Source organism: Streptomyces sp. CA189, from assembly GCF_056428985.1.
Genome location: NZ_JBWJVM010000001.1, coordinates 114,569 through 340,643 on the forward strand (window position 1 = coordinate 114,569; position 226,075 = coordinate 340,643).

General features: G+C 70.5%; 216 protein-coding genes, 2 tRNA genes, 4 pseudogenes and 1 riboswitch. Of the genes and pseudogenes, 134 read left to right on the forward strand and 88 right to left on the reverse strand.

Features of this window, described 5'->3' with window-relative positions:
* Positions 1–167 precede the first annotated feature (167 nt).
* From AC061S_RS00505 to AC061S_RS00515, 3 genes are read right to left on the reverse strand one after another with little or no spacing between them, the layout of a single operon-like run.
* On the reverse strand, positions 168–1,841 hold the full coding sequence (locus AC061S_RS00505; RefSeq protein ID WP_478683770.1) for a recombinase family protein: 1,674 nt from the start codon (positions 1,839–1,841) through the stop codon (positions 168–170).
* Complete coding sequence (locus AC061S_RS00510) at positions 1,838–2,203, reverse strand: hypothetical protein (protein ID WP_478683771.1); 366 nt, start codon at positions 2,201–2,203, stop codon at positions 1,838–1,840. The genes AC061S_RS00505 and AC061S_RS00510 overlap by 4 nt, the downstream gene beginning before the upstream one ends.
* A 22-nt stretch (positions 2,204–2,225) precedes the next feature.
* Positions 2,226–2,657, reverse strand: coding sequence for a helix-turn-helix domain-containing protein (locus AC061S_RS00515; RefSeq protein WP_478683772.1), 432 nt, complete (start codon positions 2,655–2,657; stop codon positions 2,226–2,228).
* A 459-nt stretch (positions 2,658–3,116) separates the two neighbouring features.
* Between AC061S_RS00515 and AC061S_RS00520 the strand changes: the two genes are divergently transcribed.
* The 19 genes from AC061S_RS00520 (at position 3,117) to AC061S_RS00610 (ending at position 17,056) form a co-directional block, all read left to right on the forward strand.
* Entirely contained in the window at positions 3,117–3,323 is a 207-nt protein-coding gene (locus AC061S_RS00520; protein WP_478683773.1) for a hypothetical protein, read from the forward strand.
* 77 nt (positions 3,324–3,400) lie between these two features.
* Positions 3,401–3,802: a hypothetical protein gene (locus AC061S_RS00525; protein ID WP_478683774.1), complete on the forward strand. Its 402-nt coding sequence runs from the start codon at positions 3,401–3,403 to the stop codon at positions 3,800–3,802.
* On the forward strand, positions 3,799–4,836 hold the full coding sequence (locus tag AC061S_RS00530) for an ERF family protein (RefSeq protein WP_478683775.1): 1,038 nt from the start codon (positions 3,799–3,801) through the stop codon (positions 4,834–4,836). Before AC061S_RS00525 ends, AC061S_RS00530 begins: the two co-directional genes overlap by 4 nt.
* Positions 4,836–5,417 carry a hypothetical protein gene (locus AC061S_RS00535; RefSeq protein WP_478683776.1) on the forward strand — a complete coding sequence of 194 codons (582 nt, stop codon included), beginning with the start codon at positions 4,836–4,838 and terminating at the stop codon, positions 5,415–5,417. Before AC061S_RS00530 ends, AC061S_RS00535 begins: the two co-directional genes overlap by 1 nt.
* 88 nt (positions 5,418–5,505) lie before the next feature.
* Positions 5,506–6,123, forward strand: coding sequence for a hypothetical protein (locus AC061S_RS00540; protein WP_478683777.1), 618 nt, complete (start codon positions 5,506–5,508; stop codon positions 6,121–6,123).
* A 74-nt stretch (positions 6,124–6,197) separates the two neighbouring features.
* Complete coding sequence (locus AC061S_RS00545; protein ID WP_478683778.1) at positions 6,198–7,148, forward strand: mucin-2; 951 nt, start codon at positions 6,198–6,200, stop codon at positions 7,146–7,148.
* Complete coding sequence (locus tag AC061S_RS00550; protein ID WP_478683779.1) at positions 7,145–7,843, forward strand: zinc finger domain-containing protein; 699 nt, start codon at positions 7,145–7,147, stop codon at positions 7,841–7,843. The genes AC061S_RS00545 and AC061S_RS00550 overlap by 4 nt, the downstream gene beginning before the upstream one ends.
* Before the next feature lie 128 nt (positions 7,844–7,971).
* Positions 7,972–8,484 (forward strand): HNH endonuclease signature motif containing protein, encoded by a 513-nt coding sequence (locus AC061S_RS00555; protein WP_478683780.1) that lies wholly within the window; start codon positions 7,972–7,974, stop codon positions 8,482–8,484.
* Between the two features lie 2 nt (positions 8,485–8,486).
* Positions 8,487–8,960, forward strand: coding sequence for a single-stranded DNA-binding protein (locus AC061S_RS00560; protein WP_478683781.1), 474 nt, complete (start codon positions 8,487–8,489; stop codon positions 8,958–8,960).
* 88 nt (positions 8,961–9,048) lie between these two features.
* Positions 9,049–9,384 carry a hypothetical protein gene (locus AC061S_RS00565; protein ID WP_478683782.1) on the forward strand — a complete coding sequence of 112 codons (336 nt, stop codon included), beginning with the start codon at positions 9,049–9,051 and terminating at the stop codon, positions 9,382–9,384.
* Entirely contained in the window at positions 9,381–9,581 is a 201-nt protein-coding gene (locus tag AC061S_RS00570; RefSeq protein WP_478683783.1) for a hypothetical protein, read from the forward strand. The genes AC061S_RS00565 and AC061S_RS00570 overlap by 4 nt, the downstream gene beginning before the upstream one ends.
* The gene (locus tag AC061S_RS00575) at positions 9,578–9,889 is read left to right on the forward strand and encodes a hypothetical protein (protein ID WP_478683784.1); all 312 of its coding nucleotides are present in this window, start codon (positions 9,578–9,580) and stop codon (positions 9,887–9,889) included. Before AC061S_RS00570 ends, AC061S_RS00575 begins: the two co-directional genes overlap by 4 nt.
* 16 nt (positions 9,890–9,905) lie before the next feature.
* Positions 9,906–10,724, forward strand: a complete 819-nt coding sequence (locus AC061S_RS00580) for a hypothetical protein (protein WP_478683785.1) — start codon at positions 9,906–9,908, stop codon at positions 10,722–10,724.
* A 543-nt stretch (positions 10,725–11,267) separates the two neighbouring features.
* Positions 11,268–12,542: a hypothetical protein gene (locus AC061S_RS00585; protein WP_478683786.1), complete on the forward strand. Its 1,275-nt coding sequence runs from the start codon at positions 11,268–11,270 to the stop codon at positions 12,540–12,542.
* A 62-nt stretch (positions 12,543–12,604) separates the two neighbouring features.
* A complete protein-coding gene (locus AC061S_RS00590) occupies positions 12,605–13,237 on the forward strand; it encodes a hypothetical protein (protein WP_478683787.1) in 633 nt (210 codons plus the stop codon).
* A gap of 85 nt (positions 13,238–13,322) precedes the next feature.
* Positions 13,323–13,667, forward strand: coding sequence for a hypothetical protein (locus AC061S_RS00595; protein WP_478683788.1), 345 nt, complete (start codon positions 13,323–13,325; stop codon positions 13,665–13,667).
* 143 nt (positions 13,668–13,810) lie between these two features.
* Positions 13,811–14,335 (forward strand): helix-turn-helix domain-containing protein, encoded by a 525-nt coding sequence (locus tag AC061S_RS00600; protein ID WP_478683789.1) that lies wholly within the window; start codon positions 13,811–13,813, stop codon positions 14,333–14,335.
* Positions 14,325–15,557, forward strand: a complete 1,233-nt coding sequence (locus AC061S_RS00605) for a PBSX family phage terminase large subunit (RefSeq protein ID WP_478684078.1) — start codon at positions 14,325–14,327, stop codon at positions 15,555–15,557. Before AC061S_RS00600 ends, AC061S_RS00605 begins: the two co-directional genes overlap by 11 nt.
* Before the next feature lie 11 nt (positions 15,558–15,568).
* A complete protein-coding gene (locus AC061S_RS00610) occupies positions 15,569–17,056 on the forward strand; it encodes a phage portal protein (protein ID WP_478683790.1) in 1,488 nt (495 codons plus the stop codon).
* A gap of 3 nt (positions 17,057–17,059) precedes the next feature.
* Here the strand turns inward: AC061S_RS00610 and AC061S_RS00615 are convergent, their stop codons facing one another.
* Entirely contained in the window at positions 17,060–17,299 is a 240-nt protein-coding gene (locus tag AC061S_RS00615; protein WP_478683791.1) for a hypothetical protein, read from the reverse strand.
* A gap of 230 nt (positions 17,300–17,529) precedes the next feature.
* Here AC061S_RS00615 and AC061S_RS00620 point away from each other — a divergent pair, with 230 nt between their 5' ends.
* The 20 genes from AC061S_RS00620 (at position 17,530) to AC061S_RS00715 (ending at position 34,987) form a co-directional block, all read left to right on the forward strand.
* On the forward strand, positions 17,530–19,755 hold the full coding sequence (locus AC061S_RS00620) for a phage minor capsid protein (protein ID WP_478683792.1): 2,226 nt from the start codon (positions 17,530–17,532) through the stop codon (positions 19,753–19,755).
* A 9-nt stretch (positions 19,756–19,764) separates the two neighbouring features.
* Positions 19,765–19,935, forward strand: coding sequence for an Rmf/CrpP fold protein (locus AC061S_RS00625; RefSeq protein ID WP_478683793.1), 171 nt, complete (start codon positions 19,765–19,767; stop codon positions 19,933–19,935).
* A gap of 114 nt (positions 19,936–20,049) precedes the next feature.
* Positions 20,050–20,355, forward strand: coding sequence for a ribosome hibernation-promoting factor, HPF/YfiA family (hpf, locus tag AC061S_RS00630; RefSeq protein ID WP_478683794.1), 306 nt, complete (start codon positions 20,050–20,052; stop codon positions 20,353–20,355).
* Positions 20,356–20,465: 110 nt separating this feature from the next.
* On the forward strand, positions 20,466–21,140 hold the full coding sequence (locus AC061S_RS00635) for a hypothetical protein (protein ID WP_478683795.1): 675 nt from the start codon (positions 20,466–20,468) through the stop codon (positions 21,138–21,140).
* A gap of 12 nt (positions 21,141–21,152) precedes the next feature.
* Positions 21,153–22,007 carry a phage major capsid protein gene (locus AC061S_RS00640; RefSeq protein ID WP_478683796.1) on the forward strand — a complete coding sequence of 285 codons (855 nt, stop codon included), beginning with the start codon at positions 21,153–21,155 and terminating at the stop codon, positions 22,005–22,007.
* 174 nt (positions 22,008–22,181) lie between these two features.
* Positions 22,182–22,571, forward strand: coding sequence for a hypothetical protein (locus tag AC061S_RS00645; protein ID WP_478683797.1), 390 nt, complete (start codon positions 22,182–22,184; stop codon positions 22,569–22,571).
* On the forward strand, positions 22,568–22,885 hold the full coding sequence (locus AC061S_RS00650; RefSeq protein ID WP_478683798.1) for a hypothetical protein: 318 nt from the start codon (positions 22,568–22,570) through the stop codon (positions 22,883–22,885). The genes AC061S_RS00645 and AC061S_RS00650 overlap by 4 nt, the downstream gene beginning before the upstream one ends.
* Positions 22,882–23,235: a hypothetical protein gene (locus AC061S_RS00655; protein WP_478683799.1), complete on the forward strand. Its 354-nt coding sequence runs from the start codon at positions 22,882–22,884 to the stop codon at positions 23,233–23,235. The genes AC061S_RS00650 and AC061S_RS00655 overlap by 4 nt, the downstream gene beginning before the upstream one ends.
* Positions 23,228–23,650, forward strand: coding sequence for a minor capsid protein (locus AC061S_RS00660; RefSeq protein ID WP_478683800.1), 423 nt, complete (start codon positions 23,228–23,230; stop codon positions 23,648–23,650). Before AC061S_RS00655 ends, AC061S_RS00660 begins: the two co-directional genes overlap by 8 nt.
* A gap of 11 nt (positions 23,651–23,661) precedes the next feature.
* Positions 23,662–24,111 (forward strand): phage tail tube protein, encoded by a 450-nt coding sequence (locus tag AC061S_RS00665; RefSeq protein WP_478683801.1) that lies wholly within the window; start codon positions 23,662–23,664, stop codon positions 24,109–24,111.
* Positions 24,108–24,590, forward strand: a complete 483-nt coding sequence (locus tag AC061S_RS00670) for a hypothetical protein (protein WP_478683802.1) — start codon at positions 24,108–24,110, stop codon at positions 24,588–24,590. Before AC061S_RS00665 ends, AC061S_RS00670 begins: the two co-directional genes overlap by 4 nt.
* 941 nt (positions 24,591–25,531) lie before the next feature.
* The gene (locus tag AC061S_RS00675; RefSeq protein ID WP_478683803.1) at positions 25,532–27,766 is read left to right on the forward strand and encodes a phage tail protein; all 2,235 of its coding nucleotides are present in this window, start codon (positions 25,532–25,534) and stop codon (positions 27,764–27,766) included.
* A gap of 2 nt (positions 27,767–27,768) precedes the next feature.
* A complete protein-coding gene (locus AC061S_RS00680) occupies positions 27,769–28,647 on the forward strand; it encodes a phage distal tail protein (RefSeq protein WP_478683804.1) in 879 nt (292 codons plus the stop codon).
* A 14-nt stretch (positions 28,648–28,661) separates the two neighbouring features.
* A complete protein-coding gene (locus tag AC061S_RS00685) occupies positions 28,662–29,654 on the forward strand; it encodes a hypothetical protein (protein ID WP_478683805.1) in 993 nt (330 codons plus the stop codon).
* On the forward strand, positions 29,651–30,742 hold the full coding sequence (locus AC061S_RS00690) for a hypothetical protein (RefSeq protein WP_478683806.1): 1,092 nt from the start codon (positions 29,651–29,653) through the stop codon (positions 30,740–30,742). The genes AC061S_RS00685 and AC061S_RS00690 overlap by 4 nt, the downstream gene beginning before the upstream one ends.
* Positions 30,742–31,440 carry a hypothetical protein gene (locus AC061S_RS00695; protein ID WP_478683807.1) on the forward strand — a complete coding sequence of 233 codons (699 nt, stop codon included), beginning with the start codon at positions 30,742–30,744 and terminating at the stop codon, positions 31,438–31,440. Before AC061S_RS00690 ends, AC061S_RS00695 begins: the two co-directional genes overlap by 1 nt.
* 25 nt (positions 31,441–31,465) lie before the next feature.
* Positions 31,466–33,430, forward strand: a complete 1,965-nt coding sequence (locus tag AC061S_RS00700; protein WP_478683808.1) for a hypothetical protein — start codon at positions 31,466–31,468, stop codon at positions 33,428–33,430.
* A gap of 76 nt (positions 33,431–33,506) precedes the next feature.
* Positions 33,507–34,460, forward strand: coding sequence for an N-acetylmuramoyl-L-alanine amidase (locus AC061S_RS00705; protein WP_478683809.1), 954 nt, complete (start codon positions 33,507–33,509; stop codon positions 34,458–34,460).
* 24 nt (positions 34,461–34,484) lie between these two features.
* Complete coding sequence (locus AC061S_RS00710; protein WP_478683810.1) at positions 34,485–34,718, forward strand: hypothetical protein; 234 nt, start codon at positions 34,485–34,487, stop codon at positions 34,716–34,718.
* Complete coding sequence (locus AC061S_RS00715) at positions 34,715–34,987, forward strand: hypothetical protein (RefSeq protein ID WP_478683811.1); 273 nt, start codon at positions 34,715–34,717, stop codon at positions 34,985–34,987. Before AC061S_RS00710 ends, AC061S_RS00715 begins: the two co-directional genes overlap by 4 nt.
* A 63-nt stretch (positions 34,988–35,050) precedes the next feature.
* Here AC061S_RS00715 and AC061S_RS00720 read toward each other — a convergent pair whose 3' ends face one another.
* Both AC061S_RS00720 and AC061S_RS00725 read right to left on the reverse strand, forming a co-directional pair.
* Positions 35,051–35,266: a DUF397 domain-containing protein gene (locus tag AC061S_RS00720; protein WP_478683812.1), complete on the reverse strand. Its 216-nt coding sequence runs from the start codon at positions 35,264–35,266 to the stop codon at positions 35,051–35,053.
* Positions 35,263–36,126, reverse strand: coding sequence for a helix-turn-helix domain-containing protein (locus AC061S_RS00725; protein ID WP_478683813.1), 864 nt, complete (start codon positions 36,124–36,126; stop codon positions 35,263–35,265). Before AC061S_RS00725 ends, AC061S_RS00720 begins: the two co-directional genes overlap by 4 nt.
* Positions 36,127–36,438: 312 nt before the next feature.
* Here AC061S_RS00725 and AC061S_RS00730 point away from each other — a divergent pair, with 312 nt between their 5' ends.
* The 8 genes from AC061S_RS00730 (at position 36,439) to AC061S_RS00765 (ending at position 44,794) form a co-directional block, all read left to right on the forward strand.
* Complete coding sequence (locus tag AC061S_RS00730; protein WP_478683814.1) at positions 36,439–36,819, forward strand: ATP-binding protein; 381 nt, start codon at positions 36,439–36,441, stop codon at positions 36,817–36,819.
* The gene (locus AC061S_RS00735; RefSeq protein ID WP_478683815.1) at positions 36,816–37,277 is read left to right on the forward strand and encodes a hypothetical protein; all 462 of its coding nucleotides are present in this window, start codon (positions 36,816–36,818) and stop codon (positions 37,275–37,277) included. Before AC061S_RS00730 ends, AC061S_RS00735 begins: the two co-directional genes overlap by 4 nt.
* A 108-nt stretch (positions 37,278–37,385) precedes the next feature.
* A complete protein-coding gene (locus AC061S_RS00740; protein WP_478683816.1) occupies positions 37,386–38,282 on the forward strand; it encodes a radical SAM/SPASM domain-containing protein in 897 nt (298 codons plus the stop codon).
* Positions 38,279–39,415 (forward strand): methyltransferase domain-containing protein, encoded by a 1,137-nt coding sequence (locus tag AC061S_RS00745; RefSeq protein ID WP_478683817.1) that lies wholly within the window; start codon positions 38,279–38,281, stop codon positions 39,413–39,415. The genes AC061S_RS00740 and AC061S_RS00745 overlap by 4 nt, the downstream gene beginning before the upstream one ends.
* A gap of 269 nt (positions 39,416–39,684) precedes the next feature.
* A complete protein-coding gene (acs, locus tag AC061S_RS00750) occupies positions 39,685–41,643 on the forward strand; it encodes an acetate--CoA ligase (protein ID WP_478683818.1) in 1,959 nt (652 codons plus the stop codon).
* A 229-nt stretch (positions 41,644–41,872) separates the two neighbouring features.
* The gene (nhaA, locus tag AC061S_RS00755) at positions 41,873–43,318 is read left to right on the forward strand and encodes a Na+/H+ antiporter NhaA (RefSeq protein WP_478683819.1); all 1,446 of its coding nucleotides are present in this window, start codon (positions 41,873–41,875) and stop codon (positions 43,316–43,318) included.
* Positions 43,319–43,370: 52 nt separating this feature from the next.
* Complete coding sequence (locus AC061S_RS00760; protein ID WP_478683820.1) at positions 43,371–43,829, forward strand: phage holin family protein; 459 nt, start codon at positions 43,371–43,373, stop codon at positions 43,827–43,829.
* Entirely contained in the window at positions 43,826–44,794 is a 969-nt protein-coding gene (locus tag AC061S_RS00765) for an alpha/beta fold hydrolase (RefSeq protein WP_478683821.1), read from the forward strand. The genes AC061S_RS00760 and AC061S_RS00765 overlap by 4 nt, the downstream gene beginning before the upstream one ends.
* A 362-nt stretch (positions 44,795–45,156) precedes the next feature.
* On the opposite strand, the gene AC061S_RS00770 is transcribed toward AC061S_RS00765, so the two are convergent.
* The 3 genes from AC061S_RS00770 to nth all read right to left on the reverse strand — a co-directional run bounded on the left by AC061S_RS00770 (position 45,157) and on the right by nth (position 48,064).
* Entirely contained in the window at positions 45,157–46,359 is a 1,203-nt protein-coding gene (locus AC061S_RS00770) for a MarP family serine protease (protein ID WP_478683822.1), read from the reverse strand.
* A 13-nt stretch (positions 46,360–46,372) separates the two neighbouring features.
* Positions 46,373–47,137 (reverse strand): NUDIX hydrolase, encoded by a 765-nt coding sequence (locus AC061S_RS00775; RefSeq protein WP_478683823.1) that lies wholly within the window; start codon positions 47,135–47,137, stop codon positions 46,373–46,375.
* 117 nt (positions 47,138–47,254) lie between these two features.
* Entirely contained in the window at positions 47,255–48,064 is an 810-nt protein-coding gene (gene nth / locus AC061S_RS00780) for an endonuclease III (protein WP_478683824.1), read from the reverse strand.
* A 397-nt stretch (positions 48,065–48,461) separates the two neighbouring features.
* Between nth and AC061S_RS00785 the strand changes: the two genes are divergently transcribed.
* Both AC061S_RS00785 and AC061S_RS00790 read left to right on the forward strand, forming a co-directional pair.
* A complete protein-coding gene (locus tag AC061S_RS00785) occupies positions 48,462–49,136 on the forward strand; it encodes a Crp/Fnr family transcriptional regulator (protein WP_003981529.1) in 675 nt (224 codons plus the stop codon).
* A 159-nt stretch (positions 49,137–49,295) separates the two neighbouring features.
* On the forward strand, positions 49,296–50,102 hold the full coding sequence (locus tag AC061S_RS00790) for a nucleotidyltransferase domain-containing protein (RefSeq protein WP_478683825.1): 807 nt from the start codon (positions 49,296–49,298) through the stop codon (positions 50,100–50,102).
* 16 nt (positions 50,103–50,118) lie between these two features.
* Here AC061S_RS00790 and AC061S_RS00795 read toward each other — a convergent pair whose 3' ends face one another.
* The 4 genes from AC061S_RS00795 to AC061S_RS00810 all read right to left on the reverse strand — a co-directional run bounded on the left by AC061S_RS00795 (position 50,119) and on the right by AC061S_RS00810 (position 52,921).
* Positions 50,119–50,964: an MBL fold metallo-hydrolase gene (locus AC061S_RS00795; protein ID WP_478683826.1), complete on the reverse strand. Its 846-nt coding sequence runs from the start codon at positions 50,962–50,964 to the stop codon at positions 50,119–50,121.
* The gene (locus AC061S_RS00800) at positions 50,961–51,917 is read right to left on the reverse strand and encodes an NUDIX hydrolase (protein WP_478683827.1); all 957 of its coding nucleotides are present in this window, start codon (positions 51,915–51,917) and stop codon (positions 50,961–50,963) included. Before AC061S_RS00800 ends, AC061S_RS00795 begins: the two co-directional genes overlap by 4 nt.
* Positions 51,918–52,286: 369 nt before the next feature.
* Complete coding sequence (locus AC061S_RS00805) at positions 52,287–52,760, reverse strand: RidA family protein (protein ID WP_243330527.1); 474 nt, start codon at positions 52,758–52,760, stop codon at positions 52,287–52,289.
* Positions 52,757–52,921, reverse strand: a complete 165-nt coding sequence (locus tag AC061S_RS00810) for a Sp36 family protein (protein ID WP_112447450.1) — start codon at positions 52,919–52,921, stop codon at positions 52,757–52,759. Before AC061S_RS00810 ends, AC061S_RS00805 begins: the two co-directional genes overlap by 4 nt.
* A 76-nt stretch (positions 52,922–52,997) precedes the next feature.
* Between AC061S_RS00810 and bagA the strand changes: the two genes are divergently transcribed.
* Both bagA and bagB read left to right on the forward strand, forming a co-directional pair.
* The gene (bagA, locus tag AC061S_RS00815; protein ID WP_478683828.1) at positions 52,998–53,978 is read left to right on the forward strand and encodes an ATPase BagA; all 981 of its coding nucleotides are present in this window, start codon (positions 52,998–53,000) and stop codon (positions 53,976–53,978) included.
* Positions 53,975–55,288 (forward strand): ATPase BagB, encoded by a 1,314-nt coding sequence (gene bagB, locus AC061S_RS00820; RefSeq protein WP_478683829.1) that lies wholly within the window; start codon positions 53,975–53,977, stop codon positions 55,286–55,288. Before bagA ends, bagB begins: the two co-directional genes overlap by 4 nt.
* Positions 55,289–55,317: 29 nt before the next feature.
* Here the strand turns inward: bagB and AC061S_RS00825 are convergent, their stop codons facing one another.
* On the reverse strand, positions 55,318–55,668 hold the full coding sequence (locus AC061S_RS00825) for a WhiB family transcriptional regulator (RefSeq protein ID WP_478683830.1): 351 nt from the start codon (positions 55,666–55,668) through the stop codon (positions 55,318–55,320).
* 386 nt (positions 55,669–56,054) lie between these two features.
* On the opposite strand from AC061S_RS00825, the gene AC061S_RS00830 reads away from it, so the two are divergent.
* On the forward strand, positions 56,055–58,334 hold the full coding sequence (locus tag AC061S_RS00830; RefSeq protein ID WP_478683831.1) for a transglycosylase domain-containing protein: 2,280 nt from the start codon (positions 56,055–56,057) through the stop codon (positions 58,332–58,334).
* A gap of 106 nt (positions 58,335–58,440) precedes the next feature.
* Here AC061S_RS00830 and AC061S_RS00835 read toward each other — a convergent pair whose 3' ends face one another.
* Positions 58,441–58,902, reverse strand: a complete 462-nt coding sequence (locus AC061S_RS00835) for a GatB/YqeY domain-containing protein (protein ID WP_478683832.1) — start codon at positions 58,900–58,902, stop codon at positions 58,441–58,443.
* 79 nt (positions 58,903–58,981) lie between these two features.
* Between AC061S_RS00835 and AC061S_RS00840 the strand changes: the two genes are divergently transcribed.
* From AC061S_RS00840 to AC061S_RS00850, 3 genes are all read left to right on the forward strand, one after another.
* Positions 58,982–59,920, forward strand: a complete 939-nt coding sequence (locus AC061S_RS00840) for a metallophosphoesterase (protein WP_478683833.1) — start codon at positions 58,982–58,984, stop codon at positions 59,918–59,920.
* A gap of 31 nt (positions 59,921–59,951) precedes the next feature.
* Positions 59,952–60,641: a Pr6Pr family membrane protein gene (locus AC061S_RS00845; RefSeq protein ID WP_478683834.1), complete on the forward strand. Its 690-nt coding sequence runs from the start codon at positions 59,952–59,954 to the stop codon at positions 60,639–60,641.
* Between the two features lie 40 nt (positions 60,642–60,681).
* Positions 60,682–60,755, forward strand: a tRNA-Pro gene (locus tag AC061S_RS00850).
* Positions 60,756–60,896: 141 nt separating this feature from the next.
* Here AC061S_RS00850 and AC061S_RS00855 read toward each other — a convergent pair.
* Positions 60,897–61,127, reverse strand: coding sequence for a hypothetical protein (locus AC061S_RS00855; RefSeq protein WP_243330538.1), 231 nt, complete (start codon positions 61,125–61,127; stop codon positions 60,897–60,899).
* Positions 61,128–61,134: 7 nt separating this feature from the next.
* A complete protein-coding gene (locus tag AC061S_RS00860; protein WP_243330539.1) occupies positions 61,135–61,455 on the reverse strand; it encodes a hypothetical protein in 321 nt (106 codons plus the stop codon).
* 358 nt (positions 61,456–61,813) lie between these two features.
* Here AC061S_RS00860 and AC061S_RS00865 point away from each other — a divergent pair, with 358 nt between their 5' ends.
* The gene (locus AC061S_RS00865) at positions 61,814–63,448 is read left to right on the forward strand and encodes a PE-PGRS family protein (RefSeq protein ID WP_478683835.1); all 1,635 of its coding nucleotides are present in this window, start codon (positions 61,814–61,816) and stop codon (positions 63,446–63,448) included.
* On the opposite strand, the gene AC061S_RS00870 is transcribed toward AC061S_RS00865, so the two are convergent.
* A complete protein-coding gene (locus AC061S_RS00870) occupies positions 63,378–64,217 on the reverse strand; it encodes a PE-PGRS family protein (RefSeq protein ID WP_478683836.1) in 840 nt (279 codons plus the stop codon). The two genes, AC061S_RS00865 and AC061S_RS00870, sit on opposite strands and share 71 nt — an antisense overlap.
* A 154-nt stretch (positions 64,218–64,371) precedes the next feature.
* Here AC061S_RS00870 and AC061S_RS00875 point away from each other — a divergent pair, with 154 nt between their 5' ends.
* Complete coding sequence (locus AC061S_RS00875) at positions 64,372–65,952, forward strand: restriction endonuclease (protein ID WP_478683837.1); 1,581 nt, start codon at positions 64,372–64,374, stop codon at positions 65,950–65,952.
* Between the two features lie 43 nt (positions 65,953–65,995).
* Here the strand turns inward: AC061S_RS00875 and AC061S_RS00880 are convergent, their stop codons facing one another.
* The 3 genes from AC061S_RS00880 to AC061S_RS00890 form a co-directional block, all read right to left on the reverse strand.
* Positions 65,996–67,510: a LacI family DNA-binding transcriptional regulator gene (locus tag AC061S_RS00880; RefSeq protein ID WP_478683838.1), complete on the reverse strand. Its 1,515-nt coding sequence runs from the start codon at positions 67,508–67,510 to the stop codon at positions 65,996–65,998.
* A 29-nt stretch (positions 67,511–67,539) separates the two neighbouring features.
* On the reverse strand, positions 67,540–67,869 hold the full coding sequence (locus AC061S_RS00885; RefSeq protein WP_478684079.1) for a helix-turn-helix domain-containing protein: 330 nt from the start codon (positions 67,867–67,869) through the stop codon (positions 67,540–67,542).
* A gap of 138 nt (positions 67,870–68,007) precedes the next feature.
* Positions 68,008–68,259, reverse strand: a complete 252-nt coding sequence (locus tag AC061S_RS00890) for a helix-turn-helix domain-containing protein (RefSeq protein ID WP_202200479.1) — start codon at positions 68,257–68,259, stop codon at positions 68,008–68,010.
* Between the two features lie 572 nt (positions 68,260–68,831).
* On the opposite strand from AC061S_RS00890, the gene AC061S_RS00895 reads away from it, so the two are divergent.
* From AC061S_RS00895 to AC061S_RS00915, 5 genes are all read left to right on the forward strand, one after another.
* Positions 68,832–69,671 (forward strand): winged helix-turn-helix domain-containing protein, encoded by an 840-nt coding sequence (locus AC061S_RS00895; RefSeq protein WP_478683839.1) that lies wholly within the window; start codon positions 68,832–68,834, stop codon positions 69,669–69,671.
* Between the two features lie 5 nt (positions 69,672–69,676).
* The gene (locus AC061S_RS00900) at positions 69,677–70,429 is read left to right on the forward strand and encodes a zinc finger domain-containing protein (RefSeq protein ID WP_478684080.1); all 753 of its coding nucleotides are present in this window, start codon (positions 69,677–69,679) and stop codon (positions 70,427–70,429) included.
* Between the two features lie 169 nt (positions 70,430–70,598).
* Entirely contained in the window at positions 70,599–71,891 is a 1,293-nt protein-coding gene (locus AC061S_RS00905) for a hypothetical protein (protein ID WP_478683840.1), read from the forward strand.
* A gap of 201 nt (positions 71,892–72,092) precedes the next feature.
* Complete coding sequence (locus AC061S_RS00910; protein ID WP_478683841.1) at positions 72,093–72,749, forward strand: plasmid mobilization relaxosome protein MobC; 657 nt, start codon at positions 72,093–72,095, stop codon at positions 72,747–72,749.
* Positions 72,750–74,444: a relaxase/mobilization nuclease domain-containing protein gene (locus AC061S_RS00915; RefSeq protein ID WP_478683842.1), complete on the forward strand. Its 1,695-nt coding sequence runs from the start codon at positions 72,750–72,752 to the stop codon at positions 74,442–74,444.
* Positions 74,445–75,076: 632 nt separating this feature from the next.
* Here AC061S_RS00915 and AC061S_RS00920 read toward each other — a convergent pair.
* Together AC061S_RS00920 and AC061S_RS00925 are read right to left on the reverse strand one after the other, a co-directional pair.
* A complete protein-coding gene (locus AC061S_RS00920; protein WP_478683843.1) occupies positions 75,077–75,403 on the reverse strand; it encodes a hypothetical protein in 327 nt (108 codons plus the stop codon).
* 129 nt (positions 75,404–75,532) lie between these two features.
* The gene (locus tag AC061S_RS00925; protein ID WP_478683844.1) at positions 75,533–76,039 is read right to left on the reverse strand and encodes a hypothetical protein; all 507 of its coding nucleotides are present in this window, start codon (positions 76,037–76,039) and stop codon (positions 75,533–75,535) included.
* Between the two features lie 300 nt (positions 76,040–76,339).
* On the opposite strand from AC061S_RS00925, the gene AC061S_RS00930 reads away from it, so the two are divergent.
* Together AC061S_RS00930 and AC061S_RS00935 are read left to right on the forward strand one after the other, a co-directional pair.
* The gene (locus tag AC061S_RS00930; protein WP_478683845.1) at positions 76,340–77,317 is read left to right on the forward strand and encodes a hypothetical protein; all 978 of its coding nucleotides are present in this window, start codon (positions 76,340–76,342) and stop codon (positions 77,315–77,317) included.
* A gap of 97 nt (positions 77,318–77,414) precedes the next feature.
* Complete coding sequence (locus tag AC061S_RS00935; RefSeq protein ID WP_478683846.1) at positions 77,415–77,600, forward strand: hypothetical protein; 186 nt, start codon at positions 77,415–77,417, stop codon at positions 77,598–77,600.
* Positions 77,601–77,703: 103 nt separating this feature from the next.
* On the opposite strand, the gene AC061S_RS00940 is transcribed toward AC061S_RS00935, so the two are convergent.
* Positions 77,704–78,177, reverse strand: coding sequence for a hypothetical protein (locus tag AC061S_RS00940; RefSeq protein WP_478683847.1), 474 nt, complete (start codon positions 78,175–78,177; stop codon positions 77,704–77,706).
* 275 nt (positions 78,178–78,452) lie between these two features.
* On the reverse strand, positions 78,453–79,367 hold the full coding sequence (locus AC061S_RS00945) for a phosphotransferase (RefSeq protein WP_478683848.1): 915 nt from the start codon (positions 79,365–79,367) through the stop codon (positions 78,453–78,455).
* 441 nt (positions 79,368–79,808) lie between these two features.
* On the opposite strand from AC061S_RS00945, the gene AC061S_RS00950 reads away from it, so the two are divergent.
* Both AC061S_RS00950 and AC061S_RS00955 read left to right on the forward strand, forming a co-directional pair.
* Complete coding sequence (locus tag AC061S_RS00950) at positions 79,809–80,243, forward strand: NUDIX hydrolase (RefSeq protein ID WP_478683849.1); 435 nt, start codon at positions 79,809–79,811, stop codon at positions 80,241–80,243.
* A 99-nt stretch (positions 80,244–80,342) separates the two neighbouring features.
* On the forward strand, positions 80,343–81,353 hold the full coding sequence (locus AC061S_RS00955) for an NAD-dependent epimerase/dehydratase family protein (protein ID WP_478684081.1): 1,011 nt from the start codon (positions 80,343–80,345) through the stop codon (positions 81,351–81,353).
* A 15-nt stretch (positions 81,354–81,368) separates the two neighbouring features.
* On the opposite strand, the gene AC061S_RS00960 is transcribed toward AC061S_RS00955, so the two are convergent.
* Entirely contained in the window at positions 81,369–82,691 is a 1,323-nt protein-coding gene (locus tag AC061S_RS00960) for a DNA-binding protein (RefSeq protein ID WP_478683850.1), read from the reverse strand.
* Between the two features lie 236 nt (positions 82,692–82,927).
* Here AC061S_RS00960 and AC061S_RS00965 point away from each other — a divergent pair, with 236 nt between their 5' ends.
* The 6 genes from AC061S_RS00965 (at position 82,928) to AC061S_RS00990 (ending at position 86,920) form a co-directional block, all read left to right on the forward strand.
* A complete protein-coding gene (locus AC061S_RS00965; protein ID WP_478683851.1) occupies positions 82,928–83,143 on the forward strand; it encodes a hypothetical protein in 216 nt (71 codons plus the stop codon).
* Entirely contained in the window at positions 83,140–83,412 is a 273-nt protein-coding gene (locus AC061S_RS00970) for a hypothetical protein (protein ID WP_478683852.1), read from the forward strand. The genes AC061S_RS00965 and AC061S_RS00970 overlap by 4 nt, the downstream gene beginning before the upstream one ends.
* 170 nt (positions 83,413–83,582) lie before the next feature.
* Positions 83,583–83,942, forward strand: a complete 360-nt coding sequence (locus AC061S_RS00975) for a hypothetical protein (RefSeq protein ID WP_266907177.1) — start codon at positions 83,583–83,585, stop codon at positions 83,940–83,942.
* 4 nt (positions 83,943–83,946) lie between these two features.
* A complete protein-coding gene (locus AC061S_RS00980; protein ID WP_478683853.1) occupies positions 83,947–85,248 on the forward strand; it encodes a radical SAM protein in 1,302 nt (433 codons plus the stop codon).
* Complete coding sequence (locus AC061S_RS00985; protein WP_478683854.1) at positions 85,245–86,123, forward strand: radical SAM protein; 879 nt, start codon at positions 85,245–85,247, stop codon at positions 86,121–86,123. The genes AC061S_RS00980 and AC061S_RS00985 overlap by 4 nt, the downstream gene beginning before the upstream one ends.
* 14 nt (positions 86,124–86,137) lie before the next feature.
* Positions 86,138–86,920: a hypothetical protein gene (locus tag AC061S_RS00990; RefSeq protein ID WP_478683855.1), complete on the forward strand. Its 783-nt coding sequence runs from the start codon at positions 86,138–86,140 to the stop codon at positions 86,918–86,920.
* Between the two features lie 61 nt (positions 86,921–86,981).
* On the opposite strand, the gene aspS is transcribed toward AC061S_RS00990, so the two are convergent.
* Positions 86,982–88,298, reverse strand: coding sequence for an aspartate--tRNA(Asn) ligase (gene aspS, locus AC061S_RS00995; protein WP_478683856.1), 1,317 nt, complete (start codon positions 88,296–88,298; stop codon positions 86,982–86,984).
* Between the two features lie 484 nt (positions 88,299–88,782).
* Here aspS and AC061S_RS01000 point away from each other — a divergent pair, with 484 nt between their 5' ends.
* From AC061S_RS01000 to AC061S_RS01010, 3 genes are all read left to right on the forward strand, one after another.
* Positions 88,783–89,250: an NUDIX hydrolase gene (locus tag AC061S_RS01000; RefSeq protein ID WP_478683857.1), complete on the forward strand. Its 468-nt coding sequence runs from the start codon at positions 88,783–88,785 to the stop codon at positions 89,248–89,250.
* A gap of 163 nt (positions 89,251–89,413) precedes the next feature.
* Positions 89,414–90,127: a creatininase family protein gene (locus AC061S_RS01005; protein ID WP_478683858.1), complete on the forward strand. Its 714-nt coding sequence runs from the start codon at positions 89,414–89,416 to the stop codon at positions 90,125–90,127.
* A gap of 457 nt (positions 90,128–90,584) precedes the next feature.
* Entirely contained in the window at positions 90,585–90,830 is a 246-nt protein-coding gene (locus AC061S_RS01010) for a hypothetical protein (RefSeq protein ID WP_478683859.1), read from the forward strand.
* Positions 90,831–90,944: 114 nt separating this feature from the next.
* Here AC061S_RS01010 and AC061S_RS01015 read toward each other — a convergent pair whose 3' ends face one another.
* Genes AC061S_RS01015 through AC061S_RS01025 form a run of 3 tightly spaced genes read right to left on the reverse strand, consistent with a single transcriptional unit; the run spans position 90,945 to position 92,967 of the window.
* Positions 90,945–92,324, reverse strand: a complete 1,380-nt coding sequence (locus AC061S_RS01015) for a ThiF family adenylyltransferase (RefSeq protein WP_478683860.1) — start codon at positions 92,322–92,324, stop codon at positions 90,945–90,947.
* Positions 92,306–92,692, reverse strand: a complete 387-nt coding sequence (locus tag AC061S_RS01020) for a hypothetical protein (RefSeq protein ID WP_478683861.1) — start codon at positions 92,690–92,692, stop codon at positions 92,306–92,308. Before AC061S_RS01020 ends, AC061S_RS01015 begins: the two co-directional genes overlap by 19 nt.
* Positions 92,689–92,967, reverse strand: a complete 279-nt coding sequence (locus AC061S_RS01025; RefSeq protein WP_478683862.1) for a multiubiquitin domain-containing protein — start codon at positions 92,965–92,967, stop codon at positions 92,689–92,691. Before AC061S_RS01025 ends, AC061S_RS01020 begins: the two co-directional genes overlap by 4 nt.
* A gap of 179 nt (positions 92,968–93,146) precedes the next feature.
* Here AC061S_RS01025 and AC061S_RS01030 point away from each other — a divergent pair, with 179 nt between their 5' ends.
* From AC061S_RS01030 to brxL, 12 genes and pseudogenes are all read left to right on the forward strand, one after another.
* Complete coding sequence (locus AC061S_RS01030) at positions 93,147–93,533, forward strand: helix-turn-helix domain-containing protein (RefSeq protein ID WP_478683863.1); 387 nt, start codon at positions 93,147–93,149, stop codon at positions 93,531–93,533.
* 125 nt (positions 93,534–93,658) lie between these two features.
* Complete coding sequence (locus AC061S_RS01035; RefSeq protein ID WP_478683864.1) at positions 93,659–94,117, forward strand: ImmA/IrrE family metallo-endopeptidase; 459 nt, start codon at positions 93,659–93,661, stop codon at positions 94,115–94,117.
* A gap of 278 nt (positions 94,118–94,395) precedes the next feature.
* A complete protein-coding gene (locus AC061S_RS01040; protein WP_478683865.1) occupies positions 94,396–94,878 on the forward strand; it encodes an NUDIX domain-containing protein in 483 nt (160 codons plus the stop codon).
* Positions 94,879–94,884: 6 nt separating this feature from the next.
* Positions 94,885–95,244 (forward strand): annotated as a pseudogene (locus AC061S_RS01045) (XRE family transcriptional regulator); the annotation flags it as partial.
* A 28-nt stretch (positions 95,245–95,272) separates the two neighbouring features.
* Complete coding sequence (locus tag AC061S_RS01050; RefSeq protein ID WP_478684082.1) at positions 95,273–95,476, forward strand: creatininase family protein; 204 nt, start codon at positions 95,273–95,275, stop codon at positions 95,474–95,476.
* A 568-nt stretch (positions 95,477–96,044) separates the two neighbouring features.
* Complete coding sequence (locus AC061S_RS01055) at positions 96,045–96,245, forward strand: helix-turn-helix domain-containing protein (protein ID WP_478683866.1); 201 nt, start codon at positions 96,045–96,047, stop codon at positions 96,243–96,245.
* Positions 96,246–96,332: 87 nt separating this feature from the next.
* Complete coding sequence (locus AC061S_RS01060; RefSeq protein ID WP_478683867.1) at positions 96,333–96,962, forward strand: DUF1819 family protein; 630 nt, start codon at positions 96,333–96,335, stop codon at positions 96,960–96,962.
* Complete coding sequence (locus AC061S_RS01065) at positions 96,959–97,558, forward strand: DUF1788 domain-containing protein (RefSeq protein WP_478683868.1); 600 nt, start codon at positions 96,959–96,961, stop codon at positions 97,556–97,558. The genes AC061S_RS01060 and AC061S_RS01065 overlap by 4 nt, the downstream gene beginning before the upstream one ends.
* 4 nt (positions 97,559–97,562) lie before the next feature.
* A complete protein-coding gene (gene brxC / locus AC061S_RS01070; protein ID WP_478683869.1) occupies positions 97,563–101,054 on the forward strand; it encodes a BREX system P-loop protein BrxC in 3,492 nt (1,163 codons plus the stop codon).
* Positions 101,054–104,581 (forward strand): BREX-1 system adenine-specific DNA-methyltransferase PglX, encoded by a 3,528-nt coding sequence (pglX, locus tag AC061S_RS01075; protein ID WP_478683870.1) that lies wholly within the window; start codon positions 101,054–101,056, stop codon positions 104,579–104,581. The genes brxC and pglX overlap by 1 nt, the downstream gene beginning before the upstream one ends.
* Positions 104,574–107,069 (forward strand): BREX-1 system phosphatase PglZ type A, encoded by a 2,496-nt coding sequence (gene pglZ / locus AC061S_RS01080; RefSeq protein ID WP_478683871.1) that lies wholly within the window; start codon positions 104,574–104,576, stop codon positions 107,067–107,069. Before pglX ends, pglZ begins: the two co-directional genes overlap by 8 nt.
* Before the next feature lie 13 nt (positions 107,070–107,082).
* Complete coding sequence (gene brxL, locus AC061S_RS01085; RefSeq protein ID WP_478683872.1) at positions 107,083–109,209, forward strand: BREX system Lon protease-like protein BrxL; 2,127 nt, start codon at positions 107,083–107,085, stop codon at positions 109,207–109,209.
* 1,038 nt (positions 109,210–110,247) lie between these two features.
* Here brxL and AC061S_RS01090 read toward each other — a convergent pair.
* A complete protein-coding gene (locus tag AC061S_RS01090; protein ID WP_478683873.1) occupies positions 110,248–110,679 on the reverse strand; it encodes a hypothetical protein in 432 nt (143 codons plus the stop codon).
* Between the two features lie 478 nt (positions 110,680–111,157).
* Here AC061S_RS01090 and AC061S_RS01095 point away from each other — a divergent pair, with 478 nt between their 5' ends.
* From AC061S_RS01095 to AC061S_RS01105, 3 genes are all read left to right on the forward strand, one after another.
* Entirely contained in the window at positions 111,158–112,672 is a 1,515-nt protein-coding gene (locus AC061S_RS01095) for a SulP family inorganic anion transporter (RefSeq protein WP_478683874.1), read from the forward strand.
* A 135-nt stretch (positions 112,673–112,807) separates the two neighbouring features.
* Positions 112,808–114,040 (forward strand): NAD(P)/FAD-dependent oxidoreductase, encoded by a 1,233-nt coding sequence (locus tag AC061S_RS01100; RefSeq protein WP_478683875.1) that lies wholly within the window; start codon positions 112,808–112,810, stop codon positions 114,038–114,040.
* An 18-nt stretch (positions 114,041–114,058) separates the two neighbouring features.
* A complete protein-coding gene (locus tag AC061S_RS01105; protein ID WP_478683876.1) occupies positions 114,059–115,015 on the forward strand; it encodes a sigma-70 family RNA polymerase sigma factor in 957 nt (318 codons plus the stop codon).
* A gap of 124 nt (positions 115,016–115,139) precedes the next feature.
* Here the strand turns inward: AC061S_RS01105 and AC061S_RS01110 are convergent, their stop codons facing one another.
* The 5 genes from AC061S_RS01110 to AC061S_RS01130 all read right to left on the reverse strand — a co-directional run bounded on the left by AC061S_RS01110 (position 115,140) and on the right by AC061S_RS01130 (position 120,828).
* Complete coding sequence (locus tag AC061S_RS01110; protein WP_478683877.1) at positions 115,140–116,663, reverse strand: flotillin family protein; 1,524 nt, start codon at positions 116,661–116,663, stop codon at positions 115,140–115,142.
* Positions 116,664–116,730: 67 nt separating this feature from the next.
* Positions 116,731–117,240, reverse strand: coding sequence for a hypothetical protein (locus AC061S_RS01115; protein ID WP_478683878.1), 510 nt, complete (start codon positions 117,238–117,240; stop codon positions 116,731–116,733).
* Positions 117,241–117,365: 125 nt separating this feature from the next.
* Positions 117,366–118,418, reverse strand: coding sequence for a PucR family transcriptional regulator (locus AC061S_RS01120; protein WP_478683879.1), 1,053 nt, complete (start codon positions 118,416–118,418; stop codon positions 117,366–117,368).
* Between the two features lie 93 nt (positions 118,419–118,511).
* Entirely contained in the window at positions 118,512–119,087 is a 576-nt protein-coding gene (locus AC061S_RS01125; protein ID WP_478684083.1) for a DM13 domain-containing protein, read from the reverse strand.
* Between the two features lie 247 nt (positions 119,088–119,334).
* The gene (locus tag AC061S_RS01130; RefSeq protein ID WP_478683880.1) at positions 119,335–120,828 is read right to left on the reverse strand and encodes a vanadium-dependent haloperoxidase; all 1,494 of its coding nucleotides are present in this window, start codon (positions 120,826–120,828) and stop codon (positions 119,335–119,337) included.
* Between the two features lie 267 nt (positions 120,829–121,095).
* Here AC061S_RS01130 and AC061S_RS01135 point away from each other — a divergent pair, with 267 nt between their 5' ends.
* From AC061S_RS01135 to AC061S_RS01145, 3 genes are read left to right on the forward strand one after another with little or no spacing between them, the layout of a single operon-like run.
* Complete coding sequence (locus AC061S_RS01135; protein WP_478683881.1) at positions 121,096–121,719, forward strand: metal ABC transporter ATP-binding protein; 624 nt, start codon at positions 121,096–121,098, stop codon at positions 121,717–121,719.
* Positions 121,716–122,606 carry a metal ABC transporter permease gene (locus tag AC061S_RS01140; protein ID WP_478683882.1) on the forward strand — a complete coding sequence of 297 codons (891 nt, stop codon included), beginning with the start codon at positions 121,716–121,718 and terminating at the stop codon, positions 122,604–122,606. The genes AC061S_RS01135 and AC061S_RS01140 overlap by 4 nt, the downstream gene beginning before the upstream one ends.
* Complete coding sequence (locus AC061S_RS01145) at positions 122,561–123,400, forward strand: substrate-binding domain-containing protein (RefSeq protein ID WP_478683883.1); 840 nt, start codon at positions 122,561–122,563, stop codon at positions 123,398–123,400. The genes AC061S_RS01140 and AC061S_RS01145 overlap by 46 nt, the downstream gene beginning before the upstream one ends.
* A 64-nt stretch (positions 123,401–123,464) precedes the next feature.
* Here AC061S_RS01145 and AC061S_RS01150 read toward each other — a convergent pair whose 3' ends face one another.
* Both AC061S_RS01150 and AC061S_RS01155 read right to left on the reverse strand, forming a co-directional pair.
* Positions 123,465–125,201 (reverse strand): class I adenylate-forming enzyme family protein, encoded by a 1,737-nt coding sequence (locus AC061S_RS01150; RefSeq protein ID WP_478683884.1) that lies wholly within the window; start codon positions 125,199–125,201, stop codon positions 123,465–123,467.
* On the reverse strand, positions 125,198–127,282 hold the full coding sequence (locus tag AC061S_RS01155) for a CoA transferase (protein ID WP_478683885.1): 2,085 nt from the start codon (positions 127,280–127,282) through the stop codon (positions 125,198–125,200). The genes AC061S_RS01150 and AC061S_RS01155 overlap by 4 nt, the downstream gene beginning before the upstream one ends.
* A gap of 160 nt (positions 127,283–127,442) precedes the next feature.
* Here AC061S_RS01155 and AC061S_RS01160 point away from each other — a divergent pair, with 160 nt between their 5' ends.
* The 3 genes from AC061S_RS01160 (at position 127,443) to AC061S_RS01170 (ending at position 130,005) form a co-directional block, all read left to right on the forward strand.
* Complete coding sequence (locus AC061S_RS01160) at positions 127,443–128,627, forward strand: acyl-CoA dehydrogenase family protein (protein WP_478683886.1); 1,185 nt, start codon at positions 127,443–127,445, stop codon at positions 128,625–128,627.
* A gap of 110 nt (positions 128,628–128,737) precedes the next feature.
* Positions 128,738–129,418 carry a helix-turn-helix transcriptional regulator gene (locus AC061S_RS01165; RefSeq protein WP_478683887.1) on the forward strand — a complete coding sequence of 227 codons (681 nt, stop codon included), beginning with the start codon at positions 128,738–128,740 and terminating at the stop codon, positions 129,416–129,418.
* A gap of 32 nt (positions 129,419–129,450) precedes the next feature.
* A complete protein-coding gene (locus tag AC061S_RS01170) occupies positions 129,451–130,005 on the forward strand; it encodes a DUF3291 domain-containing protein (protein WP_478683888.1) in 555 nt (184 codons plus the stop codon).
* A gap of 84 nt (positions 130,006–130,089) precedes the next feature.
* Here AC061S_RS01170 and AC061S_RS01175 read toward each other — a convergent pair whose 3' ends face one another.
* Positions 130,090–131,178 carry a sugar ABC transporter permease gene (locus tag AC061S_RS01175; RefSeq protein WP_478683889.1) on the reverse strand — a complete coding sequence of 363 codons (1,089 nt, stop codon included), beginning with the start codon at positions 131,176–131,178 and terminating at the stop codon, positions 130,090–130,092.
* A 66-nt stretch (positions 131,179–131,244) separates the two neighbouring features.
* Positions 131,245–132,366 (reverse strand): MFS transporter, encoded by a 1,122-nt coding sequence (locus AC061S_RS01180; RefSeq protein ID WP_478684084.1) that lies wholly within the window; start codon positions 132,364–132,366, stop codon positions 131,245–131,247.
* A 349-nt stretch (positions 132,367–132,715) separates the two neighbouring features.
* On the opposite strand from AC061S_RS01180, the gene AC061S_RS01185 reads away from it, so the two are divergent.
* Together AC061S_RS01185 and AC061S_RS01190 are read left to right on the forward strand one after the other, a co-directional pair.
* Entirely contained in the window at positions 132,716–133,456 is a 741-nt protein-coding gene (locus AC061S_RS01185; RefSeq protein WP_478683890.1) for a hypothetical protein, read from the forward strand.
* A 306-nt stretch (positions 133,457–133,762) separates the two neighbouring features.
* Positions 133,763–134,485: a sigma-70 family RNA polymerase sigma factor gene (locus tag AC061S_RS01190; protein WP_478684085.1), complete on the forward strand. Its 723-nt coding sequence runs from the start codon at positions 133,763–133,765 to the stop codon at positions 134,483–134,485.
* 88 nt (positions 134,486–134,573) lie between these two features.
* On the opposite strand, the gene AC061S_RS01195 is transcribed toward AC061S_RS01190, so the two are convergent.
* Positions 134,574–134,963, reverse strand: coding sequence for an SHOCT domain-containing protein (locus AC061S_RS01195; RefSeq protein ID WP_478683891.1), 390 nt, complete (start codon positions 134,961–134,963; stop codon positions 134,574–134,576).
* Positions 134,964–135,065: 102 nt separating this feature from the next.
* Here AC061S_RS01195 and AC061S_RS01200 point away from each other — a divergent pair, with 102 nt between their 5' ends.
* Positions 135,066–136,244 carry a molybdopterin-dependent oxidoreductase gene (locus AC061S_RS01200; protein ID WP_478683892.1) on the forward strand — a complete coding sequence of 393 codons (1,179 nt, stop codon included), beginning with the start codon at positions 135,066–135,068 and terminating at the stop codon, positions 136,242–136,244.
* Positions 136,245–136,355: 111 nt separating this feature from the next.
* Positions 136,356–136,802 carry a DoxX family membrane protein gene (locus tag AC061S_RS01205; RefSeq protein ID WP_254385509.1) on the forward strand — a complete coding sequence of 149 codons (447 nt, stop codon included), beginning with the start codon at positions 136,356–136,358 and terminating at the stop codon, positions 136,800–136,802.
* Positions 136,803–136,878: 76 nt separating this feature from the next.
* Here the strand turns inward: AC061S_RS01205 and AC061S_RS01210 are convergent, their stop codons facing one another.
* Genes AC061S_RS01210 through AC061S_RS01220 form a run of 3 tightly spaced genes read right to left on the reverse strand, consistent with a single transcriptional unit; the run spans position 136,879 to position 138,978 of the window.
* A complete protein-coding gene (locus AC061S_RS01210) occupies positions 136,879–137,478 on the reverse strand; it encodes an HD domain-containing protein (RefSeq protein WP_478683893.1) in 600 nt (199 codons plus the stop codon).
* Between the two features lie 6 nt (positions 137,479–137,484).
* Positions 137,485–138,792: a cytosine deaminase gene (gene codA, locus AC061S_RS01215; RefSeq protein WP_478683894.1), complete on the reverse strand. Its 1,308-nt coding sequence runs from the start codon at positions 138,790–138,792 to the stop codon at positions 137,485–137,487.
* 18 nt (positions 138,793–138,810) lie between these two features.
* Positions 138,811–138,978, reverse strand: a complete 168-nt coding sequence (locus tag AC061S_RS01220) for a hypothetical protein (protein WP_478683895.1) — start codon at positions 138,976–138,978, stop codon at positions 138,811–138,813.
* A gap of 120 nt (positions 138,979–139,098) precedes the next feature.
* On the opposite strand from AC061S_RS01220, the gene AC061S_RS01225 reads away from it, so the two are divergent.
* Entirely contained in the window at positions 139,099–140,934 is a 1,836-nt protein-coding gene (locus AC061S_RS01225; protein ID WP_478683896.1) for a S9 family peptidase, read from the forward strand.
* Positions 140,935–140,988: 54 nt separating this feature from the next.
* Complete coding sequence (locus AC061S_RS01230; RefSeq protein WP_478683897.1) at positions 140,989–141,810, forward strand: SURF1 family protein; 822 nt, start codon at positions 140,989–140,991, stop codon at positions 141,808–141,810.
* Positions 141,811–141,835: 25 nt separating this feature from the next.
* Here AC061S_RS01230 and AC061S_RS01235 read toward each other — a convergent pair whose 3' ends face one another.
* From AC061S_RS01235 to AC061S_RS01265, 7 genes are all read right to left on the reverse strand, one after another.
* The gene (locus AC061S_RS01235) at positions 141,836–143,116 is read right to left on the reverse strand and encodes a hypothetical protein (RefSeq protein WP_478683898.1); all 1,281 of its coding nucleotides are present in this window, start codon (positions 143,114–143,116) and stop codon (positions 141,836–141,838) included.
* Positions 143,113–143,838 carry a SigE family RNA polymerase sigma factor gene (locus tag AC061S_RS01240; protein ID WP_478684086.1) on the reverse strand — a complete coding sequence of 242 codons (726 nt, stop codon included), beginning with the start codon at positions 143,836–143,838 and terminating at the stop codon, positions 143,113–143,115. The genes AC061S_RS01235 and AC061S_RS01240 overlap by 4 nt, the downstream gene beginning before the upstream one ends.
* Positions 143,839–144,053: 215 nt before the next feature.
* Entirely contained in the window at positions 144,054–145,148 is a 1,095-nt protein-coding gene (locus AC061S_RS01245; RefSeq protein ID WP_478683899.1) for an aspartate-semialdehyde dehydrogenase, read from the reverse strand.
* Positions 145,145–146,422 carry an aspartate kinase gene (locus AC061S_RS01250; RefSeq protein ID WP_478683900.1) on the reverse strand — a complete coding sequence of 426 codons (1,278 nt, stop codon included), beginning with the start codon at positions 146,420–146,422 and terminating at the stop codon, positions 145,145–145,147. Before AC061S_RS01250 ends, AC061S_RS01245 begins: the two co-directional genes overlap by 4 nt.
* Positions 146,423–146,569: 147 nt before the next feature.
* On the reverse strand, positions 146,570–147,217 hold the full coding sequence (locus AC061S_RS01255) for a DUF5063 domain-containing protein (RefSeq protein ID WP_478683901.1): 648 nt from the start codon (positions 147,215–147,217) through the stop codon (positions 146,570–146,572).
* Complete coding sequence (gene recR / locus AC061S_RS01260) at positions 147,210–147,809, reverse strand: recombination mediator RecR (protein ID WP_243330636.1); 600 nt, start codon at positions 147,807–147,809, stop codon at positions 147,210–147,212. Before recR ends, AC061S_RS01255 begins: the two co-directional genes overlap by 8 nt.
* 81 nt (positions 147,810–147,890) lie before the next feature.
* A complete protein-coding gene (locus AC061S_RS01265; protein ID WP_478683902.1) occupies positions 147,891–148,235 on the reverse strand; it encodes a YbaB/EbfC family nucleoid-associated protein in 345 nt (114 codons plus the stop codon).
* A gap of 268 nt (positions 148,236–148,503) precedes the next feature.
* On the opposite strand from AC061S_RS01265, the gene AC061S_RS01270 reads away from it, so the two are divergent.
* Entirely contained in the window at positions 148,504–149,226 is a 723-nt protein-coding gene (locus AC061S_RS01270; RefSeq protein ID WP_478683903.1) for an SLATT domain-containing protein, read from the forward strand.
* 107 nt (positions 149,227–149,333) lie between these two features.
* Here the strand turns inward: AC061S_RS01270 and AC061S_RS01275 are convergent, their stop codons facing one another.
* From AC061S_RS01275 to AC061S_RS01290, 4 genes are all read right to left on the reverse strand, one after another.
* Positions 149,334–149,984: a hypothetical protein gene (locus AC061S_RS01275; protein WP_478683904.1), complete on the reverse strand. Its 651-nt coding sequence runs from the start codon at positions 149,982–149,984 to the stop codon at positions 149,334–149,336.
* A gap of 117 nt (positions 149,985–150,101) precedes the next feature.
* Complete coding sequence (locus AC061S_RS01280) at positions 150,102–152,588, reverse strand: glycosyltransferase family protein (protein ID WP_478683905.1); 2,487 nt, start codon at positions 152,586–152,588, stop codon at positions 150,102–150,104.
* Entirely contained in the window at positions 152,585–153,265 is a 681-nt protein-coding gene (locus AC061S_RS01285; RefSeq protein WP_478683906.1) for a GntR family transcriptional regulator, read from the reverse strand. Before AC061S_RS01285 ends, AC061S_RS01280 begins: the two co-directional genes overlap by 4 nt.
* A 296-nt stretch (positions 153,266–153,561) precedes the next feature.
* Positions 153,562–154,914 (reverse strand): aminotransferase class III-fold pyridoxal phosphate-dependent enzyme, encoded by a 1,353-nt coding sequence (locus AC061S_RS01290; protein WP_478683907.1) that lies wholly within the window; start codon positions 154,912–154,914, stop codon positions 153,562–153,564.
* Between the two features lie 295 nt (positions 154,915–155,209).
* Between AC061S_RS01290 and AC061S_RS01295 the strand changes: the two genes are divergently transcribed.
* The 10 genes from AC061S_RS01295 to AC061S_RS01340 all read left to right on the forward strand — a co-directional run bounded on the left by AC061S_RS01295 (position 155,210) and on the right by AC061S_RS01340 (position 166,419).
* Positions 155,210–155,944, forward strand: coding sequence for a type 1 glutamine amidotransferase family protein (locus AC061S_RS01295; RefSeq protein WP_478683908.1), 735 nt, complete (start codon positions 155,210–155,212; stop codon positions 155,942–155,944).
* A 472-nt stretch (positions 155,945–156,416) separates the two neighbouring features.
* The gene (locus AC061S_RS01300; RefSeq protein WP_478684087.1) at positions 156,417–156,914 is read left to right on the forward strand and encodes a MarR family winged helix-turn-helix transcriptional regulator; all 498 of its coding nucleotides are present in this window, start codon (positions 156,417–156,419) and stop codon (positions 156,912–156,914) included.
* A gap of 630 nt (positions 156,915–157,544) precedes the next feature.
* On the forward strand, positions 157,545–159,290 hold the full coding sequence (locus AC061S_RS01305; protein WP_478683909.1) for a serine/threonine-protein kinase: 1,746 nt from the start codon (positions 157,545–157,547) through the stop codon (positions 159,288–159,290).
* Between the two features lie 70 nt (positions 159,291–159,360).
* Positions 159,361–159,774: a nuclear transport factor 2 family protein gene (locus tag AC061S_RS01310; RefSeq protein WP_478683910.1), complete on the forward strand. Its 414-nt coding sequence runs from the start codon at positions 159,361–159,363 to the stop codon at positions 159,772–159,774.
* A 208-nt stretch (positions 159,775–159,982) separates the two neighbouring features.
* Positions 159,983–160,975, forward strand: a complete 993-nt coding sequence (locus AC061S_RS01315; RefSeq protein ID WP_478683911.1) for an alpha/beta hydrolase — start codon at positions 159,983–159,985, stop codon at positions 160,973–160,975.
* A complete protein-coding gene (locus tag AC061S_RS01320; RefSeq protein WP_478683912.1) occupies positions 160,962–162,269 on the forward strand; it encodes an acyltransferase family protein in 1,308 nt (435 codons plus the stop codon). Before AC061S_RS01315 ends, AC061S_RS01320 begins: the two co-directional genes overlap by 14 nt.
* Positions 162,262–163,671 (forward strand): sensor histidine kinase, encoded by a 1,410-nt coding sequence (locus AC061S_RS01325; protein WP_478683913.1) that lies wholly within the window; start codon positions 162,262–162,264, stop codon positions 163,669–163,671. The genes AC061S_RS01320 and AC061S_RS01325 overlap by 8 nt, the downstream gene beginning before the upstream one ends.
* Positions 163,668–164,342, forward strand: a complete 675-nt coding sequence (locus AC061S_RS01330) for a response regulator (protein WP_478683914.1) — start codon at positions 163,668–163,670, stop codon at positions 164,340–164,342. Before AC061S_RS01325 ends, AC061S_RS01330 begins: the two co-directional genes overlap by 4 nt.
* A gap of 89 nt (positions 164,343–164,431) precedes the next feature.
* Positions 164,432–165,763, forward strand: a complete 1,332-nt coding sequence (locus AC061S_RS01335) for a sensor histidine kinase (protein WP_478683915.1) — start codon at positions 164,432–164,434, stop codon at positions 165,761–165,763.
* On the forward strand, positions 165,760–166,419 hold the full coding sequence (locus AC061S_RS01340; protein WP_478683916.1) for a response regulator: 660 nt from the start codon (positions 165,760–165,762) through the stop codon (positions 166,417–166,419). Before AC061S_RS01335 ends, AC061S_RS01340 begins: the two co-directional genes overlap by 4 nt.
* Positions 166,420–166,771: 352 nt before the next feature.
* On the opposite strand, the pseudogene AC061S_RS01345 reads toward AC061S_RS01340, so the two are convergent.
* A pseudogene (locus AC061S_RS01345) lies at positions 166,772–166,924 on the reverse strand (ABC transporter); the annotation flags it as partial.
* A gap of 109 nt (positions 166,925–167,033) precedes the next feature.
* Here AC061S_RS01345 and AC061S_RS01350 point away from each other — a divergent pair.
* Positions 167,034–167,732 (forward strand): alpha/beta hydrolase, encoded by a 699-nt coding sequence (locus AC061S_RS01350; protein WP_478683917.1) that lies wholly within the window; start codon positions 167,034–167,036, stop codon positions 167,730–167,732.
* Here the strand turns inward: AC061S_RS01350 and AC061S_RS01355 are convergent.
* Together AC061S_RS01355 and AC061S_RS01360 are read right to left on the reverse strand one after the other, a co-directional pair.
* Positions 167,707–168,345: a hypothetical protein gene (locus AC061S_RS01355; protein ID WP_478683918.1), complete on the reverse strand. Its 639-nt coding sequence runs from the start codon at positions 168,343–168,345 to the stop codon at positions 167,707–167,709. The genes AC061S_RS01350 and AC061S_RS01355 overlap by 26 nt on opposite strands.
* 87 nt (positions 168,346–168,432) lie before the next feature.
* On the reverse strand, positions 168,433–169,371 hold the full coding sequence (locus tag AC061S_RS01360) for a diacylglycerol kinase (protein WP_478683919.1): 939 nt from the start codon (positions 169,369–169,371) through the stop codon (positions 168,433–168,435).
* Between the two features lie 184 nt (positions 169,372–169,555).
* Between AC061S_RS01360 and AC061S_RS01365 the strand changes: the two genes are divergently transcribed.
* Positions 169,556–170,839 carry an adenylosuccinate synthase gene (locus AC061S_RS01365; RefSeq protein ID WP_327305424.1) on the forward strand — a complete coding sequence of 428 codons (1,284 nt, stop codon included), beginning with the start codon at positions 169,556–169,558 and terminating at the stop codon, positions 170,837–170,839.
* Between the two features lie 85 nt (positions 170,840–170,924).
* Here the strand turns inward: AC061S_RS01365 and AC061S_RS01370 are convergent, their stop codons facing one another.
* Positions 170,925–172,640, reverse strand: a complete 1,716-nt coding sequence (locus AC061S_RS01370) for a PKD domain-containing protein (protein ID WP_478683920.1) — start codon at positions 172,638–172,640, stop codon at positions 170,925–170,927.
* A gap of 207 nt (positions 172,641–172,847) precedes the next feature.
* Here AC061S_RS01370 and AC061S_RS01375 point away from each other — a divergent pair, with 207 nt between their 5' ends.
* The 3 genes from AC061S_RS01375 (at position 172,848) to AC061S_RS01385 (ending at position 178,228) form a co-directional block, all read left to right on the forward strand.
* On the forward strand, positions 172,848–176,786 hold the full coding sequence (locus tag AC061S_RS01375; RefSeq protein WP_478683921.1) for a hypothetical protein: 3,939 nt from the start codon (positions 172,848–172,850) through the stop codon (positions 176,784–176,786).
* Positions 176,787–176,928: 142 nt separating this feature from the next.
* Positions 176,929–177,609: a DNA alkylation repair protein gene (locus tag AC061S_RS01380; protein ID WP_478683922.1), complete on the forward strand. Its 681-nt coding sequence runs from the start codon at positions 176,929–176,931 to the stop codon at positions 177,607–177,609.
* Between the two features lie 55 nt (positions 177,610–177,664).
* Complete coding sequence (locus AC061S_RS01385; RefSeq protein WP_478683923.1) at positions 177,665–178,228, forward strand: GNAT family N-acetyltransferase; 564 nt, start codon at positions 177,665–177,667, stop codon at positions 178,226–178,228.
* A gap of 81 nt (positions 178,229–178,309) precedes the next feature.
* Here the strand turns inward: AC061S_RS01385 and AC061S_RS01390 are convergent, their stop codons facing one another.
* From AC061S_RS01390 to AC061S_RS01440, 11 genes are all read right to left on the reverse strand, one after another.
* On the reverse strand, positions 178,310–179,221 hold the full coding sequence (locus AC061S_RS01390) for an alpha/beta hydrolase family protein (protein WP_478683924.1): 912 nt from the start codon (positions 179,219–179,221) through the stop codon (positions 178,310–178,312).
* Positions 179,222–179,391: 170 nt separating this feature from the next.
* Positions 179,392–180,609 carry a kynureninase gene (kynU, locus tag AC061S_RS01395; RefSeq protein ID WP_478683925.1) on the reverse strand — a complete coding sequence of 406 codons (1,218 nt, stop codon included), beginning with the start codon at positions 180,607–180,609 and terminating at the stop codon, positions 179,392–179,394.
* Positions 180,602–181,450: a tryptophan 2,3-dioxygenase family protein gene (locus tag AC061S_RS01400; RefSeq protein WP_478683926.1), complete on the reverse strand. Its 849-nt coding sequence runs from the start codon at positions 181,448–181,450 to the stop codon at positions 180,602–180,604. Before AC061S_RS01400 ends, kynU begins: the two co-directional genes overlap by 8 nt.
* A gap of 293 nt (positions 181,451–181,743) precedes the next feature.
* Positions 181,744–182,157, reverse strand: a complete 414-nt coding sequence (locus tag AC061S_RS01405) for a DUF3151 domain-containing protein (RefSeq protein ID WP_478683927.1) — start codon at positions 182,155–182,157, stop codon at positions 181,744–181,746.
* Positions 182,158–182,268: 111 nt separating this feature from the next.
* Positions 182,269–183,291, reverse strand: coding sequence for a class II fructose-bisphosphate aldolase (fbaA, locus tag AC061S_RS01410; protein WP_215031220.1), 1,023 nt, complete (start codon positions 183,289–183,291; stop codon positions 182,269–182,271).
* A gap of 264 nt (positions 183,292–183,555) precedes the next feature.
* Positions 183,556–184,095 (reverse strand): orotate phosphoribosyltransferase, encoded by a 540-nt coding sequence (gene pyrE, locus AC061S_RS01415; RefSeq protein WP_478683928.1) that lies wholly within the window; start codon positions 184,093–184,095, stop codon positions 183,556–183,558.
* Between the two features lie 21 nt (positions 184,096–184,116).
* Entirely contained in the window at positions 184,117–184,905 is a 789-nt protein-coding gene (locus AC061S_RS01420; RefSeq protein ID WP_478683929.1) for an aldose epimerase family protein, read from the reverse strand.
* A gap of 65 nt (positions 184,906–184,970) precedes the next feature.
* Positions 184,971–185,822: a CoxG family protein gene (locus AC061S_RS01425; protein WP_478683930.1), complete on the reverse strand. Its 852-nt coding sequence runs from the start codon at positions 185,820–185,822 to the stop codon at positions 184,971–184,973.
* A gap of 60 nt (positions 185,823–185,882) precedes the next feature.
* Positions 185,883–187,535, reverse strand: a complete 1,653-nt coding sequence (locus tag AC061S_RS01430; RefSeq protein WP_478683931.1) for a polyamine aminopropyltransferase — start codon at positions 187,533–187,535, stop codon at positions 185,883–185,885.
* Positions 187,536–187,688: 153 nt separating this feature from the next.
* Entirely contained in the window at positions 187,689–188,264 is a 576-nt protein-coding gene (locus AC061S_RS01435; protein ID WP_478683932.1) for a DUF2617 family protein, read from the reverse strand.
* A gap of 369 nt (positions 188,265–188,633) precedes the next feature.
* Positions 188,634–188,873, reverse strand: a complete 240-nt coding sequence (locus tag AC061S_RS01440) for a hypothetical protein (RefSeq protein WP_478683933.1) — start codon at positions 188,871–188,873, stop codon at positions 188,634–188,636.
* Positions 188,874–189,001: 128 nt separating this feature from the next.
* Here AC061S_RS01440 and AC061S_RS01445 point away from each other — a divergent pair, with 128 nt between their 5' ends.
* Entirely contained in the window at positions 189,002–190,195 is a 1,194-nt protein-coding gene (locus tag AC061S_RS01445) for a pyridoxal phosphate-dependent aminotransferase (RefSeq protein ID WP_478683934.1), read from the forward strand.
* Positions 190,196–190,252: 57 nt separating this feature from the next.
* Here the strand turns inward: AC061S_RS01445 and AC061S_RS01450 are convergent, their stop codons facing one another.
* Positions 190,253–190,666 carry a DUF3224 domain-containing protein gene (locus AC061S_RS01450; RefSeq protein WP_478684088.1) on the reverse strand — a complete coding sequence of 138 codons (414 nt, stop codon included), beginning with the start codon at positions 190,664–190,666 and terminating at the stop codon, positions 190,253–190,255.
* A gap of 44 nt (positions 190,667–190,710) precedes the next feature.
* On the opposite strand from AC061S_RS01450, the gene AC061S_RS01455 reads away from it, so the two are divergent.
* Positions 190,711–191,895 carry a mannosyltransferase family protein gene (locus AC061S_RS01455; RefSeq protein ID WP_478683935.1) on the forward strand — a complete coding sequence of 395 codons (1,185 nt, stop codon included), beginning with the start codon at positions 190,711–190,713 and terminating at the stop codon, positions 191,893–191,895.
* Positions 191,896–191,925: 30 nt separating this feature from the next.
* On the opposite strand, the gene AC061S_RS01460 is transcribed toward AC061S_RS01455, so the two are convergent.
* Complete coding sequence (locus AC061S_RS01460) at positions 191,926–192,492, reverse strand: type III secretion system chaperone family protein (protein ID WP_478683936.1); 567 nt, start codon at positions 192,490–192,492, stop codon at positions 191,926–191,928.
* Positions 192,493–192,612: 120 nt separating this feature from the next.
* Here AC061S_RS01460 and AC061S_RS01465 point away from each other — a divergent pair, with 120 nt between their 5' ends.
* Positions 192,613–193,113, forward strand: a complete 501-nt coding sequence (locus AC061S_RS01465; RefSeq protein ID WP_478683937.1) for a hypothetical protein — start codon at positions 192,613–192,615, stop codon at positions 193,111–193,113.
* A gap of 47 nt (positions 193,114–193,160) precedes the next feature.
* Here the strand turns inward: AC061S_RS01465 and clpB are convergent, their stop codons facing one another.
* A complete protein-coding gene (clpB, locus tag AC061S_RS01470) occupies positions 193,161–195,746 on the reverse strand; it encodes an ATP-dependent chaperone ClpB (RefSeq protein ID WP_478683938.1) in 2,586 nt (861 codons plus the stop codon).
* A 98-nt stretch (positions 195,747–195,844) separates the two neighbouring features.
* Here clpB and AC061S_RS01475 point away from each other — a divergent pair, with 98 nt between their 5' ends.
* Positions 195,845–196,291, forward strand: a complete 447-nt coding sequence (locus tag AC061S_RS01475) for a pyridoxamine 5'-phosphate oxidase family protein (RefSeq protein WP_478683939.1) — start codon at positions 195,845–195,847, stop codon at positions 196,289–196,291.
* Positions 196,292–196,472: 181 nt separating this feature from the next.
* On the opposite strand, the gene AC061S_RS01480 is transcribed toward AC061S_RS01475, so the two are convergent.
* Positions 196,473–196,784, reverse strand: a complete 312-nt coding sequence (locus AC061S_RS01480; protein WP_266906367.1) for a Rieske (2Fe-2S) protein — start codon at positions 196,782–196,784, stop codon at positions 196,473–196,475.
* A complete protein-coding gene (locus AC061S_RS01485; protein WP_478683940.1) occupies positions 196,784–196,909 on the reverse strand; it encodes a hypothetical protein in 126 nt (41 codons plus the stop codon). The genes AC061S_RS01480 and AC061S_RS01485 overlap by 1 nt, the downstream gene beginning before the upstream one ends.
* Before the next feature lie 190 nt (positions 196,910–197,099).
* On the opposite strand from AC061S_RS01485, the gene AC061S_RS01490 reads away from it, so the two are divergent.
* Positions 197,100–198,119: a helix-turn-helix transcriptional regulator gene (locus AC061S_RS01490; RefSeq protein WP_478683941.1), complete on the forward strand. Its 1,020-nt coding sequence runs from the start codon at positions 197,100–197,102 to the stop codon at positions 198,117–198,119.
* Positions 198,120–198,217: 98 nt separating this feature from the next.
* On the opposite strand, the gene AC061S_RS01495 is transcribed toward AC061S_RS01490, so the two are convergent.
* The 4 genes from AC061S_RS01495 to dnaK all read right to left on the reverse strand — a co-directional run bounded on the left by AC061S_RS01495 (position 198,218) and on the right by dnaK (position 202,468).
* Entirely contained in the window at positions 198,218–198,670 is a 453-nt protein-coding gene (locus AC061S_RS01495; protein ID WP_478683942.1) for a heat shock protein transcriptional repressor HspR, read from the reverse strand.
* Position 198,671: 1 nt separating this feature from the next.
* Positions 198,672–199,859: a molecular chaperone DnaJ gene (gene dnaJ / locus AC061S_RS01500; protein ID WP_478683943.1), complete on the reverse strand. Its 1,188-nt coding sequence runs from the start codon at positions 199,857–199,859 to the stop codon at positions 198,672–198,674.
* 69 nt (positions 199,860–199,928) lie between these two features.
* Positions 199,929–200,621: a nucleotide exchange factor GrpE gene (grpE, locus tag AC061S_RS01505; RefSeq protein ID WP_478683944.1), complete on the reverse strand. Its 693-nt coding sequence runs from the start codon at positions 200,619–200,621 to the stop codon at positions 199,929–199,931.
* Positions 200,621–202,468 (reverse strand): molecular chaperone DnaK, encoded by a 1,848-nt coding sequence (gene dnaK, locus AC061S_RS01510; protein WP_478683945.1) that lies wholly within the window; start codon positions 202,466–202,468, stop codon positions 200,621–200,623. Before dnaK ends, grpE begins: the two co-directional genes overlap by 1 nt.
* A 329-nt stretch (positions 202,469–202,797) precedes the next feature.
* On the opposite strand from dnaK, the gene AC061S_RS01515 reads away from it, so the two are divergent.
* Together AC061S_RS01515 and AC061S_RS01520 are read left to right on the forward strand one after the other, a co-directional pair.
* Entirely contained in the window at positions 202,798–203,334 is a 537-nt protein-coding gene (locus AC061S_RS01515) for a sugar transferase (RefSeq protein ID WP_478683946.1), read from the forward strand.
* A 123-nt stretch (positions 203,335–203,457) separates the two neighbouring features.
* Positions 203,458–205,842 (forward strand): (Fe-S)-binding protein, encoded by a 2,385-nt coding sequence (locus AC061S_RS01520; protein ID WP_478683947.1) that lies wholly within the window; start codon positions 203,458–203,460, stop codon positions 205,840–205,842.
* An 85-nt stretch (positions 205,843–205,927) separates the two neighbouring features.
* On the opposite strand, the gene AC061S_RS01525 is transcribed toward AC061S_RS01520, so the two are convergent.
* Complete coding sequence (locus tag AC061S_RS01525) at positions 205,928–206,749, reverse strand: hypothetical protein (RefSeq protein ID WP_478683948.1); 822 nt, start codon at positions 206,747–206,749, stop codon at positions 205,928–205,930.
* Between the two features lie 309 nt (positions 206,750–207,058).
* On the opposite strand from AC061S_RS01525, the gene AC061S_RS01530 reads away from it, so the two are divergent.
* Entirely contained in the window at positions 207,059–207,991 is a 933-nt protein-coding gene (locus AC061S_RS01530) for a Yip1 family protein (RefSeq protein WP_478683949.1), read from the forward strand.
* Positions 207,992–208,083: 92 nt separating this feature from the next.
* Here AC061S_RS01530 and AC061S_RS01535 read toward each other — a convergent pair whose 3' ends face one another.
* A complete protein-coding gene (locus AC061S_RS01535) occupies positions 208,084–208,608 on the reverse strand; it encodes a phosphoribosyltransferase (RefSeq protein ID WP_478683950.1) in 525 nt (174 codons plus the stop codon).
* Entirely contained in the window at positions 208,605–209,192 is a 588-nt protein-coding gene (dcd, locus tag AC061S_RS01540; RefSeq protein WP_053675430.1) for a dCTP deaminase, read from the reverse strand. Before dcd ends, AC061S_RS01535 begins: the two co-directional genes overlap by 4 nt.
* Before the next feature lie 454 nt (positions 209,193–209,646).
* Here dcd and AC061S_RS01545 point away from each other — a divergent pair.
* From AC061S_RS01545 to AC061S_RS01555, 3 genes and pseudogenes are all read left to right on the forward strand, one after another.
* Positions 209,647–209,717, forward strand: a tRNA-Gly gene (locus AC061S_RS01545).
* A gap of 624 nt (positions 209,718–210,341) precedes the next feature.
* Positions 210,342–210,446, forward strand: a pseudogene (locus AC061S_RS01550) (HalD/BesD family halogenase); the annotation flags it as partial.
* 215 nt (positions 210,447–210,661) lie between these two features.
* Positions 210,662–210,733, forward strand: a pseudogene (locus AC061S_RS01555) (dihydrofolate reductase family protein); the annotation flags it as partial.
* 57 nt (positions 210,734–210,790) lie between these two features.
* Here AC061S_RS01555 and AC061S_RS01560 read toward each other — a convergent pair.
* From AC061S_RS01560 to AC061S_RS01580, 5 genes are all read right to left on the reverse strand, one after another.
* Positions 210,791–211,792, reverse strand: a complete 1,002-nt coding sequence (locus AC061S_RS01560; RefSeq protein ID WP_478683951.1) for a hypothetical protein — start codon at positions 211,790–211,792, stop codon at positions 210,791–210,793.
* A gap of 996 nt (positions 211,793–212,788) precedes the next feature.
* Positions 212,789–213,238 (reverse strand): hypothetical protein, encoded by a 450-nt coding sequence (locus AC061S_RS01565; RefSeq protein WP_478683952.1) that lies wholly within the window; start codon positions 213,236–213,238, stop codon positions 212,789–212,791.
* Entirely contained in the window at positions 213,235–217,764 is a 4,530-nt protein-coding gene (locus tag AC061S_RS01570; RefSeq protein WP_478683953.1) for a putative T7SS-secreted protein, read from the reverse strand. The genes AC061S_RS01565 and AC061S_RS01570 overlap by 4 nt, the downstream gene beginning before the upstream one ends.
* A complete protein-coding gene (locus AC061S_RS01575) occupies positions 217,761–218,306 on the reverse strand; it encodes a hypothetical protein (protein ID WP_478683954.1) in 546 nt (181 codons plus the stop codon). The genes AC061S_RS01570 and AC061S_RS01575 overlap by 4 nt, the downstream gene beginning before the upstream one ends.
* A gap of 10 nt (positions 218,307–218,316) precedes the next feature.
* Positions 218,317–218,643, reverse strand: a complete 327-nt coding sequence (locus AC061S_RS01580; protein ID WP_478683955.1) for an SseB family protein — start codon at positions 218,641–218,643, stop codon at positions 218,317–218,319.
* 694 nt (positions 218,644–219,337) lie between these two features.
* Positions 219,338–219,527, forward strand: a riboswitch (cobalamin riboswitch).
* 227 nt (positions 219,528–219,754) lie between these two features.
* Here AC061S_RS01580 and AC061S_RS01585 point away from each other — a divergent pair.
* The 5 genes from AC061S_RS01585 to AC061S_RS01605 are packed head-to-tail and all read left to right on the forward strand — an operon-like array spanning position 219,755 to position 224,454.
* On the forward strand, positions 219,755–220,990 hold the full coding sequence (locus AC061S_RS01585) for an ABC transporter substrate-binding protein (RefSeq protein WP_478683956.1): 1,236 nt from the start codon (positions 219,755–219,757) through the stop codon (positions 220,988–220,990).
* Positions 220,991–220,998: 8 nt separating this feature from the next.
* Positions 220,999–222,099 (forward strand): FecCD family ABC transporter permease, encoded by a 1,101-nt coding sequence (locus AC061S_RS01590; protein ID WP_478683957.1) that lies wholly within the window; start codon positions 220,999–221,001, stop codon positions 222,097–222,099.
* The gene (locus AC061S_RS01595; protein WP_478683958.1) at positions 222,096–223,166 is read left to right on the forward strand and encodes an ABC transporter ATP-binding protein; all 1,071 of its coding nucleotides are present in this window, start codon (positions 222,096–222,098) and stop codon (positions 223,164–223,166) included. The genes AC061S_RS01590 and AC061S_RS01595 overlap by 4 nt, the downstream gene beginning before the upstream one ends.
* Entirely contained in the window at positions 223,160–223,882 is a 723-nt protein-coding gene (locus AC061S_RS01600; RefSeq protein ID WP_478683959.1) for a (2Fe-2S)-binding protein, read from the forward strand. Before AC061S_RS01595 ends, AC061S_RS01600 begins: the two co-directional genes overlap by 7 nt.
* Positions 223,879–224,454 carry a DUF7676 family protein gene (locus AC061S_RS01605; RefSeq protein ID WP_478683960.1) on the forward strand — a complete coding sequence of 192 codons (576 nt, stop codon included), beginning with the start codon at positions 223,879–223,881 and terminating at the stop codon, positions 224,452–224,454. Before AC061S_RS01600 ends, AC061S_RS01605 begins: the two co-directional genes overlap by 4 nt.
* A gap of 594 nt (positions 224,455–225,048) precedes the next feature.
* Here the strand turns inward: AC061S_RS01605 and AC061S_RS01610 are convergent.
* Complete coding sequence (locus AC061S_RS01610) at positions 225,049–225,516, reverse strand: hypothetical protein (RefSeq protein ID WP_478683961.1); 468 nt, start codon at positions 225,514–225,516, stop codon at positions 225,049–225,051.
* Positions 225,517–226,075 lie beyond the last annotated feature (559 nt).

The following is a 226,075-nucleotide window of genomic DNA, read 5'->3' on the forward strand; positions in this document are numbered from 1 at the left end:
TACCGGCAACCTCTTGTCACCCGGGCCATTGACTGATGAGCTATGCCCGGGGACACAACCGGGGACACAACGGACACCCTGGGAAAGGGAGATGCGTCGTGAGCAATGAAAGCCTGGCCAATCTGCTCAGCTAGGCGATGAAAGGACGCTCGTCCGTTGGCCTGCGGTTATACCGCAGTGTGCCGCCCGATCAGGGCCGGCGGCTCTTCCCACAGTGCCACGACAACGGCGTACGGCGCGGTGTCCTCGCCGTTCTCGTCGACACCCTTCGGGTAGGCCCACACGCCGCGTAGCAACGTGCGCAGCAGGGCACGGCGCGTGTCTACCGGGGTCATGGTCCATCGGTCGACAAGGCCGCGAATAACCGGCAGGTAGTCGGCGCGGTTGGGCTCCGGGTTCTCCGCCAACTTGTCGAGCTCGGCGAGCTCGGCGGTGATCCCGGTCTGTTCGGTCGTGAGGCGGTCACGCTCACGGACATAGCTGTCCTCGGGGATGATGCCCCGCGAGACGAGACTCGTTTGTGTGTCGAGTTCAGTCTGAATCTGCTTGAGTCGGTCCCTGTGCCGCTTCCGTGCCGCTTCGGTGCGTGTGGCCGGCGTGGCTGGCTCCTCCTTCTTCTCCTTGGGGCCCTTGGCGGCCTCGGCGGCGAGCTTGGCAGCCTCGGCCTCGATCTCGGCCGCGTACTCCCCCAGCCTCTTAAGAACCTCCGATTCCACCACCGTGCGGAGGATGTAGACCCCGTCACAACTGGCGTTGTCCTTGCGGGCGGAGCACCGGAACACGTAGCCGTTCTTCCGGATGAGTACCTTCCCCGCGCCGTACGTGGCACCCCCGCCGGCGGTAGTGGCGCCGCCGCATCGGCCGCACACGACGAGACCTGACGTCGGGTACGCGGGTTTCCGGTTGTTTCTTGGCTGACTGCTCGCCAGCTTCCGCCGTCGCTGGTACTCCTCCCATACGTCTTCCTTGACGATCAGCTGTTGCGCGCCCGGCATGAACACCTTCTTCTTGCACAGGGCCGAGCGGTGCGCGCTGCCGTCGGGGTCTGCCGGCGGACAATCGCAGTCGTCGGGGTGGTAGCGAATCCACCCCGCAGGAAAGCCGCCATCCATGTACTTGGTGAGCCCGGTCTGATTCCAGGGCTTCCCGCGGGTGCCCACGTAGCCGTTGCGGCCGAGCCACATGGTGAGCGAGTTCATGGGCTGGCCGTCCGCGGCCCGCTCGTACATGTCGAGTGCGGTGAGGCCGAGTTCTTCGGCCGGTTCGTAGGTCTCGGGGTGGATGACTCCCTTCTCGTCGAGGCGGCGCCGGTGCCAGACGTAGCCCCACCGCTGGCCGCCGGTGGACGGTAGGCCGATGGCGCGTCGATGCTCGCGGGTCTCCGCCCATTGCTCACCGATGCGGTCTGATTCGAACTCGGCGAACTTGAACGCCATGCCCATTTGCAGGCGCCCGAACGCCGTGGTGGTGTCGGCCGCCTCCGTTGCGGACTCCAGTCGGCCGCCTACCTGTTCGAGCCGTGCGAGGTTGACGGCGTTGCCGTGGCGCGACCGGCCGAATCGGGAGTACCGCCAGACGGCAATGCCCCTGGCGCGCTGCTCCTCGACGATCTTGATTCCGGCCATGATCTTGCGCTTGAACGTGCGACCGGAGACGTCGAGGTCCTCGATCCATTCGGTGATCACGCGGTTGCTGCGGTCGGCCCACGCCTTGATTGCGGCACGCTGGATGTCGGGGCTGATCTTGTCTTCGTAGTAGGTGCTGACCCTGATGTAACCGACCCAGGGCTCGCGAATGCCTCGCGAGCCCTGGAAGGTTGCTGGGGTCTGCGTGCTGGTCACAATGCCTTCCGTTCCTCTCCTTCGGGGAGCGGGCGAATGCGGATCACGTTGCCCGCGGCCGGCTCGACACCCTCGCGGGCCCCGGGGCTGGGGCACGGCGCGGTGTTCTGGTCGAGCAGGCCGCGAGCGACGTGATCGAGGGCTCGCCGGTAGCCGGTGTTCTCGGCCTCGGCGAGCTGTGCGGCACTGACCTCGTGTGCCTGGCGGATTGTTCGGATGACGATCAGCGGGATAGCGAGCACGGCGAGGAAGATTCCGGCGCGCATCATGTCGTCGTGGTCGCGGAGCATGCCGAGGGTGCCCGCGGCGATTCCTGCGCTGGTGAGCGCAAGGGACGTGGCGGGCAGGTACCGGCTGAACACTGTGCCTCCGTGCAGGTTGGTTCTATGCGAGGTTCCCCTCGCTGTTCTTTCGGGGTGTCTCCCGCTGCAATGTCTCGGTCATGGACAGAAAGACCCTTCGGGCCTGCTCGTCCTTGATGCCTAGCTCGTTCGCGGCCTGCTCGGGCGTGATGCGGCGCTCGGTAGCGGACGGGTTTTGTACGGCGTTCAGCTCAGCCGGGTCGAGGATGCCGGCCTGCACGAGTACGTCGCTAAGCGGCGTGTGCAGCGCGTCGGCAAGGCGGGCGAGAACACGCGTGTCCGTGGCTCCTTGGCCGCCAAGGATGCGGCTGACGGTGGCGGCGCCGATGCCTGAGTCGTCGGCGAACTTGGTTTGCCCGCCGCCACGGGGTCGGAGGTCGTAGCCGCGCGTGACCAGCTGTTCGCGTAGCCAAGCGGCGAACTGCGCAGGCGTAGCCCTATTGCTTCGTTCCATGGATGGAACATACCGCGCGTGGACGGTACCTGATACACGAACGCCGGAAACCGCGCACACTCCGCCTGAAACATCCGAATCGCCCCCCCTGGGCTCGAACAGATGACCGATTGTCGCCGGGCATATGCCAGCTGTCAACGCGGATTGTTCAAGTTCGAACGTTCCAAAAGGCCATCGCTGACGTCTGATCATCATGTTAACGTTCCACTCGTGGACGGAAGTTATCCAACCACGGAAGGACGATGACGCTGTGTATGACCGATCTGTTTTCGTCGCCGCGGCCCGTACCGCGGGTGACCACACCCCGTCAGACATCGCGAGGCGTATGAAGGTTGCACGAACTACCGCATGGCGTCTGTGGAACGGACACAACGCCCCCTCTGCCGCACTGGCCGCCGTCGTTGAGTACCACTACGGCGTGTCGGCCCGGCAGCTGGTCACGCGCACTGCGGTAGCCGCATGACCACATCGAGCCTCACCCGCCGTCAGGCCGTACGAGCCGCGGCCCACGCCTGGCGGACCGGATGTGACGCCATGGACCGGATGAGCGTCGAGGCCGCTGCCCGTGCGTGCCACGTCGCCGGCGGGCCCTCACTGGCCGAGCTCGTCACGGCAATACAGGCCGACCGCGCCGCCCGCTCCATGCCGGTAAAGCGCGCCGCCTGAAAACGAGTGTGGGGCGCCCGGATTGCGCCCGGACGGCCCCACGACCGATAGCCCGCTCATGAAGCAAAGGACCAGCCGTGCACCCCGACCGTACCGCCGCACACCGGGCCATCCGCCCCCAGCTCACAGCGGACGGCCTCGCCGTCCGACTCCCGATCGCTCACCGCGCCGACCCCCTGCTCGACAAGCTCGCCCTCGCCTACGACGAAACACCCAAGGTCGTCCGCCTGCTCCTCGCCGAACACGCGAGGAACGTGCGCGCCCTCGACCACGCCGTGACCGCCGAGGGCATGCCCGAGTACGAGCGCGCCATGAGGGCCGCCGCCGCGGACGGCACCCGCGAGGCCCTGCTCGACGAGATGCCGAGCGCTGACGAGCTCGACGACACCCTCGACGCCGTGGCCGCGATCCGCCTCGCGGACGACCTCACCGCTTGTGCCGCCCGCCTCGCCCTCGCCTCGACCGGAGCCCGCCCGTGACCGTCACCACGCTCGCCACCCCGCTCACGACCGGGCCGGCCCCCGCGACCGACGTCGCGTACGTGCCGGCGCCCGCCGGGGCCCCCGCGGACGCGCCGCGCGTGTTCGCCGTGATCCAGGCCGTCATGCGCGACACCGTGCCCGTCGGCAAGGATCAGGAGAACACCCAGCAGCGGTACAAGTTTCGTGGCATCGACGATGTCATGAGCGCCATGGCGGGCCCCATGCGCACGCATGGCCTGATCATCTTGCCGTCGCTCGACGAGCACCGGCAGGAACGCCGTGGCGAGAAGATGACGCACACCGTGATCAAGATGCGTTACCGGATCTACGGACCGGCCGGCGACGCTCTGATCGCCACGATTCCGGGCGAGGCATCTGACTTCGCGGACAAGGCCACCAACAAGGCCATGTCGGCCGCGCTCAAGTACCTCTTGTTTCAGGTGTTCATGATCCCCGTGGACGGACGGAGCATCGAGGACGGCGACCGCCACCACCCCGAACCGCCGGCCGAGCACCGCACCGAGCGGGCCGAGCAGCAGCGCCGCCGCGAGCAGCGCCCGCAGCAGCGGGGGCAGCGCCAGGGCGGACAGCAGCCGCGCCGCAGTGACCGCGCCGAGCCCGGACCGTGGGAGCAGGCGCCCACGCAGCAGGCCGGGCCGAAGCGGGACTACCTTGCCGAGGCGCAGCAGGCCGCCACCTCCCAGCAGTTCGCCGCCGTGCGGGCCGCCGCGGTATCCGCGGGGGCACCGGCCGTCTACCTTGCTCGCCTTGACGCCGTCGACGCGCAGAAACGATCCGCCGCCCGCACCGGGCAGCAGACCCCTACGCCCCCGGCCAAGGCCGAGCAGGACCCCGAGCAGGCCACCGCCCTCGGCGAGATGTTCGACGCGGCCAAGACCGCGGGACTGATCGACCGAGCCGAGGCTGAGCAGACGTTCGCCAACAAGTTCGGCATCCTGCCGGCCGCGGGCACCGTCGAGCAGCTGCGCGAACTGCGCGACGACCTGCTCGACGCGGCTGGGGTGGCGTGATGACCGCCGAGCCGGAGGTCGAGCAGCCCGTCGAATCCCTGCTCGACCTCGCCCGCGAGGCCGCCGTATTGAAGCTGCTCGGCGAGCGTGTGGCCGCCGCACAGAAGAGCGTCAAGACCCGTACGCAACTGGCGTTGGACGTCGCGGCCCGCCGTGACGGGGTCGAGCGGATCGCGGCGACCCTCCCGACCGGCGAGACCGTCGCAACGATCTCCCTTCGTAGGGGAGAGACCGGGCCGGTTGTCGTCGACGAGGACCTGTTCGCCCGTTGGGTGCGCCAGACGTTTCCCGACGAGCAGTGGACGACGACCGAAGTGGTTCGCCGCGTGAAGCCATGGAAGGCCGCCGAGTTCCTGGCCGAGATGGACGCGGTCGGCGCCGCACAGGTCGCCGACCGTGCGACGGGGGAAGTGCACGCGGTGCCGGGCATCGTCGTGAAGCCGACCCGGGCCCGGACGCACGCCCTCACGTGGCGCAAGGGCGGGAAGGCGGCGACCGCGTCGGCATGGCGCACGGGACAGCTCGCCGGGCAGCTCGCCGCCCTCACCGCCGGCGCCGACGTCGACGAGGACGCTGCGTGATCCTCACCGCCGCGCCCTACACCCGCCGCCCGTAGCCGTGCCGCCGGCCCTCGCCGCCGAGGGCCGGCCCCAGAACGGAGATACCCCGTTGACTCTGGCACCTGCCGCCGCGCTCGACCGCGCCGCCCGCCTGCTCGACACCCCACCGACCCCGCCCGTACCCGGACAGCTTGCCGTCGAGGTCACCCTCGCCGCGCCGGCCGCCACGGGGAGCCTCGCCAAGGCGTTCGCCGCCCGCACCCGCCCCGTCGAGGGCGGACACCGGATGTGGACCGCCGGGGTCAACTCGCATGGTGTTGGCCGCTTTCAGCACGCCGGTACCCCGTACACCGCTCGACAGGCCGCATTCATACTCCGCACCGGCCGTCAGCCGATCGGGCAGGTACGCCCGTCCTGCGACGTCGCGCAGTGCGTCGAGCCCGACCACGTCGACGACCGCCCGACCCGCCAGCGAGACCGCGCCGCCCTCGCCGCCGTTGTCGGCATCGCGCATCGCCCCGCGGCCTGCGACCACGACCAGGTGGAGTACGGCCGGCACCGTGCCGACGGCCGCCGGTACTGCAACGCGTGCAACACCCCCACCGGAGCGGAGTGCGAGCACGGCAACACGCGTTGCGGAGCCCCCGCCCGCCCGTACCCGTGTGGCCCGCGGTGCGAGGAGCACCAGCCCAGCAGAACCCGCCCGTTCTACTCGCCCGCCCCGTGACCGGCTCCGGGGCGAGGTCGAGCCACCGCGCCCCTCGCCCCGGACGCCCCACCCCGTAAGGAGCAGAGCCCCCCGTGCCCTGGTTCAAAATCGACGACACCGCGCACGCGCACCCCAAGATGCTGCGAGCCGGAAACGCCGCCATCGGCCTATGGATGCGCGCCGGCGCCTACGCGGCCCAGCACCTCACCGAAGGCACCGTTCCGGGCGTTGTCGCCCAGCTGTACGGCACCGCACCGCAGGCCCGGAAGCTGATCGGTGCCGGTCTGTGGCACGAGCACGGCCACAGCTGCACCCGTTGCCCGCAGCCGCCTACGGGCGACTACGTGATGCACGACTACCTCACGTACAACCCCTCGCGCGCCAAGGTCGAGGATGACCGCGCCCAGGCCGCGGACCGCCAAAAGCGGGCCCGAGACAAGGCCGCCGAGCAGCGGAACCAGGAGCGTAATCCGCTCGATTCGGCGAGGAATCGGTCGCGAATTGACGACGATCCGGCGCGTGAAAATCTCGAATCGTCTGCGAATCAGATCGAGTTTCCGGACGACATTGCAGGTCAGCCCCATGCGTCACAGCGTGACGGCCTCGATGCGTCACGGTCCCCCCGTCCCGACCCGTCCCGTCCCCCTGTACCTCCTACGGAGGTACAGCTAGCTAGCTACGACTCGACCCCCGCCGTACCCCGCAACCTCGTTCCGCTCCGCGACGAGCTCACCGCCGCCGGCATCGTCGTCGAGTGGTCCCTCGAAACGGCCGAGTGGTTCCGACTTGAGGCGATCGTCGCCCGGACCGCCGTCCCCGCGCTGGTCGACCACGCCCGCGAACAATGGCGCCGCGCCCGTTCCCGCCCGCGCTCCGTCCGGTACTTCCTGCCCGGCTGGACCGCGCTTCCGCCCGTCGCGACCGGCGCCCCGACCTCGCCCGGAGCCGACGTGATTGCCCTCGACGCCGCCCGCCCCGGCCGCGTGGCCCGGGCCGCCGACATGTTCGCCGCGGCCCTCACCCCGAAGGAGTCCGCCCAGTGAAGCTCGAAGAAGTCGCCGCCCTGCTCGCCTACGCCGTCAAGCTCGACCCCCGCCTCGCCCCCGAGACCCAGGCCGACGCCGACGAACGCCTCGACCAGTGGTTCGACCTGCTCGCCGACGTCCCCCCGACCGCCCCGCACCCCGACGGCCGCAACTGGCACGCTGGGCACGTGGTGCACCACCACATCGCGACCAGCCCCTACCGAATCCAGCCGAGCGACGTGTCGCGCCCCTGGCACACGTTCAAGGCCGACGTGTTGGGCCGGCACACGGACCCCGTGCCGTCCGTCGACCCGGACGACCACGCCGCCTACCGCGCCGCCCTTGCCGACACCCGCCACGCCATCGCCACCGGGCAGGCCGCACCCGCTGTTTTCCGCGAACTGGTCGGAGGCAGCACCCGCGACGAGCGCAACGAGTTCGCCGCGGCCCGCCTCGCCGCCCTCGGCGACTACATGCCGCGCACCGTCGCCGCGGCCCTCACCGACTACCGGCCGCGCCGAGCTGACCGCGAACGCCGTGCCGCTGAGGGACTGCCCGACCCGCTCGACGTTGCGTGCCCGTACGAGACGTGTCGGGCCCGTGCCGGCACGCCGTGCCGACAGGGCGGGCGCAAGCGCGTCGAGCGTGCAACGGCTCATCCCACGCGCCTCGACGCCGCGGTCGCGTACCAGTACGCGCAGTCGGCCGCGTAGCGAGCAGGGGGCGGAAACGCAAAGGCCAGCGCCGCCCCCCGTCCGCTATCTTCCATCCATGGATGGACATAGTTCATCCATGGAACGACATTCGGTTCGACCTACATCCCGCAGGAGGTACCTCCCCGATGGACAGGAAGACGCCCGCCCAGCGATTCGCCGTCAAGGTGAACACCGCCGGCCCCCTGCCGCTCATCCGCGGAGTCCTCGGCCCCTGCCACCTGTGGGACGGAAGCGCCAACGAAGCCGGATACGGGACCTTTTGGGCCGCCGGCCGCACCGTCAAGGCGCATCGGTTCGCATACGAGCAGGCCCTCGGTCCCATACCGGCCGGCCTCGAACTTGACCACCTGTGCCGCCGCCGTGAGTGCGTCCGCGTCACCCACCTCGACGCCGTGACCCACCGCGTGAACATCCTCCGCAGCTCGAACCACGTCGCCCGGCGGGCCGCCGTCACGCACTGCCCCGCAGGCCACCCGTACGACGACGCCAACACCTACCGGGCGCCGAACAACACGCGGAAGTGCCGCGCCTGCAAGGCCGCCCACTCCCGTGCCGACCGCGCCGCCAAGCGCGCCGCGCAGCTTGCCCCCATCGCTCGAATCCGCCCCACCCTCCCCACCCTCGAAAGGGCTGCATAGCCATGTCTGGCGAGACCACCATCACCGTCATCGGGAACGTCGTTGCCGACCCCGAGCTCAGGTTCACCCCGGCCGGCGCCGCCGTCGCCAACTTCCGCATCGCAAGCACCCCGCGGAAGTTCGACAAGCAGGCGAACCAGTGGACCGACGGCGAGCCCCTGTTCCTGTCCGTCGCCGTTTGGCGCCAGCAGGCCGAACACGTAGCCGAGTCCATCGCCCGCGGCACGCGCGTGATCGTCGTTGGCACGCTCACCCAGCGCCAGTACGAGGCCGCCGACGGCACGAAGCGCAGCAGCTACGAAATCCAGGCCGAGGAGGTCGCCCCCTCGCTCCTGCGCGCGACCGTCACGGTCACCAAGGCCGGCGCCGCCCAGAACACCCAGCAGTCGGCCCAGAGCAGCGCATACGGCTACGGCCAGACCCAGGCCGACCAGTGGACCCAGCCCAACGGATTCAACGGCGAGCCCCCGTTCTAACCCCCTGCCGCGACCGGGCCGCGCGTCCGGTCGCGGCCCCCGCCGCGCGCGCGAGCACCCCCTCGACACTGCCCAGGAGGCACACCCCATGACCAGCACCCTCACCGCCGTCGAACCGGCCGTCGCCGACGCGCGCGCCTCGCTCACCTTCCACGCGAGCGCCCCCTCGCCCGCCCTTGTCGCCGTACGCGACCACCTGCTCGACGAGCGCCCCCTCACCCCCGAGGCAGCCCTCGCCGTCGCCTACACCCTGCTCGCCGCCCACACCCGCGAGCTCGCCGCCGCCGCCCGCCGGCACACCGACGAGCACCGCCTCGCCGCACCCACCGGCCGCAGCGTCCGGGCACTGCGCACCGGCATGGAGCTCATCCGCCGCCAACTCGACCAGCAGGCCGACCACCTCGACGAGCAGGCACCGCAGTGAGCGCCGCCCTTACCGCCGCCGCCCTGATCGCCGCCGCAGCAGTACCCCTTGCCGTCCTCGCATGCACCCACGGGCCGGAACCCCTCACCGGCCGCCGTGCCCGCGCCGACCGCGCCCTGTTGCACCTCGCCCGCACCGGATGCGACCGCGCCACCTGCTCGGCACACACCGACCACACCCGGGAGATCACCCCATGACCCGTAGCCGCGCCCGCCAGGAGCGCGACCAGCTGCGCACCGCGCGCCGCGCATCCATCCGCATCCTGCTCGCCCGCGCCGAACACGGCCGCCTGTCCGCCCCCGAGGCAACCCAGCTGCGCCAACACGTCGAGGCCGAGCTCGCCCTCGCCGACCAGACCCGCGCCAGCGCCGGCGGACAACAGGGAGCCCTACAGCGGGTACAGGCGCAGCTCGACGCCGCACACGAGGCCATCGTCGAGGCCGAGCAGCGCGCCGAGGCCGCCGAGGCCTGCCTCGACCAGCACCGCACCCCGTCCCACCACTGAGCGCCAGGAGCAGCACGTGACCACCACCCTCGACCCCGCCGTCGCGCAGACCGGCCACCGCGCCGCGGCCGACCTCGCCGCCGTGCGCGAGCAGTGGGGTGACCTGCTCGCCGCCATCAGCCGGCCGCCGGCCGCCGAGTGGCCGCCCCGCGACTCCCGCGCCTACGTCGACGGACACCTCGCCAACGAGGAACAGCTCGACGAGCCGACCATCGGCCGCGTGCCGCTGACGCTGCGCGAGCACCCCGCCCCCGTCAACCTCACCGCCCTCGACGCCGCGCTCGACGTCGAGCGTGACCTGTTCGACCTCGCCGACCAGCTCGCCGCCTACGCACAGCGGCCCGTACGTACCGGCCGCGACGCACACGGCCGCTTCGTACGCGACGAGGACGACGCCGCCGACCCCGCACGCTGGCACTGCCCCAGCCACCGCGACGCCGGCCCCGCAGACTCCCGCGCCCACGGCAGCCGTACATACGGGCTTCACTGGGCAGCGCTCTGGATTGCCGGCCGCCTACTCGGCGAGGACACCGACGGCGACCTGTTCACCCCCGTGCCCGCGCGCGTGCTCGACCAGGCCGCCGCCGTCGCCCGCCACGCCAGGCAGACCGTCGAGCGCGCCCTCGGTCGCGACGGACGCACCATCGTCCTCGCCGAGCCCTGCCCGTCATGCGCCGGCGAGCTCACCGCCCAAACACAGGCCGGCGGCGAACCCTCCGTGACCTGCTCGACCGTCGGTACGTGCCTGGCCCCGGCGCCACTCGACCGGGACAGGCGTGTGTGGCGGGGCGCCGACTTGGTAGCGCTGTGGGAAGCACTTGAAGCGAAACGGTGAGGGAAGGCGGAGCGGGCACACTCAACGCAATGGGCGTCCCACGTGGCTAGCGCGGTTCGCCCGGGTTACGAGTCAGAACAGAGACTCCCGACACCATTCGATGAGTATTTGGATCAGGGCCCTAATCGCCAAACTGCGGCCAAACCGGAGAATTTTCCGGCTTGCAGGTCTCTGACCCGGTTCGTCACCTGATTGCGTTGGTTCCATTGCACACCACCCAAGACCGAGCCAACAAACCGGACTTGGACCGCGGCAGCCCACGACAAGGGGCGTTGCCTCCTTTGGTCGCCCAAAGAAGAGGTGATAGCCCAATCATCCTCCAATGCCCGGAATTGCACCACTTCGAACAAGTGCGGTGCCGCCATGCAGCGCCTCGCAGCAACCCCTGCCTACCCGCAGGCAGCCGCACGCCCACAAGCCTGTGAAGTCACTTCGCAGCTCTTGCGAAGTGACTTCACTCACGCTATGTTCAGTCTCGTCGGGCTTCCACCCTGGCACCCCCGGGCTTCCACCCCGGAACATCCACCCAAGGGAGCAACCCCCATGGACACCTACGCGCACGGCTACGGAACCACCGGCCACTACGCCAAGCCCGGTACCCACACGAGCTACTGCGGGCGCGAACTCCAGCACGACCCGAACACCCCGATCGCGCAGCGCGTTTGCAAGGCCTGCACCAAAGCCGAGCAGGCCGACCGCGTCGCCGCCGAGCAGGTCGCCGCCGACCGCGCCGTCGAGGGCCCGAGCCTTGCCGAGCGCGCCCACGTCACGTACGCCACCGTTGGGACCGGTCGCCGCATCCACTTCTCACCGCGGAACGACGACACCCTTTGCGGCCGAGAGGTCACCGAGTACGTCACCGGTTCCGACCTGCTCGCCCTACTCAACAAGGGCCGCGAGCTGTGCACCCCGTGCATCAAGGCCGCCGAGCACCGCGCCTACGCCCTGTCGCTCGCCGCCGCCTCGCCCCTTGCCGCCGCCGCGGTCGAGCTCGCCGAGATCGTCGAGGCCACCCTCGCCGAGCGAGAGCAGGCCGAGGCCTTCGGCGCCAGCGCCCGCGCCGCCGATGCCGTCGAGTACGCCGAGGAGGCCGGCGCCAAGGTCGACACCGTCGAGGAAGCCGAGGCCCTGTACGCCGCCGCACTGGTCACCGAGGCCGAGGCCGACGCGGGCACGTGGCGGGGCGAATGGATCGGCGAGCAGCCCGCCACCCTCGCCCTGTTCGACGTCGAGAAGCCGGCCGAACAGGGCGCCCTGTTCTCCAGCACCGCCCCCGTCGAGGAGGTGACCGGCCCGGTCCGCGCCCGCGTACGGTTCGAGCCCACCGCCCTCGCCCGCCACGTCGCCAAGGCCGCCGCCGACCGTGTCGTCTACCGCGCCGAGATGGACGCCCGCAAGGCCGCCGAGCGCGCCCGCTACGGGACTCCCGAGCAGGCCGTCGCCCGCCGTGTCATCGAGGGCGTCATCGTCGAGCACGCCGGCACAGCCGAGGGCAGCGCCCCCCGCGACACCACCCACCCGAACGTGATTGCCGCCCGCGAGGCCCTGTCCGGCCTCGCCGTTGCCCGCATGACCGACCACCACGACGTAACCGACCCGACCGAGGAGGAGTACACCGTGCGCGGCTACCTGATCGACCCCCGCGAGGGCCGACGCGTCGCCGTCTACTGGCTTGAGGAAGGGAAGGTCATCCGCCGCGACACCCCGTGGCACGGGCCCGCGCTGGACTGCCTCGCCGACCGGTTGGGCCGTCGCGGTTGGAAGGTCGAGAAGATGCTCAAGTCGTCCCAGTGCGTGTTCGCCCACCGGCCCGAGTAGAACCCCGTTGCCCGCCCCGCGCGTGCGGGGCGGGCCCCGATCACCATCAGGAGCAGCACACCATGAGCGACGAATCCCGGGCCGACATCCTGCGCGACAAGATGCTCGCCGTCATCGCCGAGTACAACGAGGCCGCCAGGCGGGACCGCGTTCTCACACGGGAAGCCGCCTACGGCCTCGCCAAGTTCGCCGAGATGTACGCAAAGGCACAGTCCTACGAGGAGCGTGACCGCCTCGCCGAACAGTTCGGCAGTTCGCTTAGCTTGGCCGACGCCGGCCTTGTCCGCCGCGTTACCAAGGCCGCGGAACGAGCGTTGCCGACCGTGATCGTTGACGCCCACGTGGATGGGATGTCCGCCCCGCAGATCGCCCGTGAACTCGCATGCAGCAGCCGGCATGCCTATCAGGTGATCCGGGACTACCCGTGGAAAGCCCGATGGACCTTGTACCGCGCCATGTGGCTTCCCCGGATGGACTACGAGTGGGTAGAGGTCGATTCCGACACTGTCGACACGACCGAGACCGCCGCCGACCTTGCTGTGCAGGTTCTTGACGAGCACCTCGACAACACCCTCGCTCGCCGCGGCGCGCGCGTGTGCGTGTGGCGCACCGGCGACGAGTACGACATCTACGAGGCCCGAGGCAAGGCAACCCACCAGCCCCACGAGGGCGAGTTCCCGCCCATCGACGACTAATCCGCCCTGCACATAGATGCGGGCCCGGGGGAGCTTCCACCTTCCCGACGGGCCCGACTAACCACGAACGGGAGCAACCCCCGCCATGGCCACCATCAAGCCTACCGAGCCCCGACCGCGGACCCTGTCCGTACGCCGCGATCAGGCCCTCGACGACGCCCTCGCGACCCTCACCCTCACCGGCATGAACGCGTCGGATGCGGTGCGCCTCGCCGTCACATTCCTCGCCCATGGGTACCGCGACCTGTGGGACAAAGGCGTATTGCCCGAGGGCGTTGCCCCACGGGTGATTGGGATGCGCACACCGCTGTCCGACGTCCCCGAGGCCGTGACCAGTGCGTATGACGGCAACACGATGCCGCCGGCCGCGCCGTGCGACCGGTCGCAGCGGGCGCCGCGCGAGCGTCCCACAATGCCGCTTGCGTCGTGACCTTTTCGTGACCTAGAGTTCGAGGCGACCCCGGCATGCCCGGAAACTGTCACTCCACATCAGCGCCCCGCCATCCCCCCGGCGGGGCGCTTTTGCGTGCCCACCCTCGCCGGCGGGCCCGCTGCTGTGCAGGAGGTGAGCCCATGGCCCGCCCCATCACCGACAAGGACCGCGCCGCGGTCCGTCGGCTGCACTCCGAGGGCAAGGCCCGCAACGAGATCGCCCGCACCATCAACCGTTCCCCCTCCACCGTTTCCAAGATCGCCGCGAACCTCGACCCCCCGCTCACGTTCGACCGCGCCGTCGAGGTCGCCGTCGCCACCCAGGTACGCCGCGCCGACCTCGCCGCACGCCGCGCTGACCTCGCGATCAGGTTGCACGACATTGCCGAGCGCGAGCTCGCCCGAATGGCCGAGCGCCACCTGTATTTCGAGTGGGGCGGGAAGGACCACACCTACGCCGAAAAGTGGCAGGCGGAGCCGACCCCCGCGGACCGCCGCACGATGATGGCGACCGCCGGCGCCGCCCTCGACCGGTCGCTCAAGCTCGCACCGCCGCGCGACGAGGCCGGCGAACAGTCCCGTTCGGTCATCGGCCGACTCATGGACGGACTCGCCCGGAACTACGCCGAGCGCCATGCCAGCGAGGCCGACGCCGATGCCGAGTGACCTCGCCCTGTCCACGAAGCAGATCGACAGCATCGTCGAGGCCGACGCGTTCCTGAACATGTGGGAAGGCTCCGTCCGGAGCGGCAAGACGATCGCCAGCCTGCTCCGTTGGCTGGCGTACGTCGCCGATCCGCCCACGGGCGGGGAACTGGTCATGGTCGGGCGCACCCGCGACAGCCTCGCCCGCAACGTGTTCGGGCCGCTCATGAACCCCGACGTGTTCGGCGAGGTCGCGCAGGATGTTCGCTATACCAGCGGCGCCCCCACCGCGACCGTCATGGGCCGCACCGTGCACGCTCTCGGCGCCAACGACGCCCAGGCCGAGCCGAAGGTCAGGGGACTCACGTGCGCCGGCGCGTACGTGGACGAGGCCACCACCCTTCCCAAGAGCTTCTTTGATCAGCTCACCGCCCGATGCTCCGTCCCCGGATCGAAGATTTTCGGGACGACCAACCCCGACAACCCCGCGCACTGGCTACGCCGCGACTACCTGCTCAGGCCCCGCGAGGCCCGACTCAGGGCGTGGCATTTCCAGCTGGACGACAACCCCGGACTCGACGACGAGTACAAGGCCCGGATCAAGGCCACGCACACCGGCCTGTTCTACAAACGGAACGTGCTGGGCCTTTGGGTACAGGCCGAGGGAGCCGTTTACGACAGCTGGGACGAAGACGAGCACGTCGTCGACGAGCTACCCGAGATGCGCCGGCATTGGGTCGGCCTCGACTACGGCACCGTAAACGCGACGTCGGCGATCCTGCTCGGCGAGGGCGTCGACGGCCGCCTGTACGCATGCGCGGAGTGGCGCCACGACTCCCGCACCGCACGCAGGCAGATGACCGACGCCCAATACTCAGCCGCCCTGCGCAAGTGGATCAGCGACCTCGCCGTCGCGCCCGAGTGGACGTTCATCGACCCGAGCGCGGCCAGCTTCATCACGCAGCTGTGGGCCGACTCCTACGAGGGTGTAGCCCGCGCCTCGAACGAAGTGGTGGACGGAATCCGCAGCGTCTCGAACCTGCTCGGCGCCGGCCTGCTCCGCATACACCGCTCCTGCGAGGGACTGCTCGACGAGCTACCGGGCTACGTGTGGGACGAGGCCGCAGCCGACCGCGGCGAAGACAAGCCCGTCAAGAAGAACGATCACAGCTGCGACGCCTTGCGCTACGTCATCCACTCGACCGCCCACGAGTGGCGGCACCTGCTCACCCTCACCGCGTAAGGAGGCTTCCCGTGGCACTGCCTGAAAACGGCGCCGCATGGCCGCCCCCGGCATGGGCCGCGCACTACGCCTCAATGCGCCTCGACGATGCGTGGTACACCGGCGACCGGTCGCGTCTCGCCCGGATCTACAGCCACCACCCGCAGCCCGAGGAGCGCCGCCGGTTGTGGGGGCGACGGTCCGCCGAGCACCGCGCCGGCCGCCGCGACCACCGGCTACACGTCCCCCTGCCGGGCGACATTGCCGCGACCAGCGCCGACCTGTTGTTCGCCGACATGCCGTCGATCACCGTCGAGGACACAGCGACGCAAGGCCGACTTGAGCAGCTGCTCGACGAGGGCCGCGCGCAAAGCACGCTGCTCGGCGCCGCCGAGCAGGCCGCCGCCCTGTCCGGGGTGTTCCTGCGAGTGACGTGGGATCGCGACATTGTCGACCGGCCGATCCTGTCCGTGATGCAGCCCGACGCCGCACTCCCCGAGTTCCGGTTCGGCTTGCTGCGCGCCGTTAACTTCTGGCGAGAGCTCGACGGTTCGAACGAGTCGACCGTGTGGCGGCACATCGAGCGTCACGAGACCGGTCGCATCATCCACGCGCTCTACCAGGGGACCGGCGACACCATCGGCCGCGCCGTCCCTCTTACCGAGCACCCCGACACCGCCGACCTTGCCGACTCCCTCGACGCCGACGGCGACGGGCAGACGATCAGCACGGGCATACGCGAACTCACCGCCGCCTACATCCCGAACATGCTTCCCAACCGGCTGCACCGCTCCTCGCCGATCGGGCGCAGCGACTATGCCGCCCCGATCCACGACATGTTCGACAACCTCGACATGGTGTGGACATCGTGGATGCGCGACATCCGCCTCGCCCGCGGCCGGCTGATCGTCCCGGACGGGTACCTACGCAACGAGGGTCCCGGGGCCGGCGCATCGTTCGACGAGGACCGCGAAATTTGGCACTCCTTGAAGATGCCGCCGAACGAGGGTGCAGCGATCACGCTCGCCCAGTTCGACATCCGCGTCGAGGAGCATGCCCGATCGGCCGAGGCGATCACCCGACAGGCCGCGCAGGCCGCCGGCTACTCGCCCGCATCGTTCGGCCTCGACGGCGACGGGCAGCCCGTCACCGCGACCGAGGTCGACAGCCGTATTCAGCGGAGCATGGTCACCCGGAAGAAGAAGGCCGGCTACTGGCGGCACGGCATCGCGGACATGATGCACGTCATGTTGCAGCTCGACGCCATCCTGTTCGGTCAGCGCATCACACCGAGCAGGCCCCGTGTGGAGTTCACCGACGGCGTCGCCGAATCAGAGCAGGCAACCGCGACCACGCTCGACCTGCTCGCCCGCGCCGGAGCAGTCAGCACCGGCACCAAGGTCAAGATCCTGCACCCGGATTGGGACGACACCCAGGTCGAGGCCGAGTGTCTGGCGATCCTCGCCGAGACCGGCGCCGCCGTACCCGATCCCGTCGGAAGCTTTCCGCTTGCGGGATAGGCGTCAGACAGTGGTGAACGTGGGTGGTCCAGCGCTACCGCCCCCGCCCGGTCGCCCACATTGCAGGTAGGCGATTGCGACGTCGCGGACGAGCGCAGCCACGCTGACGATCACGACACCAGCGACCTGTACGGGTTCAGTTACCCCGCCCATTGCGATTGCCGTTCCCGCGCCAAGCGCCGTCACCGTGCCCAGGGATACACCGGCGCGCCGGATCTTGAACGTCATGAATTCGGAGGCCATTTGATCACTCTCTGTACGTCGGGTTAACGCTCAACAGCATGCGTCCACCCCAGCCCCGGCAAGGGGGGCATTCACTCCATGGGCTGGCATATTCCATTCAGGTCTTCTGCGGCCGGGGAGTGGCGGTGTACCGTACCGGCCGCCCGCAAGGGCGCAGCCCAATATGGGTGAGTTAATTTCCATTCCGCTTGACAGCACTGCCCGCCATCAGATGAAAAGGCGGGTGGATTGTGGCGATTCATCCCGGCATGGTCGAAGACCTCGCCGCCGGCACCCGCGACCTGTACGAGCAGGCCGAGCAGCGCCTCTTGCAGATCATCGCCCGCCAGCTCGCCGCCGACCTCGACGCCCCCGGTTGGGCCGAACGCAAGCTCGCCGCCATTCAGGCCATGCGCCGCGCCTCACAGGCAGTCGTCGACGAGTTGGGCCAGGCCGTCACCCTTGAAGTGTTCGACGTGGTCGCCGAGTCCTACAACACCGGACACCGCGCCGCCGTCGCCGAGTTGGGCGCCCTGTCCGACGGGGCGCGCCGTCTGGCCGACGACGTGATCCCCAACGCGCAGGCCGTCGACCGCCTCGCACAGGAAACCGTCGACGTCGTTACCTCGACGCACCGCTCGATTCTCCGGGCCGTTGTCGACCGGTTCCGGGCGATCGTCGCCGAGGTCACCGCCACGCCCCTACTCGGCACCGGCACCCGACGTCAGGCCACCCAAGACGCGATGCGCCGCTTTGCCGACGAGGGCATTCGCACGTTCACCGACAAGGCCGGCCGCCGCTGGCAGCTCACCAGCTATGCGGAAATGGCCGTCCGGACATCCGTTGGACGGGCCGCGACCGAAGCCCACATGCGGACCCTGTCCGAGGCCGGTATCGAGCTGGTCATCGTCAGCGACGCCCCGCGCGAGTGCCCACTCTGCCGGCGATGGGAGGGCCGCATTTTGGCCCTCACCGGGCCAACCGGCGAGCGCACCGTCGAGGTCGAGCACGCCTTTGACGACGACCGCATGATCCCCGTCAAGGTCGCCGGCACCCTCGACGAGGCCCGCCTCGCCGGATTCCAACACCCCAACTGCCGCCACAGCGTGAGCGCATTCACCCCGGGCCTCACGCGCACCGAGCAGGCCGTCGCCGATCCGGACGGGTACCGCGCCGGACAGCGACAGCGCGAGATTGAGCGGAACATCCGCAAGCACCGCCGCCGCGAGGCCGCCGCCGTCACCCCCGAGGCGAAGAAGGCCGCCGGCGCCAAGGTGCGCCAGTGGCAAGGCGCCATGCGCGACCACCTCGCCGCGCACCCCGACCTCAGACGCCTACGCCACCGCGAGCAGCCGGGAGCGTCCAACCTGCCCACCCCGCAGCCCGCGCCCGCAGGCGAGTTCGTCGAGGCTGCCCGCATCCGATCCGGTGACGAACAGACCCCGCGCGCGATGAGCGACCAGCAGCTCGCCGCCGCAATGCGCTCCGGAGCCCTCGACGAGCGCGACCGCGCCCGTATCGAGACCGAGGCCGATCGCCGCGACCTCGACGACCTGCTCGCCCGGATACGCCCCGGCGGACAGCTCGCCGATGACCTGCTCGCGTTCAGCGACGACGAGCTCGCCCGCGCCTTCCCCCACCTCGACGACAGCGACGCACTGCGCGTCATGTCGGAGACGGACCGGCGCGACCTCGCCACCCGGCTACCGGGGGTGCGGGCCGAACTGGTCGGCCTGTCCGACCATGACCTCGCCGCCCGCGCCCGCGGCGCCGACGAGGACACGCTCGCGATGCTGGCCGCCGAGGCCGCACGCCGCGACCTGCTCGCCCGCCTGTTCCCTGGCGGCAACCTGCTCGGCGACCTCGCCGACGTATCCGACGATGAGCTCGCATGGTGCATGCAGTACGCCGGCACCGACGAGCTCGCCCGGATCGCCGCGGAGATGGACCGCCGCGACGCCGTCGACCTGCCCGAGCCGGCCGCCACCGGCAACGCCGTCGACGACCTGCTCGCCGACCGCAACGCCCTCGCGACCGCACTCGCCCCGGCCCCCGATCCGGACGGATGGGGCCAGTACGCCGACGACCTCGCCACCGCCGTAGCGGCCGGCGACGACCAGGCCGAGGACACTGCGCCGACGGACGAGGAGGAACACGACGAGGGCCCGCGGATCACCCGACGCGAGGCCCGCGAGCTCTACGACGAATACGTCTACCGGCAGTGGCTACAGGCCGAAGAGGACTGCCGCGGCTACCTGCTCAGCAAGCGCCACGAAACCCAGGGCATTAGCCCCGAATCCCTGTTCCGCGGGCCCGCGCGCATCGCCTACGCGCGAGCGTCCGACGAGCTCAAGGAGTGGTGGGCGAAACACGGCCGCCTGACACAGGCCGAGTTCATCGAGCAGGCCACCGGCCAACGCCAGCGTTGGGCCGAGGGCGCCCGCCACAATGAATCCGAGCAGCAGCACAAGCGGTAAGGGGGCGACATGGGCACACGCGAGGACATCGTTCGGGCAGTCACCGAAGGCGCCGAGGCCGGCCGGACCGGCCAGGCCCCAACCGTCTGCCCGTACCCGCGCACGTCCACGCTCCGAACCGCATGGATCAAGGGCTACGCCACCGCCCGCCGTGAGGCCCCGCAGTCTGCCGCCGAGTAGCTGTCCGCGAGTGCCCTCATGCACTCGAATGAGCCAACTCGGTGTCCCTTCGCATTACCTTGCTGCCTCATCCCTAGGCTGACCAGCATCTAACGAGTAGCCAGGGAGACGACCATGCAGGTGAACGTGCAAGGACGGGGCGTCGAGGTGACCGAACCTCTACGCGAATATGTCCTGAGCAAGCTGGGGCGATTCGAAGCGAAATATGGCCATTTCACCACGGTTGAGGTGACTTTGGATAACACGGAAACGCAGAAAAGGGCGCAAGCGTTGGTCAAGCTCCCTGATGGCGAAATCTTCGCCACGGGTGTGGGCCAGGACATTTACTGGGCAGTCGACGTGCTCGCCGACGACCTCGGCCGCAAGCTTGCGAAGTACAAGGCGAGGCAGCAAGCCGCGCCAACGGAACCTGCCAGTTAGCCACCGCTCAGATCACGTTCAGCCCTCGGGGGCCCGCCAGGTGCGGGCCCCCTTTCGCATGCCCGCACGCCCGCCAGGAGCGGGCCCACCAGCCCCAGGAGGGCGACCCCATGAGCACCCCCACCCCCGGCAATCCGACCGGCCAGCAGGGCGATCCGAGCGCCGTTCCCGGGCAGGACCCGAACACCGCGCCGCCGACCTCGCCGGCGGACCCGCCGGCCCCGGCCGGTGAGGACAGCGCCGCCACGATCGCCCGGCTCGAATCCGACCTCGCCGCCGCGCGGGCCGAGGCCGGCAAGGGACGGGTGACCGCCAAGCAGCAGGCCGCCGACAACGCGCGCGCCGAGCTCACCGCGCAGCTCCTCGGAATCCTCGACCCCAGCAAGGCCGGACAGCAGGCCACCCCGGAGGAGCTCACCCAGCAGCTCACCACCGCGCAGGCGCAGGCCCGACAGACCGCCGTCGAACTCGCCGTATACCGCACCGCGCGCGAGGCCGGCGGCGACCCCGACGCCCTGCTCGACTCCCGCCAGTTCGCCGCTTCCCTCGCCGGCCTCGACCCGAGCGACACCGCCGCCGTGCGGGCCGCGGTCGAGGCCGCCGTCGCCGCGAACACCAAGCTCGCCGCCCAGCCGCCGGCCGGGCCGACGCGCGGGGGCGCCGAGTTCACGCACCAGCCGCAGGGCGTCACCCCCGCAGCGTTCGCGGCCATGAGCTACGGCCAGCGCGTCGAGCTGCACCAGAGCGACCCCGACACCTACCGGCGACTCGCCGGCACCACGTAAAGGAGGGCCCACGTGCCCGCAACCACCGCAGCAAATCTGATCGTCCCGGAAGTCTGGGCCGACCTCGCACAGGCCCAGTTCACCGGAGCCGTGCGCGTCCTGAACTCTGGCGCCGTCCTCACCGACGACACCCTCGCCGGGCAGCCGGGCGACACCGTGTCGTTCCCGAAGTGGGACACCCTCACCGACCTCGACGACCTCACCGAGGGCGTCGCCATGGGCACGACCGTGATGGGGCAGCGCGCCAGCAAGGCCACCATCAAGGAGGCTGGCAAGGCCGTCGAGATCACCGACAAGGCCCTACTCACCGGCCTTGGGGACCCGCGCGACGAGGCACAGCGCCAGTTCGGCATTCTCGCCGCCCGCAAGGTCGACGCCGCCCTGATCGCCCAGGCGCAGGCCGACGAGACCGCGCAGGGTGGCGGCACCCCGTACAGCTTCACCACCGCCGCCGGTAAGACCAAGTTCACGTGGGCCGACGCGATCGTTCCCGCCCTCGCCAAGTTCGGCGACGAGTGGGAGCCGAGCGAGTTCGCCGGCCTTTTCCTGAACTCTGCGCAGCACGTCGAGGCATCCCTCGACCCGCAGTTCATCGACGCGTCGAAGCTGGGCACCGAGACCATCGTTCGCACGGGCATGGTGGGCGCCATCGCCGGCCTGCCGATCTTCATCACGAACCGGATCGCCGCCGGCAAGTTCCTGATCATCAAGCGGAACGCCCTGGGCGCGCTCTACAAGCGACGCCCCATCGTCGAGACCGACCGGGACATTCTCAAGCGGACCAACGTCATCACCACGAACGTCCACTACGCCACGAAGCGCCTCGACGACAAGGGCGTGTGCGTCGGCACCCTCGCCGCCACCTGATCCGGGAGAAACCTGCCGATGCTGCTACGCCGCTACCACGAGGCCGAGGAAGCCGACCCCGAGTCGGACACCGCGCCGCCCCCGCCCGACCCCGAGCCAGACACCCCGCCAGACGCCCCGCAGGCCAAGCCCGCGGGGCGTTCGTCGTCTAAGGCCAAGGACGGGGGGTGACCCGTGGGCCGTGTCTACGCCACCCCCGAGCAGCTGACCGCGTGGACCGGCCAGCCGGCCCCGGCCGGCGCCGACCGCCTGCTCGCCCGCGCGAGCGAGGACGTCGACGACGCCCTACTCACCGCCGTCTACAACACCGATGCGGCCGACATGCCCACCGACCCGAACATCGTGGCCGCCCTCGCCGACGCCGTATGCGCGCAGGTCGAGTACCAGCAGGCGACCGGAGACGACGGCACCGGCGCCGCCGCGAAATGGGACAGCGTCTCACTCGGCCCCGTGTCCCTGTCCGGCCGCAAGGACGGACCGCACGTCGCCGGCGACGTCGACCTCGCCCCCCGCGCCACCCGCGCCCTCACGCGCGCCGGACTCCTGCCGGGGGTGATCGGGTGAACGCCCCCCGCTGGCTCATGCCGCACCGGATCACGGTCGAGCCCTACCGCGGCGAGACCGCGTACGGACCCTCGTACGGACCGCCGATTACCGACGTGCCCGCACTGGTCGCCGAGGTCATCCGGACCGTCCGCGACCGCGAGGGACGCGAGGTCACCAGCACCGCTCAGATCTACGGCGAACCCGACCTCGACTGTCCGGCCGAGTCCCGCATCACCCTCCCCGACGGCCGTACCACCCGGGCCCTCGCCGTTGCCCGCCACACCGCGCCGGGCCTACCCGTACCGCAGTCCACGGAGGTGAGTGCCGAATGACCCAGCGCACCCGCCTGAACTGGAATGGGGCCGCCGCCATGCGCGGCACCCGGGCCGGCGCCATCCGCGGCCTACGCCTCGCCGCCGAGCACGTCCTCGCCGAGTCCCGCAAGCGCGTCCCAATCGAAGAGGCCACCCTCGAACGCTCCGGTACCGCCACCGTCGACGAGTCGTCCCTCACGGCCGCCATCGCCTACGACACCCCGTACGCGATCAGGCAACACGAGGAGCTCAACTACCGGCACGACGCGGGCCGCACCGCGAAGTACCTCGAACGCCCCCTCACCGAGGAGGCCGACACGGTCGCCGCGATCATCGCCGCCCAGCTGCGCAGGTCACTGCGTGGCTGATCCCCTCGACGGGATCGCACGCCTGCTCACCGCCACCGGACACGCCACCTACGACCCGGCCGGCACGGCCGGCGACCTGTTCATCGAGAACATGCCGCCCACCCCCGACGCCGCGGTCGCTCTGTGGCTGTACGACGGCGAGGCGCCTGATACCCGTAACGCCTACGACCGCCCCCGCCTGCAAGTCCGCGTACGTGGCGGGCCGGACCCGCGCGTCTCGCGCGCCCGCGCCTGGGCCATCTACAGCGAGCTTCACGGCCTCGCCGGCACCGAGCTCGCCGACGGCACGTGGCTCATCCTCTCGGCCGCCCGCGGCACCCCCGCGCCCATGGGCCCCGACGCAACCGGCCGACACGAGCACGTCGTCAACTTCGACCTCGACGTGTCGGCCCCCACCACCCACCGCACCGAATAGGAGGCCCCCACATGGGTCGACCCATCGACGCGCGAGGCTGGGAGTTCGAGGTCGAGGGCGCCACGCCCAACACCTTCATCCGCCTCGCCAACTTGCAGTCCTGGAGCGAGAATCCGGGCGAGAACGAAGAGACCGCGGACACCACGGATTTCGACTCTGACGGCTATTACGAGCAGGACATCATGCAGCGCGGGTCAACGATCGAGGTCAGCGGCCAGTACGCCGCGACCGCCGGCACCCGCGACCCCGGACAGGACTACATCGACAAGACGTGGACCTACCAGTTCGGCGAGGACTCCCGCGGCCGGATGCGATACCGGCACGTGTCCCAGCCACAGTGGACCGTATGGGAGTGCACCGTCACGCCCGGCGAGCGTGGCGGCGAGACCAACGCCAAGACCTCATGGTCTGCGACGTTCACGCGGTGCGGCGCCCCGACCACGTTGGCGGTGACGCCGTGACCGAACCCCTTCACGACGAAGCGCCCGAGGTCGAGGTCGAGGTCGCCGACTTTGACGCGTTCTTCGCCGAGCAGGCCGAGCCCGCCAAGCAGGGCGTACCGCTGCGCCTGTACGGGCGCACCTACGTCCTCCCGTCGAGCCTGCCCACCCTGTTCACGCTCCAGCTACAGCGCGTGCAGCACTCGGCCCGGCCCGATGACATCCGGCGCCTGCTCGGCAGCCTGTTTGGCCCGAATGCGGTCGACCACTGGACCGAATCCGGCATGGACGACCGCCGACTCGGCATCGTCCTCCTGTGGGCAACCGCCCAGACCGCCGAGGCCGGCACCGTGTCCATGGAGCGCGCCGCCGAGCTCTACGACGAGCGCGAGGCCACGAAGGCCACCGCGGGAAAAGCGGCACCGCGGCCGGCCCAGGCCCGACCCAAGGGGAAGGGCAAAGGCAAGGGGAAGCCGCGGAGTTCTGGCAGGCGGTACTGACACACTGGGGCGCCGTCGAGGCAGACCTCGCCCGCGAATACGGCATCAAACCCGAAGAGTTGGCGCGCATGTCCACGCGCCGGTTCCTCGTGCTCCTCGCAGGCTTCCCGTCAGAATCCCGCTTCGCAGCTGCATGGCGGAACACGCCTCGCATGGTGACCGACCCGGACGAGATCGCTGCGCTCACCTTTGTTACAGCAGAGAGAGTGATCGGTCACGACATGGAGAGCGACGAGCCCCCCGTATGAGGGACAGTCTCCCCATTTCCGCAGGCCAGGAGAACAATCACAGAACGTGATTTGACCGGAACACAAGCGCGGCCAGTCCCCTCGCTGTAAGCTTTTGCTGCTTTCACATGGTGGGCACTTCCCGCTGTGGACGACTGAACCCCCGGGGCCAACCGGGGGCCAGTCATGCAGCAGTGGGTAAGGCTGGGTGGGTCTGGCCGAATTGGTGTAGGTCAGACCCGCTTAGCGAGTCATCCCTCGGCCGAACCACCAGTCGTGGCCCGCTCGCGCTAGGCCACAATCCTCTCCACCAGGGCCGCAAGCGCTATCAGCACGCCGAACAGCCTGACGCCGATACTCAAGGGCACCCAACGGGACCCCGGGTCTCGACGCTGTCGACGCTTACGCCTGCGCTTCCCCATACCGAACCTCCCAACTCAAGAACTCCCATTACTGGGAGGTCACGACCATGCGGTCGAGACGTTCATGGGTGGTTGCGAGGTCCAGCCCGATAAGAGTATCCGCACGCCTGCTCCAACCCCCGTGAGATCAGCAAAAGTTCATGCCGTTAGGGGAAAGAAACCCGACCTCTGGACGCATGACCGGGTGTTTCCGCATGTAGCATCCCGCGCCCGCCCGAGGCAGAGCAGCGGGTCCAAGTCCTGACAACTTCATAGCGAGCCGCCCTACACGGGGCCAAGGGGGTGTTTTCCCTTGGCACTTACCATCGGCGAGCTCACGGGCTTCATCGACCTCGACGACTCCGGCGCCCAGGCCGGAATCGACCGGTCCCAGGCCGCGCTCGAACGGTTCCAGCGGGACACCGACGGCCGGCTACGCGACATGCGCGGCCGGTTCATCGCCGCTGGTGCGGAGATGGGCGGCGCCCTCGGCGAGGGCATCGGGGGAGGAGCGGAGGAAGCGGGCCGCGGACTGTCCGGTATCGGCCCGCTGCTCGGCGCCGCCGCGACGAGTACGAAGCTGCTCGCCGGTTCCGCCCTGGTTGCGGCCGGCGGCATCGCCGCGGTCCCCCTGGCGATCATCGGCCTGGGCGCGAAGGTTCTCGCCGAGAACGAACAGGTCAAGTCGGCTTTCACGGACATGGCCGAGTCGGCCAAAGCCACCGTCCAGAAAGCCGCTCAGCCCCTGGTCAAGCCGTTCGTAGCGGCGGCCGGACAGATCGAGGGCACGGTCAAGGCGATCGGGCCGCGGCTTGGCGAGCTCTTCGCCGGCGTCGCGCCCATGGTGCAGCCCCTCGTGGGCGGCATCGGGTCGCTCGTACAGAACCTGCTGCCCGGCCTGGTCAACGTCGTTCAGGCCGCACAGCCTGTCGTCGAGGCCCTGTCCGGTGGCTTCGGCCTGCTCGGCGACGGCCTGAGCGGCTTGTTCGACGGCCTGAGCACGGGCGCCGCCGGCGCTGCCGAGGGACTGACCGGCCTTTTCGAAGGCCTGTCCGTCATCCTGCCCGCATTGGGTGGGTTCATCGGCACCCTCGCGGCGGCCGGCGGGCCGGTGCTGTCCGCCCTTATGGGGGCGCTCGCGCCGCTCATTCAGACCCTGCTCGACAGCCTCGCCCCCGCGCTGGCCTCCCTGGGCCCGCCGCTCGCGCGGCTCATGACCGCCCTCGGCGACGGCCTCGCGCCGATCGTCGACGCGCTCGGCCCTGTCCTCGCCGCCGCCGCGGACGCGTTCGGGGTCCTGATTGACGCCGTCGCGCCGATCCTGCCGGTCATCGGCAAGCTCGTCGCGTCGGTTCTGCCCGCCGTCACGCCGCTGCTCAAGGCGGTCGGCGACGTCCTCGTTCAGCTGGGGCCGACCGTCGGCATCCTGGTTGAGGCCCTTGCGGGCGCGCTGGCGCCGATCCTCGCCCAGCTGCCGGGCCTGATCACCCCGTTCGCCGCGGTCATCGGGGAACTCGCAGAAACGATTCTGCCGATCCTCGCGGATCTGATCCTTGCGCTTGCCCCGTCGCTCGCGACGGTTGGCGCAGCGTTCGGCAAGATCCTCGTTGCCCTCGCGCCGCTCCTGCCGGCGATCGGGCAACTGCTGATCGGTGCCATCACGGCCCTGATGCCGTTGATCACGCCCTTGATTGAGCTGGTCGGCAAGCTCGCCGCGATGTTCGCGAACGGCCTCGCCGCCGTGATCGAGCAGGTGGTCATTCCGATCATCGGCGCCATCGTCGCCCTGCTTCAAGGGGACTTCGGAAAGGCATGGGAGCTCGCCAAGGGCGCCGTACAGGCGGCCGGCGAGCTGATCGAAAAGATCACGACCAAAATCGCCGAATGGGTGGGCGCCGGCATCTCCGCGGCCATCGAGTGGATCACGAGCCTGCCCGGCCGTGCCGCCGACGCCCTCGCCCCGTTCGCGGGACGCATGCGCGAGCGCGCGGTCGAGGCCCTGCGGAACTTCCGCGACGGCATCGTGAGCAAGGCCGGCGAGGCGGTCGAGTGGATGCGCGGCCTGCCGGGCCGGATCGCCGACGCTATCGGCGACCTCGGCGGCCTGCTGGTCGACAAGGGCCGCGACGTCGTGCGCGGCCTGTGGACCGGCATTCAGGGCATGGGCTCCTGGCTCAAGTCCACGTTGACCAGCTGGGCCAAGAACCTGATCCCGGGGCCCATCGCAAGAGCGTTGGGCATCGCCTCGCCCTCAAAGGTCATGGCCCGCGACGTCGGCCGGTGGATTCCCGCCGGTCTGGTCAAGGGCATCGAGGGCGGGGCCGGCGCGGTCGATCGCACCATGCGCAACCTCGTCACCCCGCCCGACGTGCCTGCCTTCTCCGCAGCCTTCGGGGGCGCGGACGGCGGCGCGTTCGGCAACCCCTTTGCCTCCGGTGGCGGGGCCGGCGGGCCCATGGTGCACGTCGAGCACTGGCATGCAGCCGAGAACGGCACCCCCGACGACAACGCCCGCGCGCTCGCGTGGGCCGCAAAGGCGCGGGGGTAATCGTGGCTCCCGGCGATCGGATCACCCGCCCCGGGCAGGTGCAGTACGGCGATCTCCTGCTCGGCTCCGGCACCCCCTACCGGTGGCGCTCCATCTCGGGATGGGAGGAGCTTCCCGCCCTCGACTCCGGGTCGGTGGCGCGCAGCGATGCGCACGGCGCGTACCCCGGGCTGCTCCTGGCGCAGTCCCGGACGATCGGCCTCGACGGTTTGATCGTCCGGGCCCCCCGGGACCGGATCGGCGCGGTGGTTGGGGCCCTGAACGCGGGCACCGTCCCGCGGGTGGATGAGCTCCCCCTCGTGGCGTGGCTCGACGACCGTGGGCCGCTGCTCGTCTACGCCCGCGCGGTGCGGCGCAGCGTTCCGGCCGGCCCCGGCTATCGGCTGGGGACGATCGTCGGCGGCGCGGTCGAATGGACTGCGTCGGACCCCCGCCGATACGGGGTCGTCGAGCAGGTCGTCGCGGCGACTCTCCCGACGTCCGAACCGGGTCTTTCGTGGCCGCTCGGGTGGCCGCTCAACTTCGGCACTCCGGGGAGTTCCGGCGCGCTGGTCGCGGTGAACGCGGGCGACGCGGAGTCGCATCCCGTTGTCGAGTTCCGCGGCCCAGTTACGACCCCGGCCCTGACCAACATCAGCACCGGCGACGCACTGGAGTACGACATTCCGCTTGCTGTGGGTGACGTCCTCACCGTGGACACCCGCGCCGGAACCGTCCTGCTCAACGGGGCTGCCTCGCGGCTCTACACCGCGACCAAGCGCAGCGTGCCCGAGCAGACGTTCGCCCTCGCCCCCGGCGTCACGAACCTCGTCTTCCGCGCGGGCCCCGAAAGCGAACCCACCGCCACCGCAACCGTGCGCTACCGCCCGGCCTACTGGTAAGGAGAGCCCCACCCATGAGCGTGCGTTCCGCATGGCTGCTGCCCACCGGGCAGACGCGGGAAGACACCCGCCTCACCCCCACCTCGCCCCTGATCCACGAGGCCGAAATGCGGGCCCGCGACGGCGTCCTCGCCGGAGGCAACCCGTTCGGCGCCACCGGGGCCGGCGCCATGTCCGTACAGATCGGCCCCGGCCGCGCCTTCGTTCAAGGGACCGACGCGCAGGGGGCATATCCCGTCGCCAACGATGCCCCCGTGACCCTTACGGTCGCCGACGGGGCAGCCCAGTTCGCCCGGATCGACTCCGTAGTCATCCGCGTCTCCGACACCCTGTTCGACAGCGGCCCCAACGCGGCCCGCATCGAGATCGTCCAGGGCGCCGCGACCGCCAGTCCGACCCCGCCGACCCTCCCGGCCGCCGCCTTGCGGCTGTGGGACGTCACGGTCCCCGCGGGCACCAGTGCGGGCGCGGGCGGAATTGGGTGGGGCGCAGCGCTCGGCGACCGCCGCCGCTACACCGCGGCGGCCGGCGGAATCCTTCCCCGCGGCTCCGGCCTGAGCTTCTCCGGCTCGTACGAGGGTCAGTACCGCGACAACGGCACCGCGCTGGAGCGCTGGAGCACCACGGCCGGCGCATGGCAGACCTACCGGCCCCCGGTTGAGTCGCCCACGGTGACCACTGCCGGGGCCGTCGCGGCGACCGGCCACTCGCTCACCAGCTTTCACGCCCGCCGCATAGGGGGCGTGCAGTCGTTCACCGTGGTCGTTCAGCGGACCGGTTCGACGATCACCTCGCCTGCGGGCGGAAACATCACCGATCTCCCGCTCGTGACCCTGCCCATCGGGTGGCGGCCCGCCTACGACATGGAACTCATGGCGTCGGATGGTTTCGCCGACGGCGCCGCCTACCTGAACACCTCCGGCCTGATCACCCTTCGCACCTGGTCGGCCGCCGGCACCATCCAGGCCGGCCGCGACATTCGGGTATCCGGCTGCTTCGTGCTGTGACCCCGTACCGACTTCTCTTCTGTGACCTGCGCTCCGACGAGCTGATCGACGTCCTGCCCGTGCACGGCGTCAGCCTCGACGACTACATCGGCAAGACCGGCCGTCTCACCGGCACTGTCCCAATCCCGAACACCGAGCTCGCCGGACGCGCGCGCCGGGCGATCCTCCCCGGCCGAACCGCCGTTTGGGTCGAGCGCGGACGCGACATCTGGTGGGGCGGCATCGTCTGGACCCTGTCCCTCGCCAGCGACGCCCGCGGATTCCTGGGCGCGCAGATCCAGGCCGGCGGGTGGGAGTCCTACCTATACCGGCGCCTGATCTACGACACGCAAATCGCCGACGACGTCGACCAGTTCGACATCGTCAGGCAGCTGGTCGACTACGCGGCCGACATGCCGGGCGGCGACATCGGCCTCACCTACGACACGACCCTGTCCGAGGTCATCCGGGACCGCACGTATCTGCGCTACGACCTGCCCAGCATCGGCGAGCTGATCGACGATCTCGCCGCCATCGACAAGGGCTTCGAGTGGCGCATCGCGTCCTACCGCGACACCGACGGCCGCCGCATCAAGCGCATGCAGTTCGGCTCTCCGATCATCCGCACCGGCTCGGCCGACATGGTGCTCGACCACCCCGGCCCGGTCCTCTCCTACACCTGGCCCACCGACGCCACCCGCAAGGCCAACGCATGGCAGTCCCGGGGCGCCAGCATCAACCGCAACCAGGCCGCCGAGTCGTTCCCCCTCACCTCCCCCCTGTTGATCTCCACGGCCGACCTCGACGCGGGGTGGCCCCGCCTCGACGGCTACAGCGACTACTCGACCGTCTCGCGTCAGGCCACCCTCGACGCACACGCCCAGGCCGACCACCGCGCCGCCCTGGCCCCCGTCACGATCCCGGAAATCACGGTCCTGCTCGGCGGTGACATCACGCCCGCCCTGATCGGCGCGACCGTCCGCGTCCGCATCCGCGACCTGTGGCACCCCACCCCCCTTGACGCCCGGTACCGCGTGGTCGGCATGTCCATCAACCCGCCCGAGCGCGGTCGGCCCGAGACCGCGCGGCTCTACTTGGAGGTTCCGTAATGCCGCACATCCCGCAGGACGTACTCGACCGCATCGCCTCGCTTGAACGGCAGGTGAAGCAGCTCGCCGGCCGGGCCCAAATCCGGCCCGCGCTCAATCAGGTTCTGTCCGGCGACGTAGTGATCGGCGAGGGCGGACAGCTCCTCGTACGCGCCGAGGGAGGAGTCGAGCACTTCAAGGTCGGCGACATCCCCGCCTACTACGACGACGCCACCGAGTTCGGGACGATCATCCGCCGGCGCGACGATTCCATCGCCATCAGCATTTGGAACGGCCAGGACGCGACCAACCCGCAGGTACTGCGAATCCATGACGCCAAGGGCAACATCCTTCTCGTTGAGGACATCGAGAACGGCGGACTTCACCGCCCCCACCTCGCACAGCCCTGGCACGACGCCCAGGCCGGCCGCTGGCCCAAGACCGAATCGACCTCGTGGGAGACGCTGCAAGAGGCGTTCATCGAGACCGAGCACGCCAAGGTGCGGATCTACGCGCATAAGGCAACCGTCGGCGCCGGCGGCGAACTGCGCCTGCTCATCAACGACGTCGCGGTCGCTACCGGCGACGGAATCGACGGCACGTACCTAGTCCCGAACTTCCTTCACGGCGAGCTGATCACCATCCAGCTACAGGCCCGCCGTACAGGCGCGGCCACGGGCGTATGGGCCACCTTCGCGCGCCTGCACAGCGTCGGCTAACCCATCCGGAAGGAGGGCGCCGCCCATGGCACTGCCCGACACGATCCCCACCGTCACCGTTTCCGGCCGGTACCTCTTCCCCGACGGCACGCCCCTCGCCGGACAGCTCATATGGCGTGCCCCCGCGATGCTCACGTTTGCCGCCGCTGACGTGATCTTGGGTGGCCCGATTACCGCGCCGCTCGACGCGACCGGCCGATTTGAAGTCGTCCTACCGGCCACCGACGCCCCCGGCATGAACCCCGCCGGCTGGTCATACACCGTTGCCGAGCAGCTGACAGGCGTACCGGTAAACCGGTCGTACAACGTCCTGTTGCCCAAGGCGAACCCCACCGTCGACATCGCCGACGTGGCGCCCGCGGACCCGACACAGCCGAACTACATCCCCGTACCCGGCCCGGAGGGCCCGACCGGACCGGCCGGAAGCCGCGTCCACACCGGCGCCACCGCGCCGGCCGCCGCCCTCGGCACCGACGGCGACCACTACATCAGGTACGAGACCAGCACCGTCCTCGGCGTGTCCTCGACGACCATCACCACGTGGACGAAGGCCGCCGGCGCATGGGCGCAGCAGTCCCCCGACGTCCGGGGCGCAGCCTGGTACGTCAACACGGCGAGCACCCCCTCGGCCGGCACCAAGCCGGGCGACATGCTGCTCAGGACTGACACCGGCGACCTGTGGCAGCGAGGCGCCAGCGGTTGGGGAACGTCGGTAGGCAACATTCGAGGCCCGCAGGGCATCCAGGGAACCCAGGGAACACAAGGCCCGAAGGGGGACCCCGGCAGCGTCGACACCGTCAACGGCAAAGCAGGGCCGGTCGTCACCCTGTCCGCGGCCGATGTGGCCGCCATCGCCACGACCGGGATCACGGCCGCCGTCGCCGCCACGCTGCGCGGCAACGGCACCAATCACCCACTGACCATCTACGGTGACGGCGTCGCCGACACCCGCCTCGCAGTCCTTAAGAGCGGGTCCATCTACAGCAACGCCACGGCGAACACGCTCTACTCGGTTGGCGTAGGGGACACCGGCACTGACTTCGCCGGCGGTACGTACATCCTCGCCATCAAGAACGGCACGCCGCCCACCAGCAACCCGGCAAACGGCATCGTCGCCTACGCCGACGGCGGCGTACTCAAAGTGCGCCAGACCGACGGCACGATCATCACCGTGGGCGCCGGCGGCGCGGGCGCCGTCGCATCCGTCAACGGCAAGACCGGAGTCGTCGCGCTCACGGCTACGGACGTGGGCGCCCTCGACCAGGCCGCCGCCGACGCCCGGTACCCCCTCACGACCGCCGTCACCCTGCTCGCCGGCACCCAAACGATCACCGGGACCAAAACGTTCAGCGCCGTTCCGTCGAGCAGCGCGGCGCCAACGACCGCCAACCACCTCGCGAGGAAGTCCTACGTAGATTCGTTGGCGTACGCGGGTAGCTGGGGCCCAGCCGACCACGGCCTCGCCGCATGGGCATTCGACCCCGCCCTCGCCCAATCGACCGCGCTCTACCCCGGCAGCGGCCCCATCCGGATCACGGCCGTGATGCTGCGCGTACCGACGACGATCACCCGGATCGTTTGGGTCGCGACCGGCTACGCGGGTGGCCTGACAACCGGTTCGTGGGCAGCCCTGTACGACAGCGCGGGCACCCGTGTCGCGGCCACCGGCGACATGTCCACGGCCAGTTACGAGCCGGCCGAGGTCCACACCGCGGGCGGTGCGACGATCAGCTCACCCCTCACCGCCCCGTACGCCGCACCGGTCGGCCTGTATTACATCGCCTTCCGCTGCCAGTACAACACCGGCACGGGCGACGGGCCCTTGCTGCTCGCCGCTGAATCCGGCGCCGGCGCCCCGCCAAATACCTTCGGATACACACCCGTTCGCCGCTTCGGGGTCTACACCGCCGGCGCCGCGAGCGCCCCCGCAACGATCACCGTCGCGAGCATGGAAAACGGCGCCAACCGCTTTTGGGCCGGCATCCAGTAGTCGCGCCCCGACCCTCTCACCCCGTACGCCCCGCGCACCGCGCCGGGCGTTTTTTCATGTCTGGAGACAACCCCTTATGGCTTCCCCCCTGTCCGCTTCCACCTTCCGTGGCGCCATCGCCGGCGAGGGCGTAAACGTCGTCGAGGTCGGTTCCTGGCGCACCCACAACCGCAACCACAAGGGCAAGTTCGGCCCGCTGCACGGGGTGATGATCCACCACACCGTCAGCGAGGGAACCGCCCACTCCGTCGAGCTCTGCCGCACCGGCTACAGCGAGCTTCCCGGCCCGCTCTGTCACGGAGTGATCGACAAGGCCGGCACCGTCCACCTCATCGGCTACGGGCGCACCAACCACGCAGGCAGCGGCGACGGCGACGTACTCGACGCCGTGATCGCCGAGCGGTCGCCCCTGCCCGTCGACGACGCGGCGAACGTCGACGGCAACCGGCACTTCTACGGTTTCGAGTGCATCAACCTCGGCAACAACCGCGACCCGTGGCCCGAGCAGCAGGTCGAGGCCATCGCCCGGACCGCGGCCGGGATCTGCCGCGCCCACGGATGGGGCGCCGAGTCGGTGATCGGACACTCCGAGTGGCAGCCCGGCAAGGTCGACCCCCGCGGCCCGATCGGCCACGAGGGCGGGCCCGCGCTCACCATGGACAAGATCCGCGCCCGCGTCGACCAGCTGCTCGGTGGCGACCAGCCGGCCCCGAGCAAGCCCACCCCAAACCCGACGCCCGCGCGCAAGGTCGTATCGCTGGCCAAGCTGATCACCGCGGCCCGCCAGGACCCGCCCAAGAGCGGCACCCCGGTCAGCTACCCGGGCACCCGGATCGTCGAGGACGCCCTCGTATCCGAGGGACTGCTCGCCCAGCAGTACGCCGACGGGCATTACGGCTCGACCACCGTCACCGCCTACAGCCGGTGGCAGCGCCGTTGCGGATTCTCCGGCGCCGCCGCGGACGGCATCCCGGGCCTGTCCTCGCTCGACACCCTCGCCCGCCGCCACGGCTTCAACGTTGCCGCGTAGCCCCTCTCACCGAAGGAACCCACCATGACCCCCGCCAACAAGCGCGCCATCCGCACGGCCCTACAGACCGCCGTCGCGTTCGCGCTCGCCCTGCCCGCCATCGTCTCCGCGGCCGGCATCCCCAACGCCCTGCCGTACGTCGCGGGCGCCCTCGCCGTCGCCGGTGGCCTCGCCCGCGTCATGGCCCTGCCGAGCGTCGAGGCCCTGCTCGACCGCGCCGGCCTCGGCCTGCGAGATGACCCCGGGGCCGCCGAGTGACCACACCCGCACCGGGCGACACCCCCGACCTCGCCGTCGCCCTCGAACTCGAACGCCTACGGGCAGTCGTCGAGGTCGGCATGACCCGCATCGACGGTTCCCTCGCCCTGCTCGTACAGCGCAGCGACCAGACCGACAAGCAGGTCGCCGACCACGAGAGCAGGCTCGACGCCCTCGAACGCAACCGGTGGCCCCTGCACCAGATCGCCGCCGCCGTGGCCGCCGTCGGCCTACTCCTCGCCCTCTGGCAGGCAGGCACCGCCCGCTGAACAACAACGCCCCCTGCTCGGCCACAAGGCCGAACAGGGGGCGCTTTTGCCGTTCCCGGCGAGCTACAGCGCGTCGGTCTTGATGCCGTCAACCAAGGCGCCGAAAGCGGCGTACGAGAGCAGCAGCGCGGGCCCGGTCGGTTCCTTGCTGTCCCGCACCGCGAGAACCTTCTCGCCGGCGTCAACGACACCGCATTCGACGCACTGCGCGCCGGTGTCGGACCGCGACGACTTCCACCAGGTCACGGCCAGGGTGGAGGCGTCGTCAATGTGCGTCATAGCTGGTTCCTTATCTCTTTGATCAGTTCCGCCGACTTCTCGACGGATTCCGCAGCGGCCCTGAGCCTCACCGCGGCCTCTCGGTACGTGGCAACCTGCTCCGGCTCCTCGACGTAGAGCGCGGCCGTCAGGTTCTCAGTGTGGATGACGTCAAGGTCCGGATGTCCGAAGCCGATGAGACCGAAACTGCCGAGCTGTCCCACATGCGGAGCGGCATCGGAGCGGAGAACCTGGATGTCCACGTTCGGCCGGTTCCCCAACGTCAGCAGGCGCCCAAGCTGGTCACTCATGACCTCCGCATCCATGGTGCGCGTTCGCAATGCGCCCTCGGCGACGATGGCCCACAGCTTCATGGGATTCGTATCTCGGGTGAGTACGGCCTGCCGTGCGAGACGGACCTCGACCAGCGCATCAACCCTGGCCTCGACATGCTCGTTCATCGCGGTGGCCCGAATGATTTCGCGCGCGTAGCCCGGTGTGTGAACCAGCCCAGGAATCGCCCCAAGCTGCCAGGTGAACACTTCTCTCGCGTCATCTTCGAGACTGATCAAGTCCGCGTGGACGGGGGTCAGTACGCCCTTGTAGCTGTGCCACCAGCCGCGTTGCGCACCCTCTTTGACCAGAGTTCGCATAGCTGCGCGCAGTTCTTCGGAAACATCCCTACCGAGCTCGACGTAGATGTCGAGCAGATCATCGACGTCCTCAGCCTTCGCGGCGCTCTTGGCGTTTTCCAGTCGGGACAGCTTGGAGGTGACGAACCGGCCGCGGCTACGTTCCGCAACTTCTTCGAGGGTGAGTTCAGCGCGAAGCGCCCGCAGCTTGGTACCGAGTCGTCGACGGCGAACGGTGGGCGCGCTCATGTGTCCCCTCCCTACAGGCGTATGCGCTCGACAGTCTGCCGTGCCGGTTGATCCATGTCACCCGTTGATCTACCACAGCCGCACGAGCATGCACGGGCATATGCAAATTTCTACGAGAGTGTGACTTCCCTTGCACTACGAGGAGTTGGAGGAGCAAGGTAGTCGTAACGGAACTCGAAGTGCCCATGCTGGCGTTACGAAACTCTGCGCTGGTCAGCACGTGTGCCCGGAAGGATTCGCATGGTGACCATGCTCCCAAGTCGCTTAGTTGTGGGGACTTGCACGCCTCCCCCCGGTCCACCACCTCAGCTGATGCTCACCAAGGACCCCGAGTCGGTTCACGCGGCGCGCAAATACGCACGTGAGTTCATCAGCTACCACGTTCCGGTCATCCCGACTGAACCGATGGACGATGCCGTACTACTCGTCTCGGAACTGGTCACGAACGCGGCGCGGTACGGCACCGAACCAGGCGACTTCCTACGCGTCGTCCTCGACGCCGACCCCGGTTCTATCCGTATCGAGGTCCACGACCCGTCGCGTCGCCGGCCGCACTTCCGGCCCGAGAGCGACGAACGCGGTCGCGGTCGCGGACTCTTCATCGTCGATGCGCTCGCCTCTACCTGGGGCGTTGACGAGCGCCCCATGGGCAAGATCGTGTGGGCCGAACTGCGCTGGGGGGCACCCTCGTGACGGCTCTCCTTGCGCAGCTACTGCCCGGCCCCCGCTTCGTCGACGAGATGGTCGTCGCCTCGTGGATCGACCTTGAGAACTTCCGTCGGCCGATGCCTTTCGCGCTCCTTGGGCACCCCGAGGCCCGGCCCACCGAGAGCCCCGTCGGCATCGAGTCGGCCGTGACCCACATCGCGAAGGGTCTCGGCCTCGCCCGCGGCTCCCTGCGGGTGCCGGCAAGGCGAGCACTCACCAACCGGCGCCCCGGATGGGCCCTCGACTACCAGCACCCCGCGTGCGACCTCCTCTTGCCGGACCCCGGCCCCGAGTGGGGCGTCACCGTCCGGGCGACAGGCGGATGCATCGCGGTCGTCACCCTCAACCCCCTGTTGCCGGGGTCCTCCGCAGTGACGCACTACCGACAGGTATTCGAGTCGCGCCGTTACTACGCCGGCTACTGCGCCCTCGCGAACCCGTAGCCACCAACCGCAGATCCCACCCCGCCCGAGTGTCCCCATGACCTTGGGCGGGGTGCCGCTCCACGCCCCCGGCCACCGCGCCGCCCCGTCCTGACCACAGGAGGCACCGTGAGCACCATCGCCATAGAGCACGCTATCGAGTCCGTCGAGTGCGAGCTGACCGACAAATGCAACCTCACCTGTAGCCACTGCTGCACCAACAGCAGCCCCCAGGCGCCGGCGCCCACCATGACCCCCGAGGACTGGCACAAGGTCGTCGACGACGTCGCCGGCCTCGGCATCCCCGTCATCCAGTTCATTGGCGGCGAGGCGACCCTCGACCGGCACCTCCCCGACTACATCGGTCACGCCCTCGAACGGAACCTGCGGGTCGAGGTCTTTTCAAACTTGAAGATCGTTCAGCCGCGCATGTGGCGTGCATTCCAGCGGCCGAACGTGCAGCTCGCCGTCAGCTACTACAGCGACCAGGCCGCCCAACACGACGCCATCACCAACGGCCCCGGCTCCCACAAGCTCACCCGCGCCAACATCGTCAAGGCACTCAGCCTCGGAATCCCCATGCGGGCAGCCATCGTCAGCGTGAATGACGGGCAGCGCCTCAAAGAGGCCGCCGACGACCTGCGCTCGCTCGGAATCACCCGCATCCGCATCGACCGGACCCGCAAGGTCGGCCGCGCAGCCGACGAAACCCTCGACACCCCCGACGTCTCCGAGCTGTGCGGCAACTGCTTCCGCTCCCGCATCTCCGTCTCGCCCGACGGCAACGTCAACGGCTGCATCCTGTCCCCATGGCTGATCGCCGGCAACGTCCGCGAGCAGGGCCTCGCCAACGTCCTCCGCAGCCCCCGCGTGGCCGAACTCGCCGACATGATCCCCATGCCGACCCGCGGGCAGGCGTGCCCGCCCGACGATTCGGGAGACTGCTCACCCGCCAACACGACCGCGTGCGACCCTGCGTATGACTTCGCCCCTTACACCGAGACCCCCCTCGGAGCGCGCGCGTGACCTGGGAACGACACGCAATCGACCTGGCCGCCAGAATCACGACCCCCCACTCGCCGTGGCGGCCCGCCGTTGCCCGCACCGCGCGGCACCTGTTCGTGCCCCGATGGTGGGACCGCCGAGGGCGGGAACAGTTCGCCCTGCGGGCCCCGGCCGACAACGACGAGTGGTTCGCAGACGCCTACCGCGACACCTCGCTCCTAACCAAGGTGGGCACGCTTCACGCCGACCACGCCAGCGCCAGCGACGAACCTACGGGCCGGCCCACGTCCTCGGCGACCCTGCCGAGCCTGCTCCTCAAGCTCTACGGTCTGGCCGACATCGGCGAGGGTGACGTCGTCGCGGACATCGGCACGGGCAGCGCGTACGGCGCGGCCCTGCTCTGTCGGCGCCTGTCCGACGAGCAGGTACTGAGCGTGGACGTCGACCCCTACCTCGTCGATGTGGGGCGTGAACGCCTCGCGGACGTTGGTCTGCACCCCAGGGTCGAGGCAGTCGACGCGACCGGCCCCCTGCCGTGCGCCCCGGACAGCATCGACTGCATCGTCGCTTCCGTAGCCGTCCGCACCATCCCGGAAAGCTGGCTGTCCGCGCTGCGAGTGGGAGGCCGGCTGGTCACGACGATCGCCGGCACTTCCTTGCTGATCGTGGCCACGAAGAACGCGGACGGCGGCGCCAGCGGCGCAGTGTCCTGGGACCGGGCGGGATTCATGGTCGCTCGCCACGGCGAGGACTACCCACCACAAGCCCCGAAGGAGATGATCCGGGGCTTCATCCAGGAGGGCGCCGCCAAGGCCGTCTACCCCCTGCCTGTCGTCGATGTCGCGTCCGCATGGGACCTGCAATCCATGCTCGACGTGTCCCTACCGGGCATCGAACACGGCTACTGGGAAAACGACGGAATGCGTCACGCCGTCATGACCCACGCAGACGGTTCATGGGCCCGCGCAGTCGCCGCCGGCACCCACCCGGCAACCGTCCACCAGGGCGGCCCCCGTCGGCTCTGGGACGCCCTCGAAGACGTCCGCGGCTACTGGCTCGCACACGGCGAGTTGCCCGTTCGGGGCGCCCGCGTGATCGTCAAGCCCGACGGCCGAACGATCCTCGCCCGCGGAGAGTGGAGCGCAAAGCTCTAAGCACCAGCACCGTCGCGGCCCCGGTATCCACACCTGTGGAAGCCGGGGCCGCGGCCCGTTCTGGTGAACGTTCCCGCCCGTCCCACCGTGCAACAGAGCGGACCCGATCGCGACACGCGCCGTCTCGGCCGGGAGTGGCCTGTAATCAGGCCGTCGCAGATGTCAGGATCGGGGAGGGGTTGACCAACTCACATGCGCGCAGAAGAATTCCACGCAGCTACGTGATTGGTCTACACCACAGCGGTGTCGCATGTTGGGAGCCCCACAAAATGAACGAGCGTCCTTCCATCTCCAACATGCTCAAGGAGGAGCGGCGGTTCGCACCGCCCGCCGATCTGGCCGCCGCCGCCAATGTGACTCAGGCTGCGTACGCACAGGCCGACGCGGACCGGCTGGGCTTCTGGGCCGAGCAGGCGCGGCGGCTGAGCTGGGACACCGAGCCCACCGAGACGCTCGACTGGAGCAACCCGCCCTTCGCGAAGTGGTTCGCGGACGGCAAGCTGAACGTCGCGTACAACTGCGTGGACCGCCACGTCGAGGCCGGCAACGGCGACCGCGTGGCCATCCACTTCGAGGGCGAGCCCGGCGACAGCCGCTCGATCACCTACGCCGAGCTCAAGGACGAGGTCTCCAAGGCCGCGAACGCCCTGACCGAGCTGGGCGTACAGGCCGGCGACCGGGTCGCCGTCTACCTGCCGATGATCCCCGAGGCGGTCGTCGCGATGCTCGCGTGCGCCCGCGTCGGCGCCGCGCACTCCGTGGTCTTCGGCGGCTTCTCCGCCGACGCCGTCGCCTCCCGCATCCAGGACGCCGACGCGAAGCTGGTCATCACCTCCGACGGCGGCTACCGCCGCGGCAAGCCCTCCGCCCTGAAGCCCGCCATCGACGAGGCCGTCGCCAAGTGCCCGCAGGTCGAGCACGTCCTCGTCGTGCGCCGCACCGGCCAGGACACCGCCTTCACCGAGGGCCGCGACGTCTGGTGGCACGAGATCGTCGAGCGGCAGAGCGCCGAGCACGCGCCGCAGGCCTTCGACGCCGAGCACCCGCTCTTCATCCTCTACACCTCGGGGACCACGGGTAAGCCCAAGGGCATCCTGCACACCTCCGGCGGCTACCTCACGCAGGCCTCGTACACCCACCACGCGGTGTTCGACCTGAAGCCGGAGAGCGACGTCTACTGGTGCACCGCCGACATCGGCTGGGTGACCGGGCACTCCTACATCGTCTACGGGCCGCTCGCCAACGGCGCCACCCAGGTGATGTACGAGGGCACCCCGGACACCCCACACCAGGGCCGGTTCTGGGAGGTCGTGCAGAAGTACGGCGTCACCATCCTCTACACCGCGCCCACGGCGATCCGTACGTTCATGAAGTGGGGCGACGACATCCCCGCGAAGTTCGACCTGTCGAGCCTGCGCGTCCTGGGCTCGGTCGGCGAGCCGATCAACCCCGAGGCCTGGATCTGGTACCGCAAGCACATCGGCGGCGACCGCTGCCCGATCGTGGACACCTGGTGGCAGACCGAGACCGGCGCGATGATGATCTCCCCGCTGCCCGGCGTCACCGAGACCAAGCCCGGTTCGGCGCAGCGCGCGCTGCCCGGAATCGCCGCCACCGTCGTGGACGACGAGGCGAACGAGGTCCCGAACGGCGGGGGCGGCTACCTGGTCCTCACCGAGCCGTGGCCCTCGATGCTGCGCACCATCTGGGGCGACGACCAGAGGTACATCGACACGTACTGGTCGCGCTTCGAGGGCAAGTACTTCGCGGGCGACGGCGCCAAGAAGGACGAGGACGGCGACATCTGGCTGCTCGGCCGGGTGGACGACGTCATGCTGGTCTCCGGCCACAACATCTCGACCACCGAGGTGGAGTCGGCGCTCGTCTCGCACCCCTCGGTCGCCGAGGCGGCGGTCGTCGGCGCGAACGACGAGACCACCGGCCAGGCCATCGTGGCCTTCGTCATCCTGCGCGGCAGCGCCTCCGAGACGGACACGCTGGTCGGCGAGCTGCGCAACCACGTGGGTGCCACCCTCGGCCCGATCGCCAAGCCGAAGCGGATCCTGCCGGTGCAGGAGCTGCCGAAGACCCGCTCGGGCAAGATCATGCGCCGCCTGCTGCGCGACGTGGCCGAGAACCGCGCGGTCGGTGACGTCACCACGCTCGCGGACTCCTCGGTCATGGACCTGATCCAGAGCAAGCTGCCGGCGTCCGGCAGCGAGGACTGAGGTACCTCCCGGGGCCACCCGGCAGGACCCGTACGACACGACGAAAGGGGCATCCGGCGCGCCGCGCCGGATGCCCCTTTCGCACATAAAGTGACGATCACCGGATACGCCCACGCGTACACCCTGTAAAGTATTAGATGGTTAAAGAACTACTCCACAGGGTGCGCCGGGAAGTCTGGTCGGCAACGTGCTTCGCCATGCCGTCCAACCCACCCCGGAGGTGCCCCCCGTGGCCGCGCCCAGCCCCACCGACAACCAGAGCCGCAAGCTCCTCGGCCGCCTCTCGCTGCCGGAGCGCCGCTTCGTGGCCGACGCCCTGCGCGCCGAGACGGTCGGCGGCATCCTCCTCCTCGTGGCCGCGATCTCCGCCCTCATCTGGGCGAACGTGCCCGCCATCGCGGCGAGCTACGACAGCGTCCGCTCCTTCCACATCGGGCCCGCCTCCCTCGGGCTGGACCTTTCGCTCCAGCACTGGGCGGCCGACGGCCTGCTCGCCATCTTCTTCTTCGTCGCCGGCATCGAGCTCAAGCGCGAGCTCGTCGCGGGCGACCTGCGCGACGCCAAGGCGGCCGCGCTCCCGGTCATCGCCGCGATCTGCGGCATGGCCGTGCCCGCGCTGGTCTACGTACTGACCAACGTGCTCGGCAACGGCTCGATGGACGGCTGGGCGGTCCCAACCGCCACCGACATCGCCTTCGCCCTCGCCGTCCTCGCCGTCATCGGCACCTCGCTGCCGTCCGCACTGCGCGCGTTCCTGCTGACCCTGGCCGTCGTCGACGACCTGTTCGCCATCATGATCATCGCGGTGTTCTTCACCAGCGAGATCAACTTCCTGGCGCTCGGCGGGGCGGTCGCGGGCCTGGTCCTCTTCTGGTTCCTGCTCCGGGTGAACGTGCGCGGCTGGTACGTCTACGTCCCGCTCGCCCTGGCCGTCTGGGGCCTGATGTACAACAGCGGCGTCCACGCCACCATCGCCGGTGTCGCCATGGGCCTGATGCTGCGCTGCCACCGCAAGGAGGGCGAGCACCACTCCCCCGGCGAGCACATCGAGCACCTGGTCCGGCCCGTCTCGGCCGGTCTGGCCGTCCCGCTCTTCGCCCTGTTCTCGGCCGGCGTCTCCCTCTCCGACGAGTCCATCGGCCAGGTCTTCACCCGGCCGGAGCCCCTCGGCGTGGTGCTCGGCCTCGTCGTCGGCAAGACGCTCGGCATCTTCGGCGGCACCTGGCTGGCCGCCCGCTTCACCAAGGCGGAGCTCAACGACGACCTCGCCTGGCCGGACGTCTTCGCCGTCGCCTCGCTCGCCGGCATCGGCTTCACCGTCTCGCTCCTGATCGGCGAGCTCGCCTTCACCGACGACCCCGTCCTCACGGACGAGATCAAGGCCGCCGTCCTGATCGGGTCGCTCATCGCCGCGGTCGTCGCGTGCGTCCTGCTGAAGATGCGCAACCGGAAGTACAAGGCGCTCATCGAGGACGAGGAGCGCGACGACGACCTCGACGGCATCCCCGACATCTACGAGCAGGACAAGCCGGACTACCACCTGCGGATGGCGAAGATCTACGAGGCCAAGGCCGCGGAGCACCTGCGCAAGGCCGAGGAGGCCACCGCCTTGGCGCAGGACGCCGCAGCCGAAGCGCCGGGCGGCGCCAGCGTCGACGACGGCCGTCCGGCATGATCTGACTGACGACAGGACAGCCGTCGCAGTCGGACGACAAAGGGAGAGAGCGATGAGCGCAGTGGACCAAGGGGCCCCAGGAGCCGAGCGCACACTTGGCCAGCTGGTCGCCTCGGCCACCGCCGAGATGTCCGCCCTGGTGCACGACGAGATCGCCCTCGCCAAGGTGGAGATCAAGCAGGACGTCAAGCGCGCGGGCATCGGCAGCGGCGCGGCCATCGTCGCGGGCGTGCTCCTCCTCTTCTCGCTGCCGGTGCTGAGCTTCGCGGCGGCGTACGGGATCCACAACCTGGGGCTCGGGCTGGCCTGGTCCTTCCTGATCGTCGGTGTGGCGTTCTGGCTGCTCGCGGGCGTGATCGGGTTGGTCGCCATGGCGAAGTTCAAGAAGATCAAGCCGCCGGTGAAGACCATCGCCTCGGTCAAGGAGACGGCGGCCCTCGTCGGCACCGTCAAGCCCCACGCCCGGTCGGTCAGTGACAATGCCGTGGGTGTGGCACGCTCGTCCTCATGACAGCCCCCTCGTCCGATTCCGGCACCTCCGGTACGCCCCCCACCGCCGCCACGGCGGTCCGGATCGGCATCCCCGGCGGGCGGGAAGTGACACACCGGGACGTCGCGGCCAATGGGGCGCGGTTCCACGTCGCCGAGCTGGGTGACGGACCGCTGGTGCTGCTCCTGCACGGGTTCCCGCAGTTCTGGTGGACGTGGCGGCACCAGATGACCGCCCTCGCCGACGCGGGCTACCGGGCGGTCGCGATGGACCTGCGCGGGGTGGGCGGCAGCGACCGCACCCCGCGCGGCTACGACCCGGCCAACCTGGCGCTCGACATCACCGGGGTCGTACGGTCCCTCGGCGAGCCCGACGCCGCCCTGGTCGGGCACGACCTGGGCGGCTACCTCGCCTGGACGGCGGCGGTGATGCGGCCGAAGCTGGTGCGCCGGCTGGTCGTGTCCTCGATGCCGCACCCGCGCCGCTGGCGCTCCGCGATGCTGTCCGACTTCGGGCAGACCCGAGCCAGTTCGCACATCTGGGGCTTCCAGCGGCCGTTCGTGCCGGAGCGTCAGCTCGTCGCCGACGACGGGGCGCTCGTCGGAGAGCTGATCCGGGACTGGTCGGGCCCGCGGCTCCCCGAGGAGGACGACGTCGCGGTGTACCAGCGCGCGATGTGCATCCCCTCCACGGCGCACTGCTCGGTCGAGCCGTACCGCTGGATGATGCGGTCCATGGCCCGGCCCGACGGCTTGCAGTTCAACCGGCGCATGAAGCGGCCGGTGCGGGTGCCGACGCTGCACCTGCACGGCTCGCTCGACCCGGTGATGCGGACGCGGAGTGCCGCGGGGTCCGGTCAGTACGTCGAAGCCCCGTACCGCTGGCGGCTCTTCGACGGTCTCGGGCACTTCCCGCACGAGGAGGACCCGGCGGCGTTCTCGGCCGAGCTGGTCAACTGGCTGAAGGATCCCGAGCCGGACCGCTGAGCCCGATCGGGTCGCTTATATGACAAGCATTCAATTGCCTGGCGCATAGGCCAATTGGCCGCCCTCAACGCGATTACCGACCTTGGGCCCCGGGCACAGCTCGGAGTATGGGCTGGACGCACGACTACGGTGACACCGCACACGAACGCCGCTCGACGGTCACGCCGGGCACGCACAGGGGGCAGGGCCGCGAAGGCCACGACGACCCCCGACTCGGAATTCCGCGCATCCTGCGCCGGCGGGCCCGCTGGGTCTCCGCCCGGCTCAGGCACCAGCGTACGTAGGCACACGGGCCCTGGAGGGGCTCCGGGGGCTCCGGGGCCCCGCAGGGATGCGGGAGCCCCTCACGGCTCCCGTACGGCTCAGAGGGCGCAGCCCTGGCTGTCGACCCGGCGGTTCGCCGTCTCCCCGATCCGGATGTCCTCGCGGATCTCGTCCGTGGTCAGGGCGTAACCGGTGTGGGGGTCGTCGAGGGACTTCGCGAAGACGACCCCGTACACCTTGCCGTCGGGCGTCAGCAGCGGGCCGCCGGAGTTGCCCTGGCGGACCGTCGCGTACAGGGAGTAGACGTCCCGTCGCACGGTTCCCCGGTGGTAGATGTCCGGGCCGCTGGCGTTGATCCGGCCGCGGACGCGCGCCGAGCGGACGTCGTACGCGCCGTTCTCCGGGAAGCCCGCGACGATGGCGTCGCTGCCGCTCGCCGCGCCCTTGTCGGTGAACTCCAGCGCCGGCGCCTTCAGCTTGGGCACGTCCAGGACGGCGATGTCGCGCTCCCAGTCGTAGAGCACGACCTTGCCGTCGTAGAGCTTGCCCTCGCCGCCGACCTGCACCGTCGGTTCGCCGACCCCGCCGACGACGTGCGCGTTGGTCATCACCTTGCCCGGCGCGAAAACGAAGCCGGTGCCCTCCAGCACCTTGCTGCAGGCGGGCGCCGTGCCGACGACCTTCACGATCGACTGCTTGGCGTGCTCGGCCACGGGGCTGCTCGCGAGCAGCGGGTCCGGCGGCTTGACCTCGGTGATCGGCTCGTTGGAGAACGGGCTGAAGACCTGGGGGAAGCCGTTGCGCGCCAGGGTGGAGCTGAAGTCCGAGAACCAGGTGTTCGCCTGCGCGGGAAGGACCCGCGAGACGCCGAAGAGCACCTTGGAGTTGCGGACTTCCTTGCCCAGCGTGGGAATCGACGTGCCGGCGACCAAGGAACCGATCAGCCACGCCACCAGCAGCATCGCGACCACGTTCACCAGGGCGCCGCCCGTCGCGTCCAGCGCGCGGGCCGGGGACCATGTGATGTGGCGCCGGAGCTTGTTGCCCAGGTGGGTGGTCAGGGCCTGGCCGATCGAGGCACAGACGATGATCACGACCACGGCGATGATGACGACCGTGGTGGACACCTGGGTGCCGTTGTCGGTGACCCGGTCCCAGATCAGGGGCAGCAGGGACACGGCGACGAGACCACCGCCGAGGAAGCCGATCACCGACAGGATGCCGACGACGAACCCCTGGCGGTAGCCGACGATCGCGAACCACACGGCGGCGAGCAGCAACAGGATGTCCAGCACGTTCACAGGGGCCACCGTCTCATGCGCGCCAGTCGAGCGGGACTTCCCGGGACCGGTCCCAGGGGCGCTCCCAGCCGGCGAAGTGCAGGATCCTGTCGATCACCCCGGCGGTGAAACCCCAGACCAGAGCCGATTCCACAGTGAAGGCCGGGCCCTGGAAGCCGCCGGGGTGAACGACGGTGACCCTGTGTGCGGGGTCCGTGAGATCGGCCACGGGCACCGTGAAGACGCGGGCGGTCTCGGCCGGGTCGACCACGCCGACCGGGCTGGGGGCGCGCCACCAGCCGAGCACCGGGGTCACGACGAACTCGCTGACCGGGATGTAGAGCGGGGGCAGCACCCCGAAGAGCTGGACCCCGGCCGGGTCCAGACCGGTCTCCTCCTCCGCCTCGCGCAGGGCCGCGCGCAGCGGGCCGGTGGTGCGCGGGTCGCCGTCCTCGGGGTCGAGGGCGCCGCCGGGGAAGGAGGGCTGGCCGGGGTGCGAGCGCAGGGTGCCGGCGCGCTCCATCAGCAGCAGCTCGGGGCCGCGGGGGCCCTCCCCGAAGAGGATGAGCACGGCCGACTGGCGGCCGCGGCCGTCCTCCGGCGGCAGGAACCGGCTGAGCTGGGTGGGGCGGACCGTCCGGGCCGCCTCGACGACGGGGTCCAGCCAGTCGGGCAGTCCACGGGTGCGCAGGTCGATGCTTCCGCGCGGGCCGCGCCTTGTGCCGTACGGGGCCCCCTGCGCGGTGGCTGCGCCGGGCCCGGCGGTGCCCGCCTGGCGGTTCTGCGTGGCCTCTGTCATAGGCACCCCTGTCCGTGCTTCTGCGGTTCCCCACGTTCCGCCAAACGCGGTGCGGGTAGCGATTCGTTCCTTGCGGGTGCGGCTCCGCTGCCGGGGCTCCGCCCCGGACCCCGCGCCTCAAACGCCGGCGGGGCTGGATTTGGCCGGCGCCGGGAGCCCCGGGTAGTCCGGGGGCGGGCTCAGGCGCTGGCCGGGCTGGCCGCCCTTCTCGTACTTCAGGAGCTTCGCCGCCTTCTCCGGGTCGGTCTCGCCCTCCCCGTAGGCCGGGCAGAGCGGTGCGATCGGGCAGGCCCCGCAGGCGGGCTTGCGGGAATGGCAGATCCGGCGGCCGTGGAAGACGACGCGGTGCGAGAGCATCGTCCACTCGCTCTTCGGGAAGATCGCGCAGATCTCCGCCTCGACCTTCTCGGGGTCCTCCTGCTCGGTCCACTTCCAGCGCCGCACCAGCCGCCCGAAGTGGGTGTCGACCGTGATCCCGGGGACGCCGAAGGCGTTGCCTAGGACCACGTTCGCCGTCTTGCGGCCCACCCCGGGGAGCGTCACCAGGTCCTCGATCCGGCCCGGCACCTCACCGCCGAAGTTGTCGCGCAGGGCCTGCGAGAGGCCCAGGAGGGACTTGGCCTTCGCCCGGAAGAACCCGGTCGGCCGGATGATCTCCTCCAGCGCCTCCGGATCGGCTCCGGCCATGTCCTCGGGGGTCGGGTACGCGGCGAAGAGGGCCGGGGTCGTCTGGTTCACGCGCAGGTCGGTGGTCTGCGCGGACAGGACGGTGGCGACCAGCAGCTCGAAGGAGTTGCGGAAGTCGAGCTCCGGGTGCGCGTACGGGTAGACCTCCGCCAGCTCGCGGTTGATCCTGCGCGCCCGCCGCACCATCGCCAGATGACTCTCCGGCTTCGCCCCGGCCTTCTTGACCTTGCTCTCTGCCATCCCCGAAGGCTACGCCGGACAGCCCTCCGCCCGTGGGCGGACGTGCTCCTCCGCCCGGCAGGGGTTTCTTGGCCGAAGCTTTGCCCTGAAGTGGGGGTCACTGCTCCGGGAGGGCTCCCACCGGGCCGTGTTCGCCCACGGCTGAATCCATCGTGGCCGTCACTCCCCGGACCCCTTGGCCTGTGCTCTCACCGGCCTGTTGGACACCCCGCAGGTCCGGGACACGGCGGCGACGACCGCCCCGGACCTCAGGTAACACCACCCCGATCGGCCTCTCGCCGCACAGCACACCCGTACGTCCGGCATCCTTGTGATGAACGTGATTGATCGCACTGTTTGAGCCGTCCGGCAAAATGGGGGAGCGATCCCCCGGCTGGTCGACATAGGAGAGAGACTCGTGGACGACGTACTGCGGCGTGCCCCGCTCTTCGCGGCGCTCGATGACGAGCAGGCCGCGGAGCTCCGCGCCTCCATGGGCGAGGTGACCCTCGCACGTGGTGACGCCCTGTTCCACGAGGGCGACCCCGGTGACCGGCTCTACGTCGTCACCGAGGGCAAGGTGAAGCTCCACCGCACCTCCCCCGACGGCCGCGAGAACATGCTGGCCGTCCTCGGCCCCGGAGAGCTGATCGGCGAGCTGTCGCTGTTCGACCCGGGCCCGCGCACCGCCACCGCCACCGCGCTGACCGAGGTCAAGCTGCTGGGTCTGGGTCACGGAGACCTCCAGCCCTGGCTGAACGCCCGGCCCGAGGTGGCGACCGCGCTGCTGCGCGCCGTCGCTCGGCGCCTGCGCAAGACCAACGACCAGATGTCCGACCTGGTCTTCTCCGACGTTCCGGGCCGCGTGGCCCGTGCGCTCCTCGACCTGTCGCGCCGATTCGGCGTGCAGTCGGAGGAGGGCATCCACGTCGTGCACGACCTCACGCAGGAGGAGCTGGCCCAGCTCGTCGGCGCGTCGCGCGAGACCGTGAACAAGGCCCTGGCCGACTTCGCGGGGCGCGGATGGCTCCGTCTGGAGGCTCGCGCCGTGATCCTGCTGGACGTGGAGCGGCTCGCGAAGCGGTCCCGCTGACGCTGGTCTTAGCCGTTGAGGGGTCCTGCCCGGGTGGGCGGGGCCCCTTTTCGCGTCCCTGCGGCGCCGTTCCGGGGGCTCCGCCCCCGCGCCCCCGCGCCCCCGCGCCTCAACGGCCGGCGGGGCTGATTTTGGCGGCGCAGGAGGCACAGTGGACCCATGGAGCACAGAGGCCTCGACGCGTACGGGTACTTCGAGCGCGAAGGCTCGCTCGGGCAGGTGCAGGCCGACTTCCGGCCGCTCGTCGCCGCCGTGCGGGAGCGGATCGGGGAGGCGTACGGGCGACGGCTGCACAGCGCCTACCTGTACGGATCCGTGCCGCGCGGGACGGCCCGGCCCGGGCGGTCCGACCTCGACCTGCTGATCGCCCTGCACCGCGCGCCCCGCGACGAGGACCGCGACACCACCGAGGCACTGGCGCGCGGCATCGACGAGGAGTTCGCGGAGATCGACGGCGTCGGGATCCTGCTGTACGGCAAGGACCGGCTGCTGAGCGAGCAGGAACGTTACGACCTGGGCTGGTTCCTCGCCTGCCTGTGCACCCCGCTGCTCGGCGCGGACCTGGCCGAGCACCTGCCCCGCTACCGTCCGGACGGCCTGCTCGCCCGCGAGACCAACGGCGACCTGGCCGAGCTGCTGCCCAAGGTGCGCGAACGGATCCGGACGGCGGCCGCGCCGGAGGAGTACCGCAGGCTGTGCCGGGGCGTCTCGCGGCACCTCGTACGGACCGGGTTCACCCTCGTCATGCCGCGGTGGGGCGGCTGGACCAGCGACCTCACCGAGGCGGCGGAGGTGTTCGGCCAGTACTACCCCGGGCGCGCCGACCAGATGCGCGCCGCGGCCGCCGCCGCCCTGGACCCGGTCGCGGACCCGGCCGTGCTGCGCGCCTACGTCGAGGACCTCGGGCCGTGGCTCGCGGACGAGTACACGGCCCGGCACGGGACGAAGAAACCCCGTCCGGCCTAGCGCGCCCGCGGCCCGCTCACTCCGGGTTTCCGGGGATCAGCCCGTGCTCCGTCAGGTACTCCAGCTGCGCGCGTACGGACCATTCCGCGGCCGGCCACAGCGACCGGTCCACGTCCGCGTAGACGTGGGCGACGACCGCCTCGGGGGTGGTCAGGCCGTTCTCGACGGCCGTCTCGATCTGCGCGAGGCGGTGGGCCCGGTGGGCGAGGTAGAACTCCACCGCGCCCTGCGCGTCGTCCAGGACCGGCCCGTGGCCCGGGAGCACCGTGTGGACCCCGTCGTCGACCGTCAGCGAGCGCAGCCGGCGCAGGGAGTCCAGGTAGTCGCCGAGCCGCCCGTCGGGGTGCGCGACGACGGTGGTGCCGCGCCCCAGGACCGTGTCGCCGGTCAGGACCGCGCGGTCGGCCGGCAGGTGGAAGCAGAGCGAGTCCGCGGTGTGGCCGGGTGTCGGGACCACCCGCAGTTCCAGGCCGCCCGTGCGGATGACGTCCCCGGCGGCCAGGCCCTCGTCGCCCAGGCGCAGGGCCGGGTCCAGGGCGCGGACCTTCGTCCGGGTCAGCTCGGCGAAGCGGGCCGCGCCCTCCGCGTGGTCGGGGTGCCCGTGGGTGAGGAGGGTGAGCCCGACCCGCTTGCCCGCCTCCTCGGCGGCGGCGATGACCGCGCGCAGGTGTACGTCGTCCAGCGGGCCGGGGTCGATCACCACGGCCAGGTCGGAGCCGGGCTCGGAGACGAGCCAGGTGTTGGTGCCGTCGAGGGTCATCGGGGAGGCGTTCGGAGCCAGGACGTTCACCGCGCGGGCGGTGGCGGGTCCGGAGGCGACCACTCCGCGGGGCTGGCCGGGCAGGGCGGCGGCATCGGTCATGCGGGGGCTCCTCCGGGGCGCTCGGGGCCGGGGCTCGCGGGGCCGGGGCTCGCGGGGCCCCGGTCCGCGAGGCGGACGCGCTTGGTGAACTCGTCGTGGCCCGGCCAGCTGAGCACGAGCTCCCCGTCCGTCAGGGTGGCCTGGGCGAGGACCGGGGTCAGGTCCTGGGCGCCGGCCGCGGCGAGGGCCTCGGCGGGGCTCCCGTACGGCTCCAGGGAGCGCAGGGTGGTGATGGTGGGCGGCATCATCAGCAGCTCGCCCTTGTCGTAGCCGGCGGCGGCGTCGGCGGGGCGGATCCAGACCGTGCGGTCGGCCTCGGTGGAGGCGTTGCGGGTGCGCTGCCCTTCGGGGAGGGCCGCGACGAAGAACCAGGTGTCGTACCGGCGCGGCTCGAACTCCGGGGTGATCCAGCGGGCCCACGCGCCGAGCAGGTCGGAGCGCAGCACCAGGCCCCGGCGGTCCAGGAACTCGGCGAAGGACAGCTCACGGGCGACCAGGGCCGCGCGGGCGGCTTCCCACTCCTCGCCGGTGGTGTCCCCGACGACGGTGTCCGCGGACTCGCCCGCGAGCAGCACCCCGGCCTCCTCGAAGGTCTCGCGGACGGCTCCGCAGACGATCGCCTGGGCGGTGGCGGGGTCGGTGCCCATCCGCTCGGCCCACTCGGCACGGCTCGGGCCGGCCCAGCCGATGAGGTGGTCCTCGTCGCGGGGGTCCACGCCGCCGCCGGGGTACGCGTACGCGCCTCCGGCGAAGGCCATCTCGGCCCGGCGGCGCAGCATGTGCACGGCGGGGCCGTCGGGGGTGTCGCGCAGCAGCATCACGGTGGCCGCTCGCCTCGGTTCCACCGGGGTGAGGGCGCCGTCCGCGAGCGCGCGGATCCGGTCGGGCCACTCCGGCGGGTACCACTGACCTCCGGCGGAGGTCTCTTGCTGACCGTACTGACCATTCGGCATGGCGGGATGCTACGGGCATCCGGGCCGATGTTCGAGGGGTGCCCTCGCAGACCCCGCTGCGCGGGGCGCTGCCCGGCTGCGGATGTGCCTCTGCGCGGGCCGGAGTCCCCGCTGCGACCCCCACCGCTGCGCGGGCCGGAGTCGACCCTCGCCGCTGCGCGGGGCGAAGTCCCCTACCCGCCCTTCGCCCGTTCCCCGGGCTGCGCCCGGACCCCCTGGGGCTCCGCCCCAGACCCCGGTCCTCAAACGCCGGACGGCTGAAAAGACGCTGGACGGCTGGAAAGACGCCGGAGGGGCTGAAGCTGCCCGTAGGACAGCTTCAGCCCCTCCGGGCAGACGTTTCAGCCCCGCCGGGGGCGGACGCCGGGGTCAGGCTCCCGGGACCAGCTCGACCTGGATCTCGATCTCGACCGGTGCGTCCAGCGGGAGGACCGCCACGCCGACCGCGCTGCGGGCGTGGACGCCCTTGTCGCCGAGGACCGCGCCCAGCAGCTCGCTCGCGCCGTTCAACACGCCCGGCTGGGCCGTGAAGTCGGGGGCGGAGGCGATGAAGCCCACCACCTTCACGACGCGCGCGATCTTGTCGAGGTCGCCGACGACGGACTTCACCGCGGCCAGCGCGTTCAGCGCGCAGGTCGCGGCCAGTTCCTTGGCCTGCTCCGCCGAGACCTCGGCGCCCACCTTGCCGGTGACCGGCAGGTTGCCCTTGACCATCGGGAGCTGGCCCGCGGTGTACACGTAGGCACCCGACCGGACGGCCGGCTGGTACGTGGCCAGCGGCGGGACGACCTCGGGGAGGGTCAGGCCGAGTTCGGCCAGCTTCGCCTCGACGACTCCGCTCATGCCGCCTTCTCCCGCTTCAGGTAGGCCACGAGCTGCTCGGGGTTGTTCGGGCCGGGAACGACCTGGACGAGCTCCCAGCCGTCCTCGCCCCAGGTGTCCAGGATCTGCTTGGTGGCGTGGACCAGCAGCGGGACGGTCGCGTATTCGAACTTCTTGGTCATGGGAGCGAGCGTAGTGCCTGCCGTGCGGGGCCCCGCCACCACCGCCGCCGCCCGGGAGGAATTAGGCTCGGGCCCTGTGAGCAGGCTCCAGGTGGTCAGCGGCAAGGGCGGCACCGGCAAGACCACGGTCGCCGCGGCACTCGCGCTCGCCCTCGCACGCGAGGGCAGGCGGACTCTTCTGGTGGAGGTCGAGGGCAGGCAGGGCCTCGCCCAGGTCTTCGGGGCGGAGGCGCTCCCCTACGAGGACCGGAAGATCGCCGTCGCCTCGGGCGGCGGTGAGGTCTACGCGCTCGCCATCGACGCGGAGCGGGCGCTCCTCGACTACCTCCAGATGTTCTACAAGCTCGGCTCGGCCGGACGCGCCCTCAAGAAGCTCGGCGCCATCGACTTCGCGACGACCATCGCGCCGGGGCTGCGGGACGTGCTCCTGACGGGCAAGGCGTGCGAGGCGGTGCGGCGCAAGGACAAGGCCGGCCGGTTCGTCTACGACCACGTGGTCATGGACGCTCCGCCGACCGGGCGGATCACCCGCTTCCTGAACGTCAACGACGAGGTGGCGGGTCTGGCCCGGTTCGGGCCGATCCACAACCAGGCACAGGCCGTCATGAAGGTGCTCAAGTCCCCCGAGACGGCCGTGCACCTGGTCACCCTGCTGGAGGAGATGCCCGTGCAGGAGACCGCCGACGGGATCGCCGAACTCCGGCAGGCGGGCCTGCCGGTGGGGCGGGTCATCGTCAACATGGTCCGGCCCCACCACCTCGACGAGGACGCCCTGCTCTCCGCCGCCGGCGAGCGGCGCTCCGACGTCTCCAGGGCGCTGTCCCGGGCCGGCCTCGGCAGCGCCCGGCGCGGCGGACCGGCCGAACGGCTGGTGGACCCGCTGCTCGCGCAGGCCTCGGAGCACGCGAGCCGGGTGGAGCTGGAGCGCGCCCAGCGCACCGTACTGGCGGGCCTGCGCGTACCGACGTACGAACTCCCCATGCTCGGCGCGGGGATGGACCTGGCCGGGCTCTACGGGCTCGCCGCGGAGCTGCGGAAGCAGGTGGGCGAGGAATGAGCGAGGCCGGGACGATGGAGGCGACGATGGACGCTCCCCCGCGGCTGGACGTCGACCGGCTGCTGGACGATCCGCAGACCCGGATCATCGTGTGCTGCGGGGCGGGCGGGGTCGGCAAGACCACGACCGCCGCGGCGCTCGGGGTACGGGCGGCGGAGCGCGGGCGCAAGGTGGTCGTCCTGACCATCGACCCGGCGCGCAGGCTGGCCCAGTCGATGGGGATCGACTCGCTCGACAACACCCCGCGCCGGGTCTCCGGGGTGTCCGAGAACGGGAACGGCGGCGAACTGCACGCCATGATGCTCGACATGAAGCGGACCTTCGACGAGATCGTCGAGGGCCACTCCGACCCCGAGCGGGCGCAGGCCATCCTCGCCAACCCCTTCTACCAGTCCCTGTCGGCCGGCTTCGCGGGCACGCAGGAGTACATGGCGATGGAGAAGCTGGGGCAGCTCCGGGCCCGGGACGACTGGGACCTGATCGTGGTGGACACCCCGCCGAGCCGCTCCGCGCTGGACTTCCTGGACGCGCCGGGGCGCCTGGGGTCCTTCCTGGACGGGAAGTTCATCAGGGTGCTGATGGCTCCGGCGAAGGTGGGCGGCCGGGCGGGGATGAAGTTCCTCAATGTCGGCATGTCGATGATGACGGGCACGCTGAGCAAGCTGATGGGTGCCTCGCTGCTGAAGGACGTACAGACCTTCGTGGCCGCCATGGACACGATGTTCGGCGGATTCCGCACCCGCGCGGACGCGACCTTCCAGCTCCTCCAGGCTCCCGGCACGGCGTTCCTCGTGGTCTCCGCGCCCGAACCGGACGCGCTGCGCGAGGCCGCGTACTTCGTGGAGCGGCTGGCCGCGGAGCGGATGCCGCTGGCCGGGCTCGTACTGAACCGGGTGCACGGCAGCGGCGCCGAACAGCTGTCGGCGGAGCGGGCGTTGGCCGCCGCGGAGAATCTTGAAGAAGGCGGCATTGTGGATCAGGAGTCCGGGAAAGCTGGACTTCGTGACTCCACGGACACCGGCTCCGACTCCGACACGGACCCCACCTTCGACCCCGACTCCGACACCCGCACCGAGCGAGAGACCGGCGCCGACGCCGACGTGGACGTGATCACGGCAGGACTGCTCCACCTGCACGCGGAGCGCATGCAGGTCATCGCGCGCGAACAGCGCACGCGTGACCGCTTCACCTCGCTGCACCCCGAGGTGGCGGTGGCCGAAGTGGCCGCCCTGCCCGGCGACGTACACGACCTCGCCGGGCTGCGGGCCATCGGAGAGCGACTCGCGGCCGGGGTTCCGGCCGGAGCGTAGGCGTTCCTACGACGTGGTGCCCAGGTGGTCTACCCGGCTGCCGCGTACGTCTCGTACGGAACGTCGATCTCCCCATCGGCATCCATGGTGAGGATGCCCGTACTGCGCTCGTACTCCGTGCGGGCGGTTTCGAGCAGTCGCCGCCACGAGGTGACGGTGGGACGCCGGCGCAACAGCGCACGTCGTTCCCGCTCGGTCATTCCGCCCCACACTCCGAACTCGACACGATTGTCGAGCGCGTCGGCCAGGCACTCGGTCCGCACCGGACATCCGGTGCACACCGCCTTGGCCCTGTTCTGTGCCGCTCCTTGAACGAACAGTTCATCCGGATCGGTAGTGCGGCAGGCTGCCTGCGCACTCCAGTCGGTAACCCAGCCCATCCCGGCGCCGTCCTCTCCCGAATCGAGGCTCCCCCACGGCGGTAGCGGCATATTCACCGCTACCAGTTGAGGACGTTACGGAAGGTGGGCACAGTGCAACACCCCCGACGGGCCCAATCTTGAATGGTCCGAACGGACTATGGGTAAGCGGCAGATCACCCGACGGAGTGATCCTGCGACATGCCCGGCCATTCCGGCGATTTGGGCGAAATCGACGGGGCATGCTGATCACAGGAGGCGAGATTCGGACATGCGTCCACCCCATTCGGGAAGGGTGAAAAACAAGCCGAGGGGTTGATGTCCCACCGCACTGCTGTGACAGTTGAGGACAGCTTAGGCCAAGGCATTCGCGCGTGTCCGGCGAATGAGAACGTAGGCTGCCCTCTATGGGAAAGAAGCGCTCGGGCGGCGGGCTCACGGGGCCACAGCAGGCCGCCAAGTTCCTCGGTGTGTCCGTTCTCTCCGGGGTTGTACTCGCCGGCATCGCGATCCCGGGCGCAGGCGCCCTGGGGCTCGCGGCCAAGGGCACGGTCGAGGGGTTCGATGAGATCCCGGCCAATCTCAAGACACCGCCGCTGAGCCAGCGCACCACGATTCTGGACTCGGAGGGTGGCCTGATCGCCACGGTCTATTCGCGTGACCGGCAGGTGGTCCCGATCACGGCCATCTCCCCGTACATGCAGAAGGCCATCGTCGCGATCGAGGACTCCCGTTTCTACGAGCACGGCGCGATCGACCTCAAGGGCATCCTGCGTGCGGTCAACCGCAATGCCCAGGAGGGCGGCGCGGCGCAGGGCGCGTCGACGCTGACGCAGCAGTACGTGAAGAACGTCTTCGTCGAGGAAGCCGGCGACGACGAGACGAAGGTGCGCGAGGCCCAGGAGAAGAGCCTCGGGCGCAAGATCCGCGAGCTGAAGTACTCGATCCAGGTCGAGGAGGAGCTCGGGAAGCAGAAGATCCTCGAGAACTACCTCAACATCACGTACTTCGGGCAGCAGGCGTACGGAATCGAATCCGCCGCCCACCGCTACTTCAGCAAGCCCGCCAAGGACCTGACCCTGGAAGAGTCGGCGCTGCTGGCGGGCGTGGTCCAGTCGCCGAGCCGTTACGACCCGCTGAACGACTCGCAGGAGGCGATGAAGCGCCGCAACATCGTCCTCCAGCGCATGGCGGACGTGAAGGACATCTCCCAGGCCGAGGCGGACGCCGCGAAGGCGAAGCCGGTCACGCTGAAGGTGACCAAGCCGAAGAACGGCTGCATCACCGCCGTCAAGGGCGCGGGCTTCTTCTGCGACTTCGTGCGCAACACCTTCCTCGACGACACCGCCTTCGGAAAGACCCGCGAGGAGCGGGCGAAGGTCTGGAACCAGGGCGGCCTGACGGTCCGTACGACCCTGGACCCGCAGTCGCAGGACTCCGTCAACGAGTCCATCAAGGACCACGTGGACCAGGACGACAAGGTCGCGACGGCCGTCACCCTCGTCCAGCCCGGCACCGGGCGGGTCCTCGCCATGGGGCAGTCCAAGCCGTACGGCTTCGGCAAGGACGAGACCCAGATCAACTTCTCGGTGGACAAGAGGATGGGCGGCTCGAACTTCGGCTTCCCGACCGGCTCCACCTTCAAGGCGTTCGTCGCGGCGGCGGCCATCGAGGGCGGACTGCCGCCGACGAAGATGTACCAGTCCCCGTACGACATGGACTACCCGAGCCCGGTGCGGACCTGCGGCGACAAGCCCTGGGTCAACACCGGCAACCCGCCCGCGCGGGTGGAGAACGAGACCGAGTCCGAGGTCGGCCCGTACGGGATGAAGGAGGCGATGGCCAAGTCGGTCAACACCTACTTCGTGGAGATGATCTCCGAGATCGGCATGTGCCCCGTCACCGAGATGACCACCAAGCTCGGTGTGATCCCGGCCAACGGCGCCAAGCTCCCCGAGGTCCCGGCCATCGCGCTGGGCAGTGAGGGCATGTCCCCGCTGACCATGGCCAACGCCTACGCCACGTTCGCCAACCGCGGCGTGTACTGCACCCCGGTCACCATCGAGTCGATCACCGACGCGCACGGCAAGGCGCTGACCGTCCCGAAGACCAAGTGCGGACGCGCGATGACGGAGACGACCGCCGACACGATCAACACGCTCCTGCTCGGCGTGGTCGACTCCGGTACGGGCCAGCGGTCGGGTCTGACGGACCGGCAGAGCGCGGGCAAGACGGGTACCACCGACAGCCGTTACAACGCCTGGTTCGTCGGCTACACGCCGAACATGTCCGGCGCGACCTGGGTCGGCTCCGGCGGCGCCAAGCAGGTGTCCATGGAGAACATCACCATCGGCGGCCAGTACTACGACAAGGTCTTCGGTGGCGGCCTGCCCGGCCCGATCTGGAAGCAGGCGGTCTCCGGCGCGCTCTCCGGCCGCGAGGCCCCGGGCTTCACCACGGTGAACATCCCCGACACTCCGAGCCCGGCCCCCGGCGGCAAGCCCACTACCGGCAAGCCCACCAAGCCCGGCAAGCCGGGCCGCGACGGCAAGCCCGGTGACGGGCGGCCCGGCACCGCCGCCGGAGCCACCGGCGGAACCACCGGCGGGACCGACGGCGGCACGGGCGGCACCGACCCGCTCGGCGGAATCACGTTCCCGCCGGGCATCATCGGCGGCCGCGACTAGGACCCGCAGGGAAGAACGAAGGAGGGCCCCCACCAGATCCGCATCCGGATCGGTGGGGGCCCTCCCTGTTTCCCCGACGGGGGAACGCGTACTGGGCCAGGTGGTACTAGGCCAGGTGCTTCTTGACGGCGGCGGCGACGCGGCCGCCCTCCGCCAGACCCGCGACCTTCGGGTTCACGATCTTCATCACGGCGCCCATGGCCCGCGGCCCCTCGGCGCCCGCCGCCTTGGCCTCCTCGACGGCCTGCGCCACGATCGCGTCGAGCTCGGCCTCGCCGAGCTGCTTGGGCAGGTAGGTGTCGAGGAACTCGCCCTCGGCGGTCTCCCGCGCGGCCTGCTCGGGACGGCCACCCTGCGCGAAGGCGTCCGCGGCCTCGCGGCGCTTCTTCGCCTCCTTCGCGATCACCTTGAGGACTTCCTCGTCGGAGAGCACCCGGGCTTCCTTGCCCGCGACTTCCTGGTTGGTGATGGCGGAGAGGGTCAGGCGCAGCGTGGACGAGGCGAGCTCGTTGCGCGCGCGGATGGCGGTGGTGAGGTCTTCCTGGAGCTTGGCCTTGAGCGTGGTCATGCCCCGAGTCTGCCAGGTACGGGGGCTCCGGCGCCCGCCGGTTTCCCGGCGGGCTTGCCGGGTCTGCGAACATGAGGGCATGCGTGCGCGTTACGGAGTACCCCTGAAGGTCACCGCCGGTATCGCCGCGGCGGGGGCCGCCGGTCTGGCCTATGCCGCCGGTTTCGAAGCGCGGTCCTTCCGCCTGCGCCGGGTCACGGTCCCCGTGCTCCCGCAGGGGATGCGCCCGTTGCGCGTCCTGCAGGTCTCGGACATCCACATGGTCAACGGGCAGCGCAAGAAGCGCGCCTGGCTCCAGTCGCTCGCCGGACTGCGCCCCGACTTCGTGGTGAACACGGGCGACAACCTCTCCGACACGGAGGGCGTGCCGGAGGTGCTCGACGCGCTCGGCCCGCTGATGGAGTTCCCCGGCGTGTACGTCTTCGGGTCGAACGACTACTACGGCCCCCGGATGCGCAATCCCGGGCGCTACCTGATCGAGAAGACCCAGGGCCGGCACGGGCTGAACGGCAACGCACCGGTCGTCGGGGCCGTCCACAACCCGTGGGAGGGATTGCGGGACGCCTTCGACGCGGCCGGCTGGCAGAACCTCACCAACACCCGGGCCCGGCTCAAGCTCGACGGGCTGGAGCTGGCCTTCACCGGCCTGGACGACCCGCACATCAAGCGCGACCGGTACGCGAAGGTCGCGGGCGGGCCGGAGGCGGACGCGGACTTCTCGATGGCGGTCGTCCACGCCCCGTACCTGCGCGTCCTCGAAGCCTTCACCGCCGACCGGTACCCGCTGATCCTGGCCGGCCACACGCACGGCGGGCAGCTGTGCATCCCCTTCTACGGGGCGCTCGTCACCAACTGCGACCTGGACGCGAAGCGGGTGAAGGGCCTCTCGACGCACGAGGCGGAGGGGCAGCGCGCGTACCTCCACGTCTCGGCGGGCTGCGGGACCAACCGCTTCACCCCGGTGCGCTTCGCGTGCCCGCCCGAGGCGACACTGCTGACACTGACCCCGAAGGGCTAACGCGGGCGGGCGGGCCGGGTACGTTGACAGGATGATCACACCCGCCGCCCGCCTGCTCACGACCGTCGCCTTCCGCGCGCTGATCTCGGCCGCGGCCGTCACCGGCCTGGTCATCGAGTGCGTGTACGGCAGCGTGCCCGTCGTCCTGAGCTTCTTCACGATCTGGACGAACATCCTGGTCGCGGTCTTCTTCGGACTCTCCGCCTTCCGCGTCTACCGGCGCGAGCCGGACGTGTCCCCCTTCCTGCGGGGCGGCGTCCTCCTCTTCATCCTGACCACCGGGCTGGTCTTCCACCTGGTCCTGGCCAACCCGTCGAGCCCCTTCAACGTGCTCGAGGACCTGGACAAGCTGTCCGGCGCGAAGTCCGTCTCCAACCAGCTCCTCCACACGGTCACCCCCGTCGGCGCCGTCCTGGACTTCCTCTTCCTGACCGCCCCCCGCACCCTGCGCCCGCGCTACGCCGCGCAGTGGCTGGCGTACCCCCTGCTCTACGTGGTCTTCGCACTGATCCGCGGCGCCCTCCTCTCCCCCGACGTCCCGACGCGGTACACGTACCCCTTCATCGACGCCGCCCAGTACGGCTACGCCCGGGTCGCGCTGAACGCGGTGGTCCTGGGCATCGCCTTCTACGCCCTCGGCCTCGCCCTGGTCGCGGCGGACCGCTACCGCCCGCCGCGCGAAAACCGGATTTCGTCTCCGGCCGAGGGTCCGCTAAAGTAATCGATGTCGCCAGGGCAGCAAGCGCTGCAAGGGTGGACATCGGGGTGTAGCGCAGCTTGGCAGCGCGCTTCGTTCGGGACGAAGAGGTCGTGGGTTCAAATCCCGCCACCCCGACTTCGTAAGACCAGGTCAAGGGCTTGATCCGCATCGCGGGTCAGGCCCTTGAGTGGTTTACGGGCCTGTCTTGGGAGCCATCGGGGAGCCGATCTCGGAATCCGGCTCCCGCGAGGACCGTCAGGCAGCGACCGTGAGTCGCTACGCGGAGGGCGGCCGGCTCTTTGCCATCCAAGCTCGGCACGACCACCGGGCGAGTGCGCCGACGGCCAGGGATACGAGAATCGCGCCCCAGTCGATGACATGGGGGAGCCCGGGGAAGAACGCGAAGAAGCCGAGGGCCGCGACGGTTCCGACGAGGAAGGCGACGCCGCCGGCTCGGCGGCGCTTGGCTTCCCAGGCGGGGGCTTCGGTGGGGGGCTGAGGCGTCACGTGCGGCTCACTTCGTGATGTGGTGGCACTGGCTGACCCGGCGGACACCATTGACGTGGATGTGCGCGCACGCCCGGCCGTAACGGGGCAGGGTCTGGGGCGCGTTGTCCCGCATGGGATGGATCTCGCACTCGGTGTGGGTCTTACCGCGCGAGGTCTTGTACGTCTTGTTCTCGGTGTCGGCGTACGTGAAGTCGATGCGCCAGTTACAGAAGCCCGCATTGAGGGCGCCGACGAATCCGCAGTCGACCCCGGCATTCTGGTAGGTGATCTTCTTGCCTTCGCCACGGATGATGTGGGTGAACATGCAGCCCGTGGGAACGCTCATGGTGACACCCCCGACCTGATAGTCGAAGGAGGCCACAGGGGTGGACCCGATGGCACCCGCGTGTGCCTGGGCCGGTGGTAAGAGCGCGAGCGTGACTGCTGCGGCGACGGCTGTCGTGACGCGGAGTGCGAGGTGGCCGGCCATATCCGGTGCCTTCCTACGGAGTGTCCTTGTTACGTACGGAACTCCTCCCGGGGAGTCATGGGCTCGCCGGTACACCGATATCCACTACTAAGAGTGATCAACGAGTTCGATGGGCTGACTACGCCGTTCGGGACATCAGGACGACCGAGAACCAGATCCACAAAGCCCACCGCAGAGCTTGTGCCCACGGGAGCGGCGACGGTACGACGATCACATGCACCGTTGGTCAGCCCTCAACGATCGCCAGCTCGCCCTCCTGACCCGGATCAGCAAGGGCGCCGAACCTGTCACGTCGGACACCCCCGAAATCGCCCTCACCGCCCGAGCCCTGAAGGAGCGGGGGCACATCGCCATGCCCAAGGAGGGCGGGAGGTGGCGGGCAGAGATCACGGAGGTCGGGCGCTTCTACCTCCAGCACGGCCATCACCCCGACCGGCCTGAGCCGGCACCACGGAAGACCCGCCCGGTGACGACGCCCGGACCCAAGAAGGCTGAGTCCGACCGCGTCGAGGAGAAGTCCGCTGTGGAGCAGAAGCTCCCGGTACAGCGCGCCGCCAGAGCACCACGGCCCTCTCCGGCCGATATCGGACGGGCTCTGATCACCGAGGTGCAGCAGGCCGGCCGCTTCCTCCGAGTCCCCAACCCGGACGAGGCCGCGCGGGCCCGCTACCGAAGGGCATTCGACGCGGCTCGCCAGTGTGCGCCGGCCGGGTACCACCTGAAGTACAGCGGTCGGACCAAGGGGGACTTCTTCCTGGGGCTGCTCCGGGTGACCGGCGAGGACGACACGGAATGGAACCGGATCCGCCTGGCGCGCAGTCGTGTGATCACCGACGTGGACGATGTCCTCGCCGCCGTGACCGCGGATCACAGCGCCTTCGAGGTCTCCGACGGAGTCATGCCCCGCGTGCTGTCCCTGCTCCGCCTCATCTCCGAGCAGGCCCTCCCCCTCCACGGGGAGATCGTCGTGTCCAAGAAGCGCAGGCAGCCGCGGCCACTGCTCACGATCCATGGCCGTACGTACGAGATCACCTTCAAGGAACGGCAGAAGCAGGTCCGGTACGTGCCCAAGCCGGCGGGCCGCCGCACGTACGACTGGCAGCGGGTCGTCCCGGCGCAGCGGTTCGAGCCGTCCGGGGAACTGGAGATGGTCCTCGCCCAGCAACAGGGCTACCAGTACGGCTGGAAGAAGGAGTGGGCCGACACCGAGAAGAAGCCGCTTGAGAACCAGATCGGTTCGGTACTCCGGGCGCTCAGGACCCGGGCCGATGAGCAGGAACGGGCCCGGCTGGAGCGGGAGGCCGAACAGCGGCGGCAGCAGGACGAGCGGGAACGGCAGGCAGCCGAGAACCGCCGACTGGAGGCCGAGCGGCGGGAGCACGCCCAGCGGGAGTGGGAGGCCGCGGTCGGCGTGGCTTCGATCAAGGCGGTGGACGCGGCTCGGGCCGAGCATTTCGGCACGGCGCTGGAACAATGGCGAGCCGCAGGAGAGATCCGGACCTTCTGCAACGCGCTGGACGAGGCCGGCGCCCAGACGCAGGACCCCTTCGAGGCCGAGCGGCTCCGGGAATGGTCAGTGTGGGGCAGGACGGAGGCCGACCGCTTGGACCCCACCCTGAACGGGAAGGGTCTCGGTGTCCGCAACTTCCACGCCGAGCCGACGGGGGACGAGTTGCGGCCGTTCCTCGACGGCTGGCACCCACACCGCCCGGAGAAGGTGAAGCCACCGGTGGAGCCCACACCGCCCAAGCCGGAGCCCGAACGGTGGCGTGACGGCTTCAGCGACGTACGTCGGGACCAAGGCTGGAGATATGGACCCCAAGGCCGCGCTCAATGGTGGAGGCGATGACGCCGTGCCCACGATCCCGGAGCGCCTTCACGGCCTGCTCGACCAGTTCGCCGAGACGCAGCACCTCGGCGCGTAGCGCCACGAGCTCGTCGTAGCGCTCGGCCTTCTCCTCCCCGCACCACTCCCGGACCGTACGCAGGGCGGCCGCCTCCGCGTCCAGCTTGCGGTCGTCCCGGCGGTGGTACGAGTGCCAGGAGGGCCGGGCGCGCTCTTCGTCCACGGCCTGCTGACGGCGGTCCACCTCCGGCAGGATCTCCTCGGCCAACCGCTGGGCCACCTGCCGCGCGATGCGCTCGGCGACCGGCCAGCCGACCAGGCAGAAGCCGTTGCGGTCCTCGTGGACCATGGCGTCGCCCCGCAGATCGGCCGACTCCATGCCAACCAGCGGCGCCGTCTCGTCGATGGGGCCGAGCTCCAGCACGCCCGCGTCGGCCACCGCCTTACGCAGCCGCAGCCGCCCCTTGGGACGGACGAAGCCCAGGATCATCCGCGCCGCCTCGAACTCGGCGCTGCCCCGTACCTCCCTCGACGCCTCAGCCAAGCCGAGCTCTGCCGTGTCATCCGCGCGGAAGGCGTCGACGTCAGCCCAGAGCGCGAGCAGACAGCCTGCGCTGACCCACTCCTGCAGTCCGACCTCATCGCCGTCCAGGAACCGCACGTGGATGCCTGACCTACCGGAGGCGCCCACCCGGACGATCTCCACCTGGCGCAGGGCGCCGCCTAGTTCCTTCGGCTTGGCCCGATAGGCCCAGCACTCCCCGATCTCCATGCAGTCATTGAGCCAGGTCGCTCAAGGACACCGCCGGTCTTCCGAGGAACTACCGCCGTTCTGGCGATCTATGGGTGATCGATACGGCAGATTAGGTGCGGTATACGGTGGGGAATTTCAAGCAGATACATACGCACTGACCTGGGGGGTAGCGGTGGCCAGCCGCACTGGAGCACATGGGAACGACCCATACGCCCGAGAGCTCGCACGCCAAGCCAAAGAGCATGAGCGGGCCCGGAAGGCCGCCGAGCTGGAGGCCAAGCGGAAGGCCCGCGAGGAGAAGCTCGCGTACGAGGCGGCCCGCGCTCAGGAAGCCGTCGACCGGACCAGTGTGGCCGAGCACGACGCCGAGCAGTTGGCGACGTTGCTGCGTGCGGCGGTCCTGGACGGTCGACCGCTGACCTTCGACGCACTCACTCAGGAATTCGTCCCATCCGCCTTCGCCCCCACCGGACGCACCAAACCCACACGCGAGCCTCGGTGGTCGGACTTCGAACCGGAGGCGCCGCGAGGCCTGCTGGGCGCCCTCGGGTTCGGACGTCGAGCGTATGACGCCGGCATGGAAGAGGCACGTAAGCGGTTCGACCAAGCGCTGCAGGATCACGCCCGCGAGGAACAGAAACGCATGGCGAAGCTTGAAAAAGCTCGCGTTCGGCACGACCAGCAGAACCGGGAGGAAGCCGCCCGGATCGATGGGTGGAACGCAGCCATCGAGGAACGCCACAACGCCTACTGTGACAGGGAGGTCGAAGCCGTCGAGTGGTTCATCGATCAGGTACTCGCAGCCTCGTCGTACCCTCATGGCTTTCCCAAGGCGCACCAGGTCTCGTATCAGGCAGACACCGGTGACCTCCTCGTTCAGGTCGACCTGCCCTTGGAGGACGTGGTCCCGGCTGCCCGGGCGTACCGGTATGTGAAGACACGGGATGAGCTCACACCTGTTCCGCGCCCCGAGAAGGACCGCAAGGAACTGTACGCCTCCGTCCTCGCGCAGACCGCCCTGCGCACCGTGCACGAACTGTTCACCGCCGATACCGAGGGCGTGATCCGCTCCATCGCCCTGAACGGGCACGTGGCGACCATCGATCGTGCCACGGGCCGGGAGGTGCATCCGTGTCTGATCACCCTCCAGACGGACCGCGAGGAGTTCGGCAAGCTCGTCCTGACCCAGGTGGATCCCCGGGCTTGCCTGAAGCGGCTCCGCTCACTGATCTCGCCCAATCCCTATGAGCTGGAGCCGGTCCGTCCCCTGGTCACCTTCGACCTGAGCAAGTTCCGACTCATGGACAGCCTGGACGTAGTTGCGGGGCTGGACAGCCGACCCGTGTTGATGGACCTCACGCCCACAGAGTTCGAGCATCTCGTTCGACAGTTGTTCGAGGCGATCGGTCTGGAGAGCGTGAACACCCAGCCTTCGAAGGACGAGGGCGTGGACGCGATCGCCATGAACACCGATCCCGTCATGAGGGGGTTGTGCATCATCCAGGCCAAGCGCACCAAGAACGTCGTTCCGTTCGAGACGGTGTCCGCTCTCGCGGGAGTGGTCGAGCACAAGCGGGCGGCCAAAGGCATCTTGGTGACCACGTCCTGGTTCGGCCAGGCCAGCGAGGCATTCGCCAACGACCACGGACGACTGGAACTCCTCGACGGCGCCAACCTGGTGCACCTGTTCAAGGAACACCTGGGACTCGACGTCATTCCCGGGCCCGTCCCGCCCAAGAATCGGCCTCGCTAGGCACCGCGCCCACCAGGCAGGGCGCCGGACCTCCTCCGGCCAGCTACCCGACAGCCTTACGCACCCGCAGAAGTGCATCGAGTATGCGTACGGGGGACCCGGGGGCCATCCCTCGGCGGGCGTCCAGGGCTGTCTCCCACTGCTCGGTGACGCCGAGCATGAGGCGCTTGCGCATGCCCGCTGTCACGTGGGCGTAGCGGGCGGAGACCGAGCCGTCGATGTGACCCATGCGCTCGTCCATGAGGACCTTCTCCGTGCCGAGGTCCTCCATGAGCGTGCGGTGGGAATGGCGCAGGCCGTGCGGCGTGAGGCCCCTGGCGATGGCCGTCCAGCAGGCATCGGCGCGACCCTGGGCGTTGCGGCCCCGGACCGGTATGCCCGGGAACGGGTCACCAAGGAGCGGAACGGGACGGGGCTCCTGCGGCGCCTTCTTCGGGTACCAGCCCGTCGTCGCCGGGTGGAAGAGCCAGGTGGCAAAGCCGTTCCGGCGCCAGTGGGCGGCGTGTTCCGAGGGTGCGCCGCCTCGTACGAAGCCCAGCTCGGTGATGGCGAGTTCGACGCGAGTACGGGTGTCCTCGCGCACGCGGTCGGGGTGGTTCAGGACGTTGGACACTGTGCCCGTGGAGACGCCGGCCCGCCGGGCTACATCGACCAGCTTCGCGCCCTGGTGGCCTCCGGTGCGAGCGGTGCCCTGGCCTTGGAAGACGTACGTCCTGCCATGGCACGGGCACGGCTTGGGCTTGGTACGCGCGACGTGGTCGGCCACGAGGGCCGAGAGCCAGTCGGGGGCGTCGATGGTGCGGTAGCTGTCGTCCTTGGGCGGGCAGCGGACCATCACCCCCGAGTCGAGCTCGTACAGCTGCCACTCCACACGCACCGAGCCCCGGCGGGCGAACTCGGTCTCCAGACCGACGATTTCGCCCCAGCGCATGCCGGTGTACGCCTTGAGGATCACCGCGACGAACTCGTCGTCCCGGCCGGACAGCAGGGCAGCGCGCTCGGCGATCAGGAGGGCGCCGAGCGCGTCCGTGACGACCTTCTCCGGACCGCGGTCGGCGGAGCGGCCGGCCCGCTTGCCCCTCCCTCGGCGCTTGGCGGCAGGGTTCGCATCGATGAGTCCCTCGTCCACGGCGTCGGCGAGGATGAGGTGGAGCGTGGCCCGCCAGGTCTTGACACTGGAGGCGGCGTAGGAGGCGCGTTCCTTCTTCTCCCACAGTGCGACGTCGGCGCGGAGGATGCCGGCGAGGGCCTTGTCCTCGAAGTCGGGGAGCAGGTGCTCCTCGATGTGGCGGCGGTAGTTCTGCATGGTGGACGCGGCCAGGTCCTGGGCCTCGTACCAGCGGCTCGCGTACTCGCCGAACGTCTCCTGGCCCAGTGACGGGTCACGTACGTCGCCGCGCCGGAAGCCGATCTCCGCCTCGTCGGCGGCCCGCTTGGCCTCTCGCTTGGTGGCGAACTTGATGGTCGCTCCGGTCGAGTCGACGACCGTGTTGTGTTTCCCCGGCGCCGTCTTGTAGCGACCGCGCCAGTAGTTGCTGCGCTTCTCCGCGAAGCCCACTGCTTCCTCCCCTCTTGGTTGCTCGTCAGCTACGCGGTGGTGTCGAAGTCGTCCTGGCGTGTGCGGCGGGGCCGACGGGCGCGGAGGCGGGCGGATGGGGTTGCCGCGCGCGACGGCACCGTACGGACGGAGGGCGCGACTGGTTCGGGTGCGATCGTCGGCCGTACTTCGTGCAGGCGGATGATCTCCGCGAGGTGTTCAGCGGTAAAGCGGTACGAACGTCCGACCCGGGTGAACGGGATGCGTCCCCGGCTGGCCCGGTCCTTGACCCACCAGGCGGAACAGCCGAGGGCATCGGCTATCTCCTCGGGGCGGAACAGTCGGGGCAGGGTGGAGGAGTCGGAGCAGGCTGCGGCCATGGGCGATTGACGCAAGAAGGATCCTCATCAGGTACGGCGGAGCAGGTCGAGGGTTCGGCCGCGGTTCTGGAGTGGGCAGATGGCCTGCGCGGAGTGGCCGGCGGCGACACTGGCACGCCGCAGGCCGGGCTCGTGCGGCTACGCGGCGGGCTGGAGCAGCACGAGCGGGGAGACGCCGAGGGCGGCGGCGATCGCGACGAGGTCGTCGACGTCGCAGCGGCGGCGTCGGCGCTCGATGCGGGAAATCGTCGTGACGGTCATGGGGTGGCCCAGCGCGGTGGCACGGGCTGCCAGCTGGCGCTGGGCGACACCGCGGGCGGTGCGGGCTCGCTCGATGGCACGGGCGACTCGATTCCCGGCCGGACCGATTTCCAGAGGTGTTGGGGGCATGCATATTTTGTAACTTGGGATCCCCGGTTTGGGTAACCGGGGATCTGCTGCTACATTCCGCCGCTTTGTTGTCAGGTTCCCTACCCTGCCGCCGGAAAATTGCGAAACATAGCAGCGGATCCCCGGTTGACCAAATAATGACCCGTCAGGTCCGTCGACTGGAGGACCGCCCGCAGTCTGCACGCTTCCGACCTGCATAGATGGAGCACCTGGAGATAACGGCGGGGGTGCGCGGAGACATGGCCGAAGCGTCGCGACTTACCCTATTCGTCCCGCCAATTTCCCGAGCTATTTGGTCAACCGGGGATTCGGGTCTACCGTTTTTACACACCCACAGGGACATGTTCGCCGTGAGCTGTTTGCTTTCTCGGTGGAATGCTGGACTTGCGCGAACCAATGTGGCTGTCTTGTCCATGCACCCCGAACGCTGATCCCGGGGGACACAGCAAGCCCCGGCACTCCAAGGCCGGGCAGCGAAGCTGCCAGCACCGCACGCCCGCACACCGCACCCTCCCCTCCCCCACCCGAAGCGGGCTACCCCCTGCCCGCCCTCACCAAGGAGCCGCCACCCGATGAGTCACGACGCCCGCGCATGGGTGTGGGACCACAGCCGCAGCAAGGGCACCGCCCGCCTGATCCTCGTGCTGATCGCCGACCGATGCGTCGATGGCCGCTGCATCGCGTACGCCTCGGTCTCCGCCCTCATGAAGCGGGCCAACTCGTCCCGCAGCGCCGTGCGGGACGCCCTCGACAAGCTGATCGCCAGCGGCGAGTTGGTGTGGATCGAGGATCGCAAGGGCCCTCGCGGCGAGAGGTACTACCACCTCCCCGATACGGCCCGGTTCCTCGCCGAGCAGGTCACAGCGAGGGACCGGGATCCGGCCCCCACCGGGCCGGAATCCGGCCCGTCGAAGCCACTTGAAGGGGGGCCTGAAACCGGCCCTGGGGACCGGAATCCAACCCCTGGGGGGACCGGATTCCAACCCGGCAGGGGACCGGAATCCGACCCCCAGAACAGTAGAGAACCAAAGATGAACGGTAGTAAGAGCAGCAGCTCTCCGCTCATCCCCGCCGCCCAGTGGCACATCGACGACGCCACCCAGACATGGCTGCGGCAACAGGGCCACCTCGACCGGCTCGGCGAGCACGCCTTGCGAGCGGCTGACGAGAAGTGGCGCAACTACCGGGCGGTCTGGGGACCGCGCACCGCCGCCGCCTGGTCCGCCGACTGGCGCGAGTGGATCACCCGCGAACACACTCCCGCTCCTGGCCGCCCGCACCTGCGCTCCCTGCCAGGCGGCGCCTCCTCCGGTCCTGCGACCGGAAGGACCCGCGCCGAACAGCACACCACCGCCCTGCTCGACGCCCTCACCGAACTCGAAGCCCACGACACCCCTACCGGAACGGAATAACTACCCTGGACCTCCGAGAGATCGCCATCCTGCTCGCCTACGTCGGACACCTCGACACGCGCACCGCCCACACGGACAGCGGCACTGCCCGTGACCAGATCGCCCAGTGGCACGAGATCTTGGCCGAGGTGCCCTTCACCGCCGAAGGCTGGGACGTCCGCGAAGCGATATGGGCACACACCCGCACCTCCGGATTTCGGATCCTGCCGGTGGATGTCGCCCGCCGGTGGGACGCCTACCGCCGCGACCGCCTGGAGCGGCACACTGATCCCCTCCCAGTCGCCGACCCGGACAACCTGCCCGAGTGGCTGTCCGAACTGCGCGGCAACCGGCGCGCCGTAGCGGTCGGCGCGGCCGCGCCGTCCACCCTCCACGAGCTCACCGCCGGCCCGCACCCCGACGTCGAGGCCCGCCTGCGCTCCGTCGGATCCGTCATCCCTCCAGCGGCACGTGCCCAGCTCGCGCCCTACCGGCCCACTCGCGCCGGCCGGGAAGCCGACACCGCCGCGGGACTGCCCGACGCTCTCAGCGTCCCGTGCCCGTGGTGCCACGCCCACACAGGCACCCCCTGCCGCATGCGGCGCACCGGCCCCGACGGCGCCGCGCGGGGAAACACCCCACGCGCCGTACCCCACCCGGGCCGCTTCGATCTCGCCGCCGCACCCCCCGCCCGGCAGGCGGCTGCACCGCGCCCTGCCCCCGTGGCGAGCACCATCGGCACCCCCCATACGGGCCCCGCTCGCTCCGCCAGGCGCTGAGCCACCTGCCCACACGCGGTTCCCGCTCCGGTTCGTCCGCGCTACCGCGTCCCCCCTGGCCTCGTAGCCCCGGCCGCTCCGCCGCCGGCGCCGCCCTCCCACCTCATCGCCCTCACCACACCGCCCGCCCGCGCCCGCATGGCGCGGGCGGGTCTCCGGAGACCCCTGCATGACACCACTCGCCCTGCCCGCACTAGGGCACTGGAACGCCACGTCCCTCGCGGGCATCGCCCTCGCACTGGCCTGCTCCGCGCTGCTGATCAGGCGACTTACAAAGCGAGGCACGCACCGAAACGGCGGCAGCCGCAAGACCCGATCCCCCGCCGTCACCATCGCCGCGCTGGCCGCGGTCGGCTGCACCGCCTACAGCGCCGACACCAGCTGGCGGTTCGCCGCCAACTACCTGGACATGAGCGGCACGGCCGAACGCGCCGCCATGTTCGCCGCCGCGGAGTTCGCCCTGTTCGCCACGGCGCTGCTGGCACGGCAGAACCTCCACGGCCCCAAGCAGGCCCCCGGCTTGCCGGGAACCCTGACCTGGGTGATCACTACCGTGCAGGTGATCCCCGCGTACGCCGAGTCCGGCCTGGTCGGCGGCACCGTGCGAGCCTTCGTAGGCCCGGTCCTGGCCGCACTGCTCTGGCACCAGGCCATGGGCATCGAGCTACGTCTCCGCAAGCCGGAAGCCGCCTCCCGCAGCATCCTCGCCCAAGCCGGCCGCGAGATACGCGAACGCCTGCTCTCCCGCCTGGGCATCGCCGAACGCGACCGCGACGCCGCGCAGATCACCCGCGACCGCGCCACCCGAAAGGCCGTCGCCCTGGCCGCACGCCTCGCCGAGCGCACCCCGAAGCAGCGCGGCAGGTGGCGAGGCCGGCGCATCGCACGACGGTTGTCACGGGCCGTCGCCCAAGCCTCGGTGGGCATCGACGACCGTCAGCGCCTCGACCTACTTCAGCAGCTCGCCGCCCGCCGCCACGCAATAGCGCTGGCGACCATCGAGCTGCCTTCGCCCTGGGCCGACCCCAACCCCGCCCGGAACACCGCACCCCCCGTCGAGCCGAGGCGCCCACCCAGCCGATCGGACGCCGGCAACAGCACGGAAGAGGAGGAAGCCAGGGAACACCCCGATCACGACGCTCATCCCGAGGACCCGCCGCCCACATCCGTGCAGCCCCACCGGCCACTGCACGAAACGAGCCCTGCACCCGACGGCACGGAGCCGGCCGCTGAGGAAGGCGGCCTGATAGCGCAGCGCTACGGTCGCCCTCCGGGCGCCGAAATGAACGAACTGCTCGTCATCGGACGCCAGGCCATAGCAGTGCACGGAAAGCCCACCCGCGCTGTCTTGCGGAACGCCGTGCGCGACGCCGGGCTCACCATCGCCGAGGACCGGCTGACCGAGCTCAGGGCGCTCCTGCTCACAGAACAGGACAGCGGTACCGGCGCCTCCACCGATTGACCGGATCTCCGGTCAGCCACGGAGCGCCGGAACAGGGACCTACGGACCAGCGCCTCCAGCTGGTCCGTAGGGGCCCTACCACTCGCTCGGCCTCACCAGCAGCCCACCCCGTGCGCCTCCTCTCGAACCGTGGTGAGGCGAGCCTGCCGCCGACCCCTGCCCACCTCGCCCAATCCCACTCCCCAGCAAGGAGCTTCTTCCGTGCACGATCAGCCAGCTCTCACCACCTCCCGCAACCAGCAGCAAGCGACCCCCACACCAGCCACCGACCGGGCAGCAAGGTATGGCGTTGGACCGTCCAAGGGCCGGTCCAACGCAGCCTCCGCCCCGGGGGTGGCGGAGGAGGAGCTCCGGCGCGAGGGCGCACCGGAGCAGGGAGGGACCGGCGTGCCCGTCTGCATGCCCGCCCTCGTACGTGCCGCTGACGAAGCCGCGCTCTACCGTGTCGCCCGTCGCCGTACCCGTGAAGAAGTCCAGCGTCAGCAACGCGTCGATGTCCGTTACAGCGTCGACGAAAAGGCCGCGATTCTCGCCGAGGCCCGTCGCCTGAACCTGGCCGGCGCTCATCTCGTCGGTGCAATCGTGATGGCCTACCTCGACGGCGACTTCGAGGTCCCCGGCCAGCGCACTTCCTTCGACGACCTGATCGACGAGCTCGCCGCCCTACGCGCGGAGATCGCCCCGATCGGCAAGAACGTCAACCAGATCGCCTTCAAACTGAACTCCGGCGGCCATCCCCACCTTGTGGACAGTGCCGTCCTGGCCCAGGCCGAACGTCTCCTCGCCCTGGCCCGTACGGCAGCCGAGGCGATCGACCTCGCCGCGTACCGGACGGCCGTGGCGAAGCAGGCGGCCTGATTGATCGCGAAGATCGGCAAGGCCGGCACCAAGACCCGAGGCGTCCTGGACTACCTCTACGGACCCGGCCGCGCCAACGAGCACACCGACCCCCACCTCGTGGCCTCCTGGGACGGCTTCGCCCCCGACCCCGGCCGCGACCCGAACGCCACACTCGCCCAGCTGACCAGCGCCCTCGACCTCCGCGTCAAGCAAGCCGGCGACAAGGCCCCGAAGGACCACGTGTGGCACTGCTCGATCCGGGCCGCCCCCGAAGACCCGCTCCTGACCGACGACCAGTGGGCCACCATCGCCCGCCGCGTCCTGAACGCCACCGGAATCGCCCCCGCTGGCGACCTGGATTCCTGCCGATGGATCGCCGTCCGCCACGCGGACGACCACATCCATATCGTCGCCACCAAAGTCCGGGGCGACCTCCGCCCACCCCGCAACTGGAACGACTACCTACACGCCGACAACGAACTCGCCGCCATCGAGAAGGAATACGGCCTGCGCCAAGTCCTGCGCGGCGACCGCAGCGCCGCACAACGCCCCACTCGCGCGGAGCAGGAGAAGGCCCGCCGTGCAGGATCCGCCGCAACCCCGCGCGAGCGCCTGCGCACCACTGTCCGTACCGCGGTGGCCGCGGCCACGTCCCCGGAGGAGTTCTTCACGATCCTTGCCAGCACGGGGGTCCTGGTGGACATCCAGCGCTTCCCTTCCGGCGACCTCCGCGGATACAGGATCGCCCTCGACGGCGACACCAACAAGGACGGCGAACCCGTCTGGTTCTCGGGCTCCACCCTCGCCCCGGACCTGTCCTACCCCAAGATCGCCGAACGCCTCACCACCACCACTGCGGGCCCCAAGCCGGCGGGCCAGCAGCCGACCGTCCAGCCCGCGGCCTGGAAGCGGGCCACAGAGGCCGTCGACCAGATCCCCGATGTCCTCGACCAAGGTGACGATGCGACCGGGCAGGCCCACATCGCGGTCCTCGCCGAAACCCTCGACGTCCTCCCTCTGGCCGCACCCGCCCACCTGCAGGCCCAGCTCCTCAAGGCTGCGGCTGCCTTCGAGCGGGCCAGCCGCTCCCACATCCGGGCCCACCACGAGCAGGCCCACGCCACACGGCGCGCGATCAAGACGATCGTCCGCGAGCCCTCACCCAAGGACGGGGCAGCACTGGCGATGCTCCTGGACGCCGTGCTCCTCGCGGTCATCGCCGCCCGGCACTGGCACCGCACCCGCCACCACGACCAGCAGGCCGAAGCCGCCCTCCAAGCAGCCGAGCACCTACGTGCCGTCTATCAGGCGGCGGCAGCGCAGCCGACCGCGGTGATCCGCCAACGCGGTCTGCGCCTGACCGTCTCCCAACGGCAGCATCAGGCCACCGCCCTGCGCCAAGCGCTGCCCGAGCTCGCCGAACAGATCCTCGCCGAACCCGGCTGGCCCGCACTGGCCGCGACCCTCGCCGACACCCAGGCCGCCGGCCATGACCCAGCCGCCCTGCTCGCCGAAGCCACCCGGCGCCGGGAACTGGACAGCGCCACCTCCATCAGCGACGTACTCGTCTGGCGCCTGCGCCGCCTCGCCCACCTGCCCGCCGACCCGGAAAGCCCCCGCACCACACCCGCCCGAGGCAAGCGCGACATCCCGTCCTCGGCGCCCGCGAAACCCGCGAACACGGCAGCGAACGACGCCACCCGTCGGCGCTGACCACAGAAAGCGCGGCGAAAGGTAGCCGACGATCCCACGGTCAGCCAAACCGGGGAACCTCCAGAGCATTGATGCCAGGGCCCCACGCCCAACCCCACCCACCCAGGCCTCACGGCGTACGGGCCGGGGCGGGGGCGACAGCAGCCGTGGCCGCGTCTCGTCCGGTGCGGAGCGTGCCCCGGGTGAGGTTCGGTCTGTGGGGGTGCCGTGCAGTTCGACTTTGGGCAGCGACCGAGGCGACTGGGAATGCGAGGTTCCGGGCAGGTCGAAAGGCCCCGCCCCGGCCATGGTTCGCCGGACGCTTCGCCACAGGAGGCGTGCAGCGCTGGAGAGTGGTGCCGGGCCGGGCCACATCGCGGCAGTAGCCCGCCCCCATCAGCTGCGGCCGGAGGGCGCGATCGCCTCACGCAGGGACGGATTGACGGCGGGGGCACGGTCGCAGCCCGCTCCGCGGCGGTACGGACGTGCGGTCCGGGCCACCCGCCGCCCCTCCTCGCCGCTGGCCGCCTTTGCCCGGCTCGGCCGGTCCGCAGACGGCGGCGGCGCCGGCCACGCATGCTCACCGGGGGATTCCGGTCCGGACGTCCGCTCTGCGGACCGAATCCCTGCCCCGCTGGGGTGAACGGCGGCTGCTAGGCGTTGACCGGTGCCTGCGAGGGGATCTCCGGCCCCGCCTCCAGGCCCGGAGGAGGCACATGCTTGCCACCCCGGGCCCGACGGCCGCGCGGTCGGAGCGTGGGATCGGCGGCGCCCAGCGCGGCGAGTTCAACGGCGGACCAGCTAGCTGCCTCGGCGGCCACGTAGGCCTTGCCGTACGGTGACTCGGTCGCGGCCAGGTCCTGCTGAAGCTGGAGCCGTTCGGCCAGGATCGCGGCGAGCGGCTCCGTGGCCGCCTTCTTCGCTGCGAGCTGAACTGCCTGGATCTCTTCGGCCTTCTTGAGGATCTCGTCTGCCTTCATGCCCGGCATGATGCCCGCCGCCGACTGCGCACGTGCTGGACGTCGGGCCCGCGGGCCGCACACGACGGCGGGCCGGGGCGTCATGGGTGCGCGGCGGGCGCCAAGGCGGCCCGCCGCGCAAGCCGTGCCCTATAAGGCGGGCATCATGAAGCGGTCGGCGTCTTCGGGTACGTCCGCGAAGAGCCGCTGCTGCTCGAAGTAGGCCTCGTTCTCCGCTTCGAGCCAGGCCTCCCGCTCGGCGGGGTCGGTGTTCATGGCCGTCTCGTGGTCGATCATGGCCATCTGCTCGCCGTGAAAGATGTGCACGGCGAAGTCGAAGCCGCCGATGCCGCAGTACACCTCGCCGGGCGGAACGTCCCCGAGCTGGTCGATGGCCTCGTGCCCGGCAGGGCGCGCGCACCGGTAGAGGGGCACCTCGGAGTCGAAGATGGTGTAGCCGCCATGCTGCTTGTTGCAGACCCGCACGAGCTCCGTGCTCGGCTTCTCGGAAGGGCCGGCCGCGACCTTTATGCTGAGAGCCCCGGACCAGCTGCGGACATCGTCCAGCACGGAGGGGAGCCGGCGCGTACGGCCTTCGGCACGGCGCTGCGCCCTGGCGAGCTGCTTTTGCTTGGCGTTTCCGGACTTGGGTGGCACGTTCGCCTCCTCGGCTGCCCACGGCCATTGACGTCGTGCGCGAAGCGCAGCACGTACTTACGGGGGCGTGGGACCTGAGGACCTTGTCCGGCGACGGATGCCTCCGTGGGCGAGAGGCAAGCCGGAAACGGCTTTCACGACATGCCGTTGAGTCAAACCGTAGCGCACCCGCGACGCGAAGGAAGCGATCTCCGGGCCGGCGGGGCCCTGGCCCCTGAACCGCGGCTACCCGGTAGGGCTGCGTGTCCGAGGGCTGAAAAGGTGGTGAGCGGGGACGGCCTGGGTGACATGCTCGTTTGTGTGAGCGAAGAGAAGTCGAAGGCCCCTGAGTCGGGCTCCATCACTGATCACCCCGGTTGGTTCGGGGCGGGCTACGGCGGCGGAATCATGGCGATCCACGCGGATTGGCCTGCCTACCCCTGCGCGCCGGGTGGCGGACACGGCCTGTTCGACCTTGCCCAGTTCCCGAAGGGCACACGGTTTGAGCCCATCAGCGATATCGACAGGTGTGTTCTCTTTAGCGCCTACGACTACGACCCGAAGAAGCCCGGGCGGCCGAGGGACCCGTGGTCGAAGGACGCCCTCCAGATCGCGATTTGGCACGAGGACCTCATCGCCCTTTCCAAGCAGGGGCTCATCGAGGGCGTCACGCCGATCAGCGAGCGCGAATGGGCGCTCCGCCAGCGTGTCGAGGCCGGCTGGCGCTGGGGCCAGAAGCCGCTCCTCCGGGAGGAGGACGGAACGGTCCGGGAGTTCGACTGGCCGAGCCTGCCTGAGCTTCCCGACGAGGAAGACTTCTGGGGCGACATCGACCCGTACGACTACCCAGCCTTCGAGCATCGGGGAGTTGACAGCCCGATGACCGTCACGGCCGCCGGCTGGGACACGGTCACGGAGCAGCTGGCGGCTTCCTTCGAGATGCCCGCCGCGCTCCCCGCGGTCCGCACGAACCTGGACAACGGCCACTACGACACGGCCCTGCGAGAGGTGGGCGTCGCGGTCGAGGAGGCTCTTCGGGTGATCGTCGGCAACGACGACGGATACGGGCAGAGGCTCGTCGGCGAGTTCATCGAACACCTTGGTGACGAGCTGTTCGCCTACAACACGGTCTTGAAGATCTACCGGCTCCGACTGCGGACCTACTTCAAGTTCACCCGCAACCTCTACGCTCACCGGCAGGTCCCCCTTGAGCTTGCGCAGGCTCTTGCTCAGGCCGCGCATGCCGTTGAGCTGCTTGACAACATCAAGAGCACCGTCTCCGATCAGCCCGAGGGGTAGTCCCCGTCCTTCACGCCCGCGTCGCCCCGCGGTAGTCGCGGGAGGGCATGGCGGTGTCCAACGGGGTGAGTTCGATGGTGCGGCCGGGGCGGGGTGCGTGGAGGACTTGGCCGTCGCCAGCGCCGGCGGTCACCGCAGTCACAGCGACATCACCCTAGTCTGGGCCGACGGCGGCTACACCGGCTCCCTCGTCGACTGGTGCCGGGACAAACTCGCCCTGACCTTGGAGATCGTCAAGCGCACCGACGACATGACAGGGTTCGTGGTGCTCCCCAGACGCTGAGTGGCAGAGCGCACGTTCGCATGGCTGATGAACTCCCGCCGCCTGGCCCGGGACTACGAAACCCTGACCGCCACCAGCGAGGCGGTGATCCGGTGGTCGATGATCACGCGGATGGGCCGGCGTCTGGCACGGCCACGGGCCGCCGGCCGGCACTGAACATCCCCGATGCCTCCAGGAGGAGCCACCCGCGTTCCGCCAGGCGCCTGGCCTTCGAACGCACCCCTTCGACCTTCCCCGGCGTCGTCCCAAGGCCCAACTCCGCCGCGATCTCCCTGGCCATCACCGGCCCCTTGCCCACGGACCGCCGCGCCTCCAGCACGCCCAGAATCCGCTGGTAGTCGGGCGCGAGCACGGTCAACGGCAGCCCATCCCGCCAGGGCGGCACCACCGATCCCGGCACCGGCGAGGGCACCGTTTCCTGCTTCGTCTCGGTCACGGCAGTCTCCTCGGCGGCGGACAAGGCCAGGGCCTCGAGCAGTTCCTCCCGCGCGATCACCCGCCGGTCCAGCTCGATCTCCGCGGCCTCCAACACCTCAGCCAACCGCGCGGCTTCCTCCCGCAGGCCCTCCACCCGCACCGGGCAGCCGCCTCCCGCTCCTCCAGCATTCCCAGCACCGACGCCATCGCGCACCCCTCGGTCATGAAGCGGATACAAGACGCCGCATCCCTCCCTCACCTCGAGCGAAACGTGCCTGACCAGCAGAAATCAAGAGATCACGTTCGGTTGAGATACGGCTTCTAATGCTCCTCGAGGGCCAACACAGTTCAGCGTTGGCCCCCGAGGGGTTTAACCAGGCTCGCCGATCGCAGAACCGCCTGTGGCCGGGTTGGACGTCGGCGACGGCACCCCCGCTACGGCACTGCAGTCCACCGCCAAGGCCGCTGTCCTTTGCCCCCCATGAGGCATTCGATTCGGTACTGGGTCTCGTGGCGGGCATGGGGGTGGTCGGGGTGCTCGGTCGTGATCCGGGCGGCGTAAGCCGTCATCCGGAGTTCCCTGATGTCCCGGAGGACCTCGTACCCGTCCCAGCTGGTGACGTCCGCGCCGTAGACGGTGCAGAAGTCCTCGTAGTCGTGCCGGGTGATGCTGCTGGTGGACGTGAGTTTCACAGCGGTGCACGTCAGGTCCCACTCCCGCGGGCCGACGGTGAAGCTGTCGAGGTCGAGGAGATAGGCCGTGCCGTCGTCAGCGGAGGCGACATTGCCGACCCAGGCGTCCCCGTGCAGGACGCACCGCGACAGACCAGGGGTCTCCACGAGCCGGAGCCATGCCTCTTCGAGACTGTCCGTGTAGCGGTACAGCCATTCCAGGTCGGTCTCCTTGATGGCCTTCGCCTGGTCGAGCCTGGTGCGGATCTTCCGGAACGGCTCCAGCGGTTCAAGGTCGAAGTCGGGCTCCGGAAGCGCGTGGAGGGCCTTCAAGAGGTGCGCGACCTCGTTGACGTTCCCGTCGCGGTGCGGCGGAAGTTCCTCCCAGATGGTCACCGCTCGGCCGTCGATGGTGATGGGCTGGGCGATGCCGGGGGCCGGCCGTACGGCGGGGACGCCGTTGTCGGCAAGCCAGTTGGCGACGGCGATCTCACGTGAGGCCGCGGGCGTGCCCCCGGGGCGGGAAATCCGGGCTACCACCTTCCCGGGGAGCCTCCATATCGCGTTCTCCGCGATCCGGATCGGCTCGGCGCCCCTGGTATCCAGCCCGAGGGTCCGGCAGGCGTCGATGAGGACGCGGCGGGAGACGGTAACGCTGTCGGTGGGGGCGAGGGTCACGTCTTGATCGTCTCCTTGATGCGGTCGCGCAGCTTGGCCGCCTCGGGCGTCGTTCGGTGCACGGCGGTCGTCTTGCCTTGAAGCTGCGACTTAGCGAGCAGGTTGTTCCCGCAAATGAGACAGGCCCGAAGGGCCGGTTGGGGTACGTAACGACGAGGCGGTGGATGTCAGCTTCCAGCTGCTCCAGCGCGTGCGGTCCCACATTGCGGCTCTCTGCCCTGGCCGCGAACTGCGCCGACTCGTTCGCCGGCTCGCCAGCGCACGCGCGGAGGCGGGCCAGCTCATCGACTGAATAGCGCTGATTAGACAGCAAGTTGGGGGCCTAGACTCGTGAGTTTCCCCAGGGCACCCACCGATCGCGGTCGATCCGAGACAAGCACTCCCCGGTCCTCTACCGGGCCGGGCCCCGGATCAGCTCCTGTACCAAGTAGAGGTTTCGCTATGCCCGAGAAGGTCACGAAGGAAAAGGTCCTCGTCTACGTCGTGCGCGACGGGCACCTGTTGGTGTTCCGCCACACCGACTACTCCTACGAGGAGGTCGGCATCCAGGTGCCCGCGGGCAGCATCCGCACTGGTGAGACCCCGGAGGCCGCCGCGCTGCGCGAGGTCCGCGAGGAGACCGGCCTGTCGGACTTCAAGATCGTCCGCAAGCTCGGTGAGACCGAGTACGACATCAGCCCGTACCGGTTCGAGATCCAGCGCCGGCACGTCTTCCACCTGGAGCTCACCGAGCCGACCCCGGAGCGGTGGATGAGCCAGGAGAACCACGACGGCGAGCAGGAGCCGACTCACTTCGAGTGCTTCTGGATCCCGTTGGAGGCCGCGCACATTCTCCAGTCCGGCCAGGGCGCCCTGCTGGGGCGCCTGTCCGACTAGCCAGTCATCCGGCCACAATCCGGGAAGGGCCGCCCTGAGAGCCGGGATGGTGCCCGTACGGTGCTTCGTGGCAGGGTCGACCCCATGCGGATTCTCGTGATGGGTGGCACCTGGTTCCTTGGTCGCGCGATCGTTGACGACGCACTTCGGCGCGGATGGGACGTAACGACGTTCAACCGGGGCCGGTCCGGTGCGGTCGAGGGCGCCGGTACGGTCCGGGGTGACCGGACGAGTCCCGACGACCTGAAGCGGCTCGCCTCACACGGACCGTGGGATGCCGTGATCGACACGTCCAGCAGCGAGTTCCCACCCCGTGATGTGCTCCTCGCCGCCGACATTCTGCGCCCGGCCGCCGCCCGGTGGGTGCACGTATCCACGGTGTCCGTCTATCAGGGCTGGCCTCACGACCCGCTCACCGAGGACTCCTCGCTGTTGGAGTGCCCGCCAGACGCCGATGAGTCGTTCGGGTACACCGGCACCGATGGCAGCCCGACGAAGTACGGGTTCCAGAAGGCAGGCGGGGAGGCTGCGGTGCGCGCCGCCTTCGGGGACGACGTCGTGTTCCTGCGGCCTGGAGTGATCTTGGGGCCTGGCGAGTACGTCGGCCGCCTCCCATGGTGGCTCACCCGTGCCCAGCGCGGCGGCCCGATCGTTGCCCCCGCCCCGGCCGCCCGAATGATCCAGCCCGTGGACGTACGAGACGTCGCCGCCTTCGCCGTCGATCAGGCCGCCGGCCCCGATGGCCCCGGCCAGGCGTTCAACATCGCCCACCCCGAAGGCATCAGCTGGGCCGACTTCATCGCTGAGTGCCTGGCCGTCACCGGTAGCACCGGAAGCCCGGCGTGGGCCGATGCGGCGGCCCTCACCACTCACGGCGTCAAGCAGTGGACAGAGCTCCCGCTGTGGCGCACCCACTCCGGGGTGTGGTCCGTTGACGCCTCCCGTGCCGTGGCGTGCGGGCTCCGTTGCCGTCCGCTCGCCGACACCATTGCCGACACCTGGGCGTGGATGCGGGCAGACGGTCGACCGGTCGAACATCCGAGGTGGGCCGAGCACGGTGTGGACCCTGCCAAGGAGGCCCTGATCCTCGCCGCCCTCTGCCACCCGTAGGAACAGGGGGCAGGGTCAGGGCTCGATGGCGAGGAGCCCGCTCCCCGTACCCAGCTGCCTCGGTGCCGAGAGACGCCCGAATTCCTCGATCTGTTCGCCGAGCGTGACAGCCACCGGTGTCTCCCTGAACGCGGGGGCTGTCAGAGCCCGTCGCAAACCGCCGGTGCGCTCCAGCAGCCCCGCCACACGCTGTTCCGCCGGAATCGCCCACACCGTCTCCAACGTCGCAGCCGCCGCGTCCAGGTCGCCCCGGAGCAGCTGCGCCGCCGCGAGGTCGGCTGCGGCCTTGCCCCGTACTGGTACCGACTGCCGGGCCGGCGGCCGGGACGCGACCAGCTCCAGCGCCCGTCGCGCCGTTACCTCCGCCCCCGCTCCGTCGCCGACGAGCAGGGCGGTGGTGCCGTTGGACATCAGCAGCCGCTCCTCGTGGAAGGCAAACTCACCGCCGACGTCATCGTGCAGGGCGTCCCGCTCGCCGCTGTCCTGCCGCGTGGACGCGACGAGCGCGCGGGTGGCCCGTTCACGGTCTCCGAGGTGCCCGTGGGCGCGGGCCTCGATGGACAACAGCCGCCGCCTGGCCGTATCGCCCAAACCGGCGTAGGCCAGTGCGGTCCGCGCGTGCCGTACGGCTTCGGAAGGACGGCCCGTGAAATACGCGCAGATTGCCAAGGATCCAGTGGCATAGGCCCGTAGAGGATCGAACCGCGCCATCTCCCCGTACAGGGCCGCCGACCGGGCAAGGCGTGCCGAGTCGTCCAGGGCGCCGAGGTCGAACGCGGCGGTCGACAGCAATGCGCACGCCTGGCCCGCCACGATCAGCAGGTCCTGTTGCTGTACGGGCACCTTGGTGAGTCCACGTTGGTGCTCCGCCTCCGAGCGCAGGACCTTCGCCCGCCGGAACACGTCGAAGGCGCTCACCACCCCGTACGAGCGGGCGAGGGACAGTGCGTCGTCACGGAGCTGGTCGATGGTCGTGTCGGATACGGACTGCGCTGCGGCAGCCCCCGCCTCATCGGCGGCGTCACGTGCGGTCATCGCGATTTCACTTTCGAGGTCGTACGCAGTGGAAGTCACCGATGTCGAGTTCGACATCGCGGGCGGTGATCCGAACAGTGCCGCGGCCTCCACGTCGAAGAGCCGCTCCAGTACCCGACACGTGTCCGGCCCAGGCATGGTCTTGATCCGGCCCGAGGTCCACCGCCGGAACTGTGCCTCGGACACCGACAGGCCCTGCACGCCGGCCTGTGAGGCCGCGCGCTCGAACGCCGTGACGAAGTCCCTGTAACGCCAATGCCGCTGCTGGACTAAGACGCGCAGCAGCGTCGCCGGATCGTCCATCGGTCGCTCCCTCAAGGTCAGGAGACGGGCCACGTCGCGCCCCGCTCCACTTCGTGCCTATCTGTCAACGCCCCTGCTGCGCAATGAAATCCGAGCAGATGACATCGCGGAGCTACCTCCATGACACCTCGGTCACCCGGGCGAGCACCAGATGACACCCACCGCGTCGTGGCCGTGACACCCGTACCAGGGGGACTCTTACGTCACTTCGACGACCCCGGCGAAAGGGAGTGGACGTGAGCAGCCCCCGGCTTCCCCGACGAACCCCTGGCGCGACCAGCACGCACTACGAGGCCGTCGTGGCCCCGTACGTGGAGACGGACGCCGGCACCCCGTCGGAGCGTCGCGGCCTGCCCCGGGCCGCCGAGGCGTTCCGTAGCCGGAACGGTGACCCCTCCACGTGGAGCTCCGCCCAGTTCGACGCCCTCCTCGGCCTCGGGGGTGCCCAATGAGTCCGACCAGGGAGGCGAACGTCTGGGTCACGGAGGACACCGGGCACCGGCTCCTCGGCCAGGACGTCGCACACCCCGCCAGCGGACGTCGCGGAACCGTCGGCGCAGTCCTGATCTACGCATCGAAACTCACCGGCAGGCCGGTCAGGAAGGTGGCGCACATGCGCCCGCTGGACCATTCGGGTCGGGAACGGACCGCCGATCCGGACACCCTCCAGCCCCTCCAGCCGATCGCCCACTCGGCACAGACCAGCCGCACGAAGGGCTGAACAGGCTTCCCGCCCGGCGCTGACCGAGCGCTCGGCACCGGGCAGGGGACGGCGCCCCCGGGCGCTATGCACGAAACCGGCGAGGCGCCATACGGCACCAGACCGGCGGCACCAGAGCGGATCCAAGCTGCCCGTCCCGGGCAGTCACCCTTCCACCAAGGAGATCAGCTATGCCGAAGCCCAGGAAAGAGAAGCAGAACCACCTCATCTACGCGGACGTCGTGGACTCCAAGTCCAAGGCGGGCGTGTGGATGGGTGAGCGTGCTTCCTTCCGCGACAAGCAGGGCCGCATCCTGGAGGCCTTGAAGGACCGCACCGACTGGGTCAGCCTGGAGGGCGCGGTCATGGTCATCAGCACCGAGCCGGCCGGTCTCACGGTCATCGCGCCGAACCCGACGCTCCCCGGTGTGATCGTCCTCTCCGACGGCGGTTCCCCCGCGGCCTCCGCCCGGCTCCAGGCCGACGCCGAGGACAAGGTCCGCGCCGTCATGGCCGAGCTGGGTATCGCCGAAGAGGAAACGGCGGCCTGACCCAGTGGCCACTCCCCAGCTGCTGTGGGGGAAATACTTCCAGTACGACCGGGACGGGGAGGCTGTCCTCCTCGACCCGGTCACGCTGGAGAGTGTGCTTCTCGACTCCGGCGAGGTCTCTGACCTCGCCGGGGTCCCCCCGACCGCGACACACTTAGCCCTCGCCGGGCTCGGCTTCACCCAGGACGGCCCCCCGGCCGACCGCCGTGAAGCACTCCACCACCGCCTCCACACCCTGGGCATCGACCCGACACCGCGCCGGATCAGCGGCCTGCGGGTGGTGCTCACCGACCGCTGCAACATGGCCTGCACGTACTGCTTCGTCGACACCAACAGCGGCAAGCCGGACATGACGGAGCAGGAGCTCGCCGCCGGCCTTGAGTTCCTGTTCGAGCAGAACGCCGGGCAGGAGGAGGTCTCGATCCAGTGGTTCGGCGGCGAGCCGACCATCCGCTTCGACCTCATGCAGTACGGCGACGAACTCGCCGACACCCTCGCCGCCCGCTATGGCGTCGAGCGGGTCCGGCGCACGGTCGTCACCAACGGCGCCCGCCTGACGGACGAGGCCCTCGACCACTTCGTACAGCGTGAGTACGGGGTGGGCATCTCCATCGACGGCCCTCCGGGAATCAACTCGGCGAACCGGCTGCTCCTCGGCGGGCAGCCCGCGGACGACCGAATCCGCCGCAACGTCCGGCGCCTGGTCGAGGCGAAGGGCCTGCACGTCGGCTGCAACCTCACCCCGACGGCGTCGAACATCGGGCGCCTCGCCGAGAGCGTGCAGTGGATCATCGACGACCTCGGCCTCAAGTTCATCTACGTCAACACGCCCATCCCCACCGGGGGCGAGTGGCGGGTGAACGGCGCGGACCTGGCCCGGGAGCTCTACGAGGCCCGCCTGACCGCGCTAGGGAAGGGCGGGATGCTCTTCTCCGTCCTGGACCGGGCCTTCCAGGCCCTCGACACCCGCCGGCCGATGCTGTTCGACCATATGCAGGGCGACCGCAGCCTCAACGCCGCCCTGCTGCCCGGCAACCGGGTCAGCGTGTGCGACATCAACTTCACCGAGCCCGAGTTCCTCCACACACTCGATGAGCTGCGGTCGGACCCCAGCCGCCTTACAAGGGCGACGAAGAAGGTCGCGCCGATCCCCGCGTGCGGCGACTGTCCGGCGTTGGCCATCTGCGGCGGCCCGTCGCGCAACGAGCAGGCGCTCATCGGTGGCAGCACCCCCGACCCGCAGATGTGCGCCTTCTACACCAGCACCGTGGCCATCGCGGTCTGGGACAACACGGGGGTGCAATGAGTACCCCCGTTCGTACGGCGCTGGTCTCGACGGCCGGCCACTGCGAGGTCGCGTGCAGCTTCTGCTTCCGGGCCGACCGAGCTCGCGGCTTCCTCACCACCGCGACGTACACGCGTGCCCTGTCGCGGCTGAAGGAGGCCGGGGTGGAGGGCGTGTGCCTGACCGGTGGTGAGCCGACCCACCACCCGGACCTCCGGCAGCTCGTGCGCTTGGCCCTCCAGTTCGGCATGACGGTGTCCATGGTGACCTCGGCCCGCTCGGAGGCTGAGGTCACCGCCCTCGTGGAGGTCGGCCACCTTCTGACCAACGTGACCGTCTCCGCAGACTCGCAGGGCGCGATGACACTCGGCCGCACCACACGGACGGCGGCCTCGGCTGTCGCGACGCTGGACGCCGTCGACACCCCCTCGAAGGTCCTTCACCTCACCTACTGGGACGTGGACGACGAGGAAGCCGCCCAGCTCGCCGACCTCGTAGCGGGAACGGGGATCGACGTTCAGCTCAGCCCCGTCCTCCTCTCCGAAAACGCTCTGCGCCGGGACAGCCGATCACTCCAGGACTCCTTGATGCAGAGGGCCCGAGACACGGCGGCACTCGACCAGTACTTCCGCCTGTCCAACGGATACCGCTCCTACCTCGACGACCTGCGGCAGCTACAGCTGTCCAAGGAGGAGAGCCACCCCTGTCGGTCGGCCACCCTCTACATGTCGGCCGACGGCGAGGTGCGGCACTGCCCCTACGGAGCATCCGAGGTCAGTGTCCACGCCCCACGTACCGAGATACGAGCCTTCCTCGACGCCCCGGCCACGGACCGCGTCGGACCCGACTGCGCCGCCATCTGCCGCCCCGCGTCCCGCGACTGCGCGGCAGCCTGACCTTGGGGGTCCACGTGCAACCGTCGGTCTCCGTCACCGATCCCAACGACTTCAACAGCCACTGGAGGCAGCCGCCGAACTTCCGTATGCAGGTCCCGTTCGACTACCTGTTCCTGCCGGCGATCGACATCCTCGACCACGTCCGCCGGGACGAGGAGGTGCGGTTCACGGTCCTCGGCGAGGATGACTGGAAGGTGCGCATGGACCGCACCGCAGCGTTCCGGACGGCCCCGGTCGAGGAGATCGCCACGTGGCCGTTCCGCCTGGTGCACTTCAACCTCGCCCGGTTCTACGGCGAGATCCTGACCGGCTTCCAGGACGAGGTCATGGTGCCTTGGCGCACCCATCTGTCGTCCCAGGGATTCACGTGGCAGCGGTGCGCACCGATCCTGTTCCTGTCCACCGCAGGGGCGGCCTCGACCTACCACAACGACAACTCGCACGGTCTGGTGTGGCAGGTCCAAGGGGTCAAGACCTTCCACAGCTACCACAACCCCGACAAGCACCTGTCCCCCGAAGCTGCGGTCCTCGGTGAGACCACCGCCGAAGATCCCCCACCGCACGACGAGGCGCAGCGGCAGTCGGTGACGATGCAGCCAGGCGACCAGCTGTGGAGCCACGCCCTGACCCCGCACTGGGTCACCACCGAATCGCCGCTCGCGCTCAGCGTCACGCTCTCCCACGGCGGCCTCTCCCGCCGCGGCCGGTACGCCAACCGCGAGCTGGCCCTGCGCGACCACTGGGACAAGAACCCTGCCGAGGCATGGACCCTCGACCTCGGCCACACCCGGTACTGAGCGAGTACCCGCTGCCCCACCGCCAGCCGGCGGTGGGGCAGCGGTGCGCCATACCTCTGGCTCAGGGGGTGAGTCGGTTCGGTCCCCGGAACAGGAACGCGGCCTCGCGGATCGTGTCCAGGCCGAGCATGACCATCAGGATCCGGCCCAGGCCGGCGCCGAGGCCGCCGTGGGGCGGGCACCCGAACCGGAAGATGTTCATGTAGTCCTGCATCGGCTCGGTGTCCATGCTCTTCTCCTCCGCCTGCTTGAGCAGCACGTCGGAGCGATGCTCACGCTGGGCCCCGGTGGTGATCTCCAGGCCCTTCCAGAGCAGGTCGAAGCTGAGCGTCAGGTCCGGCCGGTCCGCCGGACGCATGTGGTAGAAGGGCCGGATGCTGGCCGGGTAGTGCGTGATGAACACGAACTCGTGGCCCGTGAGCTCCTTCATGTGCGCGGCGATGGTTCGCTCACCCTCCGGGTCCAGGTCCTCCTTGACGCCTTCGGGGTCCCAGCCGCCGGCCCGCAGGATCTCCTGCGCCTCGGCCATCGTGATCCTGGGGAACGGAGCCTCCGGCACCACGACCTCGATCCCGAAGACCTCCCGGATCGCCTCACCGTGAACCTCTTTGACCTTCGCGATGGCGTGAGCGAGCATCCGCTCCTCGAACGCCATCACGTCCTCGACGTCGTCGATCCACGACAACTCGACGTCCACGCCAGTGAACTCGGTCGCGTGCCGGGAGGTGTACGACGGCTCGGCCCGGAAGACGGGGCCGATCTCGAAGACCCGGTCGATGCCGGCGGCCACGGCCATCTGCTTGTAGAACTGCGGCGACTGCGCGAGGTAGGCCGACCGGTCGAAGTACCCGAGCTTGAACACCTCCGCCCCGGACTCCGAGGCGGTGCCCATCAGCTTCGGCGTGTGCATCTCCGTGCAGCCGTTCTGCATGGCGTACTCGCGCAGCCCCTGCTCCAGGGTCGTCTGCGCGGCGAACACCATCTGCGCGGTGGCCCGCTTGCGTACGTCGAGGAATCGCCAGTCGAGCCGGTGCTCGGGGCCGGTGTGCTCGTCGATCGGCAGCGGCGTCTCCGCCCGGTTCAGCACCTCGATCGTCTCGGGGACGATCTCCAGGCCACCCAGGTTGACCTGGGCCGCCTCTACGACGCGGCCGGTGATCCGGACGGCGGACTCAGGGGTAAGCGATTCGATGACTGCTTCGAGCGGGCCGCCGTCGCGCTTGTGGGTCACCTGGGCCATGCCGGAGTGGTCCCGCAGGATGACGAACTGCATCTTGCGCTGCAGCCGGAGTGCGTTCACCCAGCCGGAGACGGTGACGGTCTGGTCGAGGTGTGCGCGTAGGTCAGAAGCCAGTACGCGGCTAGTCGTGTGGATCATCGCAGCCCTCCAGGGGCGTCGTCATGATCCCTTGGAAGCGTGGGCGAGAAGGGTACTCGCGGTGCCACCACGCCTTTGCCACCGCCAGACAGCGGCGGCCTCATTCAGCCCGATGACGGGGGCAAACCGGCGGGGCATTGGGCCCGGGGGCCTTTCCTCCCCGCGCTCGGGAGGGTCTTCACTACGGGTGCAAGTCCGCCTTCACAGCTGCCGGCGGCTCTCTCTGCTCGCGTGATCCGTGGCTACTCGTCTCCGTCGACGCGTTGGTCACGAGGATAGGGATGCCGCAAGCCCCTCGCAACGGATTCACGGCGGTGGCGCGCCAAGTGGCCGGATGGTGCCCCTGCCGAGGCCAGATAGGACGCCCCAACGCCCACCGCTGCCGTGCAAGGGCGCCACGAGTGCGCAGCAACTACGATCGGGCCGCGAAGCCGTCCGGGCTGCTCGCGGCCCTGGACTCCCGACCAGGAGGGGACCGCCGCACATGGGTAGGACTGAGTACTACAACGACCCCACCGCGCCGAAGGCCAACACCCTCATCCCTGCCAGCAACCTGCTCGTCATCGACGACAACGGCGCCATCCTGCTCCAGCGTCGCCGCGACACCGGCCAGTGGGCGCTGCCTGGCGGCGCCCAGGACATCGGCGAGACCGCCGCCGAGTGCGCGGTCCGCGAATGCCTGGAGGAAACCGGCATCGTCGCCGAGATCACCGGCCTCCTCGGCGTCTACACCAACCCCCACCACATCGTGGCGTACACCGACGGTGAGATCCGCCAGCAGTACGAGAACACCTACATCGGCCGCCCCGTCGGCGGCGAGCCCACGATCAACGACGAGGCCGACGGCGTCCGCTTCATCCAGCCCGCCGAGCTCGACCAGTACGACATCCACCCAAGCATGCGCCAGCAGATCGGCGACTACCTCGCCGGCACGTACCCCTACCTCGGCTGAGCCACCAGCTGTTCAGTGGTGGCCTGTTTGCCGTCGAGGCGATCCACGGCCTGCTCTATTCCCGGCAGGGGGCCAGGACCAGTCCAGTGCTGGGATTTCGGCACGACTACACCCGTCCAGCCCTGACGATGAGGGCTGAGCGATAGCCAACCGAGGGAGTGCCGTGAACCTGCTGCCGACCGCCACGAGTACCGACGTCCAGGAACGGAGACCTCGCGTCGCGGTACTACCCATCGGCTCCTTCGAGCAGCACGGCAGTTATCTCCCGCTGATCACCGATACGGTCATCGCCTGCATCATCGGCCAGGAGATAGCCAGCGCATACCCCATTCACCTGCTGCCGCCCATCACCATGTCGTGCAGCCACGAACATGCCGCCTTCCCGGGCACCGTCAGTATCAGCGCGAAGACCCTCTACGCCGTGATCGACGATATCCGCGCGTCCCTCGCCCGCTCCGGCATCCACAAGCTGGTGATCGTCAACGGCCACGGCGGAAACTACGTCCTGTCCAACATCGTCCAGGAAGCCAACATCGACGGGCCCGCCGCCTCCCTGTTCCCTCTCGGAGCCGACTGGGACCGAGCCCGCGACCACGCCGATCTCGTCTCCGACCGCCACGCCGACATGCACGCTGGCGAGATCGAGACGTCCATCTTTCTTCACGCGGCGCCCGAGCTGGTATGCGACGGATTCGCCGATGCCGACCATGACGGCGGCAGCCGTCCCTTCCTGCTGGTCCAGGGCATGAGTGCGTACACCGAAACCGGTGTCATCGGCTTCCCATCCCACGCGACCGCGGCCAAGGGCAAGGCCGTACTGGCAAGCCTGGCCGACAGCTTCGCGGGTCACTTGGAGATCCTCGGCCGCGACGACTGAAGCCAGCCAACACCTGTAATCGAAGGGTTCCGCTATGACTCCTGCGCCACAAAGCTTCCCAGTCGGCTCTATCGTCCTGTACCTGGGGAACCGCGCCAATGTCACTGGTCACGCGGCCGACGGCAGCGTCGAGATACGAGTTCTCAGCACGGGAAGCGAGCTATCCGTCCCTCCGGACAGACTGACCTCCCTGACTCCACCTGCTGCTGCGGGGCCACCACTCTCCCGGGCCGCGGCCGGCCTGTTTGCCGGTGCCGGACTCATAGCCGTCATCGCCTTGGCATTCATTCTTGACTCCGGTGGCAACGACCCGGACGAGCCCGCTTCGGCGACTCCGCACGTGTCGGCGGTACCTTCAGCACCGAGCAGCCCCTCGGCCGTCTCACCAACGACTGCGGCGACGCCGCAGGCCGATGACACGCCCACCCCACGCGTGGCCCCCAGCTACGGTGCCGGAGTGCCCCCTTGGGTGAAGCGCGTCCAGGACGTGAAGGCGGCCTACGTCCTGCCCGGCAATCCTGATGAAGACGACCCAGCCGACCGCAGGGACTCAGTTGTGATCGAGTACACCAGTGGCGACGCCGGTCAGCGCTGCACCGCGATGCGGGCATTGGCCGGGACCGAGCACGGTGTCATCGCTTACACCCCGACCGGGATGGCGGTGGACTCGAACGACTGCCTCAGCGTGGACCTCAGTCCCTGATCGGCCGCGGTTCCCTGGTCTCAGTTCTGGTCCCATTCACGTCCGTCCGGGCACGTCCGTGTGAGGTCGCACCGAACGCTGCGCCGCAGTTCAGGACAGGTGCGACACATTTTGTTAGAGGGTGGCCGTCTGCACGACGCTCCCGCTGTCACCACGGCCGAGGCGGCCAGCCGGAGTACACCACCGACAGTTCGCGTCCTGGCGGGGGTCTTGCAGGTCGCGCTGGCGAGTACGGGGGCGATGAATGACGGCGGCGTGATCGTGGTCGTCATCATGCAGGCCGGTGGCGGCCAGGACGAAGTGGTTGAGTGCCTCGGCAGCTGCGAGGGTGTTGAGTGTGATGACGCTGGGGGCTGGGACACCGGGGACGTAGCGGGCGGCGTCCCGTTCGGCTTTGGGGTGCATGTCGATCGCGAGCTGAGTGGAGTCGATGAGCCGGTTGCACCACAGGCAACCGTCGCCGGGGAGCATGATCCGGGTGGCGGTGTGGATCTGGCCGACGCAGCCAGCGGAATCGACGGGGATCTTGACGCCTACTTGGACGCCTGGGATGAGGAACTGCTGAACGGCGGCGTTGACCCAGTGGCGGGCGGATGCACTGTCGGCGGCGAGGAAGATCCAGTCGCAGAGCGCCAGCTCCTTGAGGGCCTCGGGGTGCTCCACGCGTGTGGCCTTGAGGATCAGACGAATGCGGGGATTGGCGCGCTGCGCGTTCCGGGCCGCGAGGTCGGTCTTGAGCCGGCCAATGTCCTCCTTTCCGGCAGCTACGAGGCGAGGCAGGTTGGTGGCCTCGATGGTGTCGTCGTCGACGAGGACGAGCGTGCCGACACCCAGGCGGGCAAGTTCTTCGACGAGGATGCTGCCGACACCGCCCAGGCCGACTACCGCAACTCGGAGCCGGTTCAGCGTCTCCTGCCCGACGTCGCCCAGGAGCCGGGCCTGCCGATCGTGGTCCGGCCCGGCGGGTGTGGCAGTGGCCGGACGGGGGCGAAGGCGCAGCAGATTGCCTCCCGGGATCACGGTCTCGGTCAAGGGTGTGCGGCTGCCGTCGGCAAGCCAGAGGTCCCCCGCAGCGGCGTGTGGGGTAAAGACGAGCCCGCCGACTGTCTGTCCGGTGATCTGCCGCAGGGCCGGATACCCACGCTCATGGCTCGCGGTGTCAACGGAGGAGAAGCGAACCCGATCCAGCCCCCCATGGGCATGGACCGCAAGGTAGGCCGCAGATTCGTCACGGGCACGGACTGCCGCATCCCGGACAAACGATGGGGCGAGAGCGCGATGGCCGTACTCGCCAGGGATGTAGTCGGTGTCATTGGTGGCCGTAATCAGGTCGTAGGCCAGCAGCCGCGGGCCTCGCGCCCCTTCGGCATGGCCAGCCAGCAGCACGGCCCCGCCGCCGGAGGGGAACAGATGCGCCGACAGTTCCGTCCAGAGGCGGTGGGGGACGGTCAGGCTCCATCCCCCGGCGGGCGGGTTCACTGGTCGGCGAGCCACCGGCGGATCCTTTCGGCCTTGAGTGCCGCGCTGTCGACGATCGCGTCTCGACGGTTGGAACGGCGGGAGATCTGCAGTGCGGGCTGGCCGCGCCAACCCGTCGACTGGACTGCCGGTCCATGGGACTGCCCGTCGGTACGCGAAAGCGGCCCAACGTAGTGGGGGTAGACGTCGGCGTCCGGGTAGGCGGCGCTGATCTGGAACCCGAGCCAGGTGACAGCCGGAGCGTAGGAGGGACCGACCGACACGTCCTCGACGGTGACGAACACACCGCCAGTGCCGTCCGGAACCACCTCGACCGGGTGACCGGTGAACTGGGCCCGGACGGCGTCGACGGCTTCGGTGATTGCCGAAGCGAGGGTGTTCACGAGTTGTCGTCCGGGGGCACGGCCAGGAACTCCTGGTTCGGGTGGACCCGGATCCGCTCGCCGTCGTCGATGACCTCGTAGCGCCCGTTCCCCCGCTTGACCGACAGCTGGAAGCCGATGTCGATCGGTAGGCCCTGGGCGATCGCTGCCTGCTTGATCTCCAGGCCAGTGAGCTCACGGCCGGGCAGGATCACGGGCTGATTGTTCACGGTGACCGTGACCTTGACGGGGCGGCGCTCGTCCTGGCCTGCCGTCGGCTCGATGTCGGTGTCCATCGCGTTCCTCGTTTCTGGTGTTTCGGTGCCGCCTAGTCAGAGGCGGGCACGCCTGCGTTTCGAGAATCTCGCATCGTTTGAGATGTCGAACACTCGTGATCACGCTAGCACGGGGGTGTTTGAGATGTCGAACACTGATAGAAAGGAGGCAACACCCCCAGACCAAGAGGAGGAGGGCGATGGCCAGGAACCGCGTGAACGTGGCCGCTCTGTACGCGGCCCTCGATGCCGCGCGGACCACGAGAGGACTCTCGTGGCGACAGTTGGCAGGAGAGGTGGGCGTCAGCCCTTCGACCATGACCCGGCTAGCCAATGGCCACCGACCGGACGTGGACGCCTTCGCCGCCCTCGTGCAGTGGCTCTGCCTGCCGGCCGAGAACTTCATGATCGACCCGAGTGCCGACACCGAGGGCAAGCCCACCGCCGAGCCGGAGCTGCTGGTGCAACTCGCCCCGCTCCTGCGCGCCCGCAGCGACCTGGGGGAAGAAGACGTGCGGTACCTGGAAGAGGTGATCGGAGCCGCAATGCGTCGGTTCGCCTCCGACCGCGACTCCCCTGTGGGGTGAGCATGGGATCTCGGTGGACCAAGAAGGCCCTCCAAGAACTGGCGCTCGATGAGCGTCGACGGATCGGAGTCGACCTCCACGACCCTCTAGACCTCACGCGCCTGACCGAGGAGTGGGGTGTCCGCGTGTACGGCCTGAGCGACCTCGCCGCTCACGGTTGCTCACCGGCGGCGCTGGAGTACTTCAGCTCCGCCGGCGCAGGAAAGTGGTCCGCTGCCCTTGTCCCGGCAGGGACAGGCTGCTTCATCCTCGTGAACTCCTCCCATACACCGCAGCGGCTCCGATCGAACATCGCGCACGAGATGGGACACCTCCTTCTTGAGCACGAGTTCAGTGGCGTTCTCGTCAGCGATGGCGGGTGCCGAAGCCTGGACCCGGCGATGAAGGTGAAGGAGCAGGAAGCACACGACTTCTCCGCGGAGCTCCTGATCCCCAAGTCCGCCGCGATCAAGGCCGCGTTCGACAACCTTGCCGATGCCGAAGTCGCTCAGCGCTTCGATGTCAGTATCGAGTTCGCGCGAATGCGCATGAACGCCTCAGGCGCCAGGACGATCGCGGCACGGTCCAGAGCCAAACGCCGGTAGGTGACCTTGCTCTGCAGTGCGAACGGGCCGCCTCAGTCTCAGTTCTGGTCTCATTCGCGTCCGTCCGGCCCCGTCCGGACGGGGCCGCCCCGAACGCTCCGCCGCAGGTCAGGACGCCTACGGCCCCCTCCGTACCCCCGTACGAACATTTGGAAAGTGTGTTGTGGGCAACCCCTCACGAGTTCGTATGGATACGCGGTACCAGGGGCGGCCATCCCACCCCGTGGCCGACCTGGCCCGCAGGCTCCGCATCGTGGCAAGCGGCTAGGGTCCAGTCCGTGAGCGAGAACGAGCATGAAGCGAAGATGGCCAACCCTCGCATGGCGGCCGGCGCTCTCTTCTTCGACGAAGGTGATCGAGTCCTCCTCGTCGAGCCGTCGTACAAGGACTATCGAGACATTCCCGGTGGATACGTCGAACAGGGCGAGTCGCCCCGACAGGCCTGTGTTCGCGAAGTCCAGGAGGAACTGGGCATCAAGCCCCACATCGGCCGCCTCCTCGTCGTCGACTGGGCGCCGAACCCGGGAGAGGGAGACAAGGTCCTCTACCTCTTCAACGGTGGCCGCCTCGACGCAGACCACCGCCAACAGATCGCACTGCAAGCGGACGAGCTCCGTGGCTATGACTTCCACCTCGCCGAACAGGTGCCACAGCTCACCATCCCTCGCCTCGCGCGCCGAATCGCCGCTGGCATCCAGGCCCGAACGAACGGCCTGACTGCCTACCTGGAACACGGGCAGTCGCCGGAAACAGAGACCTAACCACATCTGTGCTTCGGCGACCCCGTCGGCCAAGCATTTGCCATTCGGGGCCAGGAGGAAGGTCTTGACGACACCCTCGCCGCCAAGATCCGCGCCTCCCTCACCTACTACCGGCCCTTGCTGCCCGACGCCGGCTGTGGGGTGCGGCTGCACGACACCACGCTCTACACATCCTTGTTCCGCTATGACGACAACCTGCTGGTCAACCCACGTGTGTGGGGCCAGTCAGCCAGCGCAACCCCCCTGCTCCACCTCAAGAGGGCCGCCGACACAAGGGGGTTCGACAACCGCGCTCAAAGCCTCGAAGCCGTCTGGGCCGCCGCGCGGCCCTGGCATCCCGAACAGGAGGGGACCGCCGTACACGGGTACGCCTACCCGGGACCTGCTCCCGCCGATCACGATGTCGTGCAGCCACGAGCAGGCCGCGTTCCCCGGCACGATCAGCATCAGCGCGAAGACCCTGTGCGCGGTGGTCGACGACATCCGCGCTCCTCTTGCGCGCTCCGGCGTCACGAAACTGGTGATCACCAACGGCCGCGGCGGCAACTACATCCCGTTCAAACGTCGACGGCCCTACTGTCTCCGTCTTCCCACTTAGCGCCGACTGAGACCGAACTCGTGAGCACGCCAGCCTGGTCTCCGATCGCCATGCCGACATGCACGGCGGAGAGATCGAGACATCCGTCCTGCTCCACTCCGCCCCGGAGCTTGTTTGAGACCGCTTCGCCGCCGCAGAGCACGACAGCGGACCCCACTCCTTTCCTCCTGGTTCAGTGGGATGGGCGCGTACACGGAGTCCGGGGTGATCGACTACCCCTCGTATGCCACGGCAGAGAAGGGCAAGGCCGTCCTCGATCGTCTGGCAAGCAGCTTCGCGGCGCATCTCAGCGTCCTTGGCGGGGGCCGCTTGAGGCCACACGTCTCATCTCTGTGGCATCTCGGAGACCGGTGTCGGGAAGGGGCAGTCCGTCGGTCTCGGCCCAAACGGGAGTAAAGCTTCTATACCCTGCCTTGCCCGACACTGGACCAGGAGAGGTGCCAAGCAGTCTGGCGTGGTCCGGCTACACCCTGCTACACCCGACTAAATCGGGTATGGGCTGGTGCAGGCACCGGTAGGGTATGTGTGCCCGATGTGCTCACGCTGGCTGCCGACTGGAGGTTCCACAGTGGCTGAACCGTGGCTGTCCGCCGACGACATCGCCGCTCACCTAGGCATCACGAAGGACACTGTGTATGGGTGGATCGCCGAGAAGGGCATGCCGGCCCACAAGCTCGGCCGTCTCTGGAAGTTCCAGACCAGTGAGATCGATGAGTGGGTGCGCAGCGGCGGTGCCGCCGCATCGAGCGACCACACAGGACCGGGCTGACCTGACGGTTCGCCCACGGACACGAGGGTGCTGTCGGTGGGGCGTCGTATCCTGATCGACTTGCCTGATTCCCGAAAGGAGGTGCCCGTGGCGGAAGAGACCGCTCCTGCGTCGCGCTATGCGCTCTCGTTCACCAGCGGCGCCCTCCTCATGCGCGAAGCCGTCATCACCGCGCCGCTGTACCTGCGCGAGCACGACTGGTCGAAGGTGCGCGAGGTGATCGAGCAGGACAACCTGTTGCAAGCACGCACGGTCGCGTCTGCGCGACGCCTCGCCCGCGAAGCCACCCAGCGGGTCGCCGTGCTCACCGACGGCGAGATCGAGCTGCTCGTCGACGCGACGGCAACCGAGCGCGGACACCTGCTGTGGGCGGCTGCCTGCCGTCGCTATGACCTGATCGGTGACTTCGCCGAGGAGGTGGTGCGCGAGCGGTTCCTCCTGCTGACGTCGACGCTCACGTACGAGGACTTCGACAGCTTCGTTCGTGGCAAGGCTCTCTGGCATACCGAGCTGACTGAAGTCAAGGACTCGACGCTGCGCAAGCTGCGCTCGAACGTGTTCCGCATGCTCAAGGAGGCCGGCCTGCTCTCCGACGGCGGACACCTGGTCCAAACCGTGCTGTCGCAGCGGGTCGCCACTGCCTTGTACGCGCGAACCCCGAGCGAACTGCGGTTTTTCCCCACCAGCGATCGCGATACAGGGAGGGTGGAACGGTGACGCCGACCGGGCTGTCCCAGCAGGAAGAGCATCTGGTGCAGGTGCTCAGCGGCAAGCGGTTCCTCGAGATGGAGGGCCTGAGCAACGAGGTGCCGTTCTTCATCTACCCCTACGACCCCGAGGACGCCCTCTTGGTCGCGGGGGTCAAGAAGCGCGTCAAGAACCGACTGGCCCACAAGGGGATCGTGATTCGCGAGATCAATCTCTACGACCTGTCGGTGGAGATGCTCAAAGCGCGCGGAGTCTGGGACCGCCTGCTCGCCATCGAGCCCGAGCAGGAGAAGGACGACTTCCGCGAGCTGCTTCAGGGGATGCTCGACCCGCAGCTCCACATCGCGCCTGCGGTCCGCGCCAAGCTCGCCGAGGGCGACTTCGACATCTTCTTCCTCACCGGCATCGGTGAAGTCTTCCCGTACATCCGCTCGCACAACGTGCTCAACAACTTGCAAAGCGTCGTGGCGGGCAAGCCGATGCTCATGTTCTTCCCCGGCCGCTACGAGCAGTCCGACACGTTGGGGTCCTCGCTCGTGCTGTTCGGGCGACTCAAAGACGACCAGTACTACCGAGCCAAGAACATTTTGGAACAGGGGGCTTGACTCGATGCAGTTGAACGGGATCTTCGCCAAGGACGTCCAGCGTCCGATCGAGGGCGTCATCAAGGCCGACGACACCGCGCACCTGGGTACCGAGGTGGACGAGTACGTCGTGACCAACGAGGCCGCCAAGGGCCTCGAACTCTTGCTCGAGGCGTACACGAACTACACCAATGCGAACGGCGTATGGATCTCGGGCTTCTTCGGCTCCGGTAAGTCCCACTTGCTCAAGATGCTCGCCCACCTGCTCGGCGACGTAGACGGGCAGGAGTTCCCGCGCGAGCGTCTCTCGGAGAGCTTCCGGTCAAAGGCACAGGACGCGTTCCTCCCTGCCTTGCTGACCAAGGCCGACCGCATCACCGCCAAGAGCCTGCTGTTCAACATCGATCAGAAGGCCACGCTCATCACGAAGGACCAGGCCGACGCGCTGTTGAAGGTGTTCGTCAAGGTTTTCGATGAAAGCCGCGGCTACTACGGCAACCAGGGGCACGTGGCTCGATTCGAGCGGGACCTGGACAACCGCGGCCAGTACGGGGCGTTCAAGGCTGCGTACGCACGGATCGCGGGACGCGACTGGATGCATGGCCGCGAGGAGGGCGTGCTCGAAGAGGTCAATGTGGCCAAGGCGTACGCCGAAGTCAGCGGCCCGGCCGAGGGGACGCCGACCAACATCCTGACGAAGTACCGCAACGAGTACTCGGTGTCGATCGAGGACTTCGCCAAAGAGGTCAAGGCATGGCTCGACAAGCAGGACGAAGGCTTCCGGCTGAACTTCTTCGTGGACGAGGCCGGCCAGTTCATCGGGTCGAACACGCACCTGATGCTGAACCTCCAGACGATCGCCGAGTCTCTGAACACCAAGTGCCAGGGGCGCGCGTGGGTGTTCGTCACCTCTCAGGAGGACATGGACAAGGTCGTCGGCGACCGCACCAAGCAGCAGGGCAATGACTTCTCCAAGATTCAGGCGCGGTTCAGGACTCGGCTGAAACTCACCAGTGCCGACGTCGAGGAGGTCATCCGCAAGCGTCTTCTGGAGAAGAACGAGGCGGGCGAGTCCGCCCTGGCGAAGATCTATGCCGAGCAGCACGCGAATTTCAAGACGCTGTTCGACTTCGTTGACGGTGCGAAGACCTACCGCAACTACACTGACGAGGCGCATTTTTCCGGCACGTACCCGTTCGTCAGCTACCAGTTCCCGCTGTTCCAGGCGGCGATAGAGGGCATCTCGGACCACAACGTGTTCGAGGGCCGCAACAGCTCGGTCGGTGAGCGCTCCATGCTCGGCGTCGTGCAGCAGGTCGTCAAGGACGTCGGCGATGTCGAGGTCGGCAGACTCGCGACGTTCGACCACATGTTCGCGGGCATCCGCGCCTCGCTGAAATCCGCAGCGCAGCGCTCGATCGACGTCGCCGAGCGCAACCTCGACAACGAGCTTGCCGTGCGCCTGCTCAAGGCGCTGTTCCTGGTCAAGTACGTCGAGGGCTTCCACGCGACCCCGCGCAACCTGACCGTGCTGGTCTACGACCGGTTCGGGCTTGACCTGCCCGCGTTGTCCAAGCAGGTACAGGAGGCCTTGACTCTGCTGGAGACGCAGACGTACGTGCAGCGCAACGGCAACGTCTACGAGTACCTGACCAACGAAGAACAGGTCATCGAGGAAGAGATCAAGAACGTCGATATCGACCCCTCCGAGGTCAGCGGTCGCCTGTCCAAGATCCTCTCGGGTGATGTCATCCGTACCGGCAAGCTGAGGTACGCCAAGAACGGCCAGGACTTCGCGTTCGGCTACAAACTCGACGACCAGGTGCACGGGCAGCAGCGCGAGCTGACGGTGCACTTCATCACCCCCGAGTACCCGTTCAGCCCCGAAGAGACCCGGATGCACAGCGCCGGCAAAGACGAGCTGCGCGTCATCCTGGAACCCGACGAGCGCGCCCTGTCCGACCTGCGGCTGCTCATCAAGACCGAGAAGTACACCAAGCGCAAGCAGACGACCTCGCTCACGGCGATCGAGGAGCAGATCCTGCGCTCCAAGGCGGCGCAGAACGTCGAGCGCGAGAAGGAACTCGTCGTGCGCATCCGGCGGGCAGTCGGCAAGGCAGAACTCGTGATCAACGCCGCCGACGTGACCTCCGCATCGCAGGACGCCGTTACCCGTGTGACCGACGGGTTCCAAGACCTCGTCAGCCGGACCTACACCCAGCTCAGCCAGCTCGGCGGGGCGACCTACAGCGAGCAGCAGGTCGCCGCGTTCGCCAACCCCGACCCGTCGGCCATGTTCGATGATCAGTCGCTGTCAACGCTCGCCGCCCCGGGCGACGAGGTGTTGTCGTTCGTCATGCAACGCGACCGGCTCGGCGAGCAGGCGACCGTCAAGACGATCGTGGGTGCGTTCCAAGCAAAGCCCTACGGTTGGGACCTCGCCTCGATCGAGGTCGTCATCGCGTGGCTCGTCGGCACCTCGAAGCTCACGCTCATCGTCGATGGCAACGCCCTGAAGCGCACCGAGGTCGCGGTGGTGCTGCGCAACACGCAGAAGCACTCGCACGCGGTGGTGGCTCTCCAGAAGGTCTTCGACGAGCGCAAGGTCGCGACGCTCCGCAAGTTCTGCATCGACTTCTTCGACGAGGCGACCGCGCCGAAGGACGCGATGGAGCTGGCCCGGCACGGCAGCGACAAGCTCCGCGGCAAGCTCGACGAGCTGAAGGCGCGAGTGAACGGGTCGAAGTACCCGTTCGTGGAGCAGTTGGCCGCCCCGATCGCCCTGCTCGAAACGGTCGTCGGCAAGCCCGACGAGTGGTATCTGACCGAGTTCGGCCTGGGCGACGAGCTGCTCGAGGCCAAGGACTCCGTGATCGACCAGATCCAGTCGTTCCTCAACGGAGGCCAGCGCGCCATCTACGACGCGGCCGTCACCCTGCTCACGGCGAGCACGAACAACCTCGGCTACCTGCCCGCCGGCAGCGACGCCGAGGTGAAGCGGCTCCTCGAAGACCCTGACGCGTTCCGGGGCAACCGCATGATCCAGCTCAGGCAAGCCGCAGAGGCGCTCGGCAAGCAGGTCGACGAAGCGCTCGCGACCAACCGTGCCACGGTGATCGAGGCCATTGAGGGACGCAGGACCGAGGTGCTCGGCAGCACCTACTACGAGAACGCCACCGAGGACGCACAGCAGAGGGTCGTTCGCACGATCGACCAGATCATCGACCGGGTCAGCACCGAAAGGCAGATCGCGCTCATCCGCGAGCAGGGGAACAGCTTCGGAGAGAAGACCTACCCTGCGCTGCTCGATCAGCTCGTCTCTTCCGCCCGCCGCCCCACTGACGCCACCGACGATCTCGCGCCCGCGCCGGTCAAGCAGACCGTCTCGGTCAAGACCATCACGGTGCCGGGCGCTCACGGCGTGCTGGAGACCACCGAGGACGTCGACCGGTACCTCGAAGCGCTCCGTAGTGCCCTGCTGTCCACGCTCAACGACGGAAAGCGAATCGCACTCTGATGGAAACCGCTCCGCTCAAGTCCTTCGCAGCCTGGGCGCGCACCGCACTCATCCGTGAGGTGGCGGCTCGGATCGCGGTCGTGCTCGCCCCCGCATCGCCCGAGCGTGTCGAACAGCGCAGCGCCGTCGCGGCACTGGAGAAGGCCGTCAGTGCGACTGGCGGCGGTGACACGGGCCGCGCTGCCATAGCGGACAAGGTTGCCTACACCTGGTTCAACCGCATCATCGCGCTGCGGTTCATGGACGCCAACGGCTACACCGGCATCGGCGTCGTCTCATCCGAACGAGGCCGCGCGGGAGGCCAGCCGGAGATCCTCGCCGAAGCCAAGCGCGGGAACATCGACAGCACGGTCGTCACCAACAAGCGCACCGTCGAGACCGTGACGACCTTGCTCAACGGCATGCGCCGCAGCGACGACCCGCAGGGCGAGGCGTACTCGCTGCTGCTTGCGGAGTACTGCCGTCACTGGAACCGCTCCATGCCGTTCATGTTCGAGCGCGAGGGCGACTACACCGAGCTGCTCATCCCCGCGAACCTGCTCGCAGACGACTCCGTGCTGGCCCGCGTTGTCACCGTGCTCACCGAGGACGTCTGCCAAGACGTCGAGGTCATCGGCTGGCTGTACCAGTTCTACATCTCCGAGCGTAAGGACGAGGTCTTCGCCGGGTTCAAGAAGAACAAGAAGGCCGGCGCTGCCGAGATCCCCGCCGCCACCCAGCTCTTCACCCCGCACTGGATCGTCCGCTACCTCGTCGAGAACTCCCTCGGACGCCTCTGGCTGCTCAACCGGCCCACCTCGCGGCTCGCCGATCAGATGGGCTACTACATCGCCCCGGTCGACGAGGAAACCGACTACCGCCAGGTCTCCAGCCCCGAAGAGCTGAAGATCATCGACCCCGCCTGCGGCTCCGGCCACATGCTCACCTACGCGTTCGACCTGCTCTATGCCATATATGAGGAAGAGGGCTACGCGCCGTCCGACATCCCCGGGCTGATCCTCGCCAACAATCTCTACGGCACCGAGATCGACCCTCGCGCGGGAGCTTTGGCCGCGTTCGCCCTCACGATGAAGGCGCGCGCCTACAAGCGCACCTTCTTCAACAAACAGGTCGAGCCGAACATCTGTGTGCTCGAACCGATCTCGTTCACCCCGGACGAGCTGAGGGACACCTGTGTCACCCGCGGCGGAGACCGTGCGGCTGAGGAGGTGTTCTGGAACCAGTTCCGGCACGCTGACACCGTCGGATCGCTCATCCGCCCGCGCGAGGAACTGATCGAGCCGCTCAGGGAACACCTCGACGCGCAGGGGGCGGACGGCGGCGACATCTTCGGCGATGAGCTTCGGGAGCGCGCGCGCAAGGTCATTCGGCAGGCGGAGTACCTCTCCCCCCACTACCACGTCGTCGTCGCGAACCCGCCGTACATGGGTGCCGGGAACATGGATTCCCGCCTGAGCGAGTTCGTCAAGGCCGAGTTCCCCCGCTCGAAGTCCGACCTCTTCGCGGCTTTCATCGAGCGCAACCTTGCCTTGTCCGTCTCGAGCGGACGAGTGGCAATGATCACGATGCAGTCGTGGATGTTCCTGTCGTCGTTCGCGAAGCTCAGGAAGCAGATGGCCAACGGCCACCAGATTTCCTCGATGGCCCATCTGGGGACCAACGCGTTCGACAGCATCGGCGGGGAGGTCGTGTCCACCACGGCGTTCGTCATCACGGTCGACTCGCAGCGCGATCCCTTCCACGGGACTTACGTCCGGCTTGTCAAGGGTACGAAGGAATCCGAGAAGGAGAGCGAACTACGTCGGGTCGCGGCGGGGGAGGATCGGGGCATCCTGTACCGAGTCAGGAACTCGGACCTTGCCGCGTTGCCCGGCGCGGTGATCGCGTACTGGATGAGTCCTGTCCTGCTCCACGCGATGACCGGCAACGCACTGCTAGGCAGTGTCTCGGAGCCGCGCTGCGGCATGAACACCGGAGAGAACGCGCGCTTTGTCCGGAACTGGTGGGAGGTCGACTCCGGACGCAGTTTCCTCGACGCGCCGAGCACCGAAGTCGCTCATGGCTCCGGGAGGAAGTGGTTCCCGTACAACAAGGGAGGTTCGTACCGAAAGTGGTACGGGAACCAGCAGTCGGTCGTCGCCTTCGATTCCCACAGCTACGACATCTTGAGCAGGCAGGGGAATCACCTCCCGTCCCGGCAGTTCTACTTCCATCCGTCGGTGTCGTGGTCGAAGATCGCCGGCTCGTCGCCGTCGTTCCGGCACTTCCCCGAAGGATTCGTGTTCGACGGCGCCGGAATGTCCCTTTTTGCGGATTCGGAGCGGCAGCGGAGGCTCTTCCTGGGGTTCTTGAACTCCAGGGTTTCCCAGGCCGCCCTTGAGGCCATTGCACCGACCCTCAACTTCCAATCCGGCGATATCGCACGGCTTCCGCTTCCGCAGGAAGTCGATCAACCGGACGTCGACAGTGTTGTCTCCGGACTCGTTGAGGCTTCGCGTTGGGACTGGGACGCGCAGGAGATTTCCTGGAACTATCGCGTGAATCCCTTGGTGGCCGGGTCGGACCATGGGGAATCCGCGTTGGCGTCGGTGTTCGCACGCCACAGGGCGGTCGAGCTGGAGCTGGTCGATGCGCAGCGGGCGCTCGAAGAGCGCAACAACGAAACCTTCATTCGCGCGTTCGGGCTGGAAGGCGAACTCGATCCCCGGGTCGAGGAGAGCGAGGTGACGCTTCGGGTCAATCCGCTGTTCAGGTACGGGCCGGGCCGTTCGAACTACGAAGAGCTTCGCGTCCTGGATGCGGTCGTCGATCTCCTGTCGTATGCGGTCGGTTGCGTCTTCGGGCGCTACAGCATCGACGAGCCGGGGCTCATCCTCGCGAATCACGGCGACACGCTCGAGGACTACCTGGCGAAGGTGCCGAACCCGTCGTTCCTTCCCAGCAAGGACAACGTGATCCCGATCGTCGACGGCGATTGGTTCGAGGACGACATCGTCGCGAGGGTCCGCCAGTTCCTTCGGGCGGCGTTCGGCGAGCAGCACTTCGAGGAGAACCTGCGCTTCGTCACCGAGTCGCTCGGCGTCAAGGACTTGCGCGACTACTTCGTAAAGTCGTTCTACAAAGACCACGTTCAGCGGTACAAGAAGCGTCCGGTCTACTGGTTGTTCTCCAGTCCCAAGGGATCGTTCAACGCCCTGATCTACATGCACCGTTACTCGCCGTCCACGGCCTCGACCGTGCTGAACGAATACCTTCGCGAGTTCAAGGCGAAGCTGGAGGCCAGCCGCCAGCACCACGAGCGCCTCGCCGTAGGGATGGGCACGCCCCGGGAGAAGGCTGCCGCGCAGAAGGAGGTCGACCGCCTGCGCAAAGCATCGCTCGAACTTGACGAGTACGAGCACGACGTGCTGTACCCGCTGGCGACCCAGCAGGTGCAGATCGACCTCGATGACGGGGTGAAGACCAACTACCCGAAGTTCGGTGCCGCCTTGAAGAAGATCCCCGGACTTGAGGCAAGCGATGACTGAGACATCTGCCGTCCGCTCCCACTTGGAGCGTCGCTTCGAGACGCACCGGGTGGTGTTCTGGCACGACCCCGAGGGCGCGTACGCCGCTGACCTCGACTCAGTCGACTTGGACGGCGTCGAGATCGTGCGTGTCGCCAACGACGAGTACGCGGTCAAGAGCAGACTGCTGCACCTGGAGCCCGAGGCGAAGTTCCTCGTCTACCGCTCGGGCGCCGTGCCGGCGGGAATCGGCAACTGGCTGCTCGACCTGGAGCTGGCTTACGGGGTGTTCACCGCGGACCGCACCTCGCTGGTGCAGCAGGACCTGGGGCTCACTTCCGACGGCATTGGTGAGATCGTGCAGTCGCACGAGACCTTCTTCCAGGCGCCCCAGCGAGTGCAGAGCCTCAAGGCGCTGCTCAACGACGACGATGACATCCGGTTGCTGCAAGCCAAGATGTCGGTGGTACTGCTCGGCCAGCGAGAGCACAGCCTGCTGGAAATCACCCGCACCTTGCTCATCGAGAAGGCCAGCGGTACCAACGCGAAATACGGCGCGCTCGTCGAGTACGGCCTCGACCAGTTCTACTGGCAGGGAGTGGGGTCGATCTACGGGTACACGTCGCCGAGCCCGAGCCTCGACGACTTCGTGCTGTGGGTGTTCCGGATGGCCCTCGAGGGGTTCACGTCGGAACGACCCGGAGGGCTGCGGAACATCCAGATCGACTTCGCCAGTTTGCGCAATGACCGGCGGAGCGAAAAGGCGATGGCCACGCTTGCGAAGCAGGCAGCCGTAGACCTGGACTACTCGAGCACCATCCAGGACGCGAGCTTCGGAGACCTGCTGGGCAACGATCTGTTCGAGGAGGTCGACCAGAAGATCATCAGTGATCTCGCGCGCGCCGTAGCCGACCGCTCAGTCACGGCCCGCGAAGTCACTGAAGTCGTTCGCGGGCGCCAGAGCAGCTTTTGGATCGACAGGTATCACAGGCTGTACGCCGCGATCGGTAGCGCTTCTGACCTGCTGACCGCACTCAGCGGGCTCAGCCTGTCGATGCAGTCGTTCGATGAGGGCTTGGAGCGGTACCGGCGCGACTGGTTCCGTATCGACCAGTTCTACCGGCAGTTCACCTATGCGGCCCGCACCGCCGAGCACGCCGGCCCGCTGGAAGGGCTGCGGGCGCAGGTCGAGTCGTTCTACGCGAACAAGTTCCTGTACACCCTCGGCGCGGCGTGGCAGCAGCATGTCGATGGCGTCGACCGGTGGCATTCCGCCGTGCTCCGGCCGCAGACCTCGTTCTTCGCCGACCACGTCAGGCCCATCACGCGGGACGGCCGACGCAAGGCCGTCGTCATCATTTCTGACGCCCTGCGCTACGAGGTCGCCGACGAGCTGGGTTCGCGTATCCGGCAGGAGGACCGTTTCGACGCGACCCTTGATGCCGTTCTGGGTGTGTTGCCGAGCTACACCCAGCTCGGGATGGCCGCGCTCTTGCCGCACACCACGATCGGACATTCCGGCAAGGGCGATCTCGTCGATGTGGATGGCCAGCCGTCGGCAGGGACTGGCAACCGCAGCAAGATCCTCGCCAGCGTGCAGGGCACGGCGATCCCCGCTGAAGACCTGCTCGGCATGACCCGCGCTGAGATTCGCGAGCTCTACCGGCAGCACCAGGTGCTGTACGTCTACCACAACCGCATCGACGCGACCGGTGACAAGCAGGGCACCGAGCGGCAGGTCTTCGAGGCCGCAGAGAAGACGCTGGAGGAGCTTGTCGAGCTAGTCAAGCGCCTCGCAAGTGCCGACGCGACCAACATCCTCGTGACCGCCGATCACGGTTTCCTCTTCCAGGACTCCGCACTCGACGCCGCCGGCTACCTGTCGGTCGCCCCGCAGGGCGATGACATCGCCGTGCAGGCGCGCCGGTACGTGATGGGCACAGGGCTGAAAGCCGACCCGGCGTTCAAGACGTTCACCTCTGCGCAGCTCGGGCTCGACAGCACCTACGAAGTGCAGGTGCCGAAGTCGATCCACAGGCTGCGGCTCAAGGGCTCGGGCGCGAGGTTCGTCCACGGCGGCGCGACCCTCCAGGAGATCGTCGTACCCGTACTGACGATCAACAGGAAGCGCAGGAGCGACACCCGCTTGGTCAACGTGGAGATCTTGCCCGAGTCGGACAAGATCACGACCGGCCAGTTGGTGGTTAAGCTCTTCCAGACTGAGCCGGTGAGCGAGAAGGTCCAGCCGCGTACGGTGCGGGCGGGCCTCTACGTCGGCGAGGCCCTCATCTCGAACCAGGCATCGCTGGTGTTCGACCACGAGTCGACCGACAAGCGGGACCGCTACCAGAGTGCGGGCATGCTGCTCAGCCGGGACGCGAACGACTACAACAACCGGTCGGTCGAATTCCGCCTGGAGGAACTGATCCCCAACACCAATCAGTGGCGCGTCTACGCGAAGGCGATGTACACGCTGAAGCGCTCATTCGCCTCGGACTTCGACTTCTAAGGAGGGTGCAGCCGTGAGTGAGGTCAGCCAGGGGGCATCTGCCGGCCCGGACGCGCCAGTCGATGCCGCGCCGACGCAGAGCGAGCTGGACCGCAAGATCAACCGGTACTTCCCGGGAGCGGTCGTGCGCAAGGACTTGGTGAAGGCCGTCAAAGGCAACGCCATCGTGCCCTCCTACGTGCTGGAATACCTGCTTGGGCAGTACGCGGCATCCGATGACGAGGCCACCATCCAGGCGGGCATCGACACGGTGCGCAAGATCCTGGCTGACCACTACGTGCACCGGAACCAGTCCGAGCTGGTGAAGTCCACGATCCGCGAGCGCGGTCGGCACCGCGTCATCGACAAGGTCACGGCCACGCTCAACGAGAAGGACGACGTCTACCAGGCGGAGTTCGCCAACCTCGGCATCAAGGGCGTGCTCGTCGAGCCCGCCACGATCAAAACGCACCCGAAGCTCCTCGTCGGCGGAGTCTGGTGCATCTGCGACATCGAGTACTTCCACGCTGACGACCCGCGGGTCGTGCCGTGGATGCTCGGGTCGATCAAGCCCATCCAGCTGTCGAACTTCGACATCGAGGGCTACCTGGCGGCTCGGCGGGAGTTCACCACCGACGAATGGATCGACCTGCTCGTGCAGTCGGTCGGGTTCAATCCCGAGATGTTCGGGAGGAGGGCCAAGCTCATCCAGCTCGTACGGCTCATCCCGTTCGTGGAGCGCAACTACAACCTCATCGAGCTCGGCCCCAAGGGCACGGGAAAGTCGCACATCTTCTCGGAGTTCTCGCCCCACGGCATGCTCATCTCCGGTGGCGAGGTCACCGTGCCGAAGCTGTTCGTGAACAACGCCAACGGGCGCATCGGCCTGGTCGGCTACTGGGATGTGGTCGCGTTCGATGAGTTCGCCGGCAAGAAGAAGCGTACCGACAGAGCGCTTGTCGACATCATGAAGAACTACATGGCGAACAAGTCGTTCTCGCGGGGAGTGGAAACGCTCGGTGCCGAGGCGTCGATGGTGTTCGTCGGCAACACCTCCCACACCGTGCCGTACATGCTCAAGCACTCAGACCTGTTCGACGAGCTACCCGAGAGCTACCACGACTCCGCCTACCTCGACCGACTTCACCACTGCATTCCGGGGTGGGAGGTCGACACCATCCGCGGGGAGATGTTCTCGGAAGGCTACGGGTTCGTCGTCGACTACATCGCCGAAGTGCTCAAGTCGATGCGTTCCCAGGACTACTCGGACCGCTACCAGAAGCACTTCTCGCTCTCGTCGGACATCTCGACGCGTGACCGCGACGGTATCCACAAGACGTTCTCCGGGCTGATGAAGATCCTCTACCCGCACGGGGAGGCGGCGCCCGAGGAGATCGAGGAGATCCTTCGGTTCGCGATCGAGGGGCGCAAGCGCGTCAAGGACCAGATCCTGCGGATCGACACGACGATGGCCGACGTCAAGTTCGGGTACCGGGACAAGAGCGGGTCCTGGCACCCGGTCTCGACCCTGGAGGAGGACGAATACCCGGCGTACTACCACCGTGAGCGCCGAGGAGGTTTCGAGCCTGCTCACAGGGCGGTCGGACCGGCGGCGGGCGCCGGCCGCGATGGGGCGCCGGATGAGCCCGCGCAGGTCAGGGTGGCTCCGCTGTTCGAGGGGCACCGTGAGTTCCAGGAGAACCAGCGCGGCGTCTCGTTCGGCACACTGCTTGCGCCGTACCTGCGCGGAGCCGGGCAGATCACGATCATCGACCCCTACATCCGCCAGTTCCACCAGGCCCGCAACCTCATGGAACTCATCGAGGAGATCGCCGCGGCCAAGGACGCCGCCGACGAGGTCAACGTCAAGCTCATCACCTCGGAGAACACCGGGGACGAGGACAAGGTGCGCAAGCAGCTCGAGTTCCTGCTCAAGGTCAAGCAGGGCGCGGCAGCCGGCGGCATCAACCTGGACGTCTCGTTCGGCAACACGATCCACGACCGCTCGATCGTCACCGACACCGGCTGGAAGATCCTGCTCGGCCGCGGCCTCGACATCTTCCAGTACGTCACCGGTGACGCGTTCGACCTCGCTACCAGGCTCCAGGAGTACCGCCAGGTCAAGGCGTTCGGCGTGACCTACATCCGCGAGGGCAAGTGATTGAGGTGTAGCTGCTTGGCCAGGGCTGTACCTCTGCGAGCCCAGCCTGCGAGCGGGTCGCACACCGCACCGTGGAGGTAGGGAGAGGGGCCCAGCCTCAAGCGGTTCGGCGCCCCTCGGGTCAAGGCATGGCGGGCGCCCTGGCCGCCGTGCACACCGTGTCCTGCACTGTTACCAATAAGGGTCGCTCGGCTGATGTGCTGATTGGACGAAGCCGCAGTCGACGCCGGCGTTCTGGTGGTGACCATGCAGCCCATGGGGACCCTCATGGTGACGCCTCCGGCTTGATAGTCGAAGGTGGCCACGGGCGTTGAGCCGATGGAGCTCCCAGTGGGTGAGCGGTGCGTGAGCGGACGGGGCGGCACAGGGGGGATTGGGTGGCATGCGGGGGCCGGGCCGTACCTTTCTGACCTGGGGAAACAGGATTTGGTGGCACGGCGGCAGTAAGCGGGATGATCTTGTGGGGCCTCGTGATGCGTAGGTCTCGGATTCGAACTACGAAGTCGGTTCGAACTACGAAGTCGGATCGAACCGGGGCCGCTACAGCGCAGGGCAAGGCTCGGGCCCCTTGGCGTCAGGCGTCCTCTCGTTCATCATGCTGAGCCAGCTGGACTCGTAGCTGCTAGGCCTCGGCCTCGGCTCTGCGGAGCTGGCGCTCCAAGGCAACACAGGATGGCTGCGCCTGACATTCCGGCTGCGGTTGCGAGTCGCCCGGAACGAGCCAGCCAACACCCTGGTATCCAACGATCCTTCGCGCGTGTGGGCAGGTGTGGCACAGCTGCTCGGGGCGCGGCCTCGGCCAGCCGGCTGCCAGTATGCGGCGCGTGTGCTCGCATTGGCGTTCTGGTGGTTGAAGCGCAGGGTCTGACGCCCACAGCCGCTCGTGTTCTTCGGTCATCTCCCTCACCCTGGTGGTGTCACCCAGGCGAGGCCCGTCATCGGGCTTCCAGTCGAGGGCTGGTGCTACGACCTCTTCGACGTGTCCGCAGTCCAGCGTGACCCTCCAGAACGCCGACGTGTGCGAATCGTCATGGCGGATCACGGCCCAACTTCGACTTCGGCCCACTCGGGGGCCTCCACAGGGTCCGCAGGGAAGGCGATCTCTCGACGGTCTCGCCATCCGACGATTGTGCGATAGGGAGCGTGACCAAAGCCGTCGTGCCAGCAATACAGCTGTCCCGTCGGCAAGACTTCGCCGTCGCCCAGTCCACGCCATTGCCTCTCGCTCGGCGGGGTCTGGTCGCCCGCCGCCAAGAGCTCGGTGATGCATGCGCAATCGAGCTGAACGCGCCATCGGTAGTACCGGTCCGGGTCCGGTGCAAAGAAGGGCCAGAGCACTGGATGGATCCGCCTACGCCGCTCAGCGTTGAGCTTCTCGTACTCGCGCAGGACATCCGTGCGTCGCCTCGCCCGGCCCGGAAGTCGGCGCGGCACAGCGGGTGGGCGCGCGGCCTCGGCGAGGTCGGTCATGCTCAGATCCTCTCGCCCAGCAACGCGATGCGGCTGACGCTAAGGGCTCTGAGATCGGACTGCACAGGAAACGTCGAGACCCCTCGCCCGAACGGAGGAGGGGCTGTCGCCAACCGCTGTGTTCGGGCCCCTGCCGGTTAAGGGCGGACAGCGTGTGATCGCGAGCCAGTGGACGTCGGTTGCTGGGAGCCAGCTGGGAGCCGGTCTGCTCCCCGAGGCCCCTTGAGACTGCCCCAGACCATCCAAGGGCAAGGCGCTGACCAGGGGAAACGTCGTTCATGCTGGTGGGGATCTTGGGTGGACCTCATTCGGGACGAAGAGGTCGTGGGTTCAAATCCCGCCACCCCGACTTCGTAAGACCAGGTCAAGGGCCTGATCCGCATCGCGGGTCAGGCCCTTCCTGCGTCTCTGGAGACCGTTCTCCGCGCACCCGCCCCGTCGGTTTCGGGTGTGCTCGCCGAACCCGAGGTCCGTACCCGTGTCTTCCCCTCCTGCCCCCATATCCGCGCGGCTGACCGGTCTTCGCCGGCCCGGGCGGCCGCCGTGGCTGTCGCCGAAGGTGCTGCGGACCGAGGTGCTCGGCGGCCTGGTGGTCGCGCTGGCGCTGGTTCCCGAGGCGATCTCCTTCTCGGTCATCGCCGGGGTGGATCCGGCGATCGGGCTGTTCTCCTCGTTCACCATGGCCGCGGTGATCTCGGTCGTCGGCGGGCGGCCCGCGATGATCTCCGCCGCGACGGGGGCCGTGGCGCTCGTGATCGCGCCGCTCAATCGTGAGCACGGACTGGGTTATCTGATCGCCGCGGTGATCCTCGCCGGGGTCTTCCAGATCGTGCTCGGGGCGCTCGGGGTGGCGAAGCTGATCCGGTTCGTACCGCGGTCGGTGATGGTCGGCTTCGTCAACTCCCTCGCCATCCTCGTCTTCATGGCCCAGGTCCCCGAGATGCGGAACGTGCCGTGGGCCGTCTACCCGCTGCTCGCCGGCGGGCTCGGGCTGATGGTGTTCTTCCCGAAGGTCACCAGGGCGGTCCCGGCTCCGCTGGTGTCCATCGTCATCCTCACCGCCATCACGGTCGCCGCGGGGATCGCGGTGCCGACCGTCGGGGACAAGGGGGCGCTGCCGTCCTCGCTGCCGGTTCCCGGCCTGCCGGACGTGCCGTTCACCCTGGACACGCTGACGCTCATCGCCCCGTACGCGCTGGCCATGGCGGTGGTCGGGCTGATGGAGTCGCTGATGACGGCGAAGCTGGTCGACGAGATCACCGACACGCGGTCGAGCAAGACGCGGGAGTCCGTGGGCCAGGGCGTCGCCAACATCGTCACCGGGTTCTTCGGCGGCATGGGCGGCTGCGCCATGATCGGCCAGACGATGATCAACGTGAAGGTCTCGGGCGCCCGGACCCGGCTGTCGACCTTCCTCGCGGGCGCCTTCCTGATGGTGCTGTGCATCGCCTTCGGGCCGGTGGTCTCCCGGATTCCGATGGCGGCGCTCGTCGCCGTCATGGTGATGGTCTGCTTCGCGACCTTCGACTGGCACTCCGTCGCCCCGAAGACGCTGAGGCGGATGCCGGCCGGTGAGATCACCGTCATGGTGATCACCGTCGTGTGCGTGGTCGCCACCCACAACCTCGCCGTCGGCGTCGTCGCCGGGTCGGTCACCGCGATGGTCGTCTTCGCCAAGCGGGTGGCGCACCTGGCGGACGTCACGTCCGTCCTCGATCCGGACGGCGGGCAGGTCGTCTACTGCGTGACCGGCGAGCTGTTCTTCGCCTCCTCCAACGACCTGGTCGACCGGTTCGACTACGCCGGCGACCCCGGCAAGGTGGTCATCGACCTCTCCGCCGCCCACATCTGGGACGCCTCCTCCGTGGCCGCCCTCGACGCGATCGAGCACCGGTACGCCCAGCGCGGCAAGACCGTGGAGATCACCGGACTGAACCGGCCCAGCGCCCACCTGCACGGAAAGCTCAGCGGAGAACTCACCGGCGGGAGCTGATCCGGGCCCCGGGGCGACCACAGGCCACAGGCCACAGGCCACTGTGTGACCCACGTCACATTCTGTTCCTGTCAGGAATCGGGCCGCTGTCCCGCTCAAGTCACCGAGAGCCCAGCGAACCGACAGGAGCATCACATGAAGCACCGCATCGTCGTCCTCGGCGCCGGATACGCCGGGACCTACGTGGCCGGCAACCTGGCCCGCCGGCTGTCCCCGGCCGACACCGAGATCACCGTCGTCAACGCCGTGCCGGACTTCGTCGAGCGGCTGCGGCTGCACCAGGTCGCCGCCGGCCAGGAGATCGAAACCCAGAAGCTCGCCGACATCTTCGCGGGCACGGCGATACGGCTGCGCGTGGCCCGGGTCACCGGCGTCGACCCCGAGCGCCAGGTCGTCGCCGTGGCCGACGCCGACGGCGGCGCCGACGAGCTCGGCTACGACACTCTGCTCTACGCCCTCGGCAGCCACGGTGACGACCGCGGTGTCCCCGGAGTGGCCGAGCACGCCTTCGACGTCGCCACCCGGCCCTCGGCGCTGCGCCTGCGCGAGCGGCTGGACAGCCTGCGGGAAGGGGGGAACGTGGTGGTCGTCGGAGACGGGCTGACCGGGATCGAGGCCGCCACCGAGATCGCCGAATCCCGGCCCGGCCTGTCGGTGGCACTGGTCGCCCGCGGCGAGCTCGGCGCCCCGCTCTCCGCCGGAGCCCGCGGCCACCTGCGCCGGGCCTGCGACCGGCTGGGCATCACCGTCCTGGAGCACACGAGCGTCGAAGCCGTCGAGGCGGCGCGGGTGCGGTGCGCCGACGGCACCGTCCTGGCGTCCGACGCGACCGCGTGGACGGCCGGGTTCGCGGTCAACCCCATCGCGGCGGCCGCCGGGCTGGACGTCACCGAGAACGGCCGGATCCTCGTCGACCGCACCATGCGCTCGCTCTCGCACCCGAACGTCTACGCCGCCGGCGACAGCGTCTTCACGATCGGCGAGAACGGCCTCCCGCTGCCGATGTCCTGCGCCTCGGCCGGCTTCACCGGCATGCAGGCCATGAAGGCCATCGTGGGAGCCCTGACCGGCAGCAAGATCGGACACGTCAAGCTGGACTACCCGGGCAACCACATCAGCCTCGGGCGGCAGGACGGGATCCTGCAACTGGTCGACGGCCAAGCGCAGGCGAAGCCGAAGTACATGGGCGGCCGCAAGGCCGCGCGGATCAAGTCGGGGATCCTCAGGATGTCGCTGTGGACCAACTCCCACCCGACCTTCGGACTGCCCACGCGCAAGCGCCACTTGGCCGCCGCCGCGTCCGGTGCGGCCACCGAGAACGCGGTCCCGGACGCGCCGGCCGCCCCCGCCGAGAAGGCGGTCGCGTAGCCGCCTAGGGTGGCCCGCATGGACAGCATCGGCGTTAACCGCTTCGACACCAGCCGGTTCGAGGCCAGCCGGAACCGGCTGGCCTCGCTGGCGTACCGCCTGCTGGGTTCCGCCGCCGACGCCCAAGACGCCGTACAGGACGCGTTCTTGCACTGGCAGGCCGCCGACCGGCAGCAGATCGAGGTGCCGGAGGCCTGGCTGACCAAGGTCGTCACCAACCTGTGCCTCGACCGGCTCCGCTCGGCACAGGCCCGCCGCGAACGCACCGCCGGTGCCTGGTTCCCCGAACTGCTCCTCGACGGCGACCCGATGCTCGGCCCGGCCGACACCTTCGAGCAGCGCGAGTCGGTCTCCCTGGCCATGCTGACCGTCATGGAGCGCCTGTCACCCGTCGAGCGGGCCGTCTACATCCTGCGCGAGGCGTTCTCCTACGGCCACGCCGAGATCGCCGAGATCCTCGACGTCACCGAGTCCGCGAGCCAGCAGCACCTCCACCGGGCCCGGACCCGCATCACCACCGCGCGCCGCCGCGGCGGCGGCGAAGTCGACCCGGCGGCCGCCCGCAGGATCATCGAGGAGTTCCTGACCGCCGCCACCTCGGGCCGCACCGAACGGCTGGTGGCGCTGCTCACCGACGACGTGATCGCGCTCTCCGACGGTGCCGGCCTGGCGGAGAAGCTGCTGCGGTACGACACTCCGCAGCGCGTCGCCGCCGTCATGCGGGGCGGCTTCAAGGCCACGCCCGCGAAGCGGCGCCTCGCCGGCGGCGCGCCCGCCATCCACTACGCGGTCGTCAACGGCGCCCCCGCCGTCCTCTTCGTCCTCGGCGACCAGGTCTTGGGCGCCGTGACGTTCGACGTCACCGAAGACAAGATCTCAGCCCTGCGCGGCATCGCCGCGCCCGCCCGCCTCGTCCGCCTCACCGAAGCCTGGCGGCAGCACGAACCGGACACGGCGCTCATCAGCGAGTGGTGACCGACGCCCCGGTCACACCACGCCCCGGTCGCGTGACACCGGTCGCGCGACGGCGCCGACGGCGCCCGGCGCGAGCAGAGCCGGGTGCCGTCGGCGGCGTGGTGCGCGAGGGGCGTGCGCGAGGTCAGCCCTGGATCTCGATCTTCCCGTTGGACGCGGCCTTCTCGGGAGCGGACGGGGACGTCGGGGTGGTGAGCCCCTTGAGGAGCTGGGCCAGGTCGACTCCGGTGGTGGAGCTGAGCAGTTCCATGCCCTGGGCGACGTTGTCGGTGACGGTGCGGGAGAGCTTGCTCGCGCCGTCGGTGGAGATGACGGTCAGCTTGTCGATGGCGGCGAGGGGTTCGGCGGCCTTGGCCACGACCTGCGGAAGCGCCTCGACCATCATCTGGATCACGGCCGCGTCACCGTACCTCTCGAAGGCCTCCGCCTTCTTCTGCATGGCCTCCGCCTCGGCCGAACCCCTGGCCAGGATGGCCGCGGCCTCCGCGTCGCCTTCCAGGCGTACGGCTTCCGCGATCGCGGCACGGCGGGCGCGCTCGGCCTCACCGCGCTTGGCGCCCTCGATGGCCTCGGCCTCGGCCAGTGCGGAGCGGCGCTGCTTCTCGCCCTCACCCGTGAGGCGGGCCCGCTCGGCCTCGCCCTGGGCGGCGGCGATCGCCGCGAGGCGCTCGGCTTCGGCCTGCTTGACGCGGGCCACCCGCTTGGCTTCCGCCTCCTGCTCGGCCTCGTAGCGGCGGGCGTCGGCGGGCTTGCGGACCTGGGTGTCGAGCTGGCGGTCGGTCAGGGCGGCCTGGCGCTCGGCGACCTTCTCCTGCTCGGCGAGGATCTGCTGCTGGCGGTCGGCCTCGGCGAGCGGGCCGGCGGCGTTGGCCTGGGCCGCGGCCGCGTCGGTCTCGGCCTTGATCTCCGCCTGGCGCAGGTACAGGGTGCGCTCGGCGACCGCGATCTCCTCCTCCGCCTTCAGGCGGGCCTGCTCGGCGGCCCGGCGGGAGTTTGCCTCGGCGATGTCGGCTTCCTGCTTGGCGCGGGCGGCCTCGGGACGGCCGAGGTCTTCGAGGTAGGAGCCCTCGGTGGTGATGTCCTGGATCTGGAAGGCGTCCAGGACCAGGCCCTGCCCGGACAGGCTGGCCTCCGCCTCCTCGGCGACCTGCCCCGCGAAGGCGGCACGGTCGCGGATGATGTCCTCCACCGACATCCGCCCGACGATGGCGCGCAGGGCGCCGGACAGGACTTCCTGCGTGAAGCCGACGATGCCGTCCTGCTGCTGGAGGAAGCGCTGGGCCGCGGCGCGGATGGCGTCCTCGTTGCCGCCGACCTTGACGATCGCGACACCTTCGAGGTTCGCCTTGATGCCGCGCAGGGTGACCGCGCCGCGGACGGCGACCGGGATGTGACGGCTCGACAGGTCGAGGGTGTAGCGCTGCTGCACGAACGGGACGACGAAGACTCCGCCGCCGACCACGACCTTCTGGCCGCTGTTGTCGGTCGATATCCGTCCCGTCTCCGGGTCGGTGGACCTCTTGCCGCGCCGGCCGGTGATGATGAACGCCTGGCTGGGCCCCGCCACCTTGTAGCGCGTGACGACGACCAGGGCGAGCAGGACGAGGAGTACGACGACTCCGACGACCGCGGTGACGACTGAACTCATGGCGGATCCCCCCTGCCTCCCCCGTGGGGGCAGATCGATGATGGACTGACTGGACGGGCCGGGTACTTCAGTGCTCGACGGGGCGGACGCTGACGGAAGTGGGCGACGGAGTCGCGGTCACCCACACCTCCGCGCCACGGGCCAGCGGGACCTCGGCGGTCGCCGCGTACTTCACCGGCTGCCCGGCCAGGCGCAGGAGGACCTCGCCGTAGCCGGACTCCGGGATCGCGGTGACCACGGTCCCGGTGGAGCCGAGGAGGTCGTCGTGGCGCGGGGCGGCCCCGCTGCGGTCTCCCGCCAGGGTGCTGCTCAGGCGGTACGTGGCCCAGCCCGCGCAGGCCCCCGCGAGGGCGCCCGCGGCGGTGGCCGGGCCCGGCCCGAACCCCGTGGTCCCGAGCACGATCGCCCCGGTGAACCCGAGCATCGAAACGAAGCCCGCGAGCACCGGAAGGGACAGCCAGCCGTCGAACAGTCCGTCGAGCGCACCGTCGAAGACGCCTTCCAGCACGCCGTCGAGGACCAGGGCGAGGGCCAGCAGCACGATCCCCGCGATGCCGAGACCAAGAAACAAGCTCATGAGCACACCCCCCGCCCGCGTGGCGTTTTCCGCCGGACACCGGCATCGTGCCACCGGGGGCGCGCTCCGCGCATTGCCTGCCGTCGGCAATCTTTACGCCTCTTTAACGCACGGGCGCGCACAGGTCATGCGTCGCCGTCCGGCCAGCCCAGCAGGCGGGCGCCGATCACCGCGGTCTGGAGCGTGTAGCGGTTCAGCGGGTCGGCCGGGTCGGCCCGGGTGAGGGTGTGGATGCGGTCCAGCCGGTACGTCAGCGCGCGCACGCTGAGCGAGAGGCGCCGGGCCGCCTCGGTGGAGACGCAGCCGCTGTCGAAGTACGCGGTGAGCGTGTCCAGGAGCGGCCGGGCGCCGCCGCGGGAGGTGCGGAGGGGGCCGAGCATGATCTCGACCAGATCGGCCATGGCCTGCCGGTCCCGGGTCAGCACCGGGAAGACGAGCAGGTCGGCGGCGTGCAGCACCGGGCCGTCCAGGTCCATCCGCCGGGCGAGGTCGAGTGCGTTGAGGGCCTCCTCGTAGGAGTGGGCGACCCCGCCCGCGCCCGGGTGCGAGCGGCCGATCCCGACCCGGCCGCCGTCGGTGGCCGCGTGCGCGCGCTTCGCGAAGTACTCCAGGACCTCGGGCTGGTCCCCGGGGGCCACGCAGATCAGCCGGCCGTCCTTCGTGGTCAGCAGGATCTGCCGGCCCGGGAACCGGGCGAGGACCGCCGACTCGATCCCGCGCGCCATGGGGTAGCCGTCCCCGTACGGCTCGGGGCCGGTGGCCACGGCGACCCCGTGCGACTGCGAGAGGCGCAGCCCGAAGCGCCCGGCGCGCTCCGCCAGCCGGCCCAGGTCGCTGCCCCCGTAGAGCAGGTCGTCGATGAACTCCCGGCGGGCCGCCTCCTCCTGGCGGACGGCCTGGTGCTGGGCGCGCTCGTAGCCCTCGACGAAGGCGTCCACCGCCTGCTCCACGGCCGACAGGAGCGGGCCGGATGCAGGGAGGGGCCGTACGAGCTGCGCCGCGGCCAGGTGATCACGTATCAGGGCGCGGAGCGGCAGCCCGGCCTCCGCCGCCCGTTCCCCTTGCGCGCGACGCGACTCCAGCTCCGCGCGGGTCAGCCGGCGGCCCGTGACGCAGGCGTCCACGAGCACGTCGGCGTACCCGGACAGATGGTTCTCCGGCGCTCGCGGTCCCCCCACGGTGTTCCCCCCGATCCCGACGCGCCCGGGGCGCGTCCTTGGTACGGGGACCAGGGTGTCACGGCGGGAGGCGGCATCGGGGCCGCCGCGGGGTCAGACGGGCGTGGTCAGGGCCGCCGCGCCGAAGGAGACGTCGAAGCGGTCGCACCAGATGGTGATGCTGGTGTAGTCGGACGGGTTCACGTCGGCCGGGATCGCGTAGTTCTGGTCGCCCTTGTTGCCCTTGAGCTTGCCCAGGCTGACGTACCTGCCGTCGTCGAACACCCGCCAGCCGGCCGTGCCCTCCTTCACCGGGGCGTCCGTCAGCCAGACCCGCAGGTCCGGGCCGTTGCTGGTGTCGAGGTTCTCCAGGCGCAGGGTGTGGGAGCCGTCCGGGAGCCGGATGAGCTTCGCGGTGCCCGTGGTGGTGTGCTCGTGGCTGATCAGCGCGCCCTGGGCGAGGGTCCGCGGGGCGGCCGCGGTGTCCGGCGCCGCCGGGGCCGGGGCCCCGGGGGCCGGGGCCGCGGGGGCCGGGGCCGCGGGGGCCGGGGCCGCGAGCGAGCGGGCGGCGGAGGGGGCCGCCGCCGGGAGGGACTCGTTGACCGTCGCGTCCTGCCAGAGCTTCCACGGCTGGAACCAGTACAGGCCCAGGCCCAGCAGAAGGGCCGCCGGGAGGGCGAGGAAGGGCAGGAGCCGGCGTACTCCTCGGCGCCTGGCCGGGTGCTGCGCCGGGTTCTGCGCCGGGTTCTGCGGCTGGTCCGGTGTCGGGTTCTGCGTCACTCGTCTTGCCCTTCCTCGCGTCCGGCCGTCCGGCCGTCATGGGCATTCAACGCGCGGGCGCCGGCCGGGACCAGCCCCGGCCGGATGACGAAAGGCTTACGTCATCCGGCCGGGGCGGCCGTACCGGTCAGGTCGGGTCGGGTCGGGTCGGGTCGGGTCAGAGGGTGCGGAGCTTGGTGCTGAAGACCTGGTTCGCGATCTTCTCGCCCAGGACGAGGCCGTCCGTGGCGTCCCACGGGTAGTGGACGCCGAGCCAGATGCGGCTGTCGGCGTCCTCCTTTCCGGCCGCGCTGAAGCTGGTGAAGTGGCGGGTCTTGACCGGGGCCTGCGGTTCGTCGGTGGTGAGGTCGAACGAGATGTCGTCGCTGCCGAAGTAGCGCTTCATGACCCCGGCCCAGGCGCCGCCGAAGGAGGCGTGGCCGGAGACGTACGCGGGGAAGCAGGGGCTGACGTTGACGCCCGTCGGGCTCTTCAGCAGCGGCTTCCACTGGGGGTCGAGGCCGCCCTCGCGGACCCCCGAGACGGGCCGCCACAGGTCGATGGGCGTGGCGAACTTGGCGTCGCGGACGGCGATTCCGGTGTCGGCCATGGCGAGGGAGACGAGGGCGAAGAGTCGGGCGTTCGCGTAGACTCCGAGGCCGCGGGCCCTGGCGACCTCGCGGGTGGCCTGGAGCATGTGACCCGGCGGCTTGTAGGTGCCGTTGTTGTCGTTGGCCCAGAACCAGGCCGCGGCGAGCTGGTCCGGGGTCCGGTTGATCACCGGGGTGGCCGCCGTCGGCTTGTCGGCGCCCGCCGTCCGGACCGCCTCGACCTGCCGCTTGTACTCGTCGCTCGCCACCAGGGCCTCGTACGAGCCGTACTGGGCCAGGGTGGTGGGGCGGAACTGGGAGCCGGAGGTCAGCGAGAACGGCTTGACCTGGCCGTAGAACGGGCTGATCGCGTCGCTGTCCTCGTCGCAGGAGGCGTCGGGCATGTCCGGGTAGCTCGTCGGCCGCCAGGCGCCCGGCTTGTTGTCCCCCACGTAGACCTGGGGGTTGTCGGAGCCGTCGCCGGTGCGGGCGTCCGTCATCTGCTTGACCATGGTGCCGACCACGGAGAGGTCGAGGAAGTCTCCGGCGGTGGGCTCGGTGCCGAATCGCTCGCGGAAGCGCGAGTCGAGGTACTGCGTCTGGTCCGCGTAGCGGCTCTGCTTGTTGCCGTAGAGGCCGAGGAGGATGTTGTAGGCGGTACGGCCGATGACGCGCTCCTCCTCGTCCGGGCCCTCCGCCCAGCCCAGGTAGCTCACCGCCTGGATGTACGGCTCCGAAGTGATCTTGCCCTTCCACTTCAGCTGGTACGAGGACTCCGCGTCGTAGATCGCGGCGTTCATCATCGCGGCGGCGCGGGCCATCGGGACGGGCCCGCCGCCGACCCGGCGGAAGACGTTCTGCAGCACGTCGTTCCAGTAGTGCACGGGGTCCGCTATCGACTGCGCCGGCAGCGCGGCCTGGGCGGGCTGCGGGGCGGCGGCCAGGACGGTTCCGGTCGCGGCCAGGACGACGGCGGTCGCCAGGGCGCGGCGCCAGAGCGCGGTCCGGCGCGTGGCGCGGCGCAGGGTGGGGCGCAGGGTACGGCGCAGGGTACGGCGAGGGGTGCGGACGTTCGCGGGCATGGCTCGACTCCCTTTGATCACAGGCCTGTTGATCACCACGGGAGGTGGCGGCGCGATCATGGCCCGTGGTGGGCCGGGACGCTTGTAGAAAAGGGAACGCCCGCGCGGAATGGCCGGTCCCGCCCGGCTGGACGGCGCGAACCCGCCCGTGCGCCAACCCCCGTGCCCGCCCTGAGCCGACAGATCGCGGATCGCTGGAACCGCGGGCCCCTTTCGGCCGACCAACTCCACACAGAGACGGGGCCGGTGACAGCGGAAGGGCGTGGAATGGGCGGGCTGGACGTGCGCATGGAGGGGGTGGGCTGCCGGCACGGGCGGGTCGAGGCCGTGGCCGGCGTCGACCTGGAGATCGCCGCCGGCGAGCGCGTCGCGCTGACCGGCACCAACGGATCGGGCAAGACCACCCTGCTGCGCGCCGTGCTCGGACTGCACCCGCAGGTCAGCGGGAAGATCCTGGTCGGCGGGCGCGATGGAGACCCGGCCTGGCGACGGCGGGCGTGCGCGTGGATCCCGCAGAAGCTCGCTGCCGGACGCTTCCCGCTGCTCGGCGGCGAACTCCTCGCCAGCGGCGGGGACCCCCGCGCGGCCGCCGAGGCCGCCGACCGGCTGGGGGTGGGGCCGCTCGTCGGGCGGCCACTGCACACCCTGTCCGGCGGGCAGTTGCAGCGGATGTACCTGGCCCGGGCGATCGGCTGCGTGGCCGCGGGGGCCGGCGTACTGCTCGCCGACGAGCCGACCGCCGCACTGGACTTCGCCGGGCAGGACGAGGCCGCCGACGTCCTGGCCGCGCTGCCCGTGACGCTCGTCGTCGTCACGCACGACCGGGCGCTCGCGGAACGCTGCGACCGGGTCCTGGAGATGGCCGCCGGCCGGCTGCGGGAGGTCCGGTGAGCGCCACCCTCGCGGCCGCCTCCCTCGCGAGCGCCGACCTCGGCACCCTGCTGCAACTGGCCCCCGTACAGAGGGCGGGCTTCGCCCTGCTGCTCGCCGCCGTCGGGCTGCCCGTGATCGGGGTGGTCATCGTCGGGCTGGACATCATGCCGGTGCGCTTCGCGATGATGCACGTCGCACTGCTGGGCATCGCCGTCGGGCTGCTCACCGGGCTGGACCCCATGCTGTGCGCGCTGGTGGCCTGCGCGCTGGCCGGAGCCGGGGTCGCACCGCTGGCCCGGACCCCGGACGGGCTGTCCGGGGCGATGGGGCTGCTGATGAGCCTGGCGATCGCCGCCGCGCTGCTGCTCCTCGCGGTCTCGGGGGTGAACGCCTCGGGCGCGTTCGCGCTGCTGTGGGGCTCGATCCTGTCCGTCGGCGGCGCCGATCTCGTGGTGCTCGGGGTGCTGGCCGTCCTCGTGCCCGGCCTGTTCTGGTGGCGGCGGCGCGAGGTGGCGCTGCTGCTGTACGACCGCGAGCTCGCGCAGTGTTCGGGCGTGCCGGTACGGGCGCTGACCACCGTGCTGCTCGTGCTCGTCGCGGTCGCGGTCGCCGGGGCCATCAAGCTCACCGGCGCCCTGCTCGTCGACGCCCTGACCCTGCTGCCCGCCCTGGCCGCGCGCCGGCTGGGCACCTCGCTGAAATCGATCACCGGGTGGGCGGTGGCCATCGGCGTCTTCGTGAACCTGACCGGCTTCCTCATCGCCCTCCGGCTGGACTGGCCCCCCGGGCCCGTACTCGTCCTGACCGCGGGGGCGCTCGTCCTCGCGGTGCACCTCGTACCCGAACGGAGAATCAGCTCATGGCGTCGCGAACCCGCGTCCGCAGCACTTCCCTCCTCGCACTGAGCACGGCGCTGGGCCTGGCACTGGCCCTGGTGACCGGCTGCGGCGACAGCGACGGCGACACCGGCGACAGCGGTCGTGGTGGTGACTCCGCCAAGGGCGGCAAGCCTGTCGTCGTCGTGACCACCACCTGGGAGGGCGCCTTCGCCAAGGCCGCCGGCGCGCAGGACGTCAAGGTGATCGTGCCACAGTCCGTGCACCACGCGCCGGACTACGACCCCAAGCCCTCCGACCTCGCCGCCGTCGCCGGGGCCGACTTCGTGCTGTACGCGCCGTTCGAGCCGTACGCCGCGAAGATCAAGGAGGCCGCCGGTTCGAAGGCGGAGTTGGTGGAGGTGAACCTCGACAACGACGCCGACAAGGTCAAGGCCGAAGTCGCCCGGCTGGGCGTGCTGTTCGGCACGCAGGCCGCCGCCGCGAAGTGGACGGCCGACTTCGACGCCGAGTACGGGCGGGTCGCGAAGGACGTCCAGGCCGCCTGGCCCGGCGGGAAGAGCCCGTCGGTCGTGAGCCAGGTGTTCACCGCCTGGTCCGCGAAGCTGGCGGGCGCCACCACGGTGGGCACCTACGGCCCCGAGGCGGTGACCCCGGCGCAGCTGGCCGAGCTGTCGGCGAAGAAGCCGGCGCTGGTACTGGACAACGCCCACATGTCGACCGGGACCGTCCTGCCCGACTCCGGCGCGCTGCAAGTGGCGATCGTCAACTACCCGGGCAACGATCTGGATTTGCTGCCGGTCTACCGCAACGCGGGGGCCGAGCTGAAGAAGGCCATGGGCAAGGCGCCGGCCGCACGGTAGGGCGGAGCAGCGGCACACCGCGGTACGGGCGGGGCGGTCCCTCTGGGGGCCGCCCCGCCTTCGTCTACGCGGCCACCGCGGCGGGCTCGTTGACGGTCGGGGCGGCGGTTTCCGGGCCGGAGGCCCCGTTCGCCAGCCGGGCCCGCAGCGCCGCACGGTCGGGTTTGCCGGCCGGGGTGAGCGGGAGCTCCGCCATCAGCAGCAGGCGCTCGGGGTGCTTGCGGAGGTCGAGGCCCCGGAGCGTGAGGTGTCCGGACAGGGAGTCGAGCGTGGGGGGCTGCGCGCCCCGGGGCACGACGCAGGCGGCGAGGCGCTCGCCCATGACCTCGTCCGGGACTCCGACGCAGACGACGTCGCGGAGGAGGGGGTGGGAGGAGAGCTCCCGTTCCACCTCGGCGGGGCTGATGTTGGAGCCGCCGCGGATGACGATGTCCTTGAGGCGGCCGACGACGTGGAGGACCCCGTCCGCGTCGATGAAGCCGAGGTCGCCGGTACGGACCCAGCCCTCGGGCGTGCGGTACCGGGCGTCCAGGTCCGGGGAGGCGACGTAGCACATGGGGGTCATGGGGCCGCACGCGATGATCTCCCCGATCGCCCCGTCGGGGAGCCGCTCGTGCGTCTCGGTGTCGGTGATGCGGATGTCGGCGACCCGGGGGTCGGGGCGGCCGGCGGCGATCCCCGTGCCCTCGGACTCCGGGACCGCCGCGCCCAGTCCGGTGTGGCAGTTGACCCCGTCGGCCGAGCCGTAGAGGTTGACCACCGGGCAGCCGAAGGCGCGGCTCGCGCTCTCGGCCGTGGTCTCGTCGAGGGGGGCGCCGCCGAGGATCAGGGCGACGGGGGCGGGGAGGGGCTGGGTCTCGCCGGCCCCGGACGCCTCCGCCTCCGCCTCCAGGCGGTCGAGCATCATGCGGATCATCGTGGGCACCCCGAGGACGTGGGTGGGCCGGTGCTCGCGCACCGCCGCGAGGGCCGCCTCCGGCGTGAAGTGGTCGAGGACGATCAGGGTTCCGCCGTGCCGGGCGAGGGTGACCGCGGTGCCGCTGGAGCCGAAGGCGGACGCGAGCGGTACGAGGAACAGGCAGCGCGGCGGCGTCCCGTCGGGCATCAGCGACGCGAGGAAGTTGCCGCGGCCGCCGGCGAGGGCGTTGTGGGAGTACGCGATCATCTTCGGCTCCGCCTCCGAGCCCGAGGACACCAGGATGCGGGCGGCGCTGTCGGGGTGGGGCCGGGCGGGTACGAAGGCGGCCGGGTCGGAGCGCAGCAGATCCGCGAGCCGAATCGTTCCTTCAGGTTGTGATCGGCTGGAGCCTGTTCCCGCCGGTCCTCCGACCGCGATGACATGGCGCAGCGCGGGCAGTTCGGGGACCAGGTCCCGCAGTTCGGCGGCGTGCCGCTGGCCCCGGTGCTCCACGGCGGCGATCACCGCCACGGCCTCGGCGCGGCGCAGCAGACAGCGGGCCTCCTGGCCGCCCCGGCCCACGGGGAAGGGCAGGGCCACCGCTCCGAGGGCGGCCAGGGCCAGGTCCGCGATGACCGCGTTGCGGCCGTTGGGGAGTTGGACGCCGACCACGTCGCCGGGCCGTACGCCGAGCTCCGCGAGGCCGGTGGCCAGACATCGCACCTTGCGGTCGAGCGCGGTGTAGCAGAGCTTGCCCTTGGCGTCGATGACCGCGGTGTGGTGCAGATCGGCGATCTGGCGGGCCCGGAAGAGGCTGTAGAGGTCGAGGTCGGGGCAGGTTCCGTCGACCGCCCACGAGCGGCGCAGGCCCACGGGCAGCAGATCGTGCAGTGCGACGGTCATACGAAGCTCCAGGGGTCGGGAACGGCGGGGGCACCGTGCGCGTCGCGGCTGATCGAGCCGGCGAAGCGCGGGTCGTGGTGCAGATCGGCGAGGTCGGTGGTGACGGCGGTGGCGGCGAGGCCGCGCGTGCGCAGGGCTCGTAGGGCGTCGTCGGTGGACAGCTCCGCGAAGCCGTGGGCGCGGGCTTCCGCGGCGCAGGCGCCGGCGTCCGCGTCGGCCGGGGCGATCCAGCCGTCGGCGGTGCGCAGGGGCGTACGGAAGCCCGCCGGCCGGCGGCCGGGCTCCCCGCGCCGGGCGCGGAGCAGGGCCGGGGCGGTGAGCAGGTCGGCGGCGCCGAGCAGCGAGGAGTCGACGCGGACCCCCCGCCCGGTGCGCTCGCGCAGCAGCAGCCCCGCGAGGACGGCCTCGGCGCCGAGCAGCCCGCCCAGCACGTCGAGCAGGGTCATCAGGGAGGGCGCGGGCGCCTCGCCCTCGGGACGGGCGGCTTCGCCGACGCCGGTGCGGGCCTGGACCATGAAGTCCGTGCCCATCGGCGGGTCGGCGATCCGGCCCGTGCCCCAGCCGCCGGTGTACGCGTACACGAGCGCGGGGTTCGCCCGTGCGAGGTCGGCGGAGTCCAGGCCCAGCTCGGCCGCCTTCCCCGGAGCCCAGTTGTGCAGGAACACGTCGGCTCCGGCCGCCAGCTCGGCCAGCCGCAGCCGGTCACCGGGCGACTTGATGTCGATCTCCACGGCACGCTTGCCCCGGTTCAGGGCCAGCCAGCGGGCGGAGACTCCCGAGCAGGCGGGCGGCATACCGCGCAGCGGGTCGCCGCCCGGCGGCTCGATCCGGATCACCTCGGCGCCGAGCAGTCCGAGCAGATGGGCGGCGAGGGGGGCCTGGACGCGGCGGCCGGCCTCCAGGACGGTCAGGCCGGCCAGGGGGGCGGGGGGTGCCGGGGGTGCCGCTTTCGGGCGGGCACGGTCGTAGCGGGCACGGTCGTAGCGGGCACGGTCGTAGGGGGCACGGCTGCCCGGGCCGTACGGGGCGAGGCCGCCCGGGCCGTACGGGGCCAGGGTCCAGGGGGCGGCTCCGTCGTGTTCGGCGGCCCGCTCGGCCAGGGTCCGCAGCCGGCAGACCTCGGCCCCCGAGGCCGCCGCCGCGTCGCGGATCCGCTGCCAGCCGTGGGCCCGGGTGGTGGCGTGCAGCGCCTCGGGGAAGGGGGCGCACGCGGTGGCGTACCGGAACTGGAAGGGCCGCCACCCGGCCCGTACCGCGTCGGAGGGGGCCTCCAGAGCCCGCCAGAACCCGGCCCAGGCACCCGGATCCAGGGTCTCCAGCTCGAAGAGCGTGCCGTCGGCCGCGGTGAAGGGCGGCCCGCCCGGCGCCAGTTCGGCGGCTTCGCCCTCATCGGCGCCGCTCGCGGCGAGGTACTGGGACACGGCCAGCAGCCCGGCCCGGTCCACGTAGGTGTGCGGCTGCGCGGCGGCGCCCTCGCACCCCCTGGCCCGGGCCAGCAGGGCGGCGAGCAGCCCCTGCGTGGTGAGGACGGCCGTCGCGGCGGTGGCGTAGTCGACGGCGAGCCCCCGCGGCAGGCCGTGGCGGCGGCCGTGCACGGCCATGATGCCGGTCGCGGCTTGGGCGGTGGCCTCGTCGGTGATGGCGGGGGCTGCCGACCAGGCGATGGTGGCGGTCGCCCGGGCGGGCAGGCCGGTCCGGGACGCGTGGCCGGGGCCGGGGCCGGGGTCGCGCCCGGGGCCGGGGCCGGGGTCGCGCCCGGTGCCGTGGCCGGGGTCGCGCCCGGGGCCGGGGCCGGGGTCGCGCCCGGTGCCGTGGCCGGGGTCGCGCCCGGTGCCGTGGCCGGGGTCGCGCCCGAAGGCGGCGTCCGCCAAGGTGACGCGGGCCGCGCCGGTGTCGCCCCCCGCGGCCGGCCCCGGGCCTGAGGCCTGCCCGGTATCCGCGGCCTGCCCGGTATCCGCGGCGACGGCTCCCAGCAGCCTCAGGTGCTCGGCCACCGGGCCGGTGAGCGCGGTCGGTCCCGAGGTGGTGAAACGCAGCCCGTCGAGCGGCCGAGCGGTCTGGGTGACGGCGGGTGACGCCATGCCTCTCCTCTTCTCCCGGCCCGGCGGTCGGCCGGTGCCGCAGGTGATCCCGTACGTGGGGAACCAAGGGGCGGGCCCGCCCGACCAGTTCCACGGGGAGGCAGTCGGACTGCCGTTCCCACGGGTTCCCGGCGGGCTGGAGGAAAGTGTGGAGAAGCGAGTGACGGAGAGCGGAGGGCGCACGGCGGACGAACCTGCGGGTCCGGACGCGGAGTTGAGGGACCGGGTGGCGGATTTCGTACGAGACCGGGTGATGCCCCGCGAGCCCGTACTGGACGCAGGCGGCCCCGCCGCCGCCGCGGCCCTGCGGGAGCTCCAGACCGGCGCGAAGGAGGCGGGCCTGTGGGCGCTGCCGCTCCCCGAAGAACTCGGCGGCCAGGGACTGGATCTGGCGCGCTACGCACGGCTCGCCGAGGCCGAGGGGGCGAGCGACCACGGACCGGCCGCGCTGGGATCCGCGCCGCTGCTGGACGCGACGATGCTGTGGCGGCACGGCGGCGACCGGGTGCGCGCGCTGTACCCGCGCCGGCTGACGTCCGGCGAGCTGCGGGCCTGCTACGCCATGACCGACCCGGAGACCCCGGGCACCGACCCGTACGTCACCTCCACGCACGCGGTGGAGGAGGCGGACGGGAGCTGGACCGTGAGCGGCCGCAAGTGGTTCACCTCGCACGCCGCCGGGGCCGATCTGGTCACCGTCCTGGCCCGCACCGACGGACGGCCCGGGGACCGTACGGGGCTGTCGCTGCTGGTCGTCCCCACCTCGGCTCCGGGCTTCCGGGTGGTACGGGAGCTGCCGGTGCTGGGCGCGTCCGGGCAGTGGGAGATCGAGTTCGACCGGGTGCGCGTGGACGCCGACCACCTCCTCGGCGACCGCGGCCGGGCCCTCGCCATCGCCGGGGAACGGCTCCAGCTGGGCCGCACCCTGCGCTGTCTGCGCTGGCTCGGCCAGGCGCAGCGCGCGTTCGACCTCATGTGCGCGCGCGTGAACTCCCGTACCGGATCACGCGGTCCGCTCGGCGGCCACCAGCTCGTGCAGAGCCACGTCTTCGAGTCGCTCCTGGCACTGCGCACCACCCGGCCGCTCGTCCACGAGGCCGTGGCCGCCCTCAGCGCCGGGCGGGACGCACACGTGGAGGTGGGCCTGGCCAAGGTGGCCGCCGCCCGCATGCTCCAGCAGGTGACCGACGCGGCCATCCAGATCCACGGCGCAACCGGCCTCGGCCCCGACACCCCCCTACCCGCCCTCTACCGCACCGCCCGCACGGCCCGAATCCTCGACGGGCCGGACGAACTGCACATCACGGGGGTGGCCCGGAGGGTGTTGGGGGGGTACGGGAGGTAGGGGTGGGGGGCTGGTGCGTTGGCGGGGCCCGCGTCCACGCCAGGGCAGGGCAGGGCAGGGCGGATTTCCGCCTTTCTATCTCCAACCTGCGTTGTTCCTAGAATGGTCACGTGGAGGACATCGATGTGATCGCGGTGCTGCAGGATCCGGTGCGGCGCCGCCTGTACGAGTACGTGGTGGCGCAGGGCCGTGAGGTCGGGCGCAACGAGGCAGCCGAGGCGGCCGGGGTGGCGCGCACGCTTGCCGCGCACCATCTGGACCGGCTGGCCGAGGCCGGGCTGCTGGAGAGCGGCAGCCGGCGCCTGACAGGCCGTTCGGGGCCGGGGGCGGGCCGTCCCGCCAAGGTGTACACGCGGGCCCGGGTCGAGCTGTCGGTGTCGCTGCCCGCCCGCGACTACCGCACGGCCGCCGAGCTGCTCGCCGAGGCCGCCGAGCAAGCGGGGCTGGACGCCGGGCTCTGCGCGGCCGCGCGCCGCCGGGGCGAGGCCCTGCGCGGCTCGGCGGCGCCCTGCGGAGGCCTCGAAGAGGCGATGGAGACGCTGGCCGGCCGCGGCTACGAACCGCACCTGGAAGACAACGAGGACGCGACCGGGGAAGCCGCACGCGTCGTCCGCATGCGCAACTGCCCCTTCCATGCAGTCGCCGAACGCTTCCCGCCGCTCGTCTGCGGCATGAACCTCGCGCTACTGGAGGGGCTGCTCGGTTTGGACGGCCCCGTTCGCGCCCGCATGGACGCCCGGCCGGGCGAGTGCTGTGTGGTGGTCGAGACTTCTAAAAACAATGATCATTGACATAGAAACGGCGGTCGTGCTGGGATGAGGCCATGACCGCATCCCCGCATGCCGCCCACCTCGCCCAGCTCAACGTCTCCACGCTCCGCCACCCGTTCGACGACCCGCGCATGGCGCCCTTCATCGAGATGCTCGACCCGGTCAACTCCGCCGCCGACGGCGCGCCCGGCTTCGTGTGGCGGCTCGTGGAGGAGGGAGCGGCCGACGCCACCAGCCTGCGCCCGGCCGGCGAGAACGTCATCGTCAACCTGTCGGTGTGGGAGACCCAGGAGGCTCTGTGGGACTTCGCCTACCGCAGCGGGCACCTGGAGGTGATGCGGCGGCGCCGCGAATGGTTCCAGCGGCACGTCGAGGCGCACATGGCGCTCTGGTGGGTCCCCGCCGGACACCTCCCGACCGTCGGCGAGGCCCTGGAGCGGCTGGCGGACCTACGGGCGCACGGGCCGTCCCCGCGCGCGTTCACCTTCGCCTCCTCCTACACCGCCGCCGAGGCCGCCGAGCACCTTCGGGCCGCGGAGCCGGCGCGGCCCGAGCAGGCCGCCCGGAGCGCGCGGCCGACGCCCGCCGGGGACTCGGCGGCGGTCTGAAGCGGGGACGCCCTGCCCGCCGGGGCGACGGCGCTGGACTCCGTGCTGTCCGACCCCGACTGCCGTCGTGGTCGACGCGGGCCGTCAGACGGTGCGGACGTCTGCCAGGCCGGTGAGTTCGGCCAGGCCCAGGGCCAGGAAGAAGTCGCCCCAGACCAGTTCGTGGCGGACGGCGATTCCCTTGTCCGCGTCGTAGCAGCCGTTCAGCAGCCGCCCCTGGGAAAGGTGGTCGTCGACCAGGTGTTCCAGGATCTCCGCCGCGCGGTGCGCGTACCGGGCGGCCCGGGGGCCGGGAAGCAGGGAGAGCTTCAGCAGCGCGACGGCTGTGACGGCTGCGGCGGAGGTGTCCGGAGGGCCGTCGGGGCGTGACGCGTTCGCCGGCGGTACGAGGGGCGTGCCCGGCCCGGTCCACGCGGCGGCCAGGTGCTCCGCCAGTGCCCGCGGGTGCCCCGGCAGGCACGCGGCGACCGCCGGACGGTGCAGTACGTCGGCCAGCGCGAGCAGCAGCCAAGCCGGTCCCCGGCTCCAGCCCGGCGCCGGCTCCGCGCACGCCAGCCAGCCCGTCTCCGCCTCATGGGACCAGGCCGGTACGAGGTCGCGGGCGCGGCAGACCTCCGCCCCGGAGCCGGGGAGCGCCCCGGACGGGGCTGCGGGGAGGCAGAGGGCCAGGTGGCGGTGGAGGTGCGAGGCCGCGGCCGCCGGGTCGACCATGGCGAGCAGCGGGATCGTGCCCGGCAGGCCGTCCACCCGGGCCAGCAGGCGGGGACCGCCGAAGGCCGATCCCCAGGGCAGCACCCCGAGTTCCCCGTCCATCGCCGCCGAGCAGGCTGCGGCCGCCCGCGTGCGCAGCTCCCGCGCCCCGGTGTCCTCGGCGGCCAGGGCGGTCCCGTACCAGAGGATCAGTCCGCGCGTGGAGGTGTCGGCGTCCACCCAGCCGGCCAGCCGCCCGGTGCAGGCGGAGGCGGCGGCCCTGTCCCCTTCGGCGCCCGTGTGCCGGGCCCGCAGCCACAGCAGCCCGGCCCAGAAGCCACCGGCCCAGGAACCCCGGCCGGTTGTCGTCCAACGCCCCGTGTCCGGGTCCGCGTACAACGGGAACCGGTCCTTGGTCTCGGCCTCCGTGACGGCCACCTGGTCGAGCGCCTCCGCCAGGGCCCGCTCCGCCCACCCAGCCACCCGCACACCCCCGACTCGCCCACCGGTCACCGGCACACCGCCAACTCGACCTTCTTCAACCGTCTTTCACCCCGGCACGCCCCTCCGCCGCACCCGCACCGCCCACGTCGTCCCCACCGCACAAGCCGCGCCGAACTCGGCCGCCACCAGCAGCCAGCCCGTCCCGTAACGGCCGGCGTTCGCGAGGGGGCCGAAGAGGAGGGGGCCGACGGCGAAGCCGGTGAAGAAGCCGGCGGCCACCAGGGCGGAGTCCTGACCGGCCCGGCCGGGTGCGGAGCGCTGCATCACCAGGACCATCGAGACGGCGTTGGCCGATACCGCGAACACCCCGACGGCCACTGCGGCCACCCAGACCAGCGGACGTGCGGTCGACGCCGCGACCAGCAGGACGGCCGCCCCCACCGCGCCTGCCGCGAGGCCTCCCGGCAGCCACTCGGCGCGCCCCGGACGGGCCGCCCTCGACCAGCCGACCCGCCCTGCGATGCCCGCGACGCCGAGCACCGCGACCAGCGCGCCGGCCGCGGTGGGGCCCATGCCGAGCCGCTGTGCGCCGAAGAGGGCCACGTACGTGTTGACCGAGGCGATCCCGCAGCCCAGGAACAGGGAGAACACCGCCAGCCAGGCGATGGCACCACGCGGGACGAGGGAGGCGCGGGGTCCGGCCGGAGGAGCCTGCGGATCGGCGGGCAGGGCGCGCAGCGCCCACAGCGCCGCCAGTGCGGCGGTGGCGGCGGCCGTCCACACCGCCCCGCGCCAGCCGACCCCGCCGGCCAGCGCCGTGAGGGGCAGTCCGGCGGCGAAGGCGCCCAGCTGGACGCCCGACTGCTTCATGCCGGTCACCGGCCCGCGACGGCCGGGGGGCACGGCGGCGAGGATCGCCTTGTTGGTCGCCGGATTGGCCAGGGCCTGGGGCAGTCCGCCCAGCGCGACGGCGGCGAGCAGGAACCCGGGGCCGGGCGCGGCGCCGATCAGCGCGAGCGCCGCAGCGGACACCGACAGCAGGAGTACGAGGGAACGACGCGGCCCGATCCGGTCCACCAGCCTGCCGCCGAGCGGCGACAGCACGGCCGCCGTACCGAAGCCGACCGTCGTGGTCCAGCCGAGCACGGCGGGCGAGACCCCCAACTCCCCCACCAGGCGGGGGCCGAGGGCGCCGAGAAGGAAGAGCTGGAGCATCGAGAAGGCCATGGCTCCGGTGAGGAGGGCCGTCAGACCACCCGTCAGACGACCACCGCCCGCCAAGCCCTCGGCCGCCCTCGGAGCTTCCGGCGCTTCAGGCCCTCCCAGCCCTCCCGGCGGCTTCGCCGACATGCTCCGGTCCACCACCGCTCGCCCACCCCGTTCCCGTCGTCGGCCGCCGGGCCTACGGCCCCTTGCCCCTCGGCCTTCAGTCCGTGACAGGAGTCGGGCCCATGAACACCCGGGTTCCCGCGGCCTGTTGTGGCGTACGCCACACACGCAACGTCGATTTTCGGACGACCGGAAAACCTGATGCCATCTGTCGCCCCCGCCGGGCCGGTGCAACGATGGCCACGCCATGACGCCGGGTCGATGTTGCCGAGCCGTACGGGCCGCGATGTTCGCGGCCACCTGCGTGCTGCTCTCGGCCCTCGGGCACATCCTCATGTCGGGAACCTCCGTCCCCTGGTGGGGGATGGCCGCGGCGTTCGCCGCGACCTCGGCGACCGGCTGGTTCCTCGCCGGGCGGGAGCGCGGTCTCGCAGCGGTCGTCTCCGCGACCGTCGGCGTCCAAGCCGCCCTGCACGGCGGGTTCTCGCTCGCCCAGGCCGCGGCAGCGCGGCCGCAGGAATCGGACAGCTCCTTGGCCTCCCTGGGCCTCCGCTGGGCGCAGTACCTGCTCTGCGCCCCGTCCGCGCTCCGCCCGCAGGCGGCTCCGCACGGGTCGGCCGGGGCGCACGGAACGCACGGCACGCACGGGATGGCCGACGGTTCCGCGTCGATGGCGGCGGCCGTGCCGATGCCGGCCGAGCACGCCATGGCTTCCATGTCACCGGCAGGCATGCTCGCGGGGCACCTGCTGGCCGCGCTCGTCTGCGGCCTCTGGCTCGCGTACGGAGAACGCGGCGCCTTCCGCGTCCTGCGCGCCGTCGCCGCCCGCTTCCTCGTACCGCTGCGGCTGCTCTTCCGGCTCCCCGCGCCCGCGCACCGGCCCCGCGTCCGCCGTGCCCGGAACCACCGGGTCCGGACGCCCCGCAGGCTGCTGCTCGCCGACGCCCTCACCTCACGGGGTCCGCCTCACGGGATCGCTGTCATCTGACAGCCGGCTCCCCGACGCGCCACGGACCCAGCACCCGTCCGTACCGCGCCTCGGGCATCGGTCATGCCGTCCGGCAGGCCGTACCACCCGTTCCCCGGCCCCTCTCGATGCCCGCGATCGCCGCAGGCAGCGCGGGCTCTCCGAGCTCTCCGGGCGCGCCAGGCAGTGCGGTATCGCGGTCACTTCGGCGTCACGGTGGTCACTTCGGTCACCCCCGTTACCCCACGCACCTCGCACCGCGCTGTCGGCACACCCCGCGACCCACGCGACCCCCGCGACGCTCGACGCGGCATCGAATCCGGCCGGATTCCCAGAAGGACACCAGTCGATGACCACTGCCCGACTCACCCTCGTGACCACCCCCCCCCCCACCCCCCCCCCCCCCCCCCCCCCCCCCCCCCCCCCCCCCCCCCCCCCCCCCCCCCCCCCGCTCCCACCACCCCCGCCACGCCCACCCGCCGCGCCGCCGGCCCCGACGAGGCCGTCACCCTCCTCGCACTGGCCGCCCGCGACGGCGACCCCGCAGCCGTGGACCAGTTCGTACGCGCCCTGCACCGCGACGTGCGCCGCTACGTCGCCTACCTCAGCGGCGACCCGCAGTCCGCCGAGGACCTGACCCAGGAGACCTTCCTGCGCGCCCTCGGCAGCCTCCACCGCTTCGAGGGCCGCTCCTCCGCCCGCACCTGGCTGCTCTCCATCGCGCGGCGCACCGTGGTGGACAGCCTGCGCCACAAGGCGGCCCGCCCCAAGATCGCCGACAGAGACGACTGGCAGACCGCGGCCGAGCAGAGCCAGCCGCGCGGCGTACCCGGCTTCGAGGACGGCGTCGCGCTCGCGGAGCTCCTGGCGGCGATCCCCGCCGAACGCCGCGAGGTCTTCGTCCTCACCCAGCTCAGGGGCCTCCCGTACGCGGAGGCGGCCCTCATGCTCGGCTGCCCGATCGGCACCGTCCGGTCCCGCGTGGCACGCGCCCGCTCGTCCCTGATCGACCTGCTGAAGGACGCCGACCCGGTAGCGGCCGCGGCCTGACCGGAACGCCGAGCGGGGGCCGGAACGCCGAGCGGGAGCCAGAGCGCACTCGCGCGGTCCGGCCCCCGCTCGGGAGCGAGCAGAGCCCTCAGGTCAGGAGCTTGTCCTTCGCCTTGTTGAACTCCTCCTGCGTCAGGTCGCCCTTCTCCTTGAGGGAGGACAGCTTCGCGAGCTCCTCCGCCGGGCTGTGGCGGGGGCCCGCCGCCTTCTGGACGTAGTCCTGGAAGGCCTGTTCCTGCTCCTTCGCCTGCTTCACGTCCCGCTGGCCCATGCTCCGGCCGCGGACGATGAGGTAGACGAAGACGCCGATGTAGGGCAGCAGAAGCACCAGGATGAGCCAGCCGGCCTTGCCCCAGCCGTGCAGCTCGTGGTCCCTGAAGATGTCAGTGATCACCTTGAACAGCAGGAAGAACCACATGACCCACAGGAAGAGCCAGAGCATGGTCCAGAACAGGTTGAGCAGTGGATAGTCGTCCACGCGTCACTCCGATCACATAAGGGACAGATCAATTCATACCGTCTGATTGAGTGATCCGCACGCGGAGTAGCCGGTCCGCCCTCACCGCGGGACCATGAGGCCATGCGGGACCACGCGCCCATGGAGGAGCGCCCCCTCGGCGGGATCAGCCCCCCGGGCCGGATCGCCGGCCCCGAGGAGGGCATCGGCCAGGACGAGCTCGCGCTCGCCGCGCGCAACCACGGCCTCCCGCTGGAGGCCATGCGGTACGAGGTCACCCCGGCCGGGCTGCACTACGTACTCGTGCACTACGACATCCCCGACACGGGCGCGGGCACAGGCGCGGGCACAGACGCCGACGCCGACGCCCCCGCCTGGCGCCTCAGCGTGCGCGGGCGCCTGCGGACCCCCCTGGAGCTGGGCCTGCGCGACCTCCGGTCCCTGCCCTCCGTGACCCGCCGGGTCACCATGGAGTGCGCCGGGAACGGGCGGGCCCGGCTGTCCCCGCGGCCGGTCAGCCAGCCCTGGCTGGTGGAGGCGGTGGGGACGGCCGACTGGACGGGAGTGCCGCTGCGCGCGGTGCTCGCGGAGGCCGGGGTGGCTCCGGACGCCGTGGAGGCGGTGTTCACGGGCGCCGACCACGGGGTGGAGCGGGGCGTCGAGCAGGACTACCGGCGCAGCCTGCCGCTCCCCGTCGACGAGGACGTGCTGCTGGCCCACACGATGAACGGCGGGCCCCTGCCGCCGCAGCACGGGCATCCGCTGCGCCTGATCGTCCCGGGCTGGTACGGGATGGCACACGTGAAATGGCTGCGCGACATCGAGCTCGTCGACACGGCGTTCGGCGGTTACCAGCAGGCCACGGCCTACCGGTACAAGCAGAGTGCCGAGGAGGCCGGCGATCCCGTCAGCCGGATCGCCCCGCGCGCCCTGCTGATCCCGCCCGGATTCCCCGACTTCATGTCCCGCACCCGGGTGGTCCGCCCCGGCCCCCTGCGGCTCGCCGGGCGCGCCTGGTCGGGCTACGGGCCGGTCGTGCGCGTGGAGTTGAACACCGACGGGGGCACCGACGGGGGCGCCGGCGGGGGCGGCACCTGGGCCGACGCCGAGGTGCTGCCGCGGGGCGGGCACCCGTACGCCTGGCAGGGCTGGCACGCCGACTGGATGGCGGTCCCGGGCCGCCACACCCTCCTGGTCCGCGCCACCGACGCCTCGGGGCGCACGCAGCCGCTCGAACAGCCGTGGAACCGCGGGGGCTTCGGCAACAACACGGTGCAGTCGGTCTCCGTCGTATGCCGTTGAGCCCCAACCTCCTTGCCGCACCACCGGCCAACCCCTTGCCACACGCCTCCCCTTCCCTCGAAACTGACACATCGTCAGATCATTGCGAGGGAACGAGGGAAGGAACCGAGGATGCAGACCATCTGGCTCGGCGGGCCCGAATGGGTCGCCGTTCTGCGGATCGGGCTCGGGCTGTGGTGGCTGGAGAGCTGGCGGCACAAGGACAAGAAGGACTGGTTCGGCGGAGGCGGCATCCGCTGGGCGGCCGGCGTGGCCGAGAAGCACCGCTGGGGGTTCGTCACGCGCGGCTTCGACATCGTCGTGAAGCCCTATCCGCGTTTCATGGCCTACCTCGTCGCCTACGCCGAACTGGCCCTGGGACTGGGCCTCATCGTCGGATTCCTGACCCCGATAGCCCTGCTCGCCGGGCTGCTGCTCAACCTGGTCTACCTGATCCTGATGATCCACGACTGGGGCGAGCAGGGGCAGAACCTGATGATGGCCCTGATCTCCGGAGTCGCCTTCTTCGCGATGGGCTGGCAGGTCTGGTCCCTGGACAACATGCTGGGGCTCTTCTGACCCGGCGGCCGGTCACCACACCCCCGCCCCGCCGGGCCCGCCGGCCCCGTCAGACCTATCGGCCCCGTCGGCCCCGTCAGCCCCGCCGGTCCAGCGGGTTCGCCGCGATGCGCTCCTTCGCGCCGCTCGCCACATAGGCCGCCGCCGCACACTGCGGCTTGCGCGCGGCCTGGTCGGCGACCAGCGCGAAGAAAGCGTCGCCGAAGCCGAGACGCGGATACTCGGCGAGCAGCGCGGCCGTGAAGACGGGGTCGGCGTCGCCGACGCCGACCCCGGAGACGTCCGCGGTCGTACCGATCTGGAGGAGGTGGCTCTCCACGTCCTCGGCGGCCGTGACGTCCTCGCGCATGTGCCGCACGATGATCTCCTCGGCCCGCGCCCGCCGCCCCGCCGGCCAGCCCAGCCCCGCCGTCAGCACGCGCGCGACGTGGCCGCCCGCCTCCTCGAAGGGCAGGGTGTGGCTGTCGAAGGGCGCGGTCAGCCCGAGATCGTGCACCAGCGCGCTGACGTAGAAGAGTTCGCGGTCGTACGAGAGCCCGTGCCGGTCCGCGTACTCGGCCCCGAAGGCGTACGACCGGACGGAGTGGTGCAACAGCGCCGCGTCCGTGTACTCGGAGGCGACCTCCAGCGCGGCGCGGGCCGACGGAGTGTCAAGAGTCCATGTCACAAGGGTCATGGACGGTCAGCGTAGGCGGGGGACGAAGTCCACCTCCGAGGGCCCCTCCTCCCCCGGCCAGGCCAGCAGGCGGGCCGGAGCCGCCGGGGTCTCGGCGAGGACGGTGCCGCGCGAGACGACGTAGCGGGGGCGGACCTGGCGGCGGACGGCCTCGGTGGGCGATTCGGCCGGCAGCAGCACGAAGGAGGCCGGGGCGCCCTGGCGGACCCCGTACTCCGAGGGCGACAGGCCCAGGACGCGCGCCGCGCGCTCCGTCACCATCTCGAAGGCCACCGGGATCTCGTCCGCTCCCGTGAGCTGGGCGGCGTAGATCCCCACGAGGGCGGTCTGCAGCGGGTTTCCGGTGCCGAGCGCGTTCCAGGGGTCCATCACGTCGTCGTGGCCGAAGGCCACGTTCACCCCCGCCGCCAGCATCTCCTTGACCTGGGTGAGGCCGCGCCGCTTGGGGTAGGCGTCGAAGCGGCCCTGGAGGTTGAGGTTGGCGAAGGGGTTCGAGACGAGGTTGATCCCGGAACGCGACAGCAGGCGCTGGAGTTTGAAGCTGTACGCACCGTTGTAGGAGCCCATCGCCGTCGTGTGCGAGGCCGTCACGTGCCCGCGCAGCCCCGAGCGCAGGGCGTGCGCGGCCAGCACCTCCACGAAACGCGACTGTTCGTCGTCGATCTCGTCGCAGTGCGCGTCCACCCGCAGTCCCTGCTCCTCGGCGAGCCGGAAGGCGACGGCCAGCGAGGCCACCCCGTCCTCCCGGGTGTCCTCGAAGTGCGGGATCGCGCCGACGACGTCGGCCCCGCGCCGGACCGCCTCGCGCAGCAGCGCCTCGCCGCCGGGGAAGGAGACGATGCCCTCCTGCGGGAAGGCGACGATCTGCAGGGTCATCACGTCCCGGACCCGGTCGCGCACCTCCAGCAGCGCGTCGAGCGCGGTCAGCGCCGGGTCGGTGACATCGCAGTGCGTGCGCACGTGCAGGACGCCCTGCGCCGCCTGCCAGCGCAGCACCTCGGTGGCCCGCGCGATCACGTCCTCGCGGGTCAGGGTCTTCTTGCGCTCGCTCCAGCAGGCGATGCCCTCCCAGAGGGTCCCCGAGACGTTGGGGCGCGGGTCTCCGGCCGTCAGGGCCGTGTCCAGGTGGATGTGCGGCTCGACGAAGGGCGCGCTGAGCAGGCCGCCGTGCGCCTCGATCAGCACCCCCGTCGCCGGCGGCTCCTTCTGGTCGTCGTACGGGAGCACGCGCGCGATCCGCCCGTCCTCCGCGACCTCGACGTCGTGCAGGCCTTCGCCGTGCAGCAGCCGGGCACCCCGGACGATCATCCGCATCGCGTCAGCCTACGGGGCTCAACCTCGCTTGGCCTGGGACTTCTGCTGCATGCCGCGGGTCTTCGCGGCGACCGACTGCACATCGCGGACGGCGGCCTTGGCGCGCGCCTCGGCCGCCGTGTTCTTCGCCATCGCACGCTCTGAATCCTGGTGGGCCGGCTTGCCGGTACGTGCCTTCTTCGCCATGACCGCCACTCCTCTACACGGGCTCGTACGCGGGACCGCGTACGCACACCACCCTGCGCCCGTTCGGCCCCGTCGGCATCTCGGGGGCCGGGCCGCGGCCGATCCGGTTACATGGGGTGCATGACTGACGCCACCGCCGACACCTCCGACGCCAACGACACAGCCACGAACGCCGCCGCCATGCCCGACTGGGAGAAGCGCTTCCGGGCCCCGCGCGTGGGACTGCCGGAATGGGCCGAGGACGCGCCCCACCGCTCGCTCTTCGTCTCCAACGCCACCGGGACCTACGAGCTCTACGCCTGGGACCGCGCCACCGGCGCCCAGCGGCAGGCCACCGACCGGCCCAACGGAACCACCGACGGCACCCTCTCCCCCGACGGCGAGTGGGTCTGGTGGTTCTCCGACACCGACGGCGACGAGTTCGGCACCTGGGTCCGCCAGCCCTTCGCGGGCGGCCCCGACGAGCCGGCCGCTCCCGGGCTGGAGGCCTCGTACCCCGCCGGGCTGGCCATCGGGCGGGACGGGACGGCCGTCGTGGGGCGCTCCACCGACGAGGACGGGACCACGATCCACGTGGTCCGGCCCGACGGGACGGAGCCGGCCGTCGTCTACCGGCACCGCGAGTCGGCCGGGGTCGGCGACCTGTCCCGGGACGGGACCCTGCTCGCCGTCGAGCACACCGAGCACGGCGACGCGATGCACTCGGCCCTGCGCGTGATCACCCTGACCGGCGAGACCGTCGCCGAGCTGGACGACTCCAAGGGCGGCACCGAGGAGCTGGGCCTCATGGTGCTCGGTTTCGCGCCCGTCGCGGGAGACACCCGGCTGCTCGTCGGCCACCAGCGGCGCGGCCGGTGGGAGCCGATGGTGTGGGACGTGGCCGCGGGCACCGAGGAGGAGCTGGCCGTCGACCTGCCCGGCGACGTCGGCGCCGAGTGGTACCCCGACGGGTCCGGGCTGCTGATCGAGCACGGCTTCGAGGCGCGCAGCGAGCTGTTCCGCTACGACCTGGCCGCGCGGGAGCTCGTACGGCTGGACACGCCGCCGGGGACGGTGTCGGGCGCGACGGCGCGGCCCGACGGGTCGGTGGAGTACCAGTGGTCCTCCGCGGCCGAGCCCTCCGTCATCCGGTCGACCGCGGGCGGGGTCGTGCTCGACCCGCCCGGTTTCCGGCCGCCGGGCTCCGTACCGGTCGAGGACGTGTGGGTGGAAGGGCCGGGCGGGCGGATCCATGCCCTCGCCCAGCGGCCCGTCGGGCACGGCGACGGCCCCTTCCCGACCGTCTTCGAGATCCACGGCGGGCCCACCTGGCACGACAGCGACGCCTTCGCCGCGACCCCGGCTGCCTGGCTCGACCACGGTTTCGCGGTCGTGCGGGTCAACTACCGCGGCTCGACCGGCTACGGACGCGAGTGGACCGACGCCCTCAAGCACCGGGTCGGCCTGATCGAGCTGGAGGACGTCGACGCCGTACGGGAATGGGCGGTGGCCTCCGGCCTCGCGGATCCGGCGCGCCTGGTGCTGTCCGGCGGCTCCTGGGGCGGCTACCTGACGCTGCTCGGGCTCGGCACCACGCCGGAGGCCTGGGCGGTGGGGCTGGCGGCCGTACCGGTCGCCGACTACGTGACGGCGTACCACGACGAGATGGAGGCGCTGAAGTCCCTGGACCGCACCCTCTTCGGCGGCACCCCGGAGGAGGTCCCGGAGCGTTTCGCGGCCTCCTCGCCGCTGACGTACGTGGACGCGGTGAAGGCGCCCGTGCACATCGCGGCGGGCCTCAACGACCCGCGCTGCCCCATCAAGCAGATCGAGAACTACGTGGACCGGCTGACGGCGCGCGGGGCGGAGCACGAGGTGTACCGCTACGACGCCGGGCACGGCTCGCTCGTCGTGGAGGAGCGGATCAAGCAGGTCCGGATGGAGATCGACTTCGCGCTGAAGCACCTGCCGCGCTAGGCCCGCTACGGCCCCGGCGCCGGTGATCCGGTGCACCCCCCGTACGGTGGTGGGGTGCACCGGTTTCTCCTGACCCCGCGCTGGTGGGGGATCAACGTCTTCGTCGCGCTCGGCGTCCCCTTCTGCCTGTTCATGGGGGCCTGGCAGCTCGGCCGGTTCGAGGACCGCGTCGACACCCACAAGGAGGCGACCAGCGCACGCCCCGCCTACCAGACGGCCGCGCCGCTGGACTCGCTGCTCCCGGTGGACAAGCGGACCTCCGGACGGCTGGCCTCGGTCTCCGGCGAGTACGCCGACCAGCTCCTCGTCCCCGAACGGCGGCTCGACGGGAAGTCCGGCTTCTACGTCCTGACCCTGCTCAAGACCGACACGGGCAAGGCCGTACCCGTGGTCCGGGGCTGGCTGCCCGGAGCAGCCGACGCGGGCCGGGCTCCGGCCCCGCCGGCCGGACGGGTCGAGGTGACGGGCGCGCTGCAGGCCCCGGAGAACTCCACCAGCAAGGGCGTCTACTCCGCGGGCGGGCTGCCGGCCGGGCAGCTCGGCGTCATCGGGGCCGCCTCGCTCGTCAACATCGTGCCGTACGGCCTGTACGACGCCTGGCTGACCGTGCAGACGCCCGCCGACGGGATGACTCCCGTACCGGCGCAGGCTCCGGCCAACACCGGGCTCGACCTGAAGGCCTTCCAGAACCTCGGCTACACCGGCGAGTGGTTCGTCTTCGCCGCGTTCGTGCTCTTCATGTGGTTCCGGCTGTACCGGCGCGAGGTGGAGACCCTGCGCGATACGGAGGCGGGCCTCCTCGCCGAGACCGAGACCGGGACCCCGGCCGATCGGGATCCGGCGGAGCCGGCCCCGGCCGGGGCCGGCTCGGCGTAGCGTCCGGGGCGGGGCCCGCCCCGGGTTACCTGAGCGGGATGACGCCCGTGCGGTAGACCGTTCCGCCGCACGCCTCCGCGACGGTCACCTGCGTCGTCGGGCCGTTGGGGCCGTGCGAATTGGGCGTGTGGGCCACCAGGGCACCGAGCGGCGGGGTCTCCGCCTGGGTCTGGCCCGTGTCGGTGCCCGATCCGGCATCCGGGGTGCCCCCGGAGCCGCCCTCCGGCGGGTTGGCGTCCCCGGAGCCGTTCGCGCCGGGACAGCCCCCCTCCGGCGGCACCCACGCGAAGCGGACCTCGTACGAGGCGTTCGGCGCGATCACCAGCCGCAGGGTCTCCACCGACGGATCGGGCAGCAGCCCGGTCGCCGGATCGCCCGTGACGTGGTTGACGACCGCCACCGCGGCTCCGCCCTGGACCGCCGGGCCGGCCGCCAACTCTTCCGGGCCGCGGACGGTACAGCCGCGCGAGGACACGTTGGTGACCTTGAAACTGCCGTAGACCTTGCCGCCGGCCGACGGGGCCCGGGTGCTGCCCACCACTCCGAGCTGGCTCTGGGCGCAGTTGGGCACGACCGGGGACCCGGCCGGGGGCAGCACACCGCCGCCGACTGATCCGCTGGTGCCGGGGATGGGAGAGGGCGCGGGGGGCGGGATGATGTTCGGCCCGCCGATGCTCGGGAAGCCGCTGCCCGTCGACGGGATCGGCGGGGGGGCGCTGGGGCCACCATCCTCCGCGCCCGTGCCCTTGTCCTTGTCCTTGTCCTTGCCGGAGGTCCGATCGGGCTTCGGACGGGAGGAGCCGTTCTGGTGCAGGCCGGAATCCCCGTCCTTCGGGTTTCCGCCCTTCTGGCCGTGGCCCGCCATGGTGGAACGGTCGGAGCTCCCGCCCGTCCCGACGGTCAGGTGCATGGCCACCGGGACCGAGCCGCCCAGCACCACCACGGCCGCCGCCGCGGCGACGAGGATCCGCCGGTTGCGGACCCGGCGCGCGGGGACCGCGTACCGCAGCCGGTCCAGCGCGTCGCCGGAGGGTTCGAGCCCACCGACGACCCCGCGCAGCAGATCGCGCAGCGCGTCCTCCTCACCCACGGGCTCGGAGACGGCCGGCTTGGCGGCGGCCGGCTTGGCGGCGGCCGGCTTGGCGGCGGCCGGCTTGGCAGCGGCCGGTTTGGCAGCGGGCTCCCCCGCCTCCGGCAGGCCGCGCACGAGCTGCAACAGGGCCTCCGGGCCCCCGGAGGCGGATCCGCCGGCCGGGCCGGGCAGCTCCCGGTCCTCGTCCTCGTTCGTCTTGCGGTCCTCGTTCATGATTGCGCGGCCTCCATCGCCACCCGCAGCGCGGCAATGCCCCGCGATCCGTACGCCTTGACCGAACCGAGCGATATGCCGAGGGTCTCGGCGACCTGGACTTCCGTCATGTCCGCGAAGTAGCGCAGCACCAGCACCTCGCGCTGGCGTCGCTGGAGCCCGCGCATCGACTTGATGAGATCGTCCCGCTCCAGCAGGTCGTACGCGCCTTCCTCGGCGCTCGCCATGTCCGGCATCGGCTTCGACAGAAGCTTCAGGCCGAGGATGCGGCGGCGCAGGGCGGAACGCGAGAGGTTGACGACGGTCTGGCGCAGGTAGGCCAGGGTCTTCTCCCGGTCCCGGACCCTGTTGCGGGCCGAGTGGACGCGGATGAAGGCCTCCTGGACGACGTCCTCGCAGGAAGCGGTGTCGTCGAGGAGCAGTGCGGCGAGGCCCAGGAGCGAGCGGTAGTGGGCCTGGTAGGTCTCCGTGAGGTGGTCGACGGTGGTCCCCGCGACCACCTCGACCACTTCGGCCACCTCGGCCGTCTCCGTGCCTCCCAGGGCCTCCGCGCTATCGCGGGGCCCGGGCACCCGGCCGTCCTTGGTCGGTGCGGACGCCCGGACGCCGGGCGCAGCGGGGACCCCGGGCAGCACGGGGGCTCCGGACGCCGTCGCGGCGGGCGGAACGGGAACGATCACCGGGAACCCGCCGGGTGTGCGGGACCGCAGGCGCGACGGGATCGGGAGCGTGCCGGTGCGTGCCGGAACGACGGGGTATTCGAGCAATGCTTCTGCCACGCCAGTTGGACACGCGTCCCCCCGTCAGGGTTGTACGCGCAAGGCAGATTCATCGGCGGGGTTCTCATTGCCTTCTTGCGTAGCCGCTCACCCGGACGTGCGTCGTCTATGACGACGGTCGTCGGGCCATCACCTCGATCAAGGGATCGATGATGATCCTACAAAGTGAAATAGCCAAAATCAGCCGCGACGAGCTCCGCAGTTTGTGTGGCGTTCAACGCGGCACCCTGACGGAGGTTGTCCGCGCAGACGAAGAACTCCAGGGAACGCGGGTCGTCGAGCGAGCGCCGCACCCGTCCCACCCAGGCCGGATCCGTGCCCGCGGCGTCCGAAGGGGTCGGGAACTCCCCCGCGGCCGGGTCGTCCACGAGGACCACCCCGGGTGCCGATTCCAGGATCTCCCGGGCGTGCGCCGCCTCGACGGCACCCTCGAACCTGGCCCGTACGGTCAGCGAGTGCCCGGTCAGTACGGGCACCTGTACGCAGGTCACGGACACCGGCAGCTCCGCCAGGTCCAGGATCCGGCGGGTCTGCGCCCGTACGGCCAGCTCGTGCGAGGACCAGCCGTCCTCGCGCAGCTCACCGGACCACGGCAGCACGTTGAGCGCGAGCGGACCCGCGAAGGGCCCGGTGTCCTCGCCCACGGCCCGGCGCACGTCCCCGGGATGCTCCCCCAGGGAGCTGCCGGCGACGAGCGACAGCTGGCGGCGCAGCGCCTCCGAGCCGGCCCGGCCGGCCGCGCTCGCGGCCTGGTAGGAGGAGACGGCCAGCTCGGTCAGCGCGTACTCGGCGTGCAGCGCGCCCAGCGCCGCGATCATCGCGGCGGTCACGCAGTCGGGTCCGGCGACGATCCCGCGCGGCCGGATCCGGGCCGCGTGCCCGTTCACCTCGGGCACCACGAGCGGTACGTCGGGGTCCTCGCGGAAGGCCGCGGACTGGTCCACCACGACGGTTCCGCGGGCGGTGACGACGGGAGCCCACCGGGCCGAGACCTCGGCCGGGGTCAGGAAGAGCGCGATGTCGCCCGCCCCGAGGCCGTCGAAGGCGTCTTCGGTGAGGGCGAGCACCTCGGTCTCCGTACCGCGCACGGTCAGCCTGCGGCCGGCCGAGCGCGAGGAGGCGATCAGGCGTACGTCGCCCCAGACGTCGGCCCGCTGGGACAGCATCTGGAGCAGGACGGAGCCGACGGCTCCGGTCGCCCCGACCACGGCGAGTGCCGGAGCCGGGGCAGACCGGGCCGCGGCCGTGTTCAACGTCCCGTGCCGCCGTAGACGACGGCTTCGTCGCCGCTGTCGTTGTCGAGTCCGAAGGCCGTGTGCACGGCGCGGACGGCCTCGTTGACGTCGTCCTGGCGGGTCACGACCGAGATGCGGATCTCCGACGTGGAGATCAGCTCGATGTTGACGCCCGCGTCGGACAGCGCCTGGAAGAACGAGGCGGTGACGCCCGGGTTGGTCTTCATGCCCGCGCCGACCAGGGAGATCTTGCCGATCTGGTCGTCGTAGCGCAGGGACTCGAAGCCGATGGTGACCTTCGCCTTCTCCAGGGCGTCGATGGCCTTGTGGCCCTCGGCCTTGGGGAGGGTGAAGGAGATGTCCGTCAGGCCCGTGGAGGCGGCGGACACGTTCTGCACGATCATGTCGATGTTGATCTCGGCGTCCGCGATGGCGCGGAAGATGGCCGCGGCCTCGCCCGGCTTGTCCGGGACGCCGACGACCGTGATCTTGGCTTCGGAGACGTCGTGAGCGACTCCGGAGATGATGGCGTGCTCCACCGGCTCGTCCCCTTGCGGATTCTCGTTGCTGACCCAGGTGCCCCGCAGTCCCGAGAAGGACGAGCGGACGTGGATCGGGATGTTGTAGCGGCGCGCGTACTCGACGCAGCGGTGCAGCAGCACCTTGGAGCCGGAGGCCGCGAGCTCCAGCATGTCCTCGGAGTTGATCCAGTCGATCTTCTTGGCCTTCTTCACGACGCGGGGGTCCGCGGTGAAGACGCCGTCGACATCGGTGTAGATCTCGCAGACCTCGGCGTCCAGCGCCGCGGCGAGCGCGACGGCGGTCGTGTCCGAGCCGCCCCGGCCGAGGGTGGTGATGTCCTTGCTGTCGGCCGACACACCCTGGAAGCCGGCGACGATGGCGATGTTGCCCTCGTCCAGCGCGGTGCGGATACGGCCCGGCGTGACATCGATGATGCGCGCTTTGTTGTGGACCGAGTCGGTGATGACACCTGCCTGGCTGCCGGTGAACGACTGGGCTTCATGGCCCAGGTTTTTGATCGCCATGGCCAGCAGGGCCATGGAGATCCGCTCTCCGGCGGTCAGCAGCATGTCGAATTCACGCCCGGCAGGCATCGGGGACACCTGCTCGGCGAGATCGATCAGCTCGTCCGTCGTGTCGCCCATCGCGGAAACCACGACGACCACTTGGTGGCCGTTCTTCTTGGCATCCACGATCCGCTTGGCAACACGCTTGATGCCTTCGGCATCGGCTACGGAGGAGCCTCCGTACTTCTGCACGACAAGGCCCACGTGCGCTCCTCGCTCAATCCGTCTCATTGCTGGTGCAGTCTAACGAGCGGCCGGGATACGACCGCCTCGTACCACATCATGAGACGAAAAGATCACCGCAAACGTTCCCCCACCGGGGCGTTTGCTTCCGCCGTCCACTTCCGCCGTCTACTTCCGGCCGAGCCCGCCGAGCTCCTCGGCCATGACCTTTCCGGCCTGCTCGGCCAGGTCGTCCTCCGTGATGTCCTCGTCCGTGTCCAGCCCGTCCAGGGCGGCCAGCGGCTGGTCGAGTCGGACGTGCGCGATCAGTGACTGGAGGGCGCGCAGCGTGGCCGATGCCGTCGGTCCCCAGTTGGTGAAGTACGAGAACTGCCACCACCACAGCGCCTCGGTGATCCGGCCCGACTGGTGGTGGATGAGGCCGTGCCGCAGGTCGGCGACCACGTCCGCCAGGTCGTCGGAGATCCGGTGCGGGACCGGAGCCTTGCGCGGTTCGTAGGGGTCGAAGACCTCCGAGTAGACGTCGACCGGCTCCAGCATCACCGCGAACCGCTCGCGCAGGTCGTCCACGTCCGGCTCCGGGCCCAGGTCGGGCTCGTAGCGCTCGTCGGGCAGGACGTCCTGGTACGCGCCCAGCCGGCCGCCCGCCAGCAGGAGCTGGGACACCTCCAGGAGGAGGAAGGGCACCGCGCTGTCCGGGTCCTCGCCCTTGGCCACCTCGGTGACCGCGACGATGAAGGACTCGATCTGGTCCGCGATCGAAGCCGCGAAGTCGTCCGGATCCTGTCCCAGGGCGTGCAGTGTTGCGTCAGACATCGAGAAGTCGCCTTCCTTCAAAGGCCCGCCCGAGCGTGACCTCGTCCGCGTACTCCAGATCTCCCCCGACGGGGAGCCCGCTGGCCAGGCGGGTGACCTTCAGGCCCATGGGCTTCATCATGCGGGCGAGGTAGGTGGCGGTCGCCTCGCCTTCCAGATTGGGGTCGGTCGCGATGATCAGCTCGGTGACCGAGCCGTCCGCGAGACGCGCCAGCAGCTCCCGGATGCGCAGATCGTCCGGGCCGACGCCCTCGATCGGGCTGATCGCCCCGCCGAGGACGTGGTACCGGCCCCGGAACTCGCGGGTCCGCTCGATCGCAACGACATCCTTCGACTCCTCCACCACACAGATGACCGTCAGATCGCGGCGCGGATCGCGGCAGATGTTGCACCGCTCCTCCTGCGCCACGTTCCCGCACACCGCGCAGAACCGGACCTTGTCCTTGACCTCGAGCAGCGCGTGCGCGAGGCGGCGGACGTCGGTGGGCTCGGCCTGCAGGATGTGGAAGGCGATCCGCTGCGCGCTCTTGGGCCCGACGCCGGGCAGCCTGCCCAGTTCGTCGATCAGGTCCTGGACCACGCCTTCGTACAACGGACTGCCTTCTTTCGGTTCTGACGTTCGTGACGGGGAGAGCGGGAGGGGGAGAGCCGTACGGGGAGAGCGGTACGGGTCCTAGAAGGGAAGGCCGGGGATACCGCTGCCGCCGCCCAGGCCCTGCGCCAGCGGGCCCAGCTTCTGCTGCTGGAGCGCCTGCGCATTCTCGTTGGCCGCCTGGACCGCCGCGACCACCAGGTCCGCGAGCGTCTCGGTGTCCTCGGGGTCCACGGCCTTCGGGTCGATCACCAGTGCGCGCAGTTCACCGGAACCGGTGACGGTCGCCTTGACCAGGCCGCCGCCGGCCTGGCCCTCGACCTCGGCCCGCGCCAGCTCCTCCTGCGCCACGGCAAGGTCCTGCTGCATCTTCTGGGCCTGCTGGAGCAGCTGCTGCATGTCGGGCTGACCACCACCGGGAATCACAGGTCACTCACTCCGTAGCGTCGGGCCAAGCGCCGGCGGCTTGGTCAATCCGAGCCTACGTGCTCCCCGGGCGCCGCGCCCTACGCCGTGAGGACCAACTCTTTCGAGTGAGAGACGGGGCGTGCGCGTACCTGATGGCACCCTCCTTGCGGGCGGAATTCCCGGGAATCGTCGCCCACCGCGTCTCATTCGAAGGTAGGAAGAGCATGCGCACCATTGCGCACACGCGCACCACCACACGTTCAGCGCAGGCAGAGGGAGTGCCCGGGTGAGTCAGCCGGAGATGCAGCCCGAGGGGCCACCCCGGGATCCCGCTGAGGACGGCGACCTTACCGGCCGGCCGTTCCCTCTCGGGGACTGGGGCGAGCCCGCCGAGCGGCTCGACGAGCTCTACCGGCGGGTCGAGGCCGACGCGCTGCGCACCGCCGAGTGGTACCTGTCGGACCGGGCGTGGAAGCGCCGGGGGGCCCGGATCCTGCGGATCGGGGCCGCCGTCGGCGCGGTCACGGGTGCCGCGATGCCGCTGCTGGAGCTGACCGGCTCGGCGCCTGGGGCGTCCTCGTACGGCTATCTCGCGCTTCTCCTGGGCGCGGCCTGCCTGGCCTGCGACCGGTTCTTCGGCCTGACCTCGGGCTGGATGCGGGACGTGGCGACGGCGCAGGCCGTGCAGCGGCGACTGCAGACCCTGCAGTTCGACTGGGCCACGGAGAACGTGCGCGAGATCCTGGGCCCGACCGAGGGCACCGCCAGCGAGGCCGCCGAGCGATGTCTGACCGTGCTGCGCCGCTTCTCGGAGGACGTGACCGAGCTCGTGCGGTCCGAGACCGCGGAGTGGATGGTCGAGTTCAGCTCCGGCCCCGCCCCGCTGGTCATGCAGTCCCTGGGCGCGGGTGGATCCCGCTCGGACGCGTACGTCCCGCCGGCCCGCTTCCCGCTCCCCCCGGGCACCCGCCCGAACATGCCCCGCCAGAGGCCGCCGGAGCCGCGCTGACGGGTGGCCGCGCCGACCGGGGCGGCCTCGCCGCGTGTGACGGCCGCGCCGACCGGGGCGGGGCCGGCTCCGTGCGGCGGAGCCGGCCCGCCCCGTGCCGGCCCGCGTCAGCTGAAGATGATCATCGAGCCCTGACCGAGGCTCCGCGTCGCCGCCGCGTGCAGGCCCAGCCACACGTGCCGCTCCCGCGCGAAGGGGCTGTCGTCGTACGGGATCGGCCCGGCGGGCTCCTCCAGTGCCGTCGGCCGCCCCGGTGGGGCCGGTGCCAGCGGCGGGTTGCCGGGGTTTATCCCGATCGCGGGAGCCACCAGCGCCAGCTCGCGCAGCAGCCCCTGCGCGGACCCCAGCGGCCCGCCCCCGGCCAGCAGTTCCTCGTTGGCCAGCGGGTACGCGAAGTCCACGGGAACGTAGGCCCCCGCGTGGTCGTAGTGCCACACCAGGTGCGACTGCTGCGCCGTCGGCTCGAACATCTCCAGCAGTTGCTCGTAGTCCCCGCCCAGCTCGTCCACCGGTGTCACCGGCAGCCCGCAGATCTGGAGCAGGTACGCCCGCCGCAGGAAGTGCAGGGCGTCGTAGTCGAAACCGGCCACCGGGGCGACGTCCCCGGAAAGTCCCGGCATGTACGCGAACACCGGCACGGACGGCAGTCCGGCCTCGCCCAGCGCCTTGTCGTACGAGGCGATCTCTTCCGCGAAGGGGTTGTCGGGGCTGTGGCACAGCACGTCGACAAGGGGGACCAGCCACAGGTCACAGGCCACTCGGCCTCCGATCAGTCGTTGTCGCCGATCGGGCCAGCGTAGTGCGCCGGACACGCTCAGCGAAGGGGTGGGCAGACCCGAAGGAGCGGCAGACGCGGATACTGGCCGGATCCGCGCCTACGGCTCCCCCGGGCCCACCCTCCAGACCCATACGTCGCGCACCTGCTCCGGCTCCCGGCCCAGCAGCCCGGTGATCAGATCCCGCAGCTCCGTGTCCCGGTCCTGGAAGGGCAGGACCACCGCGCCGGCCTTCCAGTACTCCAGGTCCTGGCGGGCCTGCGTCCGCCAGCCGGCGTCGACCTCGGGCGGCTGCGCGCCGTAGCGGACGTCGCGCAGGAGGTTCGAGAGGTGCCGCGGGGTGGCCCCGTAGATGCCGATCCGGTCGGGTCCCCACGGGCCGTTGAAGTAGCCGCCGGCCAGCCGGAAGCCGAAGTCCGCCTCGACCTGCCAGTGCAGCGCGTCCGCCTGGCCCGGGTCCGGCAGCGGTACCGGAACGAGTGCCTCCCCGTCTTTGACGTAGCCCTTCCAGTCCCCGGAGGTGATGAAGGCGGGGACCGGCGCGCGGTCCCGTACGGTCAGCGGCAGCGGCAGGACGGGGATCAGCGCTGCCGCCGCTCCCAGCAGGCCCAGCGTGCGGAGCTCGCGCGTGCGCAGCCGCAGGATCCGGTCGAGCGCCAGGGCGAGCAGGATGCCCAGGATGGGGGCGCACACCATCGCCACGCGCCCCTCGATCACCGATTCGAAGAGCGGCAGCTTGATCATCAGCCGCCAGGGGCCCGGCAGCACGATCTCCGTACGGGGCACCGGCACCCACGGCCCGAGGGACAGCAGGAGCGCGACGAAGCCGGTGATCGCGAGGGCCCGTACCGCCCTGCTGCGCCACAGCCACACGCACACGGCGACGCCGAAGGCGAGCAGGGGCCAGCCGTAGAAGGCGTTCTGCTCGGTGGTGTTCAGCGAGAGCTTGCCGGCCGTCTCGGGGTCGCCGAAGAGGGAGCGGGCGGCGAACTCGATCAGGGCGCGCGGGCTGTTCCCGGCGTTGTCCCCGTGCAGCACCGAGTGGTAGCTCTGCGGGCCGAAGAACTGCCAGTAGAGCGGTACGGCCACCAGCGGCAGGCATACGGCGAGCGCGACGGCCAGACCGGAGCCCAGCGGCCGCGCGGCCGCGAGGGCCCGGCGGGGAGCGACGAGGAGGTAGGCGAAGCAGAAGACCAGCATGCCGAGCGCGGCGATGAGCAGCGGCTCCTCGCCGATGAAGATCTGGTACGTCGCGAAGAGTCCGAGCAGTACGCCGTCACGCGTCACATTGCGACCGTCGCGGTGGCCCTCGCACAGGCGCAGGGTCCGGTCGATGATCAGCGGGAGCATGAAGAGGACGACGAAGTTCGGATGGCCGTTGGCGTGCGAGACCATCGGCGGCGCGAACGCGGCGAGCGCCCCGCCCGCGGCGGCGGCCCAGCGGCTGCGCACGAACCGGCGGCGGATCAGCCAGTACCAGGTCCACGCGCTGGCGGCCATGCCGAGCGTGAGGACCAGCGCGAAGGTGACGGTCTCCCCGAAGAGCAGCGTGACCGGGATCAGCGGGACGTTCAGGCCGAGCATCGTCGCGTTGGCCATCAGGTTCACGCCGTCCGGCATGCCCTGGGAGAAGGTGAAGAGCGGGTTGCGGAGGTGGGTGACGTTGTCGGTGGTGACGCCGACGAACCACTCCCACTGGTTCTGGTCCTGGAGCGCGTCCGCGAGGTAGGCGCCGTCGAGGTCCGCCCACAGGCCCTGGAAGACGTAGAGGGAGAGCGCGAGGAAGGCGGCGGCCACGGCGAGGCCGCCGGCGTTGAGGCGGAACAGGTCCCCGAGGGCGCGGCGGCGGTCGGGGCGCGGGGCCGGGGCCTGGGCCACGGCCTTGGCCTGGGCATCGGCCTTGGCCTGGGCGCGCGGGGCGTCGGCGCGGCGCACCGGGAGTTCGACCTCGGCCACGTGCCAGCCCTGGCGGCGGACCCAGCGCAGGACCTCGGCGTCGATGGCCGGTCCGTCGAGCTTGGAGGCGCCGAAGGCGGCCCGGGCGCGGTCTCCGTCGAAGAGGGCGAAGGCACAGGTGTCGGCGCGGAATCCCGGTATGCCGGGGATGCCGAGGGTGCGGACCAGGCGGTTCCGGGAGCGGCCGAGCACCACGGCGGGCTGTGCGTCGTCGTCCGTGCCCGGGTCCATGACCTCTTCGAGGCGGGCCAGCTCGTCGAGCGGGCTGCTGAGGGCGGCGTCGGTGAGGAGCACCCGGTCGCCGGCGGAGGCGAGCACTCCGGCCCGGAGGGCGGCGCCCTTGCCGCCGCCGCCCCGGCTGTCGCCGCCGTCGCCGAGGCGGATCAGCCGGATCCGGGGTTCCGCGGCGGCGGCCGCCGTCGGGGCGGCCGCCTCGTCGGTGACCACGACGAGTTCCCAGGCGCCGGGACCGGTGCCGCAGTGGGCGTCGAGGTGGGCGCTCAGGGCGGTGAGGGTCTGCTCCGGCACCGGAGCGGGGATGACGACGGACAGCCCGACGGCGCCGAGCCAGCGCGTACCGGCCGGCTCCCGCGTCTCCTGGTCGGCGCTCACGGCGCTCTCGCCGCTCATGCGCCGGCCGCCTTCAGGCCCGCGGCCCAGTCGAGACCGTGCTGGTTGTACGCGTGCACGAGGCGTCGTACCTCCTCGGCGTCCGCGCGGGTCACCGCGTCCATCAGTTCGTTGTGCCCGGACCACAGGCCGGAGCGCATGTCCGGCTGCGCCTTCAAGTAGGGCACGGCGAACACCCAGCACTGCACCCGGATCCGGTGCAGGAACTCGGAGATGTAAATGTTGCCGACCAGCCCGCTCAGCTCCCTCCAGAAGCGCAGGTCGTAGCCGATCAGCACTTCGAGGGAGCCGTTCAGCGCCGCCCGCCGGGCCTCCTCCGCCCGGCGGCGCACCGAGACGAGCCGTTCCCCGGAGCCGGGGGCGGTGCCGCGTTCCACGAGCCTGCGGAAGATGCCTTCCACGATCAACGTACGAGCCTCGATCATGCCCCGGAAATCGTCCACGGAGAAGACTCGGACGCGGAAGCCGCGGTGCTGGACGGAGTCGAGCAGGCCCTGCGCGGAGAGATCGACGAGGGCCTCGCGGACGGGGGTCGCGGAGACTTCGTACTTCTCGGCGATCTGTTTGACGGTGAACTCGCTCCCGGCCGCCAGGCGCCCCGCGAGCACCTCGTCACGCAGCGCGTCCGCGATCTGCTGGCGAAGTGTGTTGCGGGTGACAGCGCCGCTGCCTGGCATAGGGGTCCGTCTCCATCTGTGGGCTTCGGACACCTTAGGCCAGGCGGCGCGGCCGAAACCGATCGGTTTGTGGCCGCTATATGGATTTAGCGCCCGATATCCGGACAGGTCGCGCTTCTCTTCTTGATCGCTTGACCCTGCGCGGATCCCTCCCAGAGCACCCGCGCAGGGTCGTCCTCGCTGCTCGGAGCCTGTTCGGAGCCTGTCCGCGGCCTGTCCGGGACACCCCCCGGCCTAGATCCCGGGGGTGCCGGGCAGGCTCGGTGAAGCCCGGTCAGGCGTCGACGAGGCCTCGGTCAGGCCGAAACATGCCGGTCGGCGACGGTCAGGGCGTCGTCCAGCAGGGCCAGGCCCTCCTTCGCGTCCGCTTCCGTGATGTTGCACGGGGGGACGACGTGGGTGCGGTTCATGTTGACGAACGGCCACAGTCCGGAGGCCTTGCAGGCCGCGGCGAACTCGGCCATCGGCGCGTTGTCGGCGCCCGCGGCGTTGTAGGGAACGAGCGGCTCGCGCGTCTCCTTGTCCCGTACGAGCTCCAGGGCCCAGAAGGTGCCCAGACCGCGCACCTCCCCGACCGAGGGGTGGCGCTCCGCGATCTCGGCGAGGGCCGGGCCGATCACGTTCTCGCCGAGGTGGGCGGAGTGCTCGACGATGCCCTCCTCGTCCATGGCGTTCATCGTCGCGACGGCGGCGGCGCAGGCGAGGGGGTGACCGGAGTAGGTCAGCCCGCCCGGGTAGGGGCGCGTGGCGAAGGTCTCGGCGATCGCGCCGGAGATCGCGACGCCGCCGAGCGGGACGTAGCCGCTGTTGACGCCCTTGGCGAAGGTGATCAGGTCGGGGGTGACGTCGAAGTGCTCGGCGGCGAACCACTTGCCGGTCCGGCCGAACCCCGACATGACCTCGTCCAGGATGAAGACGATGCCGTAGCGGTCGCAGAGCTCGCGCACGCCGGCCAGGTAGCCGGGGGGCGGGGTCATGATCCCGGCCGTGCCGGGGACCGACTCCAGGATGATCGCGGCGATCGTCGCCGGGCCCTCGAAGGCGATGGTGTCGGCGAGGTGGGTGAGGGCGCGCGCGCACTCCTCGGCCTCGCTGGTCGCGTGGAAGGGCGAGCGGTAGAGGAACGGTCCCCAGAAGTGCACGACGCCGGCGGCGGCCGTGTCGGAAGGCCAGCGGCGCGGGTCGCCGGTCAGGTTGATCGCGGCGGAGGTGGCGCCGTGGTACGAGCGGTAGGTGGACATCACCTTCTGCCGGCCGGTGTGCAGCCGGGCCATGCGCACGGCGTTCTCCACGGCCTCGGCGCCGCCGTTGGTGAAGAAGATCTTGTCGAGGTCGCCGGGGGTCCGCTGCGCGATGAGGCGTGCGGCCTCGGAGCGGACGTCGACGGCGAAGCCGGGGGCCAGGGTGCAGAGCGTGGCGGCCTGCTCCTGGATCGCGGCGACGACCTTGGGGTGCTGGTGGCCGATGTTGGTGTTGACCAGCTGGGAGGCGAAGTCGAGGTAGCGCTTGCCGTCGTAGTCCCAGAAGTGCGACCCCTCGGCTTTGGCCACGGCGAGCGGGTCGATCAGGGCCTGGGCGGACCAGGAGTGGAAGACGTGAGCGCGGTCGGCGGCCTTGACGGTGGCGCCCGAGGTGACGTGAGGGGTCATGGCCGCAACCGTAGAAGTGTGCAGGTGGGGAGGGATATCGGCGGTCTGTATGCGGGTGGGGGGCGGGTCTCGGCAGTCTGTCTGGGGAGATATTGACAGCAAGCTGTCATCATGACAGCCTACTGCCGTAGGGAGAACGCGACCGGACGGGCCCGCACCGACCGGACCAGCCGGGACGAGACCGCACCCGACCACGGCGGACCCGGCCACGGCGCACCACCCCGCCGACCGACCCGGACCGACCCGGACCAGCACACGCACGGCGACGACGACGGCGACACTGGAGGCGAGCACGATGAGCGAGACCCAGGCGAAGACGCAGACGCAAACGCAGACGCAGGCAGAGATGGAGACCCGGACGACGACCGGGGCGGAGAGCCGGACGGAGACCCGGGCGGAGAGCCGGACGGAGACCCACCCCACGGTCCACGTCGCGGTGTACGACACCTACGCCGACTGGGAGACGGGCCACACCACCGCGCACCTGACCCCGCACGGCTACGAGGTCCGCACGGTCGGCGTCACCGCCGGACGGCCCGTCACCACGATGGGCGGCCTCCGCATCCAGCCCGACCTGGCTCTGGCGGACCTGCGCCCCGAGGACTCCGCCCTTCTCGTCCTGACCGGTGCCGGACTGTGGGACACGGGCGACGAGCTGGCTCCCTTCGCGGCGAAGGCCGAGGAGTTCCTGGCGGCCGGCGTCCCGGTCGCCGCGATCTGCGGAGCCACGGCCGGGCTGGCCCGCGCCGGAGTCCTGGACGGGCGTACGCACACCAGCGCGGCCCCCTTCTACCTCGGCGGCCAGCCGGGCTACGCGGGCGCCGGGCACTACGTCGAGGCCGACGCGGTCACCGACGGCGACCTCATCACGGCGGGCCCGACGGAACCGGTGGCGTTCGCCCGCGAGGTCTTCGCCCGCCTCGGGGTGTACGAGCCGCACGTGCTCGACGCCTGGTACCGCCTGTTCCACGACTCGGACGCGAGCGCGTACCCGGTCCTGATGGCAGCGGCGGCCCCGGCCGATGCGTAACCAGCCCCCGCCCCGGCCGGCCGCCGGGCCCGACCCGGCGGAGCCGGTCCCGGCCGCCTCGGCGCCGGGCCCCGCCTCCCCGCTCCCCACGCCTACGGGGACGACCCCCCGCTCCGGGGCCGGACGCTCCGACCTCGCAGCAGCGCAGCCCGGCGGTACGCGGGACACCCCGGCCCGACCCGAGCGGCCGACCCCGGGCGCGGCCTCCGGCTCCGGAGCGACCGGCGCCGCGGCGGCCGACGGCACCGCGGCACACCCCGACTCGGTAGACACCCCCGGGCCGGGACCGCGAACAGCCCCGGGGACGGGGCCCGGCGCCGAGGCGGCCGGGACCCCGTCGCAGCCCGGGCAGCCGGCACCGGCCGACGGCACCGGCGCGGGCGCGGCGGCCCGCCCCGGGGGGACCCGTAGGGCGCCCTCCGCCATCGGCGCACAGGCCGCCGCGGGCGCGCCGACCGGCAGAGGGGAACCCGTGGAGACGGGAAGGAAGGCGCCCCGGCAGAACTCCCTCCGCAGCCGGCAGGACCTCCTGAGCCGCACCGCCCTCGGGGTGTTCCGGCTCAACGGCCAGCTCCTCGCCGTCTCGGAGGAGCTGGCCCGCCCGGCAGGGCTGACCGGAGCCTGGTGGCAGGTCCTGGGAGCCGTGCTCCGCGAGCCGCTGTCCGTCGCCGGCATCGCCCGGGCCATGGGCATCACCCGGCAGAGCGTCCAGCGCATCGCCGATCTACTGGCCGCCAAGGGCCTCGCCGAGTACGTCCCGAACCCGGCCCACCGACGCGCGAAGCTGCTGCGCCCCACGGAGGCCGGGCTCGCCGCCGTCGCCAGGATCGACCCGGGCCACGCCGCCCTGGCCACCCGACTCGCGGAAGCCCTCGGCGAAGACGGCTTCGCCGAGGCGGTCCGCACCCTGGAACGCCTGTCCGCCGCCCTGGACACCCTCCCGCCCCCACCCGACTCCGCGACCCCTTAGGGGGCGCCCTTCGGGTCAGCCCGGACCAGGCCGCGCCGACCGGTGCCGCGCCTCGCAAGGCGGAGGAGACAGTCGACGCGGAGCATCGGCGACCGACGGGAACACGCCGCGGTCCGGTCGGTGCGGTGCGGTCGGTGCGGTCGGCCCGGTGCGGTCCGGTCGGTCCGGTCGGTGCGGTCCGGCCCGGTGCGGCCCGGGCCGGGCCATTGCGGTGCCGGACGACGTGGGCCCGGCCCGGCCCGCACCCCGGCCTGACCCCAAGGGCCAACCCGACGCGCACGCCCGGCCTTCCCCCAAGAAGCGCCCCTGCCCCACAGGACCACCCGGCCCGCCGCTCGGGCCCTGCCATCGAGGCCGCAGCCGCGCCGCGCAGCCCGGGTGCCGGGCACGTCCGGTACACCGCCGCGGCCGGCGCCCCGCGGAGCGGCCCCGTACCGGCGCAGAACCCCAACACGCCGCGCCCGTACGCCTGGTGGAACCTCCGTACCGGCCGCGCCCCGGACGCTGCGCGCCCGGCGCCCTCGGCCGCCCCCGCGCCCGGCCCGCGGCAACCCCACCCCCGCAGCCGACATCGCGCCCGGCGGCACTATTGTCGGGCTCCGGCGAGTCCCAGGGGGAGGACCACCTGTCATGGAACAACTGCACCCGCGCGACGCAGAGCGCATCGGCCCGTACCGCCTGCTCGCCCGCCTCGGAACCGGCGGCATGGGGCAGGTCTACCTCGGCCGAGCCGAAGACCACGTCCCCGGCTCGGACACGAGCACGGGCACAGGCACGGGCACCGGAACCGGAACCGGCGCCAACACCGGCACGGGCACGGGCACAACCACCCGCCCCCGCACAGGCACCCGCACCGCCGCCGTGAAGCTGATCCACCCCCACCTCGCCGCCCACCCCGACTTCCGCACCCGCTTCCGCCGCGAGGCCGACGCCGCCCGCCTCGTCGGCGGGGACTGGACCGTCGCCGTCCTCGACGCCGACCCCGACGCGGAGATCCCCTGGCTGGCAACCGCCTACATCGCCGGGCCGAGCCTGCGCCAGGCCGTCGGCCGGGACTTCGGCCCGCTGCCGGCCGACTCCGTACGGACTCTGGGCGAGGGGCTCTCGTACGCCCTCCAGGACATCCACCGTGCCGGCCTCGTCCACCGGGACCTGAAGCCCGGCAACATCCTGCTCACCGCCGACGGCCCCCGCGTCATCGACTTCGGCATCGCCCGGGCCCTGGGGGCCACCGCCGACCCCGCCCTCACCCAGACCGGCGAACTCCTCGGTTCCCCCGGGTTCCTCGCCCCCGAGCAGATCAACGGCACCCCCGTGACCCCGGCCTGCGACGTGTTCGGCCTCGGCGCGGTGCTCGCCTACGCCGCCACCGGCCGGCTGCCCTTCGGGGACCCGGAGCAGCCCGGAGGCATCGCCGCGCTCCTGCTGCGCGTCACCGAAGCGGAACCGGACCTGGCCGGCGTACCGGCCGAACTGCGTGACGTCGTAGGCGATTGCCTGCGCAAGGACCCGGCCGCCCGGCCCACCCCCGCCGAGCTCCTCGAACGGCTCGCCGCGAAGCGGAAGGACGCCTCGGAGCCCTGGCTGCCCGCACCGCTCGTCGCACGGCTCGGACAGCACGCCATCGCCCTGCTGGACCGCGTGGACGCCGGCCCTGACCGGCCCGAGCCCGTGACCGTGCCCGCCCAGCGCACCTCGGGGGAACCGGGCCCGGCCACGGTCACCCCGGTGCCCGCGCCCGCGCCGACGCTCACCCCCGTGCCCGGCACGAACTCCGGCTTCGGGGCGGGGCCCTCCGCAGACCCCGGACCCGCCGCCGGCTCCCGCTCCCGGCCCGCGGCCGTCTCCACGGCGCTGCTCGTCGCCGTCGCCGCGGTCGTCGCCGTGGCGGCGGGCGGGACGGTGTACACCGTCATGAGCGGGTCCGGCGACGGTTCGCCCCGCGCCAACCCCGGCGCCGCCCCGGCCGGCTCCTCCGGCCCGCGGGGCACCGCGGAAGCCACCTCACCCGGCACCGGCACCGCTCCTGCCCCTGCCCCTTCCGTCACTCCGGCCACGCTCCCCGAGGCGTACGCCGGCACCTGGCGGGCCACCTACGGCGGGCAGAGCTGGCAGCTCACCCTCGCCCCCGGCACGACCGGCTCCAACGTCATGTCCCTGACCCTCCAGGCCCCCGGACTGAGCTGCGCCTGGACCGCGCCGCTGCGCTCCGCCACCCCCGACAGCGTCGGGCTCGACCCGTCCACGGTGACCTCCGGTACACCGCCGTCGTGTTCGCCGGGCGGCCGGAGCACGCTGCGGCTGCTCCCCAACGGGAACCTGGTGCGGGAGCTCGACGGCAGCACCGCCCTCCCGCTCACGTACCGCCGGCGCTGATTATTTCGAAGTCAATAAGCCTGCAAGCAAAGCTTGTTGCATTCCACGGTCCCCCCGCACACTGCGGCACATGGAGCCGTTGAAGGTAGTGGCACAACTGTGGGAGCGGATCGAGGCACGCGACTGGGACGGAGTGGCCCTGCTGATCGCCGAGGACGCGGTGATCGAGTGGCCCGTGAGCAGCGAACGCATCGTCGGTCGCGACAACTTCATCGCCGTCATCAGCGATGACGACTACGCGGACGAGAGATCCGTCGACGTGCTCCGGATCCTCGCGGACGGCGATCTCGTCGTGACCGAGGTGGAGATACCCCAGGACCACGTCGTCTACCGCGCCGTCTCCCTGTGGACCGTACGGAACGGGCGGATCGCCGGCGCCCGGGAGTACTGGACCAGTCCCGGCCAGGACCCGGCCCCGCGCTGGCGCGCCGGCTTCGTCGAACCGCTCGTGGAGCCGCTCGCCGAATCGCTGGCGGCGGACTGACCTTGCCCTGACTCGCCTGGCCTGGCCCAACTGGCCTGGCCTCGCCCAACTGGCCTGGCCTGGCCCCTGAGTAACCCCTGTCATACCTGAGAGCTACTTGGGAAGTGGGCTCTCCAGTGGGACGCCGACGAGGGCTCCCGATTCCTAACTTCGTGACCAGAGAAGAACGCAGCACCACCCCCTCTGGCACGAGAGAAGGAACGGACCCATGAGCCGGCGACCCACCGCATGTCCCGACGGCCGCAGGAGCGGCCGTCTGCGCCGCACGCTGCTGGCCGGGCTCGTCGCCGCGGCCGTGGTGTTCCCCGTCTCCGCCGCCGCTTCCCCGGACGTACCCGCGCCGGCCCCGGCGGTCCTCGGCGAGAGCGCCGCCCTCCCCGACCGGTACGCCGCCCACCTCGCCAACCTCGCCGAGGCGGCCCGTACGGCCGAGAACGCCGGCCGCGACGGCCGCGCGGCGAAGCTCCGGGCGATGGAGGCGGGCGGCGGCGCCCGGTTCCTCGCCTTCGACGGGCGCGGCAAGGGCCGGGCGATAGAGGTGTTCGGCGATCTGGAGACCGCCGACCGGGTCGCGGTCCTGGTCCCCGGGTCGGACACGACGCTGGACACCTACCAGAGGTTCCGCGCCGGGGCCGTCGCGCTCCAGCAGCGGCTCCGGGCCGAGCACCCCCACTCCGCCGTGGTCGCCTGGCTCGGGTACGACACCCCCGGCACGGTCAGCCCGGCCGTCCTGACCGCCGGCCGCGCTGACGAGGCCGCTGCCGGACTCGGCTCCTTCCTCCCCCGGTTGGCCCGGCTGGCCGCCCCGGAGGCCCGTCTCTCGCTCCTCTGCCACTCCTACGGGTCCGTCGTCTGTGCCCGTACCGGAACCGGCTCCGAGGTCACCGACATCGCGCTGTTCGGGAGTCCGGGCACCGGGGCCGACTCCGCCGCGGAACTGCCGACCCGGGCCCGGGTCTGGGCCGGCCGGGGCGGCGACGACTGGATCTCCGGCGTCCCGCACGTCCGTGTCGGCGGAATCGGCTTCGGCACCGATCCCGTGGACCCTGCCTTCGGAGCCCTGCCCTTCGCGGCCGGCCCCGGCGGCCACAGCGACTACCTCAAGCCGGGCACCGAGTCCCTGAACAGCCTGGCCGGGATCGTGCTCGGCCTCGCCCCGTCCGCCCCCACCGCGCCGGAGGTCTCCCATGCGCGTGCGTGAACCGCAGACCCGCTGGTCCGCTCTCGCGGACCGCATCGACGCCGGAACCCCCGCTCACCGGGACCGGGCCGTGGACGCGCTCCGGGCCTTCGCCATCCTCGGCGTGGTGCTGGGCCACTGGCTGGTCACCGCACTGACCAGTGCGGACGGCGGCCTCAGCACCACCAGCCCGCTGGCCCACATGAGCGGACTGGCCCCGGTCTCCTGGGTGTTCCAGACCCTGGCGGTCTTCTTCCTGGTCGGCGGCCACGTCGCGGCCCAGGGGTACGAGGCGTCGCGCGGCCGCGGAGTCCCGTACGGGCAGTGGGTCGGCCGGCGGCTCGGCAGGCTGTTCCGCCCGGTCGCCGCCGTCCTGGTGCTCTGGGGCGTCGCGTCCGGTGGCATGCTGCTCGGCGGCGTCGGGACGGACACCGTCCGGACCTTGCTCAAGCTCGTCCTGTCCCCCCTGTGGTTCCTCCTCGTCTTCGCCGCGCTGACCGCCGCGACCCCGCTCGTCGCCCGGCTCAGCCCGCTGTGGCCGCTGGCCGTGGTGGCCGGCGTCGATGTCTGGCGCTTCGGGTTCGGCGGGCCCGAATGGATCGGCTGGGTCAACGTGGCAGCCGGCTGGCTGGTGCCCTACACCCTGGGCGCCGCCTGGTCCCGGGGCGCGTTCGCCCGGCGCACCCCGGCGGCCCTGCTGCTGGGCGGCGGGATCGCCGCCACGGCCGCGCTGATCCTCTGGGGCGGGTACCCCGCCTCGATGGTCGGCGTCCCCGGAGCCGCGATCTCCAATCTGAACCCGCCGACGCTGGCCGCCGTCGCGTTCGGCCTGGCCCAGTGCGGGCTGGCGCTGCTGCTGCGGGAGCCGCTGGCCCGGGTGATGAGCCGGCCGCGCGCCTGGGCGAAGGTGGCTCTGGTGAACCTGTCCGCCATGACGATCTTCCTGTGGCACCAGACCGCCATGATGGCCGTCACCGCCCTGGGACTGCTGATCTCCACCGATCTGCCCGGCCTGCACACCGTGCCCGCCTCCGCGGAGTGGATAGCCGTCCGGTTGCTCTGGCTGCCCGTGTTCGCGGCCGCGCTGACCGTCTGCTGGGCCGCCTTCCACACCTACGAGCAGGCAGGCGGCCGCCCCCGGGGCCGGGCCCGGCGCGGATCCTCCGGGACTCCGGCCACCCCCTCGCGGATCGTCGCCTCCTCCGCCCTGGCCCGGGGGAACCCCTCCCCCGCAGCCCGCACCGCCTCAACTCCGGTCGGTGAAAGTGCAGTCAGCGGCCCGGTGGCCCCCGCCGAGGAGTCCCTCCATGCCTAGGCTGGACGATGTGAACGAGCAGAGCGAGCCCCCGACCCCGGTCCCGGCAACGCACGCGGCCGTGGCTGCGACCGCGGCCGGCGGGGCACCGGGAGGCTCTCCCGCCGGCGCTTCGGCCGTGGTGCGGAGCGTGGCCCGGGGGCTGGTGGACCTGAAGGCCGATCCCCTCCCGAAGATGTCGCGGCCGCGCTGGCTGGCCTGGCTTCCGCACATCGTGCTCCTCTACCTGGCGGTGGCCTTCTTCGCCGTCACCACGGAGCAGCTCAGCAACCACTACGGGGTCAACGGCTCCGTCAGGCCGTTGCTGGCGACCATGGTCAGCGGGTCCATCCTGATCGCGATGCGATGGCCGATGGCCGGGTACTGGCTCGGCCTGACCGCGGCGGGGCTGGTCGCCGGGCAGATCCACGGACACCTCGGGCAGGGCCAGAACTGGCCGTGGATGCCCGCCGGGCTGTTCGCCTTCGCCCCGGTGCTGCTGCTGGTGTCCCTGCGGGTGCCGCCCCGGGTGACCGTCGGGGCGGTCACCGTCGTCGTCGCCTGCACCGGGCTGGCCGAGGGCCTCTTCAGGCCGGAGCACAGCGGCACCGGCACCCCCGGGGCCATCCTCCTGTTCTCCTTCACCGGCCTCCTCGGCTACGCCCTGCGCGCGACGCGGCTGACCCGGACGCAGCTCGTCCAGCAGGAGACCCTCACCGAGGAGGAGCGCGCCCGGCGCACGCTGCTGGAGGAGCGCAGCCGGATCGCCCGGGAGCTGCACGACGTCGTCGCGCACCACATGTCGGTGATCTCCATCCAGGCGCAGGTGGCCCCTTATCTCGTGGAGAACCCGTCGGAGGAGCTCAAGGAGAATCTGGCCGGGATCCGCGCGAATGCCGTGGAGGCCCTGACGGAGCTGCGCCGCGTCCTGGGGGTGCTGCGTTCCGAAAACCCGGACGAGGCCGCCGGCCCGCACCATCCGCAGCCCACCCTGGCCGAGTTGGACGGCCTCGTGGACAACGTGCGGGCGGCCGGACTGGAGGTCACCACCGAGATCGCGGGCATCCGGCGCCCGCTGTCCCCGGGGGTGGAACTCACGGCGTACCGGATCGTGCAGGAGGCGCTGAGCAACTGCCTGCGGCACGCGCCCGGCTCCCGCGTGGAGGTCGGCATCGCCTACGGGCCCCGCGACGTGCACCTGTGCATCGCCAACACCGCGCCCACCCGGCCGGCCCCGCCGACCATGGGAGCGGGACACGGGCTGCTGGGGATGCGGGAGCGAGCGGGCATGCTGGGGGGCGAGCTGGCCGCCGGCCCCCGTCCCGACGGAGGGTACGAGGTGAGCGCCGTGCTCCCGATGGATCCCGTGTCCCCGGGCGGCGGGCCGGCCCCCGCCCCCGAGACGAAGAAGAAGGACTCATGACTGCTGCCCCGATCAAGGTGATGATCGCCGACGACCAGATGATGGTCCGCCAGGGCTTCACCGTGCTCCTCGACGCCCAGCCCGACATCGAGGTCGTCGGGCAGGCCGTCGACGGCGCCGAGGCCGTGGCCAAGGTCGCCGAACTGGCCCCGGACGTGGTCCTGATGGACATCCGGATGCCCGGCATGGGCGGGATCGAGGCCACCTCCCTCATCACGGGCACCCCGGGCTCCACGGTGAAGGTGCTGGTGCTGACCACCTTCGACCTCGACGAGTACGTGTACGAGGCGCTGCGGGCCGGCGCCTCGGGCTTCCTCCTCAAGGACGCCTCCGCCGATCAGCTCGCGGAGGCGGTCCGCGTGATCGCGGCCGGGGAGGCCCTCCTCGCGCCGAACATCACGAAGCGGCTGATCACCGAGTTCTCCCGGCTGGGGGCCCCGAGGGCGCCTTCGAGGACGCGGATCGACGAGCTGACGGAGCGGGAGACGGAGGTCCTGTCGCTGGTCGCCCAGGGCATGTCGAACGCGGAGATCGCCGAGCACCTGATCCTGGCCGAGCAGACGGTCAAAACGCACGTGGGAAGGATCCTGGTGAAGCTGGGACTGCGGGACCGCACACAGGCGGCGGTGTTCGCGTACGAGACGGGCCTGATCCGTCCGGCGGGCTACTGAAGCAGCCCTCGTAGTACTTGAGAGGGACCCCCGGAAATCCCCTTCAGCGGCGACGCGGACCAGGCCAGGGCCCGCCTACCGTGGGGAGCATGACCGAGACGACCCCCGGGGCGACCCCCCGGGCACCAGAGATCCGGCTGGCTTCGGGCTTCCTCCAGAGCCTGCGCCGGGATCTGATCACCGATGCCTTCGCCTACCGCCCGCTGCCTCCGATGCGTACGGACGGGCCGCTGACCCGGCGGCTCCCGAAGCGGATACGGGTGGAGGCCGCACACCTGCCGCACGCGGCCGTATGCCTGATCGCGTTCCTCGTGGTGGTCTTCACCTCGATCACCACCGGTCTGCCCCAGGCCGCTTCGCTGGTGATGGGGCTGCTCGGGGCCACCCCGATCGCGATGACCCTGGTGCGGCCGCTGGGGGCCTTCTGGGTCGCGGTGGCGGTCACCCTGATCTTCTCGGTCGTCAACGGCTCCGATCCCAACTGGCCCTGGACCCCCGCCACCTTCTTCTCGTACCTCGCGACGGTCACCCTGGTGGCGATGCGGACCAGCCCCCGGACGGCCGGCTGGATGTGGGTGGTCACACTGGCGATCGGCATCGGGACGTCCATCGTGCTCGGACAGGGCCACGGCCAGAGCATCAACGTCGGCCCGATGGCATTCGCCTCGGCGATCGCCCTGCTGGCGGTGAGCATCCGCACGATCCGCAAGCAGGCGGAGCAGGAGGTCACCGCGCAGCAGGAGGTCACGGCCGTCGAGCGGGACCGGCGCACTCTGCTGGAGGAGCGGACCACGATCGCGCGGGAGCTCCACGACGTGGTCGCCCACCACATGTCGGTGGTGGCCATCCAGGCGGAGGCCGCGCCCTACCGGGTGAAGAATCCGCCGCCGGAGCTGGAGGCGGCGTTCGTCACCATCCGGGAGAACGCGGTGGCGGCCCTGACCGAGCTGCGCCGGGTGCTGGGTGTCGTCCGCTCCGCGGACTACGAGGCGCCGGACGCCCCGCAGCCGACGCTGGCCTCGCTGGACGGGCTGCTGGCCAACGTGCGGGAGGCCGGGCTGCGCGTGGACAAGACCGTGACGGGCGCGGTGCGCGAACTGCCGCCGGGCGTCGAGCTGTCGGCCTACCGGATCATCCAGGAGGCACTGAGCAACACCCTGCGGCACGCGCCGGGCGCCGCCGCAGAGGTCGAGGTCTCGTACGTGCTGGGCGGGCTGGGCCTGCGCATCGTCAACGAGGCCGGCACCGGGGACGTGCGGCCCTCGCCGGGGGCCGGGCAGGGGGTCACCGGGATGCGCGAGCGGGTGGCCATGCTGGAAGGGGAGATGACCGCCGGAGAGCTGGCCTCCGGGGGGTTCGAGGTGGCGGTGTTCATACCCGTGGCCACCAGCCGACCGGAACCGGCGAAGGATCCGGCATGACGATCAGAGTGCTCATCGTCGACGATCAGATGATGGTCCGGGAGGGTTTCTCCGTCCTGCTGAACGCGATGGACGGCATCGAAGTGGCCGGGGAGGCGGTGAACGGCCGGGAGGCCGTCGCCCAGGTGGCGGCGCTGAGGCCGGATGTGGTGCTGATGGACATCCGGATGCCGGAGATGAACGGCCTGGAGGCGACACGGGAGATCGTGGCCGCCGACACGGACGCGAAGGTGCTGGTCCTGACGACCTTCGACCTCGACGAGTACGTGTACCAGGCGCTGCGGGCCGGCGCCTCCGGCTTCCTGCTCAAGGACGCCTCCGCCCGTCAACTCGCCGATGGGGTCAGGGTGGTGGCCGCCGGGGAGGCGCTGCTGGCCCCTTCCGTGACCAAGCGGCTGATCACGGAGTTCTCGAAGCTGTCGGAGACCCGGACGCAGGTGGGGTCCGCGGGAGTCACGGAGCTGACGGAGCGGGAGACCGAGGTGCTGGTGCTGATCGCGCAGGGGCTGTCCAACGCGGAGATAGCGGATCGCCTGATCATCGCCGAGTCCACCATCAAGACGCACGTGAGCCGGATCCTGGTGAAGCTGGGGCTGCGGGACCGCACGCAGGCGGCGGTGTTCGCGTACGAGACCCGGCTGGTGACCCCGGCTTAGGCGGCTCCGAAAAGTTGTCCACAGCTGTGGACAACTTTTCGGAAGAGAGTGGATCACGGGTGTACCGGGGCTCGGGCCGACAGGTCCCGGCGACGCCGGGCGGTCAGTACGCCGATCGAGTCGCCGGAGGCGGGGCCGGAGAGGGCGCGGAGCGAGCCGTTCGCGCTCATGGTGGAGAGCAGGCGGGCCCGTTCGGCGGGCTCGCGTACACCGGTTCCAGTGAGGCGGGCAGGCTGAGCACCAGGGTGGCCACGGCCAGGACCCAGACCGGCATCATGACGCGGTCGCGGCGCAGGGCGAGGCTCAGCAGGGTTCCGGTACCGGCCAGTTGACGGTGCTTCATCACGGTTCTCAGGGACCGCACCCCCGAGCCGGCCGGCGAGCGCAGCACGGCGGCCGGCTTGTCCGTGTCGGCCTGGAGGCGGATCCGCTGCCCCCGCACCTCCACGTCGTGGACGCCGGGCAGGTGTGCGAGCCCGTTGGGCGGTCCGGCGAGCTCGGCGCTGCGCCATGGCGGCCGCCAGACGATCCGCCTAGCGTGGGCCGGGGGGGCCTCCGACCCGACCCCACACGGGACACGGGACACAGGAAACCGGACTCAGGAGAAGAACCCCATGGCCGACAGCCCCCTCCGCACACCCGCCATCGTCCTCGTCCACGGCTTCTGGGGCGGCGCCGCCCACTGGGCCAAGGTCATCGGCGAGCTCCACCGCCGCGGGTACACCGACCTGCACGCCGTCGAGAATCCGCTGACCTCCCTCGCCGACGACGCCGAGCGGACCCGCAAGATGGTCCGGCAGATCGACGGGCCGGTGCTCCTCGTCGGCCACTCGTACGGCGGAGCCGTCATCACCGAAGCCGGGGACCTCCCCAACGTCACCGGTCTGGTCTACGTCGCCGCCTTCGCGCCCGACGCGGGCGAGAGCCCCGGCGGGATCACCCAGGAGAAGCCGCCGGCAGCGTTCGAGAACATCGTCCCCGACTCCGACGGCTATCTGTGGGTCAAGCAGGACAAGTTCCACGAGAGCTTCGCCCAGGACCTCACCCCTGAGGAAGCCCTGGTCATGGCCGTGACCCAGAAGGCGCCCCTCGCCTCCACCTTCGGCGACGCCGTCACCGCGCCCGCCTGGCGCGCGAAGCCGTCCTGGTACCAGGTGTCCACCGCCGACCGCATGATCCACCCCGACAACGAGCGCCGCATGGCCGCCCGCCTGAACCCCCGCAAGACCATCGAGCTCGACGCGAGCCACGCCTCCCTCGCCTCACTCCCCGGCCCGGTCTGCGACCTCATCGAGGCGGCCGCCTCCGCCTGAGCGCGCTCCGCCGCCACGGCCTGCGTGCCCGGCCCAGTTCCCGGGCGCGCGGCGCCCACACCGCGGCCCCCGGCCCCGGGGCCCCGGCCAGCCACACGAAGCGCTCCGGCGGCGGGCCGGAGGCGTCCGGCTCCGCGGTCGGGGGCGGGAGGGCCGGGTCGCTGCGGGGCCACACCGCGGGCGCCAGCACCCGCCGCCCCAGTGGCCCCAGGGCCACCACCTGGCCCGCGCCCTCGCCGCCCAGGACGAGCAGCGGCGGCAGCCCGCGGGCGCGCACCACCTCCACGTCGTACGGGGTCCAGCGCAGCTCAGGGTCCCGTAGGAGGCTCCGCACGCGCTGGGCCGCGTACAGCTCCCGGAGCCCGACGAGCACCGGCAGGCACAGCACCACCAGGAGCACCCCCTGCAACAGCGCCGGGCGGGTGATCAGCGCCCCGATCACCGCGGGCCAGCACATCACCGGCAGCAGGCAGACCAGCACCGCGTCCTGCCGCCAGTCGCTGAGCGCGTCCCGGACGGCCGCCTCACCGGGAGGCCCGGGCTCCCGGACCGGCTCCGGCCCGGGCCCGGGAGCCGGCCCGGGCTCCGGCTCCGCCGCCGGATCCCCGGTCACCGTGCGAAGTTCCCGCACATGCCAAGGAACGGGACGCCCATGATCCCGACCCCGACCCCGATTCCGACCAGCGGACCCGCCCCCTCCTCAGCGCTGCAGCGGCAGTGTCAGCCCCCAGGCGCCCGGGTGCAAGGTCCACGTACGGCGTCGGACCGGGCCGGTGATGCCGACGTCCGACCGGTAGCGGAAATCCTCCCCGGACACGGTCACGGCAGACGCCCGCGCCCGCACCACCCGGCCGGACCCGGACCCGGAGCCGGACCCGGAGCCGGAGCCCGAGCCGGCTCCGGACCCGGAGCCCGGTCCCGCCTCGGCCCCCAGCCGGACCAGCACGTCCGCCAGCCCGTCGCCCTCCCGGGCCGACACCGCGACGTCCTCCACCATCCGGTCCACATCCGCCAGGACCACCCCGTCGGCCTCCACCCGCAGCCGGTGGCCCCCGACCGACCCGGTGGCGGAAGCCCCCACCGGCGGCCGGACGAACGTCCGGACCAGCGAGCGGTACGCGTTCCACACCGACGGCCCGCCCGGCCGCGGCACACCCCGGGACCCGGACTCGGCCCCGGACCCGGCCCGTACGGGCGGCGGCGGGATGCCGATCCCGCCCAGCACCACCCCGTCGCTGTCGTCGACCAGCAGGTCCCGCATGCCGACGGCCCCGTCCAGGACCGCCCGCGCGGCCGACACGGCCGAAAGCGGCACGCCGAGCTGCAGAGCCAGCACCAGCGACCCCGCCGGCCCCACCGGAATCAGCGAAACGGCCCCCTCGGACAGCGCCCGCTCACGGTGCAGGAGCCCGACGGCCCGTACGAGCGCACGGTCGTCGCCCACGATCACCGGCTGCCGATGACCCCGGCGGGCGAGGGCCCGCGCAAACTCCTCCTGTGAGTCCGGGAGACAAATTTTCGCCGCCGCCCCCGCCGACAACACATCTTTCGCGATTCGCACGGACTCGCCGTCAAGACGGCGGGCGACCGGGTCGACGAGCACGAGCAGGCCGCCTACCGGCGCGCCCGCATGGCTCATGGTGGGCTCTGGAGCCGACACCTCGGTCCTTCCTCGGGTAGCATCTTTGTGCAAGAGGCCCTTGCGCTATTGCGCCAGGGCCTTCGTCTATTCCGGGGTACCGGTCCGACGGCTCAGCCTGCGGTGTACATCGTCGTACGCCCCCTGACCTTGGACATGCCCCATCCGGAAGAGGTGTACGCCTGTGCCCGCTCTTGTGCTGCTCGGAGCTCAGTGGGGTGACGAGGGCAAGGGAAAGGCCACCGACCTGCTCGGTGGATCCGTTGACTATGTAGTGCGTTACCAGGGCGGCAACAATGCCGGCCACACGGTCGTCGTAGGCGACCAGAAGTACGCGCTGCACCTTCTCCCTTCCGGCATCCTCTCCCCCGGATGCACCCCGGTCATCGGCAACGGTGTCGTCATCGACCCGGCCGTCCTGCTCTCCGAGCTGCGCGGCCTGAACGAGCGCGGCATCGACACCTCCAAGCTGCTGGTCAGCGGCAACGCGCACGTGATCACGCCGTACAACGTCACCCTCGACAAGGTCGGCGAGCGCTTCCTCGGCAAGCGCAAGATCGGTACGACCGGCCGCGGCATCGGACCGACCTACGCGGACAAGATCAACCGCGTCGGCATCCGGATCCAGGACCTCTACGACGAGTCGATCCTCACCCAGAAGGTCGAAGCGGCGCTGGAGGGCAAGAACCAGCTCCTCACGAAGCTGTACAACCGCCGTGCGATCGAGTCGGCGCAGATCGTCGAAGAGCTGCTCGGCTACGCGGAGCAGATCAAGCAGTACGTCGCCGACACCACCCTGATCATCAACAAGGCGCTCGACCAGGACAAGGTCGTGCTCTTCGAGGGCGGCCAGGGCACCCTGCTCGACGTCGACCACGGCACGTACCCCTTCGTCACCTCCTCGAACCCGACCGCCGGTGGCGCCTGCACCGGTGCGGGCGTCGGCCCGACGAAGATCAGCCGCGTCATCGGCATCCTGAAGGCGTACACGACCCGCGTCGGCGCCGGCCCGTTCCCGACCGAGCTGTTCGACGCGGACGGCGAGGCCCTGCGCCGCATCGGTGGCGAGCGCGGTGTGACCACCGGCCGTGACCGCCGCTGCGGCTGGTTCGACGCCCCGATCGCGCGCTACGCGACCCGCGTCAACGGCCTGACGGACTTCTTCCTCACCAAGCTGGACGTGCTGACCGGCTGGGAGGAGATCCCGGTCTGCGTCGCGTACGAGATCGACGGCAAGCGCGTCGAGGAGCTCCCGTACTCGCAGACGGACTTCCACCACGCGAAGCCGATCTACGAAAACTTCCCCGGCTGGTCCGAGGACATCACCAAGGCCAAGACCTTCGCGGACCTCCCGAAGAACGCCCAGGCGTACGTCAAGGCCCTGGAGGAGATGTCGGGCGCCCCGATCTCCGCGATCGGCGTCGGCCCCGGCCGCACCGAGACGATCGAGATCAACTCGTTCCTCTAGGGACGGCCGAGCACGCTGACGGAAACGGGAGGGGCGGTGCGCACCGTACGGTGCGCACCGCCCCTCCCACGTACCCGGCGGCGGATCAGTCCAGCTGGTACCAGCCCTGCACGTCGACGATCATGTCGACGCTCGACCAGCCCTGGTTCCAGAAGTCGGCCATCTCGCTGGCGCCCGTGGGCGTCTGCACCAGGTTCGGCACGGTCGCACCCGCCGTCCAGTTCAGCGACGAGGGGACGGGGCGCTCCGGCTTGGTCGCCTTGTCGTACCGGTAGTCCACCCACTCGTTGTGGTCGGCGGCGACCGACAGGAAGCCCACCCCGGTGGTGTTGGTCACCGTAACGTTGAGCGCCCAGCCGACGCTGGGCGGCGGGAAGTAGGGGGACTCCTCCGGATCGTATTGCACGACGAGCGGCAGGAACGTCGGCATGTACGAACGGGCCGCCACCGGTCCGGAGTGCAAGCCGTCCAGATCCCAGTACGAGTCCTTGCGGGTGTCCACCGCCCGGTACGGAACCCGGGCGGGCACATAGGCCGCCGGGCTCTCGGCGCTGTAGTAGCCGACGACGTCGATCACCACGTCGGTCGGCATCCAGCTCCCGTTGCGGATGGTGATCTTCCCGTCGGGGCCGACCGGCACGACCACCGAGTTGGCCACCGTCTGACCGGGGGCGAAGTTCACGCTCGACGTGGCCGGAGCCTGCTGACCGCTGGGGTAAGCGGTCAGGTGGCCGTGGTCCCGCGGGTTGGTGACGGTCAGGTTGAGCGCCACGGCGGTGGCACGCTTCGACACGCGCCCCTGCCCGGCCAGCTCGACGTCGAAGGTGCCGTAGCCGGGGACCTGGCCCTTGGACGTACCGAGGCCCTCACGCGTGTCCACGGCGCGGGCCGAGGTCAGTGCCGTGTAGCCGGCGGCCGCCGAAGACGTGAAGTACCCGGTGACGTCGGCGATCAGGTCGACCGAGTCCCAGCCGCCGTTGAACAGGTGGACGGTCCCGTCCTTGCCGACGTTCGCGATCACCAGGTTCGGGACGCTCTGGCCCGCCAGGTAGTTCACGTTCGACGTCTGGACCGTCTCGGCCAGGCGCCTGTCGGACTGGACCGAGATGTGGCCCGGTGCCTTGGTGTTGGTGACGGTGACGTTGAGGACCACCGCGCGGACCCCGGCGGGCACCTTGGCGGCGCCCGCGACCTTCAGAGCCACCGAGCTGCGCCCCGCGACCTTGGCCTTCGCGGCCCCGACGCCCGCACGGGTGTCCAGCAGCCGGGTGGGCTCGTGCGCGGTGAACTCGGTGCCGTCCGTGGCGACGTTGACCACGTTCGTGGCCGTGACGTTGTTCGTCCTGTCCTTGACCGTGACCTTGACGGGGTACGTGCCGACCTCGGTATAGACGTGGTCCTTGGACACCACGCGGGAGTGGCCCGGGTTGAACGTGTCCGTCGCTCCGTCTCCCCAGTCGATGACGACCTCGTGGTCGTCGCTCACCGCCCATGTGCGCACATCCAGGTTGATCTTGTGTGCCGAGATGGGTCTCACGTGCAGCATGATTTCCGGGACCGGATTGGCCGCCGTAGCCCGCGTCTGCGGCGCCCCGGACGAGGACGTGACGACCGTACGGTCTGCAGGGCTGCTGAAGGTCTTGGACTTGGGCCCCCCGGCCCGGTCCGGCGTGGTGTCCGGCACGGTGTCCGGCACGGCGTCCGGCGTGGCCACCGGGTTGGCGGCAGGAGCGGCGGAACCCGCTGCCTGAGCCGTCCACGGTACGAGCCCCACGCCCGCCGCCACGAGGGCAGCGGTCATTACGAGTCGGCGATTGCGCACCGGCCCCCCATTTCCTCTTGACCATGATCAGATTTGTGCTTTCGCAGCGTACACAACCCCTTTTCAATCAAGTTCGACAAGGGGATATGCTCCGCCTGCCCGCGCATTCCGATGCCGACATCCGACAACGGAACCGGGTCTGCTTGAACTGGGGGGTTCATGAGTTTGCTGCCGCTTGGCAGAGGTATGTCCGCGACCAGGGGGAGAGGCCGTACGGCCCTCGCCTCCGGCGCTCTTCTGCTCGCCGTATTGACGGCGTTCACCGGCCAGAGCGGATCCGCCCTGGCGGCCCCGTCACCCGGCACCACCACCGACCCGGCCGCAGGCGCTTCCGCCGCCGCGCCCCGGGCCGCCGGCCCGGAGTCCGCGCCGAAGCCGGACCCGAAGGCGGCCGCGGCGGCCGCCGCCGGGGCGCTCGCGGAGAGCGATCCGTCCGGGCCCTGCCCGGCGGCGCTGAAGCCGCACGAGATCGTCACCTGCGTCGTCCCGTCGTCCACGACGGCCCGGATCGCGCTGACCCTGCCGCAGCAGAAGGACCTGGTCCTGATCCAGGCCGTCGCCGCCCAGGGGTCGGTCTATCCCCGGCTCGCCGCACCCGACGGCTCGCCCGTCACCTGCGAGTCGGTACGCCCGTCCTCCGACGGCGCCCTGCGCTGCCCCACCACCACCGCGGGCACGTACACGCTGACGGTGCTGAACAACAGCAGCAACGACACCGGCGCCTCCGTCGCGTACACCCCGCTGCTCTCCACCACCGCCTGCACGCCGGTCGGTGCCGCAGACTCCAAGCTCGGCGCCCCGACCGTGTTCGAGCGCTCGCTGCCCGCCGGCTCCGCCGGCGACTGCTACACGCTGGGCCTGGCCGCGAACGACGTGGTGCGCAGCCACGCCACCTCGTACCGGGTGCTGGAGAGCGTCGTCGACGCCGCCGGCAAGGAGATCTGCTCCTCCCTGAACCGTGAGGGCGACGCGCTCGACTGCACGCTCACCGGCCCCGCCCCGTACCGGGTGTCGGTGCTGCAGTCGTACGGCGCGGCCGAGCCCTACACCTTCACCGCCGCCCGGTTCTCCCGGCCCGAGGGCTGCCCGGTCGTGGAGCCCCAGGCCTACGGAGTCTCCCCGGACCTGACCTCCACGGTGCGCTGCCGCGTGCTGCGCGTCCCGTCGGCGGGCCCGTACGCCTACGCCCCGGTCTCCGCCGGATCCGCTCCCTACGGCGCGCTGTTCACCGCCGCGGGCACCCAGGTCACGGACTGCGCGACGGGCTGCACCCTGGCCGCCGGCGACTACACCTGGGCGGTCGACCCCCGTACCGCCGACGCCGGCGCCTTCGGGATGGCCTTCCACTCCGCCAAGGAGACCCGGGGCTGCACCGCGACCCGGGACAACGGCCTGGTGTCCGGCCAGGTCAACGGCACCTTCAACGGTCCCGGGCAGCAGTTCTGCCTGACCCTGCCGACCGCCACCGGCCAGGGCGTCTACCTGCTGGGCCGCCCCCCGGCCGACGGCGGCTACGCCCGCACGGCCGTCTACGACGCGTCCGGTGCCCAGCAGTGCGAAGGCTCCGCGGAGGTCGTCTGCAAGCTGACCGGGACCGCCCCGTTCCGGGTGGTGCTGAGCGGCGAGGCCTCGAAGGCGTACGGCCTGGTGGTCCACCGCACCGGTGAGGCCGCCGGCTGCGCCCTCTGGCCGCAGACCGGCTTCGGCGCCTCCACCGGCGCCCGGGTCGACCTGCCCGCCGGCGTCCGCCAGGCCTGCCTGAGCCTGCCCGGCGACAAGCACGCGGCCGCCGAGCTGCTCGACTACACCAACAACCAGAACAAGCTGAACGCCACGGTCCGGGTCGTCGACCCCCAGGGCAACGTGGCGTGCGAGACGAGCTACGCCAGCACCACGACCACCTGCCTCCTCACCCCCGGCACCGCCTACACGGCCCTGCTGGTCGGCTGGGGCGGAGCGGACACGTACACGCTGGTGCGGCGCGACGTCTCGCCGACGGCGAACTGCGCCGCGCCCGCCTCGACGAAGCCGGGCGGTCCCTCCACCCCCTTCGACCTGAACTCGGCCCTCGACGCCCGCTGCCTGCGGGTCACCGCCGCCGCCACGGACAAGATGTGGCTGAGCGCGCGGACGCTCGGGGGACGGTACGACCCCACCACCACGACGATGGTCCTCGACCCCACCGGCAAGATCGTCTGCCGGCAGCACGGGGTGTCCTGCCAGGTGACCGGCTCGACCTCGTACCTCATGGTCATGACCGCCACCGGCTACGCGGACAAGCCGATCCACACCAACGTGGACACCTGGAAGGTGGGCACGGCGGCCGGATGGGTGCCCGAGTGCACCGCGAACCGGGTGTCCGTCGAAGGCTTCCCGGGCCGCAGCGGGGTGCTCTCCGAGTCCTCCACGGCCTACTGCGCCGTGCTCGACATGAAGGGCGGCCAGGCGTTCGACGTCGTCGGAACCAGCAGTGCCACCAACGGTGAGCACCCCTGGACCGACGTGCTCGCGGCCTCCGAGTGGAACAACGGGATCCACAAGTTCGACTGCATGGGCTCCGTGGGCCAGTTCAACGTGCGCTGCTCCGCCGGCTACGACACACCGGCCGAGCAGGTGGTCCTGCTCGTGAGCCCCCGCAAGGCGACCACGCCCGTCGAGTTCACCATGGCGGGCGTCTGCGGCAGCGGCTGCACCCCCGCCTCGGCCCAGCTCCCGACCGGCATCAGTCCCGCCACCAGCCCCACCGGTACGCGGTCCCAGGCCGTCGTCAGCGGTACGGGCCTCACCCTGGGCACGAAGCTCAAGCTGGTGGGCGGTGGCCACGAGCGGCCGCTGACCCCGGTCTCCGTCAACGCCGGGGGCACCGCCCTCAACGTCCAGGTGGACACCACCGAGCTGCCCCCGGCCGTCTACGACCTCGTCCGCGAGGGCGTCGGCTACACCGGCGGCGTGCCCTCCCCGGGCTACCTCCCGAAGACGTACACGGTCACGACCGCCTCGACTCCGGGCAAGTCCCGGTACGTGCCGCTGACCCCGTCCCGGTTCCTGGACACCCGGGACGGCACCGGCGCCAAGAAGCAGCGCGTCGGCGCGGGCGGCGTGGTCACCCTCCAGGTCGCGGGCGTCAAGGGCGTCCCGGCCACCGGAGTGACCGCCGTCGTCATGAACGTCACGGCCGTCCAGCCGACGGCGCCGGGCCACATCACGGTCTACCCCAACAGCCGCCCGCTGCCCGGGGTGTCGAACATCAACTACGCGGCCGGGCAGATCGTGCCCAACCTCGTGACGGTGCCGGTGGTGAACGGGAAGGTGGACCTGCGCAACAGCGCCGGCACCGTCGACCTGATCGCCGACGTCACCGGCTACTACACCGACAAGGCCGGTACGGGCTCCTCGCTCACCCCGATCACCCCGTCCCGGTTCCTGGACACCCGTGACGGCACGGGAGCGAAGAAGCAGCGCGTCGGTTCGGGCGGCGTGGTCACCCTCCAGGTCGCGGGCGTCAAGGGCGTCCCGGCCACCGGGGTCACCGCCGTCGTCATGAACGTCACGGCCGTCCAGCCCACCGAGGCGGGCCACGTCACGGTCTACCCGAACGGCCAGCCCGTGCCCGGGGTCTCGAACCTCAACTTCACGCCCGGGCAGATCGTGCCCAACCTGGTGGTCGTCCCGGTGGTCAACGGGAAGGTGGACCTGCGCAACAACTCCGGCTCGGTCGACCTGATCGCCGACGTCACCGGCTACTACTCGGCGACCGGTTCGACGTTCTCCTCGGGTACGCCGGTCCGGCTCCTGGACACCCGCGACGGCACCGGCGCCCGCGCCGGAGCCGTGGGACCCGGCGGGCTGGTCAGCCTCCGGGTGGCCGGGGTGGAAGGCGTACCGGCGCAGGGGGTGACCGCGGTCGTCCTGAACGTCACGGTCACCAACCCCACGTCCGACAGCCACCTCATCGTGCACCCGCACGGAGCGGCCCGCCCGAACGTGTCGAACCTCAACTTCACGGCCGGCAAGACCGTCTCCAACCTGGTGGTGGTCCCCGTCGTGGACGGCCGGGTGACGTTCTTCAACAACTCGGGCAGCGTGGACGTGATCGCCGACCTGAACGGCTACTTCACCTCCTGAGGCCCAGCAGTACGACGCAGCAGTACGACGCAGCAGTACGACGCTGCGGTACGACGCGAAGGTCCCGTCCGGTCCCACGACCGGGCGGGACCTTCGCGTTCCTCGTAGGGTGAATCCCCTGCGTGAGGGAGAGGAGGCCGTGGTGGCCGAGACGGTGGTGGCCGAGGTGCTGGCCGAGCTGGCCGCGCTGGAGGACCCGAAGGCGCGGGCCGTGAACGAGAAGCACGGTGACGATCACGGTGTGAACCTCGGCAAGCTGCGCGCGCTCGCGAAGCGGTTGAAGACGCAGCAGGAGCTCGCCCTCGCACTCTGGGAGACGGGTGACACCGCCGCGCGACTGCTGGCGATCCTGATCTGCCGCCCGAAGGCCTTCGGGCGGGACGAGCTGGACGCCATGCTGCGCGAGGCCCGCAGGCCCAAGGTGCACGACTGGCTCGTGAACTACGTGGTGAAGAAGAGCCCGCACGCCGAAGAGCTGCGTCTCGCGTGGTTCGCCGATCCCGATCCCGTGGTCGCGAGCGCCGGGTGGGCGCTCACCACGGAGCGGGTGGCGAAGAAGCCCGACGGCCTGGACCTCGCTGGACTGCTCGACGTCATCGAGGCGCAGATGAAGGACGCCCCGGACCGCCTGCAGTGGGCGATGAACCACTGCCTGGCCCAGATCGGCATCGAGCACGCCGAGCACCGTGCCCGCGCACTCGCCATCGGCGAGCGCCTGGGGGTCCTCAAGGACTATCCGACGCCCCCCGGCTGCACCTCTCCGTACGCGCCCGTCTGGATCACCGAGCTGGTACGCCGGAAGAACGACCGGCCGGCGGCGTGATCGGCGGGCCGTAAAGCGGTGGACAGTCCTCGCCCGCTGGGTGAGCATCTCCGCGATGACCACTGAACTTCCCCCCAGACGCGTCCGCTTCGTCAAGCTCAACGCGAAGGCCCTGCGGGCCCTTGCCGACGGCGACCTCGCAGGTGGCAGCACCGAGGCCGGCGTGGCCCTCGACCCCTACTTCGTGTCCGACCGCGCCCGCTGGATCTTCGGCTATCGCGCCGACCAGCTCGCCGGCGACCCGTCCGCCGCACCCTGGACCACCCGGGCCGCGGTGTCCGAGCCGGACGGGGTCGTCATCGGCGACGCCGGGTTCCACGGCCCGCCGGACGGGGACGGCGTGGTCGAGGTCGGCTACAGCGTCGTGTCCGCCCACCGCCGCCGGGGCTACGCCCGCGCCATGCTGACCGCACTTCTGGCCAGGGCCGCCGAGGAACCCGATGTGAGGACCGTGCGGGCCACGATCAGGGCCGACAACGCCGCCTCCCTGGCCACCATCGCGGGCTTCGGCTTCACGCGCGTCGCGGAGCGGGGAAATGCGGACGACGGGATCGAGCTCGTCTTCGAAATCCCGGCGAATCCGCCACCGGGGGCGACACCCGGTCCGGTATGGAAATGACGAGTCGGCGATTTCGCACCGGCCCGCCCTATTTGCTTTCCACGCGGTCAAACCCAAATCCGATCAGGATATACGGCGGGCCTACCAAGCCAACTGTGAGATTTCTTCTGCCACCACAGCACAACCATCCGCCGCCGGATCGATGAGCGGGAAATGGCCGACCCCGTCCAGCAGGGTCAGCCCCACCATCTCCCCCGCCAGCGCGGCCGCCGCGACGTACGCCTCCGACACCGACTCGGGGACCACGATGTCGCTGCGCCCCTGGACCACCGCCGTCGCGATGCCGGTCGGGAGCAGCGCCGCCGGGTCGGCGTACGGGCGCCGCGCCGCGAAGCCGTCGGGGCCGCCCAGGAGCTGCGCCGAGGCGCCCCCGCAGACCCCGAGCTCCTCCGCCACCGTGAAGTCCGCGATCGGGGCCAGCGCCACCACCCCGCGCAGCAGCGGGGGCGAAGGCAGCCTCCAGCCGGCCGGGGCGTCGGCCGGCAGCACGTGCCGGGCCGCGGCCCACAGCGCGAGGTGGCCTCCGGCCGAGTGGCCGGTCAGCACCATGCGGCGCGGGTCCGCCTCCGGCAGGCAGCCGGCGGCCAGCTCCGGCAGGGCGTCCAGGGCGGCGGCCACGTCGTCGAAGGTCTCGGGCCAGCGGCCGGCCACCGGGCCCTCGGCGTCCTGATGGGGCAGGGGCTGCGATGCCCGGGACTGGCCGCGCCGGTACTCGACGTTGGCGACGGCGAAGCCCTGCCGGGCCAGGAAGTCCGCGAAGGGAGTGATGTGCTGCCGGTCGTACGGGGCGCGCCAGGCCCCGCCGTGCAGGACGACGACCAGCGGCGCGGAACGCGCGGTACCCGGCTGCGCCCGGTCCCCGCGCGGGGCGTAGAAGTCGACGAGCTGGTCGGGGTGTTCACCGTAGGCGGCCGTGGCGTCGGGGGCTACGGGCGGATGGGAGAAGGCCGAGGCGGCCTCGGCGGCGTCCCGTTCGACTGCGGGGTCCGTCATCGGCTCAACCTCCGGTAACGCATGGGACAAGGGGGACTGGTGTTCCGGTGTTCCGGCAGAGCGGGACCGTATCAGGCCGGAACGGTCCCCTCCGTGGCGGGCCGCGGAGATACCGGCGCGGGCGGGGCCGTAGCCCCGCCCGCGCGGTGATGTGACGTTTCGCTACCGGTTCACCCGAAAATGTGACCCAGTGCGCGCGCCGCACGCTCCGCGTCCGCGAAACCGACGTACAGCGGGGTGAAGCCGAAGCGCAGGACGTCGGGGGCGCGGAAGTCCCCGATCACCCCTCGTGAGATGAGCTCGCGCATGACTCCGTCCGCGTTCTCCGTGCGGAGGGACACCTGGCTGGCGCGCTGTTCGTGCGCGGCCGGGGTGACCGGCTCGACCTTGCCGGCCGGGACGTACGCCGCCACGCAGTCGAGGAAGAAGTCCGTCAGCGCGAGGGACTTCGCGCGGACGTCCTCGACCGCGACCCCGTCCCAGACGTCCAGGGCGGCCTCCAGCGCGAGCATGGACAGGATGTCCGGGGTGCCCACGCGGGCCCGCGCCACGCCCTGTGCGGCCTCGTAGGAGGGGGTCATCGCGAAGGGGTCCGCGTGCCCGTTCCAGCCCGGCAGCGGGGAGTCGAAGGCGGCCTGGTGGCGGGCCGCGACGTACACGTACGCGGGGGCGCCGGGGCCGCCGTTGAGGTACTTGTACGTACAGCCGACCGCGAGGTCCACCCCGTGTGCGTCGAGGCCGACGGGCAGGGCCCCGGCGGTGTGGCACAGGTCCCAGACGACGAGCGCCCCGGCGGCGTGCGCCGCCGCCGTGAGGGCGGGGAGGTCGTGCAGGCGGCCGGTGCGGTAGTCGGCGTGGTTGAGGAGGACGACGGCGGTGTCCGGGCCCATCGCCCCCGCGGCGTCCGCCGGGTCGACCGGGACGACGCGCAGCCCCGTCATCCGGGCCGCCGATTCGGCGATGTAGCCGTCGGTGGGGAAGGTGGCGGCGTCCACGAGCAGCTCGGTCCGGCCGGGCGCGGCCAGCCGGGCGGCGCCGACCAGCGCCTTGAAGAGGTTGACGCTGGTGGAGTCGCCGACGACCACCTGGCCGGCGGCGGCGCCGACCAGCGGGGCTATCCGGTCGCCGATGCGCTCGGGGGCGTTCCACCAGTTGGCCTCGCCCTCGGTCCAGGAGCGGATCAGGCGGGTGCCCCACTGCTCCGTGACGACCTCGGCGAGCCGGGCGGCCACCCCGGCAGGGAGCGCGCCGAGGCTGTTGCCGTCGAGGTAGACCACGCCCTCGGGGAGGGTGAAGCGGTCGCGGAGCTTGCCGAGGGGGTCGGCCGCGTCCAGGGCCTCGGCGCGGGCCGCCAGGCCGGGGCCCTGGTCCGTGGTCGGCTCAGACATGGCTGCGCGCCGTCCAGAGCTCCGGGAAGACGTTCTTCGTCGCCCGCTTCTCCAGCCAGGTCACGCCGGCCGAGCCGCCCGTGCCCGTCTTCGCGCCCATCGCGCGCCGGGTGGCGACCAGGTGGTCGTTGCGCCAGCGCCAGACGAGTTCGGCGACGTCCGTCAGGACCTCGCCGAGGCGGTGCAGGTCCGGGTGGGTGTCCGGGGCCGCGTAGAGGGCCGTCCAGACGGCCTCGACCTCGGTCGAGGGCTCGTAGCGCTGGGAGAGGTCGCGGTCCAGGACGGACGGCGGGACCGGGAGGCCCCGGCGGGCGAGGAGGCGCAGCACCTCGTCGTAGAGGCTGGGCTCCTGGAGGGCCTTCTCCAGCTCCGCGTGGACGCGCGGGGCGCCGCGGTGCGGGACCAGCATGGAGGCGGCCTTGTCGCCGAGCAGGAACTCCATCCGGCGGTACATCGCCGACTGGAAGCCGGAGCCCTCGCCGAGGGCGGCGCGGTACGCGTTGAACTGGCCCGGGGTCAGCTGGGCGAGGGGGCGCCAGGAGGAATTGAGGGCCTCCAGCTCGCGGAGGGATCGTTTCAGCGCATCCATCGCCACGGGGAGCTCGTCCTCGCGGAGCGCCCGCGCGGCGGTCTCCCACTCGTGGACGATGACCGTGAACCACAGCTCCATGACCTGGGTCGTGACCAGGAAGACCATCTCGCCCGGGTCGTCCGAGCGGAGGTGCTGGAGGTGAGTGAGGACGTCCGCCTGGACGTAGTCCTCGTAGGGGGTCGTGCCGGCGAAGTCGAGGTTCGGGGTGTCCGAACCGCCGTCTCCGGAGGCATCAAGGGCGTTAGACATCGCTGTCTCCTCGATACGTGCTTCCGGGTAGCGGTCCGCTCCTTCCGGTGAGGTGAGTGGAGCTCCGGTCCCCTGTCCGCATCATAAGACCGTCGTGCCGCAGGGCTTCAATAGTCAGTGGCGCACGTCACCTTCCGCGACCGGGCGGGCCCCGGGAGGGAACCCGCCCGATTCCGGGCACGGAAGGCCCGGGCCTCAGGCCCCGGACCTCAGGCCCCGGACCTCAGGCCCCGGACCTCAGGTGCCGGACCTCAGGCCCCGGACCTCAGGTGCCGGACCTCAGGCCTCAAGCCTCAGGCGCCGAGGACGTCCGCGGCCGTCTCGGAGGAGTCGCGCAGGAAGGTCGAGCAGCGCTCGTACTCCTCCTTCTCGTCGATCGCGCCGGCCGCGCGGGCCAGGGCGTTCAGGGCGCGCAGGAAGCCGCGGTTCGGCTCGTGCTCCCACGGCACCGGGCCGTGGCCCTTCCAGCCGGCGCGGCGCAGCGCGTCCAGGCCGCGGTGGTAGCCCGTACGGGCGTACGCGTACGACTCGACCGTGCGGCCGGCCGCGAAGGCCTCGTCGGCGAGGAGGGCCCAGGCGAGGGAGGAGGTCGGGTGCGCGGCGGCCACCTCTACGGCGGGGGTGCCGGCGGCGATGGCCGCGCGGCCCGGCTCGTCGGGGAGGTGGGTGGGGGCGGGGCCCCCGAGGAGGTTCTGGTGAAGAGACATGACCCCAGTCTGGGGGATGGGGGATGCGGACACGCGGGAAGGGCCCGGCCCCGCCGTCCGTGGACGGTGGAGCCGGGCCCTTCCGGGAAGCCGCTGCCGCGTGAGCCGCTGCTACTTGAGCTTCGTGCCCGTGGAACGCAGGTTCGCGCAGGCCTCGGTGACGCGCGCGGCCATGCCGGCCTCGGCGGCCTTGCCCCACGTGCGGGGGTCGTACTTCGACTTGGTGCCGACCTCGCCGTCGACCTTCAGGACCGCGTCGTAGTTGCGGAACATGTGGTCCACAACCGGGCGGGTGAAGGCGTACTGGGTGTCGGTGTCGAGGTTCATCTTCACGACGCCGTTCTCCAGCGCGGTGGCGATCTCCTCGGCCGTGGAGCCCGAGCCGCCGTGGAAGACGAAGTCGAACGGGGAGGACTTGCCGTACTTCTCGCCGACGCCGGCCTGGAGGTCCTTGAGGAGCTCGGGGCGCAGGACGACGTTGCCCGGCTTGTAGACGCCGTGCACGTTGCCGAAGGAGGCGGCCAGCAGGTAGCGGCCCTTCTCGCCCAGGCCCAGGGCCTCGGCCGTGCGCAGCGCGTCGTCGACGGTGGTGTACAGCTCGTCGTTGATCTCGTGGCTGACGCCGTCTTCCTCGCCACCGGTCGGGGTGATCTCGACCTCGAGAATGATCTTCGCGGCGGCGGCCTTGGCGAGCAGCTCCTGGCCGATGGCCAGGTTGTCGGCCAGGGTCTCGGCGGAGCCGTCCCACATGTGCGACTGGAAGAGCGGGTTGAGGCCGCGTGCCACGCGCTCGGCGGAGATGTCGAGCAGCGGGCGGACGTAGCCGTCCAGCTTGTCCTTGGGGCAGTGGTCCGTGTGCAGCGCGACGGTGATGTCGTACTTGGCGGCCACGATGTGCGCGAACTCGGCCAGGGCGGCGGCGCCCGTGACCATGTCCTTGTTGTACTGGCCACCCAGGAACTCCGCACCACCGGTGGAGATCTGGATGATGCCGTCGCTCTCCGCCTCCGCGAAGCCGCGCAGTGCAGCGTGCAGGGTCTGGGTCGAGGTCACGTTGATCGCCGGGTAGGCAAACTTGCCTGCCTTCGCCCGGTCGAGCATCTCGTTGTAGACCTCGGGGGTTGCGATGGGCATCTGTCCGCTCCTTGGATGTGCGGGGAGTGTGCTTATTGCGGGCCCTGACCTGGGGGCGACGTTGCCGTCGTACCCATCTTTCCAGACTCCCGCGCACACTCCACCTCCCTGGCGGCGCCGCGCGGCCCGATCCGGGTGGAGTGTTTCACGTGAAACACTCCACCCCCCTGGAAAACCCCAGGTCAGGACCTGCTTACGGACTTCCGGGGACCTAAGTCACCAGTTGTGCGGAAGCACGGCCCGGCGTCCGCGCAGCGGGGGGGATTAGGACAAACCGAGGTCGTCCAGCTCGTAGCCCGTGAGGTACGGCAGGCCCGCGGCCGCGATGGCGTCGGCCGCGCCGCGGTCGACGATCGTCGCGACGGCGACGACCTCGCCGCCGGCCTCGCGGACCGCCTCGACGGCGGTCAGCGGCGAACCGCCGGTGGTCGAGGTGTCCTCGACCACCAGGCAGCGCTTGCCCTTCACGTCGGTGCCCTCGATGCGGCGCTGCATGCCGTGCGCCTTCTGCGCCTTGCGGACGACGAAGGCGTCCAGGCGCGTGCCGCGCGCGGCGGAGGCGTGCAGCATCGAGGTGGCGACCGGGTCGGCGCCCAGGGTCAGGCCGCCGACGCAGTCGAACTCCAGGTCGGCGGTGAGGTCGAGCATGACCTGGCCGACCAGCGGGGCGGCTTCGCCGTCCAGGGTGATCCGGCGGAGGTCGATGTAGTAGTCGGCCTCGCGGCCGGAGGAGAGGACCACCTTGCCGTGCACGACGGCCTTGTCCTTGATCTGCTGCAGAAGCGCATCGCGTACGTCACTCATGGCCCCGAGCTTAATTGGGCGCTACCCGAGCCGCCGCCACGTCCACGTCGTGGAGATCTCCAGCGGGTCCACGGGGGTGACCAACTGCGGGAGGCTGTTCAAGCCGTTCGGCGGGCCCGACTGCGGTTCCACGCAGACGGCCTCGGGCTCCTCGTCGTAGACGACCACCCATTCGGAGCGGCTGGTGACCTTCAGCTCCAGGGCGTCGGGCCATGTGAGGGTGACGTCTACCCCGTACGGCATGCCGAAGCAGTCGTCCCAAGGACCGGGCTCGGGGTCGATGCGCTTGCCGGTGGGGAGGTGGTCGGCGCCGCGCTCCTCCTGCCAGGCGGCCTCGAAGTCGATGCGTACGTCGGCCCCGCCGGCGGTGAGGCTGCGCCGGAACCAGGGGTGCCAGCCGGCCTGGGCCGGGAAGGAGTCCTGGTAGGTCTCGATGCCCATCGTCAGGGTCAGCGCGTTCTCTCCGAGCTCGAAGATCTGGGTGACGAGGCCCTCGTACGGCCACGGATCGGCGAGCGGGTACGTGAAGGCGGCCTCGGTGCCGGTGGCCCGGGCTCGGCGCCAGGCGGCGTCGCGGCCGAAGCCGTGGATGGCGTGCGGCGGGTGGTTGAGCGGCAGCTGGTGCAGGGTCGCCCCGTCCTGGAACTGGCCGTCCCTGGTCCGGCCGCACCACGGGACCATGGGGAAGGACCCGTAGTGGTCCCCCTGCCGCAGCAGCTCCGTCCCGTCGATACGCAGACTGCTGATCCGGCAGCCGTTCTCCTGGTCGATGGTCACCTCGGCGCCGCCGGCGCGCAGTTGCGTACTCATGCCATGACCTTAGTCAGCCCGACGGGGTGATCAGCGCCGTGCGGGCGAGCGGGCGAGTTCCCGGGTCAGCGGCGGCGGCGCAGGGCGCGGCCCAGGAGGACCGCCGAGGCCACGGCCACGGCGGCGGCCGGGGCGATCCAGCGCAGGTTGGCGGTCGCGGAGGTGGAGGTGGGGGCCGGGACCGGGGCGTAGCGGCCGCGCGGGGGCGCGTGGTCGACCTCCTCCGCGCTGCGGCCGATCATCGTGCGGCGGGCGTGCGCGGCCTCGGCCGGCGGGCGCGGCGGTCCACCGAGGTCACTGAGGTCCCCGAGGTCGGCCATGCCCTCGAAGGTGCCCTCCAGGAACGGGTCCAGGGACGGGGGCGGGACCTCGGTGTCGAACACGGACGCGGTGACTTCGGTGAACTCCGGCCCGGGGTCCTCGTGGTCGTCCTGGTCCGCGTCCACGTCGGTGCCCGCCTCCACCTCGGCGGGCCCGGCCGCGCCGCCGACCGCGAGGGCCGCGAGGTGCCCGGCGGCCCGGTCCAGGAGGCGGTGTGCTGCCGTGGCGGCCGCGTCGGGGGCGAAGGCGGCGGCGCGGCCGTCAGCGGCGGACTCGGCGGTGAACTCCAGCCGGGTGCCGCCGTCCGCCTCGGTCAGGCGCAGCGCGAGGGAGAGCTTCACGGCCCCGCTCCCCCGCACCTCGGTGCCCTCGCCCGCGAGGGTGAAGCGGTCCGGGTCCTGCTCGGTGACGGAGAGGGCGCCGCGGTAGGTGACGGTGTGCCCGCCGACCCGCACCTTCAGCCGGCCGGACAGCGGCCCTGCCTCGGTATCGGCGTCCTGCTGGAGCCCCGGCACGCAGCGCGCCAGCCGGGCGGGGTCGCGCAGCACGGCGCGAACGTCGTCGGAGGGGACCGGTACGAACACCTGATGCTCCATGCGGACGAGCCTACCGACGCGGCAGCCCGGCCACGAGTACCTCGGCCACGAGTGCCTCGGCTACGAGTACCTCGGGTGCGGCAGAGTCGACGGCGGCAGCCCCGCCACCCGGGTGCGCTCCGTGTCCCGGGCCGCGTCGGCCAGGGACTGCGTGGACAGGGAGCGCAGGGCGGGCGTCTCCCGGTCCACCCGCAGCCGGGGCACGCCCTCGCGGGTCGCCAGGACGAAGCCCCAGTCCTGCGGGAGCTTCGCGGCGGAGGCGGAGTCCGCGCCGAGCGCCCGGTCGGGGCCGGCGGCGAAGCCCGAGAGGCGGCCGCCCGCGCTGTAGGGGGCGGTGCGCAGGCCGGCCGCGCGCAGGGTGGCCTCGACGGTCCAGTAGGTACGGGGCCTGGTGCCCGGCGGCCCCGCGTGGACGGCGAGCCGCCCGCCGGGGCGCAGGGCGCGCGCGGCCAGCCCGTAGAACTCCTGCGAGTACAGCTTCGTGCTGGGGGTGATCCCGGGGTCGGGCAGGTCGGAGACGATGACGTCGAAGCGGCCCCGGGCGGCGGGTGCGCGCAGCCACCGGAAGGCGTCGTCGGTGACGACGCCGAGCCGCGGGTCCTCGTACGCCCCCTCGTTCAGCGCGGAGAGCATCGGGTCGGTCCGGGCGAGCCGCACGACTCCGGGGTCGAGCTCGACGACGGTGACGGAGGCGACGTCGCGGTAGCGCAGCACCTCGCGGGCGGCGAGGCCGTCGCCGCCGCCGAGGACCAGGACCCGGGTGTGCGGGCCGGTCATCGCGGGGTGCACGAGGGACTCGTGGTAGCGGTACTCGTCGTAGCCGCTGACCCGCAGGCGGCCGTCGAGGAAGAGGTCGAGGGAGCGCGGGGAGCCGGTCGGGGGGCCGGTGAGGACGAGTTCCTGGACGCCGGTCTGGACGGCGACGCGGACCTCCCCGCCGTAGACGGCGCGGCGGGCGACGCGTTCGAAGTCGTCGGCGAGGACGGTGGCGCAGCCCAGGACGGTGAGGACGGTGACGTTGACGGCGACGAGCAGCCAGCGGGCGCGGCGGCTCAGGTCCCGGCGGAACAGCCACAGGACGAGGCCGCCGCCCGCGATGACGTTGACGGTCCCGGTGAGCATCGCGCCGGTGAGCTGACCGAGGAGGGGCAGCAGCAGGAAGGGGAAGGCGAGGCCGCCGACGAGGGCGCCGACGTAGTCGGCGGCGAACAGGTCGGCGACGGCGCCGCCCGCGTCCTGTCTGCGGATGCGCTGGATGAGGACCATCAGGAGCGGGATCTCGGCGCCGATGAGGACGCCGATGGTGAAGGCGAAGGCGACGAGCGCGGTCCGGGACTCCCCCAGCCAGGCGAAGCTGGCGTAGAGCGCCATGGCGGAGAGCCCGCCGAGGAGGGCGAGGGCCGCTTCCACGAGGGCGAAGCCGAAGGCGGGGCGGGCGCGCAGGGCCTTGGCGAGCAGGGATCCGACGCCCATGGCGAAGACCATGACGGACAGCACGACCGACGCCTGGGTGACGGAGTCGCCGATGAGGTACGAGCCGAGGGCGAGCAGCTCCAGTTCGTATACGAGCCCGCAGGCGGCGCAGACGAACACGGTGGCCAGGACGAGGAGTCGGCCGGTCCTGGGCCGTACGGGCAGGGCGGCCGGGACGCGGGCCACACCGCGCGGCTCCGGAGCCTTGAGCACCCCGCGCGGGGCGGAACGGTCGATCATGAAGCGAACCGTACGTCACCGCCCACTTACATCCGGTCACCCACATGGGTGTAAGTGGCGCACTGGTTCGGGCAGTTGGCGTAACCGCCAGGCAACTCCGCGACCCCGCGACCCCCGGGGCCCCCGGCTCAGCGCCGGCGGCCCCGGCACCCCCTAAATCAGCACCGGCGACTCCATGGCCACCTCCGCGGAGGCCACCGCGGCCGCCCCCACCCCCGCGCCGGCCGTCCGTACGCCGACCCGGGTGCGGGTGGCCACCAACTGCCCTTCCTGCGGGTACGCGTGCCAGGTCCGCCACCGCACCTGGCCCTCGTAGCGCTGCGCGAGCATGGCGGTGAAGGCGTGCGGGCTGCCGGGGAAGGTCCCGGCGAGCCCGTTCGGGTGGTCCGCGACCAGCGCGAGCAGCTCCTGCGCCCGCCCGGCGAAGGATCCGCGCGAGAGGTTCTCGACCCGCGCGGCGAACTCGTACTCCCAGTCGCCGACGCGCTTGGCCACGCCGAGCGGAAGCGGTGTGCTGCTGCCGGGCATACAGGCGACGGTCTCCGAGCAGAGCACGTCGCCCTCCTCCAGGAGCACCTGGTGGGAGGCGCCGAGCAGGCGCAACTCCACTTTCGCGCCACCCAGTTCGAGGTTCAGTACGGCCAGGGCGGGCAGCCGCTCCCGACCCAGGGCCCAGGCGAGATCGGCGGCACGCGTGTCGGTATAGGTGGTCTGGAGGGTCGTGAGCATGAGTCGGCTCCGCAAACGCGCGAGGGAGATGGGCCGGGGCCCGCCAGCGGTAGTCAACGGGTGGGGGGACACCGGCACGGGTCCACAGGAAGTCCAGGGAGGTCCGAGGACTGGTCTACTCAACCGAGGGAATCATGAAAGGCACGGCACTCACAGCGTTTTTACCCAAGTTGCAGGGGTTTACATCCCCTCGGGGGCTACACAGTTCACGTGTTCAGCAACATGCCGCCCGTACGCCGTAATGCGCGGCCGTGACGTCCGAACAAGAAGACGCCCGACGGAAGTTGTGCCCGGCGGGCGCCTCACATATGCGGGACGCGGTAGGAAGGTGGTCCGACGGCGGAAGCCATGGATCCATGCTGCCCCGTGTCAGCTGGAACCGCATCCTCCGCCGCCACCGCAGGAGGACGAGGAGCTGCACGAGGAGGATCCCCCCGAGTCGCCCCCGGACCACCAGCCGCCACTGCTGCTGCTGCCGCTGCTGCTGCTGCTGCCACTGCTGCTGCCACTGCCGCTGCCGCTGCTCCAGCCACCGGCGCGGCCGGCCTTGACCACCAGCCCGACGATCACCACGGCCACCACCACGAAGATCACTGTTCCGAGGATCATCCCCCGACCCCTCTCTGCTCCCCCGGTTTCCCGGGGTGCGGGATCCCCTTCGTCCCGCGTGCTGGGGGGATGCCCGCGCCGTACGCGGCCCAAAGCACACTTGAGCAAGTCCAGAGCTTCCCCGCAGGATGGCGCCCATGAGCGCTCCCGAACGCACCGCCCGCCCCGCCCGCCCCTTCCTCAACCGCCGGCTGGCGGCCTTCGGCACCACGATCTTCGCGGAGATGTCCGCCCTGGCCACGGCCACCGGATCGATCAACCTCGGCCAGGGCTTCCCCGACACCGACGGCCCCGCCGAGATCGCCGAGGCGGCGGCGCGCGCGATCCGCGACGGCCGCGGCAACCAGTACCCGCCGGGCCCCGGCGTTCCGGAGCTGCGTACGGCGATCGCGGCCCACCAGCAGCGCTTCTACGGCCTGGCCTACGACCCGGACACCGAGGTGCTCGTCACCGCCGGGGCCACCGAGGCCATCGCCGCCTCCCTGCTGGCCCTCCTGGAGCCGGGCGACGAGGTCATCGCTCTGGAGCCCTTCTACGACTCCTACGCCGCCTGCATCGCGATGGCCGGGGCCGTCCGGGTGCCGCTGACCCTGCGCGCCCCCGATTTCCGCCTCGACGTGGACGCGCTGCGCGCGGCGGTCACCCCCCGCACCCGCCTCCTGCTCCTGAACACCCCGCACAATCCGACGGGCACCGTCCTGAACCCCGCCGAGCTGGCCGCGGTCGCGGAGCTGGCCGTCTCCCGCGATCTGCTGGTCATCACCGACGAGGTGTACGAGCACCTGGTCTTCGAGGGCGCCCACACCCCGCTGGCGGGCCTGCCGGGCATGCGCGAGCGCACGGTCACCATCTCCTCCGCCGGCAAGACCTTCTCCTTCACCGGCTGGAAGGTCGGCTGGGTGACGGGGACGCCCGAGCTGGTCACGGCGGTCCGCTCGGCGAAGCAGTTCCTGACGTACGTGTCCTCGGGCCCGTTCCAGTACGCGATCGCCGAGGCCCTGGCCCTCCCCGACGCGTACTACGACTCCTTCCGCGCGGACCTGGCCGCCAAGCGCGACCTCCTCTCCGACGGCCTCGCGGCGGCCGGCTTCGAGGTCTTCCGCCCGCAGGGCACCTACTTCGTCACCACCGACATCACCCCGCTCGGCGAGCGCGACGGCCTCGCCTTCTGCCGGGCCCTGCCGGAGCGCTGCGGGGTGGTGGCCATCCCGAACCAGGTGTTCTACGACGACAAGGCCGCCGGGGCCGCCCACGTCCGCTGGGCCTTCTGCAAGCGCACCGACGTCCTGGAGGAGGCGGTGGAGCGGCTGCGGCGGCTCTGAGGCGGACCGCGGGAGGCCGGGCCCGGCGGCTACGGGAGGTCGGCTACGGGACGTCGGCTACGGCAGGTCGTAGTCGAACCAGATGCGGTGGGTGCCGTCCGCGTCGACGCGGAGGCCGCCCGCGCCCATGATGCCCTTCAGGGCGGCCGTGCCGCTGCCGGGGACGATCGCGAAGTGTTCGGCGGCGCGGTCGGGGCCGCCGTCGGTGGCGGCCGAGTGGACGAAGTTGAAGGCGCCCTCGCGACCGGCCAGGGCGCCCTCGAAGGACTCCATCGCCACGTAGCTCCCGATGCCCGCCTCCTCGTCGAAAGCGGCCGTGAAGAGGGTGGCCGAGCGGCCCGTGAGGGTCTCGCCCTCGTAGTGTTTCTCCATCGTGGCGACTCCGACCGGGAGACCCGTTTCCACCGCGGGGTCCGGGGTGAGCGCCGTGGGGGTGAAGCTGACGACCTTGAAGGTGCCGGAAGCTCTCATCATCGGATGAGCGTACGCACGCGAGACCAGGAAAGTCGGAATACATGACGACCGAGCCGGAGACGGTGGCGGACGGCGTACGGCTCGGCCCGCGCACCGGCCCCCGGGCCCGGATCCCGGGCGCCGTCCTCGCCCTCGGGGTGTACGCGGCCGTGCGCGGGGCCGGGGTGCTGGCGGTCGCCGTGGCGGCCTGGTGGAGCGGGCGCAGCCCCCTGCGGGTGCTCGGGGAGTCCTGGGACTCCGTCTGGTACCTGCGGATCGCCGAGCACGGCTACGGGCGGACCCAGATCTATCCCGGCATCGGGTCCGTGCAGAGCGACTCCGCGTTCTTCCCGCTCTACCCCGTCCTGATCCGCTGCGCTTCCGCCGTGCTGCCCGGCTCCCTGACCGTCGCCGCACTGGCCGTCGCCTGGATCGCCGCGGGCGCCGCCGCCGTGGGGGTGTACCGGGTCGGTGAGCACCTGCTCGGGGCCCGTGCCGGGGTGCTGCTCGTCGCGCTGTGGGCCGCGCTGCCGCACGCCCTCATGCTGACCCTCGCCTACACCGAGCCCCTGCTGGCCGTCTTCGCCGCCTGGGCCCTGTACGCCCTGCTGCGCGGCCGCTGGGGATGGGCGGCGGGGCTGGCCGTGCTCGCCGGGCTGACCCGGCCCACCGGGATCGCGGTCGCCGCCGCCGTGACGGCGGCCGCCGCGTACGAGATCTGGCGGCGGCGGGGCCGCGCACCCGCGGCGGTGTGGGCCGCCGGGCTGGCCGCTCCCGCGGGCTGGGCCTCGTACGTCCTGCTCGTCGGCGTGCGCCGGGGGGATCCGCTCGGCGGCTACTTCGCCGTGCAGAGCGGCTGGGGCTCGCGCTTCGACTTCGGCGCGGGTGCGCTGGCCTCCGCGCGGCACGCAGTGTCCGGCATCGGGCAGGTGGAGCTCGCGACGACGGTGACGGTGGTCCTGCTGACGGCCGCGCTGGTACTGGCCGGGCTGCTGGCGGCCGACCGGCGGATCCCGCTGCCGCTGCTGGTGTACACCGGCGTGCTGCTGGTCATGACCTACGGCGGCGCGGGCTTCTTCGAATCGAAGCCGCGCTTCCTGCTGCCCGCGTTCCCGCTGCTGCTGCCGGCGGCGGCCCTCATGGCGAAAGCCCGGCCGCGCACCGCGGTCGTGGTGACCGGGGTGCTGGCCGGGCTCTCGTACGGATACGGGCCGTACCTGCTGCTCGCGTCCGGGGTGGCGCCGTGAGGGTGGCGCCGTGAGGGGGCGGACCGGGACCTAGTTGGTCTCGGGCTTGCCGCCCTCGCCGTCCGCGTCACCCTCGTCGGACTTCTCGTCCGCGGAGTCGACTTCCTTCTCCAGGCCGAACTGCTCGACGAGCCACTTGTCGAACTCGATCGACGCGCGGACCCAGCTGACCGTGGAGGACACGAAGTGCTCCAGGTTCACGCCGGTGCCGATCAGCATCTGCGCCTCGCCGATCAGGCGGACGGAGCCGTCGTCGTGCGTGTGGCTGTAGACCTTGGGCCACAGCGTGCGGCGGTTCCAGTCGTCGATGGACTCGAGGAGCTGAGCCTTCTCTTCGATCTTGTGCGGGCGGTCGTAGAAGGTCCGCACGGAGAAGACCTGCTGCTCGTCCTCGCCGCGGAACATGAAGTACGTGCGGAAGTCCTCCCACGGCGCCGCGAGGTCACCCTCGTCGTCGACGACGTACTTGAGCTCCATCTGCTCCAGGAGCTGCTTGACCAGATCCTGGTCGGGGACGACGGGGCCCGCCGGTCCTGTGGCCTGCGGATCGGGCTGCTGCCCTCCGAAGTTCGGAATCGAGGCCGGGTCGATGCTCACCGTGTGACTTCCCTTCGTGCGGATGCGGCCATCCTCCCCCATCGCGCCCACCCCGTGTCCACCCCCGCAGCTACGATCCGCTCCGGGCGGACAGGCGTAGGGCGCCCATAAGGGGGATGGATGGCCATTCAAGGGAGTTTGCGCGGCCTGACCGTGGCGGTGCTCGCCGCTCCGCTGGTGCTCGGCCTCGGCCTCGCGATCGGGCTGTGGACGGCCCTGAGCGACTGGGGCGAGCCCGGTAAGGGCCCCGACAACCGCGGCGAAGTCACGTGCGCCGAGGCGCTGGAGTTCGCCCGCGGGAGCCTGCCGGCAGGGGCCCACCACGAGAACTGCCGACGGATGGACTGGCTGGACTCCACCGTGAACGGGTCGTTCCGCATGGACCGGAACGCGGTGGGGGCCTGGCTGACGGCCGCCTTCCCCCGGGCGCAGGAGCACGGGTGGGGCGAGAGGCCGGAGATCTGCCCCGGGACGGGTCCGGGAGACGACCCGGAGGGCGGGAACCGGTGCCTGGGCCTCGACCATCCCGACGCCGTCCCCGGCCGTGCGTCGAGGGTGGAGATCAGCGTGGAACAGGGGACGGAGGACGTCCGGGTCCGGTTCGTCGCCTTCGACGGCTAGGGCCCCGGGGAAGCGTCCCCAGGGCCCCCGTACGGCCCTGTAGGGCCTCAGAGCGCCTTGCCCACCAGCAGGTCGTCGCCGGCCACGGATACCCGGACGGTGTCGCCGTCGCGGATCTCGCCCGCGAGGATCTCCTTGGCCAGGCGGTCGCCGATGGCCGTCTGGATGAGGCGGCGCAGGGGGCGGGCGCCGTACGCCGGGTCGTTGCCCTTGTCCGCCAGCCAGGCCAGGGCCTCGGGGGTGACGTCCAGGTTGAGGCGGCGTTCGGCCAGGCGCTTGGCCAGGCGGCCGATCTGGAGCTCGGCGATGTGGGCCAGCTCGGACCCGCTCAGGGCGGAGAAGACCACCAGGTCGTCGAGGCGGTTCAGGAACTCCGGCTTGAAGGTGGCCCGCACCACGTCCAGGACCCTGGCCTTCTTCTCGTCCACAGCTGTGGACGGATCCATCAGGAACTGCGATCCCAGGTTCGAGGTCAGGATCAGGATCGTGTTGCGGAAGTCCACGGTGCGGCCCTGGCCGTCCGTGAGGCGGCCATCGTCGAGGACCTGGAGCAGGACGTCGAAGACCTCGGGGTGGGCCTTCTCGACCTCGTCCAGGAGGACGACCGAGTAGGGGCGGCGGCGGACGGCCTCCGTGAGCTGGCCGCCCTCCTCGTAGCCCACGTAGCCGGGCGGGGCGCCGACGAGGCGGGCCACGCTGTGCTTCTCGCCGTACTCCGACATGTCGATGCGGATCATGGCCCGCTCGTCGTCGAAGAGGAAGTCCGCGAGGGCCTTGGCCAGCTCCGTCTTGCCCACGCCCGTCGGCCCGAGGAACAGGAACGAGCCGGTCGGCCGGTCCGGGTCCGCGATGCCCGCGCGGGTGCGGCGTACGGCGTCGGAGACGGCGCGCACGGCCTCGCCCTGGCCGATCAGGCGCCGGCCCAGCTCGTCCTCCATGCGGAGCAGCTTCTGGGTCTCGCCCTCCAGCAGCCGGCCCGCCGGGATGCCCGTCCAGGCGCCGACCACGTCCGCGATGTCGTCCGGGCCGACCTCGTCCTTGACCATGGTGTCCTTGGAGACCTCGGCCTCGGCCTCGGTGGCGTCCGCGAGCTCCCGCTCCAGGGCCGGGATCTCCCCGTAGAGCAGCTGGGAGGCGGTGTCGAAGTCCCCGTCGCGCTGGGCGCGCTCGGCCTGGCCGCGCAGGTCGTCCAGGCGCTCCTTGAGCTCGCCGACCCGGTTGAGGGACTGCTTCTCCTTCTCCCAGCGGGCGGTGAGGCCCCGCAGGTCCTCCTCCTTGTCCGCGAGGTCCTTGCGGATCTTGTCGAGGCGTTCGCGCGAGGCCGGGTCGGACTCGTTGTTCAGGGCCAGCTCCTCCATGCGCAGCCGGTCGACCGAGCGCTGGAGCTCGTCGATCTCCAGCGGCGAGGAGTCGATCTCCATGCGGAGCCGGGACATGGACTCGTCGACGAGGTCGATGGCCTTGTCGGGGAGGAACCGGGAGGTGATGTAGCGGTCGGAGAGGGTGGCCGCGGCCACGAGCGCGCTGTCGTTGATGACGACCTTGTGGTGGGCCTCGTAGCGGCCCTTGAGCCCGCGCAGGATCGCGATGGTGTCCTCGACGCTCGGCTCCGCCACCAGCACCTGCTGGAAGCGCCGCTCCAGCGCCGGGTCCTTCTCGATCCGCTCGCGGTACTCGTCGAGGGTGGTCGCGCCGACCATGCGCAGCTCGCCGCGGGCCAGCATGGGCTTGAGCATGTTGCCCGCGTCCATGGACGAGTCCCCGCCGGCGCCCGCGCCGACGACCGTGTGCAGCTCGTCGATGAAGGTGATGATCTGGCCGTCGCTGGACTTGATCTCCGCGAGGACCGTCTTCAGCCGCTCCTCGAACTCGCCGCGGTACTTGGCACCGGCCACCATCGCACCGAGGTCCAGGGAGACCAGCCGCTTGTTCTTCAGGGACTCGGGGACGTCGCCCTTGACGATGCGCTGGGCCAGGCCCTCGACGACGGCGGTCTTGCCGACGCCGGGCTCGCCGATGAGCACCGGGTTGTTCTTCGTACGGCGCGAGAGCACCTGGACGACGCGCCGGATCTCGTGGTCGCGGCCGATGACCGGGTCGAGCTTGCCCTCGCGGGCGGCCGCCGTGAAGTCGGTGCCGAACTTCTCCAGGGCCTTGTACTGGCCCTCGGGGTCGGGGGTGGTCACCCGCCGCCCTCCTCTTGCTTTTTCGAAGGCGTCGCGCAGCTTCTTCGCCGTCGCGCCCTGGGCGGAAAGGAGCTCGCCGGCGGCGCCGCCCTTGGCGGCGACGGCGATGAGCAGGTGTTCGGTGGAGAGGTATTCGTCGCCGAGCTTCCCGGCCTGCGCGTCGGCCTCCGCCAGTACGGCGAGCAGCTCGCGGGTGGGCTGCGGGGGCGCGACCGTGGAGCCCGTGACGCTGGGCAGGGCGGCGAGCAGCCGGTCCGCTCCGGCGCGTACGGCGGCCTGGTCGGCGTCGGTCGCGGCGAGCAGGTCGGTGATGTTCTCGTTGTCCTCGCCGGCGAGGAGCGCCAGCAGCAGGTGCGCGGGCGTCAGGTCCGCGTGCCCGTCCTTGACGGCCCTGGTCGTGGCCGCGTTCAGCGCGTCCCGGCTCCTGTTGGTCAGCTCGGCATCCACGTGCGCCTTCTCCCTTCCCTACGTCGTGTGCTTTACATGAGTAACCTGCACAAAGTTGAGTCTATTCCACTCAAGGTGGAGGGACGTACCCTTCGCGCATGTCGACTCCCAGTCCGGCCGGCACGGCCCGCAGCACCCATGACGCACTCAACCCGACGCCGGAGTACCTCGCCTTCTGGCGGGAGCGGCACGTCTGCACGCTGACCACGCACCGCCCCGACGGCAGCCCGCACGTGGTCCCGGTGGGCGTGACGTACGACCCGGACGCCGGGCTGGCACGGGTGATCAGCAACAAGAACAGCAAGAAGGTCCGCAACGTACTGGCGTCGCAGGGCGACCCGCAGGGCGGGGCCCGGGTGGCGGTGTGCCAGCTGGAGGGGCGGCGCTGGGCGACCCTGGAGGGCCGCGCGGTGGTCCGTACGGACGAGGCCGCGGTCGCGGAGGCGGTCCGGCGCTACGCGGAGCGGTACGGGCGGACGCCCTCGCCGAACCCGGACCGGGTGGTCGTCGAGATCACCTTGGACCGGGCCCTGGGGCGCGCGTAGCCGGGGGCGGCAGGTTCGACCGCGGCCGGTTCAACCGCGCCCGGTTTGACCGCCCGGTTCGGCGTGTCCGGTTCAACCACTGGACACGGACATCACAGCGACGCCATCGTGGTCAGGTCCACGATGGCGTCGCTGTGTGGGGGGTAGTGCCTGAGCGATCTGCGACGACAGGGGAATCGCTTCAGGCACTGCGGGGGGTGGCGGCGGATTCGGGCTCGAAAAGTTGGTGATCACGCTGGTCCAGATTGACGAAGACCATGCCGTACCGGATCTCGCAGCGGACGGGCTGCGGTGCACCGCGCGGGCGGCGCAGACAGCGGTAGGCGCGGACGTCCTCGTCCTCTTCCCGCACCACGATGATCGGCTGGCCGAAGAGGGTGACCTTCAGCGAGTCGCCGGCGTAGGGGATGGCGCTGGTGAGATCGATGAACTGCCAGCCGGAGCGGTAGGCCGATGCCATTTCACGGCGGAAGCCGTGGTCGTCGGGCGTCATCAGTCCCAGCCGAGGTCGTTGGTCGACGCGATGGCCGAGTCCCAGCCCAGATCGCTGGACATCGAGTCCCAGCCCAGATCCGGCGGCGTTCCTATCGACACGGCGAGCGCGTCGGTACCCCCCACGTCCCCACCGAAGGCGTTGACTGCCCCAAAGACCGCAGCGGCGGAGAACCCAATGGCAAGTACCGAGCGAAGCATTCTCTTGTACATGGTCGGCTTCGTCCTCACTTGATGGAAATCTTCTCCCCCGCGTGTCAGACGATGGCTCATTCGGGCACGTCACTGCCACAGGGACGATGCATCATGTTCTTGCATGTTCAGGACCCTGGGGGGTGGAGATTTGCCCACAAACAACACAAAGGCGACACATCCCCACCCCGTCACGTCCATGTGCGCCGAGGGGACGCGGCTCTACACGGCGGCGCTGAGCACCGGCCGGGTGGCTCGCAGCGAGGTCGAGAACGCCCCCTGCCTGCTCGAATTCGCTCTCCTGCGCCCCGACCCCGATGACGCGAACCAGCTCCGCGCGGTTCCGCCGTCCGTCGCGCTCGCCCAGCGGCTCCATCCGCTCGAACGGGAGATTCAGGACCGGCGCCGGGACACCATAGATCTCACCGACGCATTCGAGCCGTTCCTGACCATCAGCGCCCAGAGCCCCGCGAACACCCACGCCATCACCGTGCTGGAGGGCTTCGACCAGATCCACACCGCCCTCGACCAGGCCACCGCCGAATGCCGGACCGAGGTGCTGACCGTACAGCCGGGCGGCGCCCGGTCCACGTCCGTCCTCACGGAGGCGCTGGAGCGCGCCGCTCCCCTCGTCAACCGCGGGGTGCGGATACGCACGCTCTACCAGCACACCGTGCGGCACAGCCAGGGCACGCTCGCCTACGTGGACCGGATCTCCGCCGGGAAGGTCGAGATCCGCACGCTCGAAGAGCTCATAGAGCGTCTCATGATCTTCGACCGCACGGTGGCTTTCATCCCCACGAGCGACGACCGCAAGACGGCCCTGGAACTGCGCCACCCCGGGCTGGTCGACTACCTCATCAAGGTCTTCGAGCAGTTGTGGCACCGCGCCGTGCCGCTGTCGGCGGAGGTGACGTACCAGCACACCCCCGGCGGCATCTCCGGCGTGCAGCGCTCCATCGCCCAGCTCCTCATCGAGGGGCACGTGGACGAGGCCATCGCGCGCCGGCTGGGGATGAACGTACGGACCTGCCGTGCCCACATCGCCAAGCTGGCGGCCTCGCTGGGCAGCGGCAGCCGGGCGCAGCTGGGCTTCCTCATCGCCCGGTCGGGGATCCTGGAGGATCCGGGCTCCCGGCCCTGAGGGCCGCGCACAGGCCCTCAGGGCGCCGGTGGCAGACGCGGAAGGCCCCGCCCGGGAAACCGGGGCGGGGCCTTCTCCGCGCGTCCGTACGGGCGCGCTCAGCCCATCGGGCGCTTGGGCGCCGGCCGCCAGACGACCAGGGCACTGCCCGGCTGCGGGGGCTGGTACGGGACCAGGTCGCGCCGGTACGAGGCGTGCACCTGGGCCTCCCGCTGCTGGAGGACGGCGGCTGCGCCGTCCACGGCGGTCGAGAGCTCGGCCACGCGCTGCTGGAGCGCGGCGACCTGGTTCTCCAGCTCGATGATCCGCTTGATGCCGGCCAGGTTGATGCCCTCTTCCTGGGACAGCGCCTGCACCGTGCGGAGCAGTTCGATGTCCCGGGCCGAGTAGCGCCGGCCGCGCCCGGCCGTACGGCCCGGGGAGACCAGGCCGAGGCGGTCGTACTGGCGCAGGGTCTGCGGATGCAGGCCCGAGAGCTGGGCGGCCACCGAGATCACGTAGACCGGGGTCTCATCGGTGAGCTGGTACTGGCTCCTACGGCGGCCGTCCATGTCATGCTCCCTTCGCGGACTCGAACAGCGCGGAGCGCGGGTCCTCGGACTCCGTCGCCTCGCGGTACAGCTCCATGGCCTCGCGGGCCTTGTCGTTCAGCTCGGTCGGGACCGCGACCTCCACCGTCACGAGCAGGTCGCCGCGGGTGCCGTCCTTGCGGACCGCCCCCTTGCCGCGAGCCCGCATCGTGCGGCCGCCCGGGGTGCCCGGGGGCAGCTTCAGCGTCACCGAGGGGCCGTTCAAGGTCGGGACCTTGATGTCGGCTCCCAGCGCCGCCTCCGCGAAGGTCACCGGAACGGTCACCGTGAGGTTGTCGTCCTTGCGGCCGAAGACCGGGTGCGCGTCCACGTGCACGACCACGTACAGATCGCCGGCCGGGCCGCCGCGCTCGCCCGGAGCTCCCTTGCCGCGCAGCCGGATCCGCTGGGAGTCGGAGACCCCCGCCGGGATCCGGACCTGCATGGTCCGGGAACTGCGGGCCCGCCCGCTGCCCTTGCAGATGTCGCACGGGTTCTCGGCGATGAGGCCGCGGCCCTTGCAGTCCGCGCAGGGATCGGTCAGCGAGAAGCCGCCGCCGCTGCCGCGCGAGACCTGGCCGGTGCCGACGCACGTCGGGCACACGCGGGGCGTGCCGTTCTTGTCGCCGGTGCCCGAGCAGGCCTTGCAGGGCGACTGCGAGGACATCCGGAGCGGGACCGTGGCCCCGTCCACCGCCTCCGTGAAGGAGAGGGTGACCTCCGATTCGATGTCCTGGCCGCGGCGCGGCTGGGTACGGGTTCCCGCACCCGCGCCGGCGCCGCCGCGGTTGAACAGGCCGCCGAAGACGTCGCCCAGGCCGCCGCCGCCGAAGCCGCCGGCCGCGCCGCCCTGCGGCTGGCCCCCGAAGAGGTCGCCGAGGTCGAAGTTGAACGAGCCGCCGCCACCGCCGGGACCGGGGCGGAAGCCGCCGTTCCCGAACAGGGCGCGGGCCTCGTCGTACTCCTTGCGCTTCTTCGGGTCGCCGAGGATGTCGTTCGCCTCGGAGATCTCCTTGAAGCGCTCCTCGGCCGAGGCGTCGCCCTTGTTGGCGTCCGGGTGGAACTCGCGGGCGAGCTTCCGGTACGCCTTCTTGATCTCGGCCTCGGTGGCGTCCTTCGGGACACCGAGGACCTTGTAGTAGTCCTTCTCGACGAAGTCCTTCGTGTTCATCCCCGGTGTCCCTCCTCTCGTCCTGCTCGTGCTTCTTGTCCTACACGTCGTGCAAAGGGCGCCGCAGCTTCAGCCCTCGTCGGGGGCATCCGCGGCCTTGTCCGACGGGTCCGACGGGGTCGACGTGTCCGCCGAGGACACGGCCTCCGCCGCCTCGGACTTCGGCGCCGTGCCCGGCTGGGGCTCGGCCACCGCGACCCGCGCGGGACGGATCGTACGCTCGCCGATGCGGTACCCCGGCTGCAGGATCGCCACGCAGGTGTCCTCGGTGACGTCCGGCGCGTACGAGTGCATCAGGGCCTCGTGGATCGTCGGGTCGAAGGGCTCGCCCTCCTTGCCGAACTGCTGCAGGCCCATCTTGGCCGCGGCGGTCTCCAGCGATTCGGCCACCGACTTGAAGCCGCCGACCAGCTCGCCGTGTTCCCGCGCCCGGCCGATGTCGTCCAGGGTCGGGAGGAGCTCCGTGAGGAGGGACGCGACCGCGATCTCCTTGACGGCGATCCGGTCCCGCTCCACCCGGCGGCGGTAGTTCTGGTACTCCGCCTGGAGCCGCTGGAGGTCCGCGGTGCGCTCGCCGAGCGCGGTACGGGCCTGGTCCAGCTGGGCCAGGAGAGCGACATCCGGTGCTGCTGCGGAGTCCCCGGCCGGGGCCGCGGCCTCCTCCTTGGAGGAAGCCGCGGCCTTCGGCTCGGCGGCGTCGTCAGGTGCGGCGTCGGCGGGGACTTCGGGCTTCTCGTCGAAGCCCGGGGTCTCCTCCGACATCAGGCCGCGCCGCCCTTCGGCTTCTCGTCGTCGACGATCTCGGCGTCGACGACGTCGTCGTTGGCGTCGGCCTGGCCGGCGTCACCGGTCGGCGCGCCACCGGCGGCCTGGGCACCGGCGTCGGCGTAGATCGCCTGGCCGAGCTTCTGGCTGACGGCGCCGAGCTTCTCGGTCGCGGTGCGGATCTCGGCGGCGTCCTCGCCCTTGAGCTTTTCCTTCAGCTCGGCGATGGAGGCCTCGACCTCTTCCTTGACGTCGGCCGGGACCTTGTCCTCGTTGTCCTTGACGAACTTCTCCGTCTGGTAGACAAGCTGCTCGCCCTGGTTGCGGGACTCGGCCGCCTCCTTGCGGCGGGAGTCCTCGTCCGCGTACTGCTCCGCCTCCTGGCGCATGCGGTCGACCTCGTCCTTGGCGAGGGAAGAGCCGCCGGTGACGGTCATCTTCTGCTCCTTGCCCGTGCCGAGGTCCTTGGCCGTGACGTGCATGATGCCGTTCGCGTCGATGTCGAAGGAGACCTCGATCTGCGGGACGCCACGCGGGGCCGGCGGCAGGCCGGTCAGCTCGAACATGCCGAGCTTCTTGTTGTACGCCGCGATCTCGCGCTCGCCCTGGTAGACCTGGATCTGCACGGACGGCTGGTTGTCCTCGGCCGTCGTGAAGATCTCGGACCGCTTGGTCGGGATCGTGGTGTTGCGCTCGATGAGCTTGGTCATGATGCCGCCCTTGGTTTCGATACCCAGGGACAGCGGGGTCACGTCGAGGAGCAGGACGTCCTTGACCTCACCCTTGAGAACGCCCGCCTGGAGGGTCGCGCCGAGGGCGACGACCTCGTCCGGGTTGACGCCCTTGTTGGCGTCCTGACCGCCGGTGAGCTCCTTGACGAGCTCGGCGACGGCCGGCATGCGGGTGGAGCCGCCGACCAGGACCACGTGGTCGATCTCGGACAGGTTGATGCCCGCGTCCTTGATGACGTTGTGGAACGGGGCCTTGCAGCGGTCGAGCAAGTCCGCGGTGAGCTGCTGGAACTGGGAGCGCGTGAGCTTCTCGTCCAGGTGCAGCGGGCCCTCGGCGGAGGCCGTGATGTAGGGCAGGTTGATCGAGGTCTCCGTGGAGGAGGACAGCTCGATCTTCGCCTTCTCGGCCGCCTCGCGCAGGCGCTGGAGCGCCATCTTGTCCTTGGACAGGTCGACGCCGTGGCCGTTCGCGAACTGCTTCACGAGGTAGTCGACGACGCGCTGGTCCCAGTCGTCGCCACCGAGGTGGTTGTCACCGTTGGTGGCCTTCACCTCGACGACGCCGTCGCCGATCTCCAGGAGGGACACGTCGAAGGTGCCGCCACCGAGGTCGAAGACGAGAATGGTCTGGTCGTCCTTGTCGAGACCGTAGGCCAGGGCGGCGGCCGTCGGCTCGTTGACAATACGCAGGACGTTGAGGCCCGCGATCTCGCCGGCCTCCTTCGTCGCCTGGCGCTCGGAGTCGTTGAAGTAGGCCGGGACGGTGATGACCGCGTCCGTGACCTTCTCGCCCAGGTACGCCTCGGCGTCGCGCTTCAGCTTCTGCAGGATGAAGGCGCTCATCTGCTGCGGGTTGAAGTCCTTGCCATCCAGGTTGATCTTCCAGTCAGTGCCCATGTGGCGCTTGACGGAGCGGATGGTCCGGTCCACGTTCGTGACCGCCTGGCGCTTGGCCACCTCGCCGACGAGGACCTCGCCGTTCTTGGCGAAGGCGACGACGGACGGCGTGGTCCTGGCGCCTTCGGCGTTGGTGATGACGGTGGGCTCTCCGCCTTCCAGAACGCTGACGACGGAGTTAGTGGTGCCCAGGTCGATGCCGACCGCACGTGCCATTTTGATTCCTCCAGCTGACTTGAGTGGAACAGACTCAAGAGTGCCGCACCGCTCCGCCGGTGTCAACAGAGGTGAGTCGAGGGGACTCAACCTTTAGGCTGCGCTTACACGCAACCCCTCGGCGCCGCACTCGACGCTCCGCGCCGGGCTCCGCACCGAGCTCCGGACCGAGCTCCGCACCGGAACCAGGCGGCCGCAGGCAAACACCAGCCCCGCCGTTTGAGGCGCGGGGTCCGGGGCGGAGCCCCGGCAGCGGCGCCGCACCCGAACGGGTCACCACGGCCGCGCGGCACCCCACTGCCGCCGGAGGCGTGCGGCACGGTGCAGGCATGCCTCTGCTGCTACGCCTCCCCGCCCGGCCAGCGCCATGGCCGGCCAGGCCATCGGCCAAGCGGGTGCTCGACCTCGCCGGAGCGGCGCTCCTGCTCGGGGTGCTCCTCGTACCGCTGCTGCTGACCGCCGGCCTGCTGTACGCGACCCAGGGCGCGGGCGTCCTCGTCCGCGAACCGGCGGCGGGACTGGCCGGGCGGCCCTACCGGGCGTGGCGGTTCCGCGTCGGCAAGGGGCGGGCCGGGGCGGCGCTGGAGCGGTGCTCGCTGGACCGGCTGCCGCAGCTCCTCAACGTGGTGCGCGGCGAGATGTCGCTGGTCGGGCCGCGCCCCGGCAACAGCGCGTCGGACCGGCCCGAGCGGCTCCTCGTACGGCCCGGGATGACCGGGCTGTGGCAGGTGAGCGCACGTTCGGACCTACCGTGGGAGGAGAGGGACCTGTTGGACCGGCACTATGTGGAGAACCACTGGCTGGGGATGGACCTGGCGATCCTCGCTCAGACCCCGCGGGCGGCCTGGCGGCACGGGCGGCCCTGAGGGCCGGGGGCGAGCGACGCAGATCACCGCGCGCTCGGCTACATTGCGGCGTCGGGACTGGGTAACCTCAAGCCTTGACTGGATAAGTTACCGCTTAGTAAGTGCCGCCCGAGGAGCCCTCCCATGCAACTCGCCGCGATCATCGTGTCGCTGGTCCTGACCGTGGTCGGCGTTGCGCTGCTCGCCCGAGCCGTGGCGCAGATCTACCGCTTCGTGAAGCTCGGACAGCCCGTACCGGCCGGCAGCCGTACGGACGACCCGAAGTCCCGAACGCTCACCCTTGCCCGGGAGTTCCTCGGCCACAGCCGGATGAACCGCTGGGGCCTCGTCGGCTTCGCCCACTGGTTCGTCGCGATCGGCTTCCTGACGCTGCCGCCGACGCTGGTGCAGGCGTACGGCCAGCTCTTCCAGGCCGACTGGATGCTGCCGATCATCGGCGGTTTCCTGCCGTTCGAGCTCTACATCGAGTTCATCGGCCTGATGACCGTGGTCGGCATCCTCGTCCTGATGGGGATCCGCCTCGCGTCGCTGCCCTCGCGGGCCGGCCGCAAGTCGCGCTTCGCGGGCTCGAAGGCCTGGCAGGCGTACTTCGTCGAGTACATCATCCTGACCATCGGCCTCGCGATCCTGTGCCTGCGCGGCCTCGAAGGCGCGATCCACCACGTGGACTCGTACGAGCCGGCGTACTTCGTCTCGTACCCGCTGGTGCTGGCGTTCAAGGGCATGTCGCTGGGCGCGCTGCAGAACGCCATCTACTTCACCGCGATGATCAAGATCGGCACCTCGCTGATCTGGATGATCGTCGTCTCGCTGAACACCAACATGGGTGTGGCCTGGCACCGCTTCCTCGGCTTCCCGAACATCTGGTTCAAGCGGAACGCAGATGGCGCGTCGGCGCTCGGCGCCCTCCAGCCCATGACCTCGGGCGGCAAGGTCATCGACTTCGAGGACCCGGGCGAGGACGACGTCTTCGGCGTCTCGCAGGTCGAGCAGTTCTCGTGGAAGGGCATCCTCGACTTCTCCACGTGTACGGAGTGCGGCCGCTGCCAGTCGCAGTGCCCGGCCTGGAACACGGGCAAGCCCCTCTCCCCCAAGCTCCTGATCATGTCGCTGCGCGACCACGCGCACGCCAAGGCCCCGTACCTGCTGGCCGGTGGCGGCAAGGACATGGAGGGCAACGAGAAGGCGACGCCGGAGCAGCTCGCGAACGTCCCCGCGGCCGCGCTGGCCGAGGCGGAGCGCCCGCTGATCGGCACGGCCGAGGAGAACGGGGTCATCGACCCCGACGTCCTGTGGTCCTGCACGAGCTGTGGCGCGTGCGTCGAGCAGTGCCCGGTGGACATCGAACACATCGACCACATCGTCGACATGCGGCGCTACCAGGTGATGATCGAGAGCGCGTTCCCGTCCGAGGCGGGCACGATGCTCAAGAACCTGGAGAAGAAGGGCAACCCCTGGGGCCTCGCGAAGAAGCAGCGCGTCGAGTGGACCAAGGAGGTGGACTTCGAGGTCCCGATCATCGGCAAGGACGCGGAGGACCTCTCCGAGTTCGACTACCTGTACTGGGTCGGCTGCGCGGGCGCCCTGGAGGACCGGGCGAAGAAGACCACGAAGGCCTTCGCCGAGCTGCTGAACATCGCGGGCGTCAAGTTCGCGATCATGGGCGGCGACGAGAAGTGCACGGGTGACTCCCCGCGCCGTCTGGGCAACGAGCCGCTCTTCCAGCAGCTCGCGCAGGAGAACGTCGCAATGCTGAACATGGCGTTCGGCGAGGATGACGAGGACCCCGAGACCAAGAAGCCGAAGTCGGCGAAGCGGATCGTCTCCACCTGCCCGCACTGCTTCAACACCATCGCGAACGAGTACCCGCAGCTCGGCGGCGAGTACGAGGTCATCCACCACACGCAGCTGCTCCAGCACCTGATCGACGAGGGCCGCCTCACGCCGGTGACCCCGGTCGACGGGCTGATCACGTACCACGACCCGTGCTACCTGGGCCGGCACAACAAGGTCTACACGCCGCCGCGCGAGATCATGTCGGCCGTGCCGGGCCTGCGCCAGCAGGAGATGCACCGCCACAAGGAGCGGGGCTTCTGCTGTGGCGCGGGTGGCGCGCGGATGTGGATGGAGGAGCGGATCGGCAAGCGCATCAACAACGAGCGCGTCGACGAGGCCCTGTCCCTGAACCCGGACATCGTCTCCACCGCCTGCCCCTTCTGCCTCGTCATGCTCACCGACTCGATCAACGGCAAGAAGAACGACGGCCAGGCGAAGGAACACGTCACGGTGGTCGACGTGGCGCAGCTGCTGCTGGACTCGGTGAAGACGCCGGAGCCGGTCGCAGAGCCGGTGGTCGACCCGGAGCCGGTGGCGGAGCCGGTGGCGGAGGCGGAGGCGGAGCCGGTGGCGGAGGCGGAGCCGGTGGCGGAGGCCGACGCCGCGGCCGAGGCGCCCGAGCCGAAGGCGGAGGCCCCGGCCGAGCCGGGGACCGACGCCGAGGCGAAGTAGCCCGCGCAGTACTGAACGCCGGAACGGCCCGTCCCCCTGTGGGGGCGGGCCGTTCCGGCGTTCGGGGTCCGGAGTCCGGGGCAGGTCAGGACTGGCCGGCGGACCGGCTGCGCCGCAGCATCGCGAAGCCGAGGCCCGCGGCGCCCACCGCGGCCATGCCCCCACCGGCGGCGAGCAGCAGCGGGGTCTGCCCGTCGCCCTCCGCCGACACCGGGGCCACACCCTCGGCTCCCGCCTTCACGCCGCCCTTCGGCACGACCCGGTCGGCCGCCGCCTTCTTCTCCACGGGCTTGGCGACCGTGGCCTCCTTGGCGTGCATCTTCCCGCCCTTGGCGTCCTTGGCATCCTTGGCGACCTCGTACTTCTCGATCAGCTTGCCGCTGCCGAAGTCGTAGACCCAGCTGTTGCCACCGCTCTTGCCGTCGATGACGACGAACTTCACGCGCTTCCCGTCCTGGACGAGCTTGTACGTCCAGCCGTCGTTCGTCGCGGTCGGGTGCTTCAGGTCGATCGTTCCGAGGAGGTTCCCGTTCGGCATCGAGAGCTCGACGCGCTTGCCGTTCGGGCCGTCGATCAGGCGCGCGTTGCGCCCGTCGGGCATGGCGACCTGAACGGAGTTCTCCTTCTTCTCCACCGGCTTCGGCTTCTCCACGGGCTTCGGCTTCTCGACCGGCTTCGTCGCGCCCTCCACCCACGAGGTGACGGTGCCGTTCGGCTGGAGGACGACGTGCAGTCCGTTGTTCTGGCCATGGGCAGGCTTGCCGCCCTTGCTGACCAGGGTGTCCAGCTTGGTGCCACCGGCAAAGACGTCGGCCTCGAAGTGGCCGTCGCCGAACTTGTAGATCTTGGCGACCGATCCGTCGGCCAGCTTCACGGTCGTGACGTAGTCCCGGACCGAGGGCTTCACGGGCGGGGTGGTCGGCGGCGGTACGGAGGGTGGTGCGACGGTGCGGGCTGCGCATGACGGGGCTCTTCTCGTCTCGTTCGTGCTTCGTGGCGGTGGCTACGTCTACGAAGCTACGGAGCCGGTATGTCCGTATTCCGTCGGAGATGTAACAGGCATCAGCAGACTGGCGCGCAGCCGCGTAACCCGCCCCGACCCACCCTGAGAAGGCCCTCCAGGTACCCCCTAGGGGATGTCACAGCTCAGCCGCAAAGGGGGCTTCTTCCCCCGGCCAGGCCACCCGGCCGCCCGGGAGCGGGTACTTTCGATCACGTGGCTGGATTCAGGATCGGACGCGGCCGGGACAACAACCGCACCCCGCAACAACCCCCGCGGCAGCAGCCGTACGGTCAGCAGCAGGCGCCCCAGGCGCCCGCACCGTACGGCCAGCAGCCCTACGCACCCCAGCAGTGGCCCCAGCAGGCCGCTCCCGGGGGCCACGGCGAGCCCGAATACTTCGACCCGCACGGCGGCAACGCCGGCCAGGGCCAGGGATACGGCTACGGCCATCCCCCCAGCCCTGGCCCGGGCCCGGGCCAGGGAGCCGGCGGCCCGAGCGACTCCCCGGGCTACACCCAGGCCTTCTCCATCGGCGAGGACCCGTACGCGTACACCCAGGGCGGGACCTACCAGGCGGGCGCGGCCCAGGCCGCCGGCCCCATCGGTCCGCGGCTGCGGTGGAAGGAACTGCTCCGGGGCATCGTGACGCGCCCGGGCCCGACCTTCCTGCAGATGCGCGACTACGCCGTCTGGGGGCCGGCGCTGATCGTGACCTTCCTCTACGGGCTGCTCGCGGTCTTCGGCCTCGACGACACCCGCAACGACGTCATCAACGCCACCCTCCCCAACGCCTTCCCGATCGTGCTCTCGGCGGGCGTGGCCTTCGTGATCTGCGGCCTGGTCCTCGGCGCCGTCACCCACACGCTGGCCCGCCAGCTGGGCGGCGACGGGTCGTGGCAGCCCACGGTGGGCCTGTCGATGCTGGTCATGAGCCTGACGGACGTACCGCGCCTGCTGTTCGCCATGTTCCTGGGCGGCGACAACATGCTCGTCCAGATCCTGGGCTGGGCCACCTGGGTGGCGGCGGGCGCGCTCTTCACCGCCCTCATCAGCAAATCGCACGACCTCCCGTGGCCGAAGGCCCTGGGCGCGTCGGCGATCCAGCTGATCGCCCTGCTGTCGATCATCAAGCTGGGCACGATCTAGCGCACGCACACGCACGCAGAGGGGCCCGCCGCGCGATGCGCGGCGGGCCCCTCTTTCACGTTTTTCACGCTTCACGTTTCACGTGGCGGGTGTCAGGCGTCGAGGACCTGTCCCTCGCGCTTCACGACGGGAGGTTCGACCGACCAGGGGAAGTTGATCCACTCGTCGGTCTTCTTCCACACGTACTCGCACTTCACGAGCGAGTGGGACTTCTCGTAGATCACGGCGGACCGGACCTCGGCGACGTGCCCGAGACAGAAGTCGTGGACGAGCTTGAGCGTCTTCCCCGTATCGGCGACGTCGTCGGCGATCAGCACCTTCTTGTCGGTGAAGTCGATCGCCTCGGGCACCGGCGCCAGCATGACCGGCATCTCCAGGGTGGTCCCCACACCGGTGTAGAACTCCACGTTCACCAGGTGGATGTTCTTGCAGTCGAGCGCGTACGCCAGACCGCCCGCGACGAAGACGCCGCCCCGGGCGATGCTCAGGATGATGTCGGGCTCGTAGCCGTCGTCGGCGATGGTCTGCGCCAGCTCGCGCACGGCCCGTCCGAATCCCGCGTAGTCGAGGTTCTCGCGCACTCCGCCACTCACTGCCTCACTCGCTCCGTCACTCATGCCTCGTGCCTCACCTGGGTCCGGTGGAAGTTCTGGAAGGACCGCGAGGCCGTCGGGCCGCGCTGGCCCTGGTACCGCGATCCGTACCGCTCGCTCCCGTACGGGAACTCCGCGGGCGAGCTGAGCCGGAACAGACACAGCTGTCCGATCTTCATACCCGGCCAGAGCTTGATCGGCAGCGTGGCGAGGTTCGACAGCTCCAGCGTCACGTGCCCGGAGAACCCCGGGTCGATGAACCCGGCGGTCGAATGGGTCACCAGCCCCAGCCGGCCAAGACTGGACTTCCCCTCCAGTCTGGAGGCGATGTCGTCGGGCAGCGAGATGACCTCGTAGGTCGACGCGAGTACGAACTCACCCGGGTGCAGGATGAACGCCTCGTCACCGTCCGGCTCGACCATCCGGGTCAGATCGCTCTGCTCGGTGGCGGGGTCGATGTGGGCGTAGCGGTGATTCTCGAAGACCCGGAAGAACCGGTCGAGACGTACATCGATGCTGGAGGGCTGCACCATCGACTCGTCGAACGGGTCGATGCGAACCCGTCCGCTGTCGATCTCGGCCCGGATGTCTTTATCAGAGAGAAGCACGTCCCGAGGATACGCAGAGCGCGCGGGCCGCCCCAATCGAGGCGGTCCCCGCGCGCCGGTGTCTACCGCTTCGGCGCCGCTCCCACGGGCACGGCGTGCCGCAGCCGCGCACAGCGCGGACACCGCAGCAGCCGACCCGGCCCGATCCGGCCGGCACCGAGGTGCTGCAGCGGGAACGAAGCGGTGCTGAACACGTGCCCTTCGGCACAACGGACGACGGTGTGCTCCATCGAGTCCCTTTCCCCAACCAGCCGTACTGCGATGAATCGCCACATTAGGGGATGAACAAGACCCACTCCAGCCGCCGCTCCGCACACACAAGGTACGCCCCAACTCCCGCCCCCACGACCCTCCGTGCACCCCGCACGCGACACCACTCCCGGGGCGAATTCACCAGGGGTCGATCATGGGGTAGGGTGAGAAACGATAGCGCTCCAGGCAACTGGATCACTGCGCGGATGTAGTTTAATGGTAGAACATGAGCTTCCCAAGCTTATAGCGCGGGTTCGATTCCCGTCATCCGCTCTTACAAGAAGGCCCAGGTCAGCGACCTGGGCCTTCTGCGTTGTCTGGACCTCTCCCGGCCCGCGTGCCATTCGCGTGCCATAACTGCCCTGGTGGCGCTCCAGATTGCTCGCCGAGTCGCTGCTGGCTTCGCGGGGGAGGGCGTCCGCGCGTTACGCGGGCACCCCGTTTCGACGCGGCCGCCCTCCCCGCTGCTCTGGACTTCCTCGCCTCGGCGCAGAAGCAGGACGTCGGCTGGGCCTGCACTGCTCCACTCGAATCCGACAACGACACCGCCGGCAACACCCTGCTCGCGCTGGCCGAAGCCGACCGGGCGGACCGGGCCTCTCCGACTGGTACTCCCGCCGTCCTACGGCGCCGCCGAGACAGGGTCGGCGATTGCCCCGCACCGTGCCAGCCGCACCGCCACCCCGGCACTCCTGGCTTCCCAGCGGGCCGACGGCGGCTGGCCCCGTATCCCCGACGAGCCCTACTCCACCCCGACGGCCACCGGCCTGGCCCTCACCGCCCTCACCGCCGGCGGACTCGGCCCGCAGGACACCGCCGTCGCACACGGGCTGCGCCTTATCCGCGCTGGTCAGCAGCCTGTACCAGGACCCCGCCCTGCTCGCCTTCCTCACCACCGTGCTGGGCAGCGAGGTCAGCACGGTGCGGGACCCCGTCGAGCGGCATGTCTTGAACGTCCTCCACCGGGAGGGCGACACCCATGGCGCCCACACCGACGACCACCCCCTCGCCTTGGTCCTCTTCTCGAATCCCCACCCCACCCCGACGACGGCGGCCTGCTGGAACTCCACCCCGGACACCCTGGCCTCGACGACCTGGACAGCGCAGCCTCCCGGCGCGCACACCACCGTTCGGGCGAGGGCTACCCGAATGACACTCCAGCCGACTGCCCGGGGGGCGTGCCCCATCCGTGCCTTCAGAGCGGTGAACATGCCGAGGGTGATGAGCCGCCGTTGCACTCCCCGGTGTTCGTCATGACCCACCACCGGCGTCCTTCGTTCACACTGAACCGCAGTTGTTCCGGCGGGCCGGAGGCCAGCTCAGGGAGCGGCCGGTGCACGACCGCCCTAGCTCGCGAGCGCCTTGAACAGGCCGCGGATCTCGTCCTCGTCCGCGATCACCGGCAGGGTGTCGAAGTAGAGCTCCCACTCGCCCTTCGGGCCAATGCACTCGACGATCCCGAAGGGGATGTCGGTGCCCTTGGGGTCGGTGCCGTTGGGGTCGGTCATCGTGCCATGCCACTCGATGTAGGTGGTGGTGCGGCCGAAGGCGACCTGGCCCGCCTTGAACTCGACGTCGGCGTTCTCGAACAGCCGCTGCAGGTAGGCGGTCTTGCCCTCCTGGGTGGTCAGCGACCGGTCCAGGCCGGGCCCGGCCAGCTTGGCGTTGCCGGTACGGGCGGCCAGCGCGGCAGCGTCCCCGCTGTTCCAGGCGGCGAGGCGGGCGGGGATTTCCTGGGCGTGGAACCGGTCGGGGGCCGCTCCGCGCGGGCCGGGGCCGGCCGGGTCGGCGATGCCGGCGAAGAGGGGGCGGGGCCGCTGAGACTCGGGCAAGACCTGGAACAGCTCGTAGCGGTCGTAGTAGCGGCGGGCCTGGATGGTCTTGCCGTCATCGCCGAGGACGTTGCGGGCGATCTGCGGGTAGCTGACCTTGTGGCCCTTGAGGGTGACCGTGTTCTGCTGGCCGAACATCATCACGGCGCCGTCGGCGACCACGTTCGTGCCGCGGTAGCGGAGGTCCGGCACAAGGCGGAGTGAGTTGCTGATCGAGGCGCCGATCACTTCGTGGCCGCGCTGGGGCTTGCCGCCGGCCTCCCAGAGGCTGGCCTCCTCGTCGAAGATGTCCAGGTAGGTCTGGAGGCTGGGGGCCTCGCCGAAGACGATCTGCCGCTTCATGAAGGCGCAGGCGTTCGGGGTGATCCGCCCTTCGAGCCGGTCTACCTTCTCGCGGACCTCGGCGCACTCGCCGCCCTCGGCGGTGGCGGTGGCCGGCGCGGCACCGATGGTGAGGCCTGCGAGGAGAGTGGCCGCCGCGAACACTCCGGTGCGCGTGTACCGCCGCATGTTCATGTCGTTCCCCGATCGTGATCGCTTGATCGCTTCGATGGATCAAGCTTCTTCGAGGGCGCCAGAGAAAACGATTACCTCAGGGGTAATGACGGGCAGTTGACAGTGCGAATGACGACCGACCACGGATGACAGGCACTGGCACGGACCAGGTTCCGGTAGGTGCGTCCAGGCCGAGCCGACCCGCAGCCACCGGCTACCGGATACCGGCATACGGCAGCGGAGGCGGCGGAGGCGGCCTTCGCCTGCCCCGGCGGCCCCGCCATGGACATCCACGGCCTCGACCGCCGCCGCACCCTCGCCAGCGCACCTTTTGGTGGGCCTCACTTGACGACAGGCGACCCGCACAGCTTCTGGTGGAGGCCGAGGCCGGCCAGGCCTTCTGGCTGCGCGGACTCGGTGACCAAGAAGGCTGGGACCCCATGGCCCGGTCGACGAGCCCATGCGGCTGACCGGTTGCGGAAGCAATCCGGGGGCGACAGCCGCCGACCCGCGGCGCCGACTCGTAAATTCCGGGCAACTCAGCCCGCTCGTGGCCACCATCATGGGGGCGTGCCCCAACCGTGCCCTTAGGAGCGGTCAACAGCGGTCAGAACCGGAGCGAGCAGAGGCTCCGGAAGACGCTCGGCAGGGATGATTTACACAGGTCAGACCCCATACGAACAATTTTCCGCGCCATAGATTCCCAAGCTTATAGCGCGGGTTCGATTCCCGTCATCCGCTCTTGCAAGAAGGCCCAGGTCAACGACCTGGGCCTTCTTCGTTGTCTAGACCTGATCGGGAGCCTCGCACCACTGGTGGATCTCGCCGGCAGGACCGCGCACCGGTGGCGTTGCTTGCGCTCCCGCCGCCACGCGTTGGCGCGGTCGTAGGGCGTGAAGCCCGCGGGGCGTGACGCAGGGGCCGGCGCCGGCCTCGAGAATCCGAGCGCCTACACCGGCCCCATGCAACCTGCTTCATGCCCCAGCCGCGCTCTCCTGCGACCGGAGGAGACTGCCATTACGTCGTTCGGTTCGATGCATGTCCGGGGATCACAGTTCGTGGATCATTGATGTCAACTGTGATCTCGAACCCCGAGGTTGAGCTAAAGGTGGCTACGTCTCCGGACAGCTGGATCCGATCAAATGGATTGGATTCAGTGAAGAAGATCGCCCAGATCAGCGCACGGTCAACAGTCAACCGTGCAATGAACCCCTCTGATCCGTACGAGCCCTCGCCGCCCCAAAGCAGCCCTCTACTCCCCAGGTCCACTGCGGTCAGCCCATCGACCGAAGACACCCACGACGGATCGCTCTCCAGGATCTCATCCAAGTCGAACGGGGCGAGCACCCTCAAACCGCCCGGCGCGTCGGAGTCAAGGTCAACATCACAGGAGTGCCCGTCTGCAAAATGCAGGGCGTCCCTGATGGGAAGCTCAAAATCGGCCCATAGACGTTCGATCGCGGTCATTTTGGCTTGCACTTTCCGTTGCGCACGTGCTGTGGCCTCTCCTGCAGTCCAGTCGGGGGGACCGGCTCGCCTAGTTCATTTCTGTTCCGCCCAGAATTCATGCGCCTTCTGAATTGCTCCGCCCATGTCCGTCCGGTTGTCGAATCAGGGTGAATCGCATTCGGGTCGACTCGCTCGATGATTACCGGCCTCCCCACTTCGCGCGCCGCATCAAGCCGCCGGTTGTCGTATGACACCAGCTGGCCGTCTACCTCCATGACCTTCAAGGCTGTTCCAGGGCGTTGCCAATCCCACTCCCCGGAGCGCATCTTCTCCACGTAGTCGTTCGGGGAAACGGTGCGCTGGGAGAAGTTCAGATCTTCGGGATTGGCCCATTCCGGCTCCCCGGCAAGCCCAAGGTGGTCGGCCCAGCTGTGCGGATTACGAACATACGCCACCGCGTTGGGCGCGGGGACCAACCCAAGCGGGTCCGGTGTGGTGTAACGGGCGGTTTCTGGATCGTAGTACCGAAAGTAGTTGTAGTTGAGGCCGGTTTCCTCGTCCGCGTACTGACCGGGGAAGCGGAGCGGGCAGTCCACCCCGCCCTCTGCATCGGGGAGGGGGGTGCCCCAGAGGGTGGTGCGGGATTGCCAGGCGAGGGCACCGTCGGAGGTGACCAGTTCGATGGGCGTGCCGACCAGGTCCGTGACGATCGCGAGGAAGCGGGCGTCGAACTCGGACTGGGGGGTGGTGTCGGCGAGGTCGAGTATCGAATGGGCGGTATCGGTCCGAGCCTCGAGCGTCTTGCGTGTCGATTGGGATATCGGGCGGTGGGTACCCGGCGCGTAGTCCCACGTCGTCGCCGTGCCGTCCGAGGCGAACTGCTCGGCCAGCTGGGTACTGTCCCAGGTGAAGGTGAGGGGGGTGCCGTCCGGGCCGGTTTTGGATATGCGGCGGCCCAGGGGGTCGTAGGCGTACGTCCATTCCTCGCCACTCGGGGTGGTGGACTTGGTGAGGCGGTTCTCCGGGTTCCAGGTGTAGGTCCATGTACGGGTCTGGCCGTTGAGGAGCTTGCGGGTCTTGCGGATCAGACGACCGGCGGCGTCGTGTTCGTAGGTGGTGCGGCCCGCCCGGCGGATGAGGGCGCCCTCGTAGGCCCGGTCTCCGGACGTGGGGTGGTGCGGTGCTGCGGCGTGGGTTTGGTTGCCCGTGGAGTCATAGGCGTACTTCTCGGTCCAGCCGTGTGCCTGGACGCCCGTCACCCGGCCCGCGGGATCCAGCGTGAAACGTCGCGTCCCGGTCGTGAGCTCCCGGATTTCGGTGAGGTAGCCGTCGGGGCGGTAGGCGTAGGTGCGGTGCTGGAGGATGCGGTCCGCTTCGGACTGGTGGCGGGTGGCGAGGGTTTGCGTGGTGAGGCGGTCGCCCCTGTCCCAGGTCTGCGTGAGGGTGGTGTCGTCGCCGATGCGTCGTTCGGTCTCGCGGCCGGCGGCGTCGTAGGCGAAGGCAATGGTTCCGTCGGCGCTGCTCAGCCTGGTAGGGCGGCCCGCGGGGTCGTGGATCCACTCCGAGCACAGGCCGGAAGGAGTGGTGCGCTCGGTGCGGCGACCCATGGCGTCGTACGTGTAAGCGCTGATGCGTCCGTTGACCGTTTCCGAGACGACGCGGCCGACCGCGTCGTGTTCCCGGGTCAGTTCCGTGTCCGCGTTCGCCGCGCGGAGCAGGGCTCCGCTCGCGCCGTACGCGTAGGTCGTGACGTCGCCGGTGGTCTCGTCGTGCTGGGTGACCATGCGCCCGAGCGCGTCGAGTGTGTAGCTCAGCCTTTCGCCCAGCGCGTTCGTCTGGGCCGTGAGGCGGCCGGCCGCGTCTCGTTCGTAGGTGCGTACGGCCTCGTTGAAGTCGGTTTCCGCGACCAGTCGGCCTGCCGCATCGTACGTGTAATGCCACTGCTTGCCCTGGGGGTTGGTGACCTCGATCAGACGCAGCTCGGTGTCATAGGCGAAGGAATAGTGCGCGCCGTCGGGGTCGGTCCTCGTAGCGGGCTGGTCGAAGTGGGTGTAGGTATAGGTGGTGGTGTGCCCGGCCTCGTCTGTGTGGAGCACGAGGTTGCCTTCGGTGTCCCACTGCCACACCTCGCGGGCGCCGTCCGGCCCCTCGCGCCAGGCGGGCATCCCCTCGATCGTCCAGCCGTGACGCGTGGTCTGGCCCAGTGCGTTGGTGACGGCGGTGACCTGGCCGTGCGGACCCCGGCGCATGGAAGTGGTGCGCCCCACAGGGTCGGTCGTCTCGACCGGGAGACCCGCCGCGTCCGTGGCGATGTTGGTCGTGTGGCCCAGCGGGTCCGTGATGGAGGTCAGATGGCCCGACCTGTTGTAGCCGTAGCACGTGACGGCACCGCTGGGGTCGGTGGTGGAGGTGTGGGCCCCACGGTCGTCATACGTGTGGTGCCACACCGCGCCGCCCGGTTCGCGGGTCTCCAGCGGCAGGCCGCGGTCGTCGTAGACGGTCCCGGCCACGGTGCCGTCGGGCCGCTCGACGGCGATCAGCCGACCCCGGTCGTCGTAACGGTAGCGCGTGGTGCGCCCCAGGGGGTCGGTGACGGCGATGGGGTGCCGGTTGCTCTCATCCCACTCCGTGCGGGTGGTGTTCCCCAGCGGGTCGGTGTACGCGATGATCTTGTACGCCTCGTTGCAGACGTAGGCGCTGGTGTTGCCCTGCGAGTCGGTGTACCGGGTGATGCGGTCGGCCGCGTCGTAGTGCATCCGACCCGACAGGATGCCGTCCGGGCCGATGCCGCGCAGGACACGGCCCCGGTGGTCGTAGACATAGCCGTACGACGTGCCGTTGCGGTCCGTCCACGACGTCACACGGTGTTCCTCGTCGTACCGGTAACGCAGTGCTTTCCCGGTCGAGTTGAAGACCTCGGTCAGGTTGCCCGCCTGGTCGTAGGCGTATGAGGTGAGCGTGGTGCTCCGCTCGCGCTGTTCGCCGTGCAGGAGACGCAGGGCTGTGACCCGCAGCAGCTTGGGGTCGGTGTCGACGGCGATGCGGTAGCCACCGGAGTGGGTGATCTCCTTCGGCGCTCCCTGGGCGTCGTAGGCGATGTCGATGCGGTCGCCGTCGCCTGTCCGGTCGGTGATCGCCGTCAGAGCCAGCTCACGGCCGCCCACGGGCAGCGGGGCGAAGTGGAGGGTGCGATTCCGGTCCGGGACGACGATGCGGAAGGCTCCGTCGGGCTTGCCGTCCCAGTACAGCGGCCAACGGGGACCGGAGGTGGGCAACGTCGCCGCATCGGGCATCGGCACCGGATACGTCAGGAGCATGCCGCCGTCCGTGATGTAGACGACACCCGCCCCGTCGATCTCCAGACGCTGGTCCAGCGTGCCCGCCCAGGTGGGGCCGAACCACCCCCCGCACGGATGCCCCGACACGTAGTGCCGCTCCAGGACCACCGGCAGGGCGCCGGGCAGGGTGACGTCGATGGCGGACATGACCATCTCGCCGGTCGCCACGTCGATCGGCTCGCCGGCCGTGGGGCGCTCCTCGTTGGGCGTGGTGTTCCTGTCCGGATCGCTTTCCGTCCGCGCCCGGGCGCTGCCGTCCCGGCGCAGGCCCAGCTCCCGGTTGCTCAGACGCTGCGCGGCGTTCTTGGCCGTGGAGGCGCCACGCCGCACGGCGCCGGCGCCGCCGCTGGCGAGGGCGAGGAGGAGTTCGGGGGTGAGCTGCCCGGCCGCACGGACGGGGTTACGCTGCCATTCGTCCCAGTTGACGACGGCTTTGGCGAACTCCTGAGGGTGCTGGACGGCATACGAGGCGCCGTCCACCATGCCCGCCAGGTGCAGACCGATGCCATCAGGACCGTCACGGACGAGGTCGTCGAAACCGTCGTACCAGCCGCGCATGGTGTCGCCCGCGCCGCCGAAGAAGTCACCCAGTCCCTTCTCGAACTTGTTCCACCCCTTGGGGGGCGGGGGCTTGTCAGGGGCTTCCTCCGCCGCCTTGTCGAGTTGCCGCTTGGCTGCGTCGATCACCGTCTGGAGCTCGCTCTCCAGCTTGTCCAAGCGGTCGTAGCAGTCCTTCAACGCGGCGAGGCCGGGATCGTCGTCCGCCGGACGCTCCGGCAGCGGATCATCCTTACGTTCCAAGGCGGCGTTGTAGTCCGTGACGCGCCTCCAGTAGTTCTTGGAGGTCGCCCGCGCCTCGTCCGCATCGTCGATGATCGGCCTGACGCGCGTGTGGACCGAGCGCAGTTTGTAGGCGTAGGAGTCCAGAGCCTTCCCGGAGGCCTCGAAGTATTTCTGCGCGGACTCCAGTTCCCGAGGAAGCTTCTGAGTCGCGCTCTTGAACCCCTCCGCGCCCGCCCCGGTCCAGTCCATCAAGGACAGGGTGACCAGCTTGTCCATCCCGTCCTTGAACGCGCCCGCGTAAGCGAGGAGTTTGAGGGCGAGATCATCGACGTCCATCGAGTTGCCGTAGATGACGTCGCTGGGCTTGGCATGAGGAGGTATGCGCTCGACTGCGCCGCCCTCCATCGCATCGCGACTCGTCATATGATCGGCCCCTTCGACTTCGGCCCGCCGTCGACTTCCCAGCCGCCGTCGACGCGCAGACGGGGGCGTTGGGGCACGTCCTGATAATTGCCGGTGTCGCCCTCGTCCAACCACGGCTCCTGATAGATCTCGGGCGGCGGATCGAACTTCGGCCTGGAACCGTCCTGCCACGCCTTCAGACCTTGCTCGCCGAACGGCAACTTGGCCATGTTGGCCGCGGTCGGCGAGAAGTCCTCGATGCGCAGCAGATCAGCCAACACGTAGGCCGCGAGGACCTGGCGGAGCGTCTCCACCACCGTGTCCGTGTACTCGGCTACCTGCCCCATGCCGAAGCCCCATGACGAGAGCATCTTCTCGGTCGAGGAGTAGATGTCGAAGTCGGCCGAGTTCGCGATCTGCGCGGACATCGCCTGCCAGTCACGCTTGATCTGGCGCGCGGCCACCACGGACTCCTCCAATGGAGTCAGCACCTTGCGGACCGAAGCGATCTCGATCTTGTAGCCATCACCCGGGGCCGGCCCTCCCCCATCAATCTCCGCCATTGCGGTCCCCCTACGTGTCCGTGGTCTCCAGCGCTACCGCGTCCAGCACGAACGTCCGAGGACCCAGCGGATCCACCAACGCGCGCACTCCCTCGGGCAACAGCTCCACCAAGTCCTCGACGGTCGTGGACGCCCACCCGCAGGGCCCGGCGAACAGCCCGAGCGCTTCCCACGAGGTGAAGACCGGCACCACCGGACCCTCTTCCGTCTCGCAGACCAAGAAGCCCGGCTTATCCGGGCGTTGGAAGTACAGGCGCGCAGAGCGCAACGCTTCCAACCGCTCGGAAGGCGACATCGCCGCAACCATTTCGTTGCGTGCCAGATCACGCAACGACACGTGTCCTCCTCGGTTCGCTCGCGCTATCACCGGATAACAGCCCACCCTGAATGATCGTACATTCGTGCCATCTGCATGGGTTTCATTCGAGCTTGGCACACCCTGTCGGTACTGCTGGGGGGTGCGGACGTGTTGCGGGAGACATGCCGGAACAGGATCTGGCCACCATCGGCTCCTGCCTGGCGAGCGCAGGGCTGATCGCCGCCGACGGGGATCCGAGCAGCACCCGGCGCTGGCCGCCTTTCCCGGTTAGGGAATCCAGGACAGGGGGCCGAGGAGGACGAGGGGGGACCTGGATCGACCGGCGCGACGTCGCCGCCCGCTACGGCTGCCCACCAAGGAACACGTATGCGCGTGTCGGAGGCCACACGCGGCTTCAAGTGCCGGGGGATTCCCAGGTTTATAGCGCCGGTTCGATTCCCGTCATCCGCTCTTGCGAGAAGGCCCAGGTCAACGACCTGGGCCTTCTTCGTTGTCTGGACCTGTTCAGGAGCCCCGCACCACCTCCACGCCACCTGGCTCCTGTTCGCCCCTGCCCGACGCCTTCTTCCCAGATGGTCCTCGTGTGCCGATGAGCGGCGAGTAGCGCCGGCCCCCGGCGGCTACCTCGAAGGTATTCGTCGGGCCGTTGCATCGGTTCCGCCCAAAGCGCCACCCTCTGTGTCTGGTCGCACAGTTGTGGGTCTGGCGTGGCCGTATCCGGTTCTGCGATGCTTCCGTCGACAAGCGACGGCGGAACGAGGAAGCCGGTGAGATTCCGGCACGGTACCGCCACTGTGTAGGGGGAGCGACTCCGCCATGGCCACCGCCCCATCCGGGGGTGGGAAGGCCGGAGAAGCGTTGATCCCGAGTCAGGAGACTCACGCCGTCGCACCTCGATGTACGGGGCGGATTACCCCAGGAGAGGCGGTGGCACCCGTGTGCCTGCGTACGTATGGCGGCAGCTCTGTGTTGCCCGTGGCTCTTCGGGGCCGACCTGTCCGGTTTGACGCACGGGCCCGTTCCCCCAGGTTCTGACGACCTCTTCCCTCAGCGGGTTCCTTTCCGTACGCCGCATCACGCGCCTCGAAGTGCCGATGCGCGCTGCCTACGCATGCCACCAGGAGTCACCTTGTCCGTACGATCCGTCATGCCCGGGCGCCGTCAGGCCGCCGCGGCAGCCTTCCTCGCAGCCGCCCTCACGCTCACCGCGTGCGGCAGCGACTCCGGCCCGCCCGCCGACGCCAAGGCCCAGGCCGCCGGGGAGGGCTGCATCAAGGACTTCGACCCGGCCAAGGACTACTTCCCGATCAAGTCGACGGTGAAGCACGCCAAGAACTTCACGCTCCGGTACGAGAAGAGCTACCAGGTCCTCACCGTCAACGAGCCCTTCCCCAAGGGGAAGCCGGAGTCGTACGTACTGGTCAAGTGCGGTGCGCCGAAGCCGGAGCTGTCCGGTGATCTGGCGTCCGCGCAGCAGGTCACGGTCCCGGTCAACAGCCTGTACTCAGCCTCGACCACCCACCTGCCGCTGCTCACCGAGACCGGCACCCTGGACGTCCTGACGGGTGTGGCGAGCACCGCGAACATCTCCTCCACCGAGGTGACCGAGCGGGTGAAGGCGGGCAAGGTCACCGAGTACGCCAAGGACCGCACCCTCAACGCCGAGACGGTCATCGGCGCCAAGCCGGACGTGCTGATGACCCAGGGCACCGACGACCCGCAGTACCCCAAGCTGCGTCAGGCCGGTATCGCCGTGGTCGCCAACGCCGAGTGGCTGGAGTCCAGTCCGCTCGGCCGCGCCGAGTGGGTCAAGGCGATGGCCGCGCTCACCGGAGCGGAGAAGCGCGCCGGCGAGGTGTTCGACACCATCGAGGGCGACTACCGGAAGATCGCCAAGAAGGGCGCGCAGGCGGTCAAGGCGGGCAAGCCCGTCGAGGTACTGCCCGGCACGATGTACCAGGGCACCTGGTACATGCCCGCCGGCGGCAGCTACGCCGCCCAGCTGATCAAGGACGCGGGCGGCACCTACCCCTGGGCCGGCGAGGCGGGCACCGGCAACCTCCAGCTGAACTTCGAGGCCGTGTACGCCAAGGGCGGCGAGGCCCCGGTCTGGATCGCCGACCAGAAGTGGCAGTCGACCGCCGACGCGGTGAAGGCCGACAGCCGGTACGGGCAGTTGAAGGCCCTCTCCGGCGGGGCGGTCTGGACGAACACGAAGGCGCTGGGCCCCGGCGGCGGCAACGACTACTTCGAGCGCGGCGTGCTGCGCCCCGATCTGGTCCTCGCCGACCTCTTCGCGCTGATGCACCCGGACCAGGCGAAGGACCACGCCTTCACCTTCTACACGCAGGTGCCCAAGGCGTGACGACCCACATGGCAACCGCGCCGACCGCCTCGCCGGACCTCCCGGACGCCTCGCGGGCGGTACGGCCGGGGCGGCGGCGGCTCGTCGTCGTCCTCGCCCTCGCAGCCGGTACCGCGGCACTGTTCGTCCTCACCATCGCGACCGGCTCCCACCGGGTGCCGGTCGCGGACGTGGTCCGGGTCCTGTTCGGCGGTACCGCCGCCGACCCGCGGTGGACGGTGATCGTCGAGCAGGTCCGACTGCCGCGCGCGCTGACCGCGACCTCCGTCGGCGCCGCCCTCGCGGTGGCCGGCGTACAGATGCAGACGCTGTTCCGCAACGCGCTGGCCGACCCGTTCTCCCTCGGGGTGAGTTCGGGCGCCAGCATGGGCGTCGCCGCCGTGGTCGTCGGCACGGGCGGCGTCGCCGGAAGCTTCACCGGAAACCTGGCCGGCCTGGGCCGCCTGGGCGTCGTACTCGCCGCCTCGCTCGGCGCCGCCGCCGTGCTGGCCCTCGTCCTGCTCCTCTCGCGGTGGGTGCAGTCGGCCGTCACCCTGCTCGTCATCGGAGTCATGATCGGCTCGGCAGCCACCGCGGTGGTCGGCGTGATGCTCGTCTACGCCCGGCCCGAGCGCGCCCAGCAGTTCGTCATGTGGGGCCTGGGCAGCTTCGGCGCCACGACCTGGCCCGACCTCCAGGTCATGCTGCCCGTCATCGGCGCGGGCCTGCTGACCGCGCTGCTGACCGCCAAGCGTCTCAACGCCCTGCTGCTCGGCGAGGACTACGCCCGCACCATGGGCCTGAACGTCCGCCGCAGCCGCGATCTGGCGCTGCTCGGCACCTCGCTGCTGGCGGGCGCGGCGACCGCGTTCTGCGGCCCCGTCGCCTTCCTGGGCCTGGCCGTGCCGCATCTGACGCGCGTGGCGCTCGGGACCTCGGACCACCGCGCACTCATCCCGGCGTCGATGCTCGCGGGAGCGTTCCTCGCCCTGGCGTGCGCGCTGCTGAGCCAGCCGCCCGGCACGGACTCCGTACTGCCGCTCAACGCCATCACCTCGCTGTTCGGCGCCCCCGTCGTCATCGCGTTCCTGATCCGCAGCCGCCGCGGCGTACAAGGAGTGGCTTCGTGACCGACACCATGACCGAACCCGTCAAGGACACGGCCGGCGGACCGGACCACCCCGGCGGCCTGGCCACCCAGGGGCTCGCCGTCGGCTACCGCACCCGGTCCCCGCGCCGACACGGAGCGGGCCGGGCCGTGCTGTCGGGGCTCGACCTGGAGGCACGGGCCGGCGAACTGACCGTACTGCTCGGGCCCAACGGCGCTGGCAAGTCCACGCTGCTACGGACCCTGTGTGGGCTCCTGCCGCCGCTCGACGGCAGGATACGCATCGGCGGGGCCGACCTGGCGCACCAGCCGCCGGCCGCTCTCGCCCGACGGCTCGCCGTCGTCCTGACCGACCGGGTGGACCCCGGGCTGCTGTCCGTACGGGAATTGGCCGGGCTCGGCCGCCACCCGCACACCGGCTTCACCGGCCGCCTCACGGCCGCGGACCACGCCGCCGTCGACTGGTCGCTGAAGGCGGTGGGCGCGGGGCATCTGGCAGACCGGCCTGCCGCTGAGCTCTCCGACGGCGAACGCCAGCGCGTCCTGACCGCGCGGGCGCTGGCCCAGGAGCCCGAGGTCGTGCTCCTGGACGAGCCGACCGCCTTCCTCGACGTGCCCTCACGCGTGGCCCTCACCGTGCTGCTGCGCGACCTCGCCCGGGACAAGGGCCTCACCGTCGTGGTCAGCACGCACGACCTGGAGCTGGCCCTGCGCGTGGCCGACGCCGTATGGCTCGTCGACCGCGATTCCCGCGTCCACGCGGGAGCGCCCGAGGACCTGATCCGCAGCGGCGCCGTGGCGGGCGCCTTCGACGCCGACCACCTCGCCTTCGACCCGGTCTCCGGCAGCTTCGGACTGCGCCGCACCGCGCGGGCCGGCGTGGCGGTGGAGGCGCCCCCCGACGTGCTCCCGCTCCTCGAACGGGCCCTGGCCCGGGAAGGACTGGCCGTCGCGGACCCGGGCGACCCGGACGTCACCGCACGGGTGAGCTGCGACGGAGCGGACCGGCTCACCCTCACCGGACCGGACGGGCAGGTCGTCCACACCCGCAGCTTCCACGAGCTGACACGGACGGTACGGACATGGTGACCGCGGCCATCACCCCCGGCGTCCTGGCGCAGGTCTCCGGCATCGGACCGTACTTCGCCGTGGCCACCGGGGCCCGCCCTGTGGGCGGCGGTTTCCGGCGGCTGGCGGAGCTGTACGGCGACTCGGACGCGCTGGCGGAGTGCCTACGGGTCGTCGCCGGGCGGCTGCGCACCGACCAGCCCCGGGTGGCCGCGTCCACCCTGCACCTGGGCACCGCCTCCCGGCTCTGGTCGATCGCCCTGGCCTGCGCCGCACTCACCGGCCGCGTTCCCGATCTGGGGCCGGACCGCCTGTGGTGGCGCCTGCCCGCCTCCGGCCCTCTCGACCTGTGGCTGCCCGACCCGGGGGAGGTGGACCAGGAGCCGCTCCCGGCCCTGCACCACACCGTCGCCCTACAGAACCTGACCCCATGGGCCGAGGCCGTACGGCGCGTGTCCGGCGTCTCCCCGCACACCCTTGGCGGCAACGCCGCATCCGCGCTGATCGGAGCCCACCGCGTCCTGCTCGCCAGGGAGCCGCACGCCCCGTACCCCGCAGTGCCCCTCGTCCGCGGACTGCTGGACCGCCCGCCGCTGGCGGGCGCCGGCACCTGCCGCACCACCACCCCCGACGGGCCGCTCGCCTTCCGTCGCCGCAACTGCTGCCTGTACTACCGCGTGCCGGGCGCGGGCACCTGCGGCGACTGCGTCCTCAACCCCAAGGAGAAGACCTCATGACCACCACCGAGCCGACCACCACCGTGCCGACCGTCATCGAGACCCCCGGCGGCGGCACCCAGCACGTCTGGCCCCTTCCGGTCGACGAAGCCACCCTCCTCGACCTCGTCACCACCGTCTTCACCGACCACTGGCAGCACATCCATTTCGGGCCCATCATCGAAGGCGCCGCCTGGGAGGTCGGCGCCCCGAGCGCCCCCACCGCCATCACCATGAACGACGGCTACGCCACCATCGACTTCGGCGCCTGGCACTTCCACCTGTGCATCGGCGAGCACACCGCCTCCGGCCCCGAACTCGGCCGCATCCGCCGCTGCTCCCGCGCCGAGCTCTACCGCAGCCTCGGCTCCGACGGTTCCCCCGTCAGCTGGGGAGCCCGCCTCTTCAACGGCCGCGACGAGCAGATGATGACCGTCCTACTGCCGAACCCCTTCCTCACCGACCGCCAGGACATCCTCGACACTCCCGACTTCACCCGACTCACCACCTGGGACACCCTCCGCGACCGCTTCCTCCGCCTCTCGCCCGACCCCCTCGACCGCACCGGCAAGGGCTTCGGGCACAGCGGTTGACGTACGGGCGGCTCCCGCTTGCGACCGCAACAGCATGAACTCGCACGCCAGACAGGGCAGCAAGATGTCAACGCCCCGCAGCTCCGGACGGACCTGTCTGGCCGCAGTCGGCACGCGTGCCCCAACCGTGCCCTTACGAGCGGGGAACAGCGGTCAATACGGGTACGGGAAGACCGTCCGAACAGGTTGCTCAGTGGCCTTCTGGCGAGCGGCCCGCACCATCCCGTCCAGCCCTCCGGCCGCCTCCTTCTGACGCTCATGATCCGAGTGTTGGTAGATCTGCGCCCCGCCGCACCCCCGACGGGTCGGGGTCAAGGACCGCGCCCGGAGCCCGTAGCGCGCCGCCTCTACGGCGCGCTACGGGCTCCGGGCGGAGGAGAGAGACCCTCTGTGGCGGGGGCGGTCGGCTTCACGGCTTTACGCAGCCGCCTTGGGGCGAGCCTTGAAGATCGGGGGCCCGTTTCGGGCCCCTGTGGGCAGGTCCACAGACCGCCCGAGTCGCGGCAAGCCTACGGGCCCCCGATGGATCGTTCCGGCAAATGACGGCCGATCACCTGGATGACGGGGATCACGGTCCAGGCGCGGTATGTCGCGTCAGGAGAACGTTCCCGGGATGTCCTCGGTAATGCCGTTGGTGGTGTCGGTGATGGACACCATCGTGTAGCTCACCTCGGTCGGCCCCACCAGACGCTGGCCAGGGGGGCATGTGAAGGTGCCAGGGCTCGGCGGGTCGATCGTGATGGAAGCGGTGATGGATCCGTTCCTGTTGGAGGTGAACGTACCCGTGGCCGAGACGTCCTGGAGGACGGTCGTCTTGTTCCCGGCCGAGGGGTTGCGGCCGCCTCTGTTGAAGCATTGGTAGGTGGCCTGTGCCTGCGCGTCGGCCCGGTAGTCGATCCTCTGGTTGTTGCCGAGCCCGGCCTCCTTGAAGCTGACGATGAGCTGGCCTTCGGCGTTCGGCCCCGTTGCCGAGGCGTTGACGAAGTGGCCGGCGGCGAACGCCGGGGCCACGGCGATCGCCAGGGTCGCCACGGTCGTCGCGAGGGTGGTACGAATGCGCACGCGAATCTTCCTTCCATGCAGGGAACGTGTTTGCCGGAGACCTGCTCTGGCCGGCGCTACCAAGGCGCACGCCTTGATGGCTACTTCACCCTCTATCGCCCATATCGCATATATAAGACAACCAAGCACAAACAGGATATCTGTACTCGATCAGCCCATAATCGACGTCGATCTCTTCGTGTAATAGGACGGCACTCGCGGTGGAATGCCCGGTAATCCACGGCAGTTGAGCAGCGAGACCGCGACGTGACGCAGAAGCCGGTGCCCGCAAGCGTGTTGGGGCAGGGCTGGCAACAGGGCAACGCCGTAAAGCAGCGAGTACAGCAACCACCACGACCCGACGGGGCCTCACGGGGGACCGCGGTACGCCACGGCACTCAGCGCCAGAAACGCCACCAGTGCGCTGCCGCCTTCGGTGAGGAACAGCATGGAGATCAAGAGATGTCCACAAACGGGGGCAAACCCCGAGCGGTGATTCTCCCGACGTCCGGTGTCCGGCGACACGAGGCACCGGACGGGCGAAACGTCAGGGTCGAATACTGCCAGACGGGATAGTATC

Excerpts from the sequence above, each read along its gene's own strand:
- AC061S_RS00515 (WP_478683772.1), bottom strand. The coding sequence starts at position 2,657 with ATGGAACGAAGCAATAGGGCTACGCCTGCGCAGTTCGCCGCTTGGCTA.
- AC061S_RS00520 (WP_478683773.1), top strand. The coding sequence starts at position 3,117 with ATGACCACATCGAGCCTCACCCGCCGTCAGGCCGTACGAGCCGCGGCC.
- AC061S_RS00535 (WP_478683776.1), top strand. The coding sequence starts at position 4,836 with ATGACCGCCGAGCCGGAGGTCGAGCAGCCCGTCGAATCCCTGCTCGAC.
- AC061S_RS00555 (WP_478683780.1), top strand. The coding sequence starts at position 7,972 with ATGGACAGGAAGACGCCCGCCCAGCGATTCGCCGTCAAGGTGAACACC.
- AC061S_RS00560 (WP_478683781.1), top strand. The coding sequence starts at position 8,487 with ATGTCTGGCGAGACCACCATCACCGTCATCGGGAACGTCGTTGCCGAC.
- AC061S_RS00565 (WP_478683782.1), top strand. The coding sequence starts at position 9,049 with ATGACCAGCACCCTCACCGCCGTCGAACCGGCCGTCGCCGACGCGCGC.
- AC061S_RS00575 (WP_478683784.1), top strand. The coding sequence starts at position 9,578 with ATGACCCGTAGCCGCGCCCGCCAGGAGCGCGACCAGCTGCGCACCGCG.
- AC061S_RS00585 (WP_478683786.1), top strand. The coding sequence starts at position 11,268 with ATGGACACCTACGCGCACGGCTACGGAACCACCGGCCACTACGCCAAG.
- AC061S_RS00590 (WP_478683787.1), top strand. The coding sequence starts at position 12,605 with ATGAGCGACGAATCCCGGGCCGACATCCTGCGCGACAAGATGCTCGCC.
- AC061S_RS00595 (WP_478683788.1), top strand. The coding sequence starts at position 13,323 with ATGGCCACCATCAAGCCTACCGAGCCCCGACCGCGGACCCTGTCCGTA.
- AC061S_RS00600 (WP_478683789.1), top strand. The coding sequence starts at position 13,811 with ATGGCCCGCCCCATCACCGACAAGGACCGCGCCGCGGTCCGTCGGCTG.
- AC061S_RS00605 (WP_478684078.1), top strand. The coding sequence starts at position 14,325 with ATGCCGAGTGACCTCGCCCTGTCCACGAAGCAGATCGACAGCATCGTC.
- AC061S_RS00615 (WP_478683791.1), bottom strand. The coding sequence starts at position 17,299 with ATGGCCTCCGAATTCATGACGTTCAAGATCCGGCGCGCCGGTGTATCC.
- AC061S_RS00625 (WP_478683793.1), top strand. The coding sequence starts at position 19,765 with ATGGGCACACGCGAGGACATCGTTCGGGCAGTCACCGAAGGCGCCGAG.
- hpf (WP_478683794.1), top strand. The coding sequence starts at position 20,050 with ATGCAGGTGAACGTGCAAGGACGGGGCGTCGAGGTGACCGAACCTCTA.
- AC061S_RS00635 (WP_478683795.1), top strand. The coding sequence starts at position 20,466 with ATGAGCACCCCCACCCCCGGCAATCCGACCGGCCAGCAGGGCGATCCG.
- AC061S_RS00655 (WP_478683799.1), top strand. The coding sequence starts at position 22,882 with ATGACCCAGCGCACCCGCCTGAACTGGAATGGGGCCGCCGCCATGCGC.
- AC061S_RS00665 (WP_478683801.1), top strand. The coding sequence starts at position 23,662 with ATGGGTCGACCCATCGACGCGCGAGGCTGGGAGTTCGAGGTCGAGGGC.
- AC061S_RS00685 (WP_478683805.1), top strand. The coding sequence starts at position 28,662 with ATGAGCGTGCGTTCCGCATGGCTGCTGCCCACCGGGCAGACGCGGGAA.
- AC061S_RS00695 (WP_478683807.1), top strand. The coding sequence starts at position 30,742 with ATGCCGCACATCCCGCAGGACGTACTCGACCGCATCGCCTCGCTTGAA.
- AC061S_RS00700 (WP_478683808.1), top strand. The coding sequence starts at position 31,466 with ATGGCACTGCCCGACACGATCCCCACCGTCACCGTTTCCGGCCGGTAC.
- AC061S_RS00705 (WP_478683809.1), top strand. The coding sequence starts at position 33,507 with ATGGCTTCCCCCCTGTCCGCTTCCACCTTCCGTGGCGCCATCGCCGGC.
- AC061S_RS00710 (WP_478683810.1), top strand. The coding sequence starts at position 34,485 with ATGACCCCCGCCAACAAGCGCGCCATCCGCACGGCCCTACAGACCGCC.
- AC061S_RS00720 (WP_478683812.1), bottom strand. The coding sequence starts at position 35,266 with ATGACGCACATTGACGACGCCTCCACCCTGGCCGTGACCTGGTGGAAG.
- AC061S_RS00725 (WP_478683813.1), bottom strand. The coding sequence starts at position 36,126 with ATGAGCGCGCCCACCGTTCGCCGTCGACGACTCGGTACCAAGCTGCGG.
- AC061S_RS00730 (WP_478683814.1), top strand. The coding sequence starts at position 36,439 with ATGCTCACCAAGGACCCCGAGTCGGTTCACGCGGCGCGCAAATACGCA.
- acs (WP_478683818.1), top strand. The coding sequence starts at position 39,685 with ATGAACGAGCGTCCTTCCATCTCCAACATGCTCAAGGAGGAGCGGCGG.
- AC061S_RS00760 (WP_478683820.1), top strand. The coding sequence starts at position 43,371 with ATGAGCGCAGTGGACCAAGGGGCCCCAGGAGCCGAGCGCACACTTGGC.
- AC061S_RS00765 (WP_478683821.1), top strand. The coding sequence starts at position 43,826 with ATGACAGCCCCCTCGTCCGATTCCGGCACCTCCGGTACGCCCCCCACC.
- AC061S_RS00775 (WP_478683823.1), bottom strand. The coding sequence starts at position 47,137 with ATGACAGAGGCCACGCAGAACCGCCAGGCGGGCACCGCCGGGCCCGGC.
- nth (WP_478683824.1), bottom strand. The coding sequence starts at position 48,064 with ATGGCAGAGAGCAAGGTCAAGAAGGCCGGGGCGAAGCCGGAGAGTCAT.
- AC061S_RS00790 (WP_478683825.1), top strand. The coding sequence starts at position 49,296 with ATGGAGCACAGAGGCCTCGACGCGTACGGGTACTTCGAGCGCGAAGGC.
- AC061S_RS00795 (WP_478683826.1), bottom strand. The coding sequence starts at position 50,964 with ATGACCGATGCCGCCGCCCTGCCCGGCCAGCCCCGCGGAGTGGTCGCC.
- AC061S_RS00800 (WP_478683827.1), bottom strand. The coding sequence starts at position 51,917 with ATGCCGAATGGTCAGTACGGTCAGCAAGAGACCTCCGCCGGAGGTCAG.
- AC061S_RS00805 (WP_243330527.1), bottom strand. The coding sequence starts at position 52,760 with ATGAGCGGAGTCGTCGAGGCGAAGCTGGCCGAACTCGGCCTGACCCTC.
- AC061S_RS00810 (WP_112447450.1), bottom strand. The coding sequence starts at position 52,921 with ATGACCAAGAAGTTCGAATACGCGACCGTCCCGCTGCTGGTCCACGCC.
- bagB (WP_478683829.1), top strand. The coding sequence starts at position 53,975 with ATGAGCGAGGCCGGGACGATGGAGGCGACGATGGACGCTCCCCCGCGG.
- AC061S_RS00825 (WP_478683830.1), bottom strand. The coding sequence starts at position 55,668 with ATGGGCTGGGTTACCGACTGGAGTGCGCAGGCAGCCTGCCGCACTACC.
- AC061S_RS00830 (WP_478683831.1), top strand. The coding sequence starts at position 56,055 with ATGGGAAAGAAGCGCTCGGGCGGCGGGCTCACGGGGCCACAGCAGGCC.
- AC061S_RS00835 (WP_478683832.1), bottom strand. The coding sequence starts at position 58,902 with ATGACCACGCTCAAGGCCAAGCTCCAGGAAGACCTCACCACCGCCATC.
- AC061S_RS00840 (WP_478683833.1), top strand. The coding sequence starts at position 58,982 with ATGCGTGCGCGTTACGGAGTACCCCTGAAGGTCACCGCCGGTATCGCC.
- AC061S_RS00845 (WP_478683834.1), top strand. The coding sequence starts at position 59,952 with ATGATCACACCCGCCGCCCGCCTGCTCACGACCGTCGCCTTCCGCGCG.
- AC061S_RS00860 (WP_243330539.1), bottom strand. The coding sequence starts at position 61,455 with ATGAGCGTTCCCACGGGCTGCATGTTCACCCACATCATCCGTGGCGAA.
- AC061S_RS00865 (WP_478683835.1), top strand. The coding sequence starts at position 61,814 with ATGCACCGTTGGTCAGCCCTCAACGATCGCCAGCTCGCCCTCCTGACC.
- AC061S_RS00870 (WP_478683836.1), bottom strand. The coding sequence starts at position 64,217 with ATGGAGATCGGGGAGTGCTGGGCCTATCGGGCCAAGCCGAAGGAACTA.
- AC061S_RS00885 (WP_478684079.1), bottom strand. The coding sequence starts at position 67,869 with ATGGCCGCAGCCTGCTCCGACTCCTCCACCCTGCCCCGACTGTTCCGC.
- AC061S_RS00890 (WP_202200479.1), bottom strand. The coding sequence starts at position 68,259 with ATGCCCCCAACACCTCTGGAAATCGGTCCGGCCGGGAATCGAGTCGCC.
- AC061S_RS00895 (WP_478683839.1), top strand. The coding sequence starts at position 68,832 with ATGAGTCACGACGCCCGCGCATGGGTGTGGGACCACAGCCGCAGCAAG.
- AC061S_RS00905 (WP_478683840.1), top strand. The coding sequence starts at position 70,599 with ATGACACCACTCGCCCTGCCCGCACTAGGGCACTGGAACGCCACGTCC.
- AC061S_RS00920 (WP_478683843.1), bottom strand. The coding sequence starts at position 75,403 with ATGAAGGCAGACGAGATCCTCAAGAAGGCCGAAGAGATCCAGGCAGTT.
- AC061S_RS00950 (WP_478683849.1), top strand. The coding sequence starts at position 79,809 with ATGCCCGAGAAGGTCACGAAGGAAAAGGTCCTCGTCTACGTCGTGCGC.
- AC061S_RS00955 (WP_478684081.1), top strand. The coding sequence starts at position 80,343 with ATGGGTGGCACCTGGTTCCTTGGTCGCGCGATCGTTGACGACGCACTT.
- AC061S_RS00960 (WP_478683850.1), bottom strand. The coding sequence starts at position 82,691 with ATGGACGATCCGGCGACGCTGCTGCGCGTCTTAGTCCAGCAGCGGCAT.
- AC061S_RS00970 (WP_478683852.1), top strand. The coding sequence starts at position 83,140 with ATGAGTCCGACCAGGGAGGCGAACGTCTGGGTCACGGAGGACACCGGG.
- AC061S_RS00975 (WP_266907177.1), top strand. The coding sequence starts at position 83,583 with ATGCCGAAGCCCAGGAAAGAGAAGCAGAACCACCTCATCTACGCGGAC.
- AC061S_RS00985 (WP_478683854.1), top strand. The coding sequence starts at position 85,245 with ATGAGTACCCCCGTTCGTACGGCGCTGGTCTCGACGGCCGGCCACTGC.
- aspS (WP_478683856.1), bottom strand. The coding sequence starts at position 88,298 with ATGATCCACACGACTAGCCGCGTACTGGCTTCTGACCTACGCGCACAC.
- AC061S_RS01000 (WP_478683857.1), top strand. The coding sequence starts at position 88,783 with ATGGGTAGGACTGAGTACTACAACGACCCCACCGCGCCGAAGGCCAAC.
- AC061S_RS01025 (WP_478683862.1), bottom strand. The coding sequence starts at position 92,967 with ATGGACACCGACATCGAGCCGACGGCAGGCCAGGACGAGCGCCGCCCC.
- AC061S_RS01030 (WP_478683863.1), top strand. The coding sequence starts at position 93,147 with ATGGCCAGGAACCGCGTGAACGTGGCCGCTCTGTACGCGGCCCTCGAT.
- brxC (WP_478683869.1), top strand. The coding sequence starts at position 97,563 with ATGCAGTTGAACGGGATCTTCGCCAAGGACGTCCAGCGTCCGATCGAG.
- pglX (WP_478683870.1), top strand. The coding sequence starts at position 101,054 with ATGGAAACCGCTCCGCTCAAGTCCTTCGCAGCCTGGGCGCGCACCGCA.
- pglZ (WP_478683871.1), top strand. The coding sequence starts at position 104,574 with ATGACTGAGACATCTGCCGTCCGCTCCCACTTGGAGCGTCGCTTCGAG.
- AC061S_RS01090 (WP_478683873.1), bottom strand. The coding sequence starts at position 110,679 with ATGACCGACCTCGCCGAGGCCGCGCGCCCACCCGCTGTGCCGCGCCGA.
- AC061S_RS01100 (WP_478683875.1), top strand. The coding sequence starts at position 112,808 with ATGAAGCACCGCATCGTCGTCCTCGGCGCCGGATACGCCGGGACCTAC.
- AC061S_RS01105 (WP_478683876.1), top strand. The coding sequence starts at position 114,059 with ATGGACAGCATCGGCGTTAACCGCTTCGACACCAGCCGGTTCGAGGCC.
- AC061S_RS01110 (WP_478683877.1), bottom strand. The coding sequence starts at position 116,663 with ATGAGTTCAGTCGTCACCGCGGTCGTCGGAGTCGTCGTACTCCTCGTC.
- AC061S_RS01115 (WP_478683878.1), bottom strand. The coding sequence starts at position 117,240 with ATGAGCTTGTTTCTTGGTCTCGGCATCGCGGGGATCGTGCTGCTGGCC.
- AC061S_RS01130 (WP_478683880.1), bottom strand. The coding sequence starts at position 120,828 with ATGCCCGCGAACGTCCGCACCCCTCGCCGTACCCTGCGCCGTACCCTG.
- AC061S_RS01135 (WP_478683881.1), top strand. The coding sequence starts at position 121,096 with ATGGGCGGGCTGGACGTGCGCATGGAGGGGGTGGGCTGCCGGCACGGG.
- AC061S_RS01145 (WP_478683883.1), top strand. The coding sequence starts at position 122,561 with ATGGCGTCGCGAACCCGCGTCCGCAGCACTTCCCTCCTCGCACTGAGC.
- AC061S_RS01150 (WP_478683884.1), bottom strand. The coding sequence starts at position 125,201 with ATGACCGTCGCACTGCACGATCTGCTGCCCGTGGGCCTGCGCCGCTCG.
- AC061S_RS01155 (WP_478683885.1), bottom strand. The coding sequence starts at position 127,282 with ATGGCGTCACCCGCCGTCACCCAGACCGCTCGGCCGCTCGACGGGCTG.
- AC061S_RS01170 (WP_478683888.1), top strand. The coding sequence starts at position 129,451 with ATGACCGCATCCCCGCATGCCGCCCACCTCGCCCAGCTCAACGTCTCC.
- AC061S_RS01180 (WP_478684084.1), bottom strand. The coding sequence starts at position 132,366 with ATGGCCTTCTCGATGCTCCAGCTCTTCCTTCTCGGCGCCCTCGGCCCC.
- AC061S_RS01185 (WP_478683890.1), top strand. The coding sequence starts at position 132,716 with ATGACGCCGGGTCGATGTTGCCGAGCCGTACGGGCCGCGATGTTCGCG.
- AC061S_RS01200 (WP_478683892.1), top strand. The coding sequence starts at position 135,066 with ATGCGGGACCACGCGCCCATGGAGGAGCGCCCCCTCGGCGGGATCAGC.
- AC061S_RS01205 (WP_254385509.1), top strand. The coding sequence starts at position 136,356 with ATGCAGACCATCTGGCTCGGCGGGCCCGAATGGGTCGCCGTTCTGCGG.
- AC061S_RS01210 (WP_478683893.1), bottom strand. The coding sequence starts at position 137,478 with ATGACCCTTGTGACATGGACTCTTGACACTCCGTCGGCCCGCGCCGCG.
- codA (WP_478683894.1), bottom strand. The coding sequence starts at position 138,792 with ATGCGGATGATCGTCCGGGGTGCCCGGCTGCTGCACGGCGAAGGCCTG.
- AC061S_RS01220 (WP_478683895.1), bottom strand. The coding sequence starts at position 138,978 with ATGGCGAAGAAGGCACGTACCGGCAAGCCGGCCCACCAGGATTCAGAG.
- AC061S_RS01225 (WP_478683896.1), top strand. The coding sequence starts at position 139,099 with ATGACTGACGCCACCGCCGACACCTCCGACGCCAACGACACAGCCACG.
- AC061S_RS01235 (WP_478683898.1), bottom strand. The coding sequence starts at position 143,116 with ATGAACGAGGACCGCAAGACGAACGAGGACGAGGACCGGGAGCTGCCC.
- AC061S_RS01255 (WP_478683901.1), bottom strand. The coding sequence starts at position 147,217 with ATGTCTGACGCAACACTGCACGCCCTGGGACAGGATCCGGACGACTTC.
- AC061S_RS01280 (WP_478683905.1), bottom strand. The coding sequence starts at position 152,588 with ATGAGCGGCGAGAGCGCCGTGAGCGCCGACCAGGAGACGCGGGAGCCG.
- AC061S_RS01285 (WP_478683906.1), bottom strand. The coding sequence starts at position 153,265 with ATGCCAGGCAGCGGCGCTGTCACCCGCAACACACTTCGCCAGCAGATC.
- AC061S_RS01290 (WP_478683907.1), bottom strand. The coding sequence starts at position 154,914 with ATGACCCCTCACGTCACCTCGGGCGCCACCGTCAAGGCCGCCGACCGC.
- AC061S_RS01295 (WP_478683908.1), top strand. The coding sequence starts at position 155,210 with ATGAGCGAGACCCAGGCGAAGACGCAGACGCAAACGCAGACGCAGGCA.
- AC061S_RS01305 (WP_478683909.1), top strand. The coding sequence starts at position 157,545 with ATGGAACAACTGCACCCGCGCGACGCAGAGCGCATCGGCCCGTACCGC.
- AC061S_RS01310 (WP_478683910.1), top strand. The coding sequence starts at position 159,361 with ATGGAGCCGTTGAAGGTAGTGGCACAACTGTGGGAGCGGATCGAGGCA.
- AC061S_RS01315 (WP_478683911.1), top strand. The coding sequence starts at position 159,983 with ATGAGCCGGCGACCCACCGCATGTCCCGACGGCCGCAGGAGCGGCCGT.
- AC061S_RS01320 (WP_478683912.1), top strand. The coding sequence starts at position 160,962 with ATGCGCGTGCGTGAACCGCAGACCCGCTGGTCCGCTCTCGCGGACCGC.
- AC061S_RS01325 (WP_478683913.1), top strand. The coding sequence starts at position 162,262 with ATGCCTAGGCTGGACGATGTGAACGAGCAGAGCGAGCCCCCGACCCCG.
- AC061S_RS01330 (WP_478683914.1), top strand. The coding sequence starts at position 163,668 with ATGACTGCTGCCCCGATCAAGGTGATGATCGCCGACGACCAGATGATG.
- AC061S_RS01335 (WP_478683915.1), top strand. The coding sequence starts at position 164,432 with ATGACCGAGACGACCCCCGGGGCGACCCCCCGGGCACCAGAGATCCGG.
- AC061S_RS01340 (WP_478683916.1), top strand. The coding sequence starts at position 165,760 with ATGACGATCAGAGTGCTCATCGTCGACGATCAGATGATGGTCCGGGAG.
- AC061S_RS01350 (WP_478683917.1), top strand. The coding sequence starts at position 167,034 with ATGGCCGACAGCCCCCTCCGCACACCCGCCATCGTCCTCGTCCACGGC.
- AC061S_RS01360 (WP_478683919.1), bottom strand. The coding sequence starts at position 169,371 with ATGAGCCATGCGGGCGCGCCGGTAGGCGGCCTGCTCGTGCTCGTCGAC.
- AC061S_RS01370 (WP_478683920.1), bottom strand. The coding sequence starts at position 172,640 with ATGACCGCTGCCCTCGTGGCGGCGGGCGTGGGGCTCGTACCGTGGACG.
- AC061S_RS01375 (WP_478683921.1), top strand. The coding sequence starts at position 172,848 with ATGTCCGCGACCAGGGGGAGAGGCCGTACGGCCCTCGCCTCCGGCGCT.
- AC061S_RS01385 (WP_478683923.1), top strand. The coding sequence starts at position 177,665 with ATGACCACTGAACTTCCCCCCAGACGCGTCCGCTTCGTCAAGCTCAAC.
- AC061S_RS01390 (WP_478683924.1), bottom strand. The coding sequence starts at position 179,221 with ATGACGGACCCCGCAGTCGAACGGGACGCCGCCGAGGCCGCCTCGGCC.
- kynU (WP_478683925.1), bottom strand. The coding sequence starts at position 180,609 with ATGTCTGAGCCGACCACGGACCAGGGCCCCGGCCTGGCGGCCCGCGCC.
- AC061S_RS01400 (WP_478683926.1), bottom strand. The coding sequence starts at position 181,450 with ATGTCTAACGCCCTTGATGCCTCCGGAGACGGCGGTTCGGACACCCCG.
- AC061S_RS01405 (WP_478683927.1), bottom strand. The coding sequence starts at position 182,157 with ATGTCTCTTCACCAGAACCTCCTCGGGGGCCCCGCCCCCACCCACCTC.
- fbaA (WP_215031220.1), bottom strand. The coding sequence starts at position 183,291 with ATGCCCATCGCAACCCCCGAGGTCTACAACGAGATGCTCGACCGGGCG.
- pyrE (WP_478683928.1), bottom strand. The coding sequence starts at position 184,095 with ATGAGTGACGTACGCGATGCGCTTCTGCAGCAGATCAAGGACAAGGCC.
- AC061S_RS01420 (WP_478683929.1), bottom strand. The coding sequence starts at position 184,905 with ATGAGTACGCAACTGCGCGCCGGCGGCGCCGAGGTGACCATCGACCAG.
- AC061S_RS01425 (WP_478683930.1), bottom strand. The coding sequence starts at position 185,822 with ATGGAGCATCAGGTGTTCGTACCGGTCCCCTCCGACGACGTTCGCGCC.
- AC061S_RS01430 (WP_478683931.1), bottom strand. The coding sequence starts at position 187,535 with ATGATCGACCGTTCCGCCCCGCGCGGGGTGCTCAAGGCTCCGGAGCCG.
- AC061S_RS01435 (WP_478683932.1), bottom strand. The coding sequence starts at position 188,264 with ATGCTCACGACCCTCCAGACCACCTATACCGACACGCGTGCCGCCGAT.
- AC061S_RS01440 (WP_478683933.1), bottom strand. The coding sequence starts at position 188,873 with ATGATCCTCGGAACAGTGATCTTCGTGGTGGTGGCCGTGGTGATCGTC.
- AC061S_RS01445 (WP_478683934.1), top strand. The coding sequence starts at position 189,002 with ATGGCGCCCATGAGCGCTCCCGAACGCACCGCCCGCCCCGCCCGCCCC.
- AC061S_RS01450 (WP_478684088.1), bottom strand. The coding sequence starts at position 190,666 with ATGAGAGCTTCCGGCACCTTCAAGGTCGTCAGCTTCACCCCCACGGCG.
- AC061S_RS01455 (WP_478683935.1), top strand. The coding sequence starts at position 190,711 with ATGACGACCGAGCCGGAGACGGTGGCGGACGGCGTACGGCTCGGCCCG.
- AC061S_RS01465 (WP_478683937.1), top strand. The coding sequence starts at position 192,613 with ATGGCCATTCAAGGGAGTTTGCGCGGCCTGACCGTGGCGGTGCTCGCC.
- AC061S_RS01475 (WP_478683939.1), top strand. The coding sequence starts at position 195,845 with ATGTCGACTCCCAGTCCGGCCGGCACGGCCCGCAGCACCCATGACGCA.
- AC061S_RS01480 (WP_266906367.1), bottom strand. The coding sequence starts at position 196,784 with ATGACGCCCGACGACCACGGCTTCCGCCGTGAAATGGCATCGGCCTAC.
- AC061S_RS01490 (WP_478683941.1), top strand. The coding sequence starts at position 197,100 with ATGTTCAGGACCCTGGGGGGTGGAGATTTGCCCACAAACAACACAAAG.
- AC061S_RS01495 (WP_478683942.1), bottom strand. The coding sequence starts at position 198,670 with ATGGACGGCCGCCGTAGGAGCCAGTACCAGCTCACCGATGAGACCCCG.
- dnaJ (WP_478683943.1), bottom strand. The coding sequence starts at position 199,859 with ATGAACACGAAGGACTTCGTCGAGAAGGACTACTACAAGGTCCTCGGT.
- grpE (WP_478683944.1), bottom strand. The coding sequence starts at position 200,621 with ATGTCGGAGGAGACCCCGGGCTTCGACGAGAAGCCCGAAGTCCCCGCC.
- dnaK (WP_478683945.1), bottom strand. The coding sequence starts at position 202,468 with ATGGCACGTGCGGTCGGCATCGACCTGGGCACCACTAACTCCGTCGTC.
- AC061S_RS01515 (WP_478683946.1), top strand. The coding sequence starts at position 202,798 with ATGCCTCTGCTGCTACGCCTCCCCGCCCGGCCAGCGCCATGGCCGGCC.
- AC061S_RS01520 (WP_478683947.1), top strand. The coding sequence starts at position 203,458 with ATGCAACTCGCCGCGATCATCGTGTCGCTGGTCCTGACCGTGGTCGGC.
- AC061S_RS01535 (WP_478683950.1), bottom strand. The coding sequence starts at position 208,608 with ATGAGTGACGGAGCGAGTGAGGCAGTGAGTGGCGGAGTGCGCGAGAAC.
- AC061S_RS01560 (WP_478683951.1), bottom strand. The coding sequence starts at position 211,792 with ATGAACATGCGGCGGTACACGCGCACCGGAGTGTTCGCGGCGGCCACT.
- AC061S_RS01565 (WP_478683952.1), bottom strand. The coding sequence starts at position 213,238 with ATGACCGCGATCGAACGTCTATGGGCCGATTTTGAGCTTCCCATCAGG.
- AC061S_RS01570 (WP_478683953.1), bottom strand. The coding sequence starts at position 217,764 with ATGACGAGTCGCGATGCGATGGAGGGCGGCGCAGTCGAGCGCATACCT.
- AC061S_RS01575 (WP_478683954.1), bottom strand. The coding sequence starts at position 218,306 with ATGGCGGAGATTGATGGGGGAGGGCCGGCCCCGGGTGATGGCTACAAG.
- AC061S_RS01590 (WP_478683957.1), top strand. The coding sequence starts at position 220,999 with ATGGCAACCGCGCCGACCGCCTCGCCGGACCTCCCGGACGCCTCGCGG.
- AC061S_RS01600 (WP_478683959.1), top strand. The coding sequence starts at position 223,160 with ATGGTGACCGCGGCCATCACCCCCGGCGTCCTGGCGCAGGTCTCCGGC.
- AC061S_RS01605 (WP_478683960.1), top strand. The coding sequence starts at position 223,879 with ATGACCACCACCGAGCCGACCACCACCGTGCCGACCGTCATCGAGACC.